At 71.7% G+C, this 225417-nt stretch carries 224 protein-coding genes, 4 tRNA genes, 2 pseudogenes and 1 riboswitch (2 of these 231 running past the window's edge); of the genes and pseudogenes, 100 read left to right on the forward strand and 130 right to left on the reverse strand.

What is annotated here, in order from left to right; all coding sequences use genetic code 11:
- The 23 genes from nuoL to paaA all read right to left on the reverse strand — a co-directional run.
- On the reverse strand, positions 1–1662 hold the 5' portion of the coding sequence (gene nuoL / locus ACGGAQ_RS04985; RefSeq protein WP_393044700.1) for an NADH-quinone oxidoreductase subunit L. Its footprint begins 264 nt before the window's first position; 1662 of the gene's 1926 nt are visible here — the first part of the coding sequence; its start codon is at positions 1660–1662; the stop codon falls past the left edge of the window.
- A gap of 11 nt (positions 1663–1673) precedes the next feature.
- Positions 1674–1973 carry an NADH-quinone oxidoreductase subunit NuoK gene (gene nuoK, locus ACGGAQ_RS04990; RefSeq protein WP_007454601.1) on the reverse strand — a complete coding sequence of 100 codons (300 nt, stop codon included), beginning with the start codon at positions 1971–1973 and terminating at the stop codon, positions 1674–1676.
- Positions 1970–2740 (reverse strand): NADH-quinone oxidoreductase subunit J, encoded by a 771-nt coding sequence (locus ACGGAQ_RS04995; protein ID WP_393044702.1) that lies wholly within the window; start codon positions 2738–2740, stop codon positions 1970–1972. The genes nuoK and ACGGAQ_RS04995 overlap by 4 nt, the downstream gene beginning before the upstream one ends.
- Positions 2737–3378: an NADH-quinone oxidoreductase subunit NuoI gene (gene nuoI, locus ACGGAQ_RS05000; protein WP_393044704.1), complete on the reverse strand. Its 642-nt coding sequence runs from the start codon at positions 3376–3378 to the stop codon at positions 2737–2739. Before nuoI ends, ACGGAQ_RS04995 begins: the two co-directional genes overlap by 4 nt.
- Position 3379: 1 nt before the next feature.
- Entirely contained in the window at positions 3380–4732 is a 1353-nt protein-coding gene (nuoH, locus tag ACGGAQ_RS05005) for an NADH-quinone oxidoreductase subunit NuoH (protein WP_393044706.1), read from the reverse strand.
- Positions 4733–4793: 61 nt separating this feature from the next.
- On the reverse strand, positions 4794–7301 hold the full coding sequence (locus tag ACGGAQ_RS05010) for an NADH-quinone oxidoreductase subunit G (protein ID WP_393044708.1): 2508 nt from the start codon (positions 7299–7301) through the stop codon (positions 4794–4796).
- Entirely contained in the window at positions 7301–8617 is a 1317-nt protein-coding gene (nuoF, locus tag ACGGAQ_RS05015; protein WP_393044710.1) for an NADH-quinone oxidoreductase subunit NuoF, read from the reverse strand. Before nuoF ends, ACGGAQ_RS05010 begins: the two co-directional genes overlap by 1 nt.
- Positions 8614–9774, reverse strand: coding sequence for an NADH-quinone oxidoreductase subunit NuoE (nuoE, locus tag ACGGAQ_RS05020; RefSeq protein ID WP_393044711.1), 1161 nt, complete (start codon positions 9772–9774; stop codon positions 8614–8616). Before nuoE ends, nuoF begins: the two co-directional genes overlap by 4 nt.
- Positions 9771–11096, reverse strand: coding sequence for an NADH-quinone oxidoreductase subunit D (locus ACGGAQ_RS05025; RefSeq protein WP_355065345.1), 1326 nt, complete (start codon positions 11094–11096; stop codon positions 9771–9773). The genes nuoE and ACGGAQ_RS05025 overlap by 4 nt, the downstream gene beginning before the upstream one ends.
- On the reverse strand, positions 11093–11830 hold the full coding sequence (locus ACGGAQ_RS05030; RefSeq protein WP_355065343.1) for an NADH-quinone oxidoreductase subunit C: 738 nt from the start codon (positions 11828–11830) through the stop codon (positions 11093–11095). The genes ACGGAQ_RS05025 and ACGGAQ_RS05030 overlap by 4 nt, the downstream gene beginning before the upstream one ends.
- A complete protein-coding gene (locus ACGGAQ_RS05035; protein WP_354853890.1) occupies positions 11827–12504 on the reverse strand; it encodes an NADH-quinone oxidoreductase subunit B family protein in 678 nt (225 codons plus the stop codon). Before ACGGAQ_RS05035 ends, ACGGAQ_RS05030 begins: the two co-directional genes overlap by 4 nt.
- Before the next feature lie 14 nt (positions 12505–12518).
- Entirely contained in the window at positions 12519–12884 is a 366-nt protein-coding gene (locus ACGGAQ_RS05040; protein WP_007454588.1) for an NADH-quinone oxidoreductase subunit A, read from the reverse strand.
- Positions 12885–13018: 134 nt separating this feature from the next.
- Positions 13019–14296 carry a geranylgeranyl reductase family protein gene (locus tag ACGGAQ_RS05045; protein ID WP_393044714.1) on the reverse strand — a complete coding sequence of 426 codons (1278 nt, stop codon included), beginning with the start codon at positions 14294–14296 and terminating at the stop codon, positions 13019–13021.
- A 139-nt stretch (positions 14297–14435) separates the two neighbouring features.
- Positions 14436–14660 carry a hypothetical protein gene (locus ACGGAQ_RS05050; protein WP_393044716.1) on the reverse strand — a complete coding sequence of 75 codons (225 nt, stop codon included), beginning with the start codon at positions 14658–14660 and terminating at the stop codon, positions 14436–14438.
- Positions 14661–14728: 68 nt separating this feature from the next.
- A complete protein-coding gene (locus ACGGAQ_RS05055; RefSeq protein WP_393044718.1) occupies positions 14729–15439 on the reverse strand; it encodes a demethylmenaquinone methyltransferase in 711 nt (236 codons plus the stop codon).
- A gap of 194 nt (positions 15440–15633) precedes the next feature.
- A complete protein-coding gene (locus ACGGAQ_RS05060) occupies positions 15634–16884 on the reverse strand; it encodes an LPXTG cell wall anchor domain-containing protein (protein ID WP_393044720.1) in 1251 nt (416 codons plus the stop codon).
- Between the two features lie 439 nt (positions 16885–17323).
- A complete protein-coding gene (gene mqnC, locus ACGGAQ_RS05065) occupies positions 17324–18514 on the reverse strand; it encodes a cyclic dehypoxanthinyl futalosine synthase (RefSeq protein WP_393044722.1) in 1191 nt (396 codons plus the stop codon).
- Between the two features lie 79 nt (positions 18515–18593).
- Positions 18594–18767: a hypothetical protein gene (locus tag ACGGAQ_RS05070; RefSeq protein WP_393044724.1), complete on the reverse strand. Its 174-nt coding sequence runs from the start codon at positions 18765–18767 to the stop codon at positions 18594–18596.
- Positions 18764–19873, reverse strand: coding sequence for a 1,2-phenylacetyl-CoA epoxidase subunit PaaE (gene paaE, locus ACGGAQ_RS05075; RefSeq protein ID WP_393044726.1), 1110 nt, complete (start codon positions 19871–19873; stop codon positions 18764–18766). Before paaE ends, ACGGAQ_RS05070 begins: the two co-directional genes overlap by 4 nt.
- On the reverse strand, positions 19870–20346 hold the full coding sequence (gene paaD / locus ACGGAQ_RS05080; protein ID WP_354853870.1) for a 1,2-phenylacetyl-CoA epoxidase subunit PaaD: 477 nt from the start codon (positions 20344–20346) through the stop codon (positions 19870–19872). Before paaD ends, paaE begins: the two co-directional genes overlap by 4 nt.
- Positions 20343–21068: a 1,2-phenylacetyl-CoA epoxidase subunit PaaC gene (gene paaC / locus ACGGAQ_RS05085; protein WP_393044729.1), complete on the reverse strand. Its 726-nt coding sequence runs from the start codon at positions 21066–21068 to the stop codon at positions 20343–20345. Before paaC ends, paaD begins: the two co-directional genes overlap by 4 nt.
- Positions 21065–21352, reverse strand: a complete 288-nt coding sequence (gene paaB / locus ACGGAQ_RS05090; RefSeq protein ID WP_266248073.1) for a 1,2-phenylacetyl-CoA epoxidase subunit PaaB — start codon at positions 21350–21352, stop codon at positions 21065–21067. The genes paaC and paaB overlap by 4 nt, the downstream gene beginning before the upstream one ends.
- Complete coding sequence (gene paaA, locus ACGGAQ_RS05095) at positions 21349–22428, reverse strand: 1,2-phenylacetyl-CoA epoxidase subunit PaaA (protein WP_363935457.1); 1080 nt, start codon at positions 22426–22428, stop codon at positions 21349–21351. The genes paaB and paaA overlap by 4 nt, the downstream gene beginning before the upstream one ends.
- Positions 22429–22799: 371 nt before the next feature.
- Here paaA and ACGGAQ_RS05100 point away from each other — a divergent pair, with 371 nt between their 5' ends.
- On the forward strand, positions 22800–23789 hold the full coding sequence (locus tag ACGGAQ_RS05100; RefSeq protein ID WP_393044732.1) for a hypothetical protein: 990 nt from the start codon (positions 22800–22802) through the stop codon (positions 23787–23789).
- Positions 23789–24751: a hypothetical protein gene (locus ACGGAQ_RS05105; RefSeq protein ID WP_393044733.1), complete on the forward strand. Its 963-nt coding sequence runs from the start codon at positions 23789–23791 to the stop codon at positions 24749–24751. The genes ACGGAQ_RS05100 and ACGGAQ_RS05105 overlap by 1 nt, the downstream gene beginning before the upstream one ends.
- 109 nt (positions 24752–24860) lie before the next feature.
- Here ACGGAQ_RS05105 and ACGGAQ_RS05110 read toward each other — a convergent pair whose 3' ends face one another.
- The 3 genes from ACGGAQ_RS05110 to ACGGAQ_RS05120 are packed head-to-tail and all read right to left on the reverse strand — an operon-like array spanning position 24861 to position 27791.
- Positions 24861–25712 (reverse strand): menaquinone biosynthetic enzyme MqnA/MqnD family protein, encoded by an 852-nt coding sequence (locus tag ACGGAQ_RS05110; protein WP_393044735.1) that lies wholly within the window; start codon positions 25710–25712, stop codon positions 24861–24863.
- 26 nt (positions 25713–25738) lie between these two features.
- Positions 25739–27166 carry an MFS transporter gene (locus ACGGAQ_RS05115; RefSeq protein WP_393044736.1) on the reverse strand — a complete coding sequence of 476 codons (1428 nt, stop codon included), beginning with the start codon at positions 27164–27166 and terminating at the stop codon, positions 25739–25741.
- A gap of 43 nt (positions 27167–27209) precedes the next feature.
- The gene (locus tag ACGGAQ_RS05120) at positions 27210–27791 is read right to left on the reverse strand and encodes an ArsR/SmtB family transcription factor (protein WP_393044738.1); all 582 of its coding nucleotides are present in this window, start codon (positions 27789–27791) and stop codon (positions 27210–27212) included.
- A 194-nt stretch (positions 27792–27985) separates the two neighbouring features.
- On the opposite strand from ACGGAQ_RS05120, the gene ACGGAQ_RS05125 reads away from it, so the two are divergent.
- The 7 genes from ACGGAQ_RS05125 to ACGGAQ_RS05155 all read left to right on the forward strand — a co-directional run bounded on the left by ACGGAQ_RS05125 (position 27986) and on the right by ACGGAQ_RS05155 (position 35511).
- Positions 27986–29236, forward strand: a complete 1251-nt coding sequence (locus ACGGAQ_RS05125; RefSeq protein ID WP_393044740.1) for a DUF222 domain-containing protein — start codon at positions 27986–27988, stop codon at positions 29234–29236.
- Between the two features lie 526 nt (positions 29237–29762).
- Positions 29763–31874 (forward strand): HelD family protein, encoded by a 2112-nt coding sequence (locus ACGGAQ_RS05130; RefSeq protein ID WP_393044742.1) that lies wholly within the window; start codon positions 29763–29765, stop codon positions 31872–31874.
- Positions 31875–31991: 117 nt separating this feature from the next.
- Positions 31992–32630 carry a transporter gene (locus tag ACGGAQ_RS05135; RefSeq protein WP_393044744.1) on the forward strand — a complete coding sequence of 213 codons (639 nt, stop codon included), beginning with the start codon at positions 31992–31994 and terminating at the stop codon, positions 32628–32630.
- Positions 32627–32953 (forward strand): transcriptional regulator, encoded by a 327-nt coding sequence (locus tag ACGGAQ_RS05140; RefSeq protein WP_393044746.1) that lies wholly within the window; start codon positions 32627–32629, stop codon positions 32951–32953. The genes ACGGAQ_RS05135 and ACGGAQ_RS05140 overlap by 4 nt, the downstream gene beginning before the upstream one ends.
- Complete coding sequence (locus ACGGAQ_RS05145; RefSeq protein WP_393044748.1) at positions 32950–33906, forward strand: ABC transporter ATP-binding protein; 957 nt, start codon at positions 32950–32952, stop codon at positions 33904–33906. The genes ACGGAQ_RS05140 and ACGGAQ_RS05145 overlap by 4 nt, the downstream gene beginning before the upstream one ends.
- 11 nt (positions 33907–33917) lie before the next feature.
- On the forward strand, positions 33918–34655 hold the full coding sequence (locus ACGGAQ_RS05150; protein ID WP_393044749.1) for an ABC transporter permease: 738 nt from the start codon (positions 33918–33920) through the stop codon (positions 34653–34655).
- A gap of 94 nt (positions 34656–34749) precedes the next feature.
- Positions 34750–35511, forward strand: coding sequence for a VOC family protein (locus ACGGAQ_RS05155; RefSeq protein WP_393044751.1), 762 nt, complete (start codon positions 34750–34752; stop codon positions 35509–35511).
- A 9-nt stretch (positions 35512–35520) separates the two neighbouring features.
- On the opposite strand, the gene ACGGAQ_RS05160 is transcribed toward ACGGAQ_RS05155, so the two are convergent.
- The 4 genes from ACGGAQ_RS05160 to ACGGAQ_RS05175 form a co-directional block, all read right to left on the reverse strand.
- Entirely contained in the window at positions 35521–36351 is an 831-nt protein-coding gene (locus ACGGAQ_RS05160; RefSeq protein ID WP_393044753.1) for an ABC transporter ATP-binding protein, read from the reverse strand.
- Entirely contained in the window at positions 36348–37442 is a 1095-nt protein-coding gene (locus tag ACGGAQ_RS05165; RefSeq protein ID WP_393045677.1) for a FecCD family ABC transporter permease, read from the reverse strand. The genes ACGGAQ_RS05160 and ACGGAQ_RS05165 overlap by 4 nt, the downstream gene beginning before the upstream one ends.
- Positions 37443–37536: 94 nt before the next feature.
- Positions 37537–38466, reverse strand: a complete 930-nt coding sequence (locus tag ACGGAQ_RS05170) for an ABC transporter substrate-binding protein (protein WP_393044755.1) — start codon at positions 38464–38466, stop codon at positions 37537–37539.
- Between the two features lie 62 nt (positions 38467–38528).
- Positions 38529–38671: riboswitch (adenosylcobalamin (AdoCbl) riboswitch) on the reverse strand.
- A gap of 147 nt (positions 38672–38818) precedes the next feature.
- Entirely contained in the window at positions 38819–40696 is a 1878-nt protein-coding gene (locus ACGGAQ_RS05175; protein ID WP_393044757.1) for a M14 family zinc carboxypeptidase, read from the reverse strand.
- Between the two features lie 212 nt (positions 40697–40908).
- On the opposite strand from ACGGAQ_RS05175, the gene ACGGAQ_RS05180 reads away from it, so the two are divergent.
- The gene (locus ACGGAQ_RS05180) at positions 40909–42246 is read left to right on the forward strand and encodes a C39 family peptidase (protein ID WP_393044759.1); all 1338 of its coding nucleotides are present in this window, start codon (positions 40909–40911) and stop codon (positions 42244–42246) included.
- Positions 42247–42354: 108 nt separating this feature from the next.
- Here ACGGAQ_RS05180 and ACGGAQ_RS05185 read toward each other — a convergent pair whose 3' ends face one another.
- From ACGGAQ_RS05185 to mqnE, 3 genes are all read right to left on the reverse strand, one after another.
- Positions 42355–42630: a DUF4229 domain-containing protein gene (locus tag ACGGAQ_RS05185; RefSeq protein WP_393044761.1), complete on the reverse strand. Its 276-nt coding sequence runs from the start codon at positions 42628–42630 to the stop codon at positions 42355–42357.
- A gap of 63 nt (positions 42631–42693) precedes the next feature.
- Positions 42694–43131 carry a hypothetical protein gene (locus ACGGAQ_RS05190; RefSeq protein ID WP_393044763.1) on the reverse strand — a complete coding sequence of 146 codons (438 nt, stop codon included), beginning with the start codon at positions 43129–43131 and terminating at the stop codon, positions 42694–42696.
- Positions 43132–43154: 23 nt separating this feature from the next.
- Positions 43155–44324 (reverse strand): aminofutalosine synthase MqnE, encoded by a 1170-nt coding sequence (mqnE, locus tag ACGGAQ_RS05195; protein WP_393044765.1) that lies wholly within the window; start codon positions 44322–44324, stop codon positions 43155–43157.
- A gap of 237 nt (positions 44325–44561) precedes the next feature.
- Between mqnE and ACGGAQ_RS05200 the strand changes: the two genes are divergently transcribed.
- The 4 genes from ACGGAQ_RS05200 (at position 44562) to ACGGAQ_RS05215 (ending at position 50990) form a co-directional block, all read left to right on the forward strand.
- A complete protein-coding gene (locus ACGGAQ_RS05200) occupies positions 44562–46103 on the forward strand; it encodes an NlpC/P60 family protein (protein WP_393045680.1) in 1542 nt (513 codons plus the stop codon).
- Positions 46104–46215: 112 nt separating this feature from the next.
- The gene (locus tag ACGGAQ_RS05205) at positions 46216–48039 is read left to right on the forward strand and encodes a hypothetical protein (RefSeq protein WP_393044767.1); all 1824 of its coding nucleotides are present in this window, start codon (positions 46216–46218) and stop codon (positions 48037–48039) included.
- Positions 48040–48298: 259 nt separating this feature from the next.
- On the forward strand, positions 48299–50260 hold the full coding sequence (locus ACGGAQ_RS05210; protein WP_393044769.1) for a DEAD/DEAH box helicase: 1962 nt from the start codon (positions 48299–48301) through the stop codon (positions 50258–50260).
- Between the two features lie 109 nt (positions 50261–50369).
- On the forward strand, positions 50370–50990 hold the full coding sequence (locus ACGGAQ_RS05215) for a putative glycolipid-binding domain-containing protein (RefSeq protein ID WP_393045682.1): 621 nt from the start codon (positions 50370–50372) through the stop codon (positions 50988–50990).
- Positions 50991–51075: 85 nt separating this feature from the next.
- Here the strand turns inward: ACGGAQ_RS05215 and ACGGAQ_RS05220 are convergent, their stop codons facing one another.
- From ACGGAQ_RS05220 to ACGGAQ_RS05230, 3 genes are read right to left on the reverse strand one after another with little or no spacing between them, the layout of a single operon-like run.
- Positions 51076–52167 (reverse strand): PLP-dependent cysteine synthase family protein, encoded by a 1092-nt coding sequence (locus ACGGAQ_RS05220; RefSeq protein ID WP_393044771.1) that lies wholly within the window; start codon positions 52165–52167, stop codon positions 51076–51078.
- A 31-nt stretch (positions 52168–52198) separates the two neighbouring features.
- Positions 52199–53029, reverse strand: a complete 831-nt coding sequence (locus ACGGAQ_RS05225; RefSeq protein ID WP_393044773.1) for an SDR family NAD(P)-dependent oxidoreductase — start codon at positions 53027–53029, stop codon at positions 52199–52201.
- 56 nt (positions 53030–53085) lie between these two features.
- Positions 53086–53544 carry an Lrp/AsnC family transcriptional regulator gene (locus ACGGAQ_RS05230; protein WP_393044775.1) on the reverse strand — a complete coding sequence of 153 codons (459 nt, stop codon included), beginning with the start codon at positions 53542–53544 and terminating at the stop codon, positions 53086–53088.
- A gap of 269 nt (positions 53545–53813) precedes the next feature.
- Here ACGGAQ_RS05230 and ACGGAQ_RS05235 point away from each other — a divergent pair, with 269 nt between their 5' ends.
- Positions 53814–54080: a BldC family transcriptional regulator gene (locus tag ACGGAQ_RS05235; protein WP_007454516.1), complete on the forward strand. Its 267-nt coding sequence runs from the start codon at positions 53814–53816 to the stop codon at positions 54078–54080.
- Positions 54081–54180: 100 nt separating this feature from the next.
- On the opposite strand, the gene ACGGAQ_RS05240 is transcribed toward ACGGAQ_RS05235, so the two are convergent.
- A complete protein-coding gene (locus tag ACGGAQ_RS05240; RefSeq protein ID WP_354853801.1) occupies positions 54181–54810 on the reverse strand; it encodes a UbiX family flavin prenyltransferase in 630 nt (209 codons plus the stop codon).
- 164 nt (positions 54811–54974) lie between these two features.
- Between ACGGAQ_RS05240 and ACGGAQ_RS05245 the strand changes: the two genes are divergently transcribed.
- Entirely contained in the window at positions 54975–55937 is a 963-nt protein-coding gene (locus tag ACGGAQ_RS05245) for a terpene synthase (RefSeq protein WP_393044778.1), read from the forward strand.
- Here the strand turns inward: ACGGAQ_RS05245 and mqnP are convergent.
- The 4 genes from mqnP to ACGGAQ_RS05265 all read right to left on the reverse strand — a co-directional run bounded on the left by mqnP (position 55934) and on the right by ACGGAQ_RS05265 (position 59534).
- Positions 55934–56845: a menaquinone biosynthesis prenyltransferase MqnP gene (gene mqnP / locus ACGGAQ_RS05250; protein ID WP_393044779.1), complete on the reverse strand. Its 912-nt coding sequence runs from the start codon at positions 56843–56845 to the stop codon at positions 55934–55936. The genes ACGGAQ_RS05245 and mqnP overlap by 4 nt on opposite strands.
- A complete protein-coding gene (locus ACGGAQ_RS05255; protein ID WP_393044781.1) occupies positions 56845–58305 on the reverse strand; it encodes a menaquinone biosynthesis decarboxylase in 1461 nt (486 codons plus the stop codon). Before ACGGAQ_RS05255 ends, mqnP begins: the two co-directional genes overlap by 1 nt.
- Positions 58306–58548: 243 nt before the next feature.
- Positions 58549–58737 carry a DUF397 domain-containing protein gene (locus tag ACGGAQ_RS05260; protein ID WP_139587116.1) on the reverse strand — a complete coding sequence of 63 codons (189 nt, stop codon included), beginning with the start codon at positions 58735–58737 and terminating at the stop codon, positions 58549–58551.
- Positions 58728–59534: a Scr1 family TA system antitoxin-like transcriptional regulator gene (locus ACGGAQ_RS05265; protein WP_393044783.1), complete on the reverse strand. Its 807-nt coding sequence runs from the start codon at positions 59532–59534 to the stop codon at positions 58728–58730. Before ACGGAQ_RS05265 ends, ACGGAQ_RS05260 begins: the two co-directional genes overlap by 10 nt.
- A gap of 135 nt (positions 59535–59669) precedes the next feature.
- Between ACGGAQ_RS05265 and ACGGAQ_RS05270 the strand changes: the two genes are divergently transcribed.
- The gene (locus ACGGAQ_RS05270) at positions 59670–60545 is read left to right on the forward strand and encodes an alpha/beta fold hydrolase (protein WP_393044785.1); all 876 of its coding nucleotides are present in this window, start codon (positions 59670–59672) and stop codon (positions 60543–60545) included.
- Positions 60546–60572: 27 nt separating this feature from the next.
- Here the strand turns inward: ACGGAQ_RS05270 and ACGGAQ_RS05275 are convergent, their stop codons facing one another.
- Positions 60573–61127 carry a carboxymuconolactone decarboxylase family protein gene (locus ACGGAQ_RS05275; RefSeq protein WP_393044787.1) on the reverse strand — a complete coding sequence of 185 codons (555 nt, stop codon included), beginning with the start codon at positions 61125–61127 and terminating at the stop codon, positions 60573–60575.
- A 74-nt stretch (positions 61128–61201) separates the two neighbouring features.
- Here ACGGAQ_RS05275 and ACGGAQ_RS05280 point away from each other — a divergent pair, with 74 nt between their 5' ends.
- Positions 61202–61678, forward strand: coding sequence for a MarR family winged helix-turn-helix transcriptional regulator (locus tag ACGGAQ_RS05280; RefSeq protein WP_393044789.1), 477 nt, complete (start codon positions 61202–61204; stop codon positions 61676–61678).
- Between the two features lie 184 nt (positions 61679–61862).
- Positions 61863–62096, forward strand: coding sequence for a hypothetical protein (locus ACGGAQ_RS05285; protein WP_393044791.1), 234 nt, complete (start codon positions 61863–61865; stop codon positions 62094–62096).
- Between the two features lie 81 nt (positions 62097–62177).
- On the opposite strand, the gene ccsB is transcribed toward ACGGAQ_RS05285, so the two are convergent.
- Genes ccsB through hemL form a run of 6 tightly spaced genes read right to left on the reverse strand, consistent with a single transcriptional unit; the run spans position 62178 to position 68194 of the window.
- Entirely contained in the window at positions 62178–63155 is a 978-nt protein-coding gene (gene ccsB / locus ACGGAQ_RS05290) for a c-type cytochrome biogenesis protein CcsB (RefSeq protein ID WP_393044793.1), read from the reverse strand.
- Positions 63155–64810 carry a cytochrome c biogenesis protein ResB gene (locus tag ACGGAQ_RS05295; RefSeq protein ID WP_393044795.1) on the reverse strand — a complete coding sequence of 552 codons (1656 nt, stop codon included), beginning with the start codon at positions 64808–64810 and terminating at the stop codon, positions 63155–63157. The genes ccsB and ACGGAQ_RS05295 overlap by 1 nt, the downstream gene beginning before the upstream one ends.
- Positions 64810–65634, reverse strand: a complete 825-nt coding sequence (locus ACGGAQ_RS05300; protein WP_393044797.1) for a cytochrome c biogenesis CcdA family protein — start codon at positions 65632–65634, stop codon at positions 64810–64812. The genes ACGGAQ_RS05295 and ACGGAQ_RS05300 overlap by 1 nt, the downstream gene beginning before the upstream one ends.
- Complete coding sequence (locus tag ACGGAQ_RS05305) at positions 65634–66203, reverse strand: TlpA family protein disulfide reductase (protein ID WP_393044799.1); 570 nt, start codon at positions 66201–66203, stop codon at positions 65634–65636. Before ACGGAQ_RS05305 ends, ACGGAQ_RS05300 begins: the two co-directional genes overlap by 1 nt.
- Complete coding sequence (locus ACGGAQ_RS05310; RefSeq protein ID WP_053652163.1) at positions 66203–66850, reverse strand: histidine phosphatase family protein; 648 nt, start codon at positions 66848–66850, stop codon at positions 66203–66205. Before ACGGAQ_RS05310 ends, ACGGAQ_RS05305 begins: the two co-directional genes overlap by 1 nt.
- Positions 66851–66853: 3 nt before the next feature.
- A complete protein-coding gene (gene hemL / locus ACGGAQ_RS05315; RefSeq protein WP_393044801.1) occupies positions 66854–68194 on the reverse strand; it encodes a glutamate-1-semialdehyde 2,1-aminomutase in 1341 nt (446 codons plus the stop codon).
- A gap of 164 nt (positions 68195–68358) precedes the next feature.
- On the opposite strand from hemL, the gene ACGGAQ_RS05320 reads away from it, so the two are divergent.
- Entirely contained in the window at positions 68359–68694 is a 336-nt protein-coding gene (locus ACGGAQ_RS05320; RefSeq protein WP_355004798.1) for an STAS domain-containing protein, read from the forward strand.
- Between the two features lie 113 nt (positions 68695–68807).
- On the opposite strand, the gene ACGGAQ_RS05325 is transcribed toward ACGGAQ_RS05320, so the two are convergent.
- Together ACGGAQ_RS05325 and ACGGAQ_RS05330 are read right to left on the reverse strand one after the other, a co-directional pair.
- On the reverse strand, positions 68808–70412 hold the full coding sequence (locus tag ACGGAQ_RS05325) for an ABC transporter permease (protein ID WP_393044804.1): 1605 nt from the start codon (positions 70410–70412) through the stop codon (positions 68808–68810).
- Positions 70409–71305 (reverse strand): ATP-binding cassette domain-containing protein, encoded by an 897-nt coding sequence (locus ACGGAQ_RS05330; RefSeq protein WP_393044805.1) that lies wholly within the window; start codon positions 71303–71305, stop codon positions 70409–70411. Before ACGGAQ_RS05330 ends, ACGGAQ_RS05325 begins: the two co-directional genes overlap by 4 nt.
- Before the next feature lie 92 nt (positions 71306–71397).
- Here ACGGAQ_RS05330 and ACGGAQ_RS05335 point away from each other — a divergent pair, with 92 nt between their 5' ends.
- Complete coding sequence (locus ACGGAQ_RS05335) at positions 71398–71895, forward strand: GbsR/MarR family transcriptional regulator (RefSeq protein ID WP_393044807.1); 498 nt, start codon at positions 71398–71400, stop codon at positions 71893–71895.
- A 9-nt stretch (positions 71896–71904) separates the two neighbouring features.
- Here ACGGAQ_RS05335 and ACGGAQ_RS05340 read toward each other — a convergent pair whose 3' ends face one another.
- Together ACGGAQ_RS05340 and ACGGAQ_RS05345 are read right to left on the reverse strand one after the other, a co-directional pair.
- Positions 71905–72459: a two-component system response regulator gene (locus ACGGAQ_RS05340; RefSeq protein WP_393044809.1), complete on the reverse strand. Its 555-nt coding sequence runs from the start codon at positions 72457–72459 to the stop codon at positions 71905–71907.
- Complete coding sequence (locus ACGGAQ_RS05345) at positions 72456–76823, reverse strand: HAMP domain-containing protein (RefSeq protein WP_393044811.1); 4368 nt, start codon at positions 76821–76823, stop codon at positions 72456–72458. The genes ACGGAQ_RS05340 and ACGGAQ_RS05345 overlap by 4 nt, the downstream gene beginning before the upstream one ends.
- Positions 76824–77130: 307 nt before the next feature.
- On the opposite strand from ACGGAQ_RS05345, the gene ACGGAQ_RS05350 reads away from it, so the two are divergent.
- Positions 77131–79200, forward strand: a complete 2070-nt coding sequence (locus ACGGAQ_RS05350) for a SpoIIE family protein phosphatase (protein WP_393044813.1) — start codon at positions 77131–77133, stop codon at positions 79198–79200.
- 50 nt (positions 79201–79250) lie between these two features.
- Positions 79251–79682 (forward strand): hypothetical protein, encoded by a 432-nt coding sequence (locus ACGGAQ_RS05355; protein WP_393044815.1) that lies wholly within the window; start codon positions 79251–79253, stop codon positions 79680–79682.
- Between the two features lie 24 nt (positions 79683–79706).
- Here the strand turns inward: ACGGAQ_RS05355 and ACGGAQ_RS05360 are convergent, their stop codons facing one another.
- On the reverse strand, positions 79707–81065 hold the full coding sequence (locus tag ACGGAQ_RS05360) for an FAD-binding oxidoreductase (RefSeq protein ID WP_393044817.1): 1359 nt from the start codon (positions 81063–81065) through the stop codon (positions 79707–79709).
- Between the two features lie 96 nt (positions 81066–81161).
- Here ACGGAQ_RS05360 and ACGGAQ_RS05365 point away from each other — a divergent pair, with 96 nt between their 5' ends.
- Entirely contained in the window at positions 81162–83258 is a 2097-nt protein-coding gene (locus tag ACGGAQ_RS05365; RefSeq protein ID WP_393044819.1) for a S9 family peptidase, read from the forward strand.
- 121 nt (positions 83259–83379) lie between these two features.
- On the forward strand, positions 83380–83541 hold the full coding sequence (locus ACGGAQ_RS05370; protein WP_393044821.1) for a hypothetical protein: 162 nt from the start codon (positions 83380–83382) through the stop codon (positions 83539–83541).
- 40 nt (positions 83542–83581) lie between these two features.
- Here the strand turns inward: ACGGAQ_RS05370 and ACGGAQ_RS05375 are convergent, their stop codons facing one another.
- From ACGGAQ_RS05375 to ACGGAQ_RS05390, 4 genes are all read right to left on the reverse strand, one after another.
- Positions 83582–85105 carry an FtsX-like permease family protein gene (locus tag ACGGAQ_RS05375; protein WP_393044823.1) on the reverse strand — a complete coding sequence of 508 codons (1524 nt, stop codon included), beginning with the start codon at positions 85103–85105 and terminating at the stop codon, positions 83582–83584.
- Positions 85102–85803, reverse strand: a complete 702-nt coding sequence (locus tag ACGGAQ_RS05380; RefSeq protein ID WP_393044825.1) for an ABC transporter ATP-binding protein — start codon at positions 85801–85803, stop codon at positions 85102–85104. The genes ACGGAQ_RS05375 and ACGGAQ_RS05380 overlap by 4 nt, the downstream gene beginning before the upstream one ends.
- Positions 85800–86336 carry a PadR family transcriptional regulator gene (locus tag ACGGAQ_RS05385; RefSeq protein ID WP_355134196.1) on the reverse strand — a complete coding sequence of 179 codons (537 nt, stop codon included), beginning with the start codon at positions 86334–86336 and terminating at the stop codon, positions 85800–85802. Before ACGGAQ_RS05385 ends, ACGGAQ_RS05380 begins: the two co-directional genes overlap by 4 nt.
- Before the next feature lie 160 nt (positions 86337–86496).
- Positions 86497–87087, reverse strand: coding sequence for a TIGR03086 family metal-binding protein (locus ACGGAQ_RS05390; RefSeq protein WP_393044827.1), 591 nt, complete (start codon positions 87085–87087; stop codon positions 86497–86499).
- A 31-nt stretch (positions 87088–87118) separates the two neighbouring features.
- On the opposite strand from ACGGAQ_RS05390, the gene ACGGAQ_RS05395 reads away from it, so the two are divergent.
- A complete protein-coding gene (locus tag ACGGAQ_RS05395) occupies positions 87119–87934 on the forward strand; it encodes a DUF6597 domain-containing transcriptional factor (protein WP_393044829.1) in 816 nt (271 codons plus the stop codon).
- 71 nt (positions 87935–88005) lie between these two features.
- Here ACGGAQ_RS05395 and ACGGAQ_RS05400 read toward each other — a convergent pair whose 3' ends face one another.
- From ACGGAQ_RS05400 to ACGGAQ_RS05425, 6 genes are read right to left on the reverse strand one after another with little or no spacing between them, the layout of a single operon-like run.
- The gene (locus tag ACGGAQ_RS05400; protein ID WP_393045684.1) at positions 88006–89544 is read right to left on the reverse strand and encodes a SpoIIE family protein phosphatase; all 1539 of its coding nucleotides are present in this window, start codon (positions 89542–89544) and stop codon (positions 88006–88008) included.
- 2 nt (positions 89545–89546) lie between these two features.
- Positions 89547–90908 carry a sensor histidine kinase gene (locus tag ACGGAQ_RS05405; RefSeq protein WP_393044831.1) on the reverse strand — a complete coding sequence of 454 codons (1362 nt, stop codon included), beginning with the start codon at positions 90906–90908 and terminating at the stop codon, positions 89547–89549.
- Positions 90905–91912, reverse strand: coding sequence for a SpoIIE family protein phosphatase (locus ACGGAQ_RS05410; protein ID WP_393045686.1), 1008 nt, complete (start codon positions 91910–91912; stop codon positions 90905–90907). Before ACGGAQ_RS05410 ends, ACGGAQ_RS05405 begins: the two co-directional genes overlap by 4 nt.
- Positions 91909–92328 (reverse strand): anti-sigma regulatory factor, encoded by a 420-nt coding sequence (locus tag ACGGAQ_RS05415; RefSeq protein WP_393044833.1) that lies wholly within the window; start codon positions 92326–92328, stop codon positions 91909–91911. Before ACGGAQ_RS05415 ends, ACGGAQ_RS05410 begins: the two co-directional genes overlap by 4 nt.
- Positions 92325–92735: an STAS domain-containing protein gene (locus ACGGAQ_RS05420; RefSeq protein WP_354853715.1), complete on the reverse strand. Its 411-nt coding sequence runs from the start codon at positions 92733–92735 to the stop codon at positions 92325–92327. The genes ACGGAQ_RS05415 and ACGGAQ_RS05420 overlap by 4 nt, the downstream gene beginning before the upstream one ends.
- A complete protein-coding gene (locus tag ACGGAQ_RS05425; RefSeq protein WP_393044835.1) occupies positions 92735–93595 on the reverse strand; it encodes an STAS domain-containing protein in 861 nt (286 codons plus the stop codon). The genes ACGGAQ_RS05420 and ACGGAQ_RS05425 overlap by 1 nt, the downstream gene beginning before the upstream one ends.
- Before the next feature lie 165 nt (positions 93596–93760).
- Here ACGGAQ_RS05425 and ACGGAQ_RS05430 point away from each other — a divergent pair, with 165 nt between their 5' ends.
- Positions 93761–94117, forward strand: a complete 357-nt coding sequence (locus tag ACGGAQ_RS05430) for an STAS domain-containing protein (protein WP_007454464.1) — start codon at positions 93761–93763, stop codon at positions 94115–94117.
- Between the two features lie 13 nt (positions 94118–94130).
- Here ACGGAQ_RS05430 and ACGGAQ_RS05435 read toward each other — a convergent pair whose 3' ends face one another.
- Complete coding sequence (locus tag ACGGAQ_RS05435; protein WP_393044837.1) at positions 94131–95408, reverse strand: MFS transporter; 1278 nt, start codon at positions 95406–95408, stop codon at positions 94131–94133.
- Between the two features lie 50 nt (positions 95409–95458).
- Between ACGGAQ_RS05435 and ACGGAQ_RS05440 the strand changes: the two genes are divergently transcribed.
- The 4 genes from ACGGAQ_RS05440 to ACGGAQ_RS05455 all read left to right on the forward strand — a co-directional run bounded on the left by ACGGAQ_RS05440 (position 95459) and on the right by ACGGAQ_RS05455 (position 97456).
- Positions 95459–96166, forward strand: a complete 708-nt coding sequence (locus tag ACGGAQ_RS05440) for a FadR/GntR family transcriptional regulator (RefSeq protein WP_393044839.1) — start codon at positions 95459–95461, stop codon at positions 96164–96166.
- 48 nt (positions 96167–96214) lie between these two features.
- Positions 96215–96676, forward strand: a complete 462-nt coding sequence (gene mscL, locus ACGGAQ_RS05445) for a large conductance mechanosensitive channel protein MscL (protein WP_393045688.1) — start codon at positions 96215–96217, stop codon at positions 96674–96676.
- Positions 96677–96757: 81 nt separating this feature from the next.
- The gene (locus tag ACGGAQ_RS05450) at positions 96758–97009 is read left to right on the forward strand and encodes a hypothetical protein (protein ID WP_393044841.1); all 252 of its coding nucleotides are present in this window, start codon (positions 96758–96760) and stop codon (positions 97007–97009) included.
- A gap of 78 nt (positions 97010–97087) precedes the next feature.
- Positions 97088–97456 (forward strand): hypothetical protein, encoded by a 369-nt coding sequence (locus tag ACGGAQ_RS05455; protein WP_393044843.1) that lies wholly within the window; start codon positions 97088–97090, stop codon positions 97454–97456.
- An 8-nt stretch (positions 97457–97464) separates the two neighbouring features.
- On the opposite strand, the gene ACGGAQ_RS05460 is transcribed toward ACGGAQ_RS05455, so the two are convergent.
- Positions 97465–98706, reverse strand: a complete 1242-nt coding sequence (locus ACGGAQ_RS05460) for a benzoate/H(+) symporter BenE family transporter (RefSeq protein WP_393044845.1) — start codon at positions 98704–98706, stop codon at positions 97465–97467.
- Between the two features lie 56 nt (positions 98707–98762).
- Here ACGGAQ_RS05460 and ACGGAQ_RS05465 point away from each other — a divergent pair, with 56 nt between their 5' ends.
- Positions 98763–99323: a helix-turn-helix domain-containing protein gene (locus ACGGAQ_RS05465; RefSeq protein WP_393044847.1), complete on the forward strand. Its 561-nt coding sequence runs from the start codon at positions 98763–98765 to the stop codon at positions 99321–99323.
- Between the two features lie 7 nt (positions 99324–99330).
- On the opposite strand, the gene ACGGAQ_RS05470 is transcribed toward ACGGAQ_RS05465, so the two are convergent.
- Positions 99331–100386 (reverse strand): LuxR C-terminal-related transcriptional regulator, encoded by a 1056-nt coding sequence (locus ACGGAQ_RS05470; RefSeq protein WP_393044849.1) that lies wholly within the window; start codon positions 100384–100386, stop codon positions 99331–99333.
- Positions 100387–100448: 62 nt separating this feature from the next.
- Here ACGGAQ_RS05470 and ACGGAQ_RS05475 point away from each other — a divergent pair, with 62 nt between their 5' ends.
- The 7 genes from ACGGAQ_RS05475 to ACGGAQ_RS05505 all read left to right on the forward strand — a co-directional run bounded on the left by ACGGAQ_RS05475 (position 100449) and on the right by ACGGAQ_RS05505 (position 106513).
- Complete coding sequence (locus tag ACGGAQ_RS05475; protein WP_354853691.1) at positions 100449–101168, forward strand: protein phosphatase 2C domain-containing protein; 720 nt, start codon at positions 100449–100451, stop codon at positions 101166–101168.
- 101 nt (positions 101169–101269) lie between these two features.
- Positions 101270–101608, forward strand: a complete 339-nt coding sequence (locus ACGGAQ_RS05480; RefSeq protein ID WP_393044852.1) for a PadR family transcriptional regulator — start codon at positions 101270–101272, stop codon at positions 101606–101608.
- The gene (locus ACGGAQ_RS05485) at positions 101605–102450 is read left to right on the forward strand and encodes an ATP-binding cassette domain-containing protein (protein ID WP_393044854.1); all 846 of its coding nucleotides are present in this window, start codon (positions 101605–101607) and stop codon (positions 102448–102450) included. Before ACGGAQ_RS05480 ends, ACGGAQ_RS05485 begins: the two co-directional genes overlap by 4 nt.
- A complete protein-coding gene (locus ACGGAQ_RS05490; protein WP_393044856.1) occupies positions 102447–103139 on the forward strand; it encodes a hypothetical protein in 693 nt (230 codons plus the stop codon). The genes ACGGAQ_RS05485 and ACGGAQ_RS05490 overlap by 4 nt, the downstream gene beginning before the upstream one ends.
- Positions 103140–103228: 89 nt before the next feature.
- Positions 103229–104419 carry an enhanced intracellular survival protein Eis gene (gene eis, locus ACGGAQ_RS05495; RefSeq protein WP_393044858.1) on the forward strand — a complete coding sequence of 397 codons (1191 nt, stop codon included), beginning with the start codon at positions 103229–103231 and terminating at the stop codon, positions 104417–104419.
- A gap of 42 nt (positions 104420–104461) precedes the next feature.
- Positions 104462–105211: a ZIP family metal transporter gene (locus tag ACGGAQ_RS05500; protein ID WP_393044860.1), complete on the forward strand. Its 750-nt coding sequence runs from the start codon at positions 104462–104464 to the stop codon at positions 105209–105211.
- Positions 105212–105316: 105 nt separating this feature from the next.
- Positions 105317–106513, forward strand: coding sequence for a hypothetical protein (locus ACGGAQ_RS05505; RefSeq protein ID WP_393045690.1), 1197 nt, complete (start codon positions 105317–105319; stop codon positions 106511–106513).
- A 99-nt stretch (positions 106514–106612) separates the two neighbouring features.
- Here ACGGAQ_RS05505 and ACGGAQ_RS05510 read toward each other — a convergent pair whose 3' ends face one another.
- Both ACGGAQ_RS05510 and ACGGAQ_RS05515 read right to left on the reverse strand, forming a co-directional pair.
- Positions 106613–107695 carry an NAD-dependent epimerase/dehydratase family protein gene (locus ACGGAQ_RS05510; RefSeq protein WP_393044862.1) on the reverse strand — a complete coding sequence of 361 codons (1083 nt, stop codon included), beginning with the start codon at positions 107693–107695 and terminating at the stop codon, positions 106613–106615.
- A gap of 129 nt (positions 107696–107824) precedes the next feature.
- On the reverse strand, positions 107825–108127 hold the full coding sequence (locus ACGGAQ_RS05515) for a hypothetical protein (RefSeq protein ID WP_393044864.1): 303 nt from the start codon (positions 108125–108127) through the stop codon (positions 107825–107827).
- Between the two features lie 215 nt (positions 108128–108342).
- On the opposite strand from ACGGAQ_RS05515, the gene ACGGAQ_RS05520 reads away from it, so the two are divergent.
- Positions 108343–108414, forward strand: a tRNA-Lys gene (locus ACGGAQ_RS05520).
- Positions 108415–108498: 84 nt separating this feature from the next.
- Here the strand turns inward: ACGGAQ_RS05520 and ACGGAQ_RS05525 are convergent.
- The 8 genes from ACGGAQ_RS05525 to ACGGAQ_RS05560 form a co-directional block, all read right to left on the reverse strand.
- Positions 108499–109719 (reverse strand): tyrosine-type recombinase/integrase, encoded by a 1221-nt coding sequence (locus ACGGAQ_RS05525; RefSeq protein ID WP_393044866.1) that lies wholly within the window; start codon positions 109717–109719, stop codon positions 108499–108501.
- Positions 109719–109916, reverse strand: a complete 198-nt coding sequence (locus ACGGAQ_RS05530) for an excisionase family DNA-binding protein (RefSeq protein ID WP_393044868.1) — start codon at positions 109914–109916, stop codon at positions 109719–109721. Before ACGGAQ_RS05530 ends, ACGGAQ_RS05525 begins: the two co-directional genes overlap by 1 nt.
- Entirely contained in the window at positions 109913–111484 is a 1572-nt protein-coding gene (locus tag ACGGAQ_RS05535; RefSeq protein ID WP_393044870.1) for a replication initiator, read from the reverse strand. The genes ACGGAQ_RS05530 and ACGGAQ_RS05535 overlap by 4 nt, the downstream gene beginning before the upstream one ends.
- Before the next feature lie 987 nt (positions 111485–112471).
- The gene (locus ACGGAQ_RS05540; protein WP_393044872.1) at positions 112472–113254 is read right to left on the reverse strand and encodes a hypothetical protein; all 783 of its coding nucleotides are present in this window, start codon (positions 113252–113254) and stop codon (positions 112472–112474) included.
- Positions 113255–113475: 221 nt separating this feature from the next.
- Complete coding sequence (locus ACGGAQ_RS05545) at positions 113476–113745, reverse strand: DUF4873 domain-containing protein (protein ID WP_393044874.1); 270 nt, start codon at positions 113743–113745, stop codon at positions 113476–113478.
- 589 nt (positions 113746–114334) lie between these two features.
- The gene (locus ACGGAQ_RS05550) at positions 114335–114775 is read right to left on the reverse strand and encodes a hypothetical protein (RefSeq protein ID WP_393044876.1); all 441 of its coding nucleotides are present in this window, start codon (positions 114773–114775) and stop codon (positions 114335–114337) included.
- A gap of 125 nt (positions 114776–114900) precedes the next feature.
- Complete coding sequence (locus ACGGAQ_RS05555; protein ID WP_393044878.1) at positions 114901–115218, reverse strand: hypothetical protein; 318 nt, start codon at positions 115216–115218, stop codon at positions 114901–114903.
- 58 nt (positions 115219–115276) lie between these two features.
- On the reverse strand, positions 115277–115678 hold the full coding sequence (locus ACGGAQ_RS05560) for a winged helix-turn-helix domain-containing protein (protein ID WP_354994865.1): 402 nt from the start codon (positions 115676–115678) through the stop codon (positions 115277–115279).
- 370 nt (positions 115679–116048) lie between these two features.
- Between ACGGAQ_RS05560 and ACGGAQ_RS05565 the strand changes: the two genes are divergently transcribed.
- Both ACGGAQ_RS05565 and ACGGAQ_RS05570 read left to right on the forward strand, forming a co-directional pair.
- A complete protein-coding gene (locus ACGGAQ_RS05565) occupies positions 116049–116267 on the forward strand; it encodes a flavin reductase (protein WP_393044880.1) in 219 nt (72 codons plus the stop codon).
- On the forward strand, positions 116264–116437 hold the full coding sequence (locus ACGGAQ_RS05570; protein WP_393044882.1) for a hypothetical protein: 174 nt from the start codon (positions 116264–116266) through the stop codon (positions 116435–116437). Before ACGGAQ_RS05565 ends, ACGGAQ_RS05570 begins: the two co-directional genes overlap by 4 nt.
- A 502-nt stretch (positions 116438–116939) precedes the next feature.
- Here ACGGAQ_RS05570 and ACGGAQ_RS05575 read toward each other — a convergent pair.
- Positions 116940–117320, reverse strand: coding sequence for a VOC family protein (locus tag ACGGAQ_RS05575; RefSeq protein ID WP_073837923.1), 381 nt, complete (start codon positions 117318–117320; stop codon positions 116940–116942).
- Positions 117321–117783: 463 nt separating this feature from the next.
- Between ACGGAQ_RS05575 and ACGGAQ_RS05580 the strand changes: the two genes are divergently transcribed.
- Positions 117784–118278: a hypothetical protein gene (locus ACGGAQ_RS05580; protein WP_393044884.1), complete on the forward strand. Its 495-nt coding sequence runs from the start codon at positions 117784–117786 to the stop codon at positions 118276–118278.
- Positions 118279–118287: 9 nt separating this feature from the next.
- On the opposite strand, the gene ACGGAQ_RS05585 is transcribed toward ACGGAQ_RS05580, so the two are convergent.
- The 5 genes from ACGGAQ_RS05585 to ACGGAQ_RS05605 are packed head-to-tail and all read right to left on the reverse strand — an operon-like array spanning position 118288 to position 122342.
- Positions 118288–118860, reverse strand: a complete 573-nt coding sequence (locus ACGGAQ_RS05585) for a hypothetical protein (protein WP_393044886.1) — start codon at positions 118858–118860, stop codon at positions 118288–118290.
- Positions 118857–120179, reverse strand: coding sequence for a hypothetical protein (locus ACGGAQ_RS05590; RefSeq protein WP_393044888.1), 1323 nt, complete (start codon positions 120177–120179; stop codon positions 118857–118859). The genes ACGGAQ_RS05585 and ACGGAQ_RS05590 overlap by 4 nt, the downstream gene beginning before the upstream one ends.
- Positions 120176–120976 (reverse strand): ATP-binding cassette domain-containing protein, encoded by an 801-nt coding sequence (locus ACGGAQ_RS05595; RefSeq protein ID WP_393044890.1) that lies wholly within the window; start codon positions 120974–120976, stop codon positions 120176–120178. Before ACGGAQ_RS05595 ends, ACGGAQ_RS05590 begins: the two co-directional genes overlap by 4 nt.
- 11 nt (positions 120977–120987) lie before the next feature.
- Positions 120988–121794 (reverse strand): hypothetical protein, encoded by an 807-nt coding sequence (locus ACGGAQ_RS05600; protein ID WP_393044892.1) that lies wholly within the window; start codon positions 121792–121794, stop codon positions 120988–120990.
- Positions 121791–122342, reverse strand: coding sequence for an RNA polymerase sigma factor (locus tag ACGGAQ_RS05605; RefSeq protein ID WP_393044894.1), 552 nt, complete (start codon positions 122340–122342; stop codon positions 121791–121793). Before ACGGAQ_RS05605 ends, ACGGAQ_RS05600 begins: the two co-directional genes overlap by 4 nt.
- Positions 122343–122676: 334 nt before the next feature.
- Here ACGGAQ_RS05605 and argS point away from each other — a divergent pair, with 334 nt between their 5' ends.
- The 4 genes from argS (at position 122677) to ACGGAQ_RS05625 (ending at position 129182) form a co-directional block, all read left to right on the forward strand.
- On the forward strand, positions 122677–124395 hold the full coding sequence (argS, locus tag ACGGAQ_RS05610; protein WP_393044896.1) for an arginine--tRNA ligase: 1719 nt from the start codon (positions 122677–122679) through the stop codon (positions 124393–124395).
- 78 nt (positions 124396–124473) lie between these two features.
- The gene (locus ACGGAQ_RS05615) at positions 124474–125280 is read left to right on the forward strand and encodes an IclR family transcriptional regulator (protein WP_393044898.1); all 807 of its coding nucleotides are present in this window, start codon (positions 124474–124476) and stop codon (positions 125278–125280) included.
- A gap of 435 nt (positions 125281–125715) precedes the next feature.
- Positions 125716–127152 (forward strand): extracellular solute-binding protein, encoded by a 1437-nt coding sequence (locus tag ACGGAQ_RS05620; RefSeq protein ID WP_393044899.1) that lies wholly within the window; start codon positions 125716–125718, stop codon positions 127150–127152.
- A 125-nt stretch (positions 127153–127277) separates the two neighbouring features.
- Positions 127278–129182 carry an ABC transporter permease subunit gene (locus ACGGAQ_RS05625; protein WP_393044901.1) on the forward strand — a complete coding sequence of 635 codons (1905 nt, stop codon included), beginning with the start codon at positions 127278–127280 and terminating at the stop codon, positions 129180–129182.
- A gap of 184 nt (positions 129183–129366) precedes the next feature.
- Here the strand turns inward: ACGGAQ_RS05625 and ACGGAQ_RS05630 are convergent, their stop codons facing one another.
- A complete protein-coding gene (locus ACGGAQ_RS05630; RefSeq protein WP_393044903.1) occupies positions 129367–130011 on the reverse strand; it encodes a TetR/AcrR family transcriptional regulator in 645 nt (214 codons plus the stop codon).
- 57 nt (positions 130012–130068) lie between these two features.
- On the opposite strand from ACGGAQ_RS05630, the gene ACGGAQ_RS05635 reads away from it, so the two are divergent.
- Genes ACGGAQ_RS05635 through ACGGAQ_RS05645 form a run of 3 tightly spaced genes read left to right on the forward strand, consistent with a single transcriptional unit; the run spans position 130069 to position 131638 of the window.
- Positions 130069–130362: a hypothetical protein gene (locus ACGGAQ_RS05635; RefSeq protein ID WP_393044905.1), complete on the forward strand. Its 294-nt coding sequence runs from the start codon at positions 130069–130071 to the stop codon at positions 130360–130362.
- Positions 130362–131240 carry a class I SAM-dependent methyltransferase gene (locus tag ACGGAQ_RS05640; protein ID WP_393044907.1) on the forward strand — a complete coding sequence of 293 codons (879 nt, stop codon included), beginning with the start codon at positions 130362–130364 and terminating at the stop codon, positions 131238–131240. Before ACGGAQ_RS05635 ends, ACGGAQ_RS05640 begins: the two co-directional genes overlap by 1 nt.
- Positions 131237–131638, forward strand: coding sequence for a hypothetical protein (locus ACGGAQ_RS05645; protein ID WP_393044909.1), 402 nt, complete (start codon positions 131237–131239; stop codon positions 131636–131638). Before ACGGAQ_RS05640 ends, ACGGAQ_RS05645 begins: the two co-directional genes overlap by 4 nt.
- 16 nt (positions 131639–131654) lie before the next feature.
- On the opposite strand, the gene ACGGAQ_RS05650 is transcribed toward ACGGAQ_RS05645, so the two are convergent.
- The 3 genes from ACGGAQ_RS05650 to ACGGAQ_RS05660 form a co-directional block, all read right to left on the reverse strand.
- A complete protein-coding gene (locus ACGGAQ_RS05650) occupies positions 131655–132551 on the reverse strand; it encodes a GNAT family N-acetyltransferase (protein ID WP_393044910.1) in 897 nt (298 codons plus the stop codon).
- Positions 132552–132561: 10 nt separating this feature from the next.
- Positions 132562–133725 (reverse strand): low temperature requirement protein A, encoded by a 1164-nt coding sequence (locus tag ACGGAQ_RS05655; protein WP_393044911.1) that lies wholly within the window; start codon positions 133723–133725, stop codon positions 132562–132564.
- 72 nt (positions 133726–133797) lie between these two features.
- Positions 133798–134595 carry an SAM-dependent methyltransferase gene (locus ACGGAQ_RS05660; protein WP_393044913.1) on the reverse strand — a complete coding sequence of 266 codons (798 nt, stop codon included), beginning with the start codon at positions 134593–134595 and terminating at the stop codon, positions 133798–133800.
- A 142-nt stretch (positions 134596–134737) separates the two neighbouring features.
- Between ACGGAQ_RS05660 and ACGGAQ_RS05665 the strand changes: the two genes are divergently transcribed.
- A complete protein-coding gene (locus ACGGAQ_RS05665) occupies positions 134738–135202 on the forward strand; it encodes a hypothetical protein (RefSeq protein ID WP_393044915.1) in 465 nt (154 codons plus the stop codon).
- 71 nt (positions 135203–135273) lie between these two features.
- Here the strand turns inward: ACGGAQ_RS05665 and ACGGAQ_RS05670 are convergent, their stop codons facing one another.
- The 5 genes from ACGGAQ_RS05670 to ACGGAQ_RS05690 form a co-directional block, all read right to left on the reverse strand.
- Positions 135274–136530 carry a hypothetical protein gene (locus ACGGAQ_RS05670; protein ID WP_393044917.1) on the reverse strand — a complete coding sequence of 419 codons (1257 nt, stop codon included), beginning with the start codon at positions 136528–136530 and terminating at the stop codon, positions 135274–135276.
- A gap of 74 nt (positions 136531–136604) precedes the next feature.
- Positions 136605–137351, reverse strand: coding sequence for a hypothetical protein (locus ACGGAQ_RS05675; protein ID WP_393044919.1), 747 nt, complete (start codon positions 137349–137351; stop codon positions 136605–136607).
- 32 nt (positions 137352–137383) lie between these two features.
- The gene (locus tag ACGGAQ_RS05680) at positions 137384–137653 is read right to left on the reverse strand and encodes a hypothetical protein (protein ID WP_393044921.1); all 270 of its coding nucleotides are present in this window, start codon (positions 137651–137653) and stop codon (positions 137384–137386) included.
- Between the two features lie 158 nt (positions 137654–137811).
- Positions 137812–138108: a hypothetical protein gene (locus ACGGAQ_RS05685; protein WP_393044923.1), complete on the reverse strand. Its 297-nt coding sequence runs from the start codon at positions 138106–138108 to the stop codon at positions 137812–137814.
- Between the two features lie 192 nt (positions 138109–138300).
- A complete protein-coding gene (locus ACGGAQ_RS05690) occupies positions 138301–138534 on the reverse strand; it encodes a hypothetical protein (RefSeq protein ID WP_393044925.1) in 234 nt (77 codons plus the stop codon).
- A 19-nt stretch (positions 138535–138553) separates the two neighbouring features.
- Between ACGGAQ_RS05690 and ACGGAQ_RS05695 the strand changes: the two genes are divergently transcribed.
- From ACGGAQ_RS05695 to ACGGAQ_RS05710, 4 genes are all read left to right on the forward strand, one after another.
- Positions 138554–139243, forward strand: coding sequence for a DUF402 domain-containing protein (locus ACGGAQ_RS05695; protein ID WP_393044927.1), 690 nt, complete (start codon positions 138554–138556; stop codon positions 139241–139243).
- A 62-nt stretch (positions 139244–139305) separates the two neighbouring features.
- Positions 139306–139773 (forward strand): hypothetical protein, encoded by a 468-nt coding sequence (locus tag ACGGAQ_RS05700; RefSeq protein WP_393044929.1) that lies wholly within the window; start codon positions 139306–139308, stop codon positions 139771–139773.
- Positions 139770–140768, forward strand: a complete 999-nt coding sequence (locus tag ACGGAQ_RS05705; RefSeq protein WP_393044930.1) for a hypothetical protein — start codon at positions 139770–139772, stop codon at positions 140766–140768. The genes ACGGAQ_RS05700 and ACGGAQ_RS05705 overlap by 4 nt, the downstream gene beginning before the upstream one ends.
- Positions 140769–141147: 379 nt before the next feature.
- Positions 141148–141774 carry a phosphatase PAP2 family protein gene (locus ACGGAQ_RS05710; RefSeq protein WP_393044932.1) on the forward strand — a complete coding sequence of 209 codons (627 nt, stop codon included), beginning with the start codon at positions 141148–141150 and terminating at the stop codon, positions 141772–141774.
- 21 nt (positions 141775–141795) lie between these two features.
- On the opposite strand, the gene ACGGAQ_RS05715 is transcribed toward ACGGAQ_RS05710, so the two are convergent.
- On the reverse strand, positions 141796–142506 hold the full coding sequence (locus ACGGAQ_RS05715) for a prepilin peptidase (RefSeq protein WP_393044934.1): 711 nt from the start codon (positions 142504–142506) through the stop codon (positions 141796–141798).
- Positions 142507–143226: 720 nt separating this feature from the next.
- Between ACGGAQ_RS05715 and ACGGAQ_RS05720 the strand changes: the two genes are divergently transcribed.
- From ACGGAQ_RS05720 to ACGGAQ_RS05775, 12 genes and pseudogenes are all read left to right on the forward strand, one after another.
- Positions 143227–143763, forward strand: a complete 537-nt coding sequence (locus ACGGAQ_RS05720; RefSeq protein WP_393045692.1) for a hypothetical protein — start codon at positions 143227–143229, stop codon at positions 143761–143763.
- A complete protein-coding gene (locus tag ACGGAQ_RS05725; protein ID WP_393044936.1) occupies positions 143757–144713 on the forward strand; it encodes a hypothetical protein in 957 nt (318 codons plus the stop codon). Before ACGGAQ_RS05720 ends, ACGGAQ_RS05725 begins: the two co-directional genes overlap by 7 nt.
- Before the next feature lie 46 nt (positions 144714–144759).
- On the forward strand, positions 144760–145419 hold the full coding sequence (locus ACGGAQ_RS05730; RefSeq protein ID WP_393044938.1) for an SAF domain-containing protein: 660 nt from the start codon (positions 144760–144762) through the stop codon (positions 145417–145419).
- 2 nt (positions 145420–145421) lie between these two features.
- On the forward strand, positions 145422–146222 hold the full coding sequence (locus ACGGAQ_RS05735) for a ParA family protein (RefSeq protein ID WP_393044940.1): 801 nt from the start codon (positions 145422–145424) through the stop codon (positions 146220–146222).
- Positions 146212–147753 (forward strand): CpaF family protein, encoded by a 1542-nt coding sequence (locus tag ACGGAQ_RS05740; protein WP_393044942.1) that lies wholly within the window; start codon positions 146212–146214, stop codon positions 147751–147753. Before ACGGAQ_RS05735 ends, ACGGAQ_RS05740 begins: the two co-directional genes overlap by 11 nt.
- 4 nt (positions 147754–147757) lie before the next feature.
- Positions 147758–148660, forward strand: a complete 903-nt coding sequence (locus tag ACGGAQ_RS05745) for a type II secretion system F family protein (RefSeq protein WP_354853583.1) — start codon at positions 147758–147760, stop codon at positions 148658–148660.
- 37 nt (positions 148661–148697) lie between these two features.
- Entirely contained in the window at positions 148698–149567 is an 870-nt protein-coding gene (locus ACGGAQ_RS05750; protein WP_393045694.1) for a type II secretion system F family protein, read from the forward strand.
- A 24-nt stretch (positions 149568–149591) separates the two neighbouring features.
- A complete protein-coding gene (locus tag ACGGAQ_RS05755; RefSeq protein ID WP_393044944.1) occupies positions 149592–149795 on the forward strand; it encodes a hypothetical protein in 204 nt (67 codons plus the stop codon).
- A 5-nt stretch (positions 149796–149800) separates the two neighbouring features.
- Positions 149801–150244 (forward strand): TadE/TadG family type IV pilus assembly protein, encoded by a 444-nt coding sequence (locus ACGGAQ_RS05760; protein ID WP_393044946.1) that lies wholly within the window; start codon positions 149801–149803, stop codon positions 150242–150244.
- Positions 150241–150708 carry a TadE/TadG family type IV pilus assembly protein gene (locus tag ACGGAQ_RS05765; RefSeq protein ID WP_393044948.1) on the forward strand — a complete coding sequence of 156 codons (468 nt, stop codon included), beginning with the start codon at positions 150241–150243 and terminating at the stop codon, positions 150706–150708. The genes ACGGAQ_RS05760 and ACGGAQ_RS05765 overlap by 4 nt, the downstream gene beginning before the upstream one ends.
- The gene (locus tag ACGGAQ_RS05770; protein ID WP_393044950.1) at positions 150705–151136 is read left to right on the forward strand and encodes a pilus assembly protein TadG-related protein; all 432 of its coding nucleotides are present in this window, start codon (positions 150705–150707) and stop codon (positions 151134–151136) included. Before ACGGAQ_RS05765 ends, ACGGAQ_RS05770 begins: the two co-directional genes overlap by 4 nt.
- A 14-nt stretch (positions 151137–151150) precedes the next feature.
- Positions 151151–152269, forward strand: a pseudogene (locus ACGGAQ_RS05775) (LysM peptidoglycan-binding domain-containing protein); the annotation flags it as partial.
- Positions 152270–152613: 344 nt separating this feature from the next.
- Here ACGGAQ_RS05775 and ACGGAQ_RS05780 read toward each other — a convergent pair.
- Positions 152614–153540, reverse strand: coding sequence for a DUF1963 domain-containing protein (locus tag ACGGAQ_RS05780; RefSeq protein ID WP_393044952.1), 927 nt, complete (start codon positions 153538–153540; stop codon positions 152614–152616).
- A gap of 64 nt (positions 153541–153604) precedes the next feature.
- Complete coding sequence (locus tag ACGGAQ_RS05785) at positions 153605–154456, reverse strand: Rieske 2Fe-2S domain-containing protein (protein ID WP_393044954.1); 852 nt, start codon at positions 154454–154456, stop codon at positions 153605–153607.
- 147 nt (positions 154457–154603) lie between these two features.
- On the opposite strand from ACGGAQ_RS05785, the gene ACGGAQ_RS05790 reads away from it, so the two are divergent.
- A complete protein-coding gene (locus tag ACGGAQ_RS05790; protein ID WP_393044956.1) occupies positions 154604–155374 on the forward strand; it encodes a crotonase/enoyl-CoA hydratase family protein in 771 nt (256 codons plus the stop codon).
- Positions 155375–155404: 30 nt separating this feature from the next.
- Here the strand turns inward: ACGGAQ_RS05790 and ACGGAQ_RS05795 are convergent, their stop codons facing one another.
- The 8 genes from ACGGAQ_RS05795 to ACGGAQ_RS05830 form a co-directional block, all read right to left on the reverse strand.
- On the reverse strand, positions 155405–159127 hold the full coding sequence (locus ACGGAQ_RS05795) for a discoidin domain-containing protein (protein WP_393044958.1): 3723 nt from the start codon (positions 159125–159127) through the stop codon (positions 155405–155407).
- A gap of 185 nt (positions 159128–159312) precedes the next feature.
- On the reverse strand, positions 159313–162219 hold the full coding sequence (locus tag ACGGAQ_RS05800; RefSeq protein WP_393044960.1) for a discoidin domain-containing protein: 2907 nt from the start codon (positions 162217–162219) through the stop codon (positions 159313–159315).
- Positions 162220–162372: 153 nt separating this feature from the next.
- Complete coding sequence (locus ACGGAQ_RS05805) at positions 162373–163995, reverse strand: glycoside hydrolase family 13 protein (protein ID WP_393044962.1); 1623 nt, start codon at positions 163993–163995, stop codon at positions 162373–162375.
- 142 nt (positions 163996–164137) lie between these two features.
- Positions 164138–165025 (reverse strand): carbohydrate ABC transporter permease, encoded by an 888-nt coding sequence (locus ACGGAQ_RS05810; protein WP_355064670.1) that lies wholly within the window; start codon positions 165023–165025, stop codon positions 164138–164140.
- An 11-nt stretch (positions 165026–165036) separates the two neighbouring features.
- A complete protein-coding gene (locus ACGGAQ_RS05815; protein ID WP_393044965.1) occupies positions 165037–165993 on the reverse strand; it encodes a carbohydrate ABC transporter permease in 957 nt (318 codons plus the stop codon).
- Between the two features lie 81 nt (positions 165994–166074).
- A complete protein-coding gene (locus ACGGAQ_RS05820) occupies positions 166075–167454 on the reverse strand; it encodes an ABC transporter substrate-binding protein (protein WP_393044967.1) in 1380 nt (459 codons plus the stop codon).
- A 343-nt stretch (positions 167455–167797) separates the two neighbouring features.
- On the reverse strand, positions 167798–168802 hold the full coding sequence (locus ACGGAQ_RS05825; protein ID WP_393044969.1) for a LacI family DNA-binding transcriptional regulator: 1005 nt from the start codon (positions 168800–168802) through the stop codon (positions 167798–167800).
- 95 nt (positions 168803–168897) lie between these two features.
- On the reverse strand, positions 168898–170373 hold the full coding sequence (locus ACGGAQ_RS05830) for a dihydrolipoyl dehydrogenase family protein (RefSeq protein WP_393044971.1): 1476 nt from the start codon (positions 170371–170373) through the stop codon (positions 168898–168900).
- Positions 170374–170463: 90 nt separating this feature from the next.
- Between ACGGAQ_RS05830 and ACGGAQ_RS05835 the strand changes: the two genes are divergently transcribed.
- Positions 170464–171540, forward strand: coding sequence for a serine hydrolase domain-containing protein (locus tag ACGGAQ_RS05835; RefSeq protein ID WP_393044973.1), 1077 nt, complete (start codon positions 170464–170466; stop codon positions 171538–171540).
- Positions 171541–171552: 12 nt separating this feature from the next.
- Here ACGGAQ_RS05835 and ACGGAQ_RS05840 read toward each other — a convergent pair whose 3' ends face one another.
- The gene (locus ACGGAQ_RS05840; protein WP_393044975.1) at positions 171553–172875 is read right to left on the reverse strand and encodes a cryptochrome/photolyase family protein; all 1323 of its coding nucleotides are present in this window, start codon (positions 172873–172875) and stop codon (positions 171553–171555) included.
- Positions 172872–173795: a phytoene/squalene synthase family protein gene (locus tag ACGGAQ_RS05845; protein ID WP_393044977.1), complete on the reverse strand. Its 924-nt coding sequence runs from the start codon at positions 173793–173795 to the stop codon at positions 172872–172874. The genes ACGGAQ_RS05840 and ACGGAQ_RS05845 overlap by 4 nt, the downstream gene beginning before the upstream one ends.
- 64 nt (positions 173796–173859) lie before the next feature.
- On the opposite strand from ACGGAQ_RS05845, the gene ACGGAQ_RS05850 reads away from it, so the two are divergent.
- From ACGGAQ_RS05850 to ACGGAQ_RS05885, 8 genes are all read left to right on the forward strand, one after another.
- Positions 173860–175002, forward strand: coding sequence for a polyprenyl synthetase family protein (locus tag ACGGAQ_RS05850; RefSeq protein WP_393044979.1), 1143 nt, complete (start codon positions 173860–173862; stop codon positions 175000–175002).
- A gap of 28 nt (positions 175003–175030) precedes the next feature.
- Positions 175031–176512 (forward strand): phytoene desaturase family protein, encoded by a 1482-nt coding sequence (gene crtI, locus ACGGAQ_RS05855; RefSeq protein ID WP_354853527.1) that lies wholly within the window; start codon positions 175031–175033, stop codon positions 176510–176512.
- Positions 176509–177129 carry an isopentenyl-diphosphate Delta-isomerase gene (idi, locus tag ACGGAQ_RS05860; protein ID WP_393044981.1) on the forward strand — a complete coding sequence of 207 codons (621 nt, stop codon included), beginning with the start codon at positions 176509–176511 and terminating at the stop codon, positions 177127–177129. Before crtI ends, idi begins: the two co-directional genes overlap by 4 nt.
- Positions 177119–178063, forward strand: a complete 945-nt coding sequence (locus ACGGAQ_RS05865; RefSeq protein WP_354853906.1) for a MerR family transcriptional regulator — start codon at positions 177119–177121, stop codon at positions 178061–178063. The genes idi and ACGGAQ_RS05865 overlap by 11 nt, the downstream gene beginning before the upstream one ends.
- A 74-nt stretch (positions 178064–178137) precedes the next feature.
- A complete protein-coding gene (locus tag ACGGAQ_RS05870; protein ID WP_393044983.1) occupies positions 178138–178941 on the forward strand; it encodes a polysaccharide deacetylase family protein in 804 nt (267 codons plus the stop codon).
- Positions 178942–179095: 154 nt separating this feature from the next.
- Positions 179096–179168 (forward strand) — tRNA-Glu (locus ACGGAQ_RS05875).
- A 31-nt stretch (positions 179169–179199) separates the two neighbouring features.
- Positions 179200–179273 (forward strand) — tRNA-Asp (locus ACGGAQ_RS05880).
- A gap of 99 nt (positions 179274–179372) precedes the next feature.
- A tRNA-Phe gene (locus ACGGAQ_RS05885) sits at positions 179373–179446 on the forward strand.
- A 276-nt stretch (positions 179447–179722) separates the two neighbouring features.
- Here ACGGAQ_RS05885 and ACGGAQ_RS05890 read toward each other — a convergent pair.
- The gene (locus ACGGAQ_RS05890; RefSeq protein ID WP_393044985.1) at positions 179723–180943 is read right to left on the reverse strand and encodes a hypothetical protein; all 1221 of its coding nucleotides are present in this window, start codon (positions 180941–180943) and stop codon (positions 179723–179725) included.
- 163 nt (positions 180944–181106) lie between these two features.
- Between ACGGAQ_RS05890 and ACGGAQ_RS05895 the strand changes: the two genes are divergently transcribed.
- A complete protein-coding gene (locus ACGGAQ_RS05895) occupies positions 181107–181628 on the forward strand; it encodes an SRPBCC family protein (RefSeq protein ID WP_393044987.1) in 522 nt (173 codons plus the stop codon).
- A gap of 4 nt (positions 181629–181632) precedes the next feature.
- On the opposite strand, the gene ACGGAQ_RS05900 is transcribed toward ACGGAQ_RS05895, so the two are convergent.
- Positions 181633–182337: a DUF2786 domain-containing protein gene (locus ACGGAQ_RS05900; protein WP_393044989.1), complete on the reverse strand. Its 705-nt coding sequence runs from the start codon at positions 182335–182337 to the stop codon at positions 181633–181635.
- Positions 182338–182463: 126 nt separating this feature from the next.
- On the opposite strand from ACGGAQ_RS05900, the gene ACGGAQ_RS05905 reads away from it, so the two are divergent.
- Positions 182464–182934: a hypothetical protein gene (locus ACGGAQ_RS05905; RefSeq protein WP_393044991.1), complete on the forward strand. Its 471-nt coding sequence runs from the start codon at positions 182464–182466 to the stop codon at positions 182932–182934.
- 52 nt (positions 182935–182986) lie between these two features.
- Here ACGGAQ_RS05905 and ACGGAQ_RS05910 read toward each other — a convergent pair whose 3' ends face one another.
- A complete protein-coding gene (locus ACGGAQ_RS05910; RefSeq protein WP_354853507.1) occupies positions 182987–183376 on the reverse strand; it encodes a hypothetical protein in 390 nt (129 codons plus the stop codon).
- Between the two features lie 155 nt (positions 183377–183531).
- Between ACGGAQ_RS05910 and ACGGAQ_RS05915 the strand changes: the two genes are divergently transcribed.
- Positions 183532–184875 (forward strand): ABC transporter substrate-binding protein, encoded by a 1344-nt coding sequence (locus tag ACGGAQ_RS05915; protein WP_393044993.1) that lies wholly within the window; start codon positions 183532–183534, stop codon positions 184873–184875.
- A gap of 66 nt (positions 184876–184941) precedes the next feature.
- On the opposite strand, the gene ACGGAQ_RS05920 is transcribed toward ACGGAQ_RS05915, so the two are convergent.
- On the reverse strand, positions 184942–185685 hold the full coding sequence (locus tag ACGGAQ_RS05920) for an enoyl-CoA hydratase/isomerase family protein (protein ID WP_393044995.1): 744 nt from the start codon (positions 185683–185685) through the stop codon (positions 184942–184944).
- On the reverse strand, positions 185682–186539 hold the full coding sequence (locus tag ACGGAQ_RS05925; protein WP_393044997.1) for a 3-hydroxyacyl-CoA dehydrogenase family protein: 858 nt from the start codon (positions 186537–186539) through the stop codon (positions 185682–185684). Before ACGGAQ_RS05925 ends, ACGGAQ_RS05920 begins: the two co-directional genes overlap by 4 nt.
- Before the next feature lie 179 nt (positions 186540–186718).
- On the opposite strand from ACGGAQ_RS05925, the gene ACGGAQ_RS05930 reads away from it, so the two are divergent.
- Entirely contained in the window at positions 186719–187021 is a 303-nt protein-coding gene (locus ACGGAQ_RS05930; protein ID WP_393044999.1) for a hypothetical protein, read from the forward strand.
- A 44-nt stretch (positions 187022–187065) separates the two neighbouring features.
- On the opposite strand, the gene ACGGAQ_RS05935 is transcribed toward ACGGAQ_RS05930, so the two are convergent.
- A complete protein-coding gene (locus tag ACGGAQ_RS05935) occupies positions 187066–187845 on the reverse strand; it encodes a class I SAM-dependent methyltransferase (RefSeq protein ID WP_393045001.1) in 780 nt (259 codons plus the stop codon).
- Between the two features lie 53 nt (positions 187846–187898).
- On the opposite strand from ACGGAQ_RS05935, the gene ACGGAQ_RS05940 reads away from it, so the two are divergent.
- Positions 187899–188288: a PPOX class F420-dependent oxidoreductase gene (locus tag ACGGAQ_RS05940; RefSeq protein ID WP_393045003.1), complete on the forward strand. Its 390-nt coding sequence runs from the start codon at positions 187899–187901 to the stop codon at positions 188286–188288.
- A 66-nt stretch (positions 188289–188354) separates the two neighbouring features.
- Here ACGGAQ_RS05940 and ACGGAQ_RS05945 read toward each other — a convergent pair whose 3' ends face one another.
- Both ACGGAQ_RS05945 and ACGGAQ_RS05950 read right to left on the reverse strand, forming a co-directional pair.
- A complete protein-coding gene (locus ACGGAQ_RS05945) occupies positions 188355–188564 on the reverse strand; it encodes a BldC family transcriptional regulator (protein WP_007073996.1) in 210 nt (69 codons plus the stop codon).
- A 250-nt stretch (positions 188565–188814) separates the two neighbouring features.
- Positions 188815–189654: a hypothetical protein gene (locus ACGGAQ_RS05950; RefSeq protein ID WP_234583169.1), complete on the reverse strand. Its 840-nt coding sequence runs from the start codon at positions 189652–189654 to the stop codon at positions 188815–188817.
- Positions 189655–189848: 194 nt separating this feature from the next.
- Between ACGGAQ_RS05950 and ACGGAQ_RS05955 the strand changes: the two genes are divergently transcribed.
- The gene (locus ACGGAQ_RS05955) at positions 189849–190931 is read left to right on the forward strand and encodes a Glu/Leu/Phe/Val dehydrogenase (RefSeq protein WP_393045005.1); all 1083 of its coding nucleotides are present in this window, start codon (positions 189849–189851) and stop codon (positions 190929–190931) included.
- A 306-nt stretch (positions 190932–191237) separates the two neighbouring features.
- A complete protein-coding gene (locus ACGGAQ_RS05960; RefSeq protein WP_393045007.1) occupies positions 191238–191453 on the forward strand; it encodes a DUF3073 domain-containing protein in 216 nt (71 codons plus the stop codon).
- A gap of 143 nt (positions 191454–191596) precedes the next feature.
- On the opposite strand, the gene amcA is transcribed toward ACGGAQ_RS05960, so the two are convergent.
- From amcA to ACGGAQ_RS05985, 5 genes are all read right to left on the reverse strand, one after another.
- Positions 191597–191833 (reverse strand): multiple cyclophane-containing RiPP AmcA, encoded by a 237-nt coding sequence (amcA, locus tag ACGGAQ_RS05965; protein ID WP_354853483.1) that lies wholly within the window; start codon positions 191831–191833, stop codon positions 191597–191599.
- On the reverse strand, positions 191802–192905 hold the full coding sequence (gene amcB, locus ACGGAQ_RS05970) for a cyclophane-forming radical SAM peptide maturase AmcB (protein ID WP_393045696.1): 1104 nt from the start codon (positions 192903–192905) through the stop codon (positions 191802–191804). Before amcB ends, amcA begins: the two co-directional genes overlap by 32 nt.
- 126 nt (positions 192906–193031) lie before the next feature.
- Positions 193032–194186 carry a phosphoribosylformylglycinamidine cyclo-ligase gene (gene purM, locus ACGGAQ_RS05975; RefSeq protein WP_354853480.1) on the reverse strand — a complete coding sequence of 385 codons (1155 nt, stop codon included), beginning with the start codon at positions 194184–194186 and terminating at the stop codon, positions 193032–193034.
- 61 nt (positions 194187–194247) lie between these two features.
- Positions 194248–195786, reverse strand: a complete 1539-nt coding sequence (gene purF / locus ACGGAQ_RS05980) for an amidophosphoribosyltransferase (protein ID WP_393045010.1) — start codon at positions 195784–195786, stop codon at positions 194248–194250.
- 168 nt (positions 195787–195954) lie between these two features.
- The gene (locus ACGGAQ_RS05985; protein ID WP_393045012.1) at positions 195955–196308 is read right to left on the reverse strand and encodes a sterol carrier family protein; all 354 of its coding nucleotides are present in this window, start codon (positions 196306–196308) and stop codon (positions 195955–195957) included.
- A gap of 154 nt (positions 196309–196462) precedes the next feature.
- On the opposite strand from ACGGAQ_RS05985, the gene ACGGAQ_RS05990 reads away from it, so the two are divergent.
- A complete protein-coding gene (locus ACGGAQ_RS05990) occupies positions 196463–198490 on the forward strand; it encodes a hypothetical protein (protein WP_393045014.1) in 2028 nt (675 codons plus the stop codon).
- A gap of 226 nt (positions 198491–198716) precedes the next feature.
- On the opposite strand, the gene ACGGAQ_RS05995 is transcribed toward ACGGAQ_RS05990, so the two are convergent.
- Genes ACGGAQ_RS05995 through purS form a run of 4 tightly spaced genes read right to left on the reverse strand, consistent with a single transcriptional unit; the run spans position 198717 to position 203121 of the window.
- Entirely contained in the window at positions 198717–199472 is a 756-nt protein-coding gene (locus ACGGAQ_RS05995) for a 2-phosphosulfolactate phosphatase (protein WP_393045698.1), read from the reverse strand.
- A gap of 4 nt (positions 199473–199476) precedes the next feature.
- The gene (gene purL / locus ACGGAQ_RS06000) at positions 199477–202131 is read right to left on the reverse strand and encodes a phosphoribosylformylglycinamidine synthase subunit PurL (protein WP_393045016.1); all 2655 of its coding nucleotides are present in this window, start codon (positions 202129–202131) and stop codon (positions 199477–199479) included.
- Positions 202132–202177: 46 nt separating this feature from the next.
- Complete coding sequence (gene purQ, locus ACGGAQ_RS06005; RefSeq protein WP_393045018.1) at positions 202178–202861, reverse strand: phosphoribosylformylglycinamidine synthase subunit PurQ; 684 nt, start codon at positions 202859–202861, stop codon at positions 202178–202180.
- Complete coding sequence (gene purS, locus ACGGAQ_RS06010; protein ID WP_007454310.1) at positions 202858–203121, reverse strand: phosphoribosylformylglycinamidine synthase subunit PurS; 264 nt, start codon at positions 203119–203121, stop codon at positions 202858–202860. Before purS ends, purQ begins: the two co-directional genes overlap by 4 nt.
- Before the next feature lie 356 nt (positions 203122–203477).
- Between purS and ACGGAQ_RS06015 the strand changes: the two genes are divergently transcribed.
- Positions 203478–204161 (forward strand): S1 family peptidase, encoded by a 684-nt coding sequence (locus ACGGAQ_RS06015; RefSeq protein WP_393045020.1) that lies wholly within the window; start codon positions 203478–203480, stop codon positions 204159–204161.
- Positions 204162–204184: 23 nt separating this feature from the next.
- Positions 204185–204748, forward strand: a complete 564-nt coding sequence (locus tag ACGGAQ_RS06020; protein WP_393045022.1) for a YbjQ family protein — start codon at positions 204185–204187, stop codon at positions 204746–204748.
- Between the two features lie 19 nt (positions 204749–204767).
- On the opposite strand, the gene purB is transcribed toward ACGGAQ_RS06020, so the two are convergent.
- From purB to ACGGAQ_RS06035, 3 genes are all read right to left on the reverse strand, one after another.
- Positions 204768–206192 carry an adenylosuccinate lyase gene (gene purB / locus ACGGAQ_RS06025; protein ID WP_393045024.1) on the reverse strand — a complete coding sequence of 475 codons (1425 nt, stop codon included), beginning with the start codon at positions 206190–206192 and terminating at the stop codon, positions 204768–204770.
- A gap of 119 nt (positions 206193–206311) precedes the next feature.
- On the reverse strand, positions 206312–207040 hold the full coding sequence (locus ACGGAQ_RS06030; RefSeq protein WP_393045026.1) for a GntR family transcriptional regulator: 729 nt from the start codon (positions 207038–207040) through the stop codon (positions 206312–206314).
- 10 nt (positions 207041–207050) lie between these two features.
- On the reverse strand, positions 207051–207593 hold the full coding sequence (locus ACGGAQ_RS06035; RefSeq protein ID WP_393045028.1) for a UTRA domain-containing protein: 543 nt from the start codon (positions 207591–207593) through the stop codon (positions 207051–207053).
- A gap of 264 nt (positions 207594–207857) precedes the next feature.
- Between ACGGAQ_RS06035 and ACGGAQ_RS06040 the strand changes: the two genes are divergently transcribed.
- Complete coding sequence (locus ACGGAQ_RS06040) at positions 207858–208346, forward strand: hypothetical protein (protein WP_393045030.1); 489 nt, start codon at positions 207858–207860, stop codon at positions 208344–208346.
- A gap of 132 nt (positions 208347–208478) precedes the next feature.
- Here the strand turns inward: ACGGAQ_RS06040 and ACGGAQ_RS06045 are convergent, their stop codons facing one another.
- Complete coding sequence (locus ACGGAQ_RS06045) at positions 208479–209417, reverse strand: LysR family transcriptional regulator (protein WP_393045032.1); 939 nt, start codon at positions 209415–209417, stop codon at positions 208479–208481.
- Positions 209418–209500: 83 nt separating this feature from the next.
- On the opposite strand from ACGGAQ_RS06045, the gene ACGGAQ_RS06050 reads away from it, so the two are divergent.
- The gene (locus ACGGAQ_RS06050; RefSeq protein ID WP_393045034.1) at positions 209501–210343 is read left to right on the forward strand and encodes an alpha/beta fold hydrolase; all 843 of its coding nucleotides are present in this window, start codon (positions 209501–209503) and stop codon (positions 210341–210343) included.
- Positions 210344–210397: 54 nt separating this feature from the next.
- On the opposite strand, the pseudogene ACGGAQ_RS06055 reads toward ACGGAQ_RS06050, so the two are convergent.
- A pseudogene (locus ACGGAQ_RS06055) lies at positions 210398–210664 on the reverse strand (transposase family protein); the annotation flags it as partial.
- Positions 210665–210832: 168 nt separating this feature from the next.
- Positions 210833–212125, reverse strand: coding sequence for an acetyl-CoA C-acetyltransferase (locus ACGGAQ_RS06060; RefSeq protein WP_393045036.1), 1293 nt, complete (start codon positions 212123–212125; stop codon positions 210833–210835).
- A gap of 55 nt (positions 212126–212180) precedes the next feature.
- Here ACGGAQ_RS06060 and ACGGAQ_RS06065 point away from each other — a divergent pair, with 55 nt between their 5' ends.
- The 7 genes from ACGGAQ_RS06065 to ACGGAQ_RS06095 all read left to right on the forward strand — a co-directional run bounded on the left by ACGGAQ_RS06065 (position 212181) and on the right by ACGGAQ_RS06095 (position 219339).
- The gene (locus ACGGAQ_RS06065; RefSeq protein ID WP_393045038.1) at positions 212181–213539 is read left to right on the forward strand and encodes a 3-oxoacyl-ACP reductase; all 1359 of its coding nucleotides are present in this window, start codon (positions 212181–212183) and stop codon (positions 213537–213539) included.
- The gene (locus ACGGAQ_RS06070; RefSeq protein ID WP_393045040.1) at positions 213539–214588 is read left to right on the forward strand and encodes a MaoC/PaaZ C-terminal domain-containing protein; all 1050 of its coding nucleotides are present in this window, start codon (positions 213539–213541) and stop codon (positions 214586–214588) included. Before ACGGAQ_RS06065 ends, ACGGAQ_RS06070 begins: the two co-directional genes overlap by 1 nt.
- 95 nt (positions 214589–214683) lie before the next feature.
- Complete coding sequence (locus tag ACGGAQ_RS06075; RefSeq protein WP_393045042.1) at positions 214684–215436, forward strand: NUDIX domain-containing protein; 753 nt, start codon at positions 214684–214686, stop codon at positions 215434–215436.
- Positions 215433–216404 carry a serine/threonine protein kinase gene (locus tag ACGGAQ_RS06080; RefSeq protein WP_393045044.1) on the forward strand — a complete coding sequence of 324 codons (972 nt, stop codon included), beginning with the start codon at positions 215433–215435 and terminating at the stop codon, positions 216402–216404. The genes ACGGAQ_RS06075 and ACGGAQ_RS06080 overlap by 4 nt, the downstream gene beginning before the upstream one ends.
- A 9-nt stretch (positions 216405–216413) precedes the next feature.
- A complete protein-coding gene (locus ACGGAQ_RS06085; RefSeq protein WP_393045045.1) occupies positions 216414–217373 on the forward strand; it encodes a hypothetical protein in 960 nt (319 codons plus the stop codon).
- Positions 217370–218632 (forward strand): adenylosuccinate synthetase, encoded by a 1263-nt coding sequence (locus tag ACGGAQ_RS06090; protein ID WP_393045047.1) that lies wholly within the window; start codon positions 217370–217372, stop codon positions 218630–218632. The genes ACGGAQ_RS06085 and ACGGAQ_RS06090 overlap by 4 nt, the downstream gene beginning before the upstream one ends.
- A 71-nt stretch (positions 218633–218703) precedes the next feature.
- Positions 218704–219339, forward strand: a complete 636-nt coding sequence (locus tag ACGGAQ_RS06095) for a DedA family protein (protein WP_393045049.1) — start codon at positions 218704–218706, stop codon at positions 219337–219339.
- A 6-nt stretch (positions 219340–219345) separates the two neighbouring features.
- On the opposite strand, the gene ACGGAQ_RS06100 is transcribed toward ACGGAQ_RS06095, so the two are convergent.
- Positions 219346–219987, reverse strand: a complete 642-nt coding sequence (locus ACGGAQ_RS06100; RefSeq protein WP_393045051.1) for a response regulator — start codon at positions 219985–219987, stop codon at positions 219346–219348.
- Positions 219984–221135, reverse strand: a complete 1152-nt coding sequence (locus ACGGAQ_RS06105; protein ID WP_393045053.1) for a sensor histidine kinase — start codon at positions 221133–221135, stop codon at positions 219984–219986. Before ACGGAQ_RS06105 ends, ACGGAQ_RS06100 begins: the two co-directional genes overlap by 4 nt.
- Before the next feature lie 170 nt (positions 221136–221305).
- Between ACGGAQ_RS06105 and ACGGAQ_RS06110 the strand changes: the two genes are divergently transcribed.
- Positions 221306–221971: a DedA family protein gene (locus ACGGAQ_RS06110; RefSeq protein WP_393045055.1), complete on the forward strand. Its 666-nt coding sequence runs from the start codon at positions 221306–221308 to the stop codon at positions 221969–221971.
- Here the strand turns inward: ACGGAQ_RS06110 and ACGGAQ_RS06115 are convergent.
- Positions 221946–222584 (reverse strand): TetR/AcrR family transcriptional regulator, encoded by a 639-nt coding sequence (locus ACGGAQ_RS06115; RefSeq protein ID WP_393045057.1) that lies wholly within the window; start codon positions 222582–222584, stop codon positions 221946–221948. The genes ACGGAQ_RS06110 and ACGGAQ_RS06115 overlap by 26 nt on opposite strands.
- A 69-nt stretch (positions 222585–222653) precedes the next feature.
- Between ACGGAQ_RS06115 and ACGGAQ_RS06120 the strand changes: the two genes are divergently transcribed.
- From ACGGAQ_RS06120 to ACGGAQ_RS06130, 3 genes are all read left to right on the forward strand, one after another.
- Positions 222654–223106 (forward strand): SCP2 sterol-binding domain-containing protein, encoded by a 453-nt coding sequence (locus ACGGAQ_RS06120; protein WP_393045059.1) that lies wholly within the window; start codon positions 222654–222656, stop codon positions 223104–223106.
- 1 nt (position 223107) lies between these two features.
- Positions 223108–224322, forward strand: coding sequence for an acyl-CoA dehydrogenase family protein (locus ACGGAQ_RS06125; protein ID WP_393045061.1), 1215 nt, complete (start codon positions 223108–223110; stop codon positions 224320–224322).
- Positions 224323–224517: 195 nt separating this feature from the next.
- Positions 224518–225417: the 5' portion of an AMP-binding protein gene (locus tag ACGGAQ_RS06130; RefSeq protein WP_393045063.1), read on the forward strand. Its footprint extends 663 nt past the window's final position; the window shows 900 of its 1563 coding nt (coding positions 1–900); the start codon lies at positions 224518–224520; its stop codon lies beyond the right edge, outside the window.

Consider the following 225417-nt stretch of genomic DNA (forward strand, 5'->3'; position numbering starts at 1 on the left):
GGCGGTGACCAGCACCCCGGCCGGCTGCGGCGCGGTGGCCGTACCGGCCCGGAACAGGAACCAGGCCAGCCCGGCGCCGAGCACCGTCACCAGCAGCGAGAGCGCGGTGATCACGCCGTGCGCGAGAACCGCCTCGTGCTCCGGGTGCTCGCCGCCCAGCCCGGCGGTCGCCGTCAGCCAGTCCGGAACGGACGTGGAGAGCAGGAAACCGGCGCCGACCGAGCCGACCGCCAGCAGGATCAGCGGGATGGTCATCAGCCTCGGCGACTCGTGCGGGTGCTCGATGTCCTCGGTCCACCGCTTCGGGCCGTGGAAGGTGAGCACGAACAGCCGGGTCATGTAGAACGCGGTCAGCCCGGCGCCGAGCAGCGCCGCACCGCCGAAGAGCCAGGCGGTCCAGTCCTCCCGCTCGAAGGCGGCCACGATGATCGGCTCCTTCGAGAAGAAGCCCGAGAACGGGAACATGCCGATGATGGCCAGCCAGCCCATCATGAACGTCAACCAGGTGACCTTCATGTACGTCGACAGCCCACCGAAGCGGCGGATGTCCACCTGGTCCTTCATGCCGTGCATGACCGAGCCGGCGCCCAGGAACATGTTGGCCTTGAAGAAGCCGTGCGCCAGCAGGTGCACGATGGCCAGCGCGTACGCGCCACCGCCCAGGCCGACGCCGAGGAACATGTAGCCGATCTGGCTGACCGTCGACCAGGCCAGCACCCGCTTGATGTCGTCCTTCGCCGCGCCGATGACGCAGCCCATCAGCAGGGTGAGCGCGCCGACGCTGACCACCACGAGCTGGAGCGTCGAGTTGGCGGAGAAGATCGGGTTGGACCGGGCGATCAGGTAGACACCGGCGGTGACCATGGTGGCGGCGTGGATGAGCGCCGACACCGGGGTGGGGCCCTCCATCGCGTCTGGCAGCCACGCCTGCAGCGGGAACTGGCCGGACTTGCCGGCCGCACCGAGCAGCAGCAGCAGGCCGAGCACCAGCACCGTGGTGCCGGTCAGCGCGCCGACACCGTTGAACACCTCGTCGTACTGGGTGGTGCCCAGGGTCGCGAACATGATGAAGATGCCGATGGCGAGGCCGGTGTCGCCGACCCGGTTCATCAGGAACGCCTTCTTGCCGGCCGTGGCGGCGCTCGGCCGTCCGTACCAGAAGGAGATCAGCAGGTACGACGCCAGACCGACGCCCTCCCAGCCGAAGTACAGCATCACGTAGTTGTTGCCGAGCACCAGCAGCAGCATGGCCGCGACGAACAGGTTGAAGTACGCGAAGAACCGGCGGCGACCCGCGTCGTGCGCCATGTACTCGACGGCGTACAGGTGGATCAGGAACCCGACGCCGGTGATCAGCAGGACGAAGACCGCGGCCAGCGGGTCGAACAGCAGGCCGAAGTCGACTCGCAGGTCACCGACCGCGATGAAGTCCCAGAGGCTCAGCTCGGCCGACTTGTTCTCCAGGCCGCGCAGCTGGAAGAAGGACGCCAGCCCGAGCACGAACGCGGCGCCGATGGCCGCGACGCCCAACCAGTGCCCCCAGCGGTCGGCCCGCCGGCCGAGCAGCAGCAGGATGGCCGCGCTGACCAGCGGGATCGCCACCAGCAGCCAGACGCTGCCGAGCAAGCCCGTGGCCTCTGCGTACTGCACAGTCTCTTCCACTCGCTTGCCCCTTAGTACTTGAGCAGGTTGGCGTCGTCGACACTCGCCGAGCGCCGGGTCCGGAAGATGGACATGATGATCGCGAGGCCGACGACGACCTCGGCCGCGGCCACCACCATCACGAAGAACGCCATGATCTGGCCGTTGAGGTCACCGTTGATGCGGCTGAAGGTGACCAGCGTCAGGTTGGCCGCGTTGAGCATCAGCTCGACACACATGAACAGCACGATCGCGTTGCGCCGGATGAGCACCCCGGACGCGCCGATGGTGAACAGCACCGCCGCCAGCACGAGGTAATGATTGGGCGTCACCTGTCGGTCCCCTTCAGCGTGGTCTCCTGCGCGGTCAGCTCGCGGACCGGCAGGATGTCCGGCGTGCTCCGCTCGGTGAGCCGCCCGTCCGGCAGCCGCGCCGGGGTGGCCACCGAGGAGGAGGTGGCGAAGACGCCAGGGCCCGGCTTGGGGCCGGGGTAGTTGCCCGGCGCGAAGCGCGCCCGCATCGTCGACGGCTGGTCGACCTTGTCCTGCTTGCGCCGCTCGACGTGCGCGAGCACCATGGCGCCGACCGCCGCGGTGATCAGCAGCGCCGAGGTCAGCTCGAACGCGAAGACGTACTTGGTGAACAGCAGCCGGGCGATGCCCTGCACGTTGCCTTCGGCGTTGGCCTGGTTGAGGCCGACCGCAGTGGTCTTGTCCATGGCGTTGTAGACGGCGGTGCCGACCAGACCGGCGAAGCCGAGCCCCAGCAGGATCGCGGCGACGCGCTGACCGCGCAGCGTCTCGATCAACGAGTCGGAGGCGTCCCGGCCGACAAGCATCAGCACGAACAGGAAGAGCATCATGATCGCGCCGGTGTAGACGATGATCTGCACCATGCCGATGAACGGCCCGGCCTGGAGCACGTAGAACACGCCCAGGCAGAGCATCGTGAGCACCAGCCAGAGCGCCGAGTGCACCGCGTTGCGGGCCGCCACCATCCCGATCGCGCCGATGAGCGCGAGCGGCGCGAGGATCCAGAAGGTGACCTCCTCGCCGCCGGACACCCCGCCCGCCGCGGCCAGCACCGTAGACGTGGTCATGCTCCCTCTCCCTTGCCGGCCGCCGCGCGCTGGGCGGTCTGCTCGGCGCCCGGGAACGTCACGCCTGGGTGCTCCTCGACCTGGTAGCGGCCGGGGCCCATGGGGGACGTTTCGGCACCGGCGGAGGTGCCCGGGTTGTCCAGCGCGCCGACGTAGTAGTCCTTCTCGCTGTCACCCAGGCGCATCGGGTGCGGCGGCTGCTCCATGCCCTCGAGCAGCGGAGCGAGCAGCTGCTCCTTCGTGAAGATCAGATCCTGCCGGTTGTCCCGGGCCAGCTCGTACTCGTTGCTCATGGTGAGCGAACGGGTCGGGCAGGCCTCGATGCAGAGCCCACAGAAGATGCACCGCGCGTAGTTGATCTGGTAGGTGCTGGCGTACCGCTCACCGGGCGAGAAGCGCTGCTCGTCGGTGTTGTCGCCGCCCTCGACGTAGATCGCGTCCGCCGGGCAGGCCCAGGCGCACAGCTCACAGCCGATGCACTTCTCCAGGCCGTCCGGGTGCCGGTTGAGGATGTGCCGCCCGTGGTAGCGCGGCGCCGACACCGGCGGCTTGAACGGATAGTCGGTCGTGACGACCTTCCTGAACATGTGCGAGAAGGTGACACCGAATCCCTTGAACGTTCCGGTGATCGCGCCCACGTCACACCTCCCTGGAGTCCGAGCCGGCGACGATGTTGGCCGGCTCCCGCTCGGCGACCACGCGCGTGATACGCGGGCTCGGTGGTACCTGTAGATCCATCGGTGGCAGCGGGAAGCTCCCGTACGGCCGGCTGTCCACCTGCTCCTGCGCGGTCGGCTTCGGCTGCGGCTTCCGGCTCGGCCAGAACAGCGTGGCGAGCAACAGCACGCCGGCCGGGATGCCGACCGCGATCAGCTTGCCGCGCGAGTCCCAGTCCTCGATGGAGCGCAGGCCCGACAGGACCAGGATCCAGACCAGGTTGATCGGCAGCAGCACCTTCCAGCCGAAGCGCATGAACTGGTCGTAGCGCAGCCGGGGCAGCGTGCCACGCAGCCACACGAAGACGAAGACCAGCGCGATCACCTTGCCGAAGAACCAGAGCATCGGCCACCAACCGGAGTTGGCGCCCTCCCACAGCGTGATCGGCCACGGCGCCCGCCAGCCGCCGAGGAACAGCGTGGTGGTGACCGCGGACATGGTCACCATGGCGACGTACTCGCTGAGCATGAAGAGCGCGAACTTCAGCGAGCTGTACTCCGTCATGAAGCCCGCGACCAGCTCGGACTCGGCCTCGGGCAGGTCGAACGGCGCCCGGTTGGTCTCACCGACGGTGGCGATGAAGAAGATGACGAAGCTCGGCAGCAGCAGGATCGCGTACCAGCCCGGGGCCGGGATCTCGGTGCCGAAGAGGGTCAGCCGGGTGGCGTCGCCCTGTGCGGCGACGATCCCGCTGGTGCTCATCGTGCCGGCGGTCATGAAGACGGCCACGATGGAGAGCCCCATGGCGACCTCGTAGGAGATCATCTGGGCGCTGGACCGCAGGCCGCCGAGCAGCGGGTACGTCGAGCCGGAGGCCCACCCGCCCAGCACGATGCCGTAGACGCCCATCGAGGAGCAGGCCAGCAGCAGCAGCACCGCCACCGGCACGTCGGTGACCTGCAACGGCGTGTGGTGACCGGCGATGCTCACCATCGGGCCGAACGGCACCACCGACAGCGCGGTGACCGCGCAGATCACCGAGATCGTCGGGGCGAAGAAGTAGACGACCTTGTCGGCCGCCTTCGGCAGGATGTCCTCCTTGAAGGCCATCTTGAGGCCGTCGGCGAGGGTCTGCAGCAGGCCGAACGGGCCGACCTGGTTGGGGCCGGGCCGCACCTGCATGTAGCCCACCACGCGCCGCTCGAACCAGACACCGAGCAGGGTGGCCAGCAGGCCGAAGGCGAACGCGAAGACGATCTTGCCAAGGACCAGCCACCACGGATCCCGACCGAAGTCGGCAAGCGTCGGGTCCTGGGCCAGGAGTGACGGAGTCACAGTGCCCACCTTTCGTTCGCGACTGCGGGGCTCACTCGCTGCGCTCGTTCACTCCTCGCGCTCACTGGTTACCCCCAGTGTTGAGGAGCGGACCCGGAAGACCGGCCTCGTCCGCCGCGACCCGCCCGGCCGGAACGGTCGCGCTCGGTGCGGGAACGGAGATCCGGACGACCGTGCCGGACGTCGCCCCGAGGCTGCGCCGCACTGTCGAACCGGGTGAGTTGGTCGGCAGCCAGACGACGCCGTCCGGCATCTCGGTCAGCTCCGCCGGCAGGGTCAGCGCCCCGCGGTCGGTGCCCACCGTGACCGCGTCCCCGTCGGCCACACCGAGTGCCTCGGCGGTGCCCTTGCCCAGCCGGACGACCGGCGGGCGGGCGGTGCCGGCGAGGTGCTCGTCGCCGTCGGTCAGGGTGCCGAGGTCGACCAGCTGGTGCCAGGTCGCCAGCACGGCCTCCCCGGCACGCGGGTGCGGCACCGTCCCGGGCGACACCGACGGCGCGGACGGCCGGGACGTGCGCGTGGCCGGCAGCGAGCCCAGCTCCCGACGCACACTCGGCACGTCGGCGGTGCCGAGCCGCACGTCGAGCAGGGCGGCCAGCGCGTCGAGCACCCGGCCGTCGGTCATCGCGGCGGTGTTCAGCACCGCCTCGAACGGACGCAGGCGACCCTCCCAGTCCAGGAAGCTGCCGGCCTTCTCGACCACCGGGGCCACCGGCAGCACCACGTCGGCCCGCCGGGTCACCGCGCTCGCGCGCAGTTCCAGGCTGACCAGGAACGGCACCGCGTCCAGAGCGGTCTCGGCCAGCCGCGGGTCGGCCAGGTCGGCCGGGTCGACACCGCCGACCACCAGCGCGCCGAGCTGCCCGTTGGCCGCAGCCGCCAGGATGCCGTCGGTGTCCCGACCGGCCTGGCTCGGGATCACCCCGGCCGGGATGTCCCACGCCTCGCCCAGCTCGGCCCGCGCGGCCGGCTCGGTGACCAGCCGGCCACCGGGGAGCAGGTTGGGCAGGCAGCCGGCGTCGACCGCGCCGCGGTCACCCGCGCGCCGGGGCACCCAGGCCAGCTTCGCGCCGGTACGGCGAGCCACGTCCGCCGCGGCGGAGAGCCCACCCGGCACGCTGGCCAGCCGCTCACCGACGATGAGGATCGCGCCCGGGGCGCTGAGCGCCTCGCTGACCGTGGCGTGCTCGGCCAGCACGCTGGCCTCCTCGCCCGGCACGACCCGGGCCAGCTTGGCGCCGAGCTTCTCCAGGCCGCGGGTGGCGAACGGCGCCAGCGCGTACACCGTCAGGGTCTTCTTCAGGTACGCCTTGCGCAGCCGCAGGAAGAGGATCGGGCACTCCTCCTCCGGCTCCAGGCCGACCAGCACCACCGCCGGCGCGTTCTCCACGTCGGTGTAGGTGACGTCGGTGACCCCGGCGACCGAGCTGGCCAGGAAGTCGGCCTCCTCGCGGGAGACCGGGCGGGCCCGGAAGTCGATGTCGTTGGTGTTCAGCGCGACCCGGGCGAACTTGGCGTACGCGTAGGCGTCCTCGACTGTCAGCCGACCGCCGGTGAGCACCGCCGTGCCCTGGCCGCTCTCGCGGGCCGCGTGCAGCCCCTCGGCAGCCCTGGTCAGCGCCTCACTCCAGGACGCCTCCCGCAGCTCACCGGTGTGCTCGTCGCGGACCAGCGGGTTGGTCAGTCGCTCGGCAGCCCGGGTGTACTGGAAACCCCAGCGGCCCTTGTCGCAGTTCCACTCCTCGTTCACCGCCGGCTCGTCACCGGCGAGCCGGCGCAGCACCTTGCCGCGCCGCCAGTCGGTGCGCTGCCCGCAGCCGGCCGAGCAGTGCTCGCAGACGCTCGGGCTGGACACCAGGTCGAACGGGCGGGCCCGGAACCGGTACTGCGCGCCGGTCAGAGCGCCCACCGGGCAGATCTGCACGGTGTTGCCGGAGAAGTAGGAGTTGAACGGCACGTCCCCGGCGTCGCCCTGCTCGCCGTACGCGTCGTCCCGGTAGATGTTGATCTCCTCGGCGGACGACCGGCCCATCAGGTCGATGAACTTGTCGCCGGCGATCTCCTCGGAGAACCGGGTGCACCGCTGGCAGAGCACGCAGCGCTCGCGGTCCAGCAGCACCTGGCTGCTGATCGCCATCGGCTTCTCGTACTCCCGCTTGTGCTCGTGGAAGCGCGAATCGGTGCGGCCGGTGGACATCGCCTGGTTCTGCAGGGGGCACTCGCCGCCCTTGTCACACATGGGGCAGTCCAGAGGGTGATTGAGCAGCAGCAGCTCCATCACCCCCTCCTGCGCCTTCTGGGCGACCGGCGAGGTGAGCTGCGTGCGGACCACCATGCCGTCGGCGACGGTCTGGGTGCAGGAGGCGACCGGCTTGCGCTGCCCCTCCACCTCGACCAGGCACTGGCGGCACGCGCCGGCCGGGGCCAGCAGCGGGTGGTCGCAGAACCGGGGGATCTCGGTGCCCATCTGCTCGGCGACCCGGATCAGCAGCGTCCCCTTCGGGGCGGTGACCTCGACGCCGTCGATGGTGAGGGTGACGGTTTCGGTCTGCTTGGCTACGTCGGTCATCAGTGCGCCCCTACCAGGGTCTTCTCCGACAGCTTGGGTGCGGTACGTCCCTCGATGTAGTCGAGGTAGTCCTGCTTGAAGTACTTCAGCGAGGAGGTCACCGAGCTGGTCGCGCCGTCACCGAGGCCGCAGAACGAGCGGCCGAGGATGTTGTCGCAGGTGTCCAGCAGGGTGTCCAGGTCCTCGTGGGTGCCCTGACCCGCCAGGATCCGCCGGTAGACCCGGACCATCCAGTAGTTGCCCTCGCGGCACGGGGTGCACTTGCCGCACGACTCGTGGTGGTAGAACTCCAGCCACCGGTACGTCGCGTAGACCGGGCAGTCCTGGTCGGAGAAGATCTGGGTGGCCGTGGTGCCGAGGATCGAGCCGGCCGCCGCCACCCCCTCGAAGTCCAGTGGCACGTCCAGGTGCTCGGCGGCGAGCAGCGGGGTGGACGATCCGCCCGGGGTCCAGAACTTCAGGTTGTGGCCCGGCTGCATGCCACCGGCCAGCTCCAGCAGTTCGCGGAGCGTGACGCCCATCGAGCACTCGTACTGGCCCGGGTTGTTGATGCGGCCGGAGAGCGAGTAGATCATCGGCCCGGAGGACTTCTCGGTGCCCATGGTCTTCCACCAGTCGGCCCCACCGAGCACGATCGGCGGCACGCTGGCGATCGTGCCGACGTTGTTGACCACCGTCGGGCTCGCGTACAGGCCGTGGGTGGCCGGGAACGGCGGGCGCAGCCGGGGCTGACCCCGGAACCCCTCCAGCGAGTCCAGCAGCGCCGTCTCCTCGCCGCAGATGTACGCCCCGGCGCCGGAGTGCACCACCAGCTCCAGGTCGTAGCCGCTGCGCAGGATGTTGCGGCCGAGGTAGCCCTTGTCGTACGCCTCCTGGACCGCGTTGCGCAGCCGGCGCGCGGCGTGCACCGCCTCGCCCCGGATGTAGATGTACGCGCGGCTGGCCCGGATCGCGTACGACGCGATGATCACGCCCTCGACCAGCGCGTGCGGGTCGTGGGTCATCAGCGGCAGGTCCTTGCAGGTGCCCGGCTCGCCCTCGTCGGCGTTGACCACCAGGTAGTGCGGCTTGCCGTCGCCCTGCGGGATGAAGCCCCACTTGAGGCCGGTCGGGAAGCCGGCGCCACCCCGACCGCGCAGCCCGGAATCCTTGATCAGCTGGATCAGGTCGTCCGGGTGGGCCTTGAGCGCCTTGCGCAGCGCGGCGTAGCCGTCGAGCTGCTCGTACGTGCCGATCCGCCAGGCGTCCGGCGACAGCCAGCGCTTGGTCAGCACCGGCGTCAGCTTGGCCAGCGTCTCCGGGCGGGGAGTGGTCACTTCTGGGCCCCCGTTTCGCTCGCGTCCGCCGGTGCGGCGCCGTCGGCGTCCGTTCCGGCCTTCGCTTCGGTGAGGTTGCGCTCCTGCGCCCCGGCCTCGTCGCCGGCGGGCTTGCCGTCGCCGGCCGGCGGGTTGGCCGCCGTGCCAGCGGCCTCGGCCGACCGCGCGTCGCCAGCTTCGGGCGCGGTGCCGGTGCCGTCCACCGGAACCTTGGTGCCGGGAGCGTCCGGCACCGCCGTGCCCGCGTCCGGCTGCCGGGTCTCGGCGGTACGCACCTGCGGCGACTTGTCGTCCGGTGCCTTCACGTCGGGTGCGGTGCTGCCGGTCGCGGCCTCCGGCTTCGCCGGCTCGGCGACCCCGGTCGGGGCGGACGCCCCGTCGCCGCCCTTGACCGGTGCCGCGCTGGCCTCGGCGGGTGCCGGCTTGGCGGCCTCCGCCTTCGCCTTCGCCTCGGCGGCGGCCTTGTCGGCCTCGGCCTTGCTGCGGATCGGGGTGTTCGGGTCGAAGCCCGGCACCGAGACGTTGTGCTCCTGCGCCAGCCGCAGACCGCGCAGGGTCGGCTCGCCCGGCCCGCCGTCGGCGACGGCGCCGTCGCGCTCGTCGGCGAAACCGGCGAGCTGCACCGCCATCTCCTTGAGCGTGCAGAGCCGCGCGCCGCGCGTCGGCATCGGTCGGCCACCTGCGCGCAACTCGTCGACAACGCCGACCGCCGTGGACGGATCCACCCGGTCGAAGAAGTCGTAGTTGACGGTCATCACCGGGCCGTAGTCGCAGGCCGCCAGGCACTCGGCGTGCTCCAGCGTGATCGTGCCGTCCGCGGTCGTCTCGTCGTGCCCGACACCCAGATGCTCGACGAGGGTGTCGTAGACCTCCTGGCCGCCCAGCACGTTGCACATGGTGTTGGTGCAGACGCTGACCAGGAACTCACCGGTCGGCTTGCGCTTGTACATCGTGTAGAAGGTGGCCACCGCGCCGACCTGGGCCTTGTTCAGCCCGAGCACCTCGGCGCAGAACGTGACCCCGGCCGGGGAGACGTACCCCTCCTCCGCCTGGACCAGGTGCAGCAGCGGCAGCAGCGCCGAGCGGGACCGGTCCGCCGGATAACGGGCGATGATCTCGCGCGCCCGCTCCCGCGTCTCGTCAGTGAAAACACTCATCGGTCACAACCACCCATCACGGGGTCCAGCGAGGCGCCGCCGGCGATCACGTCGGCGATGAGGCCGCCCTCGGCCATCGCCGGGAGGGCCTGGAGGTTGACGAAGCTCGGCTCCCGGTAGTGCACCCGGTACGGCCGGGTGCCGCCGTCGGAGACCGCGTGTACGCCCAACTCGCCGCGCGGCGACTCGATGCCGACGTACACCTGGCCGGGCGGGACCCGGAAGCCCTCGGTCACCAGCTTGAAGTGGTGGATCAGCGACTCCATCGACTGACCCATGATCTTCGCGACGTGCTCCAGCGAGTTGCCCATGCCGTCGACGCCGATGGCGAGCTGCGCGGGCCACGCGATCTTGCGGTCGGCGACCATCACCGGGCCCGGCCGCAGCCGGTCCAACGCCTGCTCGACCAGCTTCATCGACTCGCGGATCTCGGCGAGACGCACCTGGTAGCGGCCCCACACGTCGCCGTCGGGGTGGGTCGGCACGTCGAACTCGTACGTCTCGTAGCCGCAGTACGGCATGGTCTTGCGCAGGTCCCAGGCGAGCCCGGCCGAGCGCAGCACCGGACCGGTGATGCCGAGCGCCACGCAGCCGGTCACGTCCAGCACCGCGACGTTCTTCGTCCGTTCGAGCCAGATCGGCTGACCGGAGAGCAGGTCCTCGTACTCCTTGAGCTTCTTCGGCATCATCTTCAGGAACTCGCGGATCTTGACGATCGCCTCGTCCGGCACGTCCTGCGCGACACCGCCCGGCCGGACGTACGCGTGGTTCATCCGCAGGCCGGTGATGGTCTCGAAGATGTCGAGGATGTACTCCCGCTCGCGGAATCCGTACAGCATGATCGAGATCGCGCCCAGCTCCATGCCGGTGGTGGCCAGCCAGACCAGGTGCGACGAGATCCGGTTGAGCTCCATCATCAGCACGCGGATGGTGGTGGCGCGCTCGGTGACGTCGTCGGTGATGCCGAGCAGCTTCTCGACCGCGAGGGCGTACGCCGTCTCGTTGAAGATCGGGGAGAGGTAGTCCATCCGGGTCACGAACGTCGAACCCTGGACCCAGTTGCGGTACTCGAGGTTCTTCTCGATGCCGGTGTGCAGGTAGCCGACGACCGAGCGGGCCTCGCGGACCGTCTCGCCCTCCAGCTCCAGGATCAGCCGCAGCACCCCGTGCGTGGACGGGTGCTGCGGACCCATGTTGACCACGATCCGCTCGTCGTTGATCGGGTCGGTGCCCGAGACGACCGTGTCCCAGTCCCCACCGGTGACGGTGAAGACCCTGCCCTCGGTGGTCTCGCGTTCGGTCGCGTAGTTCGACGTGGTCACTGGTACGACCTCCTGCGGTCCGGCGGCGGGATCTCGGCGCCCTTGTACTCGACAGGCACGCCACCGAGCGGGTAGTCCTTGCGCTGCGGGTGGCCCTCCCAGTCGTCCGGCATGAGGATCCGGGTCAGGTTGGGGTGGCCGTCGAAGACGATGCCGAACATGTCGTACGCCTCCCGCTCCTGCCAGTCCGCCGTCGGGTAGATGGCGGTGACGCTGGGCAGGTGCGGCGACTCGACGGAGACCGCGGCCTCCAGCCGGATCCGACGTCGGTAGGTCATCGACGTGAGCAGGTAGACCACGTGCAGCCGGCGCTCGTCGGCGCCGAGGTAGTCCACCCCGGACACCGAGGAGCACAGCTCGAAGCGCAGCGCCAGGTCGTCCCGCAGCACCTGGCAGACCTCGGCGATCCGCTCCGGGCGGACGTGCAGGGTCAACTCACCCCGGTCGACGACCACCTTCTCGATCGCGTCGCCGAAGGCCGGGTACGCCTCTTCGAGGGCATCGCGGACCTCGTCGAAGTACCCCCCGTACGGCCGGGGCGCCTCCTCGATGGGCTGGCGCTGGCGGACCAGGCCGCCGTAGCCGGACACGTCGCCGGTGCCCTGGTTGCCGAACATGCCGCGCCCCGCCGGGCTGGACGGCGGGTACTCGGCCGGGGCGGTGCCGCTGGCGCCGGCCGGGGTGACCGGCACCGGCACACCCCCGTCGTTGTTCCTGTCGTTCGGTGCGGTCACTTCGGGCCCCTGTGCGCGTGAAGGTGGTTCTGGGCGTTCATCCAGTTCTCGATCCGCAACTGCTCCTCGCGTCCCTCGCGGACCGCCTGGGTCCACTCGGCACGCCGGGCCTTGTCGTTGCGGTACGAGGACGGCATGGAGCCGTACGGCACGACCGGAACGTCGCCGCGCTCCTGGCGGGCCGCCAGCATCTTGCGACCGTTCGGACCCAGCGGCTCATACATGATCTTCTCGCGGAGCTTGAGGATCGCGTCGATGAGCATCTCCGGCCGGGGCGGGCAGCCGGGCAGGTACATGTCAACCGGCACGACGTGGTCGACGCCCTGCACGATCGCGTAGTTGTTGAACATGCCGCCGCTGCTGGCGCAGACGCCCATGGAGAGCACCCAGCGGGGCTCGGCCATCTGGTCGTAGATCTGGCGCAGCACCGGTGCCATCTTCTGGCTCACCCGGCCGGCCACGATCATCAGGTCGGCCTGCCGGGGCGAGGCCCGGAAGACCTCCATGCCCCAGCGGCCCATGTCGTAGTGCGGACCACCGGCGGCCATCATCTCGATGGCGCAGCAGGCCAGGCCGAAGGTGGCGCCCCACACGGACGACTTCCGGGACCAGTTGACCAGCTTCTCCACCGAGGTGAGCAGGACGCCGGCGGGGAGCTTCTCCTCGATGCCCATCTGACGTTCCTTCCTCAGTCCCAGTCCAGGCCGCCGCGCCGCCACACATAGGCGTACGCGACGAAGACCGCGACGATGAACAGGACCATCTCCACGAAGCCGAAGATCGGCAGAGCGTCGAACGAGACCGCCCAGGGGTAGAGGAAGATGATCTCGATGTCGAAGACGATGAAGAGCATCGCCGTCAGGTAGAACTTGATCGGGAACCGCCCGCCGCCGACCGGCTGAGGGCTGGGCTCGATGCCGCACTCGTAAGCCTCGAGTTTGGCCTTGTTGTAACGACGGGGACCAGCGAAGCGGGCGGCGCCGACAGAGAACAGCGAGAACGCCGCGGCGAGGGCGAACAGCCCGATGATCGGTGCGTAAGGCGAGAGCGACATCGTTTTCTCCTGCTCGTCCTTCCCTGCCCTCGGTGCTTGACGAAAATCACACTATTCACGTCCCTCGCGGTGGCTGCCGGCGGGGGTCGATCTTTGTCGGCGTCGGGGCTGTGACCAGCACCGATGCCGTCGCTCTAGACGGCTGGCGCAGCTTTCGTCATTGCGTTGATGACCCGGTCCATCGCGTCCCCACCGCGGGGGTCGGTCAGATTGGCCAACAACTTGAGCACGAAACGCATCAGCGTCGGGTGGGGCATGCCGTGCTTGGTGGCGATCCGCATGATCTCCGGACGGCCGATCAGCTTCACGAAGATGCCGCCGAGTCGGTAGTAGCCGCCGAGGCGGGCCTTCAGCTCGTTCGGGTACGCCAGTAGCGCCCGCTCGCGCTCCGGCCCGGCGGGACGCGCGAGGGCCTGCACCGCCACCTCCGCGGCCAGCTCGCCGGACTCCATGGCGTACGCGATGCCCTCACCGTTGAACGGGTTGACCATCCCGCCGGAGTCGCCGACGAGCAGGACGCCGCGGGTGTAGTGCGGCACCCGGTTGAAGCCCATCGGCAGCGCGGCGCCGAGGATCGGACCGTCGGCGTTGGCCTCGTCGGTCATGCCCCAGTCGGCGGGCGTGTTGGCCAGCCAGTCGGTGAGCAGCCGGCGGTAGTTGGTCTTGCCGAACGCGGACGACGAGTTGAGCACGCCGAGGCCGACGTTGACCCGCCCGTCACCGAGCCCGAAGATCCAGCCGTACCCGGGCAGCAGGTTGTCGCCGCTGTCCTTGCTGCGCAGCTCCAGCCACGACTCCAGGTAGTCGTCGTCGTGCTTGACCGGGGAGTGGTAGTAGCGGCGGACGGCCACGCCGATCGGCCGGTCCTCCCGCTTGGCCAGCCCGAGCGCGAGCGGGAACCGACCGGAGACCCCGTCGGCCGCCACGACCAGCGGGGCGTGGAAGGTGGCGGGCTCCTTGCCGGGCCCCACCTCCGCCTCGACGCCGATCACCCGGCCGTCGCCGTCGAGCACCGGGCCCAGCACGTTGACGTTGGTCCGCAGTTTGGCGCCGGCCGCGACCGCCCGCTGGGCGAGCAGATCGTCGAAGTCCAGTCGGGTGCGGACCAGGCCGTAGTTGGGGAAGCTGGCCAGCTCGGGCCATTCCAGTTCCAGGCGTACGCCGCCGCCGATCACCCGCAGGCCCTTGTTGTGCAGCCAGCCGGCCTCGGGCGAGGTGTCCACGCCCATCCGGATGAGCTGGCGCACCGCGCGCGGGGTCAGCCCGTCGCCGCAGACCTTCTCCCGGGGGAACTCGGTCTTCTCCAACACCAACACCCGTACGCCGTGCCGGGCCAGGTGGTACGCAGTCGCCGATCCACCGGGACCGGCGCCAACGACGATGACGTCGGCGTCGTGTTCCACCGCGGTCATTCGCGCCTCCTCCCGCACGCTCGTGAAATGCTTCACAAGCCAGACGGGACGAGTGTATGACCGGCGTCATACCTGCGCAGGATCAGGGGTACCTAACTCGCCGATGTGACAGTCGGCGACCGTCCACAGCAGGCGAGTGTCAGGCCGATCGGGAGGCGTCCAGGCCCGCGTCGACCCGGATCGCCTCCGGCAGATGCTCCCGCAACGCGCCACCGGCCGCCCGGTCCAGCGCGGCCAGCACCTCGGCGACCACCTGCCGGACGTCCGCCGGATCCGCGCCGGCCAGCGCGCGCAGTTGCGCGATGAGTTCGGCCGCGTCGTCGTCGGTGGCGGCCACCGGGTTCACCCGGTCTGCTCCGGTCATGCGGAAGAGCGTACGGGGCAAAGTGGACTAAAGTCGGATATTACTGAAACGTGTGAGCGTCTCGCGTGCTACTGACGGATCCCCCGGTGCAGCGCGACCACGCCGCCGGTCAGGTTGCGCCACGCCACTCGACCCCACCCGGCCGCGGCGACCCGCCCGGCCAACGCGGCCTGGTCCGGCCAGGCCCGGACCGACTCCGCCAGGTAGACGTACGCCTCGGGGTTGCTCGACACCGCGCGGGCGACCACCGGCAGCGACCGCATCAGGTACGACAGATAGACCGTCCGGAAGGCCGGGTTGACCGGGGTGCTGAACTCGCACACCACCAGCCGTCCACCCGGCCGGGTGACCCGGGCCAGCTCGCGCAGGGCCGCGTCGGTGTCGTTGACGTTGCGCAGCGCGAAGGAGATGGTCACCGCGTCGAAGCTCGCGTCCGCGAACGGCAGTCGCAGCGCGTCCCCGGCCAGCAGCGGCACCTCGGGACGGACCCGCTTGCCCGCGTACAGCATGCCCAGGGACAGGTCGGCCCCGACCGCGTACGCCCCGGACTGGGCCAGCTCGCGCGTCGACACGCCGGTGCCGGCGCCCACGTCCAGCACCCGCTCGCCCGGCCGCAGCCCGAGCGCCGCGCGGGTGGCCCGCCGCCAGGAGCGGTCCTGACCGACGGAGAGCACCGTGTTGGTCAGGTCGTAGCGCTCGGCCACGCCGTCGAACATCGCGGCGACCTCGTGCGGTTGCTTGTCCAGGCTGGCGCGCTGGCCCTGCGGTGTACGGCTCACCCGCTCCACTCTGCCAGCCACGCTCAAGCCCTCGGCCGCTGGGTCCGCGTACCCCATCGGCGACCGGAAGCGTCGACGCGGCCGCCGGCGGCGGACGACCGCGCGGCCCGGCAGGCGAAAGGGCGGGGTGGTCGCCCACCCCGCCCTCGCGTCGTGCCTACGTCAGATCGTGCCTATCTCAGATCGTGCCGACGTCAGTCGGTCGTGGTCTCGTCGCCCGGGGCGACCAGGACGACCTTGCGGCGGCGGGAGAGCACCAGCAGCGCCCCGCCCGCGAGCAGGATCAGACCGCCGATGCCGCCGATCAGGCCGGCCTGCACACCGGTCACCGGCAGCCCACCGCCACCGGAACCACCGCCACCAGTGGTCGGCGACGTGGTCGTGCCCGGCGTCGTCGTGCCGCCCGGCGTCGGAGTCGCCGTCGGCGTGGCCGTCGGCGTCGGGGTCGGGGTCGGCTGCACGCTCAGGTCGACGAAGACGTCGAACTGAGCGGTGTTGTCCACCTCGTCGGTCTCGGTGAACGCCCGACGCTGCGCGCTGGAGGCCACCTGCGGCTGCTCCTCGGGGCTGCCCTCAGCGGCCGCCAGGCCGGCGGCCCAGAGGAAACCGGGCCGGAGCACCGACTCGGTGACGTCCGCGCCGACCTTCACCCGCACATCGGCGGTGTAGAACTGCCCCGGCTTCAGCACCACGCCGGTGTCCTCGCAGTACGCGTTCGCGAAGCCACCCAGCGGCTGCTCGACGCAGCCGTCCGGCAGTTCGGCGAAGGTGACGCCCGCCGGGAGGGTGATGCCGTACGCAACGCCTGTCGCCTTGCGGCTGCCGTCGTTGTAGACCGCCCAGTCGAGTGGCGCGGTCTCGCCGCGCTTGACCGGCTTGAGACCGGCCTCGCCCGTCTCGTCGCCGTCCACCGTCACGTCGGCGTAGACATCCTGCACCCAGGACGTCAGGTCGTAACCGGGCTTGGCGACGGTGATGTCGTGCCGCACCGTGTTGTCACCCGGGTTGGGGTCGGCGGTGGCCGAGCTGATGGTGACCACAAGCGTGCCGGCGTCACCGCGACCGCCGGTCGAGAAGAGCGGGATGCCGAAGTCCTCGGTGGTGCCGGCCGCCAGATCGCCGAGCAGGCAGGTGAAGGTCGTGCCGGTGACGTCGCACCCGTCCGGGGTGAGCACGCCGACCTTGCGGTTCTTCAGGCCCTTCGTCTCCACGGTGACCCGGACGTCCTTGGCGTCGACCGAGCTGCGGGTGTTGTCGACCTGAAACTTGAACGGCTTCGCCTTGGCCGCCTTGACGCCCTGGGCCAGCTCATAGCTGAGGGGCACCAGGGCCAGGTCAGCCTGGTCGGCGGCCTGCGCCGGGGCGGCAACGGTGGCCAGGCCACCGGCCGCGAGCAGTGCCACGACGCCGACACGAGCCAGCGTCGAGCGGTGGAACGCTGTCATCAGTCCCCCGGGGTTTAGGGAAGAAGAGAATGAATGGTTGTGGAACCGAGCGGACGTTATCGGAGGTCGATCTCCCACGCCAGCGTGGCGGACGGTTTTCAACCGTCCGGACTGGACCCGGCACACGGAACGGGCGGAATGGTCACCCATCCCGCCCGTACCGCCGTGCGTTATATGAACGACCCTCATGGGCCGATGGAGGACACTCCCTGACCAGCCCATCAGATCACCGTCACCCGGGCGGTCGGGCCGATTCCAGCGATCCGTGCCACCCGGGGTGACGACGGATACGAGGCGGGACGGTAGCGGCCGCCGATCATCTCCACCACCCCCGTGGCGGGCAGCCTGACGGTGCGACGGCGGGGACCACCCGTACCGCCGCCGTGGCCGGGCGGGAGCATGACCCCCGGTCAGCCGAACGGTGGGGGCGGGATCGACCTCAGTTGACCTCGACCAGCGGCAGCGAGCGGCCCGCGCCGCCGCCGGGCAGCGCGATCGAGGAGAAGTGCGAGACCACCCGCTCGTCGGTCGGGTCGTCGGCCGGCGTGTGGTGCACCGCCAAACGGTTGTAGAGGGTGTCCCGCTGGGCCGGGATCCGGTCGGCGGAGCGGATCATGCCGATCAGCTCGTGCAGGTTGGAGCGGTGCCGGGCGCCGGCCGAGGAGATGACGTTCTCCTCCAACATGATCGAGCCGAGGTCGTCCACGCCCATGTGCAGCGACAACTGACCGACGTCCTTGCCGGTGGTCAGCCAGGACGCCTGCAGGTGCGGCACGGTCTCGAAGAAGAGCCGGGCCACCGCGACCAGGCGCAGGTACTCCAGCGTGGTCGCCTGGGTGCGACCCTTGAGGTGGTTGTTCTCCGGCTGGTACGTCCACGGAATGAACGATCGGAACCCTCGGGTGCGGTCCTGCACATCGCGGATCATCCGCAGGTGCTCGATCCGCTCGGCGTGCGTCTCACCGGTGCCCATCATCATGGTCGCGGTCGACTCGACGCCCTGCCGGTGGGCCAGCTCCATGACCTCCAGCCAGCGCTCACCCGACTCCTTGAGCGGGGCGATGGCCTTGCGCGGGCGCTCGGGCAGCATCTCCGCGCCGGCACCGGCGATCGAGTCCAGGCCGGCGGCCTTGATCCGGGCGATGGCCTCGTCCAGGCTCACGCCGGAGACCTTGGCCATGTGCAGGATCTCGCTCGGCCCGATCGAGTGGATGGCCAGCTGCGGGTACGCCTGCTTGACCGAGGAGAACAGCTCCTCGTAGTACTCGACGCCGTAGTCCGGGTGGTGGCCGCCCTGGAGCATCACCTGGGTGGCGCCCAGCTCGACCGCCTCGCCGCAGCGACGCAGGATCTCCTCCGTCGGGTGGGTCCACCCCTCGGCGTGCTTCGGCGCCCGGTAGAACGCGCAGAACTTGCACGCCGTCACACAGACGTTCGTGTAGTTGATGTTGCGATCGATCAGGTAGGTGACGACGTTGTCCGGATAACGCCGTCGGCGCACCGCGTCCGCCGCCTCGCCCAGCGCGTGGAAGGGCGCCTCGGTGTAGAGCAGCAGGGCCTCCTCGGGCGTGATCCGCCCGCCGTCCGCGCCACGCTGCAGGATGTCGTCGATCTCCCGGCTCACCGTCACAACCCCGAGCCTACGTCGCCTCACCCGGCTCGACCGCCTGGCCCCGTCGAGGTGCGGCACGGTCCACAGCCGCAGCCGGTCAGCTCCCGCGCACCTCGATGCGTATGTCGTAGGTGTCCCGCAGCTCGGCGGCGAGCACCGGGCCCGCCCACGCCGGCACGTACGCCTCCCACCACGGCATCTCACGCCGCGCCGGACGCCGACCCCCGGTCACCTCGGCGAACCGTTCCACGAACTGCCGATCGTCGGTCACGCGTCGTAGTCGACGGTGAGCTTGTCGGTGGTCGGGCTGGACTGGCAGGTCAGCACGTAGCCGGCGGCCAGCTCGTCGGGCTCCAGGGCATAGTTGCGGGCCATCGTGACCGCCCCGTCGACGACCTTCGCCTTGCAGGTCGAGCAGACGCCGCCCTTGCAGGCGTACGGCAGCTCGCCGCGCACCTTGAGCGCGGCGTCCAGCACCCGCTCCTCGCGGCCCATCGTGAAGCTCGACGACCGACCGTCCAGCACGATGGTGACGTCCGAACCGGTGCCGGGCTGGTCGGCGGGGCGGGCCACCGGCTCCGGTGGCGCGTCGACGTGGAACAGCTCGGTGTGCACCGCCGACTCCGGCAGCCCGCGCGCGGTCAGCACGTCCCGGGCGTCGACGACCATGCCGTACGGGCCGCAGAGGAACCACTCCTCGATGACGTCGCCCGGCACGATGGTGCCCAGCAGGCGCTCCAGCCGTTCGGCGTCGATCCGCCCGGAGAGCAGCGGCGACTCACCCTGCTCGCGGGACAGCACGTGCACCAGGTGCAGCCGGGTCGGGTAGCGGTCCTTCAGGTCGGCCAGCTCCTCGGCGAACATGACCCGGTTGGCCGTGCGGTTGCCGTACACCAGGGTGAAGGTGCTGGCCGGCTCGACGGCCAGGGCCGTCCCGACGAGCGCGAGCACCGGGGTGATGCCGGAACCGGCGACGACCGCGCCGTAGTGCCGCACCCGGTCCGCCGCGAACGCCGTGGTGAAGGTGCCCAGCGGCGTCATCACCTCGACGGTGTCGCCGCGGCGCAGCGCGCCGCAGGCGAACGCCGAGAACGCGCCGCCGGGGATCTCCCGCACCCCGATCCGCAGCCGGCCGTGCCGGGCCAGGTCATCGGGGGTGGAGCAGATGGAGTACGACCGGCGCACGTCGTCGCCGTCGTCGGTCACCCGCCGCACGGTGAGGTGCTGACCGGCGCGGAACGCGAACGCCTCCCGCAACTCCTCCGGTACGGCGAAGGTGACCGCGACCGAGTCGTCGGTGAGCCGGTCGACGGCGGCGACCGGCAGCGGGTGGAAGGCCGGCCGGCGGCGGACCGGCCGGGAGATGGTGACTGTCACAGCGCCTTCAGGTGGTCGAAGGGTTCGGAGCAGGAACGGCAGCGCCACAACGCTTTGCACGCGGTCGAGCCGAACCGGCTGACCTGCTCGGTCTCCGGCGAGCCGCAGAGCGGGCAGCGGACCGCGAGGGTCAGCGCCACCACGCCGGGGGCGGGCGCCGGCGACGGCGGGGCGATCCCGGCGGCGGCCAGCTTGGCCCGCCCGACATCGGAGATCCAGTCGGTGCTCCACGCGGGGCTGTAGACCGTCCGCACCTCGGCGTCCGGATAACCGGCCGCGGCCAGCGCGCGTCGGACGTCGGCCCGGATCACGTCCATGGCGGGACAGCCCGTGTACGTCGGGGTGATGGTGACGGTCACCCGGCCACTGGCCCGGTCCTCCTCGACCGCGCGCAGGATCCCCAGCTCGTCGATGGTGATCACCCGGATCTCCGGGTCCACCACGCTCGCCGCCGCCATTCGCGCGTCGGTCACCACTGCGCCCCGGGGTGGGCGCGATGCAGCACCTGCATCTCGGCCAGCAGGTAGGACAGGTGCTCGGTGTGCACGCCGGCCCGCCCGCCGGTCGGCGCCCAGCCGCGCTCGGGGCGCGTGAGCGTCGCCTCGGCCAGCACCGGGCCGACGGTCTCGTCGAACGCCGTCCGCAGGCCCGCCGGGTCGACCGGCGCCGCCGGGTCCGCGGCGAACAGCTCATGGGTGTACGGCCAGACGTGGTCCACCGCCTCCTGCATCCGGCGGTGCGACTCCTCGGTGCCGTCACCGAGCCGCTTCACCCACAACGCGCCGTGGTCCAGGTGGTATGCCGACTCCTTGCGCGCCTTCGCGCCGATGGCGGCCAGCCGCTCGTCCGGGCAGGACGCGAGCGCGGTGTAGAGCGGCAACTGGTACGCCGCCAGGAAGAACAGCTTCGCCATGGTCACCGCGAAGTCGCCGTTGGGCAGCTCGACCAGCAGCACGTTGCGGAACTCGCGGTCGTCGCGCAGGTACGCCAGCGCGTCCTCGTCCCGACCTGCCGCCTCCAGCTCACCCGCGTACGACAGCAGCAGGCGGGCCGCGCCGAGCTGGTCGAGGGCGATGTTGGCGAGCGCGATGTCCTCTTCCATCTCCGGCGCGCGGGTCGTCCACTCGGCCAGCCGCTGCGCGGCGATCAGCGCGTCGTCACCGAGAGCGAGGGCGAAGCCGAACGGCCCGTTCACAGGTGTGCCACCCCGTCCGGCACCTCGTAGAAGGTCGGGTGGCGGTAGACCTTGTCGGCGGCCGGGTCGAAGAAGGCGTCCTTCTCGTCCGGGCTGGACGCGGTGATCGCGCCCGCCGGCACCACCCAGATCGACACGCCCTCCTGCCGGCGGGTGTAGAGGTCGCGGGCGTTGCGCAGGGCCAGCTCGGCGTCCGGGGCATGCAGGCTGCCGACGTGGGTGTGCGACAGCCCGCGCCGCGCCCGCACGAAGACCTCCCACAGAGGCGAGTGCTCGTTGCTCACGCGGCCACCTTCTCCCTCTTGTCCGCTCGCTTGGCGGCGTACGCCGCGGCTGCCTCGCGTACCCATGCGCCGTCGGCGTGGGCGGCCCGGCGGTGCGCCATCCGCTCCCGGTTGCACGGCCCGTTGCCCTTGATGACCTGCATCAGCTCGTCGTAGTCGGGCTGGCTGTAGTCGTACGCCTGCCGTTCCTCGTTCCAGCGCAGGCCGTCATCGGGAATGCGCAGCCCGAGGATCTCCGCCTGCTGGACGCACATGTCGACGAAGCGTTGGCGCAGGTCGTCGTTGGAGAAGCGCTTGATCTTCCAGGCCATCGACTGGGCGGAGTGGGTGGAGTCGCCGTCCGGCGGGCCGAACATGGCCAGCGACGGGTACCACCAGCGGTCCACCGCGTCCTGGGCCATGGCCTTCTGCGCCGGAGTGCCGTGCGCCAGGGTGTGCAGGATCTCGTAACCCTGGCGCTGGTGGAACGACTCCTCCTTGCAGACGCGGATCATCGCCCGCGCGTACGGGCCGTAGGAGCACCGGCACAGCGGCACCTGGTTGACGATCGCCGCGCCGTCCACCAGCCAGCCGATCGCGCCCACGTCCGCCCAGGTCAACGTGGGGTAGTTGAAGATCGAGCTGTACTTCTGCTTACCGTCGAGCAGCAGCTGGACCAGTTCGTCGCGACTGATGCCGAGGGTCTCGGCGGCGGCGTAGAGGTAGAGACCGTGGCCCGCCTCGTCCTGGACCTTGGCCAGCAGGATCGCCTTGCGCTTGAGCGAGGGCGCCCGACTGATCCAGTTGCCCTCCGGCTGCATGCCGATGATCTCGGAGTGGGCGTGCTGGGCGATCTGCCGGATCAACGTCCGGCGGTACGCCTCGGGCATCCAGTCGCGCGGCTCGATCTTCTGCTCCGCGTCGACCACCTCGGTGAAGTACGCGGCCAGGTCCTCGTCCGGTGCGGGACCGCCGCGGCGCTCGCGCGCGGCGGCGGCACGCAGCTCCGCCTCGGCGGCCTCGACCTCGCCGAGCAGGCCCGCGCCGGGCGCGTCGTCCGGTGCGTCGCCAGGGGCGGAGAAGTCGTTGCCATACATGCGGACAAGTGTTACAGCTTGCGCCTTGATGCACCAGGGGGTGTAACAGGAAACCCGAATGACGTTCCGTCACCGATGGGCAGTTCCTGGCTACGGGCCGTGACCCCGCCTCCTATGACTTGGGTCACGGGAAGAACATGAAACCTCCCAGAAGCCGCATAGCAGCGGGATTTTCCACCGATTTCGCACGTTGCCGGGTGTCAGACCCTGGTGCCCGGCCCGTCCGGACGTAGACTTCTGCCGGTCACACGATCGGCTGCCCCCACGCCGTCTCCACAGAGGCCACCGCCCCCGGCCTCGGCGCACGCACCGGTCGCCCCGGACAACGAAGCCGGTCCCCCCGGCCCTGATATCTGGAGCTCACCCAACTCATGCGATCTCGCGTGACCATGGTGTTCGCCATCGTGGCGGTTCTTCTCGGTGGCGTCCTGCTGGTCCCCACCGCGTACGCCCGGCTCTCCACCGACGACAGCGGTGGTGGAGGCGGCGGTGGCGGCGCCAGTGTCGCCGCGCCCGCGCCCACTCCGCCGCCACCGCCCACCCTGGCCGCCGGTCGGGTGTCGGTGAGCTTCAAAGGCGAGTTCTTCTCGTGGGCCCTGATGGACCGGCAGACCGGCAAAATCTCCGGCTCGTCGAACATGGCCTCGACCAGCTCCACCGAATCGATGCTCAAGGCGTGGATCATCTCGGACTATCTGCGGCAGCTCAAGGACCGGGAACCGCCGGCGAACCTGAAGAAGGCGGCAAGCCTCGCCATCCGCAACAGCGACGACGACGCGGCCAACGCGGTCTACAAGGCCGCCGGCGGCTCGTACGCCGTGCCGCCCGGCGGACAACCCGGGCCGGTCGTCAAGCGCGCGATCAGCATCTGCGGTCTGACCGACACCAAGCGCGGCAACGTCCCGAAGTACGAGGGTTGGTGGAGCTTCACCCGCATGTCCCCGCGGGACGCCGTCCGGCTCGGTGACTGCATCGCCGACGGCAAGGCCGCCGGCCCCAAGTGGACGAAGTGGGTGCTCAGCGAGATGAGCCAGGTCAAGGGCACCACCGCAGCCAAGGACCAGAAGCTCAAGTCCGGCGGCGGCCGCTGGGGGATCATCAACGGTCTGCCCAAGTCGATCACCGCGCAGGGGCCGGTCAGCATCAAGAACGGGTGGACCGCGATCAACTACGACGGCAACTGGCACGTCAACTGCCTCGCCGTCAACGGGAAGTGGAGTCTCGCGGTGATGCTGCGTTACCCGATCAAGAGCGGCCTGGACTACGGCGCGCAGGTCTGCGCCAGCGTGGCCACCCAACTTGTCACCCCACAGCCGGGCGCCGCGCTCAAGGTGCCGCAGCAGCCGGTCGGAAAGCTCTGATGGCCGGCAACCGGCGGGCCGACCGGCGCGGTGCGGGCGAGACCTCGCCGCTGCGCCTGATCGCTGTCGCGGTCATCCTCATCGGGCTGGTGCTGGTATCGCTACGCCTCCTGCCCGGGTCGCCCTTCGAGTCGGCCGCCGCCGCCAGGTGGGGTGACTCCGGGGCGACGACCAGCGATCGGTCCACCGGCGCGGCCACCGACCGCAGCGCCCGTCAGCCGTCCCCGCCGTCGCCGAGCCCCAGCCCCGCCCTGGAGCCGCTGCCGTTCCAGGCCAAGGACCTCGACCTCGACATCCAGGGCTGGTATTCCTGGAGCGTGCTCGACCGCCGGACCGGAAAGATCATCGGTTCGAAGAACATGGGCGAGACCAGCACCACCGCCTCGATGATCAAATCCTGGATCGTGGCCGACTATCTGCGTCGCGCCGCCGACGCCGGCCAGACGCCGAGCGACGCGAAGCTCGCCGACGCCACCCGGATCATCCGGGACAGCGACAACACCCGGGCCGAGCAGTTCTACAACTCGGTCGGCCGGGACGCCTCGATCCGACGGTTGCTGTCGATGTGCAAGCTGACCGACAGCAGCGTCGCCCCCGACAAGGGGTGGTCCCGCACGGCCCTCTCCCCCCGCGACACCGCCCGCTTGGGCAACTGCATCGCCACCGGCACCGCTGCGGGACCGAAGTGGACCAAGTGGCTGCTCAACGAGATGAAGCTCGTCCGCGGCGCCGGTGACTTCGGCATCCGCAAGGCGTTCCCGGCCGCCGAGCAGAAGCAGATCGCCATCAAGAACGGGTGGATCGACCGGACCGCGGAGCAGGAGATGCACATCAACTGCCTGGCCATCGGAGACACCTGGACGATGGGCGTGATGGTCAAGTACCCGATCGGCATGGGCTACGACTACGGCATGAAGAACTGCGAGAAGATCACCGAGGCACTGCTGCGCTCCAGCACCTGATCACCCGCCGACCGCTGGCGGTCGGCTCGGCGCGGGCGGTCGGCTCGGCGCGGGCGGTCGGCTCGGCGCGGCGGTCGGCTCGGCGCGGCGGTCGGCTCGGCCCGGCTGCTCAGCCGGCGAAGAACTCCGGGCCACCGTCGGGCAGCGCCGGGACCTCGCCGAGCGCGGCGACCCGCCGGGCGAACTCGCGCAGCCCGGCGACCTGCCGCTCGCCGAGCGAGAAGTCCAGGATCCGGAAGTACGTGGCCAGCGTCGCGGCGTCGAACGCCTCCCAGCGCGCTGCCGCCTCGGCGACCTGATCCAGCTCCGAGAGGCAGAGGTCGCGCGAGCGGAGGAACGCCTCGTGCACCTCCTTGACCAGGCCCGGGTGTGCGGCGGCGAAGTCGCGGCGGACCGCCCAGACGGCGAAGACCATCGGCAGCCCGCTCCACTCCCGCCAGGCCTGTCCGAGGTCGGTCACGGTGAGGCCCCGCAACGGCGCCTCGTGGTAGGCCCGAAGCGCCACGTCCCCGATCAGCACCCCGGCGTCGGCTTCCAGCAGCATCTGGGTCAGGTCCGGAGGGCAGCGGAAGTAGTCGGGCCGCACGTCGTACCGCTCGGCGAGCAACAACTGCGCGAGCATGACCCCGGTCCGCGAGGTCGAGCCGAGCGCCACCCGGGCGCCGTCCAGCTCGGCGAGGGGACGGGTGGAGACCATGTTGACCGAGAGCACCGGCCCGTCGCTGCCCACCGCCAGGTCCGGCAGGAGAAGCAGCTCGTCGGTGTGCTTCAGGTACTCCATCAGCGTGATGGGGCCGATGTCGAGGTCGCCGGCGACCAGCGCCGCGCTCAGCCGGTCCGGCGAGTCCTTGTGCAGGTCCACGTCGAGCAGGGTGCCCGAGCGCATCAGCCCCCAGTAGATGGGCAGGCAGTTCAGGAACTGGATGTGCCCGACCCGCGGGCGTGCGACGCGCTCAGCCATGACCCGACCGTATCCCTGGCCTCCGGTCAGGGCCCGGCGGGCCGGCCCGGAGTGGCCAACCCCGCATCCGTCCCACCCGGTCGCGCACCCTCCGACCCGGTCGTTCGCTCGTGCTCGGGGCCGGTGGACTGCGGGCGTACCGGTCCGGCAGTCGTGTCACGCCCCGGTCCGGCCGACTGCTCGCGTACCGGCCTGCGTACCGCCCGGGCGACGACCGGCACGAACACCAGCACCACCAGGAGCCCGGCCGCTCCGGCCCCCGCGATCAGTGGCCGGGGCGCGACACCGGTGAGCAGAGCGCCGCCGATCAGGTAACCGCCCATCGAGCCGCCCTGCACGGCCGCGCCGTAACTGGCGTACGCCCGGGCGCGCATCCCCGGCGGCACGCGGCGAGCGGTGAGAAGGTTGGCGAAGACGTTCTCCGCGCCGTTGGCCGCGCCGGCCACCAGCCAGAGTGGCACCAGCAGAACCGCCGCTGGCACCGTCGCGGCCAGCAGCACCATCGAACTGCACCCGGCCAGCGTGATCAGCACTCCGCGGACCAGCGCACCGTCGTCGTCGAGCCGGCGCGCGAGCCGCGCCGCCAGCCAGCCGCCGGGCAACATCCCGGCCATCCAGGCGGCACCGACGAGGCCGTACGTGGTGGCAGACCCGTTCAGCGTCTCCCGAATGAAGAAGACCTCGATCACGTTGATGCCGCCGATCGCCGCGATCACCACGGCGGTGCTGACCACCATGACAAGCATCAGCGGATCCCGGCGAAGCCGCCAGCCCTGACCCGTACCACCCGAATTGCCCCGGCTGCCCTGGCCTCCCGCCCGGACCTGGTCTCCCGGGCCGGCCTGGTCCGCACGGCCGGCCTGGTCCGCGGCGGGCCGGCGGCCGCCACGCCGGGTCCGCAGCAGCAGGCCCGCGACCACGAGCGCGAGGTAGGTCGCGGCGTCGACCAGCAGCGGTACGCGGGTGCCGAACTGCCCCACCAGCAGGCCGGCCAGCACCGGGCCGCCGAGCGCGCCGAGGGAGACGGCGGTCTGGCTGATCGCGCTGGCGCGGGGCAGGTCGGCCGGGCGGACCATCGCAGGCAGCAGCGCCGCCAGGCAGGGCTGGGTGACCGCGAGCCCGCAGGCGAGCAGCGCGACGAGGACCACGACCACTATCGGGTCGTCGGCGACGGCGAGTAGCACGCAGATCGCGGCCTGCGCCGACCCGATGGTCACCAGCAGGGTACGACTGTCCACCCGATCGGCGAGCCGTCCGGCGAGCGGGGCCAGCACCACCAGGGGCAGAGTGGCCGCGAGCAGCAGGCCCGAGACGGCCAGTCCTCCGGCACCCGCGCCCTGCAGTGCCAGCGCGAGCGCGGTGGCGGCGAGAAAGTCGCCACCGATCGTGGTGCCGCGGGCCGCGCTGGCGAGCCACACGTCCGACCAGCGCGAGGGCTCAGTTGTGAAGGACATACTTCGAAAATAATCCTTCACAACTGATCGACACAACCCCCGGCTACGCCAGCGGCACCGTCCGGTACTGAACGGCGACGGAACGAGCACCAGGCGGCGCGGCGGTGCGCCGTCGAGGGTGGTACGGCCTGAGCAGCGCCATGACCGCCTCGTTCAGATCGGCCAACTCGTCTGCCGTGAGCAGCAGCAGCGTGTCGTTGAACAGCGCCACGTCGTACCACTCGGCGGGCTCATCACCGGCGCGCCGCAACCAGTCCCGGGTCCGCTCCATCGCACGAGCGGCATGCGCCTCCACCAGCGCCTGCTCGGCCGCGCGCGCCTCCGGACCAGCCTCGCGGCCCGCGTCGACCAGCCAGCTGATCCCCGGCGTACGCCACACCCGCTCGCGCGCGTCGCCCCGGCTGGGCGCCTGCTCGACCAGGCCGAACTTCGCCAGCGCCCGCAGGTGATAGCTGGTGGCGCTCGGCGACAGCCCGGCGATTTCCGCGCACTCGGTGGCGGTTCCGCCACCCTCGCGGCTACTCAGGTACTCGATGATCGCGATCCGGGCCGGATGGGCCAGCGCCCGCATCACCTGCGGATCGCTGATCGTCTTCCGACGCGGCTCGGGACGGGCCTCGGTCATGCCCCCATGATCCTGGCCGTCCGACCGGCTCGCCATCAGCCCGGCGTTCCGCGCCGCCGCGACCGTGGACCGCATCCGGCCCCGGCTGCACGACGAAGCAGCTGCGTCCACCACCGCCGCCCTGGCGGATGAACGGCCGCAGAGTCGGCCCGATCGACGGCGAAAGTGTCGTACAGGTGTTCTACTGTCGTTCCATGTTGAGGGCGTTGACGCAGGCGGCGAATGCTGTCGACCACTGCGCCGAAGCCGCGCTGTGGGCCCTTCCCGACGATGAGCTGCTCGCGTCCCTCGATGCGGCGCACGTGGTGACGCAGCGTCTGGCGACCGTCCAGCTCGCTCTGGTGCGCGAGCTGGACGCGCGTGGTCTCGCCGTCGCCCAGGGAGCATCGTCCACCGCCGTCTGGCTGCGGGAGCGGCTGCGGCTCTCCGGCCGGTCGGCCCGGCAGATGGTCCAGCTCGCCGCCACCATCGACGCCGCCCCGCCGACGGTGCGCGACGCCCTGCTCGACGGCAGCCTCACCGTGGAGCAGGGCCGGGTGGTCGCGGAGACGGTCGCGGCCCTGCCGGTCGCGGCCGGGCCGGAGGTGACAGACAAGGCCACCGAGCTGTTGATCTCCTGGGCGGATCGCTTCGATCCGACCATCCTGAGTCGCCTCGGGGAGCGCGTCCTCACGCACGTCGCGCCGGATCTGGCCGACCAGGCCGAGCTGGCCGCCCTCGACCGGGCCACCCAACGGGCGGAGGCTCGCCGGCACGTCACCCTCTCCGAGCCGAAGGACGGGCAGGTCCGCCTCACCGGAAACCTCGACACCGAGACCGCGAGCCTGCTGCGCGAGGCCATCGATCCGCTCTGCGCCCGAGCCGGCGAGCACGACGACCGCAGTCCCGGACAACGCCGGGCGGACGCACTCGGCGAGATCTGCCGGCTGGCACTGCGCACCGGCCACCTGCCCGACAACGGCGGAGATCGGCCGCAACTGGTGGTCACCATGTCGCTCGATGCGCTGGTCAACGACGTGGGCGCGGGCACCCTGGAGACCGGCGCACGCCTCACGCCGGGCGCGGTCCGCCGCCTGGCCTACGACTCCGCCGTGCTGCCGGTCGTGTTGGGTGGCAACAGCCAGATCCTGGACGTCGGGCGTCAGCGCCGGCTCTTCACCGGTCCCCTGCGGCGCGCGTTGGTGCTGCGCGACGGTGGCTGCGCCTTCCCCGGCTGCGACCGGCCGCCGCGATGGTGCGATGGTCACCACGTCCGCCACTGGGCCGACGGCGGCACGACGACGCTGAGCAACGCGGTCCTGCTGTGCGGCCACCATCACCGACTCCTTCACCAGGATGACTGGACCGTCCGCATCGCAGCGGACGGCAGGCCCGAATTTCTCCCGCCCGACTGGATGGACCCACTCGGCACCCCCCGTCGCAACCTCTACCACCGGCGCTGCTGAGTCCAGCGAGGCTCACCCATCGCGAACCGGCTTAGCCCAGCGACCGAGCCCAGCGACCGGATCGCCGTCGCCTACCCCAGCCGCCCCGACGCACCGGCCAGTCCCTCCGGACCGGCCCAGGTCAGCCCATCGTGGCCCAGCCCAGGTCGGCCCATCTCGCCCGGCCCGCGTCGGCCTTCCCTGCCCGCCCAACACCAGCCGACCCAGGCTGGTCCCGCCCCAGCCGGACCACCTAACACCGACCCTCAGGCCCGCCCGCGACGTACTGCCCCCGCAACACCAGGGCCGCAGGCGATGACCTCGGGTCGCGGTGCGCGCCCGGCGCTACGTCGTCATGCGCCGCGCCAGCGCGAACGGGTGGTCCGATCGGTAATTCGGTGGAAGGGGTCTTCGGGACGGCGTAGGGTTGCAGCCCGCTTGACGGCCGAGGTGAGCTGCACCGGAACGGACGTCACCGCGCCGGGCGGGCGGCCATCCGCCACCGGACACGCGAGCGCGCAGCAGATGTGAACGATGGGACGTCAGCATGCCCGCACCTGACCTGGACACCCACCCCGACACGGATCTGGTCGCCGAACGCGCCCATCTGGCCACCTCGCGCGCGGCGCTCCGCCGGATGCGGGAGCGGGCCGAAGCCCTCTTCTCGACCGGTGACCAGGTGGCCGGCGACCCGTACGCGGCGGAGATGCTCGGCCGTACGCTGGCCCGCCGCGTGGCCGAGCTGGCCGACGACCCCACGACGCCGCTGTTCTTCGGCCGCCTCGACTTCGGTGGAACCCCGAGCGGCAGCGGCAGCAGCAGCGGGGACCATGACGGTCGGCGGTATCACGTGGGGCGGCGGCATGTCACCGACGAGCACGGCGAGCCGCTGGTGCTGGACTGGCGGGCGCCGGTCTCCCGGTCGTTCTACCGGGCCAGCGCGCGCGACCCGCAGGGAGTGGCGGTCCGGCGGCGGTTCGGGTTCAGCAACGGGGTCCTGACCAGTTTCGAGGATGAGCGGCTGGACCGGGGCGAGGAGCTGGGCACGTCCAGTCGGATTCTCACCTCCGAGATCGAGCGACCGCGCGTCGGGCCGATGCGCGACATCGTCGCCACGATTCAGCCGGAGCAGGACGAGCTGGTCCGGGCCGACCTCGCCGACTCGATCTGCGTGCAGGGGGCGCCAGGCACCGGCAAGACGGCGGTCGGCCTGCACCGGGCCGCGTACCTGCTCTATCTGCACCGGGAGCGGCTGCGGCGGGCCGGTGTGCTGATCGTGGGCCCGAACCGGGCGTTCCTGTCGTACATCGCGGCGGTGCTGCCGGCGCTCGGTGAGGTCGAGGTCGAGCAGGCCACCGTGGAGGAGCTGATCTCCCGGGTGCCGGTGCGGGCGGTGGAGGCGCCGGCCGTGGCCGCGCTGAAGCACGACGCGCGGATGGCGAGCGTCCTGCGGCGCGCGGTGCAGACACAGATCGGTACGCCGACCGACTCGATCACCGTGTCGGACGGCTCGTTCCGATGGCGGATCGGGCTGGAGCCGCTGCACCGGATCGTCGAGGAGACCCGTCGCGAAGGGCTGCCGTACGGCACCGGCCGGGAGCGGGTCCGGGCACGCGTGGTGAGTCTGCTGCAACGGCAGGCCGAGGCACGGCGAGCGGAGTCGCCGGGCGACGCGTGGCTGCGCCGGATGAGCCGGTGCCGGCCGGTGGTGGACTTCCTGGACGCGGTCTGGCCGGCGCTCACCCCGGAAGGGCTGGTGCACGGTCTGCTCTCCGATCCGGCCCGACTCGCCGCCGCGGCGGACGGGTTGCTCAGCGACGCCGAGCAGGCGCTGCTGGTCTGGGCGAAGCCGGCCCGTACGCCGAAGGCCGCCCGCTGGACCGCCGCCGACGCGGTGCTGGTCGACGAGGCTGCCGGGCTGCTGGAGCGCCCCTCCGGATTCGGGCACGTGGTGGTGGACGAGGCTCAGGATCTCTCCCCCATGCAGTGTCGGGCCATCGCCCGGCGCAGTGAGCACGGCTCGGTCACCTTGCTCGGTGACCTCGCGCAGGGCACCGCGCCGTGGGCGGCGACCGACTGGCGGGAGTCTCTGACCCACCTGGGCAAGCCGGATGCCGTGGTGGTTCCACTGACTGTCGGTTTCCGGGTGCCCGCCGCGGTGGTCGCGTTCGCCAACCTGCTGCTGCCGGCGCTGGCAGTGGACGTACCGCCGGCCGAGTCGCTGCGTCACGACGGCGGCCTGGATGTGCGTACCGTGGCCGATCTGACCGCCGAGACGGTGGCCGAGGTGCGGGCGGCGCTCGCGCACGACGGTTCGGTCGGTGTGATCGCCGCGGACGACGCGGTCGACGAGCTGCGCGGGGCGCTGGCCGCCGCGGGCGTCGCCACCGCGACCGCCGACGACGTCGCCGCCGCGGAGCGGGTCACCGTGGTGCCCGCGACGCTGGTGAAGGGTCTGGAGTACGACCACGTGGTGGTGGTCGAGCCGGCCGCGATCGTCGCGGCCGAACCACGCGGGCTGCACCGGCTGTACGTGGTGCTCACCCGCGCGGTGTCCCGCCTCTCGGTGCTGCACCGCGAACCGCTGCCCGCGCCACTGTTGCCCGCGCCGCCGCAGACGCCGTCGCAGGCCGCGCCACTGGAGTCGGCAGCGCGGTAGGCGGCGCTGTCCCCGGCGGCGTTCGCCGCAGCCCACGGCCAGCTTGCCGCGCCGCTGTCGGGTACCCGCCACCGAGCGGGGCACACGACTTCAGGTTTGCGCCGTAAAGTTGTTTGCGTGGAACAGGACGATGATCGACCCCCCGCCGACGCCGCGACGGCCCTCCAACTGATCCGTGACCAGCGGGCGGCCACGGTCTCCCGGCTGGAACCCGACGCCCGGCTGCTCTACTGGCCGTGGGGCGTGGCCTGGCTGGTCGGCTTCGGGCTGTTCTTCCTGCGCTACTCCCCGGGCGACCGGGTGCTGGTCCGGTTGCCCGATTGGCTGCCCCTGACCGCGCTCTTCGCCCTGCTGGTGGCCGCCGGCGCGATCCAGGCCGTGGCTGGCGCACGGGCGTACGGCCAGGTGACCGGGGACTCGGCCCGGCGCGGCCGCTGGTACGGATGGGCCTGGGCCCTCGGCTCGGTGAGCGTGTACGCGGCGGTCGGCCGGGTCTCGGATCACCTGCCGCACGATCTGGCGGCGCTGCTCTGGTCCGCTGCCGCCGTCGGGCTGACGGGAGCGTTGCACATGGCGGGCGGCGCGATCTGGCTGGACCGGAACCTGTTCCGGCTGGGCGTCTGGATCAGCGTGATCAACGTGGCCGGCGCGATCGCCGGGCCGGGTTGGCACGCGCTTGTCGTCTCGGTGGCCGGCGGGGTCGGGATCCTGATCGCCGGAACCATCGCCCGGCTGCGACAGCGACGGCGGTCATGACCGACCTCGACCCGGTCATCCACGCCCAGGCGCGACTGCGGGTCGTCGCCGCGCTCTCCGCGCTCGGAGACGGGGACCGGATCACCTTCCCACGCCTCCAGGAACTGCTCGCGATGACCGCCGGCAACCTCTCCGTCCACCTGCGCAAGCTGGAGGACGCCGGGTACGTCGAGATCAGCAAGACCCATCGTGGACGTACCCCGGCCACCCTGATCCGGCTGAGCCGGCGGGGCCGGCTGGCGTTCGAGGAGTACACCGAAGCCATCCGCACCCTGCTCGATCCCGGCCAGCTCGGCCCCACCCCGTCGAAGGAGCAGTCATGACCCTCGCCCGCGCCGACCAGGCCAGCCGCCGGTACGGCGACGTCCTCGCCCTCGACCGCGTCGACCTGGAGGTCCGGGCCGGCGAGCTCGTCGGCCTGCTCGGTCCCAACGGCGCCGGCAAGAGCACCCTGATGAACCTGCTGGTCGGTCTGCGTCGACCCAGTTCGGGCCGCGTCGAGTTGTTCGGCCGCGACCCCCGCGACCCGGCGTCCCGACGCCAGATCGGCGTCACCCCGCAGGAGACCGGCCTGCCGGGCACGCTGCGCGTCGGCGAGGTCGTCGACTTCGTCTCCGCGCACTACCCCGACCCGGTGCCCCGGGGTGAGCTGCTCGACCGCTTCGGCCTGGGCGACCTCGCCCGGCGCCAGACCGGCGGGCTCTCCGGCGGCCAGCGTCGCCGGCTGGCCGTGGCGCTGGCGTTCGTCGGCCGGCCCCGGCTCGTGCTGCTCGACGAACCGACCACCGGTCTGGACGTCGAGGCCCGGCACACCCTGTGGGACGCGATCCGCGCGTTCCACACCGACGGCGGAACCGTCCTGCTGAGCAGCCACTACCTGGAGGAGGTGGAGGCGCTCGCCCACCGCGTGGTGGTGATCGGGCAGGGCCGGGTGCTCGCCGACGACACCGTCGAGGCCGTCCGCGGCATCGTCGGCGTACGCCGGGTCAGCCTGGTCGCCGACGAGTTGCCCGAACTGCCCGGCGTCGTACGCGCCGAACGGATCGACGGACGCCTGCACCTGCTCACCACCGACGCCGACGAACTGGTCCGGGCGCTGGTCGGCTCCCGAGCGGCGTTCACCGACCTGGAGGTGCGGCCCACCTCGCTGGAGGAGGCGTTCCTCGCCATCACCAGCGGGACGGGCACCCAGGAGCAGGCCCACGTCGCCGCGCAGTCCACCCCCGACGACCCCGCCACCACCGCCGCTGCCGGCGGCCGACCCACCACCGTCTGAGGAGGCGCACCGTGCCGCTCGCCCTGGTCCACGCCCGCTACCAACTTCTGGAGATCATCCGGATCCCGGTGGCCGTCTTCGGCAGCGCCTTCTTCCCCGCCGCCGCCATGATCTTCTTCGTGGTGCCGTTCACCGGCGACGACGCGGTCGGCGCCACCTTCGCCACCGCGTCGATGGTCACCTTCTCGGTGATGAGCGCCAACATCTTCCAGTACGGCGTCGGCGTCGCCGAGGACCGCGACCAGCCGTGGAACCCGTACACCCGGACCCTGCCGGCCGGACCCGCGCCCCGCTTCGCGGGCCGGGTGCTGGCCGGCCTCGCGCTGACCTACCTCTCGCTGATCCCGGTCGTGGTGATCGGCGCGACGCTGACCCCGGCCCGGGTCACCCCGCTGGCGTTCCTGCTGACCGCCGTCACGGTGGCCGTCATCTCGGTGCCGTTCACGCTGATGGGGCTCGCCATCGGCTACTCGCTGCCCAGCAAGGCGGCGATCGTGGTGGCGCAGGTCGTCTTCCTGCCGCTCGCGTTCGGCGGCGGGCTGCTCTCCGCGCCGGGAGACGCGCCCGGATTCATCGAGACGATCGCGCCGTTCCTGCCCACCCGGGGCGCGGCCGAACTCATGTGGTCGGCGGTCGGCGACTACCCGGTCGAGCCGCTGGCGCTGATCATGCTCGGCGTCTGGGTCGTGCTGCTCGCCTCCCTCGCGGCCTGGGCGTACCGACGGGACGAGGGTCGCCGGTTCAGCTGACGATTCGCACGTTTTCGCCCCGTGCCACAGCGGGACGGTGCCAGGATTCCGGCAGGGGGGCCGCCCGTGGCCGCCGGCCGAGAGGGGTCTTGACGTGAGCACCGTCCCGCCGGGTACGCCGTGCTGGGCCGACCTGGCCACCCCGGACCTGACCGACGCGCGGCGCTTCTACCCCGAACTGTTCGGCTGGACCGGACGGGTGACACCGGAGCCCGAGGCGGGCGGCTACACAGTCTTCCTGCTCGACGGCCGGCCGGTGGCCGGTGTCGGCCCGCCGGCCATTCCCGACCAGGTGCCGATCTGGTCGACGTACGTCGCCACCGACGACGCGGAACTGGTCGCCGGCCGGGTCGAACGCGCGGGCGGGCAGGTCGTGGTGCCGCCGTTCGAGGTCTTCGACCGGGGCCGGATGGCGGTGTTCGCCGACCCAGCGGGCGCCACGTTCAGCGTCTGGCAGCCCCTGACGATGCCCGGCGCCGAGGTGTTCAACGTGCCCGGCGCGATGAGCTGGAACGAACTGGTCACCCCCGACCCGGACGGGGCGAAGGTCTTCTACGAGTTGGTGTTCGGGTGGCAGCCGGACGAGCAGGCGGTCGGCGGCATGACGTACACCGGATGGCGGCTCGGCGCGCAGATCGTCGCCGGCATGATGCCGCCGCTGGGCGAGGGCTACCCGGCCGACCTCCCGGCGTACTGGACGGTGTACTTCGCGGTGACCGACGCGGACGCCGCCGCCGCCCGCGCCGCCGAACTGGGCGGAACCATCCTCGTGCCACCCCGCGACATCCCGACCGGCCGGTTCGCCGCCCTGCGCGACCCCCAGGGAGCACTCTTCTCGGTCATCGACCTGGGGTGACGGCGGGGGTCAGGCCGGGCGGGGGCGGATGGGGACCACCAGCGGGCCGTTGGTGCCGGGGACCACCCGGACGCTGGCCCGGTAGTGGGTGGCGAGGAGATCTTCGGTCAGCACCTCGTGTGGCGTCCCGGTCGCCACCACCTGACCGTCGGCCAGCATCACCATCCGGTCCGCGTACTCGCCGGCCAGGGAGAGATCGTGCATGGTGGCGAGCACCGTCAGGCCGTGCGCGCGACGCAACTGGTCGACCAGCTCCAGAACCTCCTGCTGGTGACCGATGTCCAGCGCGCTGGTCGGCTCGTCGAGCAGCAGCAGCGTCGCGCCCTGGGCGAGCGCGCGGGCGAGGAAGACCCGCTGTCGTTCACCCCCGGAGAGGGTCGCCAGCTCGCGGCGGTGAAAGCCGGTCAGGTCCAGGCGGTCCAGCACCTCGTGCACAGCGGCGACGTCCGCGGTCGACTCGCGACCCAGCGTCGGGATGTAGGGGGTGCGGCCGAGCAGCACGTAGTCCAGCACCGACATGCCGGGCGGCACCACCGGGGACTGCGTCACCGTCGCCACCACCCGGGCGCGGTCGCGGCGGCGCAGTGCGGTGCTCGGCGTACCGAACAGGGTGATGGCCTCCGGCGCGGGCAGCAGGCCGCCGACGGCGCGCAGCAGGGTGGATTTGCCGGCGCCGTTCGGGCCGATCACGGTGACCCACTCGCCGGCCGCGACGGTGAGGTCGACGCCGGCGAGGATCGGCGTGCCGCCCAGACTGACGTGCAACCCCCGCACCTCGACGGCCGGCGCTTCGGCCTGCCGGGGAGCGGACCCGCTCGCCGGTCCGGGCTCGGGGCTCACGTGAGCACCCGTCGGGCGGTCCGCAGCACGAGGACGAAGAACGGGCCGCCGAGCAGTGCGGTGACCACGCCGATGGGCACCTCGGCCGGGGCGGCGGCGGTCCGGGCCACCACGTCGGTCAGGGCCAGGAAAGCGCCCCCGAACAGCAGTGACAGCGGCAGGATCACCCGGTAGCTCGACCCGGCGAGCAGCCGGACGGTGTGCGGCACGATGATGCCGACGAAGCCGATGAGCCCCGTCGCGGAGACCGCTGCGGCGGTGCCCAGCGACGCGGCGGCGATCAGCAGGTAACGGGTGCGCTGCGGGTGCAGGCCGAGGCTCCTCGCCTCGTCGTCGCCGACCGCGAGGACGTCCAGCTCGCGGCGGTGCAGCAGCACCACCACGGTGGTCAGGGCGGCGTACGGCAGCACCAGCAGCACGTCGTGCCAGCCAGCGGTGGCCAGCCGGCCGAGCAGCCAGGAGTAGACCGGCTGGATGCTGTCGGAGTGCCGCTGGAGCAGGTACGTCTGCCCGGCGGACAGGAACGCGGAGACCGCGACGCCGGCCAGGATCAGCATCGCCGGGGACCTGCTCCGCCCGCCGGCCGCGCCGAGCAGGTAGGTCATCGTCACGGCGAGCAGTGAGCCCGCGAACGCGGCCAGTGGGATGGTCAACGGCAGCCCGGAGATCGCGCCCTGCCGACCGACGCCGCCGAGGGCGATCACCGCGGTGACCGCGAGGCCCGCGCCGGCGGCCACGCCGAGCAGGTACGGGTCGGCCAGCGGATTGCGGAACACACCCTGGTAGCAGCCGCCGGCCAGGGCGAGCAGACCGCCGACGAGGAGGCCCAGCACGACCCGGGGCAGCCGCAGTTCGGTGACGATGGCGATTTCCCGCTCGGTCAGCCCGCTGTCGAGGTGCACCCCGGGGATCAGGTTGAGCAACTCGGCGGCGACGCTGCCCGGCGGCAGGCTGACCGGCCCGAGCGACACCCCGGCGAGGAGCGCGACGAGCACCGCGAGGACGCCGGCGACCAACCAGCGTTTGCGCACCCCGGCCGGCCGCGCCCCGGCAGAGGGCAGCCCATCAGACCGGGACCCCGCAGCTGGCAGCCCACCGGGCCGGGACGCGGAGGGCGTCCCGGCCGGCGGGGTGGCGGGGGTCGGGGTGACCACCGGTGGCGTCCCGGTCACCGACGGACGTCGGTCACGCGGGCACCTTGGCGACCGCGTCGATGATCACCCGGAGCAGGTCCACGATCCGCGGGCCCCAGCGGGAGGCGACATCGTCGTCCAGCGTGACCACCTGGTTGTTCTTCACGGCGGTGAGGCCGGCCCAGCCGCTGCGGGCCTTGACCGAGTCGCCGTTCTGCTGGCAGCACTTGGTGTCGGCCAGGAAGACGAAGTCCGGGTCGGCCTTGACGATGAACTCCTGGGAGAGCTGCGGGTAGCCGCCGCTCTTACCGCCCGCGTCGGCCGGGTCGGCGATGTTGACGAGGCCGACCTGGCTGTAGAGCGAGCCGATGAAGGTCTTGCTGGTCGCGCTGTACAGCTCCGGGCCCAGCTCGTGGTAGTAGGTGAGCTTCTCGGCACGCTGCGGCAGGTCCTTGACCAGCTTCGCGATGTCGTCCTTCATCCCGGTGGCGACGGCGGCGGCCTGGTCTGCGTGCCCGGTCAGGGTGCCCAGCTCGGTGATCTGCCGGTACGAGTCGTCAAGCGTCGTGGCGGCCGGGGTCACGTACACCGGGATCTTCAGCTTGCCGAGCTGGTCGACGATCTTGTTGATGTCGTTGGAGAGCACCACCAGGTCAGGGTTCTTGCCGGCGATCGCCTCGGCGTTGGGCTGGAAGCCGGACAGGTCGGTCTTGGGCGCGTCGGCCGGGTAGTTGGACTGGTCGTCGACCGCGCTCACCTGCGGGCCCGCGCCGATCGCGAAGAGCATCTCGGTGGCGGTGGCCGAGAGCGACACGATCTTCTCGGGACGCTTGTCGAGGGTGAGCGCGCCGACCGTCACCGGGTAGCTGGCGGCGGCGGTGCCCGCGCTCGGCTTGTCGTCGGTCTTCTCGGCGCAGGCGCCGAGGGCGAGCGCGGCGACCGCGAGGGTCGCGGCGAAAAGCCGAGGGGTACGTCTGGACATGGGGGCCTCCTGTCGGTCGAGGAGTGTGGTGCTTCGCCGACAGGACTCGTACGCCCGCCCACGAGGCGCCCTTCCTCGAGAGCGCGTGTCGCGACCCCTCCGCAGGCGACCTGGCTCGTCCCCGCCGTCGGGGCGGGGCATCACAGTTGCGGGACAGCGCCGGTTTCACACCGGCTTCGCTGCGGAGTGGTCGATAAGACGGTATCGCACCGCCAGGACGTGCCGGATCGATCAAGTGTTGATCAATACTCGTCGATCTGGATCGTGGTCACGGGGCGGCATATGTCCCGGATCGGGAGTCTCGGGAACGGGTGGTGGGGCCCCGCCGGGGGCGGAGCGGGGCCCCACCCGATCAGGAGGACGTGATGGTGACGTTGTCCACAGCCGCCTCCACCAGGCTGGCCCCGGAGGCGTCCGCCGCCTCGACGAGGATGCGGACCGACTGGCCGGCGTACGGGGTGAGGTTGAGGTTCGCCACCGCCCAGGTCCCGTTGCGGTTGGCGGCCGCGCCGGTCTGGGTGAGCAGGGCCGTGGTGCCGCCGTTGTGCACCACGCTCACCCGCAGGTAGTCGGCCGACGAGGCGTTCGACCCGTGCGCCAGGTACCAGGCCAGCGAGAGGGTCAGCGTGCCGGACGACGGCAGGGTCACCGCCGGGGACCGGGCGCTGGTCACGCCGCCGTCGACGTCGTAGTCACCCGCCGCCGAGCCGGCGAGCCGGCCGGTGACCAGGTCGTTGGATCCGGCGTACGGGGTGAGCTGCTTCGCGCCGGAGGACGTGGTGGCCTGGGCCGCGCCCACCTCGAACGCTCCGAGCGTCGCGGTGTCGGTGCCGGACGGGTTGATGGTCCAGCCGGTGGCGGTCTCGAAGGTGTCCGACCAGACAGTGGTGCCGCCACCGCCGCCGCAGTATTGCGCCTGCTTGCCGATGGCCCGGTACGGGCAGTCGGCGTACTCGCTGAGCATTAGCACGGCCTCGCGGTTGCGGGAGGTCTGCGCGGGGATGACCTCGTCGGGTGGGTAGAAACCGCCGCCGGAGGAGGAGCCGGGGTACATCTCGAAGGTGTACGCCCAGATGTTGTGGGTGGCCCACATCCAGTCGATGCTGGTGCCGTCGGCGATGTAGAGGTCGCTGGACTGCTCCGGCGTGTAGCTGTTGGTGGCCGCCATCTGCTGGCCGATGGTGGCGAAGGTGTTGTACTGGTCCGCGCTCATCCCGGACGGGTTGTTCGCGGTGGTGTAGCCGAAGGGCCAGAGCACGAGCTGCGAGTACGTGTGGAAGTCGATGTTCGCCTTGATCTGCTGGGCGCCACCGACGACGCGACTGTTGACGAAGTTGCGCAGCGCCTGCGTCTCGGGTGCGGAGAACGCGGACGGGCCACGGTAGGTCTCCGACGAGGTGGTGCCGGACGAGCCGCCGCAGCAGCCCCACTGGTAGGACCAGTTGCGGTTCAGGTCGGTGCCGACGTTTGACGAGCCGCTGTTGGGCTGGCGGTTCTTGCGCCAGGACCGGTACGACCCGGTGGCGATGTCGTACTCGCTGCCGTCCGGGTTGACCGTCGGCACGATCCAGATCTCCCGGCTGTTGACGATGTTGGTGATCCGGGAGTCGCTGCCGTAGCTGTCCGTGAAGAGGTTGAGCAGGTAGATCGCCATCTCGACGGTCAGGTGCTCGCGGGCGTGCTGCTGTGCGTTGAACAGGATCTCCGGCTCGTTCTCGTCGGTGCCGACGTTGTCGGAGATCTTCACGGCCATCAGGTCGCGGCCCTCGTACGACGTACCAATGCTGATCTTGCGGGCGATGGCCGGGTGGTCGGCGACGGCCTGGTTCACGACGGCGGTCAGTTCCGCGTAGTCGTGGTAGTTGGAGTCGGCGGGCGGGAACGCCAGCGTGCCCATCTCACCGGCGCCGCGTTCGGCGTTCGGTGGCGGGGCGAGCGGTTCCAGCCGGAAGCCGAGCTTGCCGATGGCGGCGGCCTCGCCGGCGGTGGCCGAGACGTGCAGGACGCCGTGTTCGGAGTAGTCGATGGCGGCGCCGGTGCGGGCCACCGCGTTGCGGTCGGCGAGGGTCCGGGGCCCGAGCACCCGGTAGCCGGCGGCGGCCGACTCTGCGGTGCGGTCCGGTGCCGGTTTCGCGGCGACCGGTCCGGCGGCGACGGTGACGATTCCCAGCCCGGTGACGACGGCGAGCACCAGGAGGCGACGGAGAGGGTGGGGTCTGCCCAGGGTCATGGACTACCTCCTCGGAGGGCGGGGTGTCCCGCTCGGTGAAGCACACTTCACCATCAGTCACATGGTCATATCAATATTGATCGTTGCCTGATGCATCCCAGGTTGACCATCGCTGCGGCAAAGATTTTCTGTAGTCGAACATCTGGCGAAACTTCCCTCCAAGCGGAACACTGACCAGCGACGATGCCCCCACTCGACACCGCGGAGCACCCATGGCCTCCTCCCGCCTGCACGCGGCCGCCCTCGCCGGCGTCAGCGCGCTCACCCTGCTCGCCACCGCAGCCCCCGCGACGGCGGCCCGGCCGCCGGCCCCCACCCACGACGAGCAGATCACCTTCCAGGACTGGTCCGGCCCCGCCGACTGGCACCGGGGCAGCCGGGACGGCACCCGCGTCGTGCCCGGCCCGCGAGCGGGCGTCACCCTGGCCCGCCCGGCCGGCACCATCGAGTACGCCGACCCGCACACCGGCACCACCCGCTCCTGGGAGTACGGCACCTGGACCTCGCCGGTGACCCAGATCGGCTTCGACGCGACCGAGCTGATCGCCTCCTGGAACGCCGAGACCCCCGCCGGCACCTGGATCCAGGTGGAGATGCAGGGCAGCTACACCAGCGGCGACCAGACCCCGTGGTACGTCATGGGCCGCTGGGCCTCCGGCGACACCGACATCAAGCGGACCAGCGTCAACAAGCAGGGTGACCCCTGGTCGACCATCTGGACGGACACCTTCAGCATCGACGACGCCGACGCCGGGGTGCTGCTGCGGTCGTACCAGCTGCGGCTGACCCTCTACCGGGCGCCGGGGCAGACCGCCGCGCCGGTGGTGCGGATGCTCGGCGCGATGAGTTCCACGGTGCCGGACCGGTTCACCGTGCCGCCGAGCGCCGGGCACATCGCCTGGGGTGTCGAGCTGCCGGTGCCGCGCTACTCGCAGAACGTCCACAAGGGGCACTACCCCGAGTACGACGGCGGCGGTGAGGCGTGGTGCTCGCCCACCTCCACCGAGATGGTCGTCGAGTACTGGGGGCGCAAGCCGTCGGAGGCCGACACCTCCTGGGTGGACCCGACCTACCCCGACCCGACGGTCAACCACGCCGCCCGGATGACCTACGACTACGCGTACGACGGCGCCGGCAACTGGCCGTTCAACACCGCGTACGCGGCCAGCTTCCCGGGACTGGAGGGGCGGGTCACCCGGCTGCACTCGCTGGACGAGCTGGAACGCTTCATCGCCGCCGGCATCCCCGTGGTGACCAGCCAGTCCTTCCTGGCCAGCGAGCTGGACGGGGCGAACTACGGCACCTCCGGGCACCTGTTCGTGGTGGTCGGCTTCACCGCTGACGGTGACGTCATCGTCAACGACCCCGCGTCGTCCAGCAACGACGTCGTGCGCAACGTCTACAAGCGGGCGCAGTTCGAGCAGATCTGGCTGCGAACCAAGCGCACCAACGCCAGCGGCGGAGTCTCCGGCGGCTCGGGCGGCATCGCGTACCTCATCAAGCCCACCGCGAAGCCCTGGCCCAAGGTCCCCGGCTCCACCAACTGGTAGGCCCAGCGGGGGTTGCGCTGGAACGGTGTTGATCAAGAGGTTTGCGTCACCGGAAGCCGTCCTGGTGACGCAACCTCTTGATCACGGCGGTGGGGCGGCGTTCCGGCCCTACGGCTTCCGCTCAGGCTCGTCGGGCTGGTCGTCGTCGCCGGCCAGGGCCGCGCGGAGGCGTTCCTTCTCGGTGCGGCGGCGCTCGGCGGCGGCGGCCATCTCCTCGGCCATCTCGTCGCGCCAGCCGCGCAACAGGAAGAAGGAGAGCGCGGCGGAGAAGACCAGCGCCAGCATCAGCTTCAGGAACACGTTCATGTCGACCAGCCAGAGACCCGCCAGCACGGCGACGAACAGCCCGATCCGGCCCAGCGTGTACTTGACCGCCGCGCTCACCTGCACCACTTCCGTTCTCTCCGTCAGCCGCCGGTGCCGGCGGAAGAGTCAACCTGGTCGGGGTCAGCCGGTCCGGCGGGCCAGCCAACGGACGCCGCGGAACCACACCAGCGCGTACGCCACGGTGAACGCCAGCGCCCCCAACGCGCCGGACAGCAACGCCGGGAACCCGGCAGCCAGCCCGGCGACCACCAGCCCCACGAGCACCGCGACCGCCAGCGCGACGAACGCCGCCACCACCCGGGCCGCGCCGAAATCCCAGGCCCGGAAGTCGTCCCAGAACAGCCAGGCCGGCAGGATCACGGCCAGCCATCCGTTGGTGTGGCCGAAGTCGCCAGCGCCGAACGAGGCGAACGCCCACTCGAACAGCACGAGCGCCAGCACGCCGATGACCAGGCCGGCCAGGCACACCCCGAGCAGGTCGCCCAGGGTACGCACGCGTCCCTCGGCGTCCCGCCGGGGAAACCCGCCCTGCTGCTCGGCTCCGCGCTGCTCGGTCATCGACTGCGAGGGTACGTGGTGCCTCAGGCCCAGACCTGCTGCGGCTCGGCGCGGCGCTCGGACAGCGACGGCGCCTTGTCGTACTCCCGGACCACGTTGTAGCGGGTGTCCCGCTCGACCGGCTGGAACCCGGCATCCCAGATCAGGTGCAGCAGGTCGTCGCGGTGCATGGTGTTCGGGGTGCCGTACGAGTCGGCGTCGTGGGTGATCTTGTATTCGACCACCGAGCCGTCCAGGTCGTCCACACCGAAGTTCAGCGAGAGCTGGGCCACCGAGAGACCGTGCATCACCCAGAAGTTCTTCAGGTGCGGCACGTTGTCGAAGAGCAGCCGGGACACGGCGAACGTCTTCAGCGACTCGGCAGGCGAGGCCATCGTGGTGCGCGCCTGGATCCGGTTACGGATCTTGCCGTCCGCCGAGTCCACGAAGTCGTGCTGGTAGCGCAGCGGGATGAAGACCGCGAAGCCGCCGGTCTCGTCCTGCAACTCGCGCAGCCGCAGCACGTGGTCGACGCGGTGCCGGGGCTCCTCGATGTGGCCGTAGAGCATCGTCGATGGGGTCTTCATACCCTTCGAGTGGGCCAGCCGGTGGATCCGCGACCAGTCCTCCCAGTGGCAGGCGTGGTCGACGATGTGCTGCCGGACCTCCCAGTCGAAGATCTCCGCGCCACCGCCGGTCAGCGACTCCAGGCCGGCGTCCATCAGCTCGTCGAGGATCTCGTCGGCGCTCAGGCCGCTGATCTTCTCGAACCACTGGACCTCGGTCGCTGTGAAGCACTTGAGCTTGACGTTCGGCAGCGCCGCCTTCAGCTCGCGTAGCACCTTCGGGTAGTAGCGCCACGGCAGCGTCGGGTGCAGGCCGTTGACGATGTGCAGCTCGGTGAGCTGCTCGTCCTCCATTTCCTTGGCCTTGCGGACCGCCTCGTCGATGCGCATCGTGTACGCGTCCTTCTCGCCCGGCTTGCGCTGGAACGAGCAGTACGCACACGACGCCGAGCACACGTTCGTGAGGTTGAGGTGACGGTTGACGTTGAACATCACCCGTTCGCCGTTGAGCTCGGTGCGCTTGTGGTGCGCCAGCCGCCCCAACCAGGTCAGGTCGTCGCTGTCGTAGAGGGCGATGCCGTCCTCACGGCTCAGCCGCTCACCGGCGTACACCTTCGCTTCGAGCTCACGCTTGAGTCCGGCGTCCATGGCACGTCCCTTCCACCTGCGGTCCCTCCCGAGGGTACGTCGGCGTTCCGGTGGCCCCGGCGGCACGGTCGGCGGCAGCGATCCACTTCACCGGACTCTCAGCCTCCCGTAACCCACCGATGCATCGACATCACTGCCGTCGTGCGGTAAGACAAGGTGGGGCGGAACTCACACACTGGTACCGTCCCGACGGCCGTGCCCACCGAGCGCGGCGCCGAGCACCGGACGGGGAGTGGAATGGTCGACAGCGGGCGCGGGCGACGGCAGCGACGACGGAGCCCGGTGATCTCGCCGGTGCTGCGCCCGAAGCTCTGGGCAGCCCTGCTCGGCGCGATCGCCGCCGCCGTGCTGGCCACTCCCGCGTACGCCGAGCCCGCCGTGCCCCCGACGGTGCCGGACACCGGCGCCCGCCCGCCGTCGATCGGCGCGCCGCAGGTGCCTGGCAGCCCGCCCGTCGCCGGCATCCCCGCCCCGCCGGTGGCCAACATCGGCGCCGGCCCGCTGGCCGCCCAGATCGCCGCCGCCGAGAGCCAGGTCGGTCTGCTCGGCGACCAACTCCTGCTGACCCGACAGAAACGCACCGACGCGCAGGCCCAGCTCGCCGCCGCCGGCAAGGTGCTGGCGACCACGCAGGACGCTCTCCTGCGCGCCCAGCAGGCAGCCGACGCCGCCGCCTCGGACGCGGTCAAGGCAGCCGCCGCCCTGCCGCCCGGTGACTTCGCCGACGACCTCCAGGGGTTGAGCCGACTCCAGCGGATCAACCGTGGCGAGAAGGTCGAGGGCGCCACCACCGCCGTGGCCGGCGAGCTGTCCCGGGCTCGCGCCAACGAGCAGACCGCCTACCAGGCGCACACCACGGCCAAGGCCGCCGTCGACGCCGCCGAGGCCGAGTTCGCCACCGGCGAGAAGGCGCTGCGCACCGCCGAGGCCAGCCTGCTCAAACTGCGCAAGGACAACGCCGCGCAGCTGATCGAGATCGAGCGTCAGCAGGAGGCCACCGAGCAGCAGCTGGGCGCGGGCTACGTCGCCGGCCAGAGCAGCAGCGGGATGTCCGCGCACCCGCGGGCGCTGGCCGCAGTCCGGTACGCGCTCGCCCAGCTCGGCGACCCGTACAGGTGGTCGGAGGAAGGGCCGGACGAGTTCGACTGCTCCGGTCTGATGTGGGCGGCGTACCGGTCCCCGGGCGCCGACTACTTCGACCTGCCCCGGGTCTCCCGCGACCAGTACGCGGCCACCCGTTCCCGCACCGTGCCGCAGAGCGCACTGCTCCCCGGCGACCTGCTCTTCTTCGCCTCCGGCAGCAGCTGGACCACGATCCACCACGTCGGCATGTACATCGGTAACGGCAAGATGGTGCAGGCGCCCACGACCGGCGACGTGGTCAAGATCTCGGTGGTCGGCTGGTCCCGGCTCTACGCCGCGACCCGGGTGATCGGGGCAGTGCCGACTCCGAACGTGCCCCTTCCGCCGCCCCCCACCACCAAGCCGACCCCGCCCACCAAGCCGACCCCCACCGCGAAGCCGACGCCGACCACCAAGCCGACGCCCAAGCCGACCGGATCGGCCACCCCCAAGCCCACCGGCACCCCGACCCCGAAGCCGACCGGCAGCAGCACGCCGACCCCGACGGGCAGCCCGACGAACACGCCGTCGACCCCGCCGCCGCCACCCACCACGGCACCGGCCAGCGCATCAGCCTCCGCGGCCGCCACACCGTCCACCAGCCGGAGCGGGACGTCCAGCGACGGCCCGACGAACAGCCCGAGCACCGCTGGCTGAGCCGCCACACGGGCTCCGGCTGTCCGCTCGGGGCGATCTGTGGCACGGTGACAACCAGGCACATCCGGTCCGATGTCACGGGCCGGGTGCGAGCGTGGCGCGGAGGGCGGAGATGGCCGAGCAGAGAGATCCGGCGGAGAGTGTCGACTCCGCGCTGACGGAGGCCGACCCGCTCGACGGCGAAGCCGCCGCCACGCCCGACGGGCAGGCCACGGCACCCGACGCAAAGGCTGCCGCCGACGGCGCGGAGGCCGCCGCGCCCCACGCGAAGGCCGCGCCCGACGACGCGAAGGCCGCGCCCGACGATGCGAAGGCCGCGCCCGACGCGCCCGAGGCGAAGTCCGCACCCGACGCGAAGGCCGCCGCGCCAGACGACGACGCCGCGGACGACGCTGGCACTGACGACGCTCCCGGCGACAACGCTGCCATCACGCACACCAGCGAGGCGGACGTCGCGCAGCCGGCGCCGGATGACGCTGCCCCTGCCTCGACCGCCGCGGCCCCGGTGCGGGCCCGCGCGAGCGTCGCGACCGTCGGAGCGCTGCCCGGTGATCTCCCGGCGAGCGCTCCGGCCAGCGCGACCACCTACCGGGCGACCGGCTCGGCAAGCCCGGCCGGCGTCCCGTTGCCCGGCCAGCGCGCCACCTCGACCGCTCCCGCGCGGGCAAGCGCCACGGTGCCGAGCAGCAGCCGGGTCGCGGCCGGCAGCGAGGGCACGCCGGACTCTCGGGCCAGCACGTCCGCCGTCTACCGGTCGGCGCCGGTGAATCCCGAGCCGCCGGAGCCGGCGCAGCCTCCGGAGCCGGTGCAGCCTCCCGAGCCGCCGACCCCGGAACCGACGCCTCCCGGGCCGGGTGACCCGGAGCCCGCGCCGAGTCCGGGTCCGTATCCGCCCGGTCCGTCGCCGACGCCGGGCCCCTCCCCCACGCCGCCGCCGGCCCCGGTGCCGCCCGTGCCAGGGCCACCCGTGCCGCCGCCCTCGCCGCTGCCGCCCCTGCCGGGCCCGCCGACACCACCCGTCCCGGTGCCTCCGACGCCGCCGCCCGGCCCGCCGGTGCCCGCGCCACCGCCGCCGCCTGGTCCGATGCCGGCGCCACCGTTCCCGCCGCCCCCGGCGACGATCGGCACGCCGGGCGTACGGGCCACCGCCTCGGTCTCCGCGCCGCCGGCCGTCTGGCCGTCCGTGACCGACGCGGCACCGCGAACCGTCAACGCCTCGCACGCCACCCCGGCGGGGGCACAGCCGACCCGGGATGCCGCACCGCCGGCCCCGGGCGGCGCAGAGACGTCGGATGCCGCCTGGTCGGCCCCGAACGGCGCATGGACGTCGGGTGCCGCGTCATCGGCCCCGAGCGGCGCACCGACGTCGGGTGCCGCGACGTCGGCCCCGAGCGGCGCACCGACGTCGGGTGCCGCGTCATCGGCCCCGGGCGGCGCCCGGACGTCGGATGCCGCGTTGTCGGCCCCGAGCGGCGCACGGGCCGAGGCTCCCGTCTCGGCTCCACCGGTGGTGCCGGCGCCCGCGCTGCCGAGCTGGCCACCGTCCACCGCCGGCACGGCGACGACCGGTGGTACGGGCTACCGGACGACCACGCCGCCAGGAGGCCCCGCCCGGCGGGACGCGCCGGCCGGCCCGCACGCCGGAAGGCGCGACGGCGGCCGCGACCTGGCGGGCACCGTCTACGGCGGCCGTGAGGGGCCGGGGTTCGCCACGATCGCCCTGCCGGCCAACGCGGCGGTGGAGAATTCCGGCTCGCTGACCGGGCACATCCTCGCCCAGGGCTGGTCGGACACGCCGGCCGAGCGATCGCGGAACACCCGGGTGGTGATCGTCCTGATCGCCGCGTTGGGGCTGCTGGTGGGGATCAGCGTGCTTGTCGTTCTGCTCGCGAACGATGCCCTGGACGGCCTGGTGGGCAGCGTGCTCAACGGCTGATCCGGCGACCGGGCGGGTTCGCGGGTGCGTGAGTCCGCCCACTACCGTCGGTCATCCGGCTGGCGGCTTCGCCGAACCGCCGTACACTGGTCGAGATCACTGACCCGGCGCGCGTGGTGCGCGCCCTTGGGCGATCTTGCGGGCGATCCGGCGGCACAGCCGCGGCAGGCCATCGCGAAGATGCGCCCCGCTCGAAAGGCGTTTGTTGACCACCTCTGCTGACTCCAGCACCGTTTCGTCCGTTTTCGATTCCGCCCCCGTGGCGATCGACGCAGCCCCGGAGACGTCCAGCGTCGTCGCGGCCGAGCCGGTCTCGACCGAGAACACTCCGTCCGAGACCGCCGAGCCGATCGACTTCGCCGGCCTGGGCCTGCCCGAGCCGCTGGTTCTTGCCCTGGCCCGCCAGGGCATCACCGCCCCGTTCGAGATCCAGCGGGCCACCGTTCCGGACGCCCTCGCCGGCCGGGACGTGCTGGGCCGTGGGCAGACCGGGTCGGGCAAGACGCTCGCCTTCGGCCTGCCGCTGATCGCTCGGCTCGCCAACCGCAACCGGGCCCGGCCGATGCGGCCGCGCGCCCTGGTCCTGGTTCCCACCCGTGAGCTGGCCATGCAGGTCAACGATGCCCTGATGCCGCTGGGCAAGTCCGTCGGCATCTTCTTGAAGACCGCCGTCGGCGGCGTTCCGTACGACCGTCAGATCGACGCGCTCCGGCGCGGCGTGGAAATCATCGTGGCGACCCCGGGTCGGCTCGGCGACCTGATCGAGCGGGGCATCTGCCAGCTCGACGACGTCGAGGTGACGGTGCTCGACGAGGCCGACCAGATGGCCGACATGGGCTTCCTGCCCGAGGTGACCGAACTGCTGGCGAAGACGCCGGCCAACGGTCAGCGGCTGCTCTTCTCGGCCACCCTCGACGGTGACGTCGACGCGCTGGTCAAGCGGTTCATGAACGACCCGGTGACCCACTCCACCGCGCCGTCGACCGCGTCGGTGTCCACCATGGATCACCACATGCTCCTGATCCCGCCGCACGAGAAGTTCCCGGTGGCCGCGTCGATCGCCGCTCGGGACGGACGGACCATGGTCTTCGCCCGCACCCAGCTGGGTGTGGACCGACTCGTCGAGCAGCTCGCGGCGGTCGGCGTACGGGCCGGTGGGCTGCACGGCGGCAAGACCCAGCGGATGCGGACCAAGACCCTGGCCGAGTTCCGTGAGGGCCGAATGAACGTCCTGGTCGCCACGGATGTGGCGGCCCGGGGCATCCACGTCGACGGGGTCACCCTCGTGCTGCACGTCGACCCCCCGAAGGACCCGAAGGACTACCTGCACCGCGCCGGCCGCACCGCCCGGGCCGGCGAGTCCGGCGCGGTCGCCACGCTGGTGCTGCCCAAGCAGCGCCGTACCACCCTCGCCATGCTGGAGAAGGCCGGCGTGGCGCCGGCCGAGACCCGCGTCCGGGTCGGCGACCCGGTGCTGGCCGAGCTGATCGGCGCCCGCGAGCCCAGCGGCGTCCCGGTTCGCCTGGAGGCGGAACCTCGCGGCTTCGGTGACCGCTCCGGCGGCGCACGCCGCTTCGACGACCGTTCCGGGGGCCCGCGCCGCTTCGGCGACCGGCCCACCGGCGAGCGCCGCTACGGCGACCGGCCGCAGGGTGAGCGCCGCTACGGCGATCGCCCGACCGGCGACCGGCAGTACGGCGACCGCCCGCAGGGCGACCGCCGCTACGCCGATCGGGACAGCCGGGGTTACGGCGACCGCCCCACCGGCGAACGGCGCTACGGCGACCGGCCGCAGTTCGGCGACCGGGATGGCCGGGGCGACCGGCCCACCGGCGAGCGGCGCTTCGGCGACCGACCGCAGGGTGAGCGCCGCTTCGGCGACCGTCCGGCCGGCGACCGGCAGTACGGCGACCGGCCGCAGGGCGAGCGGCGCTTCGGCGACCGTCCGACTGGCGACCGGCAGTACGGCGACCGGCCGCAGGGCGAGCGGCGCTACAGCGACCGCCCGACCGGCGACCGCCAGTACGGCGACCGGCCGCAGGGCGAGCGGCGCTTCGGCGACCGGCCGCAGGCTGACCGGAGTGACCGGCCGGCCGGTGAGCGGCGTTTCGCCGACCGGGACACCCGGGGTGGTTACCGCTCCGAGGGTCGCGGTCGGGACGACCGGCCGCGCGACGACCGTCGCGGTTTCGGCGGCCGACCGGCGGCGCGTACCCACTGATCCCACTGATCCACCGGAACGCCGTCGCGGAGCGCACGCTTCGCGGCGGCGTTCGCGCATGCCGTGGCCGATGTCGGTCCGGTCGCGTAACGTCCGGCTCATGGCGACCATGGCGAAGTCGATCTTCTGGTCCCGGACGGACACCGCCGGCAGTGAGCAGGCGCTGTTCACCGACGGCGACGGGTTGGCGGCGCGGGGCACGCTGCTCGCCGTGGATCCGATTCCCTTCACCGCCCGCTACCGGCTGACCACGGCGCCCGACTGGACCACCGCCCGCGTCGAGGTCGAGGCCGAGGGGTCGGGCTGGCTGCGCCGGGTGACGTTGGAGCGGGCCGCGTCCCGGTGGCGGGTGACCACCGCCGAGCAGGGTGACCTGGACGCGGCGCTGACCAGGGCCGGGCATCCCCGGTCCGGCCTGCCGGGCACCGACGACCCGGATCGCCTGGCCGAGGCGCTCGACGTCGACCTGAGCGGCTCCCCGCTGTTCAATGCCGTCCCGGTGCGCCGGCTCGGGCTGACCAGTGGGCCGGCCGACATGCCGCGCCGGATCACCGTCGCGTGGGTGCTGCTGCCCGGCCTGGAGGTAGTGCCGGCCGAGCAGATCTACACCGGGCTGGGGCCGGGCCGGGTCCGGTTCGCCAGCGGCACCTTCACCGCGGACATCGACCTGGACGCCGACGGCTACGTGGTGCGCTACCCCGGCCTGGCGGAGCGCATCGACCCACGCTGACCGAGCCGATCCGACAGGCCGACAGGCCCGCAGCCGAAGCCGGGCCGCACGGAGGCCGGAGCCCTAGGAGCAGGAGACGCGCTGCTCAGGCGGGCCACGCGCCGCTGGTCAGGAAGCGCTCGACGACGGCGGCATGCGGTGCCAGATCGAGGCCCTGGGCGGCCACCCAGTCGTCGGAGTAGTACGTGTCGGCGTACCGGTCACCGGCGTCGCAGATCAGGCTGACCACCGAGCCGGTCCGGCCCTCGGCGAGCATCTCGGCGATGAGGCCGAACGCGCCCCACAGGTTGGTGCCGGTGGAGCCGCCCACCCGGCGGCCGAGCACCGCCGAGCCGGCGCGCATCGCGGCCAGCGAGGCGGCGTCCGGCACCTGGACCATCCGGTCCACGACCGACGGCAGGAAGGACGCCTCGACGGTGGGCCTACCGATCCCCTCGATGCGGGAGCCCTTGCCGGTGCGCACCGACCAGTCGGCGGCCAGCCAGGCCGGATAGAAGGCCGAGTTCTCCGGGTCGACGACGCAGAGCTTGGTGGCCAGGCGGCGGTAGCGGGCGTACCGGCCGATGGTGGCGCTGGTGCCCCCGGTGCCGGCGCCCACGACGACCCACGCCGGGATCGGGTGGCGTTCCAGCCCCAACTGCGCGTAGATCGACTCGGCGATGTTGTTGTTGCCCCGCCAGTCGGTGGCCCGCTCGGCGTACGTGAACTGGTCCATGAAGTGGCCGCCGGAGTCCTCGGCCAGCCAGCGGGCCTCGACCACGACGCTCGCCGGGTCGTCCACCAGATGGCAACGGCCGCCCTGGAACTCGATCTGCGCGATCTTCTCGGGCGAGGTGGAGGCGGGCATCACAGCGATGAACGGCAGCCCGAGCATCCGGGCGAAGTACGCCTCGGAGACCGCCGTGGAGCCCGAGGACGCCTCGACGATCGTGGTGCGCGGCCCGATCCAGCCGTTGCAGAGGCCGTAGAGGAACAGCGAACGGGCCAGCCGGTGCTTCAGCGAGCCGGTCGGGTGGGACGACTCGTCCTTGAGGTAGAGGTCGATTCCCCAGGCCCGGGGCAGCGGGAACGGCAGCAGGTGGGTGTCGGCCGAGCGGTTCGCGTCCGCCTCGACGGCGGCGATCGCCTCGGTCACCCAGCTGCGGCTGGCCTCGTCGCACCGGTCGAGATGAGTCACGCGGGAAACCTAGCAAGCAGGCCAGCGGCGTTCAGCCGCGGTCCGGAGGCGTCGACCGGCGTGACTGTCGGCGTTGCCCGGCCCGGCCGACGGCCTGGACGAGAGGGTTCAGTGCGACGGCGAGTCGGGGCAGGGCGTCCAGCAGCCGGACCTGGGCGCCTCGCCAGCGGGGCAGGCTGACCACCGGGCGGGGCCGGCGGGCCAGCCGGGCGGCCCGGGCGGCCACCCGCTGCGGGGTCAGCATCGACCCGGTGAACGAGGCCAGCGCGCCCGGGTCGTCCAGCCGGTCGTGCAGCATCGGGGTCCAGATGCCGTCCGGGCAGAGGCAGGAGACGTGCACCCGCCGGTACCCGGCCATCCGCAGGTCAGAGAGGGTGCCGAGGCTGAACGCCAGCAGTGCGTGCTTGCTGGCGGCGTACACCGTCTCGCCGGGTGCGGCGATGAGCCCGGCCAGCGAGACGATGTTCAGGACGTGGCCGTGGCCCTGGTCGCGCATGACCGCCAGCGCGGCGAGTGTGCCGTTCATCGCGCCGAGCGCGTTGACGTCGAGCACCCGGCGGCGGGTCGGCCCGTCGTGCTCCCAGGAGGGGCCGGTGACCAGGATGCCGGCGTTGTTGACCCAGAGGCCGAGGCCGCCTCGACTCGCGGCGGTCGCCGCGATCTCGGCGCACGCGGCCTCGTCGCGGACGTCCAGTGCGGCCGACCAGCCGCCGAACGGCACGGCGGCGGCCGCTGCCGCGGCCGGGTCGAGGTCGGTGAGCAGCACCGACCAGCCGTCGGCGTGCAGCGCGGCGGCGACGGCGCGGCCCAGGCCGCCGGCGGCCCCGGTCACCACGGCCGCGCCGCGTCCCGGCGAGGTCATCGGCGCACGCTACCGCCGCGCGCCGGACGACACCAGGGGTACGCGGCGCGGCAGGGTCAGGCGGGCTGCGGGCCGACCGGCTGGGGGCGGTTCTCCCACTTGGTGGAGAGGGCGATGGCGGTGCGCGTGGAGGCGACCCCGGGGGTCCGGTTCAGCCGCACGATGAGCTGCTCCAGCTCGGCGATCGTGCCGACCCGGGCTTTGAGCAGGAACGACTCGACGCCGGCCATGAAGTAGCAGGATTCGATCTCGGGCAGCACCCGCAGCGACTCCAGCATGTCTTCGGAGTCCGCGCCGGAGTCCTCGACGATGCCGATGAGCGCCGTGACACCCAGGCCGATCGCCTCGGGTTCCACGTCCGCGCGGTAGCCCCGGACCACGCCACTGCTCTCCAGCTTGCCGACGCGTTCGTGCACGGCTGGGGCGGAGAGGCCCACCTGCCGGGCAAGCTCGGCGTACGAGAGGCGGGCGTTGCTCCGCAGCAGGTCGACGAGGCTCAGGTCGATGGCGTCCACGGAGAGTGACCTTAACGTGTTGGGCGTAACGCGATGCCTTCGGCATCCGTTGGTCAGAACAGTGAGTAACCGTTCACAAACTGACCGTCTAGGTAGGGGTTGCACCAGTACCATTTACTAACTTCCCAGTCAGTGCATTTTTCGCGTTTGGCGGACAGGCCAGGTCCCTGGTGCTGTAATTGCCATACGTCCCTCATGACGGCTCTGGGCTCGCACCAGCCGGGGGCAGTGTGTTCAGCCAGGGGCTTCGTCGACGCGAGGAGGGGGCTGTGGACACTGGAGATCGCCTGCTGACACCGGGTGAGGTCGCCGCGCTGTTTCGGGTGGACCCGAAAACTGTGACGAGATGGGCGGCGGCCGGCCGGATAGGAAGCATCCGGACTCCAGGCGGGCATCGCCGGTTTCGGGAATCCGAGGTGCGGGCCCTGCTTGAGGGGGAGGGCATGCTGGACGAGGTGGACGAGGTCGGAAAGCCACGCAACGTGGGTCCGGCTGCCTCCACCGGGCCGGGTCCGGCCAACGCTGGCATGTACTGAACTGGTGCGGACAACGTCAGGCGGACCGGACACCAGTCCGGTCCGCGTCCCGCTGCGACAACCGACCGGGCGTCCCGGCCGAACGGGCTGAGCCGACCGCTCAGCCCCGGGCCGCGCCGAGCTGGCCGGACCAGCGGCGGAACAGGGTGTGTGGCACGCCGAGCGCGTCCAGCACCTTGCCGGCCACGAAATCGACAAGTTGCTGCGCGCTGGCCGCCGCGCCCGCTCCGTAGAAGCCGGGGCTGGCCGGCAGCACCACCGCGCCGGCGTCGTGCAACGCGAGGAGATGCTCCAGGTGACTGCGGGTCACCGGCGTCTCCCGGGGCACCACCACCACCGGGCGGCGCTCCTTGAGGTTGACCTCGGCGGCGCGTTGCAGCAGGTCCTTGGAGAGCCCGATCGCGATGCCCGCGCAGGCCGCAGTGCTCGCGGGCACCACGGCCATTCCGCGTACCCGGTAGGAGCCGCTGCTGGGCCCGGCCGCCAGGTCACCCGCCGGCCAGTGCCGCACGTCCGCGTCGGTCAGGTCCCGGCCGAGCCAGGCGGCGAGGTCCTCGGCCCAGTGCGCGTCGCGGAACGACCGGCCGGTCTCGTCGAGCACGGTGAGCCGTGCCGCCCGGGACACGATGAGGTCCACCGGCTCGCCCGCGTCGAGGAGCCCGCCGACGACGGCCGCCGCGTACGGCGTGCCGGAGGCTCCGGAGACCCCGACAACCCATGGTTCCCGCATACCCTCAGCCTGCCTGGTCGGCGTCGCACGCCGGCGGGCACCCCCGCGATCCGCCTCCGTGCCGGGGCCGTCCGAGATGTCCCGGCGGGTCTCTGCTCGTCCCGCCGACCTGACATGCTGCCGGTGGCGATTCGCACCGGGAGCAGATCGCGCGGGAGGCATCGGTGACGACCGGCGAGGTCCTCTGGGCGCTGCGCGCCGAATGCCCGATTCCGGCCCGGTTTTCGCCGCACGCGGACCGGGTCCAGCAGTGGCTGCTCGGTCTGCTGCCCGAGCTGGGTATGCCGCTGGACGACGCCGCGCTGCACCGGCTGGCCCGGGGCGGCTTCGCCAGGTACGCGGGGCGGCTCTACCCGGACGCCAGCGAAGCCGACCTGCGGGTGCTGACCGCCCTCTTCACCTGGTTCTTCCTCGTCGACGACGCGTGCGACGGGCCGAACCGGCTCGATCCGGCGCAGATCCGGGCGCTGCGCGACGGCACGCTGGCACTGCTGCACGACGGCCCCCGGCTCCGGCACGGCGGCCTGACCGGTCCGCTGCGGCGGCTGCTGGTGCTGGCCTGGCGGGAGCCGCGCCGCCGGATGCCGGCCCGGTGGCGGCAGCGCTTCGCCGACGCGGTGGCCCGGCACCTCGACGGCACCTGGCGCGAGGCGGTCAACAAGGAGACCGGCCGCCGCCCCAGCATCGGCGAGTACGTCGAGTTGCGGCGGGAAACCTCGGCGGCGGAGGTGTCGTACCCGCTGGTGGAGTTCGTCAGCGGCCGACCGCTGCCCGACCCCGTCTACCACCACCCGCTGCTGCGGCAGATCGCGCGCACCGGCAACGACCTGCTCTCCTGGTACAACGACGTGGCCTCGCTGGAGAAGGACCGGGCCACTTCGGGCGGGCACAACCTGGTCCTGGCCACGCAGGCCGAGCAGGGCGGGTCGGCGGCGGAGGCGGTCGACCGGGTGGCCGAGCGCTGGCGCGAGTCGATGCGACAGTTCGTGGCGCTCCGCGCCGCCGTGCCGTCGTTCGGGCCGGCGTTGGACGAGGCGGTCACCGACCATCTCGACGGGGTCGCGTACGCGGTGCGCGGCACCATCGACTGGACGCTGGAGAGCGCCCGTTACCCGACCAACGCCTAGGCGCGCAGGTCGAGGCGGATCACCAGGTCGAGCAGGGCGAACACGAACAGCGCGATGCCGACGAAGCCGTTGGCGGTGAAGAACGCCCGGTTGACCTTGCTGAGGTCGGTCGGGCTGACCACCAGATGCTGGTAGCCGAACGCGACCGCGGTCAACGCCAGCCCGATCCACCAGAGCCAGCCGAAGCCGACCAGCGCGCCGAACCAGATGAACAGCGCGAACGTCACCACGTGCGCGACGGTGGAGGCGTGCAGGGCGAAGCGCCGGCCATACCGGGCGGGCACGCTGCGCACGCCGATCTCCTGGTCGATCTCGGAGTCCTGGCAGGCGTAGATCAGGTCGAAGCCGCCGATCCACAGGCCGACCGCCGCGCCGAGCAGCCAGGCCGGCCAGGAGCCGTCCAGGGTGCCGGTGACCGCGAGCCAGGCGCCGACCGGGCCGACCGCCTGGGCGATCGCGAGGATGGCGTGCGGCCAGTTGGTGAACCGCTTGCCGTACGGGTAGACGACCAGCGGCACCACGGCGAGCGGCGCCAGCACCAGGCAGAGGGGGTTGAGCAGCGCGGCGGCGACGAGGAACACCACAAGCGCGACGGCCGCGCCGGTCCAGGCCGTCCGCACGCTCACGGCCCCGGTGACCAGTTCCCGTCCGGCGGTACGCGGGTTCCGGGCGTCGATGCGCCGGTCGAGGATCCGGTTGGCGGCCATCGCGAACGTCCGCGCACCGACCATCGCCACGGTGATCAGCAGCAGGTCGAGCCACCGCACGTGCCCGCCGTTGACCTGCATGGCGGTCAGCGCCGACAGGTACGCGAACGGCAGCGCGAACACCGAGTGCTCGATCGCGACGAGCTTGAGGAAGGACTTGACCCGGCCCGGCTTCTCCACCGGTGCGTCGAGGACGGCCATCAGATCCCGTACTCCTTCCAGCGCTTGTCGACCAGGGCCGCGACTTCCGGGGCCATGGTCATCTCCTCCGGCCAACCGCGGGTGTAGCCCTCGGTGGGCAGCTTGCGGGTCGCGTCGACGCCGGCCTTGCCGCCCCAGAACTGCTGGTACGACGAGTGGTCGAGGTGGTCCACCGGGCCCTCGGTCAGCAGCAGGTCACGGGCGTAGTCGACGTTGCCGAACGCGCGGAAGGCGACCTCGTTGTAGTCGTGCACGTCGCAGTCCTCGTCGACGATCACGATCAGCTTGGTGAGCGACATGAGGTGCGCGCCCCAGATCGCGTTCATCACCTTCTGCGCGTGCTTCGGGTAGCGCTTGCGGATGGAGACGATCGCGCAGTTGTGGAACACCCCGGCGGCCGGCAGGTCGTAGTCGACGATGTCCGGGATCATCAGCTTGAGCAGCGGCTGGAAGATCCGCTCGGTGGCCTTGCCGAGGCCGTGGTCCTCCTGCGGCGGCTTCGAGGTGACGATCGAGTGGTAGACCGGCTTGCGCTGCATCGTCATCGTCTCGATGTGCAGCACCGGGAACGGCTCGACCGGCGTGTAGTAGCCGGTGTGGTCGCCGAACGGGCCCTCGGGCAGCCGCTCGCCGGGCTCCAGGTAGCCCTCCAGGACGATCTGCGCGTGCGCCGGCACCTGCAACGGCACGGTGAGGCAGTCGACCATCTCCACCCGCTCGCCGCGCAGGAACCCGGCGAACAGGTACTCGTCGATGTCGCCGGGAAGCGGCGCGCTGGCCGCGTACGAGACGACCGGGTCGCAACCGATCGCGATCGCGACCGGCAGGCGCTGGCCGAGCCGCTCGGCGACCGCGTGGTGCGCGGTCGAGTCCTTGTGGATCTGCCAGTGCATGCCCAGCGTGTTGCGGCCGTGCTGCTGGAGCCGGTAGAGGCCCAGGTTGCGCTTGCCGGTCTCCGGGTGCTTGGTGTGGGTCAGCCCGTAGTTGTGGAAGATCCCGCCGTCGCCGGGCCAGACCTGGAGGCCGGGCAGCCGGCCCAGGTCGACGTCGTCGGCGGAGTAGACGACCTCCTGGCAGGGCGCGGTCTTGACCTTGCGCGGCGGCACCGACTTGAGCTGCATGACCTTGCCGAGGCCCTCGCGGATGCCGGACCAGCCGACCGGCAGCTCGGGCTTGATCAGCGCGCCGATCCGGGCGCCGATCTCGTCCAGCGAGTCGACGCCGAGGGCCATCGCCATCCGCTTCTCGGTGCCGAACAGGTTGATCGCCACCGGCATCTCGCCCCGGGTGGGGTGCTCGAAGAGCAGCGCCGGCCCACCGGCGCGCACCGTGCGGGTGACCACCTCGCTGATCTCCAGGGTCGGGTCGACGGGGACGTCGACCCGGCGCAGCTCCCCCGCGCGCTCCAGCGCCGCGAGAAAGTCCTTGAGATCGGTGTACGGGAAGCCACGAGCCGCCATGACGCCCAGTCTCCCGCACCGGGTCCGGGGTGGCCCACAGCGGGTGCTGTGACACCCGCGACGGCCCGGGGTCGACGGCTGTCCGCGACTCCGGCGGGCGGCGCGACGGCCCGGGTCGACGGCTGTCCGCGGCTCTGGCGGCCGTTTGCGGGTCCGGCGGGCTCGGCGCGGCCACCGGCCAGGTCGGCGCGGGTCACCGCCCGGCGACAGCTCCTGGACCGGCGGCGCGGTCGGTCGGCGCGGTCAGTCGGTGCGGGCCAGCTCGACGAAGGCGCGCCACGCGGCCGGGCTGAAGGTCAGCACGCCACCGTCGCGGTCCTTGGAATCGCGGACGTGCACCCGGCCGGGCAGGTTGTCGGCGACCTCGACGCAGGCGCCGGCGTCGTTGCCGCTCCGGGTGGACTTGTGCCAGCGGGCTCCGGTCAGATCCATGGCTTCACGATCTCCTCGAGCAGGTCGATGGACTGCTGCCGGGGCAGCGCGTCACTGCGCAGACTCTCCCACCTTCCGAGCAGGGTCGCCACCTCGTTGTTCTCGTCGACGGCGGTGCCGCCGGTCTGGTTGTCGAGGAAGCCGAGCCAACTGCCGTCGGCGGTGCGACCGAGGATGAACGGCCCGAACAGGCCGGCGTGCAGCCCGACCGCCTGGGGCAGCACGTGCACCCGGATGTGCGGCCGGCGGGCGCACGCCACCAGATGCCGGAGCTGACCGGCCAACACCCCGGCGCAGCCCTCGGCGAAGCGCTGCAACGCGGCCTCGTCGATCACGGCGGTGAGCTGCGGCGGATGCTCCCGGTCGAGGATCACCTGCCGCTCCAGCCGGGCGGCCACCAACTCCTCCACCCGCTCGGCGGTGAGCCCCAGGTCGAGCCGGAACACCGCGCGGGCGTAGTCGCCGGTCTGCAACAGGCCGGGGATCATCGTCGCGCCGAAGCAGCGCAACTGGGTGGCCACCCGCTCGACCTCCAACCAGGGCCGGAACCAGACCGGCTCACCGTCGCGCCGGCCCAGCTCGCGCAGCGAGACCAGCAGCCCACCGGTGTCGAGCACCTCGTCGGCCCGGGTCAGGTACGCCAGGTTGGGCACGGTCTGGCCCAACTCGACCGCCGACACCATGGAGGGCGAGTAGTGCGCCCGCTTGCCGTACTCCTCCTGACTCATGCCGGCCGCGAGCCGCGACCGGCGGAGCTGGTCCCGGATCATCGCCACCGTCGACACCACTGGGGCCATTCGCCCGCCTCCCGCCGTGAATGAAGGACCACATCGATCCGCCTGCCGCAAGGTAGCGAACTCGCGACCCTGAGTCAGCATCCAACGGCCATATCGGGGTATCGCGAGTCTCAAAGCGGGCGGACGGAGGCAGCGATGGGGGCGGAGCGGATGCCGGCGGGGTTCACCGAGCAACGGGCGCGGGTCGGCCAGATCACCATGAACTACGTCCGGGGCGGCAGCGGCCCGCCACTGGTGCTGCTGCACGGCTATCCGCAGTGTTGGCACATGTGGCGGCACCTGCTGCCCGAGCTGGGACGCTCGTACGACGTGGTCGCGCCTGACCTGCGCGGCTTCGGGGACAGCGACGCCCCGGCCGCCGGGTACGACAAGAAGACGGTGGCCGCCGACCTGCACGCACTGCTCGACCAGCTCGGCCTGACCGCCGATCTGCGAGTGGTGGGGCACGACCTGGGGACCATGGTGGCGTACGCGTACGCCGCCGCCCATCCGGAGCGGGTGAGCCGGCTGGCGCTCACCGAGGCGCCGATTCCCGACGAGAGCATCTACACGTTCCCCGCGCTCACCGCGGCCGGGCCGGGGGTGTGGAACTTCGGCTTCTTCTCGATCGGCAACGGGCTTGCGGAGGAGCTGGTCCGCGGGCGGGAGTCGCTCTGGGTGGACCGGTTCACCGATGCCCTGATGGTGCGCAAGGGCAGCATCGCCGCTCCCGACATCGAGGAGTACGCCCGCCACCTGCGGGACCCGGCGCACCTGACGGCCAGCTTCGCCTACTTCCGGGCGTTCGATCAGGACATCGTCGACAACGCGGCGTACCGGGCCACGAAGCTGACGATGCCGGTGCTGGCCGTCGGCGCGTCGGCCAGCCTCGGTGGGCAGATCGCCGAGCAGGTCCGCCGGTACGCCGACACGGTCCGCGGCGAAGTGATCGACGACTGCGGGCACTGGCTGTACGAGGAACGCCCGGACGAGATGCTGGCCCTGCTGCGCGACTTCCTCGGCGCGGGCTGACCAGTCAGGCGGCGGGCGCTGTAGCGGTCAGGCGGCGGGCGTCCAGGCGTGGGCGGCCAGCGGCGGGTCGAGCGGCGCGCGGGTGAGCCGGTTGGCGAAGGCGGACATGGTGTACGCCCCGACGCCGAGCACCACCTCCAGCGCCTGCCGGGGCTGGTAGCCGGCGGCTAGGAAGGCTTCCAGCTCGTCGTCGGGCACCGCGCCCCGGTGCTTGAGCACGGCCAGCGTGAACTGGCGCAGCGCCTCCAGTCGCGGCTCGGGCAGCTCCGTGCCGGCGCGCAGTGCGGTGATCAGCGCGGTGCTCGCGCCGATCTCGGTGAGCTTGCCGGTGTGCAGGGCGACGCAGACGTGGCATTCGTGCGAGGTGGAGACGGTCAGGACGACCACCTCCCGCTCCACCGGCGCGAGGCTGGTCTGTTCGAAACCCGCGCTGGCGGTGAGGAAGCCGCTGAGCAGCTGTGGCGACTCGGCCATCAGCGCCACCGGGGTGGGCAGCCAGCCGAACCGGCCGCGTACGCCCTCGACGGTCCGGCGGGCGGCGGTGGGTGCGGTGTCGGCGGTGTGGGCGGTGAAGACGGACATGGTTACCTGCTTCCACGGCGTGCGCCGTAAAATGGTCAACGTGGTTGACGAAATAGTAAACGTGGTTGTCGAACTTGGCAACCTCTGATCCCGCCCGGCCCGGCTTCCAGCTCCCGCTGTTGCTGCTGGCCGGCTTCCGCACCCTGATCGACGACCTGCACGCCGAACTGGCCCGGCAGGGGCATCCCGAGCTGCGCCCGTTGCACGGCTTCGTGTTGCAGGCCGTCGGGGTGCACGGCACCACCGCCACTGAGCTGGGCCAACGGCTGGGCATCTCCAAGCAGGCGGCCGGCAAGACTGTCGACCGGCTGGTCGCCGTCGGCTACCTGGAACGGGTCGACGATCCGTCCGACGCCCGCCGCCGCCTGGTGCGGGTGACGGAGCACGGCGCCGACGGGCTACGCCGCTCGGCGGAGATCTTCGACCGGCTGCGCGAGCAGTGGGCCGAGGCACTGGGCGAGGAACGCGTCGCCGCTCTGGAGGACGACCTGGGCACGATGGCCTCGGCCAACTGGTTCCGCCTCGACGTGCCGGGCTGGTTCGGCGGCTGACCCTGATCCACACCAGATCGCCGAGGTGGTGCCATCCGGGGCGGAGGATGCCGCCACATCGCCGACCCGGAGTGGATCAAGACCGCGGAACGCCGCCACAGCGGCGACCCGGCGCGCGTCAAGAGCTGCGGAGACATCTCACCGGTCCTGGCCGGACGGCCGGACCTCGGCGCAGGCTGGTGGCATGTCGGACGCGTACGTCGTCGGCGACCCGGACGGGTTGTCGCCCCTGCTGGTCGCGGTGCGCGACGCCATCGCCCGCGAACTACACGCGCAGGTGGCGCTGCGGGGCGAGCGCATCGAGCTGGCCGACCTGCCCGAGGTGTCCTATCAGGTCACCATCCAGGTCGAGCGCGCGTTGCGCCTCTGGCGACCCGGGCCGCCGCCACGCGGCGAGGCCCGTTCCGAGGCCGGGTGACCGTGAGCTGACCAGGGCAGCGACAGACGGCGGGCCGGTCACGGACGAATCCGTGGCCGGCCCGCGCGTCGTCGACCAGGGTCAGTTCAGCCCGCCGTACGAGTGCAGGCCGGTGAAGAAGATGTTCACGCCGAACAGGTTCATCAGCATGGTGAGGAAGCCGATCACCGCGATCCAGGTGGCCACGTTGCGCTTCACACTGGGCGTGGCGCGAGCGTGCAGGTAGCCGGCGTAGACGACCCAGGAGATGAACGCCCAGGTCTCCTTCGGGTCCCAGCCCCACGGCCGACCCCAGGCCGCCTCGGCCCAGATCGCCCCGGCGATCACCGCGAACGTGAAGATCGGGAACGCGAACGCGTGCAGCGCGAAGGTCAGCCGCTCCAGGCTGACCGCGCCGGGCAGCCGCTTCGCGAGGGTGTACGGGAAACTCCGCTTTCCCTGCTCGTACCCGTTGCGCATCAGGAAGCCGACCGCCGGCACCGCGCCGAGCAGGAAGATGCCGGACGCGAAGACGATGGTCGAGACGTGGATGACGAACCAGTACGAGTTCAGGGCCGGCACCAGCGGCACGATCGGCACGTACAGGACCAGCTCGGCGGTGGCCACCAGCAGCACCATCACCAGGGTCAGGAACAGCCCGAGCTTGCGCAGCGACGGCCGCTTCCAGAGCACCACGAGCCAGGCCGCGACCCCGATGAACGTCACCGTGAGCACGAACTCGTACATGTTGCCCCAGGGCATCCGGTCGGCGGCCAGACCCCGCGTGACCAGCGCCGCGAGGTGCAGCACGGCGGCCAACGCGGTGGCCCCCACCGCGACCAGGCCGGCGATCCGGGCCCGACGCGCCGCGCCGTTGGCGGTCGGCTGGACCGGCGCGGGCGGCGCCGGGATGACGCCACCGCCACCGCCGACCCCCGCACCCACCAACTCGCGGGCGGGCGACGCCACGGCGACCCGGGTACGCGCGTTGCCCAGCGCGTACTCGACGGCGTGACTGATCATCGCGATCAGGTACGTCAGGATCGCGAAGGTCACCAGATTGTCGGAGAGCGCGGACATCACTCGGTCCCTTCTCGCACACCGGCCCGGTCGCTGGAGTCAGCGTCGGTGCCGGCCCGCTCGGCAGCCCCGTCGGCACCGCTCACGGCGGTGACGAGCTGGGCGAACTCGTCGGCGAACCCTGGATAGTCGGTGCGCGGCAACCCACCGGCCTCCATCAAGCTACTACCGCCCGTCGGAGATCCATCCGCCGGGTCGGCCGGTGCCACCCGGAAGAACACCCGGCGGCGCCGACCGAACAGCGAGCCCATCAGCCCGACCAGCAGGGCGCCGCAGCTCACCAGCAGCGGCGTCGAGCCGGGGTCGTGCCGGACGGAGAGCGTCACGTACCGCTCGGTGCCCAGGAACTCGACTGTCGTGCCGTCGTCAAGCGTCCACTTCTCGCCCTTGCGCAGCAGCTTGCTGCCGATCTCCTTGACCTTGCCGTTGCGCACCTGCCGCTGGTCCAGCTGGTAGACCGAGCCGGGGATGCCGGCGTCCAGGCCGAGGTTGCCCCGGTAGGCGACCAGGTTCAGCGCCGGGTTGCGCTCGGTCGGGTACTCGGAGCGGACGAACGGGGCCTGCTGCGGCGCGGTGGGCAGGTAGATGCCGGTGAACGCCATCTGCTCGCCCGGTGTGCGCTTGCCGGTGGCCGGGTCCACGTTCGCGTCCGGGAAGGCCGCCAGCCCCTCGCTCGTCAGGCCCATGTCGCCGGTGGTCAGGAACGGCTCGTCACTGACCTGGCTGTTGCCGAACCGATCGGTGTAGCGGATCACCGGGGCGTACCCGTGGCCGAGCAGGTAGACGCTCGCGTCCTTCAATCGCAGCGGTGAGTTCACCGAGAAGTCCGCGCTGCGGGTCGGCTCGTCCGGGCCGTCGACGGTCACCCGGGCGTTGAAGAACTCCGGCTGGCCGGACGGCAGGAACCGGGCCTGGAAGTCGTCCAGCCGCAGGCAGAAGCGGGGCAGGTCGCCGCTGTCGACGCGGGGGCCGAGCTTGGCCTCGGCGTACTGCTGACGGGTGTTGCAGAACGCGTTGTCCGCGCCCGCCACCAGCAGGCGGTTGCCGCTCCAGCCGTACCACGAGCCGAGCGCGACACCGATCAGCACCGCGATCAGCGAGGTGTGGAACAGCAGGTTGCCGGTCTCCTTGAGGTAGCCCTTCTCGGCGGAGACCTCGTCGCCGCGGACCTCGACCCGCCAGCGTCGCTTGCGCAGCACCTCGGCGACGGCGGCCGCGCCACCGGCCGGTGCGGGCTGTACGGCGTGCTGCGGCAGCCGCGCCAGCTGCTTCGGCGCGGCCGGTGGCCGGGACCGCAGCGCCCGGAAGTGGTCGCGCAGCCGGGGCGTGATGCAGCCGATCAGCGACGTGAACAGCAGCAGGTAGATCGCGGAGAACCAGACCGAACCGAAGACCTCGAACGCGCCGATCCGGTCCAGTCGGGGGGCCCAGTCCGGGTGGTCGGTGAAGTACTGGTTGACCTTCTCCGGGCTGATCCCCCGCTGCGGCAGCACCGAACCGGGGATCGCGGCGATGGCCAGCAGGAAGAGCAGGATCAGCGCCGTACGCATGCTGGTGAGCTGCCGCCACGAGTTGCGCAGCAGGGCCAGCAGCCGGTTGGGCCGGCGCCGGGGCGCCGGCGCCACGGTCTCCGGTCGGTCGTCGACGACCGTCATCAGATGCTCACCTCGCCCACCCCGACGGTGGTCTGCAACCAGATCACGAAGCTCTGCCATCCGCCGGTGACCAGCGCCAGGCCGATCAGGATGAGCAGGGCGCCGCCGACCCGGGTGACCCAGCGACTGTTGCGCCGGATGGCGCGGAAGACCCCGAGCAGGCGCTGGAAGCCCAGCCCGAAGACGACGAACGGTATCCCCAACCCGAGGCAGTACGCCACGGCGAGCACCACGGCACGGTCGCTCTGACCGCTGGTGGCGGCCATGCCCATCACCGCGCCGAGGGTCGGACCGGTGCACGGCACCCAACTGAGCGCGAAGACCGCACCGAACACGGGTGCGCCGAGCAGGCCGGCCGACGGCAGCCGGGAGATCCGGAACTCACGTTGCAGGGCGGGAATCATGCCGAGGTAGCCCAGGCCGAGCACGATGATCAGCGCGCCGACGCCGATCTGCAGTTCGCGCTTGTAGTCGAAGAAGACCCGACCGATGCCGGCGAACAGGATCGCGGTGGCCACGAAGACGACGGTGAACCCGCCGATGAAGAGCAGGGTGCCAGCGAGCACCCGACCCTTGACCGCAGCCGACGCCGTCCGCTCCCGGACCGCGACACCCCCGCCGGCGGTCTCGGCGGGCGCGGGGGCCGTCGCCGGGCGGCGGCCCTCCAGGTCGGCGCCGGCCAGACCGGTGACGTACGACAGGTAGCCGGGGACCAGCGGGAGCACGCACGGGGAGAGGAAGCTGACCAGGCCGGCGAGCGCCGCCGCGCCGATGGCGAGCACCAGCGGCCCGCTTCGGGCCAACTCCGTGAAGGTCTCACCCATCAGTTCGGCGCCGGCTTCTCGGCCGCGACCCGCTCGACGATCGGTTGCAGACCCTCCTGCTTGACGGCCGCGCGGATCACCACCGCGACCCTGCCCTCCCGGTCGAGCACCACTGTCGCCGGGACGGTGTTCGGCGGGATGTCCAGGTCGAGCGCCAGACGGCTGGACGGGTCGAACAGGCTCGGATAGGTGACCCGGCCCTCCTCGAACGCCTTGGCCTTGTCCCGCTGGTCCTGCACGTTGATGCCGAGGAAGCTCACCCCGAAGCCCTTGGTGGCCTGGTAGGTGGCTTCCAGGTCGTCGGCCTCGGCGCGGCACGGCGCGCACCAGGAGCCCCAGAAGTTGACCACCACGACCTGCCCGCGGGCCGCACTCACGTCGTAGGTGCCGCCGGTGAGCAGCTCACCGGCGAGCTTCGGAGGGGCCGAACGCTGGTCGGGTGCGCACTCGATGATGCCGTCGGAGGTGGTCGAGCAGGTCTTCTCCTGCCCCTTCGACGACGTGCAGCCCACCAGCGCCACCGTGGCGACGGCGGCGAGCAGACCGGCGGTCCACCTCCGGGCGGTCATCAGGCCCCCTTGGCCGTCCGGGCTGTCGCGGAGAGGGCGATGAGGTGCGCGGCCGGCTCGCTGTAGCCGATGCCCACCACCTTCGCGCCGTCGAAGTGGAACGAGGTGAGGCTCGCCAGCCCGCACTGCCGCTTGCGCGGGTCGTGCCAGAGCCGCTTGCGCTCGACGTAGCGGCGCAGCGTCCAGATCGGGAGCTGGTGCGACACCAGCACGGCCTCGCGCCCCTCGGCGGCGACGCGGGCGGCGTGCACGGCGGCGAACATCCGCTCGGCGATCACCCGGTACGCCTCACCCCAGGACGGCGTCACCGGGTCGCGCAGCACCCACCAGTTGCGCGGGTCGCGGAACGACCCGTCACCCGGGGAGACCTTCTTGCCCTCGAACCAGTTGGCGCTCTCGATCAGCCGCTCGTCCACCCCGACCGGCAGCCCGAACTGGGCGGCGATCGGCTCGGCGGTCTGCTGGGCGCGCTCCAGCGGACTGGCCACCACGTGCACGATCTCCCGATCCGCCAGCCCCTGCGCGGCGGCCTTGGCCATCTGCACGCCCAGCTCGGACAGGCGGAAACCGGGCAGCCGCCCGTACAGGATCTGGTCGGGGTTGTGCACCTCACCGTGCCGGAGCACGTGGACCACCGTCTTGCTCACCGTTTACGACCCCCCGTGACCAGCCGCCGCCGCCGCGTTCGCCGCCGTCGGCAGCGCTGCGGCGATGTGCTCCAGAGCGGCGTCGTCGAGCGCCGCCGACACGAACCACGACTCGAACGCGCTCGGCGGCAGGTAGACGCCGGCGGCGAGCATCGCGTGGAAGAACGCCTTGAACGCCGGCACCTGCTGGGTGCGGGCACTGTCGTAGTCGACGACATCGGCATCGGTGAAGAAGATCGAGAACATGCTGCCCGCGTACGACAAACGGTGCGGGACCCCGGCGGCGGCCAGCGCGTCGGACGCGAGCTTGCCCACGACGGCGGCCGTGTCGTCGAGCTTGCGGTACAGCGCGTCGTCGGCCAGCCGCAGGGTGGCCAGGCCGGCGGCGCACGCGAGGGGGTTACCGGAGAGCGTGCCGGCCTGGTAGACCGGGCCGGCCGGCGCGAGACGCGCCATGATGTCCGCGCGCCCGCCGAAGGCCGCGGCGGGCAGGCCGCCACCCATGACCTTGCCGTACGTCCACAGGTCGGCGTCGGAGGGGTCGAGGCCGTGCCACCCGGCGCGGGAGACCCGGAACCCGGTCATCACCTCGTCGACCACGAGCAGCGCGCCGTGCGCGTGCGCGATCCGGGCGAGCTGCTGGTTGAACCCGTCGCGGGGGGCCACCACGCCCATGTTGCCGGCGGCGGCCTCGGTGATCACCGCGGCGATGTGCGGGCCCTCGGCGGCGAACGCCTCCTCGACGGCCCGGATGTCGTTGTACGGCAGGACGATCGTCTCGCTGGCCGCGGCACCGGTGACACCGGGCGAGTCGGGCAGGCCGAGGGTGGCCACGCCGGAGCCGGCGGAGGCGAGCAGCGCGTCGACATGGCCGTGGTAGCAGCCGGCGAACTTGACGATCTTGGAACGGCCGGTGAAGCCGCGCGCCAGCCGGATCGCCGACATGGTGGCCTCGGTGCCGGAGTTGACCAGGCGCACCTGCTCCATCGGGGTCCGGTCGACAAGCTCGGCGGCCAGCTCCACCTCACCCGGGGTGGGCGTGCCGAAGCTGGTCCCCCGGGCGGCGGCGGCCTGCACGGCCTCCACCACCTCCGGGTGGGCGTGCCCGAGGATCAGCGGACCCCAGGAGCAGACCAGGTCGACGTAGCGGCGACCGTCGGCGTCGTACAGCCACGGGCCCTCGCCACGGACCATGAAACGCGGGGTGCCGCCGACCGCCTGGAAGGCGCGCACGGGGGAGTTCACCCCGCCCGGCACGATGGCGCGGGCGCGGTCGAACAGGGCCTCGGAAGCCGGCGCGTCGGCCGGGTAACGGCCTTTTCCGGCGGAAACGATGTCGGTCACGATGCCGCCATTGTGTCAGCGACGGACGGTCAACCAGCAGCCACCCCGGGCCGGGGTTACCAGGCTCACCCGCTGCCGGCACCCGTCACCAGCCCCGACGCGGGCCGGCCAGCGGCTCTCGGCCTCGACAGGCCGGGTCGGCTGGATCGCGCTAGGCTGACCGGGTGGATCGTGCCGAACTGTCCATCACGCTACACCGGACGGGCGACGAAGCAGTGCTGCGCCTGGCCGGTGAGATCGACATGCTCACGGCGGCCCAGCTCTCCACCGTCGTCAACGAGGTGCTGGCCGATCCGCCTCCGAAGATCATCCTCGACCTCGGCGGCGTCACCTTCTGCGACTCGCAGGGCCTGGGCACGCTCGTGGTGCTCAGCCGCAAGGCCAGCCACGCGCAGAGCCTGCTGATGCTCACCCACGTGGGCGACTTCCTCATCCGGGTCCTGGACATCACCGGCCTGCGCAGCGCCCTGATGATCCGCAACGACCAACCCACCGGCTGACCCCCAGAACCACCCTGTTGATCAAGAGGTTTGCGTCACAGACCGCGCCTCCGCTGACGCAAACCTCTTGATCACCGCGCGACGAGACGAACGCGGGCAGGGGTGGGCGGCTTTTACTGGGTGGGGATGTCGCGGGTTTGGAAGGTGCGTAGGGCCAGGGCCAGGAGGGCTGCCGTGATCACCGTCAGGGCCGCCAGGGGGGTGACCGTCCAGTTGTCGCCCAGGACCTGCGGGGTGTGCGTGAACGGGGAGACGTCCAGCGCCCACTGGCTCAGCTTCAGCACCGCGCCGATCTGACCGAGCAGCAGGCAGCCGGCGAGCACGGCCCAGGCCGCTACGGAGAACCGGGGCAGCCAGCCCACCAGCAGCGCGGCGAGTCCGGCGAGCACCCACGCCGCCGGCACCTGGGCCAGCCCCGCGCCGAGCAGTCGAGGCACCTCACGGCCGACGTCGCCCACGCTGAGGCCGTACGACAGCCCGGTCGCAAATCCCGCCACGGCCAGCACCACCACCGGGCCGAGCAGCGCGAAGAGCAGGTGCGCCGCCAGCCAGCGGGACCGGCTCACCGCCGTGGCGAGCAGCGGTTCGGCCCGCCCGGCGGTCTCCTCGGCCCGCGCCCGCAGCGCGGCCTGGATGCCGTACCCGGCGGCGGCCAGCGCGGTGAGGCTCAACGAGCTCCCGAGGTACGCCTCGGCCAGGGCCGACGAACCGCCCAGCCGGGCCAGGATCTCGGCGACCTGTTGGTTGCCCTGCACCGCGTCGCCGGCCGCGTCGGCCGCGCCGCCCAGCACCAGGCCGAGCAGCCCGAAGCCGACCGTCCAGCCGAGCAACTGGCCCCGGTGCAGCCGCCAGGCCAGCCCGAACGGGCCGGCCAACCGGGGGCCGGCGGTGGCCGGGCCGAGCCGCGGCGGCAGCACTCCCGCGCCGAGGTCCCGGCGCACCGAGACGGGGTACGCGACGAGCGCGACCACCGCGGCGAACAGCACCGGCAGCAGCAGCACCCACCAGCGCTCACCGGCGAAGGGCCGCGCCCGGGGCGCCCAGCCCAGCGGCGAGACCCAGCTCAGCCATTCGGCCTTTCCGCCGGTGCCACCGGCGTCGCCCGCCAGCCGCAGCACGTAGGCCAACCCGAGCACACCCAGGCCGATGCCGCGCGCGCCGCCGGCGCTCTCGGTGAGCTGCGCGGCCAGACCGCCGACCGTGGCGAAAGCGACGCCGGTGAGCGCCAACCCGGCACCGAAGAGCAGCGAACCCGCGCCGGGCAGACCCGCGGCGACCAGGCCGCCGGCGATGAGCAGGCCGAGCAGCACATTCGCGGCGTACGCCACCAACAGCGCCGCGGTCAGACCGGCGTACCTGCCGAGGACCGTCGCGCCGAGCAGCTCCCGCCGGCCGGCCTCCTCCTCGGTGCGGGTGTGCCGCACCACCGTCAACAGGCTGGCCAACGCGGCGAACAACACCAGCAGACCGGCCCGCTGGACGGTCAGCGCGCCGACGCTGTCGCCGAACACCGGGCCGAGCAACGCGACGATCGACGGGTTGCTCGCCGTGCTGGCCAGGTACGCGGCCCGCTCGGCCTCGGTCGGGTACAGCTCGGCGTACGTGCCGGCGTAGCTGGCCGGCAGCACGGCCAGCAGGAGGACCCAGATCGGCAGCACGACCCGGTCTCGCCGCAGGATCAGCCGCACCAGGTGCCGGGTGCCGGTGAAAGCGGTCATGAGCGCACCTGCTCGGCCTGGTAGTGCCGCAGGAACAGCTCCTCCAGCGTCGGCGGTTGGCTGGTCAGGCTGCGTACGCCGATCTCGGTGAGCCGACGCAGCGCGGCGTCCAGCGCGGCGTTGTCCACGTCGAAGCGCACCCGCTGCCCGTCCACCCGCAGGTCGTGCACCCCGCCGAGCTGACCCAGCCCGTCCACCGGACCGGTCACTTCGGCCTCGATCGAGGTGCGTCGCAGGTGTCGCAGCTCGCTCAGGGTGCCGGTTTCCACGTCCCGCCCGTTGCGGATGATCGTCACCCGGTCACAGAGCGCCTCCACCTCGGCCAGGATGTGGCTGGAGAGCAGCACGGTGCGACCGTCCGCCCTGGCCCGGCGCACCCAGTGCTGGAAGACCTCCTCCATGAGCGGGTCCAGGCCGGAGGTCGGCTCGTCCAGGATGAGCAGTTCGACGTCCGACGCGAGGGCGGCCACCAGGCCGACCTTCTGCCGGTTGCCCTTGGAGTACGCCCGGCCCTTCTTGCGGGGGTCCAACTCGAAGGAGTCGAGCAGTTCGGCTCGGCGGCCCGGGTCGAGGCCGCCGCGCATCCGGCCGAGCAGGTCGATGACCTCACCGCCGGAGAGGTTGGGCCAGAGCGTCACGTCGCCTGGCACGTACGCCAGCCGGCGGTGCAGGGCCACCGCGTCGCGCCACGGGTCACCGCCGAGCAGTCGGATGTCCCCCGCGTCCGTCCGCAGCAGGCCGAGCAGGGCACGGATGGCTGTCGACTTGCCGGCGCCGTTCGGGCCGAGGAAGCCGTGCACCTCGCCGGCGCGGACGGTCAGGTCGAGACCGTCCAGCGCCCGGGTCCGGCCGAAGGTCTTGACCAGGCCGGACACCTCAATCGGAGTTTCCATATATCGGAAGCTACACTCGTTTCACAAAGTTGTGAAGACAGTGAGAGTCGGTGCACCATCGGTGCCCACGAACCGTGCAGGGAGGGACCACCATGGCAGCCGACGACGGCCACGACCCGGTGCACCTCTTCGTCGAACGGATGGCCCTCACGTTCGCCGAGGTCGGCTTCCCACGGATGGCCGCCCGGGTGTTGTTCACCGTGATGAGCGCCGACGACCCCCTGACGGCCGCCGAGATCGGCGAGCGGCTCGGGGTCAGCGCGGCGGCGGTCAGCGGCGCCGTCCGCTATCTCACCCAGTTCGGCATGCTGATCCGCGAGCCCGTTCCCCGGTCCCGCCGCGATCGCTACCGGATGCCGGACAACCCCTGGTACGAGGGGACCATCACCAAGACCGCGATCTACAAGACGTTCATCGACGTGGCCAGCTCCGGGGTGGACGCCCTCAACGGCCCGCAGACGCCAGCCGGCGAGCGGGTCGCCGAGATGCGCGACTTCTTCATCTTCGTGCAGGAGGAAGTCAACTCGCTGGGTGAGCGCTGGCGGATCCGCCGGGCCCAGACCGGCCATCTGCGCCCCGGCGAGGGCTGACCGGCCCGCTCAGTCTGAACTGCCCCAGCGGGCCTGCTCCAGCAGCTCCACCGCACGGTCCCGCGACTCCTGGTCGTCGGAGCGGAGCAGGGTGGTCGCCTCGTCGACCGCGTCGGTGAGCCGCCGCCACTGCGTGTCGCGCTCCCGAACCAGGTCCGACTGGGCGGCCAACTGCCGGGTCTTCACCCACAGCTCGACGAAGACCGACACCTTGGCCCGCAGCACCCACGGGTCGAACGGCTTGGTCAGGTAGTCCACCGCACCCACCTGGTAGCCCCGAAGGGCGAGCTGGGCGTCCCGGTCGGCGGCGGTGAGGAAGATGATCGGCACGTGCCGGGTCCGCTCCCGGCGCTTGATGTGGCTGGCCGTCTCGAAGCCGTCCATGTCCGGCATCTGCGCGTCCAACAGGATCACCGCGAAGTCGTCCACCAGCAGCTGCTTGAGCGCCGCCTCGCCGCTCTCCACAGCCACCGACTGAACCGGCAGGCCCTGGAGGATCGCCTCCAGCGCCATCAGATTCTCCCGGCGGTCGTCCACGAGCAGCGCCTTGGCCATCTGGGTCACGAAGTCTCCTCGGTCCGGCCGCCGCTGATCCAGGACGACATCAACTCGATCAGGTCATCCAGGTCGACCGGCTTGGTGATGTAGTCGCTTCCCCCGGCCGCGAGCGCGGACTCGCGGTCACCCGGCATCGCCTTCGCGGTCAGGAAGACGACCGGAAGGTCGGCGAACCGGTGGTTACGGCGGATCTGGCGGGTCGTCTCGTATCCGTCCTGGTCCGGCATCATGGCGTCCATCAGCACGATGTCCACCTCCGGGTGCTCGGCCAGCAGGCGGACGCCGTCCGCCCCGTTGTCCGAGTACAGCACGGTCATGCCGTGCAGCTCCAACGCGCTGGTCAGAGCGAAGACGTTGCGGACGTCGTCGTCCACGATCAGCACGGTGGCGCCGTCCAACTGACGGGTAACCGGCGCCTCCGGCCGCGCCGGCAGCAGCTCCAGCGGCGGCATCAACAGCGACGACGGCAGGCCGGCACGCTGCGGTGACGGCGGCTGGGGCGCGACCACCGCGTCCGGAGCGAGGACCTGGGGCACGAACAACGTGAACGTCGAACCCTGCCCGGGCGCCGACGACACCGTGATGGTGCCGCCGATCAGCCGGGCCAGGTCACGGCTGATCGACAGCCCCAGGCCGGTGCCGCCGTAGCGGCGGCTGGTCGTGCCGTCCGCCTGCTGGAACGCCTCGAAGATGATCGACAGCTTGTCGTCGGAGATGCCGATGCCGGTGTCGATCACCGTGAACGCGATCACCTGCTGGGCGTTGGTAAGCGCCGGCACGTCGAAGACCGCGTTCTCGGCCGCCGGGGCGATGCGCAAGGTCACCGCGCCGTTGTCGGTGAACTTCACCGCGTTGGAGAGCAGGTTGCGCAGGATCTGCTGCAACCGCTGCGCGTCGGTGACCAACGCCGGCGGCAGATCCTTGCTGACCCGTACCTGGAAGTCGAGGTTCTTCTCCTCGGCCTGCGGCGCGAACGCCTGCTCGACGTAGCCGCGGATCTCCGCGAAGCGGATCTCGGTGGGCTCGACGTCCATCCGGCCGGCCTCGATCTTGGACAGGTCCAGGATGTCGTCGATCAGCGAGAGCAGGTCCGAACCGGCACTGTGGATGGTCCGGGCGAACTCGATCTGCTTCGGGTTGAGGTTCTGCTCCGAGTTCTCGGCCAGCAGCCGGGCCAGCAACAGCAGCGAGTTCAGCGGCGTACGCAGCTCGTGGCTCATGTTGGCCAGGAACTCCGACTTGTACGCCGAGGCCCGCGTGAGCTGCTGCGCCTTCTCCTCCAGGCCGAGCCGGGCCAGCTCGATCTCCCGGTTCTTGGTCTCGATGTTGCCCTTCTGCTCGGAGAGCAGGGTGGCCTTCTCCTCCAGCTCGGCGTTGGTGCGCTGCAACTCCGCCGACTGCTCCTGCAACTCGTGCGCGAGTCGCTGCGACTGGGCCAGCAGCTCCTCCGTACGCCGGTTGGCCTGGATGGTGTTGACCGCGATGCCGATGGTGAGCACCAGCCGCTCCAGGAACGACAGGTGCAGCTCGGAGAAGGCGGCCACGCTGGCGAACTCGATCACCCCGAGCAACTCCCCCTCGAACAGCACGGGGAGCACCACCAGGTCGGACGGGGGCGTCTCGGCCAGGCCGGAGCGCAGCGTGAGGCGGCTGTTCGGGGAGGCGCTGACCCGGATCGTCCGGCGCGAGAGGGCGGTCTGGCCGACCAGCCCCTCACCCGGCCCGAAGGTGACGTCGTGCCCGCGCGCCACGTACCCGTACGACGAGGTCAACCGCAGCCGCATGCTGCCGTCGGTGTCGTCGGCCAGGAAGAAGGCACCGAGCTGGGCGTCGACCAGCGGGGTCACCTCGGTCATGATCATGCGGCAGACCTCGACCAGGTCCCGCTGGCCCTGCAACAGGCCACCGATGCGGGCCAGGTTGGAGTCGAGCCAGCCCTGCTCGGCGTTCTTCTTGGTCGTCTCCCGGAGGGTGACGATCATCTGGTTGATGTTGTCCTTCAGCTCGGCGACCTCGCCCTGCGCCTTGACGGCGATCCGCTGGGTCAGGTCGCCCCGGGTCACCGACGTGGACACCTGCGCGATGGCCCGCAGCTGGGTGGTCAGCGTCGAGGCGAGCTGGTTGACGTTCTCGGTGAGGTCGCGCCAGGTGCCGGAGACGCCCTTGACCTGCGCCTGACCGCCCAGCTTGCCCTCGATACCGACCTCGCGGGCCACCCGGGTCACCTCGTCGGCGAACGACGAGAGCTGGTCCACCATCGTGTTGACAGTCGACTTCAGCTCCAGGATCTCGCCCTGCGCGTCCACGGTGATCTTCTGGCTCAGGTCACCCTTCGCCACGGCGGTGGTCACCGAGGCGATGTTGCGGACCTGGCTGGTCAGGTTCGACGCCATCGAGTTCACGTTGTCGGTCAGATCCCGCCACGTGCCACTGACGCCCTTCACCTGCGCCTGACCGCCGAGCTTGCCCTCGGTGCCCACCTCGCGGGCCACCCGCGTCACCTCGTCGGCGAACGACGAGAGCTGGTCGACCATCGTGTTGACAGTCGACTTCAGCTCCAGGATCTCGCCCCGCGCGTCCACCGTGATCTTCTGCGACAGGTCACCCTTGGCCACCGCCGTGGAGACCTGCGCGATGTTGCGCACCTGGGCGGTCAGGTTCGACGCCATCGAGTTGACGTTGTCGGTCAGGTCCCGCCAGGTGCCGGCGACCCCGCGCACCTGGGCCTGGCCGCCGAGCTTGCCCTCGGTGCCCACCTCGCGCGCGACCCGGGTCACCTCGTCGGCGAACGACGAGAGCTGATCCACCATCGTGTTGACCGTCGACTTCAGCTCCAGGATCTCGCCCCGCGCGTCCACCGTGATCTTCTGCGACAGGTCACCCTTCGCCACGGCCGTGGTCACCGAGGCGATGTTTCGCACCTGGCTGGTCAGGTTCGACGCCATCGAGTTCACGTTGTCGGTCAGATCCCGCCACGTGCCGGAGACGCCCTTCACCTGCGCCTGACCGCCCAGGTTGCCCTCGGTACCCACCTCACGGGCCACCCGGGTCACCTCGTCGGCGAACGACGACAACTGGTCGACCATGGTGTTGACGGTGTTCTTCAGCTCCAGGATCTCGCCCTGGGCGTCGACGGTGATCTTCTGCGACAGGTCGCCCTTCGCCACTGCGGTGGAGACCTGGGAGATGTTGCGGACCTGGCTGGTCAGGTTGCCGGCGAGCTGGTTGACGTTCTCGGTGAGGTCGCGCCAGGTGCCGGAGACGCCGCGCACCTGCGCCTGACCACCCAGCTTGCCCTCGATGCCCACCTCACGGGCGACGCGCGTCACCTCGTCGGCGAACGACGACAGCTGGTCCACCATCGTGTTGACGGTGTCCTTCAGCTCCAGGATCTCGCCCTGCGCCGCCACGGTGATCTTCTGCGAGAGGTCACCGCGCGCGACCGCCGTGGAGACCTGCGCGATGTTGCGGACCTGGGCGGTCAGGTTCGACGCCATCGAGTTGACGCTGTCGGTCAGGTCCTTCCAGGTGCCGGCCACGTTCGGCACCTCGGCCTGGCCGCCCAGCTTGCCCTCGGTGCCCACCTCGCGGGCCACCCGGGTCACCTGCTCGGCGAAGAGCCGCAGCGTGTCGGTGAGGTAGTTCATCGTCGCGGCCAACTCGGCGACCTCACCGCGCGCGCCGACCGTGATCTTCTGCGACAGGTCGCCCTTGGCCACCGCCGTCGCCACCTGCGAGATCGACCGCACCTGGCCGGTCAGGTTCGACGCCATGGTGTTCACCGAGTCGGTGAGGTCCTTCCAGGTGCCGGCGACGCCCCGGACGTCGGCTTGGCCGCCCAGCTTGCCCTCGGTGCCCACCTCGCGGGCCACCCGGGTCACCTCGTTGGAGAACGACGAGAGCTGGTCGACCATCGTGTTCACGGTGCGCCCGATGCGCAGGTACTCACCGCGCAGCGGCCGACCGTCGATCTCCAACGCCATGTGCTGGGACAGGTCGCCGTCCGCGACCGCCACGATGACCCGGGCGATCTCGGTGGTGGGCCGGCCCAGGTCGTCGATCAGCGAGTTGATCGCCCGCTGCCCCTCCGCCCAGGAGCCGTCCAGCCCTTCGTCGTCGAGTCGCTCGGTGAGCCGGCCGTCCCGACCGACGATCCGGCTGATCCGCCGCAGGTCCAGGTACTGCCGCTCCTGGAGCGAGACCACCTCGTTGAAGGCGTCCGCTACCTCGCCGGCCTTGCCGGCACGGCGGGGCAGCCGGACCTTCAGGTCGCCGCGACCGATCCGTCGCAGCGCCTCGGTCAATTCATCGAGGAGCGCCTCGTGGTCGGGCGCGGACGGATCCGCGACCGACTGCTTCGCCGTGGTCATCATTCCTCGCTCAACTCGGGGGGCCCGTGCCCGTACGGACACACCGGCACCCCATATTGTGCCCGCGCGCGCCGCAGTGCCAGGGTGCGCGACCCGCCGGCCGACCCTGGTGGGCTCCACGATCCCCCCGGCGACGCCCAACCCGGCACAGACCTCGCCGAGTGGCGCTGCTCACCGTAGATCGCGCGGCCGGGCTCCCGCCGTGCCCGCCGCCACGCCGAACTCGCCGCACTCCGCCGACCGGCGTCCGTCCCGCCGATCGCGCATCGGCTTGGCACCCGGCGGGGGAACGGTGGAGGATACGGGGGTGTCAGCCGAGGCGGGGGCCGCGACGGCGGGGGCCGAGAGCGGGGCCGTCCGGCGTGTCCGCCTGCCCGCCGACCGCCGTACGCCCGCCGCCGCCCGCGCGGTCGTCCGCTCCGTCCTCGCCGAGGCGCACCTGGACGACCTGGTCAACGAGGCGCTGCTGCTCACCACCGAGCTGACCACCAACGCCGTCGAGCACGCCGGCACCGAACTGGACATCGAGGTCGTCGCGGACGACGTCGGGCTCTCCGTGACCGTTTCCGACTTCGCGCCCAGCGCGGGCAACGACGAGCTGACCGTCGGCACCCGCAACGACGCGACCGAGATCAACGAGGTCTCCGTACGCGGTCGCGGGCTGCTGCTCGTCGATCACTTCGCGAGCCGCTGGGGCACCACGTACCTGCCGACCGGCAAGGGCGTCTGGTTCCGGTTGGACCGGCCCGGGACCGAGCCGGCGGCCGGGGCCAGCGCCGGCGGCACGTCGACGGCGGGCAACCCCGGGGCCGTCGACAGCTCGGCTCCGAGCGCCGGCGCGATGAGCGAACTCATGCAGACCGCCCCCGACGTGTACGCGGACGACCCGCTGCCCGACTTCGCCGCCAGCCTGCTCAGCCGGGTCGCCGAGATGGTCGGCGCGGCCGGCGGCGCGATCCGCCTGGACCGCGGCGACGGTCAGGGCCGACAGTTGTTGGCGCGTTTCGGCCGGCAGCCCCGCCCCGACAGCGAGCTGCTCCGGGTGCCGCTGACGGTGCACCGCCCGTACGCCGGAGAGCTGGAGCTGGACGCCGCGCCGTCGGCGTACGCCCGGCCGCTGGCGGTGCTCACCGCCGAGCGCCTGTCACTGCACCTGGAGAACGACCGGCTGCGCCGGGCGGACGTACGCCGGCAGGCGTGGCTGACGTTCCTGGCCGAGGCGAGCGAGCTGCTGGCCCAGTCGCTGGACGTCGAGCTGACCATGGCGCTGATCCCGCAGTTGGTGGTGCCCCGCCTCGGCCAGTGGTGCGCGGTGCACACCACCGACGAGTGGGGTCGGCTGCGACTGGCGGCGGCCAGCCACGCCGACGAGTCGATGCTGCCGCAACTGCACAAGGTGCTGGCCGAGACCGGCCCGGACTCCATCCAGGCCCGGCTGCGCGAGGCGTCCCGCAGCGCGGCGCAGATCCCGCTCGGCGGGCCGATGGAGGGTTTCGCGGTCCCACTGATCGCCCGCGGCCAGCGGCTCGGCACCCTGGCGGTGGGCCGGCACCAACGGCACCGGCACGACCCGGACGAGGTGGCGGTGCTGGAGGACGTGGCCCGACGGGCCGCGCTGGCGATCGAGAACGCCCGCATCCACGCCGAGCGCCGACGGGTCGCGCAGACGCTCCAGCACTCCCTGCTGCCGCCCGTCCTGCCCGTGGTGGACGGCATCGGCTTCGCCGCCGAGTACGTGCCGACCGGCGACGACGCCGAGGTGGGTGGCGACTTCTACGACGTGGTGCCGCTGCCCGACGGGCGCTGGCTCGTGGTGATCGGGGACGTCTCGGGCAAGGGCGTCCAGGCAGCGGCGGTCACCGGGCTGGTCCGCGACGTGATCCGGGTGCTGGTCGGCGACGGCAAGCCGCTGCCGGAGGCGCTGGCCCGGCTCAACGAGACGCTTGTCGAACGGGGTGGCGGCCGATACTGCACGCTGGCCCTGGCGGCGGTCGGGCCGGGTGACGGTGACCGCCTGGACGTCTCCCTGCACCTGGCGGGGCACGACCGGCCGGTGCTGCTGGCCGGTGGAGGTGGCGCCCGGTTCGTCGGCACCGGTGGCACGGCCCTGGGCCTGCTCGACACGATCACCTCGCCGACGGCGGAGATCACGCTCGCCCCGGGTGACTCGCTGATCTTCTACACCGACGGGGTCACCGAGCGGCGGCGCGGTCGGGAGCTGTTCGGCACCGACCGGCTGCGGGACGCGGCAGCGCCGTTGGCCGGCTACTCGGCGGACGTGGTCGCCGCCCGCCTACGCGCCGCCGCGATCAACTTCTCGGTCGAGCCGCCCCGGGACGACATCGCCGTGCTGGTGCTCCGCAACGACGCGGTCTGACACCCGCCACCGGCTCACCAGGCGGCGGTGCGCCCGATAGATTGACCGCCATGTCGACTGTCGCGCGGGACGCACCGTACTCCCGACCGGTGGTCCGGGCGCTGATCGCCGCGCAGCTCGCGACCGTCGGGGCGTTCCTCACGGTGCTGGTGCTCTACCTCGGCCGGATGGCCATCGCCGGCGTCGGGCCTGCCGAGATGCTGACCGGCGCGTACGACCCCAAGGAGCTGATCCCGTTCGGGACGCACGGGGCGAACCCGCTCTTCTGGCTCTACGCACTGGTGTCGGTGCTGTATCTGGTGGGCGCGGTGCTCGGGCCGCCGCTGGCGCTCGTCGCGCTGGCACTGGCGGCCCGCGAGCACGGCACCATGCCCCGGACGACGCGCACTCTGCTGCTGGCCGGTGCGGCCAGCACGGTGGTGGTACTGGTGGCCCGGTTCACTCCGCCGCTGCTGGACATGCACCGGTGGTGGCTGGACTAACCGATCGGCGGCGTCGCGCCCGGGTCACAGCCCGCCGGGGAGGCGGCCGGGGGCGAGACGGTGCTCCGGGTCGAGGTGCTCCTTGGCGGCCCGCAGCCGGGCCAGGCCGGCCAGCTCACCCCAGAGGTCCACGGCCTGGCGCACCGCCGCGGGGGCGGAGACGACCACGCAGCGACCCTGTCGGGCCAGCAGGACGCCACGGACCGCGGCCAGGATGGATGCCACCCGGTCGGGCGCCACCGCGCCGGGCAGGGCTGCATGCACCACGCCCAGCCCGGCCGAGCCCCGCACCGGCACGGGAGCGCCGGCCGCGTCCCGCAACGCGTAGACGGCGGCGTGGAGATCGCTGATCGGCACCTCCAGGCGCAGCGCGGTGTCACCAGGCGCGAACGGGTAGCGCCGCCACCACGGCGGGGCGGAGTGGGCAACCGTCGCCTCGCCGTGCAGCAGCCCGACCAGCCGCTCGGCGCGCTCGGTGACCTCGGCCGGGCCACCCTCCAGCAGCACGACCAGGCTGCCTGCCCGGGACGGGGCACCGGACCGACCGGACATCGACGGGTGGCGCTCGCGGGCGGTTGCGGCGGGGTGGCCGGGCGGGTAGGCGGTGCGCGGCCTGGGTGGCCCGCCGGGCAGGTCCAGCTCGATGGCCGCCGGCTCCAGTCGGGCGGCGAGAATCGCCCGGACCAGGTCGTGGACCTCCAGCGGCGTCCACACCGGACGGGACACCCAGAGCCGGCTGGCCGGCACCGGCTGCACCCGCAGGCTCGCCGAGACCAGCACGCCGAGGGCGCCCTGCGAGCCGCAGAGCAGCCGGGCCAGGTCGAGCCCGGGCACGCCACCGCCGGCGCTGACCAGCTCACCGTCGGCGCCCAGGTAGCGGACGCCGAGGAGCTGGTCGCACGGGCTGCCGTGGCGGTGCCGGAGCGGCCCGGCCTCCCCGGCGGCGAGCACTCCGCCGAGCGTTGCGCCGGGCGACGGGGCGTCCATCGCGAGCCGCTGCCCGGTGCGCTCCAGAGTGGCCTGCACCGCCCGCAGCGGGGTGCCCGCACCCACCTCGGCCACCGGCGCGCCGACCGGCTCGTGGCCGATCCCCGCCAGCCGGCCGGTGTCGAGCATGATGTCGACCTGCGTGGGGGTGGCACCCCAGTCGATCTTCGTGCCGGCGCCCCGGGGCACCACCGCCAGGTCGTGCACGGCGGCCAGTCGCAGCACCTCGGCCGCGGCGTGCGGGCCACCGGGCACCGCCACCCAGCGGGCCGGACGCCCGGCGACCTCGTCGGCCGGGCCGGCGAGTCGGGCGAACGGCGGACCGCAGATCGCCGTCAGCCGCTGGGTGATCTCGAGGGCTCCGGACCGGCCGAGGGAGCTCGCTGCTGCCGCCATGCCGGCTATCGTACATGTGTTCGAAAGCCGTGGTGATGGCCTTCGGGGTGCCGCGGGTCCGGCGCGCGGGGGGAGCCGGCCGGTAACGTGGCCGCCGTGACCACCGAGACTGCCCCGCCCGCGGCGAAGCGGGTGCCCACCGAGCGCACCCACCACGGCGACACCGTCGTCGACGAGTACGCCTGGCTCGCCGCCAAGGACGACCCGGAGACGATCGCCTACCTGACCGCCGAGAACGCGTTCACCGAGGAGCGCACCGCGCACCTGGCCGCCCTGCGCGCGGAGCTGTTCGAGGAGACCCGCCAGCGGACCTTGGAGACGGACCTGTCCGTGCCCACCCGCAAGGGCGGGCACTGGTACTACACCCGGACGATCGAGGGCCAGCAGTACGGGGTGCACTGCCGGCGCGCGGTCCGCGACGGCGAGACCGACCCGCCGGTCAGCGCGGACGGCGCGCCGCTCGACGGCGAGGAGGTGCTGCTCGACGGCAACCTGCTGGCCGAGGGGCACGACTTCTTCTCGCTGGGCGCGTTCGACGTCAGCCCGGACGGGCGCTGGCTGGCGTACTCGACCGACTTCTCGGGTGACGAACGGTTCACCCTGCGCGTGAAGGACCTGAGCACCGGCGAGCTGCTGCCGGACGAGGTGCCCGACACGTTCTACGGCACCGCCTGGTCGGCCGACGCGTCCGTGCTGTTCTACGTGACGGTCGACGACGCCTGGCGGCCGAACCGGGTCTGGCGGCACACCATCGGCGCCGCGGCCGCCGACGACGTGGTGGTCCACCAGGAGGACGACGAGCGGTTCTGGGTGGGCGTCGAGCTGACCCGGTCGGAGAAGTTCATCCTCGTCGACATCCACAGCAAGATCACCAGCGAGGTGCTGGTGATCCCGGCCGGCAACCCCACCGGTGCGCCGGCCGTGATCGCGCCCCGCCGGCAGGGCGTCGAGTACGCCGTGGAGCACCACGGCCACCGCTTCCTGATCCTGCACAACGACGGCGCGGAGGACTTCGCGCTGGCGTTCACCTCGGCGGACGCCCCGGGCGACTGGGTGCCGCTGATCGAGCACACCCCCGGCACCCGCCTGGAGGCGGTCGACGCGTTCGCGAACCACCTGGTGGTGTCGCTGCGCACCGACGGGCTCACCGGCCTGCGGGTGCTGCCGGTCGGCAGCGACGACTCGTACGACATCGACTTCCCCGAGCCGCTCTACAGCGTGGGGTTGGACGCCAACCCGGAGTACCGCACGGGGCAGATCCGGCTGCGCTACTCCTCGCTGGTCACCCCCGACTCGGTGTACGACTTCGACCTGGTCACCCGGCAGATGGTGCTGCGCAAGCAGAAGCCCGTGCTGCCCGGGCCGGACGGGCGGCCGTACGACCCGGCCGAGTACGAGCAGCACCGCGACTGGGCGCTCGCCGACGACGGCACGCGGGTGCCGATCTCGCTGGTCTGCCGGGTCGGTACGCCCCGGGACGGCTCGGCACCGTGCGAGCTGTACGGCTACGGCTCGTACGAGGCCAGCATGGACCCGTGGTTCTCGGTGGCCCGCCTGTCCCTGCTGGACCGGGGCGTGGTCTTCGCGGTGGCGCACATCCGCGGCGGTGGCGAGCTGGGCCGGCGCTGGTACGACCAGGGCAAGATGCTGGCCAAGAAGAACACCTTCACCGACTTCGTCGCCTGCGCCCGGCACCTCGTCAAGGCCGGCTGGACGGCCAGCGACCGGCTGGTCGCCCGGGGCGCCTCGGCCGGTGGGCTGCTGATGGGCGCGGTCGCCAACCTCGCCCCGGACGCGTTCGCGGGGATCGTGGCGCAGGTGCCGTTCGTGGACGCGCTCACCTCGATCCTCGACCCGTCGCTGCCGCTCACCGTCACCGAGTGGGAGGAGTGGGGGAACCCCCTCGACGACCCCGAGGTCTACGCGTACATGAAGTCGTACACGCCGTACGAGAACGTCGCGGCGGTGGACTACCCGGCGATCCTCGCGGTGACCAGCCTCAACGACACGCGGGTGCTCTACTCCGAGCCGGCGAAGTGGATCGCACGGCTGCGGGCGACCGCACCGCAGGGCGACTACCTGCTCAAGACCGAGATGGGTGCCGGGCACGGTGGCCCGAGCGGTCGCTACGACGCCTGGCGCGAGGAGGCGTTCATCAACGCCTGGATCCTGGACCGCCTCGGTCGCGCCTGACGCGCTCGCCGGCTCGCCGGGACCCTGATCACGCTTGATCCGGGATGTAGTGGCCTCACTCGGTCGTCGAGGCCACTACATCCAGGAAATTGCGCGATCATGCGCGCCTAGACTTCCCGGAGTGAGCGACGAGGCCGATGCGGACAACCCGGGAGCGGCCCGCCGGATGTCCGCGTGGATGATCCTGGCAGTGGTGGCCGCCGCCCTTGTCGTCTGCTGCTGCTCCGCCGCCGTCGGCCTGCTGATCTCCTGGTGGGCCGGCCTGTTCCACGCCCCGACCTGACCGACCGACGGCCGACCCCGCGCCGGCCACACCTCGTCGGTCAGGCCGTCCGCAGCTCGTCCACCGCCGTGCTCACCCGCAGGAAGAGCAGGCCGACGCCGACCGTCACCAGCACCGCCGCCAGGGCGCCGGCGCCGAGCCAGGCCAGCTGTTCCAGGGGTACGGCGATCGCTTTCTCCACCCCGGCGGTCTGCACGATCCGCGTGTACTGGCTGCGGGTGGCCGGATCGTCGCAGAGCGCCGCGCCGGCGTCGCAGACCTCGATCGACGACCCGCTCGTGGTGATGCTCTGGAAGAGCCCTCGGCCGAGCAGCAAGCCCACGGTGAGCGCCAGCAGGATCGCCGGCACGGCCGGGGTGAGCGCCTGCCAGGCCACCGATGCGCTGAGCGTGCTGCGGGGCACGCCGGTGGCGACCAGCGCGGCGTAGGCCCGTCGGCGGGCGACGATCCCCTCGACCAGCGCGACGATCAGGCCGCCCGCCGCGATCAGCACCGCCACGGCCACCGCGGCGTCGACCAGATCCATCGTCGACAGATAGAAGGGGTTGGTGCCCGCGTCCACCCCGGCGAGCCGGTTCTGCTCCCGTTCCACCTCGTCCTGTGCGACGAAGTAGGCGCGCTGTGCCGCCGCGCCGGCACCGAAGATCACGGCGGCCAGCAACGCGGCGAACGTCCGGCTGCCCGCCCACGGGTCGGCCATCAGCCGGCCCGCCGCGAGCAGCGCCGACGCACCGCGGGCGTGCCGGTGCAGCAACCGTCCGCAGGTGTGCGAGATCCAGCCGGTGCCGATGACCACCCCGATCATCGCGGTGAGCCCACCCGCCAGGAACAACAGCGGCACCAGCCAGCCCAGAACCGCGTCGTTCCCGTCGAACCGGTACACCAGCGGGCGTACAGCGACGAAGGAGGCCAGGCCCAGGCCGATCAGCAGCCCGGCCCAGGGGCGCGGACCCCGCTCGCGGGCGGCCTTGCGACTGACCCCGAGCGGGCTGGTCGTGACCGTGCGCAGCATCAGGGCGGTGGCCAGCGCCGCGATCACCGGCAGACCCAGCACCACCGCGACCAGCGCGCCGACCGACGGCAGCACGTCGGTGGGCAGGGCCAGCCGACCCTGCTCGTCCGGGCGGTGCAGCAGCGCACGGCCGGCCAGGTAGACGCCCAGCCCGGCGAGGGTGCCGAGCAGGCTGGCCAGGCCGGTCTCCAGCACCGCCAGGCGGGTGACCTGACCGGGCGTGGCGCCGGCCAGCCGGAGCGCCGCGAGTCGCCGGTCCCGGGCCGGCGCCCCGAGCCGGGCACACTGGCCGGCCAGCGCCAGCACCGGAACGGCCAACATCAGCAGCGCGAACGCCGTCCCCCCGCGCAGTCCCGGCTCACTCAGCAGCGCGTTGCGGTACTGCTCGGACTCCGCCCGGGCGTTGCCGGGCGGTTTCGGGATGGCCAGCACGGTGAGCGCCGCCAGCCCGGCCAGCGTCGCCAGCAGGGCACTGAGCGCGGTCAGCACCACCCGCGCGGTGTCGGTCCGGTTGCCGGCCAGCGCGAGCCGCACCAGCGTCGCCGGCCTCACCGGGGGCCGCCCGCCAACGGCACGTCGAGCCCCAGACCGGTGTGGTCCACCAGGCCGTCGCGCAGCACGATCTCCCGATCGGCGTACGCGGCGATCCGGGGCTCGTGCGTGACCAGCACGACGGACGTGCCTTGCTCGCGGGCGAGCCGAACCAGCTGGGTGAGCACCTGCTCGCCGGTGAGCGTGTCCAGCGCGCCGGTCGGCTCATCGGCGAAGAGCACCCGCGGCTCGGTGACCAGCGCCCGAGCCGTGGCGCACCGCTGCTGCTGACCGCCGGACATCTCACCCGGCCGGAGGTCGGCCAGGTCGGCCACCCCGAACCGTTCCAGCCAGGTGAGGGCCGCCGTCCGTGCCTCTCGCCGCCCCGTGCCGGCGAGGAGCAGGGGCAGGGCCACGTTCTCGGCCGCGGTCAGCTCGGCGACCAGCTGGCCGAACTGGAACAGCACGCCGAACTCGGTGCGCCGCAGCCGGGACCGGGCCGCCTCCGACCAGGTGTCGATCCGGTGGCCGCGCCAGGTGACCTCGCCCGCGTCGGGCCGGAGGATCCCGGCCAGGCAGTGCAGCAGGGTCGACTTGCCGCAGCCACTCGGACCGGTGACCGCGACGATCTCGCCCTCGGCCACGTCGAGCGTCACACCGCGCAGCGCGGGCGTCGGACCGTACGCCCGAACCACGCCGCGAGCCTGGAGTTGCGTCACGCGTGCACCTCCCGGTGCCAGTCGGCGACCCGGCCCAGGGTGGTGTGCAGCCACCGCAGGTCCGCGTCGAGATGGGCGATCGCGAAGTCGGCCGCGACCACGTCGTTGAGGGTGGCGGCCGGGTCGGTCTTGACCGCCGTCAGCTCCCGCAGCCGTGCGGTGTGCGCGGCGCGCTGGGCCACCAGGTACGACCGCGCCCGGTCGACGTCGGCGACCAGCAGCGCCACCACGACCTTGGCGAAGAGCGTGCTGGCCACGTACGGCATCGGTGGTTCCACGGTGGACAGCCAGCGATCCAGCGTGGAGCGGCCCTCGTCGGTAAGCGCGTACGTCGTGCGGTCCGGCCCGGAGGCGCGGTCCTGACCCGCGGTGGCCACCAGACCGTCCCGTTCCAGGCGGCCGAGGGTGGCGTAGACCTGCCCGAACGCCAACGGCCGAGCCCGCGGCAACCGCTGGTCATGCGCACGCTTGAGCTCATACCCGTGCCGGCTGCCCCCAGCGAGCAACCCGAGCAGCACATGCGGCGTGGACACCCGGCCCACTATTCACCCAGCGAATACCCAAGTCAACCACCCCCCTCCCCCAGCCCTCGGCCCTGACTGCTGGTGATCAAGAGGTTTGGGTCAGATTTCGCCCCGCTGATGACGCAAACCTCTTGATCACCGGGGCGAAGGGGTGGGGGTGGGAGTGGGGTTAGGGGGTTTGGGGCCAGGTGGGGGTTCGGCCGGTCTGGGTCAGGAGGTGGTCCAGGTCGGCGCTGCCGGAGGCCGTTGTGGAGGTGGGTGGGGTTGGGGTGGGGTCGGCGAAGACACCCATCTTGCGGGCGGTCGGGCCCAACTGCTCGACCAGGGCGTGCAGCTCGGTCACCGCCTCCGGGGCGGGCTGGTAGGGCTGGCCGGTCGCCACGGCGAGATCCCAGCCGTGCACGATCAGGTCCAGCAGGGCCATGCCGCCGACGACGGTCTGCGGCAGCCCCATGCCCGGCGAGACGCCCTCCAGCGTGGACGGGTCCGACCAGGCGACGATCAGGCGGTCGGTCTCGACCGCGAACCGGTCCCGCCAGCCGTCGTCCAGGTGGTCGGGTTTCTCGGCCCACTCCACCGGCCTCTTCTCGGCCAGGTCCTGGAAGTTCACCACCACCTCGAACAGGTGGTTGAGCAGATCACGGACCACGTAGTCGCGGCACGGAGTGGGCAGGTCGAGCTGGTCGTCGGCGATGCCGCGTACCACGTCGACGGTTCGCGGCGCGGCAGCCGCCAGCAGATCGCTAGTCTGAGTGGCCATACGGCCAGCGTATGAGGGTGGTCTTGAAGAAATGCGACAGCGACCGCGCGGCGACAGCCGGGGGATTCTCGACCCGGCTCGGTTGCTGCGCGAGGTCCGCTTCCGGCGGCACCTGCCGGCCGAACCGCTGCGCGAGTGGGTCGAGCACTACTGGTTGATCGACTGGACGTTGAGCGCGCCGTTCGAGCAACGGGTCGTGCCGCACCCGGCGGTGAACGTGGTGTTCCGCAGCGATGGTGCGCGTGACCGCGACGGCGACGCCGCGGAGGCCGGCGAGGTGGCCGGCGTCGGCCGCGACCTGTTCCGGATCACGCTCACCGGCACCGGCCGGGTCTGCGGGATCCAGTTCCGCCCCGGTGGTTTCCACCCGTTCTGGCGTCGGTCGGTGGCCGAGTTGACCGGACGTCGACTGCCACTGCCCGCCGGCCGGCTGACCCGTCCCGCCCATCCCGTCTGCGCGGGCAGCGACAACGACCGCTGTCGCGCGCTCGACGCGGCGCTCATCGCGTGGGCGCCCGACCCGGACCCGGCCGCAGCGGAGGCCGTTCGGCTGGCCGAGTCCATCCGCGCCGACCGGACGGTGCTGCGCGTCGACGAGTTCGCCGCGCGGCACGACGTTCCGGTCCGCCGGCTACAGCGGCTCTTCACCGAATGCGTGGGGGTCGGCCCGAAGTGGGTGATCCGCCGCTACCGCCTCCAGGAAGCCGTCGAGCGGGCCGCCGGGGCTCCGCTCGACTGGGCGGGCCTCGCCGCCACCCTCGGCTACAGCGACCAGGCCCACCTGGTCCGCGACTTCACCGCCGTCGCCGGAGTGTCACCCGCCGCGTACGCCCGCTCGGTGCACTGAGCCGCACGCGCGACCACCGGGCAGCACCCACGGCGCAGCGACCACCGAGCAGCCCTGCGGTGCCGCCGCGCTCAGCGACGGCGCACGACGACCACGGCGACGTCGTCCTGGATCTTGGATGGGGCCAGCTCCACCAGTAGTCGGGCGCAGAAGTCGTCCAGGTTGTCGTCCACGGTGGCGGCGACCGCGGCGAGCGCGGCCAGGCCCTCGTCGATGGTGGCGTCCCGGCGCTCGATCAACCCGTCGGTGTAGAACACCAGCGTGGCGCCGGCCGGCAGGACGAACTCCAGGTCGGCCGGTCGGGGCGCGCGGACGCCGAGCAGCGGCGCCGAGTGCTGCACGAACTCGACCTTGCCGTTCTGGTGCAGCAGCGGGGGCAGGTGACCGGCGCTGGCCAGCCGCACCCGCCCGGTCGGCGGGTGCAGCAGCAGGACGCAGAGCGTGGCCAGTTCGTTCGGCAGCAGGGTCCGCATCAGCTCGTTGACCCGGTGCAGGATCTCGCCGGGTTGGTGCCCCTCGACGGCGTACGCCCGCACCGCGTGCCGCAGCTCGGCCATCACGGTGGCCGCGTGCAGCGAGTGGCCGGCCACGTCGCCGATCGCCAGCAGGAGGTGCCCGTCGAGCATCACCAGCTCGTAGAAGTCGCCGCCCACCTCGGTCTGCGCGCTGGCGGGCTCGTAGCGCACCGCGAAATCCAGGCCGGTCACCGTGGGCAGGCTGCGCGGGAGCAGGCTGCGCTGCAGGGTGACGGCGATGCGGTGCTCCTCGTCGAAGGAGCGCTGGGCCTCGACCGCCGCCGCCACGGCCTGGGCGAGCTGCACGAGCACCGGCGTGCGGGCGGTCTGGGTGGCGGTGGGGACCACCACGTACAGCGGCGCCCGGTCCTCGCGCAGCCGAGCCGCGGCCACGGTCACCGAGTCGTCCGCCGGCCAGGTGAGCAGCCCCCAGTTCGCCGGGGCCTCCACCTTGACCGTGGCCCCCGTGGGCACCCCGGTGTCGTCGACGACCCAGGGCACGATGGCGGCTTCGGCGCCGGGGCCGGCGCAGATACCGGCGAGGCAGTCACCGTCGAACGTCTCGGCGATCACGGCGGCGGGGCTCTTGAAGATCTCCGCGGCCCCCTCCGCGGCGACCTCGAGCAGCCGCGTGAAGGTCGACGCGGCGTGCACCGCGACGGTGGTGTCGGCGAGGCCGAGCAGCCGCTCGGCGAGCAGTTCGGCACGCTTGCGGGCCTGGTAGTACCGCAGGACCGCCCGGGTGGTGGCGATCAGCTCCTCGGGCTCGATCGGCTCGGCCAGGTACGCGTCCGCTCCCCGGGTCAGTCCCTGGGCGCGGTCGGCGACGTCCACCGCGTGCGCGGAGACGTGGATCACCGGCATCACCGGGTGCGCCGCCTTGATCCGCTCGCACACCTCGTAGCCGCTCAGGTCGGGCAGCCGGACGTCGAGCACCACCAGGTCGATCCGGTCCGTCTCGACCCGGGCCAGCGCCTCGGTGCCGCTCTCCGCTTCGAGGACTGTGTACCCGGCCCGGGTCAGCCAACTGACCAGCAGGTAACGCTTGGTCCGACTGTCGTCGACCACCAGGACGGTCGCCGGGCCGCCGTCCACCGTCACGCTCCGCCGGTGGGCAGGGAGACGGTGAATGTGCTGCCCCGGCCCGGCTCGCTGGTCAGCTCCAGCGTGCCCCCGAGCAGGGTCACCAGCCGCCGGGCGTACGGCAGGCCGAGGCCGGTGCCGCCGACCCGGGTCGCCCCCGGCACCTGGTAGAACTCCTCGAAGATCCGATCGTGCATCTCGGGGGCGATGCCCGGGCCGGTGTCACTGACCTCGAAGTTCCACCTGTCGTCGCGGTGCCGGACGCGCAGGCGCACCTCACCACGCTCGGTGAACTTCAACCCGTTGTGCAGCAGGTTGCGCAGCACCTGGCCGAGCAGCACCTCGTCGGTGCGGAGCACGGCCGGCGCAGTCGGCTCCTCCACGGTGAGCTCCACCTCCGGCCGGGTGGCCAGCGCCCGCATGGTGCCGCGCAGTTGGCCGAAGACCGGGCGCAGATCCACGTCCGCCCAGTCCGGCTCGATCCGGCCCGACTCCGCCTTGGCGAGATCCAGCAGTTCGTTGACCAGCCCGAGCAGGTCCTCCGCCGACGAGCGGATGAGACCCACCTGGCGGGCCTGTTCGGCGGTGAGCGGGTCGGAGGCTGAGTCGGCGAGCAGACGCCCCAACCCCATGATCGCGGTGACCGGGGCGCGCAGCTCGTGGCTCACGTTGGCCAGGAAGCGGCTCTTCGACTCGCTCGCGGCGCGCAGTTGGGCCGACTTCTCGTCCAGCTCGGCGTAGAGAGCGACCACCCCCCGGTTGGTCTCCTCCAACTCCTCGGTGAGCTGGTTGTAGAGCGCCAGCACGCCGCGGTTGGTCTCGGCCAGCTCCTCGTTCAGCACGGCCAGCTCGTCGCGCTGGCTGCGTACCTCGTCGAGTGCCGCGATGAGCTGGCCGTTCTGCACGGTCAGCTCATCCAGCGCGCTGGCCGGGGCGGTGCGGCCAAGTTCCGCACGGAACTCGGCCAGCCGCTCCGGAGTTGGTGTCGGCGCGTTGGCCGGGACTCTTCGGGACATCCGTACGACCGTAACCCCCTCGACGGTCGACACGCTCAGTGTGTCGACCAGTCGGGAGACCGCACCCGACTGCGGCTCGTACCGGCCGTCGGGCAGCGGGGCCACCGGGGCCAGGTCGGCGCGGAGGTGGAACCGGCCGTCGGATCCCGCGTCGACGTGGAACGTGACGTCCGCGCCGCCGGTCGTACGCAGCAGGTCCCGGGCGACCTCGCTGAGCGCGGTGGCGATTCGGACCTGGTCCTGGTGTTCGAGGCCCACCACGTTGGCCACCTCGCGGCCACGCTGGCGGATGACGAAGATGTCCTGCTCGACCCGCAGCGCCATCTGCAGCAGCGGCGGCGCGGCCGGCTCCGCGCTCATGCCCACGACCTCGCGACCAGAACGCAGGCGTCGTCGCGTCGGACGCCGGCGTCGCGCAGCAGGGTCGCCGCCATCACCAGCGGGGATCGTTCGGCGAGGCCCGGGTAGTCGGTCAACCGCCAGCGGTCGGCCACGCCGTCGCTGTGCATCACCAGCCGGGCGCCCGGTCCGAACGGGTAGTCGTAGCCCCGGACCGTCGGCCGCTGGTGCCCGGCGATGCCGGGCAGCGACACCAGCCCTCGGCGCTGGCCGTCGCCCTCGACGATCACGCCGCTGATGTTGCCCAGCCCGGCGTAGTGCAGCACGCCGGCCGCCAGCTCGGCGACCGCGAGCGCGGCGCCGCGGGTGTGCGACATGCTCCGATGCAGGTGACTGACCACCGCTGCCGGTGGGCTGGCCGGGGCGTCGCGGAAGGCCGCGAGCGCCGCCTCGGTGGCGGCGGCGGCCAGCGGCCCGTGCCCCAGCCCGTCGCTGACCAGCACCTGGTGCCGGCCGTCGGCGATCCGGACGGCGTACCCGTCGCCGCTGACCGTCTCGCCGGGAATGGGCCGGGCGAGGGCGCCGGCCCAGGACGGATGGGCCGGTTCGGCCGGCCAGACCTGCACGGCGAGGACGGTGCCCCGACCGGGCAGGGAGTACGCGTCGAACCAGCTCGCCTGCCGGACGATGGCGCCCAGGCCGATGCCGAGCGTGCCGGTGGTGGAGTGCCCGTCGCGGGACGAGACGGCGAGGTCGGCCATGCCGGGCCCGGAGTCGATGGCCACCAGCTCCACGCCGGCCTGCCCGGCGCGGCGGACCGGCCGGAGCAGCAGGACACCGTTGTCGGCGTGCTTGACGAGGTTGCTGGTCAGCTCGGCGGCGACGATGGCCAGGTCGGCGATGCGCGCCGCACCCATCTCGATCTGCTCGCCGAGGCGTTCCGCGGCGCGTCGTACGGCGCTGGCGGTGCTGCCGGCCTCCACCCGGAACCAGATGCCGCTGTCGGTGACCGGGTCCCCGTTCACCGCGACCACTTGGTCACCGTGATGCGCGTGCCGGTCTCCGCCGACGTCTCGATCTCGAACTCGTCGACCAGCCGCCGGGACCCGCTGAGCCCGAGGCCGAGGCCGCCGCCGGTGGTGTAGCCGTCGGTCAGGGCCATGTCGAGGTCGGCAATGCCGGGGCCGGAGTCGGCGAAGATGATCCGGACGCCCTTGCGACGACCGTTGTCCACGATCGTCACCTCCACGGTGCCGCCGCCGCCGTACACCAGGGTGTTGCGGGCCAGCTCGCTCGCTGCGGTGACCACCTTGGTCTGGTCGACGAGCGACAGCTTGACGGCGACCGCCACCGTGCGGACCAGTTGCCGGACGCGGACCACGTCCTCATCGCTGCGGACCGACTGCGCCTGCGGCTGGCCCAGGTCGACGCCCGTGGTCACGGCGTGGCCGTCTCGGCGTCCGGATCGTCGTCGAGCTGGAGGTCGAGCTCGTCGGCGCGGGCCGCCGCGATCAGCTCCATGCCGCGTTCGACGTTCAGCGCGGTACGGATGCCGTTCAGCGACAGCCCCAGTTCGACAAGGGTGATGGCGACGGCGGGTCGCATGCCGACCACCACCGTCTCGGCGTCGAGGACCTTGGAGATCGACGCGATGGTGGAGAGCATCCGCCCGACGAACGAGTCGACGATGTCCAGCGCCGTGATGTCGATGATGACGCCGTGGCAGCCGGTGGCCACGATCCGCTCGGCGAGGTCGTCCTGGAGCTGGACCGCCGTCTGGTCGGACATGTCGAGCTGGATCGAGACGAGCAGGATGTCACCGATCTTGAGGATCGGTACGCGCTCCATCAGACGTCCCGGCGTGGCTGGCGACGGGCGGTCTCCACCCCGTTGAGCCGCAGCACGTGCCGCAGCGCGTCGGCCAGGCTCGCCTTGGTGGCGATGTCGCCGAACTCGATGCCGAGCGCCACGATGGTCTGCGCGATCTGCGGACGGATGCCGGAGATGATGCAGTCGGCGCCCATCAGCCGGGCGGCCACCACGGTCTTCAGGATGTGCTGGGCGACCTGGGTGTCCACGGCGGGGACGCCGGTGATGTCGATGATCGCGTACGGGGAGCCGGTGTCGACCAGGGTCTGCAGCAGCCGCTCCATGACCACCTGGGCGCGGGCCGAGTCCAGGGTGCCGACCAGCGGGACGGCGACCACGCCCTCCCAGAGCTTGACCACCGGGGTGGAGAGTTCGAGCAGCTGCTCGGCCTGGTCGGCGATCAGGCTCTCGCGGGTGCGCACGAAGCTCTCGAAGGTGAACAGGCCCAGCTCGTCGACCAGCTTGGAGAAGGCGACGTAGTCGTGCAGCGCGTTGGCGCCGCCGGACTCCTGCACCAGGTCGGCCAGCACGTCCTTGAGCGCGAAGACGCTGATCGTCGTCTCGGTGGCGGAGAAGCCCTGTCGGGCCCTGCCCCGGGACAGCTCGGACAGCGTGGCGCGCAGTTCCGCGGCGTGCTCGGCGGACAGGTCGATCGTGCCCTGCTCACCGGCGCCGACGATGGCACCGTGCAGGTCCTCGACCTGCCGGCGCAGCTCGGCGTGACTCAGCCGACCCCGCAGCGAGCTGGCAACGATGTCGGTCCACCGCTGCGTGACCTGCTCGGCATGCTCGCCCAGCAGCGCGGCGAGCCGACCACTTTCCTCGGCGTTCAACGCCATCGTGAAACCCCCCTCGACCTGGACCGGCCGGACTCTATCACCGGGGTCTGCGCAACTACTTGCTCCGTAGCAATGGAATGATGATGGCCACCGGATGCCGGCTCCCGTCCTGCGTCGGATGACGATCGTGGGATACCGTTCCCCCGATAACAGGAGGTCTGGCGAATGTCCCTGACGGTGCACACGGAACAACGCGGCGACGTGGTCGTCGTGTCGGTCGCGGGCGAACTGGACATGGCAACCGCACCTCAGTTGCAGGATCAGATCACCGACCTGCTCGACAAGGGCCGTAACCGGCTGGTGTTCGACCTGGCGGACGTCTCGTTCTGCGACTCGACCGGTCTGTCGGTGTTCGTTCGCGCCAAGAACAGCTGTGACGAGGCCGGCGGTGTGGTGCGGTTGGCCGCTCCGCAGCGCGGGGTGCTGCGCATCCTCGAGGTGAGCGGGCTCGTCGAGGTGCTGCACACCTACCCGACGGTGGATGAGGCCGTCGCCGGCGAACCCACCCCGGCGTCCTCCTGATCGCTGTCGCGACCTACTCGTCCTCGACGTAGCGGGGACGGGCGATCGCCATGCCCGCAGTCGTCTGCACGGCGAGTGCGGCCAGCAGGAACCCGATCGGCGCCGTCCAGCCGCCGGTGACCTCGTAGAGGATGCCGACCATCAGCGGGCCGAGGGCGGCGATCACGTACCCGGTGCTCTGCGCGAACGCGGAGAGCGCGACGGTGCCCTCGGCGGTGCGCGCGCGCAGGCCGATCGTGGTGAGGATCATCGGGAACGCGCCCTGTCCGATCGCCAGCAGGGCCACCCAGAGCAGCGCGGCGCCGTGCGGGGCCAGTGCCAGCCCCAGGTAGGCCAGCGCCGAGGCGACGGTCAGGCCGAGCACCAGCGGACGCAGGGTGGCGAGCCGACCGGCGAGGGTGGGCATCAGCAGCGCGATCGGCACGCCGAGCGCGGTCACCCCGGCGAGCAGCAGCCCGGCCGACTCCGGCCGGTAGCCGGCATCGCGGAAGAGCTGGGCCAGCCAGCCCATGATCGCGTACCCGCTGAGCGACTGCGCCCCGAAGTAGACCGCCATGGCCCAGCCCAGCCGGGTCCGCGCCGGCCGGACCCGCGTCGGCGCGGGGACGGCCGCCGTCGGGGTCGCGCGCCGCGCGCCCGCCCGGGTCCGCAGCGCCAGCGGCACCCACGGGAGTACGGCCACCGCGGCCAGCACGGCCCAGACGCCCAGCCCGGCCCGCCAGGAGCCGAAGGCGTGCGCGATCGGCACCGCGCTGGCCGCGGCCACCGTCGTGCCCAGGGTCAACGACATGGTGTACGCCCCGGTGACGAGGCCGGTCCGGTGGCCGAAGTGCTGCTTGACGAGCATCGGCAGCAGGATGTTGGCGACCGCGATGCCGGCCAGGGCCAGCGCGCTGGTGAGCACGAAGATCCAGGCCGAGTCGGTGACCGCCCGGAGCACCTGACCGGCGGCCAGGGCGATCATGGCGACCACCAGCACCCGGGCCGGCGCCACCCGGCGGACCAGCCACGGGGTGAGCGCGCCGAGGCCGGCGAACGCGATGGTCGGCAGGGTGGTGACCAGACCGGCCATGGTGCCGGAGAGCCCCAGCCCGTCGCGGATCTCGTCGAGCAGGGCGCCGAGGCTGGTGACGGCGGCGCGCAGGTTGAGCGCGACCAGCAGCATCCCGACCAGCACGAGCGCGCCACCGGTCGCCGGGTGCGTCCGCCGGCGCCCGGGGTCCCGCGTCGGGCGGATGTCGACGGCGGCGGGAGCGGGCGGGGCCGGGGCGGCGGTGGGTGGCGGGGTCATGACCTCTAACCTACAATCATGGGATGAATTTAGGGCCGGTGATGTAACCAGTGCCACCGTCGGTCGATTCCCCCACCGCGCCGTCGGCGCCGCCCCGCGACCGGGCCGCCGTGCCGCCTCGCGGGCACCGCGTCCGGCAGACCATCGAGCAGCTCCGGGCCCGGATCCTGGGCGGCGAGTGGCCGATCGGCGGGCGCATCCCCACCGAGCCACAGCTGGTCGCCGCGCTGGGTGTCGGGCGCAACACTGTCCGCGAGGCCGTCCGCGCCCTCGTGCACGCCGGGGTGCTGGAGTGCCGGCAGGGCTCCGGCACGTACGTGGTGTCCACCGACGAGCTGGCGCCGGTGGTGGCCCGCCGACTGGGCGACGACCGGATGAACGAGGTCATCGAGGTCCGGCGCGCGTTCGAGGTGGAGGCCGCCCGGCTCGCCGCGCTGAGGCGTACACCGGAGGACCTGGCTGCCCTCGACGGCGCGCTCGCCGAGCGCGAAGCTGCCTGGCGCGGCGGCCGGGTCGACGCGTTCGTCGAGGCCGACGCGGCCCTGCACGTCGCGGTGGTCGCCGCCGCGCACAACACCATGCTCGCCGAGCTGTACGCCTCGGTCGGCGCGGCCCTGCGCAGCACCGTCGCCCAGGCGATGGGAGACGCGCTCACACCCGAGCGCTACGTCGACCACACCCGGCTGGTCGAGGCGATCCGGGCCGGCGACGCGGGTCGGGCGGCGATCGAAGCCGGCGCTTTTCTGGAGCCCGCCTGAGGGGCATAGGTTGTGCCGGACGGAAAACCGGACACCTCGGGAGTACGGATGCTCAAGGGCTTCAAAGATTTCATCATGCGCGGCAACGTCGTCGATCTGGCGGTCGGTGTCGTCATCGGCGCCGCGTTCACGGGCGTGGTCACCGCATTCACCACATCGTTCCTCAAGCCGATCATCAAGCTGGTCGGTGGCGGGGAGGATCAGTTCGCCGGGCAGTGGGAGATCAGCAAGGGCAACTTCGTGGACTGGGCGGGGTTCCTCAACGCCCTGATCACGTTCCTGCTCACCGCGGCGGTGCTCTACTTCCTCGTGGTGTTCCCGATGAACAAGCTGGCCGAGCGGCGCAAGCGGGGCGAGGAGCCGCCGCCCTCCGCGCCCAGCGAGGAGGTCAAGCTGCTCACCGAGATCCGGGACGCGCTGGTCTCCGCCGGCCACACCACCCCCGGCCAGCAGCGCGGGGCGCTGGATGACGTGCTGGGCCGCCGCACCGAACCGCCGGCGCCGCGCTGACCCGAACGGATGCACATCGGCCCCTGCGGGAATCCCGCAGGGGCCGCATCTTCTCGTACGTGTGTTCGATAGAGTCCCGCCATGGAGCAGCGAAAGCACTGGTGGAACGGGAAATGGGGGCGGCTGGCCCGGCGGGACGTCTTCCTGCGGGTGGACGCCGACCGCTGGCACGTCGAGCAGCGGGCCGGCGGCGCCGAGGGCATTTCCCGGTTCTACGAGTACGGCAGCGCGGACGAGGCCGAGGAGACGGTCCGGGCGCTGCTCGACGGCTCGGACACCTGGCGGGAGCTGTCCCCGCGCCCACCGGGCAGCTGGACGCTCCCAAACAGCTGAGCGGGCGGCGGGTGGGCTGAGCCTCCGGTGGGGCGGCGACGGCGTTTAGTGGCGCGCCGCCCCGGGAACCGCTGAGGGATGGACCAGCAGGACGAGCAGCAGGCGAGCATCTCGCGGATCACCACCGGGATGTCGGTGATCGACTCCGCCGGCACCGAGGTCGGCACCGTGGACCTCGTCCAGCGGGGCGACCCCAACGCGGTGACCGTGCAGACACCGACCGCCGACCCGGGCAGCAGCCTGGACGAGCTGATCGAGGCGACGGCTGTCGAGGAGCCGGACGTTCCGGCCGACCTGGCGGCGCGGCTGTTGCACACCGGCTACCTGAAGGTCTCCACCGACTCGGCAGTCGGCGCCGTCTACGTGCCGGCCGACCGGATCGCCGCCGTCGCGGAGGGCCGGGTACGCCTCACGGTCGGCGTGGCCGACCTGCCGCCCGAGGAGTGACCGCCGGGTCAGTGATGTTGCGGTGTCCGGTCGGCGGGGATGGCGTCACTTCGCTGACCTGGTGTTGATCTCTCCGGGGCGGGCGAGACGGGCGCGGCTTGGCGGCGGTGGAAGAGCAGCAGCATCAGGCAGCCGGCGACCAGCCCCCAGAACGCGCCGCCCACGCCGATCAGCGTCACACCGGAGGCGGTCACCACGAAGGTGACCACGGCGGCCTCCCTGGTCGCCGGGTCGGTCACCGCCGCGGCGAGCGCGGTGGCGAGCGCACCCAGCAGGGCCAGGCCGGCGACCGCCTCGATGAGGATCGGTGGCGCGACCGCGACCAGGGCCGTGGCCACGCCGGCGCCCAGCCCGAGCAGGGCCAGCCCGAGCCCGGCGGTGACCGAGGCGACCCACCGGCGCTCCGGGTCCGGGTGGGCGTCGGGGCCGGCGGCCAGCGCTGCGGTGATCGCCGCGAGGTTCACCGCGTGCCCGCCGGCCGGGGCGGCCAGCAGGCTGGCCAGACCCGTGGCCCGCAGCGCCGCCCCGAACGGCGGTCGGTAGCCGTAGCCGACCAGCACCGCCATGCCGGGCACGTTCTGCGCCGCCATCGTGACCAGGAACAGCGGGAGGGCGAGCCCGACCAGCGCGGACGCGTTCCAGGCGGGCGCGGTCAGGGCGAGCGACGGGGTCAGCGTGGCACCGCTCAGCCCGGCCGGCGGCGCGGTCAGCGCGATCGCCACCACCGCCACCAGCAGCGCGCCGGGCACGGCCCAGCGGCGGGCGAACCGGTGCAGCAGCAGCCAGCCGAGCACCACCGGGCCGGCCACCCGGGGCAGCTCGACGAGCGCGCGGACCGGGGCGGTGCACAGGGGCAGCAGCACACCGGCGAGCATCGCGCCGGCCACCGGCTTGGGGATCGCGGCGACCGCCCGGCCCAGTGGCGGGAAGAGCCCGGCCGCGACGATCAGCGCCCCGGAGACGAGGAAGGCGCCCACCGCGACCGGCCAACCGCCGGTCGGCGGCCCGGTCGCCACCAGCAGCGCCGCGCCCGGCGTCGACCAGGCCACACTCATCGGGATCCGGTGCCGCCAGCCTAGCCAGGCGGCGGCGAGCCCGCACGCCACGCAGAGAGCCAGCAGGCCGGAGGCGGCCTGCGCGTCCGACGCGCCCGCCGCGCGGAGCCCGGCCAGCACGACGGTGAACGAGCTGGCGAAGCCCACCAGCGCGGTCACGACGCCGGCCAGCACCGGTTGCGCCCGTCCCGCCATCCCGACCTCCCCAAGCGTTCCGTTTACGGAACGACAGCGTGTAGCACGATAGCCCGGTGCCGCAGCCACCACCAGCCCGCCGTCCGGGCCTCGACGTGGATCCCGCCGTCGTCGGCCGGAGGGTCCGTGCCCTGCGGGAGGAGCGGGGGATCTCGCTGTCCACACTGGCGCGGCTCGCCGGTGTCGGAAAGGCCACCCTCTCCGGCCTGGAGAACGGCATCCGCAACCCGACGCTGGAGACGCTCTGGGCGGTCACCGCGCAGCTCGGCGTGCCGCTCACCGCCGTGCTGGCCGAGCCGGCCGCCGAGCCCACCGTGCACGGCGCCGCGGTCACCGCCACCCTGCTGGAGGTGTTCGACGACGCCGACGCGACCTACGAGCTGTACCGGATGCGCGTCGCACCCGGCATCGTGCAGATCTCCCCCGCCCATCAGCCGGGCGTCACCGAACACATCACCGTCTTCGCCGGCGTACTACGGGCCGGCCCGGCCGACGCGCCGCTGACCGCCCCGGCCGGCGGTCACCTGCGCTGGGTCTCCGACGTGCCGCACAGCTACGCGGCGGTGGGCGACGACGAGGTCGCGGCGAGCCTGCTGTTGCGCTACCCGCGCCGCTGAACCCGACTCAGTCCACCGGAGCGGGCACCGGCAGCCGGTGCCGGACCGCCCAGAGCGCCACCTCGGTACGCGACACCGAGCCGGTCTTGCGCAGCAGGTTCGACACGTGCACGGTGACCGTACGCACCGAGATGCCGAGCGCCTTCGCCACCTGCTTGTTGGACATCCCGGCGACCAGGCAGCCCAGCACCTCGACCTCGCGAGCGGTCAACTCCGGGTCGAGCGGCACGTCGACGACCGGATCGGCCGACGACGCCGGAGCGCGCGATGCGGTCGGCTGACGCGGGCCGGGCAGCCGCCGCAGCAACGCCTCCGGTCCCTCCGACGCGTGTGCGGCCAGCAGTTCGGTAAGCGCGTACGGGTTGCCGCCGGTGCACCGCCAGAGGGAGGTGACCAGCCGACCGGACGGGGTGCTGCCCGCGTACACCTGGGTCAGCACCTCGGCGACCTCGGCCGGGCGCAGCGGGCCAAGATGTTGGCGGACGGCGCCGCGCACGCCGCTGAGCCGGGCGAGCGCGCGGCGGGTGAGGTCCGGCGCCACCGCGTCGGCCGGCGGTCGGCTGGCCACCACGAGCAGGGCGGGCAGGTCGGCGACGGTGGCCAACTCCCCGACCAGGTTGACGCTGGCCGGGTCGAGCGCGTGCAGGTCGTCCACGACCAGCACGGCCGGGCCGGCGCCGACCAGCAGTTGGACCGTCCGCACGGCGAGGCGGAGCAGGGTGCCCGGCGCGTACCGCTCGCGGGGTGCGGTGGGCTGCTGGGCCAGCCAGGCCAGCGCGTCCGACGGCAGGCCGAGCCGGCTGGTGTCCCGACCGGTGAGCACCGCCGCCAGCCAGTCGTACGGGGCCGGGCCGTGCACCCGGGCGGCACCGGAGAGGACCAGCGCGGGACGCGGCGCGAAGGCGTCCACAGCGGCCGCGACCAGCAGACTCTTGCCCACCCCCGCCGCTCCGGTGAGCACCGCGACGGCGGGCGCCGAGCGGCGTGCGGCCGCCACGGCGGACCAAGCCCGGTCGAGCTCGGCGAGCTCGCCGGCGCGTCCGACCATGGACACCGGCATCATTTCTCAACCCTACGCAGTAGTGCGTAGAGACGAAGGCAGGGTGTTCTTGGCAAGCTGACACCATGACGCTGATCCTCCGCTCGGTCATCCTCAACGACATCGGCCTGGTCCGCACCAACAACGAGGACTCCGCCCTCGCCGGTGACCGCCTGATCGCCGTCGCCGACGGCATGGGCGGGCTGCCCGCGGGCGAGGTGGCGAGCGAGATCGTGATCCGGATCCTGGACGAGCTGGCCCCGCCCACCGACCCGGACGGGGCCGCCGACGCCCTCCGTGCCGTGGTCAGCACCGCCAACCAGCGCATCCACGCCGCGATCACCGTCGACCCGGCCCGCGAGGGGATGGGCACCACGCTCACCGCCGCGCTGCTGGCCGGGGAGACGCTGGTGCTGGCCCAGGTCGGCGACTCCCGCTGCTACCTGCTGCGCGACGGGGAGCTGACCCAGCTCACCCGGGACGACACGTTCGTGCAGGCGCTTGTCGACCAGGGCACGCTCTCCCCCGAGCAGGCCCGGCACCACCCGCAGCGGTCCCTGGTGACCCGGGCCGTGCAGGGCGCCGACACTCCGCCGGCCGTCGGCGTGCTCACGGTGGTCCCCGGCGACCGGTTGCTGCTGTGCAGCGACGGGCTCTCCGACTACGTCGAGGACGAGGCCATCGCGACGACCCTGGGCATGTACGCCGACCGGCAGCAGTGCGGCGAGCAGTTGGTGAAGCTCGCCCACCACGCCGGCGCTCCGGACAACGTCACAGTCGTCGTCTCCGACGTCACGACCCGCTGACCCACGCGGGCTGCTCGGCGGTCCCCGAGACCGGCCGCGTGAGTTCCGTTGGCGCTACTAGGTAGTTGTGCCATCTAGCTGACACCGCTAGTGTCCGGCGGGTGGAATCGGACCGGCGCGGGCAGTGGCTGCGGGGGGTGCTCGACATCTGCGTACTGGCCCTGCTGGCCGAACGCGAGTCCTACGGCTACCAGCTCGCCCAGTCGCTCGACGCGGCGGGCGTCGGGCCGATCCAGGGCGGCACCCTGTATCCCGTTCTGCTGCGCCTGCAGAAGACCGGCCTGGTGACGGCCCAGTGGCGGGAGGGCACCGCCGGGCCGGCCCGCAAGTACTACCGGCTCACCGACGACGGGCACACCGCGCTGCGCCAGGGCGGCGCCGCCTGGCTCACCTTCGTCGGACCGGTGAACGACATCGTCACGAAGGGGGTCGCCCGGTGAACTCCGACGACTGGCTACGCGCGCTCACCGCCGAACTGCACCAGCGCCGGGTCGCGGCCGACGCCGCCCGGCACGTGGTCGCCGAGGCCGCCACACACCTGCGTGAGGGGGGCGGGGACCCCCGGGTCGTCTTCGGCCCACCCCAGCACTACGCGAACGCGATCGTCGAGAGCATCGGCACCGCCCCCGGGCCACGGCCCGGGCCGGTCCGGCTGCACGCGAGGGGCATCACCAAACGGTACGGCCGCCAGACCGTGCTGCGCGACGCGACACTGACCGTCCGGGCCGGACAGATCGCCGCCATCGTCGGCGCGAACGGCTGCGGCAAGAGCACCTTCCTGCGGATCTGCGCCGGGCTGATCTCACCCGACAGCGGCGAGGTGACGGTCTCCGGGCGGCTCGGCTACTGCCCCCAGTCCGGAGGCACCGCCGACTTCCTGCTACCCGACGAGCACTTCGTCCTGATCGGCGCCGGCCAGGGCGTCGCCAGAGGACCGGCCCGCCGCGCCGGCCGGGCGGCGGCCCGACAGCTCGGCTGGGAGGCGGGGGGCGCCGTGCAGGCCCGACATCTCTCCGGCGGTACCCGTCAGAAGCTCAACCTGACGATGTCCGCGCTCAGCAATCCGGACGTGCTGCTGCTCGACGAGCCGTACCAGGGCTTCGACCAGGGCACCTACGTCAACTTCTGGGACCAGCTCAGCGCGCTGCGCGACGAGGGCACGGCGATCGTCGTGGTGACGCACCTGCTCAACCAACTCGACCGGGTGGACACCGTGCTCGACCTGACCCCGGCACCACAGTCCGGGTGGCGCGCGCCCGGCGTCCAGGGAGGCCACCCGTGAACCGGCTCGTCACCGTCGCCGAGATGACCCTGCGGGAACTGCTGCGGCGTCGGGGCGTACTCCTGCTGTTGTTGTTGATGCCGTTGACCTTCTACCTGATCCGGCGGGACGCCTACCTCGGGCAGTCGGTCCGCTCGCTGCTGCTCGGCGTGGGCTGGGCGGTGAGCACCGCGGCGCTGTTCGCCACCACCGCCGCCCGGGAGCTGGAGCCGAGGCTGCGGCTGGCCGGCTACCGGCCGCATCACCTCTATCTGGGACGGATGCTCGGCCTGTGGACGGTCGGCCTGGTCATCTCCGTGCCGTTCTTCGCGCTCCCCTGGCTCGACGGCGCCGACCTGCGATACGGCGGTCTGGCCGCGGCGCTGCTCTGCTCCGTCGGGGTGGCCGCGCCGTTCGGGATGCTGATCGGCGCGCTGTTGCCCCGCGAGCTTGAGGGGACGCTGCTGCTGCTCACCGTGGTGACGGTGCAGATGCTGATCGACCCGGCCGGATCGGGCGCGAAGCTGACGCCGTTCTGGTCGACACGGGAGATCGCCACCTGGTCGGTGGACCACACCGACGGCGGCTACCTCGCCCGGGGAGTGCTGCACGGCATCGTCGTCACCGCCCTGCTCGCCCTCGGTGTGGCCTTCGTGGCCACCGTCCGGCTGCGCCGCCGTCGGCACCTGCGGCACCTGCCCGTCGGCTGACGGGCGTCGGCACAGTGGTTCGGGCCGCGGCGCCCACGGATCGGGCCAATCCGGTTGCTGGGACCTGCGCGGCGGGTTGAGATGGGCGGATGACCATCCGACGGGTGACCGCCGACGAACGTCTCACGACGAGTTTCCCGCTGGCCGCGTACGCCTTCGAGGCATCGCCGCTCAGTGCCGCCCGGGTGGAGGCGTTCCGCGACTACCTGCCCTACAACCAGGGCAACCGGACGCTGATCGTCGAGGAGGACGGCACCACCCTGGCCGCCGTCTCGGCCATCGGCATGCGGCAGAACCTGCGCGGCGTGGTACTGCCGATGGCCGGTGTCGCCGGGGTGGCCACCCATCCGCTGGCCCGCCGGCAGGGGCACGTCCGCAGGCTGCTGCACCAGCTCCTCGACGAGATGCGCGACGAGGGGCACGTGCTCAGCGCGCTCTACCCGTTCCGGCCCAGCTTCTACGCCCGGTTCGGCTACGTCGGGCTGCCCAAGCCGCGTACGGTCGCCTTCTCCCCGGCTGACCTGGGCCCACTCGTCCGCGCCGAGCTGCCCGGCGAGGTGGGCTGGGAGCGGATCGCCGCCGGTTATCCCACGTGGCGGGCGTTCACCGAGCGCTGCCTGCAGACCCGGCACGGCTTCTCGGTGTTCCCGGACCACCGGGCGGCCGGCCTGCGTGACCGGGACGAGTACTGGCTGGTCACCGCCCGGGTGGCCGGTGAGGTCACCGGCGCTGTCACGTACCGGATCGACGACCACGGCGGCACGCTGATCGGCAACGAGCTGCTGGTCAACGACCCCCTCGCCCGTACGCTGCTGCTGCAGTTCTTCGCCCGGCACGTCGACCAGGTCGAACGCGTCACCGTCCAGGTCCCGCCCGACGAGTTGCCGGAGCTGTGGCTGACCGACCTGGACGTGCACGTCGAGGCGCGGGTGGGCCGGCCGGGCTCGTCCGCCCCGATGGCCCGGCTGCTGTCGCTGGACGCGCTGCACGGGCTGCCCGTCGGCCCAGGCCGGGTCCGGGTCGAGCTGACCGGGGACCGGTGGCTGGCCGGCACCCATCTGCTCGACGGTACGACCGGCGCGCTGGAGCTGGTCGCCGACGACAGCGGCCGCACGCCGACGGCCACACTGACCGCGGCCGGGCTGTCCGCCCTGGCGTACGGGGTGCTGGACCCGGCCGAGCTGCCGTTGCGAGGGCTGGGCGACGTGCCGGCAGACGCCGCCACCGAGCTGCGCGACATCTTCGGGCGCCGGGTGCCGTACGTCTTCGCCGACTTCTGAGCGCGGTTTGCCGACCTCGCCCCAGCGGGTACGGTCCGCGGAATGCCGGAGTGGTTGCAGGCGGGTGGATGGGGACTGCTGGCCGGGTCGGCCCTGCTGATCGGGGCGGCGGTCGGCTTCTTCGCCCGGGTGCCGCAGCGGATCATCGCGTCGATCATGGCGTTCGGGGCGGGGGTGCTGCTCTCCGCCGTGTCGTTCGAGCTGATCGCCGAGGCGCACGAGCAGGGCGGGATGCTGCCCACGGTGCTCGGCGCAACCGGGGGCGCGATCGTCTACACCCTGGCCAACGTGGCTCTCGCCCGCCACGGCGCACGGCACCGGAAGCGCTCCGGCGACCAGCAGCCCTCCGAGGACGAGCAGCCCGGCTCCGGGTCGGCGCTCGCCGTCGGCGCCCTGCTCGACGGCGTACCGGAATCGGTCGTGATCGGCGCCAGCCTGCTCAGCGGCGGCGCGGTCAGCCTGGTCACCGTGGTGGCGGTGTTCCTCAGCAACGTCCCGGAGGGGCTGTCCAGCGCGGCCGGCATGCGCCAGGCCGGCCGCACCCGGCGGTACGTCTTCCTGCTGTGGACCGGGATCGCGCTGATCAGCGGTGTGGCGGCGCTGGTCGGCAACACCCTGCTGGGCGGTGCGCCGCCGGAGGTGCTGGCCGGAATCACCGCGCTGGCCGCCGGCGCGATCCTCGCCATGATCACCGACACGATGGTCCCGGAGGCGTTCGAGAACGCCCACCTGCTGGTCGGCCTCATCACGGTGGCTGGCTTCCTGACGGCCTTCGCGCTCTCCCACGCGTAAGCGGCTGCCGGCGGTCCCGTCGAGCGGCGTTGCTTAGCGGCGCATTAAGCCGGCACGGCGGATTCGTCGTGACGCCGTCGGGGCTCCTAGCATCAGCGGGTGCGCATGACGTCGCTTGCCGCTCTGCTCGTCCTCGGTGTCGCCACCGCGACCCTGCCCGCCTGCGGGTCCACCGATCCGGCTCCGGCCGGCGCGTCGGCCACCCCGGAGGCCACGCCGGACGCCCTCTCGACGGGCGACCAGGGCGTCGCACCGGCGGGCCGCGACGGTCTCGGTGGCCCCGGGGCCAGCGCGAGCCCGAAGCCGACCACCCCGGCCGCCAAGGCGCTCGCGGCCGGCAACCCGAACGGCCACGCCACAGTGCCGACCGAGGCACGCGCGGTGGACACGTCGAAGCCGACCCGCACCATCGGCACCGGCACCCCGGCGAGCTGCACCTCGGCGGCGGTGGTGAAGGCCGTGGCCGCTGGCGGCGTCATCACGTTCAACTGTGGACCGGCCCCGGTGACGATCAAGATGGCCGCCACCGCGAAGGTCCGCAACGCCAACGGGCCGAAGGTCGTGCTCGACGGCGGCGGCAGGGTGACGCTGAGCGGCCAGGGGCAGCGCCGCATCCTCTACATGAACACCTGCGACGAGGCCCAGGGCTTCACCACCTCGCACTGCCAGAACCAGGACCACCCGCAGCTCACCGTACAGAACCTGACCTTCGCCGACGGCAACTCCACCGGCGACAAGACCGAGGGCGGGGGCGGGGGCGCGATCTTCGTCCGCGGCGGGCGGCTCAAGGTGGTCAACTCGCGCTTCGTCCACAACCGCTGCGACCGTACCGGCCCCGACCTGGGCGGCGCGGCCGTCCGGGTGCTGAGCCAGTACGAGAACAAGCCGGTGTACGTCGTGAGCAGCACCTTCGACGGCGGCTCCTGCTCGAACGGAGGGGCGCTGAGCAGCATCGGCGTGTCGTGGGTGGTGCTCAACAGCCTGCTCAGGAACAACGAGGCGATCGGCAGCGGCGCCAACCCGGCCAAGTCCGGCACGCCCGGCGGCGGCAGCGGCGGCGCGATCTACTGCGACGGCAACGAGTTCACCGTACGGATCGCCGGCACCGTCATCGAGAACAACAAGGCCAACGAGGGCGGCGGCGCGATCTTCTTCGTCAGCAACAACCGCACCGGCACGATGAAGATCGAAAACTCCACCCTGCGCCGCAACCCGAGCGGCAAGTTCGAGACCCCCGGCTACCGCGGCATCTTCTTCCTGGGCGCCCGCAACCCCGAGGTCATCGGCCCCAAGCCCGCCTGACCCGCCCGTCCTCCTGCCCGCCCGTCGGCTACCGGAGGTGATCAAGAGGTTCGGGTCACCGAGGCCGGGTTTTCTGACCCAAAACTCTTGATCACCGCGTCAGTAGGGGTTCTTTTCGCCTGGCGGGTGGGCGTGCAGGAGTCCGGCGGGGCGGCCGGGCAGGGTGCGCGCCGCGGAGAGCGGCGGGCTGGCCGTGTGCTCGCCACCGGCCATGCCGACGAACAGCTCCTTGAGCGCGGTCAAAGCGTCGATCTTGGGTACCCATCCCAGCTCGGTCTCGGCCCGCTCGCTGGACATCAGCGGCGCGTTCAGGCCCAACTCGACCCAGCCCGCGTCCACCGGCTGCAACCGCGCCCGCCAGGTCAGCGCCGCCGCCAGCCGCAGCACCGGAGCGGCGACCGGCACCGTCCAGCCGTGAAAGTGCCGAGCCACCAGCTCCGGGGTCAGCACCGGGTCCGCGGCGACGTTGAACGCGCCGCGCGCATCACCCAGAACAGCCCTGGCGTACGCGTCAGCCACATCGTCGGCGTGGACCGCCTGCATCCGCAGCCGCCGGTTGGTCGGCACCAGCGGTATCCGGCCGAAGCGCAGCAGTCGCACCGGCGCCAACGGGCCGAGAAAATAGCGGGTGATCTCCGTACCGGCGTCCCGCTGGAAGATCAGACCGGGCCGCAGCCGAACCACCCGCAGCGTCGGGTGCTCCCCCTCCAGCCCGTCGAGCAGCGCCTCAACCTCGGCCTTGTGCTCGCTGTACGACGAGCCGGAGACTCCGGTGGCCGGCCACCGCTCGCTGATCGGGTGGTCCTTCGGGCCAGGCGCGTACGTGCCGACCGACGAGGCGTACACCAGAGCCGGCACCCCGGCCCGCGCCACCGCCTCGAACACCGCCCGACTGCCGTCGACGTTCGTCCGGCGCAGCACCCGCTGGTCGTGACTGGGTTGGATCTGCCAGGCCAGGTGCACCACCGCGTCCGCTCCCGCGAACACCTCGGCTAGCTGGCCCGCCGCGCCCGGCGCACCGATGTCGCAGGAGTGCCACTCCACCTGGTCGTACGGCGTACCGGCATCCGGGCCGGGCAACCGCCGAGCCACCCCGGCCAGCTCCACACCCCGCTCCCGGCGCAGCCGCCGCAGCACCGCCGTACCGACGTTGCCACTCGCCCCCACCACCACGATCCGCATGCCCGACCCCGTACCCGTCCAGCAGCCGGTCAACCGCTGCCGCGCGCCGCGCCCTTGATCCACTCGGCTTCCTGCATCTCGGGGTATCGGCGAGGGCGGGACAGCCCGCCTTCCCTGAACCCGAGTCGATCAAGGGCGCGGAGAGTCGCGGACCCAGCCGTGCTTCTCCTTGCCCCGGCGACCGAGCGTGGCCGCCAGGCAACGCGGGCAGACCCAGCCCACCGCGTCCGCCTCGGTGAGCACGTCGGTACCCAGGTAGTCGAAGCGCACGTGCGGAAAGCGGCGCAGCCGGGTCCGGCTGAGCGCCAGACCGCAGATGGTCTGGTTCTGGCCGGGCAGCCACGCGTGCACCTCCCCGCCCGGCTGACGTACGCCGTCCGGCCCGATCTCCTCCCCGGACGCCGCCACCGCCGGGCTGCCGCTCGCGCTCATGCCCGTCCCATTCCCCAGCCGTCCCTCGCCACACACGGTGGCGTCGGCTTGATCCACTCCACCTCCCCGATGTGGCGGTATCCACCGCTCCGGACACCGCCACATCACCGACCCGGTGTTGATCAGGTGCCGTCCGGGCCGGCAACCGCCAGGCATCGACGGCCGGCTGGAAGCCGAGAGTCAGCGATGCTGACTGTCAGGTAACCTGAGCGCGCGGGCCGCTAGCTCAATGGCAGAGCTGTGGACTTTTAATCCATAGGTTCAGGGTTCGAGTCCCTGGCGGCCCACTCCGTTCCAGCTCAGCGGCCCTTTGTGGGGCCGCTGCCTTTGTCAGCACGGGTCGTACAGCAGCGAAGTACAGCAGTAGCGCCTTACCGGTCCAGTGCGCTGCCGAGTCGCTTGAGCGCGTCGCGGGTGGCCGCCGATGACACCACCGTGTAGATCTCCATGGTGATGGCGAACTGCGCGTGCCGAAGGATCTGCATCGCCACCCGTGGGTGGACGTCCAGGTCAGCCAGGAGCGAGGCGCAGGTCCGCCGGGCGTCCCGAACCGTGATCCGCCGGACGCCAGCCGTGTCGCAGCGCCGGTCCCAGAAGCGGTTGAAGTTGCGCGGCTCGACCGGCCTGCCGTAGCGGGTGGTGAAGATCAGGTCCGAGGGCTGCCAGGCGGAGCCGGCCGCGTCCCGGGCGACGGCCTGGGCCTGACGACGCCGGTCGAGCGCCACAGAGCAAATGTCCGGCAGCGGCAGGGTGGCGTCCGAGGCGGCCGTCTTGGTTTCCCGGTGCAGCAGCTCGGCACCGACCCGCTGGAGCTGCCGATCGATGGTCAACTCCCCCGCGTCGAGATCGACGTCAGCCCAGGTGAGCCCCAACATCTCGCCCTTGCGCAGACCGAGCACCAGGACCAGGACGTACGCGGCGTAGAGCGGATCGTCGTCGGCGCGGGCGGACTCCAGGAAACGCCGCGCCTCATCGCTCGTCCACGCCTTCCGCTTGCGCTTCCGCACCGGCGGCAGCTTCACCAGGGATGCGACGTTGCGGGTGATTAGCCCTTCTGTGATCGCCTGGGACAGCAGCGTCCGAAGCACGGTCCGCAGATGGGTGACGCTCGTTGCCGAGGGTAGATCCCGGCAGCAGCGTGCGAGGGCACAGCAGCGACGCTGGGCGGGCTTGCGCCTCTCGTCCCTGGCCTGGGCGCAGCACTGGCAGGTCCGCCCGACCTCGTTGATCCACGTCTGGACGTCGCTGACCCGGAGCTTGTCGAGCCGCTTCCGGCCCAGCCCCGGCACGAGGTAGAGCCGGGCCACCACCTCGTAGGTGACGTAGCTGCCCGGGGCCAGGTTCGGCTTGACGATCTCGCGCAGCCAGTAGCCGGCGTACTCCCCCACCGTTGGCGAGCGCGTCGCCACCGGGCCGGCCTTGGCCTGTCCGTGCAGCTTGATCCACTTGTCGTGGACCTCCTCGCGGGTCTTGCCGTAGACCCACTTCCGGCCCCGCTTGCCGTCCGGCTTCTCGACCCAGACGTACGCGGCGAAGCCGTTTCGGTACGGGAAGATCGAGCCTTCGCCGTTGGCTCGTGCACGTCCGGGCATCAGGCCGCCTCCTGCCGCTCGACCTGGTCGCGGATGTAGTCGTCCACCCATTCGGGGAGGATGCGGCGGTACTTGCCGTCCTTGATGGAGCGCAGCTCGCCGGTGGCGATCTTCATCTTGACCTTGGAGATGCCGAAGCCGAGCAGCACGGCGACCTCGGCGGGCGAGTACCAGCGGGGGCGGAGGTCGTGGGTCATGCGGCGGCCCCGACGAGCCAGGCTTCGTGGGCAAGTTCTTCCCGGCCGATGCGTCTGCTCTCGCGCCGCTGTCGGGCGGCGGTGTTGGCAAGCAGGGCGTCGCCTTCGGTGAGCCAGCCGGACCCGATGTAGGTGAGGGTGCCGACGCTGACCGTGTCGGCCGGTACGTCGCCCTCCTCCCGCCGGTAGGCGGCGCGGATGTCGCGGAGCAGGGCAAAGGTGACGGAGTAGCGGCGGGCTTTGGTGAGGAAGTGGCCGCCGAAGCCGAGCATGTGCGCCCAGCGGCGCAAGCCGCCGTAGACGTTGGGTTTGGTGTCAAGGCTGTATTGACGGTCGTCTGCGGTTGCGGCGCCGCCGGTCATGTCGGTGCGGCTGGGGCGGCCGAGATGCCAGCAGGCGTCGATGAGGCGGGCGACGTGGTCGCCTTCGGGATCGGCGTAGTCGTCGATCGTGGCCGGGGTGAGGCGGGGGAAGGAGTGGCCGGTGGCTTCGGTGGCCTTGGTGGCGTACTTGGCGAGGTAGGCGGCGACCTTGCCGTCGGTCAGCTCGCCGCTCGTGGTGTTGATTCGGCGGACATCGACCTGCTCGCCCCAAGCGACCAGCCAACCGTCGGGCTGGTCGGGGTGCGGTGGCGTGGTGATGGTGATCTGCCGAGCGGCGGCGTGGATCGCGGCCTCCAGGTCGTCAATGGTGATGCCGGCCGGCGGCGGCACGAGAGCGTCCGGGTCGTCGGGGTCGACGCCGTCGAGGCGCAGCAGGACGTGGAAGTGCACGACGGCCCGGCGTTGCATCTCGGCGACCTTGCCGTGAGACACCCGCACGGGCGGCACCCAGCGGACCTTGCCGGAGGCGGTGACGATGCCGACCTTGGGGATGCCGCGCCGGCGGCACGTTGCGGCGAGGTAGCGATCGGCGGCCTGCTTGGTGCGCCGCCAGAGCTCGCCGGAGAAGTGGTTCCAGACGACCTGGTGGGCGTGGTCGTAGCAGTCGAGGCACAGCGGCTGCCCGAGCCGCGGATCGTTGGCGTCGTGGCGGGCGAAGCACGCCGCGGGCTGCCCGTGCTGGCAGGTGCCGGCGTTGCTGCGGGCGCGGCAGGGGTCGGGACGGCAGTCGCAGCGTTGCCGGTTGCGGCAGGTGTGGCGCGGGACGTGGCGGTGGTGGACCGGGCCGAAGGACGGGGCGGTGAAGGTGGCGAAGACGACCGGGTGCCGGCCGACCGAGTCCGGGACACCCTTGCCGCCGGTCAGGCCGCGACAGACGACTTGGTAAGCGTCGCCCTGGTAGACCCAGGCGCAGTCCGGGCACACCGATTCGCGGCGGTTGCCGCACGCCTTGTACAGCGACCGGTCGGGCAGCTCGTCGGTATGCAGCCGGCCGGTGATGCGGCCGGTGTCCCGGTCGACGGCGGCGATGGTGCCGGTGAGGCGGATCGGGCGGGCACAGCCGCCGGCGGGGCGGGTGTGCTCCATCCAGCCGGAGAACTCCGGCGTGGCGGCGCGGTGCAGGGCTTGGGCGTCACGGCCGAGGGCGATGCCGGGCCGGTACAGGGCGAGCGGGGCGGTGGACACGACTGTCTCCTCTTCAGGGGTGGCAGGGACGGGAGACGAAGCACCACCAGCCGTGGACAGGTGTCCGCTGGTGGTGTTCGTCGTGTCTCCTGGCACCGCCGAGAGGGCGGCTGACGCCGGAGGGCGGAATCGTGGTGATGCCACTTCCCGCCGATGGGTCATGTCCTTTCACGCTCGTGGACTCGATGATCAAGGGCCGGCACGGGTAGGGAGCCTGGGATATCGGCATCCGGCGGGTTGCCGCAGGCTGCCCCCACCCGTGGAGATGTGCGAATCCGGGCCATCGTGGACGGCAGGGAGGCCGTGCTGGGCCGCTCAGCGGATTCGAGAAGCCGGCGCAGCGGCCGGTCCGATCGAGAGCCGACGGGACGTGGCCCGCGTCAGCGGCAGGACGGCCGCTCAGCATCTCCGACGTCGAGTCCAGCGATCCGGCAGGAAGGCCGCGCTGGCGTCCTCGACGAGCGCCAGAGTAGCACCGGGTACCGACACGTCAACCCGCCGTGACCCTTCGCGCCGGGGGCGGACGGCCGGCTGCCGGCCGGTGTGGGAGAACTTTCTGTACGTCCATCAAGGCGGCCCTGAACGGGCCGCACGCGCCGCCGCCTGGGCGCGCGTCCGACGCTCCGCTGTCGCTCCACGCCGGCCACGCAGAACGCCCGTCGGCTGGCGCGGAGAGCGGAAATCCCGGAGTGCCGCCGCAGAACGACAGACCGTTGACCGGTGAGGGGGTTGGGCCGGCAGCCGGCCGGGCCGCGCGGCCACGAAGCCCGCGCGGCGTAGCGGAGCGCACGCCGGCCGCGTCGGCGAGCTGGTGGCGGTCGCGGGGTTGCGGCTAGTGCGCCTCCGGCGGGGGCGCTCCGGCTCCAGGATGGCCGGGGCACCGTCGGCGGTCATGGTCCGTGTGTGGTTGCGTAGGCCATCCCGCCTGCCATCGAGCCGGGCAAGCCGAGCAGACCACCGCCCGACCCGCCAGCGCCCGAACCTGCGTCAATGTCCGCTTGACGTGGCGGGCCGGGCGGCGGCCCGCTCCCCGGAGGGCGGGTCGATGGCAGACGGGATGGCAGGGTGCACTGCGGCGTCAGGGCTTATCGCCGTGTGCTCCTGAGAGACCTTTTGGCTTGAGTGTGCCCTTTCCCGCTCGGTCCCGGTTAGGGCGGCCTCCAATCTCTGAAGGTGTTCCTCTCGTATTTCTTGGTACTCTTTTTTAATCTCGCTGCGCCGCGATTTCAGGTCCATCTCTATCTGCGTGAGATGAATCCTTCTAGCCGCGATGCGTTCGATCTGATTTGACAGGTCCGCATGAATCTTACGTCCCTCGGGCAGCAAGGCAGCTCCCGCCTCGTCGAGCTTCCACCGGAGAGATCTCAGGTTTATCTCTGACCAGTTCACCTCGCGATGCAACTTGTGGAGAGTCCTTTTAAGCCGCCAGGCGCTGAGGCGCAGCTTGAAGATCTTAAAAATTGATCGAGGTTTGCTCAAAAAGCGAAGGATGTAGGCCGCAGCCCGAGCGTTGGATCGGATGAGCAATTCGAGCGCCGGATTAAGGACCAAGGAAGCGACACCCAACGAAATGGCGAACGGAATTAATTCGGTCCAGCCTGCCGAAACTTGGCTGCCCGCGAGCGCTTGGAAGCATTGTGGGATGGCGATTGCGTAAAGTACAAGAGGGGCCGCCCAAGTGGCTCCTTGGATACTCTTGATAACTGTTTGCTCGCCTGGCACCCACTTGGACATGATCGATCGGGCCTCGACAACGATCGCCAGAGCCAAGACTGGCATGGTCTGGGCGCTCGTAGCCCAAAAGTCCGTTTCGACCAAAACTCCTCCGAGTTAAATGGTGGGCGCAGGGGCATCAGCAACAACAGGGGTGCTGGACCTTCGATTCCCGACACCGGGTAGGTGCGGTCACCAAACCGCCTAAGCTGCCGCTTGCGACTGGCGCGAGCGCCGGCGCGTGGAGCGGTGACTTGCGCGGCCCTGCAAGACCAGGGCTACAGTTTTCCGAAGGGAGGTCGGCCGCTACCTGACACCTCTCCCGACCTAAGTACGAAGTCACCAATGCGGCCGTCGGGCAGCCGTAGGTGAGCCAGTTGAGCGGTCGCAGCGGCCCAAGTCGCCTCCTCCGACGCCTGAATACTGCCGTGCCAGTGCTTCAGGCCGTCATCTTCCTGCTCAGCCACAAGGTCAACCTCAACCGGCCAGTTGCCAGAGCCGGTGACCAGAAGCGTTGCGGGGCCTCGGTAGTTAGCGAGGATCGTCATGCCGACAAGGCTAGCGAGGGGCACCGACATGGCTTGCCCTCCAGGAACGGGGATGGCCGCAAGTGCGGGTCGTCTACTCTCAGCGTTGGGGGCACACACGGCAGGGTGACTAGCTGAGTGACGACTGACGCGGGCGTAGGCGCACATCTACGGACCGCAACGGACGGTTCGGCTAGCTCCACGCGGGGGTTCAAGCAGCTCAGCCAGCACTGGTCGTTCCTTCGGGACGAAGGACGTCATCGGCACGCGCCGGGTCCGGTGGGGTCTACTCAGAGCGCCGGACGCGCGCTACGCGTGTTGCAACCCCGCTACAACCTCTTACTCCCACCGGTTTGGCTCACGCCTCGGGTGCCCCGGCGGCACCTGTTGTCGGGGAGTACGAGGAACGATACGCGCTGGTTCTACTCAGACCCAGGGGTTTGGAGGCGTGCCCGCTTCTTGCCCGACGTAGCAGTCAACAACGGTCGATGAGGGTAGGCACAGGAGGGACCCTGCCCATCTTGGAGCGAGGCTACGCTGCTCACCGGCGGCTAAGGGCGCAGATCTAGGCGTCTTCCAAACTGGTCGTGCGGGCTGCAACTGTTGGCCGTCACGTGACCCGGTGGTAGGACAGCCAGAACTCTCGTTCTTGAACGTTCCGTCGACCGTCCCGCCAGCGGACGAGTAGACGTCCGGGGCGCGTGTCTCCCAGAGACGGCGTGAGCTTGAGGTGCAACGTCTGTCCCGGATGGAGAGCAGGGGCCGGGAGCTTCGGCCAGAGGACACCCACCCGGTCTGTGTAGTCGTCGCCGTTATCGTCGAAGACCCGAGCTTCGAGATCCTTCATGGTCCCGGGGCCGTGGTTGGCCACCACCACACGTTCGTCCTGGTCCCAGCCATGCCGAGTCTCGTATGCAAGAAGCTCAAGCCTGGCGTCTGGCTGCGCGATCCGGTTCCGCCACCAGGGTCGGAGGACCGAGTACCACAGATTGATGACCCCTAGAGCGAATGCCGCGACGGCGACGGTCGCGCTCACAGCTTGAGAACTCATGCGACGAGGGTAGGCGAGGCCGCAAGATCCGGAATATGGGCGGAATGATCAGCCGCGCTACCTGCAAGTGATGGAGCATCGGTCCTGCTAGAAGACCTGGCCGAGCGGCTAGCGCTACCCCGTTCCTAAACCGTGTGTCGGTCCAGCTGGTTCTCGCGTACCCGGAACACCGTCTGGCCATCCTCTGCTGCGACCCCATCCGGATGGGTGGAGACGACTAGGGCGCCGTCTTCGTCGTTGCCGGCAATACTGCATCGCAGGCGAACTGGTGCTGGCAGACGAGTGTCGGCCTTTAGCTGACGGTCGGTGAAGACGGGGACCTTGTCGACGAAGAACCATGACTTCCCGTCAGCGTCGACCAGGAGGACGCGCACCCAGCCCGGGAAGTCATGGCTGACCCATGCGACCACCTCGCAGCGGAGAAAGTCTTCTTCGTGAGCCACGGGCCGATCTTGCCGGCTTGCCCGTGCTATCCCCCCGCCGGGGTTCGCCGAGGTTGCGTCAGCGGCCGACGCGAATGCGGTCGGCGGCGTACACCTCGCGTGAGCCGTCGGCCCGGAAGATCACGATGACCGGGATGCCCTCACCGATCTCCAGCTCGCGCCGTTCGGCGGGGGTGGGCATCCGAGCGGTGGCGGTGTCGCCCTTGAGAAGCGACACCGTTTCGGTCGGCTCGTCGGCGCGGACGAACGTGCCGCGCGGTGGTTCCACGATCACGAGCCCTTCCGACCGGAGTAGCGCTACAGCCTGTCGGACGCTCGTGCGACTCAGCCCGTACTCCTGAGCCAACCGCAGCTCGCTGGGGAGCGAGGCCCCGGGCGCGAGGTCGCCAGACGCGATCCGGTCTCGCAGGAGGTCTGCGAGCTGCCGGAACACGGCGCGATCCGCGCTGGGGTCGATCACGAATGTAACGCTATGTGTCCAACGATTCTACATCTTATTGTATCTACAGTCCTACGTCGTTATGGTGACATGAGCTGGGACAACAGCCGGCGACCGGCTCCACCTGCCCGTGAGATCGAAGAACACCCGAGGGAGACCTGGTGCCTCGCGTGTCGTACGAGGAGTACTTAGTGGCCGTCGCGCTAACCCTGGCAAGGCGGCACCGGCCGGTCTGGTCATGGCAGCGATGGCGGAAGGTCTGCCGATGCGGGGGCGAGTTGCCCTGCCACACGAGGCATCGAATCCCGATCAACCGGGGTCACTGGCCCTCAGAGGGCGGCCGGCTATCCGCTCCATCACCGGAACCGCCGGCCGAGCGGGGGGAGCCGAAGTGACGTACCACCCCCCGATCACGCCGGCCTGGACCTGCGGCGACTGTGGTGCCGACTGGCCCTGTCACACCCGCCGGCGAGAGCTGCGAGCGGAGTACGACGGAGCCTCCGTGTCACTCGCCCTCTACCTGGCTGCCCATCTCGTCGACGCCGCCCAGGACCTCTCCCAAGTCCCCGCCGGCCACCTGCACCACCGCTTCCTCGGCTGGACCCGATGAGCATCCTTCGACCCGGCGACGAAAAGTTCCACTACAGCGACGGCTCCCACAAGTGGATCCCACCGGACCCCGACTACGACCAGGAGGTCTGGGACGAGCAGGTCCGCCAGCACAAGCACGGCCACCTCAGGAACGAGCGCCCAAAGGTCCGCATCCAGCGCTTCGTCTGATGCCAGCAGTACAGCAGCGAAGTACAGCAACCGTGCCAGCCGAACCGGACCGAGACGGGCGCCAGCAGTCCGGATGACCTCGAACAACGCCCGATCCACCGACTCGCCGGCAATCCATAGGTTCAGGGTTCGAGTCCCTGGCGGCCCACCACAGACCCCATCTGAAGACCCCCTCTGAGCTGCAACAACTCCGGTCGAAGATCATCAGGCACAACCCTGGCACAACCTAGGTCCGATCTTGGCTGGTGGAGGGTTCCCGCCGCTTGCCATTTGCCTGCCGCAGGAGGTTGCCGTGGCGGCCCCGACGGCGGCCCGCTCCCACAAGGGCGGGTCGGCGGCGACGGGATGCCGAGGTTCCGCTGGCGGGTCAATGCTTCACCAACACGCATGCGACGCGGGGCGGGTCGAGCATCCACCCGGCCGCCCAGCTATTGATGGGGGTCGCCAGATCTTGTCGGCGGCTGCGGGGTGGCGGCTGCGTCGATCGTTTGGGCAAGGGCCGTCAGAGTGGGTCGAGGCGGCGCTTGAGCAGGCAGAATTCGTTGCCTTCCGGATCGGCGAGGACGTGCCAGGACGCATCCGCAGGCTGACCGATGTCGACGAGTTTGGCCCCGGCGGCCAGGAGACGCTCGAGCTCAGCGTCCTGATCTCGGTCGGTGGGGTTGACGTCGATGTGCAGCCGGGCATGCCCGTTCTTCGGCTCGTCGTTGCGGATCAGGAAGATCGTCGGCTGCGGGCCGCCGAACCCTTCGCGCGGGCCAATCTCGATGTAGACCCCCTCTTCGCGATCGAGCACTATGAAGTCCAGGACCTCGCACCAGAACCGCGCCAGCACCTCGGGGTCGCGGCACTTGAGCACGAGCTCACCGATACGGCATGCCATTGACGAAACCTACTTTCAGCATGGGAGCTGCCGGGGCGGGCCGCACGCGGATCTCATGGGCTCCCTGCAGTGCGAACAAGCTCGCGATCGTACGGGGCGAGGCGAGCAGGGCCGGACGAGGGTGTCCGCCGGCAGCCGCGCATGGATCGTCGCCCGAGGTTGCAAACGTGGCCGCGCGCGCTGGTAGCTTGACGCGTCCTGCGAGAAGTGGAGTCTGTCCGTGCCCAGGATGGTGCTGCGTTGGTTGGTCGCGGTGGTGACCGTCTCCATGGTGGCGGCGTGCGCTTCTTCAACGGCAGACCGACCAGCGAGCGAGGCGAAGCCGACGACAGGCTCGGCTACGAAGCCACCGCCCCTGGCAGTTCCGGCGACGGGCGGGTCCGGGTACTCCGCCGCGCTGTCCGCACGCTTGGTGACCGCGGAGTCGCTACCGCCCCGGTTCGCTGTGGACATCGCGACTGTCATGGCGCCGGATGCTGGGGACAACCATCCCGGCGGCGACTCATCCTGTACGGACGAGATGATCCCGCTGCTGTCTGCCCGTCGGCTGACCGGCACTCCGTCAGCGATCGCCGCAGCCACCCTCAGCTACGACGCGGGTCCCGATGACTTCTGGGTGGGCACCGAAGTCCTCCGGACCTACGCCGACGACGGTGCCCGACGAGCGATGGCCGACCTGCGAGCCTTCATCGACCGATGTCCCACCGCTTCGCCGTCCGCCCAGGTCGGCAGCTACCGCTACTCCTTGACGCCAGGGCCTCGGTTGGGCGATGAGAGTGTCCACGTCAGCTGCACCGCGACGTCGGGCGCTGACGTGCTGAAGTGCGACGTCCTGCTCGTCCGGATCGGAACCACTCTGGTGGTGATCCAGGAGGAGAGCAACAAGCCCGGCAACGAGCAGCTGCTCACCCAGGTCACCGAGGCCGCGCTGCGCAGATACCAGCCGACCGGATCCTGAGCCCCACCGTCACTCGCGTCGGGCGGCTCCGCGCATCGCGTACGTCACCAGGCCGGTGACCGCCAGGACGGCCGCGACCGCCGCCGCCGGTCGGCTGGTGTGGGGTTGGCCGGCCCAGGTGGCGAGCGCGCCCCACGTGCTCGGCTGGGGGAACATGGCGGCGGCCACCGCCCAGCCCATGGGGAGGAACCACGCGCGGGCCGCGCCCACGACCGCCGCGCAGAGAGCGGTCAGGCCGAGCAGGCCGGCGGAGTCGCGGACCACCAGCGCGGCGGGGCCGAAACGGGCACCGGTGGGCTGGGTGGCGAGCAGCACGACGAGTACGAGCGCCAGCGCGGCCAGCAGATGCACGGCTCGGCGCCACGGCCAGTGCAGTGCGGCTGTGCGTTCCAGGTCTTCGTCCGGGGCGGCCAGCGTGGTCGACAGGACCGCCACCATCAGCATGACCGTCAGTACGACGAGCAGGAGGATGGCGTCGCGCTCCTTGGCGAGGGTCAGCCACAGCGCCCAGATCAGGGCTGCGGCGCCGACGGACGCGGCCAGTGCCAGGGGTACGCGTCGTGCGCGCAGGTGGAGGGTCATCGCGACAGCAGTCCGGTGGTGTCCCGGCAGGCCAGGATCGCGTCGCGTACCGCCGTCACGCGGGCGATCGCCTCCGGTGCCGGTAGCCTCTGCAGGCCCTGCCACAGGGTGACCGCCTCGGCGTTGAGCTGCGGATCCTCCTCGATCATCTCGGGAATGACGCCGACGTCGGAGACCGGCTCGCGGCCGAGCAGGTGGTAGGCGGCTGCCCGTTCGACCGCGCCGTTGCGCTCGCATTCCCCGTTGCCGTACCCGGTGCCCAGGCCGAAGACCATCTCGGGGACCACGGCGTCGGGGTGGGCCAGGCCGCCGTGGTCGTCGATCCGGACGTCGATCGTGACGATGTCGGCGTCGCGAGTGGGCACGTCCTCGAGGAACAAGGCCCGCCTGTCCTCGTGCGCCTGCGTGGGGGCGTTCGGCATTTTCGCGAGGACGGACAGGCCCTGGCGGGCGAGTGGGGTCAGCGCGTCCAGCACGTTCGCGTGGACGCGGGTGACGCAGACCTTCGGCGCGTCGTCGGTGCAGACGAGTTCGCGGGCGACGGGGTCGACAGGTGCGACGAGGGCTGCGTCGTCGCGGGGGACGATCGCCGCCGCGGCGCCGAAGCCGAGCAGCACCGGCAGCACGGCGGCCACCGAGGCCCGTCGGCCCCCGGCGACCAGCAGGAGTACGCCGGTCAGCGCGAGCCCTCCCATGAAGAGGGCGAGCACGGCGGTGACGCGCGCATCGATGGTCTGGAACGGGTAGAACGGGTTGCTGCCGTAGGCGGGGGACAGGATCGCGCCCATCCAGTCGGGCCGCATGATCGTGGCGAAGAAGACCAGCAGCACACCTGCCACGGCGAGCACGGGAGCGGTCACCAGAGTGGGCAGCAGCCGCCCGATACCCAGGCCGAGCCAGGCCGCCGCGACGAGGCAGAGCGCGCCGACAAGCGTGATGGCGACGACGTCCGGCGGGAAGTAGGCGGCGGTCGACGCGATCCGCATGCCGCCCGCGGCGACCACGAGCAGGAAGGCGAGCCCGACCGAGGATCCCATCGCGACGAGGACCGGCAGCATCCGGCGGATGCGCGACCGGGGTGTGGTGGCGAACAGTTCGCCGACCTTGGCCCGGTGCTCGCGGCGGCCCTGCCACGCTCCGGCGGCCAGGGCGATCGGCCACAGCAGAATCATGTACTCCTTCACGGTCAGCGTGAGGGACATCCAGCCCTCCGACCAGCGCCCCGGGGCGATGTAGAGGGCGGCGACGCCGACCGCCAACGCGAGCAGGGCGGCGCCGGCCGCGGCGGAGCGCCGCAGTTCGATCCCCAGGACACTCATCGGGCGGCCTCCGCGTGGTGGCGGCGGAGCAGGGCCGAGTAGCCGCGTTCGGCGGGGCTGTCGCCCGGGTGGTGTTCGTCGCCCTGGTCGGCCAGGGCGGCGGGTGTGCCCTGCCACACCAGCCGACCCTCGTTGATCAGCACGACCTCGGTGCAGGCGGCGACCACGTCCTCGACGAGGTGGGTGGAGACCAGTACGCAGGCGTCCGTACCCAGGTCGCGCAGCAACTCGCGCAGGTCGAGGCGCTGTTCGGGGTCGAGGCCGACGGTCGGCTCGTCCAGCAGCAGCACCTGCGGGTCGTTGACGATGGCCTGGGCTACGCCGGCCCGGCGCAGCATCCCGCCGGACAGCGTCCTGAGCTTGGCGTCGGCCTTGGCGCTGAGTCCCACGCGGTCGATCGCGCGCTGTGTGGCCGCCGCGATGTCGGCCTTCGGCATCTCCTTCAACCAGGCCAGGTACGACACGAACTCGCGCACCGTGAACCGCGGGTAGTAGCCGAAGTGCTGCGGCAGGTAGCCCAGCGCGCGCCGGGCCTGGCGCAGGTCGGCACGGCCGTCGACCGAACTGCCGAGCACTGTGAGTCGACCTCCGGCCGGCTTGAGCACCGTGGCGAGGGCACGCATCAACGTCGTCTTGCCCGCGCCGTTGCGCCCCAGCAGGCCGTGCACGCCGGTGCCCAGGCTCAGGTCGAGCCCGTCGACGGCCAGGTGGCGGCCGGCCCGCACCTTCAGCGCCTCGGCGTGAATGGCCCAGGGATGGATGGTGGTGGCCGTTTCGGCCGTACTCACCGCTCGCATGGTGGTTCCCTTCAGAACGAGGTGAGGCGCCGGAAGCTGTTGGCGCGCAGGAGGGTCAGGGCGGCCAGCACGACAGTGACGACGGCCCACCCGCCGGTGGCCGCCGGTTCCAGGAGCACCGGCAGTTCGGCGGTGGCGAGGCTGGGCGCGACCACGGCGGCGGCCCAGGCCACCATCAGGCCGATCGCGGCGCGGTGGACGCCGACGAGGGAGCCGAGCAGCAGCGTGGCGGCGGTGAAGGCCAGACACGGCAGCAGCATCAGCGCGGGGTCCGCCCGGCTGGCGCCGAGGGCGGCGAACGCGGCGAGCACCGGGATGACGAGGACGAGCACCACTGCGGTACGGCGCAGCAGCATCGTCAGACCGGCCGACGGGGTGCCGACGATCAGCTCCCAGGCCGGGTCGACGCGTCTGCTCCAGGCGGCCGCGACCCCGGGCAGCGGTGCCAGGGGCGCGAGCAGCAAAACGATCGACGGCAACTCGGACAGGAAGTACGTGAGCAGGGCCGCGGTGCCGAGCACGCCGGCGGTCATGGCGACCCACGGCAGCAGCGCCGCCACGAACCAGCGCTGCCGTACCGGCGTACGGAAGAAGGCCCTGGATCGTGGGGCGGGGCCGGCGGCGATCCCACGGTCGACGGCTGCCGCGACCTCGGCGACCAGGGCCCGCGACTCAGCAGTGGTGCTGCCGGCCAGGCGGGCGCGGCAGTCGGCGCAGTCCTCCAGGTGCACCTCGATCGACCAGACGGTCGCCTCGTCGAGGCCGGGATCGCCCTCGGCGTAGCGGTCGATCTCATTCAGGGTGGGATGCGTGGTCATGACAGGGCCTCCCGCAGGACGATCCGGGCGCGGCGGATCCGGGACTTGACGGTGTTCTCGGGTACGCCCAGCAGCACGGACGTCTCGCGGACGGTGAAGCCGTCGAGGACTGTGGCGCGCAGCACCGCGCGGACCTCGGGCGGCAGCACGGCGAGGGCCTGTTCGAGTTCCTGCCCGACCCGGCCGGCCAGCACCTCGTCCTCGGCGGCGGGCACCACCGTCTCGACCGGATGCACCTGCGGCACCCGGGCCTGCCGGGAGCGACGCCGGAACGCGTCGACCAGGCGGTGCGCGGCGATGGTCCACAACCAGCCGACGGCGCTGCCGCTGACCTGGTCGCCGGCGAAGCTGCCAGCCGCCCGCCACACCGTCAGGTAGGTCTCCTGGAGGACGTCGGCGACCACGTCGGGGTCGGCGCACCGCCGCCGCAGCCGCACCTCCAGCCAGGGTGCGGTGCGCCGGTACAGCTCGTCGAAGGCCCGCCGGTCACCGTGGGCCACGCGGCGTACGAGTTCCTGCTCGTCGGCCGCGTCCAGACTTCGTCTCACATCAGGTAAGACGACGACCTCCTCGTGATCGGGTCCCGCACCGGTGTGACCGCCGTCACCGCCGTCGGCCCGGTCGGACGTCAATGGCGTTGCACGGCCCCCGGGTCGGCTGGTTAGGTTGACGCCATGTCCAGCTCGTACGCGTTCCCGACGGCGTCCCCTGACGTCCTGTTCGGCGCGCTGCGACGCCGGCGGTCCTGCGACCGCCCGCGCTGAGCATCCCTCACCTGCGACCGGCGGATCGAGCCGCCGGTCAGCACCGATCGTCCTCGGTCCGCCCGCATCCCCTTCCGGTGATCCGCGAGCGGCGGATCCGAGCGAGATCGGCGTACCCATGGATCTGGAAAAGCTGCTGACCGACCGGCTGGCGCCGGCGTTCGCGACGGTGGCCGGCGCACCGATCGACCCGGTCGTGCGGCGGTCCCCGCGCGCGGACTTCCAGTCCGACGCGGCGCTGGCGTTGGCCCGGCGGCTCGGCCGGCCGCCGCGCGACGTCGCCGCCGAGGTGTTGCAGTACGCCGACCTGGCCGACGTGTGCGGTGTCGCCGAGGTGTCCGGGCCGGGCTTTCTCAACCTGACCGTCGCCGACGCGGTCCTGGCCCGGCTGGTGTCCGCGCTCGCCACCCACCCGCGGCTGGGTGTGCCGGTGACCGCCGAGCCGGAGACCGTGGTCATCGACTACTCGGCGCCGAACGTGGCGAAGGAGATGCACGTCGGGCACCTGCGCTCGACGGTGATCGGCGACGCGGCGGCCCGGCTGCTGGAATGGCTGGGGCACCGGGTGCTGCGGGCCAATCACCTGGGCGACTGGGGCACGCCCTTCGGCATGCTGATCGAGCATCTGGCCGACCTGGGCGAGGCCGAGGCCGCACACGAGCTGTCCATGGGGGACCTGGACTCGTTCTACAAGGCGGCTCGGGCAAAGTTCGACGCCGACGAGGCGTTCGCCGAGCGGTCCCGGCTGCGAGTGGTGGCCCTGCAGGGCGGCGATCCGGTGACGCTGCGGCTGTGGCGGCTGCTGGTGGAGCAGTCCGAGCGGTACTTCCTGACCGTGTACGACAGGCTCGACGTGACCCTCACCGAGCGGGACTTCCACGGCGAGAGCAGCTACAACGACCTGCTCGCCCCGGTGGTCGAGGACCTGGGTCGGCTCGGCCTGCTGCGCGAGAGCGACGGCGCGGCCTGTGTGTTCCCGCCCGGCTCGGTGGGCCGGGACGGCGAGCCGCTGCCGCTGATCGTGCGCAAGTCCGACGGCGGGTACGGGTACGCGGCGACCGACCTGGCGGCGATCCGGCAGCGGACCGGCGCGCTGGGCGCGACCCGACTGCTCTACGTGGTCGGGCTGCCGCAACGGCGGCACTTCGAGATGGTGTACGCCGTCGCCGCACAGGCCGGTTGGCTGGCGCCGCCGGCCCGGGCCGAGCATGTCGGGTTCGGTTCGATCCTCGGGTCGGACGGGCGGATGCTGCGCAGCCGGGCTGGCGGGTCGGTGAAGCTGGTCGGGCTGCTGGAGGAGGCGATCGCGAGGGCCACCGCGCTGACCCGGGACCGGAATCCGGACCTCAGCGAGGCGGAGGCGGCCGAGGTGGGCCGGGCCGTCGGCATCGGTGCGATCAAGTACGCCGACCTGTCCAACGACCGGCACCGGGATTACGTGCTCGACTGGGAGCGGATGCTGTCCCTGGACGGCAACACCGCGCCCTACCTCCAGTACGCGTACTCCCGGATCCGGTCGATCTTTCGGCGAGCCGGGGTGGCGGCCCGGCCGGACGCGGCCGTCTCGCTGGCCGAGCCGGCGGAACGGGCGCTGGCCTTCGAGCTGGTCGGCTTCGCCCGGGTGGTCGGCGAGGTGGCGGACAACCTGGAGTTCCATCACCTCGCCAGCTACCTGTACCGGCTGGCCGCGGCATTCAGCGCGTTCTACGAACGGTGTCCGGTGCTGCGGGCCGAGGGGCCCGTCCGGGACAGCCGATTGGTGCTCTGCGACCTGACCGCCCGGGTGCTTCGGCAGGGCCTGCACCTGCTTGGAATCCGGACCCCCGAACGCTTGTGAGCGCCCCCTTGCTGCTCGGCGGTGGCGCTCGGGGATGACGTAGCTATCCTCTTCAGGTGCTGGTCCGTGTGGAGATCGTTGGCACGAGTCCGGCACTGCGAAGGGACTTTCGACATGCCCCGTGTGGTACCGGCAGTCATCCGCGCGCTTGACGTCCTCGAACTGTTCCTGGATTGCCCCCAACTGTCGGCCCGCCAGGTGATGGAGCGGCTCGATCTGCCCCGCACCACCGTCCACGAACTGCTCGTCACCCTTGAGGCTCGCTCGTATCTGATCTCCGTACCGGGCCAGCCGGTGCAGTATCGGCTCGGCATGCCGCTGTTCCAGCTGGGCGCGGCGTTCGCCGGCCGGCTTGATCTGGTACGCGAGGCGCAGGGCGTCGTACGGGACGTGGCCGCCAAGTGCGACGAGGCGGTTCATGTGGCGGTGCTCGACGGCGCCGATGTCATCTACCTCGTCAAGTTCGACAGCACGCACCCCGTGCGGATGGTTTCCGGTGTCGGGCTGCGGCTGCCGGCCCACTGCACGGCGGTCGGCAAGGTACTGCTGTCGGCCCTCGGTCAGGCGGACCTGGACGCCGTCCTGTCGAAGGATCCTCTGCCGGGGATGACGCCGGCCAGCATCACCGACCCGGACCTTCTCCGTGCGCATCTCGACGGTGTCCGGGCGGAGGGCGTCGCGGTCGACGTCGGCGAGTCGGACAGCGCGATGCGCTGCGTCGCGGCGGCGATCCGGGACCATTCTGGTGCCACCATCGCCGCGATGAGCCTGTCCGCGCCGATCATTCGCTGGACGCCTCAGGTGCAGGTGGAGTGGACCGGGCTGGTTCGGGAGGGCGCTGCCGCGCTGTCGGCTCGCATGGGCTACCGGGCCCAGTCGCGATAGCCGACCTCCCGCTTTCGGCTCGAAACAACATCGAAACATTGACATTACTCAGTTCGGTGCTCTAGCGTCGCGTCCACTCGATCCGGTATATCGAACCTAGTTCGAAATTTCGAACGGCGGTGGTCCCGTGACCCGACCGAACTGGAACGTCAGCGCCACCATCTCGGCCCGGTCGCCGATCGCCTCGCTCTCGTCGCGCTGCCCGACGTGCGGCTCCCGAAATGTCGCGAGTGGCCCGGGCGAAGCGTGCGCGAGCGGACGTCCCCCGGTGGTAGGCGGGCCCGCTCGCCACCGTGGCGACCCACGCACGAACTGATTTCGACGGGCGACCGTCCGTGGTCGCCGCCACAGAAACCCAACTGGAACCCAACCATCGCGGTGTCCGCCAGGTGAGCCTTCGGCGTGCAGCCGTACGCGGGGAAATGAAGGAGGCGAATGTCCATGGAAGAAAAGCCGGCGTGGTCTCGGCGCGGCTTTCTGGGGGTGGGGGTGGGCGTGCTCGGCGCGACCGGCCTGGCCGCGTGTGGGGGCAGCTCCGAATCGCCCAGCAAGGTGCAGCCGGACGTTCCTCAGGAGCTGATCGACGCCGCGTCGTCGATGAAGGGCTCCTCGATGGGGATGCTGTCGCAGAAGCTGTATTCGACGGCGGCGAACGAGGCTCTCGACAGCTCGGTCAAGAAGTTCGCCGACACCACCGGCACGAAGATCGAGAACAGTCTGGTCCAGGCCGACGCCGGTGACGTGGTGGCCAAGATCGACGCCGAGGTCAAGGGCGGGGTGGCGCGCGACCTGGCGTTCATGACCGACTCACGGTTCGTCGCGCAGTTCCAGGCGCTGGGTGACCTGGAGGACGTGACGGACGTCGTACAGGCGTTGACCGCCAAGTACGGCCAACCCTCCGCCGAGGCCACGAACTTCTGCGTCTTCGACGGCAGGTGGTTCGCCATCCCGTACCACTTCATCGGGATCGGATCGTTCCTGCGCAAGGACTGGATGCAGGACAAGGGCATCACGCCCAAGGACATCTACAGCTGGGAGGAGCTGCGGGACCTCTGCCTGGAGATCTCCGACCCGGGCAAGCGCCGGTTCGGCTGGGGCATGACGGTGAACCGGTCCGGTGACGGCAACGGCATGATCGAGGCGCTGATCAACGCTTACGGCGGGTCGATCGCCTCCAACGACGGCCGGAAGGTCACGTTCGACTCCCCCGAGACGGTGCAGGCGGTGACCTTCCTGGGCGACATCTACACGAATCCCAAGTACAAGCCGATGCTGCCGCCGGGGATCGCGAGCTGGACCGACACCAGCAACAACGAGAACTGGCTCGCGGGGATCCTCGGTTACACCCGCAACCAGTTCAGCGTCTACGCGGACTCCCGGACCAAGAAGAACCCGGTGTACGCGAACACCCACGTGTTCTCCGACTGCATCGGGCCGGCGACCAACAATCCCCTGCTGCTCGGCCAGTCGCAGGGCTTCGTCGTCTTCAAGGGCGCCAAGAACCCCGGGCTCGCCAAGCTCCTGGCGCAGTACCTGGTCAGCGCGCCGGCGCTGCTCGGCGTGGCGAAGGAGGCGCCCGGCCTGGTGATGCCCGCCTGGGAGAAGGTCTGGGACGCCGACCCGTTCTTCACCAGCGGCGACCCGGCGTTCCCCATGCTGCGCAAGATCACCGAACTGAAGCTGCCGCTGAACACGAAGAACGGCCTGGCCTTCCCGCAGAAGGCCAGCGCCGGCCAGCAGGCCGTCGGCGCGGCGTACGTCCTCACCGACATGATGCAGCAGGTCGTGCAGGGCACGGCGCCGGCGCAGGCCGTGAAGGCCGCCCACACCAAGATGGTGCAGATCTTCAACCAGCAGGGGCTGCCACAGTGAGGTCGGTCCGTCCTGCGCGGGCCCCGGCGGCGAGGAAGTCCCCGCCGCCGGGACCCGGCTCCCTCACGGCGGTCCAGCGGCGGCTGGGGCGTGACTGGCGACTGGCCGCACTGTTTCTCGCGCCCATGGCCGTACTGGTCGGCGGGCTCGTCCTCGTGCCGATCGCCCGGTCGATCGTCACCAGCACCACGGAACGGCACGGGCAGGACACCGTGTTCGTCGGCCTGGACAACTACCTCCACCTCGTCGGCGACGACCAGTTCCACACGGGCGTGGTGAACTCGTTCGTCTTCACCGCGTACGCCGAGATCTTCAAGGTGGTGCTCGGGCTGGCCGCGGCCCTGCTGCTGCACCACCGGCGCCGCGGCCGGGCGGTGCTGGCGGGGTTGCTGCTGGTGCCGTGGGTGGTGCCGACGGTGGTGACGGCGTTCAGTTGGCGCGCGCTGCTCGACCCCATCTTCGGCAGCGTCAACACGCTGCTCACCACCACCGGGATCGGACCACTGCTGGCCAGCGCGCACCTGGTCGACAGCTGGCCGGCGGGCTGGCTGTCCGACCCGTCGCTGGCCATGCCGTCGGTGATCCTCGTCAACGTCTGGAAGGGGGTGCCGTTCTTCACCGTGTGTTTCCTGGCGGGGTTGAAGGCCATCCCGGCGGACCTGTACGAGGCGGCGACCATCGACGGGGCCTCGTCGTTGCAGCGGTTCGTCAACGTGACGCTGCCCGGCCTCCGTCACGTCATCACCGTGACGGTGACCCTGTCGTCGATCTGGACGTTCAACAACTTCGACCTGGTCTGGCTGCTGACCCAGGGCGGCCCGGGTGACGTGACCGCGCCGTACGTGCTCGTCGCGTACTCGAAGGCGATTCTGCAGTTGCAGTACGGCGCGGGCGCGGCCGTCACGCTCGTCATGCTGCCGGTCATCGGCGGGCTGGTGTTCGTCCTGGTCCGGCTGTTGCGCCAGGACTCGGGGGCGAAACTGCCCCGGCCACGCCGCGCAGCGCGGTGGGTCGGCACGCGGTGGACCCCGACGGCGCGCAAGGCCCTGCCGTGGGTCGTCGCGGCGGTGGTCACCGGCCTGCTGGCCTGGGCATCGCCACAGATCTTCTGGAAGGCGGCGGTGGTCCTCGGGGTGATCCTGCTGATCGCCGCGGCGGTCGGCCGGGTGGTTTCGGCCCTCCAGTCGCGCGGTGGTCGCCGGGCATCCTCGGTGGTGTCGGGCCTGGGATCCGGTGTCGCCCTGGCCGGGCTGCTCTTCTTCGTGCTGGGTCCGCTGTACTGGATCGGCGTCACGGCCTTCAAGTCCGAGGGCCAGGTCGTGATGCGGACCGACGACCTGTGGCCGACGCCGTGGACCACCGAGCAGTTCAGCGCGCTCTTCGCCAACCAGCCCTTCGGTCGCTGGTACCTCAACACCCTGCTGGTGTCCGCGGCGTCCACGGCGGTGGCGCTGGTCTGCGCCGCCCTGGCGGGCTACGCGCTGGCCCGGCTGCGGTTCCGCGGGGCGCAGGGCTTCACCGTCACGGTCCTGCTCACCTACGTGATGCCGGGCGCGCTGCTGTTCATCCCGCTGTACCAGATGCTCATCGGCGCGCGGCTCACCGACTCGTTGTGGTCGCTGGTGGTGACGTACCCGACCTTCACGCTGCCGTTCGCCACCTGGCTGCTGGTGGGCTACTTCTCGTCGATCCCCGTCGAGCTGGAGGAGGCCGCGCTGGTCGACGGTTGCAGCCGCGTCCAGGCGTTCGGCCGGGTGGTGCTGCCCCTGGCCAAGCCGGGGCTGCTGGCGGTCGCGCTCTTCACCCTGACCAACGCCTGGAACGAGTTCCTCTTCGCCTTCGTGTTCATCACGAAGGACGAGTACAAGACGCTACCGGTGGGGATGCAGTCGATGATCGCCGGAGACGTCGTACCGCAGGGACAACTCGCCGCGGCGTCGCTGCTCGTCAGCATCCCCGTAGTGATCATGTACGCCCTCGGCCAGCGCTTCCTCACCGAAGGGCTCACCGCCGGGGCGGTGAAGGGCTGACCGGGTACGTCCAGTCGCGCTCGCATGCGCGGACGTGCATCAGCGCGAAGCCGAGGAGATTTTGCGCACCTGCGCTGACCCGGGACTGGAATCCGAAGCTGGACGAGGCGGAGGCGGCCGAGGTGGGCCGGGCGGTCGGCATCGGTGCGATCAAGTACGCCGGACGCGGGCTGCCGTGAGTTCGCTATCCGGGGCTGGCGATGGTGGCGCCACTGACGGTGTCCACGTACCACCTCTGGTACCGCTCCAGCGGCCATCCGCGTTGCCGGACGAGCCAGTCGAAGTTGCGGACGTCCTGGGCCAGCCAGAGGATGTCGGCCACCTGGTCGACGTCCAGGTCGGGACGGAGGCCTCCCGTACCGACGAGTTCGGCGGCGAACATGGCCATTCCCCGGCGGCGGTCGTCGATGTTCTTGCGCCAGATCTCGGCGGCGTCCGGGTCGGCCGTGGCCGCTCCGGCCAGCGCGAGCATCACCTGGACCTGCCGGGCGTTGACGTCGGCCAGATGGCGGGCATAACGGACGAGTTTGGCACAGGGGTCGGCGAGCGCGCGGATCTCTGCGACGAAGGGCCGGTCCGGCAGGGCCACTGGTTCGTCGTCGCCAGCCAGGGTGACGTCGACCAACTGGGAGAGCAATTGCCGCTTGCTGCCGAACACCGCGTACAGGGTCTGGACCGCAACGCCGGCTTCCGCGGCGACTGCGGTCAGCGGGGTAGCCGCATAGCCGGGGTCGACGAACAGGCGGCCGGCCGCTTCGAGGATTGCTCGCCGCGTCTGTCGGGCCTGCTCCTGCCGGCGGGAAGAGTCGTAGCTTCGCTTGACAACCACTGGTCGAGTGTAGTGCTCTATTGGATAGAGACTAACTCTATCGAGAGGCGGCGGCCGATGCCGTTCGGTGTGTTGCAGGAGATGCCCGGCGTCAGCGAGGCGGAATACCGGCAGGTGGAGCGACACCTCGGGCCGGACCGGCCGCCAGGGCTCCTCGCCCATGTCGCCGGACCGACCGAGGACGGCTGGCGGATCATGAACATCTGGCAGGACGAAGCGGCGTTCCGTCAGTTCCAGTCCGAGCGGCTGGTGCGGGCCGCGGGCTTGGCGGCGCAGGAGGACGGCTTCGACCCGACAAAGGCGGCCCGCTTCCGGTCGGTGAGCGTCGACGGCGCCGAGATGCCGTTCTGATGGCCGACACCGCCGCTCTGCGGTCCCGCAATGCCGCCTTCTGGGCCGCAGCGGCGGCTGGCTGGATCCGCCACGCCGATCGGCAGGACGAGACCGGCCGGCCGCTGGGCGCGGCGGCAATGGACCGACTGGCCGCACGGCCCGCCGAACGGATTCTTGACGTGGGCTGCGGCTGCGGCGGCACCACGGCCGAGCTCGCCAGGGCGGTCGGCGAAACGGGCGCGGCGGTCGGCGTCGACATCGCCGAGGCGATGGTGACCGCAGCCCGGCAGCGGTACCCGGAAATCCAGTTCCTCGTGGCCGACATCGAGACCCTCGATGTCGTGCCGGGAGCGCCGTTCGACGCGGCGTTCTCGCGCATGACCCTGATGTTGTTGGCGGATCCGGTTGCCGGCTGCGCCACGATCCGGCGATCCCTACGCGAGGGCGGGCGCCTCGCCACGACCGTCTTCCGCGACGGCAGCGTCAACCCGTGGCTGTCCGCCGCGATGCTCGGCGCAGCACCGCATCTCGGGCCGTTACCACCTCTACCGGTAGGTGACGAGCCCGGTCCGTTCTCCTTCGCCGACCCGACGCGGCTCGCCCGAGTCCTCACCAGGTCCGGCTGGACCGCCGTCACGATCACGCCGTACGACGTCGAACTGGACGCTCCGGACGACGCCGATGCGGTGGCCGAATGGCTCATCGAGGTCGGCCCCGCCGGTGCCGCGTACCGGGCGGCCCCGCTGGCTGGGCAGGTTTCGGCCCGGGCAGGGGCGGTCCGGCTGCTCGACCGGTTTCGCGAACCTGGCGTCGGCTACCGACTGCCCACCGGCCTGTGGCTCGTCACCGCGATCGCCGGGGCTGACCAACAACAACCAGGTCAGGACGAGAAATGATGAGAAGCAACCCCTTGATCGCGCCAGCCCTCTGCGTTGTGTTCGCCCTGACGGCGTGCACTAACGCCGACGCGCCCGAGCCCGGGGCTGCGGCGCCGGACACCCCGGCAGCATCCGATGCCGCGCCCAGTGCGGCCGGATCCGCTCCGGCCGGCGGCTCCACCGTGTCGGCGAAGGAGGTGTGTGCCTACCTGGACGGCCAGTTGCCGACGCTGAAGGGGATCGGGTCCGAGACGGGCGCGATGGCCAACCTGACCGTGAACCTCTATTCCTGGTACGAGAAGCAGGGCCCCGTGCCGAACGGCCGTCAAATCGACGACCAGACCCGGCAGGAATGCCCGGCGATCCGGACCGAGGTGCTGGAACTCGCCGGCATGGAGAGTTTCGAACGGCTGTAGCTCCGCGAGCCCGCCATCACCGCTTCAGTAGCTTCTCGAACCAGTGGTGCGCGTAGTGCTCGGTGTTGTACGCCTCGATCTCCCGGTAGCCGGCGGCCCGATACATGGCGATCGCCTCGGTGAGGTTGCGGTTGGTGTCGAGCCGGACCGTGGTCGCGCCGCGCTCGGCGGCGTACCGCTCCAGCTCGTCCAGCAGCCGCCGCCCGACACCCAGCCCGCGTACCGTGTCGGCCACCCAGACGCGCTTGATCTCGGCGGGCCCGTCGCGGTGCAGTTTGACGGCGCCGCAGCCGACGGGTTCGAGATTGAGGGTGGCGAGCAGGAGCACCCCGGCGGGCGGGACGAGCGCCTCGTCGTCGACCGGCGTGCTCAGCGCCGGGTCGAACCCACCGTCGAGCCGTCGCCCGATGTCCCGGGCGTACGCCCGCAGGCACGCCCGGGCCCGCGGGTCGCTCGGCGGGCACGGTGCGATGACCACCATCGACCCGATGAGCAGGCGTTCGACCTCGGCCATGGCAGCGACGAGTCGTTCGCGGCGTCGCTCGGTGAGCGGTTGGAGGATCGAGGCGGCGAGTTCGTCGGACCGCTCGTCGAGTTCGGCCCATTCGGTACGGCCGGCGTCGGTGAGCTGGGCGACGCGTACCCGGCCGTCGCCGCCGGCCTGGTCGGCCGGGCCCACGGTGACGAGCCCGTCGTTCTCCAGGGTGCGCAGGAGGCGGCTGAGATATCCGGAGTCCAGGCCGAGCCGTGCGCGTAACGCCGCGACCTCGGCGCCGGCCGGGCCGATCTCCCAGAGTAGGCGGGCCTGCCCGAGGGGTCGGCCCTGCGCCATGTACTCGTCGTCGAGCGCACCCACCCGTTGGGTGACCGTCCGGTTGAACCGCCGCACGGCGGCAATGAGCGCGGAGTCCATCTGCCTGACTTTAGTCAGCAGTTCCGGGGCGGTGGTAGGTGAAGAGGGCCGTGTGGTCCAGGACCGCCACCACGAGCACCACGCCGGTGGCGACCGCGCTGATCGCCAGCAGCGGCAGCCGCAGGGCGGCCGCCGCGCCGGCCAGCAGAAGCAGCGCGCCAACCCGAGTCCAGGACAACCGCCTGTGGATGGCCAGCGAGAACAGGATCCGGCCGACGAGGAACAACGTGGGCCCGCCCAGGATGGCCGCGACAGCCGCCATGTCGCCGACCTCGAAAGGGTGAGCGATGCTCAGCTCGGCCCCGACGGCCGTGACCACGATGCCGGCGATCATCACGAGGTGCAGGTATCCGGTGATGACACCGAGCCGGGACGGGTCGGCGTGCTCGATGGCCGGGCCCAGTTGCCGGCCGGCGGGGGTCACGTAGAGCAGACCGATCAGCACGGCGGTGGCGAAGACCAGCAGGAAGGCTGCGGTCTCGGCGAGGTCGAGGCGGGTGTCGGCGTACGAGAGCCCGGCGGCCAGGACGAGTTCGCCGAGCGCGATGATCATGATCTGCTGGTAGCGCTCGGCGAAGTGCGGGCCGGCGAGGCGCAGCTCCTGCTGACGGGCGCGACCCAACCTCGGCGTGGGCCAGCCGAGCCGTGGGCCGGTCACGTCGATCGCGAGGGCGAACACCCAGAGCGGCACCCGCCACCACGGCAGGAACGCGCCCGCCAGCCACGGCACGGCGGTAACCGTGTACCAGCAGAGGATCCGCAGCGCCCGGCGCTGCCGTGGATGACCGCGCAGCATCGAGGCGGTGACCACACCCCGGACGAGATGGACCCCGACGTACGCGCCGGCGAAGAGCACTCCCCGCTCCCCGAGCGCCTGCGGGATCGCCGCCCCGGCCAGCAGGCTGCCCAGCGTGGCGGCGACCAGCACGACGCGGATGGCCGGGGTCTCCGGGTCGTACCAGTCAGCGCTCCAGGTGGTGCTCACCCAGATCCACCAGACGCCGGTCAGCAGCAGGGCGGTGTGCAGCGCGCCGGCCAGCGTGAGGTCGTGCAGCAGGTGCGCGGCCGACTGGCTGAGGGCGAGCACGAACGCCAGGTCGAAGAAGAGTTCCAGGAACGAGGCGCTCAGCGGGGCGTCGCTTCCCCGCAACAGCCGCTCGGGCCTGGTCGCCATCGGCGCTCCTCCCGGTGGCAGGCGCTGGATCCGTCGTACCATCCGAGGCCCGCCACCGGAGGCGAAAGCGCGTCAGCGGCGGACGCCGACCCCGGCGTAGCCGTGTGAGTCCCCGGCCTCTGGCTCGCCGTCCGGCCGCCACCGGGTGGTCTCGACCAGGCCCGGCTCCACCAGGTCGTACCCGTCGAAGAAGCGCAGCGTCTCGGCGTGGCTGCGGGGCACCAGCGGGGCGCTGCTGGTGCGGTAGACGGCCTGCCCGCGCTCGGCCACCTCCGGTGGGACGCCGTCCAGCGTCAGGTGCGACAGCACCAGGTGGCTGCCGGGCACGGTGGCGTCGCGCAGCCGGGCGACGGCAGCCCACGGGTCGTCGTCGTCCGGCACGAAGTGCAGCACCGCGAGCAGCAGCGCGGCCACCGGGCGGTCCAGGTCGAGCGTGGCCCGCACCTCCGGGTGGGCCAGCAGGTCGTCCGGCCGCCGCAGGTCGCCCTGCACGACGGCCGTGCCGGGCACGTCAGTCAACAACCGTCGGGCGTACGCGACGGCCACCTCGTCGTAGTCGACGTAGACCACCCGGGCGTCCGGCGCCACGGCCCGTACCACCTCGTGCACGGTCCCCTGGGTGGGCAACCCCGCCCCGATGTCCAGGAACTGGTGGACGCCCTGCCCGACGGCGTACCGGACGGCTCGGCGCAGGAAGTGCCGGTTGGTCTGGGCCGCGAGCCCGGTGCCCGGGAAGATCTCCAACACCCGCTCGGCGGCGGCGCGGTCGGCGGCGAAGTTGTTGCTGCCACCCAGGAAGTAGTCGTACATCCGGGCGACGTTGGGTCGGGCGGTGACGTCGGTCGTGTCAGGTGTCGGCTGGTCGGTCACGAGGGGTCCCTTCGCCGCGCGGTCAGATCTCGATGTCTAGCAGCCGGGGCGACGACCCGCTGACCCCTCGTGTCGTTGATCCGGCTGCGCCCCTGGTCAACGCCGACCACGGTGGGGGCACCGAATCACCGAGGGGGACGCGATGACCGGTCAGCGGGAAACCGTGCGGGTCGACCAGGACCTGTTCCGCGCCGTGTACGACTCGCCCGCGTCGCTGCCCGGCCGGCACCGGTGGACCACACCGGAGTCGGACGTCCGCCGTCTGGAGAAGCTGCTGGGAATGCCGGCACGCAGCATCGGCGCCCCGTTGTGGGTCAGCGGCGACGAACCGGACTGCCCGAAGTGCGGCCGGCGGATCACCTGGTACGACATCGTCTCGTCGGCACTCACCGGCCTGCACGACAAGAACATGATCGCCACGGTCATCCTCGGCGAACACCGGTACGTCAACACCGAGGTGCCGGACGCCATCCCCGGGGTGCGCTGCGCCGACTGCCACACCGCCATCGACGGCCTGCGCAGCTTCAAGTGCCACAACTGGGCGTACGCCTTCGAGGCGCTGGAGGCCGTCCGCGAGCGAATGGCCGGCGGGTCCGCGCCGGCCTGAGCGCCCGACAGCGGACCCGCGCCTACAACGGATAGGCGAGAGGCCACAGGACGTACGACGCACCAGCCATATCACTCTGGGGGTGCGCCGGACGGTCCGGTTGCCCCGGCGGCGGCGGTGCCTCCCAGCTTGTTGACGGCGCCTTGGGTGGCTTGCACGGCTACTACCCCTGCCGCGACTGCCAGCCCGGCTGGTCCGGCTGCCGCGGCTCCTGCGCCTGCCCCTGCTGCCGCGCCGCCCCCGGCCGCCCCTCCTGCTGCCGCCCCGCCCCCGCCCGCCCCGCCTGCTGCCGCGCCGCCCCCGCCCGCCCCGGCTCCCGCGGTGGCGGGTGGCATGCCGCCGCCGCTCGGCGTGGCTCCTGGAGGTGGGTTGCTGCCCGGTCCCTGGCCACCGTCACCGCCGCTTTTGCTGCGGCTGCGGGAGGAACTGAGCTGGACCGCGCCCTGGGCGATCTGGCCGACTGCCGCGGCGCCAGCGGCACCGCCGGAGCCGCTTCCGCCGGCAGCGACGGCTTCGACGGCAGGGGCGATGAGGCGCATCAGCGCGGGCAGCGCGACCAGCGCCATGACGAACAGCATGAGCCCGGTCATGACGTTACTGATGATCAGGTCCGGGTCCTTCGGTATCTCGGTGCTGACCGACCAGAACGCGGCGGCGTAGATCGTCGCTGCGACCGGTTTGTACAGCAGCATCGCGATCAGCCATGTCACGTACCGCTGCCGCATCTGCTTGCCGGCGCCGCCCGCGATACCGGCCACCGCCGCGACCGGAAGCAGCCCGGCCAGTAGCACCAGCGCTGCGGCTCGCCCGTACAGCATCACCAGTTGGGTGATGGTGACGATGATCAGCAGGACGCTGACACCCACGAGCAGTACCGGAGCGAGTGTCCCGGCGGCCGCACCGGTCGGCGCGAGTAACAGCAGGCGGTCTCCGAGCTTGGAGCCGTCGATCTGTTCGCCTGGCTGTGCGACACCCAGCGATTGGTTGATGATCCAGATCGAGTACTGGTCACCGAAGACCCGCAGGGTCTCCACCACGGCCAGGCCCGCCGTCATCAGCAGTACCGCCGCACCGAAGTTCTTCGCGAGCTCCGCCGCGGTGCGCCCCGACGGGGTCAGCACCATCCGACCGGCCATCCACATCAGCGCTGCCACCGCCGTGGCCCCGACGATCCACGCCGTCGCCGCCTGCACCTTCCCCGCCGCGCCCACCGCAGCCCCGGTGTCCGCGCTCGCGATCGGCGACGTGGGCGCCTTCATCCAGCCCGTGACCACCATGCCGAGTGCCTTCGCGGCCCCTTCCGACACCCAGTTGGTCAGCTTCTCCAAGATGGAGTCCCCAGCCGACGAGGCGACACCACCCACGACGCACCTCGGGGTGGGGATCACGCAATCCGCCACGGCTACGGTCCCCAGGTGACGACGCTGGACAGGTCTGGTGCCGGGGCCTGGAGCGCCTGCCAGTTACCGCCAGGCGGCGGGACCATGCGCCAGTCGCCATCCATCCACCGCACGGTGAGCGTGAGGGTGACCCACGCCGAGCTGCGGGGTACCCGCATCGCCATCGCGATCACGGCCGTATCAGGCGAGTAGCTGACGTAGCGGTACCCGCCGATGGTCGCGAGGTCGGCCGCCTCGACCGGGGGCACCGGGTCATAGTTGGCGTACATGGCCAAGAGCCGGTCCCGGTCGGCGCCTGGGGTGAATTGCTTGGTGATGGTGGGCTCCCAGGACTCACGGCCTGCGTAGAGGTCGGAGCGCGTCGAGAGCTGAGCGGCGGCGATAAGCGCGCCTTCCGGGGTGTGCGCGTAGCCTGATGCGACTCCGCCCGCAACCTGGCGGGGCCCGGCCGTCGCGCTCCTGGGCACCACGGCTTGACCGACCAGTTCCCACGTCACACCGCGGGGTGCGGTGGTGGGAATCGCCGTGGGCAGCGCCTCGGCGGCGGCGGATGTGCCGCCCGCAGGCTGTGAGGCCGGCGGATTCGCAGGAGCAGGCGAAGGCACGCCATCATCGCCACCCATCAGCGCGACCACCACGCCGGCGATGACGACCAGGGCGAGGAGCACGGCGGCGGCGATGGTGCCCGGCCGTTTCCACGGCGAGCGGGGGGCGGTGGCGTAGTCCACCTCGTGCAGCCGGCGGGTCATGTGTGTGTCCTCCCCAGGATCGTGATGGGTGTTCAGCCACCGGCAGTGACGTGCTCGCACACCCGGCTGGGCCGGTAGCCGCCCGGGACGTCGACGCTCATGGTGTCCCAGAACACCGGCGAGCCGTCGATGTGCCCGCCGAGCGTGTGCCAGGTGTAGGCGGGGTTTTCTCTGCGCAGTGCCGCGAGGCCGGCGGCGGCCAAGCCGCGGCGGCGGTAGGCCGGCAGGGTGTACGGCTGCTCGACCCAGCCGATCCGCTCGTACGAGACGGTGTCCTGCCACGGCGTGCCCGGCCGGGGCACGACCGGCCAGCCGGACCGGGCGTGGCCCCCGGCCTCCGGTCAACCTCAGGAGTAGCTCGCGCCACGGGTCACGCCCGGACACCCGGCCGAGCATCGCCGTGCTGGCAACCAGGTCCCGGATCTCGGTATCGCGCGAGCCGGCTTCGGTCATCGGCGGCTCAGTCCTCGCCGGCGTCGGCCTGCGCCTGCCCGGCCTGCTCGACCAGCGCGTTGGTCAGATCCCGCAGTCCGGCCACGACGTTCCAGTCCGGCCGGACCGCCGGGTCCAGGCCGCGGGCCTTGGCGTCCTCCCAAATCCGGTCGACGTAGTCGTACAGCGCCTGACGGGACTGGACCTGCGCTGCCCGGCCAGCGGCGTCAAGCGCGGCCAGGCCGGCCGCGTCGCGTTCGGCGAAAACGTCGATTAGCTCGATCGCCATGCCCTGGCGGTCCAGCTCGTCGTCCACATCGACCATGCTGGTCACTCTAGGGCATCGGATCATCACGCGGGTGCGCGCGAGGGTGGGGCCAGCAACGGCTGGTAGCCGTCGGTGTCGAGCTGAGCGAGTCGGCGTCAGCGCCGCGATCCGGACTTCCCCTACCCTGGATGGGCGTGAGGGCTGCCGGACCTGGACTGAGGGCCGCTGCTGTCACCACCGCGGCGAGGGTTACCCCTGCGTGAGGGTGAGGGTCGCCCAGACCTGGCTGGTGTCGATCGGGTCGATCGCAAGCAGGTTCACCGGCACGTCCAGCACGACCAGGTGCGGGCGCTCGTTCCCGCCCCGTTCGGGCGAGATCAGACCACGTACCGCGTGCTCGCCCTGGTCCTCTCCGATCCGGGCTCCGGCGCTCCCAGCCTTCTGACCACACCCCGCCCTCGCCACCGGCCGTCGATCGATCAAGATCAGTTAGGATCTCCTCGTGCGACCTTCCCTCCATGACCTACGTCGAGGCGAGGAAGTGCTGGTCCGTTTCACCCGGGGCTCGTACCTGGGCGAGGCCAGACCCACCAGGGTGATTGCCGCCTCTGGCTCGACGGTCATGGTGTGGGTAGCGCCTGAGACACCGGTCATGCGCAGCAAGGCGCGCGACGGCAGGTCCGGACACCAGATCCCCCTGGCAGAGCGCGACGACCTCAGCTTCGAGATAGTCCTCGACATCTGGCGTGGGCCGGGGATCGTGATGATGCTTCAGGCTCGAACGGCGTCGTCCACCTGGTGGTTCTATCGCGGTGACGGGTCCTTCTCACACTGGTACATCAACCTTCAGACACCGCCAGTGTGGTGGCGAGAAGGAAAGACCGTGGGAGTGGACATCGAGGACCACTGCCTTGACGTGGTAGTCGCTCCTGACCGCAGTTGGCAGCTCAAGGACGAAGAGGAGTTCAACGAGCGGATCGGGCATCGACTCTACTGGAGCCCCGACCAGGCCCGGGAAATCCGAGCTGAGGCAGACCGAATGACACAACTTGCGCAGGAGGGGCGTTTTCCGTTCGACGGCTCCTGGTGCAGCTTCACGCCCGACGCCTCCTGGGCCGCTCCGCAGATCCCCACCGGGTGGGACCGTCCATCGGCCACCGCTACTGACGAGATCAGGATGAGGTTCGTATGAATCCTGCTGACATCAAGCGATCGCCTGAGCAGATGGCCACAGACCTGGCTCAGCTTCGGAGCATGAACTGGGCCAAGGTCTGGGCCGGCGACGGTAACGCTTCGACCGCACAAGATTGGGCCCGGTCCTTGGGTTTGCACCTCACTGACCTTGATCCGGACAACAACCTCACCTTGGCTCTTCCCAGCGGTGGCTCGCTGACACTGTTCCGACGCCAGCACGGCACGCAGTTCGAGCAGGCCCTCACCGTCACCTGGAAGATGCGCGCGCACCGCGCCAGCGAGAACTCCGCCGTGATTGAGCAGGCGCTCGCAGCGTGGACGGGCTACTACGAGGCGGCAGTCGGGGCCCTGGGATCCCCCGAGCGCGAGCCGCGCGTCGACGTGGTCGGCGATACCGGCCCGGCCGCGCTCTTCAAGCCCACCGACGGTCCGGCTTTGTTCGAGCTGCGGGTCAACCGTGCCACGGGCATGACCGAGGGTGCGCGACCCGGCAGCGCCTCCATACGAGTGTTGATCCACCCCGCATGACCTTTTCGAACCGGCCCGCTGTGCCGATCACCGGTCAAATCTGGGATCGCGCGGTAGAGCTGCAACGCGAGCGGGAGGCGCGCAGGCCGGACGACGCCGGCGTCCGCCAGTGCGCCGAACGGTTGTATGAACTCGCCGGCGAGAGGGACGTGCTGGAGTATCTGCGTCAACGCGTGGAGGAGATGGACCTCACTTCACCCCCCGCGGGTTCGACCCTGTGGGCATGGCGATCCCAGCATCCGACCAGCGGCGAGTTCGTAGGCAACCGATACCTCGCCCACGCGTGGGCCGAAGCGGTCATTCGCACCACACCAGAGGATCCGGTCACGGTCATCCACCTGACGCCCGGTGGATCCGAGATGGACCTGCACTGGCTCAACGATCGCAGAACTCTAGCCGCACTGGACCTCGACCCCGACGATGTGAAGGCTATCTGGCAGCGCCTCTCAGAGCGCTACGCCGAGCACATCAGCGGCGAGACGCTCGTCTTCTCGGACATGGGACACAGCCAGGCCGTCCTGCACACGACCGAACTCCCTGTCGTACGTCGATCGCCCGAGGCTGGCTTGGACAAGATCCGCTTCGTACACCCGCCCGCGCCGCACCTGCCCGAGGCGGTACGCCACCTCCTCTACCCAGACGCCATCCGGGCCCGGGTCCAGATCGACGACCCGAATCGGCCTCACTACCTCGACACCGCAGCCCTTCTCAAACTGTCGCCACCGAAGCGGGCAACCTACATCAAGCAGGTACTCGAGCAAGTCGATCTCGATGACCGGAAGTCGGCACGGCACCAGTCCGCTACGGCGGGCCCGCCCACTCCCGCACCTCGGGGACCCTCAGCAGCGCCAGGAGCGGAGGCGGCACGCCGAGCAGCCCTGGCATTCCCGGCGAACACTGCGAGAGCTGTACACGGAGGCAACCCTGGCAAGCCGCCGTCCCAGCGCTCGCCGTCGCAGCAGAGCCATCGCGCAGACCGCGGTCACAGCCGCTAACCCGGGCACCAGGCCGCCTCCTGACCGGCTCGGAAATGCGGCTGAGGACGTCCGCCCCGCCCGCGCTCGCCCGCCCCGCCCCCTGGCAAGACGGCCCCTACGCGGCGGCGATCCGCGCGTCGATCGCGCACTGGGACCCGACCGGCCTCTCGTCCTCCGCCGTCTCAGCGGCAGGCGGCGGTTGGTCGGTGGCGGAACTGGTGTGCACGAAACCTCCTGTGGGTGCCGAAGAACTCTCACCAGCCAAGCAGAGGCGCCTGTGCGATCGCTGGACGAAAGTCGTGCGGCCGGCTCGACCTTCGACTCCTGTGCTGCTCCCTGCCGCGTTCCTAGGGTGTCTTCCAAGTGAACGAGGTATGAACGTCTGGTGAGGTGATCCATGGCCGACAACGGCAGCACGGACGTTCCAGAGATCAGCGCCGAGTGGTACCGCGACATCGTCGACGCGGCCGCCGGCACCCCGGCCCCGGTGCAGTGGTTCGTCGGGCACGCCACCGAGGGGGTGATCCTGCTGCTCGGCGCGCTGCTGGTGGCGGCCGCGCTGCGCCGCCTGGTCGGCGGCCCGCACGACCGGGCACTCGCCCTGGTCGCGCCGCTGCCGATCCTCCTCGCGTACGCGAGCAGCGAATGGCTCAAGACCGTGGTGGACGAGGACAGACCGTGCCGGACGGTGGGCCGGGCGATCGTCGCCGGCACCTGCCCACCACCTGGTGACTGGTCGTTCCCCAGCAACCACGCCACCCTGGCCGGCGCGCTGGCGATCACCACACTGCTGCTCTCCCGGCGGCTCGGACTGATCGCGCTGCCGCTGGCCGTGCTGGCCGCCTTCTCCCGGGTCTTCGTGGGCGTGCACTACCCGCATGACGTGGCCGCCGGCCTGCTGCTCGGCGCTTTGGTCGCCATGGTGGCGACCCCGCTTCTGGCCCGCCTGACCGCCGAGGCGCTGCGCCGCCGTGCCGACGCCCGCCGCCCGGTACCCGACCTGGCCAGCCGACCCCGCCCCTGACCCCGCCGGCGGGGTGGGTGGTCAGGAGGTCAGGACGAGGGCGCCCACCGTGCCGAGCAGCAGAAACGGGCCGAACGGCAGGTGCGTGCTCCACCGGGCCCGTCGGGCGACCAGCAGTCCCAGGCTCACCAGCGCGGACAGCCCGAACGCGAGCAGCAGCCCGAGGAGCAGGACGGGCAGGCCGTACCAGCCGAGCAGCGCCCCGATGCTGAGCGCCAGCTTGGCGTCGCCCAACCCGAAGCCCCGGCGGCCGAGCAGCAGCGTGCTGGTGGCGAAGAACAGCGCCAGCCCCGCACCGGCGGCGACCGCCCGCAGCCAGGGGCCCGGGTCGGCGTCGGCGAGCCCGGCCGCGCCGAGCAGCAGCCATGTTCCGGCCGCCGCCGGCAGGGTGAGCCGGTCGGGCAGCCGGTGCACGGCCAGGTCGACGAGGACCGCCGGCACGGTCCAGGCGAGCCACCACGCCAACGCCGGCAGACCCCCGCCCGCCGGGCCGATCAGCGCCAGCAGCACGACGGCGGCGAGCGCGGCCACCTCGACCGTGCCGGGCGGCGGCCCGACCCGGGCCCGGCACCGGCCGCACCGGCCGGCCGGGCCGAGCGCCGGCCAGGGCCGGGTCAGGCCGACCGCCGCACCGCAGGCGTCGCAGCCGGTCCGGCTGGGGGCTCCCGAGGGTACGGCGTAGCGCACGACCGCCAACCGCAGCAGCGGACTGACCGTCAGGATCGCCAGCACTGTCGCGAGCCGAAGACGGCCAGGGGCAGGCCCGGCCGCCGCCCGATCGGTCGGGTTCCGCCGACCGGGTGCCGCCGCAGGGGGGCCGGTCAGCGCCACGTGGACCACGCCGGACGCCGGCCGTCCCCCGCAAAGGTGAACACGGATCGTGACTGAACGTTCGCTCGGGTGTAGCGGATGGCGCAGAAACCGACGTCCGCCATGGGCCGCACGATGATCTCCTCGCCCGAGGCCCGGCCGGTCGGCACCGCGGACGGGGTGGCCGGTCCGTCGCTCCGGGACACAGTCCGGATGCCGGGATGGGGGCGCGATGTCCCACTCTCGAGACCGACGCAGGGGTTGCGGCGGATCGGCCCCGGCCGGCGAGGTCCGGCCGTCGGCGACCCCTCGACCGGCCATCGTCCGGCGTGCAGCACGAACACCCGCCACCACCACCCATCATCACGCAGAGTGTTCACTTGAATTGCCTCTGTTGCATCGGCGAGCGTCAGCCTATGCTCGCCCCTTGGGTGTGACGCAAGCCTCACCTCTACGACCGGACGACACGGGACCTTGCATTTGTAAAAGATCCGTAACGGTGAATGCAGAAGCGCAGTGAAAGCTCCGGAAGGAACTGATCCGGGCGCGCTTCCGCATGCCCGGCGGCGGTGCTTCATCGCCACGTCGGGCGACCACGAGGAGGGCTCAGCGGTGCGCGGACGGCAGCTCAGGCGAGCGGCAATCTGCCTGCTGGCGGTCGTGGCGGCGGTGCCGGTCACCGCCTGCGGCAGCGAGCAGGAGGCGGTCGATCGACCGGCGACGGCGCGGAACGACGGAGCACGGGCCGATTCGGGCGCCGAGCGGGAAGCTGCCGAAAAAGCGGCGCTCGAGGCGTACTCCGGTTATCTCGCCGCATCGCGGACGGCGAGTCGGCGCAGTGATCCACACGCGCCGGAACTGTCCCGGTTTCTCGCTGATCCGCTGCTAACCCGGGTGCAATTGTCCATTCGCGACGCAAAGGAGCACGGCGCGATGCGTACCGGGACGCTGGCGTCCGATCCCAGCGTGATCGCCGTCAGCCTGGACTCTGACCCGGCGACCGTGGAGATCCAGGACTGCCTGGACGCGACCGGCTACCGGCTGGTCTACACCAAGGACCAGCGGGTGGTCCCGGGCAGCGGTGGCGGCAAGCACCTGGCCACCGCCACCGCCACCCGCTATCCCGACGGTCGCTGGCTGATCAGCTCGGGCTCGGCGCACCCGGACCAGCCGTGCTGACCCGGGGAGGGGTAGCCCGCACCGGCAAGGTCGGCGCGGCCCGGCGGGCGCTCGCCGGGCTCGGTCTGGCGCTGCTGCTGGTGGTCGGCGCGACGGTGCCGGCCGCCGCCGCCCGACGCGCGGACCCGGGGGCCGGATGTCCGCCCGGCCAGCCGGACTGCAACGTCTGGGACGACGAGCCCGGTACGCCGGGCGGCCCCGGCGGCGGTGGCGACAACGGCGGCGGCGACTCCGGCGGCGGTGGGGGCGGCGGTGTCTGTCAGTGGGGCGGGCGGACGATCCCCTGCTACGACGACCTGCTGGGCTGGTTCAACAACGGTGACGGGTGCTACTACAAGCTCGCCTCGCCGCAGAAGCCGGCGCCCGAGGGTCAGCAGTGGTACGTGCAGACCTGCAACGGGGGCGATGTCGGCACACAGGACACGGTGCTGCGGGACGGGCCGCCGCCGGGCTTCGGCGCTCCGCCGGACCCGGAGGAGCTGGCCCGTCGGGCCCTCGCGTCGATCAAGCTGCTGCCGGCGCGGCTCAAGGTGGCGCCCCGCAAGGACATCGGCCCCGGCCTGGTCGGCCTGCCGGTGTGGATGTGGGCCACCCCGAGCGCCAGCTACTTCGGGCCGCTGCGTGCCTCCGCCTCCGACCGTGGGCTGACCGTCTCCATCGAGGCGAAGGTCGACCGGATCGTCTGGAACATGGGCAACGGCGACACCGTCACCTGCACCAAGGCCGGCACTCCGTACGACCCGAAGGGCAACCGCGCCGGCCGCACCTCCCCGGACTGCGGCTACGACCGCGGCTACCCGAAGGCCGGCACCTACCGGGTGGGCGCCACCACGTACTGGACGGTGCGCTGGTGGACCGACGACGGCGACGAGGGTGACCCGATCCCGCAGACCCGGACCAGCGGCACGGTGCCGGTCGTGATCAAGGAACTCCAGGTGGTGACCAGGTGAGTGAGCCGGTTCTGCGAGCCCCACAGTCGGGAATGGAGATCGAACGGTGAGTGTGGGTACGCGTAACGCGACCGGGCCGGTGGACGCGCCGGTCAGCCCGCCCAAGGTGGTCCGGCAGCGCCGCGTCCGCCCCGGGCTGCTGGGTCTCGCCGTACTCCTGATCGCCCTCGGTGGGCTGGGGGCGGCGTTCGCGGTCACCTCGGTCCGGGCCACCGGCAGCTACCTCGCGGTGGCCCGGCCGGTGGAGGTGGGTCGGGAGGTCAGTGCCGCCGATCTGATCACCGTGCAGGTCGCCGGCGGTCAGGGGTTGCACCCGGTGCCCGCGGGCCGGCTGAACGAGGTGGTCGGCAAGCGGGCCGCCGTGGCGCTGGTGCCGGGCACCCTGCTCACCCTCGGGCAGGTCACCGACGACCCGCTGCTCGGCCCGGGTCAGCAGCAGATCGCGCTCGGCCTGAAGACCGCGCAGGTGCCGGCCCGATCGCTGCACCCCGGAGACAAGGTGCTGCTGGTCAGCACCCCGGACGAGAACGCCACCGGGGCGGCGGCCGGGGCGGGCACCCGGTTCGCGGCCACCGTCATCGACATGGTCAGCCCGACGGACGACGAGAAGGTGCTGTACCTGGCGCTGCTCATCCGGGACGTACCCGCCGTGGTGGCGTTGGCCGCCCAGGAGCGGATCGCGGTCGTGCTGACCGAGGCGGCCTGAGCATGGCGATCATCGCGTTGGTGTCCGCGAAGGGTTCGCCCGGCGTGACCACCTCGGCGTTGGCCTGTGCCCTGACCTGGCACCGCCGGCTGGTCCTGGCCGAATGTGACCCGGCCGGCGGATCGATCCTCGCCGGCTACCTCGGCGGTCAGCTGGACGGGCCGCGCGGCATCGGCGAGCTGGCCGTCGGGGAGCTGCGCGACGGCAACCTGGAGACCGCGTTCTGGTCGCAGCTGGTCGACCTGGACGCGCCGCGCCGGGAACGGCTGCTGCTGCCCGGGTTGGTCGACCCGGCGCAGGCCGGCAGCGTCACCCCGCTCTGGCAGCGGTTCGCCGACTACTTCAACGCCCTGGACCGGGGCACCCCCGGCTACGACGTGCTCGTCGACTGCGGCCGGCTGCACGTCACCGGCCCACCGTGGCCACTGCTGCGGGCCGCCTCGGTGGTGCTGCTGGTGACCCGGGCCCACCTGCCCGACCTGTCCGGCACCCGGGCGGTGGTCACCGCGATCGAGCGGGACTTCGCCGAACACCGGGTGCCGCCGGGCACCCTGCGGCTGCTGCTGGTCGGCGACGGGCACGGGCGCGCGGAGATCAGTCGTGGACTGAAACTGCCGGTGATCGCCCGGCTGCCGCACGACCCGCGTACCGCAGGGGTGCTCGCCCTCGGTGGGACCGTACGGTCCGGACGGCCGCTGCTGCGCGCGGCCGCCGCGCTGGAAGTGCCGGTCGGTGCGCTGCTGGAACGCCGACGGGCACGGCTGGCCTGGCCGGTGCAGCAGGGGGTGCCGGATGCGGTTTGAGCCCGTCTCCACCGACCCACGTCAGCAGCCGCCGGCCGCGACGTCCACCGCGCCGCCGCTGGCCCCGCCGAACGGTCGGCACCACCAGTCGGCGGCGATACCGCAGCCGATGCCCACGGCCACGCCGCCGCCGGAGGTGGCACCCCGACCCCGGATGGATTTCCAGGTGGTCCGGGAGCTGCGCCGGGAACTCACCGAACGGCTCACCCTGTGGCAGCGCGGCCGCGAGTTCACCGTCGACGAGGAGGACACCGAGCGGGCCCGACTGGCCGTCACGGTGGTCGCCGAGTACGCGGACGCGGTCCGTCGCGCCGGGACACCGATGGCCGCCGGCGAGGAACGCCTGCTGCTCGACCAGGTGACCGCCGAGCTGGTCGGGCTGGGCCGGCTACAGACCCTGCTTGTCGACGACACCATCGAGGAGGTGCACATCCTCGGCTGCGACGTGGTGCGCATCACCCGGCACGGCGGTGGGGTGGACTGGGCCGAGCCGATCGCCGACAGCGACGCCGAGCTGGTGGAGATTCTCCAGGCGGCGGCACGGCGGGCCGGCGCGACCGAACGGTCACTGTCCACCGTGAAGCCCACCCTGGACCTGCAACTGCCCGACGGCAGCCGACTGGCCGCGGTGTTCCTGGTCAGCCACCGGCCGTACGCGGTGATCCGCAAGCACAACACCCTGGACGTGAGCCTCGACGACGTGGCCGGCGCCCGGGGTGACCTGGACGAGATGATCGACCCGCTGCTGCGCGACTTTCTGCGTGCGGCGATGCGCGCCGGGTTGAACATCATGGTCGCCGGGCTGGCCGGCGCCGGGAAGACCACGATCATCCGGGCGCTCATGAACGAGATCCCACCCGACGAGCCGTACGTACTGCTGGAGGAGAGTCGGGAGTTGTTGCCGGCCCGTCGCCGGGAGCGGCACCGGGCGGTGATGAGCTTCGAGGCGCGGGAGGGGCACGGCGAGCGCGGCTTCGACGGCCGGCCGGCGGGCGAGGTGACCATCGCCGACCTGATCCCGCTCTCGCTGCGGATGGGCGTGCTGCGGATCATCGTGGGCGAGGTCCGGTCCCGGGAGATCGTGCCGATGCTCCAGGCGATGACCACCAGCCGGGGCTCGATGTGCACCATTCACGCCCGTACGGCGGCAGGGGTGGGTGAACGGATCGTCGAGCTGGCGCTGGCGCACGGCCGGGAAATGACCGTCGACCAGGCCCGCCGGATGGCCGGCAACGCCCTCGATCTGATCGTCTACGTCACCGTCGAGGACGAGAGCGCGATCGGCGGCCGTAAGCACCGGTTCGTCTCGCACGTGGAGGAGGTGATCGGGGCCGGTGAGGCCGGACGGATCACCACCACCACCGTCTTCGGTCCCGGTCCGGACGGCCGCGCCGTCCCCCGGCACCTCCCGGAACGGGTCCGCGACCAGTTGCTGCGGGTGGGGTACGACGCCCGGCTGCTGACCCGCTGGATCGAGGCCGGTACGGGTGCCTGGCGGCGTACCCGACAGACCCGACTGGCCCGGCGGTGACCTGATGGGGAACAGCCTGGAGTTGATCGCGGTGGTCTCCGGGGCCGCCTGTGTGGCCGGGCTGCTCCTGGCGGTCGTCGCGCTGGTGGGCAGCCGCCGGCCCGCCGGGCCCGGCCCGGGAGCGGGCCCTGGCCTGAGCCGCCTCTGGCGTGGCTCCGGCGCCACTCCCGCCGAGCGGCGGGCCTACCAGGCGCTGCTGCTCACGGCGGTGGTCGCCGGGGCGTTGGCGTTCCTGCTGACCGGGCTGCCGGTGGTGGGCCTGCTGGTGGCCGTGGCGGTGCCCGGCACGCCGTGGTTGTTCGCCGTGGGCAAGGCCGAGCAGCGGGCGATCGCCCGGATCGAGGCCGTCGGCGAGTGGACCCGCCGGCTCAAGGACGTCTCCGGTACGGGGCAGGGCCTCCAACAGGCGATCATCAGCACGATCGGCAGCGTGCCACCCGGCATCGAGGACGAGGTACGGCTGCTCGCCGCCCGGTTGCAGGCCGGCTGGCTGGCCCGTTCCGCGCTGCTGGCGTTCGCCGACGAGATCGGCGACCCGGTGTGCGACCAGGTCGTGGCGGCGCTGATCCTGCACCTCACCGACCGGGGTGAGCGGCTGGGCGACGTGCTGGGCTCGATCGCCGGCGCGGCGGCCGCGGAGGTGGCGACCCGCCGGGAGATCGAGGCCAAGCGCACCCAGCCCCGGTTCGCGGTCCGCTTCCTGACCGGGATGACGCTGGCGACGCTGGCGTACGGGCTGGTCAACACCGAATACATCAAGCCGTACGGCACACCGACGGGTCAGGTGGTGATGGCCGCTCTCGGTGCCGCCTTCATCGGCCTGCTGGCCTGGGTGCGGTCGATGAGCCAGCCGCAGCGGCCGGCCCGGTTCCTGCCGGCGCCCGACCCTCAGGAGGTGATCGCGTGAGCGCGAGTGCCACCGTCCCCGGAAGGGGCCTGCGGTGATCGTCAACTGGCTCCTCGGCGTCGCCGTGTCCGGTGGAGCGGCGATCGGGCTGGGCCTGTTCCTGGTGGTCCGGGAGCTGGTTCCGGCGACCCCCGCGCTCGGGCCGGCGCTGCGTCGCCTGCACCAGCCGCCGGGCACCGGGCGGGTGGCCGCTCCCGCCTCCCGCCGGCTGGACTGGCTGACCGGGCTGTCCCGCTGGTTGCGACCACCGCACCGGCAGCTCGCCCTGATCGGTCAGACCCCCGAGCAGTACGCGCTGTCGGTGCTGCTGTCGGCGCTCATCGGACTGGCCACGCCGACCCTGCTCGGGGTGGCGCTGTTCGTGCTCGGTGTCTCGCTGCCGCTTGTCGTACCGGTGCTGGGTGGCCTCGGCATGGCGCTGATCGCCGGCCTGCTGGCGCACCGCTCGGTGCTGGCCAAGGCGGACGCGGCCCGCGACGAGTTCCGCCAGGCCGTCTGCACGTACCTGGATCTGGTGGCCCTGCAGCTCTCCGCCGCGCACGGGCCGGTGCAGTCGCTGGAGCGGGCCGCCGCGGTCTGTGACGGCTGGGTGTTCGACAGGCTTCAGGAGTCGCTGCGGATCGCCCAGATGCAGATGCACGCGCCCTGGGACGAGCTGCGGGACCTCGCCGACAAGATCGGTATCCCGGAGCTGGGTGACGTCGGCGCGATCATGCGCTCCTCTGGCAGCGAGGGCGCGCAGGTGCACGAGACCCTGCGCAGCCGGGCCGACTCGCTGCGCGACCAGATCCGCACCGACAACCTGGCCCGCGCCGAGGGCGTGACCAGCCGACTCGACATCCCGGGCGCACTTCTCGTCTTCGTGCTGCTCGGCTTCGTCGTCTATCCGTTCATCGCCCGTGTCTGATCCGACCCCGAGAAGGAGAACGCCATGTCCATCCTCACCTACCTGCACGTCGTGGTGACGACGCGCTTCGCCGAGCTGCGGCGGGACGGCGAGCGCGGCGACAGCCCGGTACCGACCGCCGTGATCATCTTCGGTCTGGTCTTCGTGGCGACCATCGTCACCGGCCTGGCCCTCGGCAAGGCCAACGACTGGATGAAGGCCATCCCGAACCACTCGAACCCACGGTAGCCAGGATGCGCCGAGCCGCGTTCGGAAGGTGGCGCCGGGCGGTTCTCGCCGCCCGGTGTCGCCTCGTGGCCGGCGACCGGGAGCGGGGTGCCAATCCGGTGGAGCTGGCCGTGGTGATGCCGCTGATCCTGGTGCTCCTGTTCGCCTCGCTCCAGGTCTCGGCGGTCTTCCTGGCCCGCTCCACGGCGTTGAACGCCGCCCAGAGCGGGGTCAACGCCCAACGGCTCTACAACGCGCGCGACGGCGCCGGGAAGGCCAGCGCCACCCGGTTCCTGTCCGCCACCGGCGGCTGGTTGCTGGGCTGGGAGAGGACCGGCCCGACCTGCGTGACCACCGACGTCGAGGTGACCTGCACGGTGACCGGCCGGTCCCTGTCCGTGGTGCCCGGCGTGGACTTCGCGGTAGAACAGACCGCGCACGGGACGGTGGAGCGGGTGACCCCGCCGTGAACCGGCCCGCCGAGCGGGGCTCGGTCTCCATCGAGGTGGCGGTGCTCGCACCCGCGTTCATCGCGCTGATGGTGCTGGCCGGCGTGGCCGGACGCAGCGCGGTGGCGGCGGAGGCCATCGACGCCGCCGCGCACGACGCGGCCCGCGCCGCCTCGATCTCCCGCAGTGCGACCGAGGCCCGCGAGGAGGCGCGCGACGCGGCTCAGGAGCAGTTGGACTGGCGAGGGCTGAGTTGCCGCGGCACACCGACCGTGACGTTCAGCGGCTCGGTCGGAGGCGCCGCCACCAGCTTCGAGCGGGCCTACGGCAGCGCGCTCGGCCAGGATGCGACGGTCACCGTCACGGTCGCCTGCCGGGTGTCCTTCCGGGATCTGCGCCTCTCGGCCGTGCCCGGCATGCCCAGCGAAAACCGCATCGAGGCCAGCTTCACCTCACCACTGGACCGCTACCGGAGCCGGCGATGACCGTCCGTCCGCTCTCCGGCGACCACGGCCGCGTGAGCATCTTCCTGGCGGTGGCGATGGTCGGCGTACTGGCCATCGTGGGTCTCTCGTTCGACGGCGCGGGTCAGCTGCGCACGCTGCAACGCGCCGACAACCTGGCCGCGGAGGCGGCCCGCGCGGGCGGGCAGGCCATCGACCGGGCCACCGCGATCGAGGGTGGGCCGACGCGGATCGACCAGCCGCAGGCCCGCGTCGCGGTCGCCAACTACCTCTCCGCCGCCGGCACCACCGGCCACACCGTGAGCTTCCCGCAGATCGCCGGGGAGACCGTCGTCCGGGTACGCGTCACGATCACCTACCGCCGCTCGATGCTCGGGCTGTTCGGCTTCGCCGACCGGGTCACCGTCACCGGCGAGGCGACCGCGCGGGCCATCACCGCAGGACCGTAGGAAGGAAGGCCGCCATGTCCGCATCGGGTCGGTCCGTCGTACGGCGGACCGGACGCGTCCTCACCGGCGTCGGCGCGCTCGTCGTGCTCTTCGCTCTGGTGGCGGGTGCGCCGGTCGCGCTGCTCGCCTTCGCGGGCAATCCCCTGCCCGACCATCTGCCCACTCTCGCCGAGGTGGGCACCGCCCTGACCAGCCGCGACGACGGGCAGCTCTTCCTGCGGGCCCTGGCGTTGGCCGGCTGGTTCGGCTGGGCCACGTTCGCCTTCTCCGTGGTGGTCGAGCTGGGTGCGCAGATTCTGCGCAGGCCAGCGCCGAAGTTGCCGGGGATGAGCCGCCAGCAGAAGGCCGCCGCCGCGCTTGTCGGTTCGGTCGCGCTGATCCTCGCCGCCAGCCCGGCCGCCGCCAGCGCCGCGGCGGTCTACACCGGTCCGGCGTACGCCCAGTCGAGCGCTTCGACCAGCGCCGCCCGACTGCCCGAAGCTGGGCCGCTCGGGATGACCGGGATGACCGGAAGCGGGCCGCTCGGGATGACCGGAAGCGGGCCGCTCGGGATGACCGGCAGCGGGCCGCTCGGACTGGTCGCGCCCGGTGGGCCGAGCGCTGGTGACCAGGCGGCGCCCGTGTATCGCGTGGCGCGGGGCGACTACCTCGGCGAGGTGGCCGAGCGGTACCTCGACGAGTTCGGCGACTACCGACAGCTCGCCAAGCTGAACCGGCTGGACGACCCGGATCGGATTCGCCCCGGCCAACTGCTCCGGCTGCCAGCGGAGGCCGCCGACCAGGGCGCCCGCCCGCACGCCACCGGAAAACTCGTCGGCCGGCCCGCCGCGCCCAGGCCGCCGGCCCCGCGACCGGCGCCCGAGCGGACCGCGCCGGAGCGGGCGGAGCAGGCGCCCACCGGCGGTACGGAGTCGACAGGTCAGGTACCCCCGATGACCGTCGGCGCGGCGCGGGCCGGAACCACCGACCGGGTGAACCGACCGCTCGCGGTCTCCGCCGTGCTGGCCGTCGCGAGCATCGTCGGCGCCCAGATCGGCGCGGTGCTCGGCCTGCGCCGCCGCCCGGCCACCGCCGGCGCGGCTCCCCGGCTGGCCGCATCCAGCCGCGCACCCCGGCGCGGGGCGAGCGGCCGCCGCGGCAGCTCGACCGGAAGCAGCCTGGATCCGAGCGGGAGCCTGGGCCGGAGCGGCAGCGGCGCCGCCTGGGCCGCCAGCCGCGCGGCGGCGGCCATCGAGCCGTCCGCACCAACCGCTGGCACAGCACCCGGCTGGTCCGGCGACGGCACGGCGTCCGTCGGCGCATCGGGGGCCGGGAGCGACAGTGCCGGAGTTACCGGTGCGGCAGAGTGGGACGACGACGGACCCCAGGGCGGTCGACATCGGCGCGGCTGAGCCGGCACACCCCGGACCGGCACCGGCAGGCGCGCGGGACCGGACGGTCCGGAGATGCCGATACCGGTACGCCGACCGCGGCGGGCCTATTCGGTGAAGGCGGTGAAGGAGAGCGCCTTGTCGAACCGCCGGGCGGCGAGGTCGTCGTGGCGGATCAGGAAACGCCCCCGGTAGACGGAGTCCGGCACGAACTGGACGAGCGGCACCCACTCGCGCATCACCCGCAGTGCCTCCACCTCCAGGTGCAGATCCCGCCCGCCGGGCGCGATGACGAGTTCGCCGGCCTTCTGCCGGGCATCGAGGTTCTTGTCGGCCATCCCGGTCTCCGGGGTGCTCGACATGTGTTCGGTGGCAAGCTCACCGATGCCACTGGTGTATCCGCCCAGGCGGAAATCAGCACCACGGCTTGGCGGCCAGAGCTTTTCGACCAACGCCCGAAGCTGCTTTTTGTGCGGCAGGTGCAGACCCAGGTGCTCCCGGTCGGCAGACCACGGGAGCCCTCCCCGCACATCCCTGTCCTTCTCGAGCCAGCGGGGCAACTCCGCGTTGACCGCGGCGAAGAGGTCACGCTCCGGTTCGACGAAGTGGCGCCTGCTGTCGTAGAACATCTCCTCGTCGTGGTCGGGCTCCGGTGCGGTCGCGGTGTCGGTGCCGGCCGGTACGTACACGACTCGCGCGTACCGCTGCTCGCCGGCGACGTCATCTGCTTCGTCGGCCCACTCGTGGTCCAGGAAGAAGAGCAGCGAACCCTCCGTCGGCAGGGCCAGGCCGTCGACTCGGGGGAGCGCCGAGCAGTCGAAGGAGGCGACGAACTGCAGTGGCCGCGACCCGGCGGACGGCCACTGCATGCCCACCGGCAGCCGCGGCAACCCGCCGCTGCGCCCGACGAGCGGGCCGTCGTAGTCCGGGCTGGTCCAGATCGCGAACCGGAGGAACTCGGCGAACGTGGTGACCTCGCCCTCTCCGATGCCCTGCTCGATCGCCGCGCGCCGGAACCGCTCATGGAGATCCATGCCAGGCATTGTGCCCTGATGATCAAGCGGGTCGACGACCGACCACTCTCGACAGTGCGGTAGGTCAGGGGACGCGGGTCTGGAGCACGCCGTCGCGGATCCGCGTGGGCAGGATCTGCTGGTCGTTGCCGGAGGGCCCCAGTACGACCTCGCCGCCGTTGAGCCGGAACGCGCTGCCGTGCCACGGGCAGACCACGCACGCGTGGCCGTCGATCTCCTGGACCTCGCCCTCGCCGAGCGGCCCGCTCTGATGGGGGCAGCGCTCCAGCATGACGGTGACCTCGTCGCCGTGACGGTAGAGGATCACCGAGACGTCGTCGACCTCCCGGGTGATCAGTGTGCGCTGCGGCAGGGTGGCCATGTCGGCCAGGGAATGCCAGCCGTCGGTCATCCGGTGCAGCTCGGAGATGCTCTGGTTGACCTGGGCGCCCTGCTTGTACGCCAGGTGGCCACCGATGTACGCGCCGAGGCTCACGGCGGACAGCCCGAGGAAGCCGAGCGCCCGACCGACGCCGTGCCGCCCGGAGAGCCGCGCCGCCAGCGAGCCGGCGTAGAGCCCCATGCCGACGGTGTTCGCGGCGGCGTGCACCAGGCCGACCCGGCGCTGGTCCCGGGAGAGCGCCGCCCAGTCGTTCAGACCGGCGACCGCCGCCGGCAGCGCGCTGACGGTGCCCAGGCCGACCAGCACGGTGGCCGGCCGGCGCTGGCCCGGCATCAGGTCCAGCACCGCGGCGCTGATCCACGCGCCGACCGGGACCTGCACCATCGCCGGATGCAGCGGATGCCCCAACGTCACGCCGTGCAGCAGGTCCCGCAGCCGCCGCGGTCGCAGCGTGCCGAGGACCACCCGCTGCAGACGGTCGCCCGTCCGGTCCAGGCCGGTTGCCTGCTCAACTTTCGTCAGAAGTGCTCGCACCCGTACCGACTTCCCGGCGAACGCGGTCGCAAACCGGTCGCCGGTGACGGACCTGTAGCAGGGCGTGGCGGGCACGGCACAACGCCGGTCGGCACCGCGGGATCGGCGCGGATTGTGGGTGCCGGGCGGTGCGGGCATGCTGGGCCGATGGGTGTACGGGTGGAGCGCGCCGGGCCGGTCACGACGGTGATCCTGGACCGGCCGGCGGCCCGCAACGCGGTGGACGGGCCGACCGCGCGGGCACTGGCGGACGCCTTTCGCTCGTTCGACGCCGATCCGGACGCGGCGGTGGCCGTGCTCTGGGGTGCCGCCGGCACGTTCTGCGCGGGCGCCGACCTGAAGGCGATCGGCACACCCAGCGGCAATCGGGTCGAGCCGGAGGGAGACGGCCCGATGGGTCCGACCCGCATGGCGCTGAGCAAGCCGGTGATCGCGGCGATCTCCGGGTACGCGGTGGCCGGCGGCCTGGAGCTGGCACTCTGGTGCGACCTGCGGGTCGCCGAGTCCGACGCCACGCTCGGCGTATTCTGCCGACGCTGGGGAGTGCCGCTGATCGACGGCGGGACGGTCCGGCTGCCCCGGCTGATCGGTGAGAGCCGTGCCCTGGACCTGATCCTCACCGGGCGGGCGGTGCCCGCCGACGAGGCGTACACCATGGGGTTGGTCAATCGGGTGGTGCCGCCGGGCCGGGCGCGGGCGGCGGCCGAGGAGCTGGCCGCGGCGATGGCCCGGCATCCGCAGACCTGCCTGCGCAACGACCGGGCGGCCGTGCTGGCCGGCGCCGGACGGCCCGAGGCGGAGGCGCTGGCGACCGAGCTGGCGTACGGGATGGATTCGCTGGCCACCGACGCGGCGGCCGGGGCGGCCCGGTTCGCCGCTGGCGAGGGCCGGCACGGCGCGATGCCGCCGGGAGGGTGAACCTCCCGGCGGCATCCGGTACGGCCTGACTCAGTTGCGGTTGATGGTGAAGGTCGAGGTGGTGTTGCGGATGTCCACCGCGTTGTTGCTCAACCGCAGGTTGTTGAAGGTCACCGACCCGACGGCCGGCCCCTGCCCGGACTCGGGCATCTCGTTGACCCAGATGCCGAAGCCGGATTTCGCGTCGTAGGCGTCACCGCTCTTGCGGGCGCCGCTGATCGAGATGTTGGTGAAGACCGTGTCGGTGACCGGGAACTGCGGCTGCCCACCGACGTAGTTGGTCTGGAACATGATGCCGCTGTAGGTCGGATCGACGATGTCCACGTCGCTGACCCGGATGCCCTGGAACACCTTCGAGGCGGAGAAGACCCAGATCGCCGGGAAGGTCTGCGCGCCCCAGAAATGCCCACCGGCCCGCACGATCGAGATGTTCTCGAAACGGGTCGGCGGGCTCGCGCCGAAGCCGTTCATCGGGTAGCCGAAGTCGAGCGAGCTGATGGTGATGCCGGAGTAGACGAGCGTGTCCGCGATGTAGATGTTGCGGAACGTGTTGCCGTAGCCGCCGTAGACGGCGACACCGGCGGCCCGCCAGGTCAGGGTCGAGGTCAGGTTCTCGTAGATGTTGTCCCGCATGTCCGCGCCGCCCGCGTCGATCGCCGAGAACAGCGCGAAGCTGTCATCGCCGGTGGCCCGGGCGTCGTTGTTGCTGACCAGGTTGTTGGTGCTGCCGTTGGTCATGTTGATGCCGTCGGCGAACAGGTTGCGGATCCGCGAGTTCTTGATCGTCATGTAGTCGGTGTTGGCGCCCCAGTAGAGGCAGACCTGGTGCTCGGCCCAGATGTTGTCGATCATGATGTTCGACACGTTGGCGAAGTCGAACACCTTGCCCGGCCCGTCGATGCGCGAGGTGTAGTTGCCGAAGTAGGCGAAGTTCGCGAACGACGATCCGGCCGCCGAGTTCTCGGCCCGGAAGCCGATGTCGGTGTTCTCCTGGCCGGAGGGGGCGTTGAACCGGGTGTACCAGGGTCCGGCGCCGGTCACCTTGACCGCCTTGCCGTACACCTGGAACTTCGACGAGGTGGAGTAGTTGCCGGCGGGCAGGTACACGCCGATCAGGTTGCCGGTGGTGTCCATCCGCACCCGGTCCAGGGCGTTCTGCACGTCCTGGTGGGTGAAGCCGGCCGGCGTCGCGTAGCGGGCCGAGTCCGGGTTCGCGATCGGCGAGACCTGCTCGGTGTTGATGAAGTCGATCGCGTACGTGGTGGTGTTGGCCGCGTCCTTCTGGAGGCGGATCTTGCTGCCGGCCGGCACTGTCGAGTTGAGCATGACGTTGGCTTCGTCGTAGATGTGCCGCGGTCCGCCCGCGCTCGGCGAGTTGCCCGGGCTGGTCTCGTTGCCGTAGAGCCAGGCGTAGCGGGACGTCAGGTCGATGGCCTTGTGGAACGTGCCGTTGACGTAGACGTTCAGCGTGGAGTTGATGCCCCCGCCACCCGACGCGTCGGGGATGGAGAAGCGGGTGACAAGCGTGTTGGTGCTGGCCCGGGTGGTGAACTCGACGTAGCTGCCGGTCGAGTTGAGCGTCACCGCACGCCGGCCGGACGCCTCACCGGCCACGTCGCCGACGGTCCGGTTCGGGCCCACGACTGCCGCGCCGCCGCCGACCACGCCGTCCTCGGCCTCGTACATGTCGTACGGCATGTTGGCGCCGCGCCCGACGAAGAGCGGACGGTCGCTGGTGTTGTTGCCCTGCTTGACCGGCAGTTCGTTGCTGTCGGCCGCGAGCACGACCCGCACGGTGTACTTGCCGTTCGCGGCCGTCCAGGTGCCCAGGTCGACCGGGCCGACGGTGGCCCCGGCGTTGATCACCCCGGAGTACGAGCCGGTGAGGGTACGCACCACAGTGCCCGATTCGTTGAGCACGGTGAGCGTGATGCCGTGCGACCCGGACGCGGAGGCCACGCTGCCGGCGTTGCGGATCGACACGGAGAAGGTGACCGTGCTGCCGGCCGACGGGTTGCCCGGCGACCAGGCCACCGCCGAGGCGACCAGGTCACTCGTGGCGACCGGGCTCACCACCAGCGGGCTCGGGTTGGAGTAGCTGTTGTTGGTGTCGTCGGTCTCGACGACGGTGTTGGACTCGTCGACCTTCGCGCTGAGCGGGTAGCTGCCCGCGTCGCGGGTGCCGATGCTGGCGCTGACCGTGGTCGAGGCGCCGGCCGCGAGGCCGCCGACCGACGCGGTGCCGACCCGGGTGGAGCCCAGGTAGAAGTTGACGTTGGTGGCGGCGGAGGCCGCCGAGCCGGCGTTGCGCACGGTCGCCGAGAGCGTGATGGTGCTGGTCTCCACGGGCGCGGACGGGCTCACCGACATGCCGGTCACGGTGAGGTCCGGGTTCGGCGCGGGGGTGCCGATGACCTGGAACTCGGCCACCTGCCCGGCCGGGGCGCCGGTGTTCGAGGCGATCGAGAGCCGTACGTCGGCGGCGGCGCCGGAGACCGGGATGGTCACCGTGTTGCCGCTGCCCGGGTTGAAGGTGTAGTTCGCCGCGCCGACCAGGGTGGTGAAGGTCGACGAGCCCTGGTCGCGGCCGAGCACGGTGATGTTCTGGGTACGCGTACCCCAGGCGGAGTCCGGGTTGAGCTTCAGCACGACCTGGCTGAGGCTGGCGTTCGCACCGAGCTGCACGGTCAGCGTGCTCGGGTTGCCGTTGCCCTCCCAGTAGGTGGTCACGTTGTTGTCGTTGGCGTTGGTCGCCACGAATGTGTGCACGTACCCGGAGGCGGTGATCGGCTTGCCGACCGCCAGGTTGGTGCCGGTGGGCGGGTTGCCGGTGCCGGTGCGGGTCACCGTGTTGCTGTTCGACGACTGGTTACCGGCCGCGTCCCTGGCCCGCACGTAGTACGAGACCGTGGCGGTGTCCGGCTGGCTGTCGGTGTACGTCAGCGTCGAGCCGCCGACGCTGCCGCGCAGCGCGCCACCCGCGTAGACGTCGTACCCGGTCACGCCGACGTTGTCCGTGGACGCGGACCAGGTGAGCCGGATCTGACCGCTGGCGGGCTGGGTGTACGCCAGGTTGCCGGGGGCGCTGGGGGCCTGGGTGTCGGTGCTGCCGCTGGCGCCGTACACCTCGACCTCGGAGAACTGCGCGGCCGGCCAGCCGGTGTTGCCGGTGACCTGCACCCGTACGTAGCGGGTGCTGGCCGCGGTGAAGCTGACCGTCGCGGTGTTGCCGGTGCCCGGGTCGAACGTATAGCCGCCGAACGCCTTCAGGGTGGTGAAGGTCGAGCCGTTGGTGGAGCCGAGGATCGACAGTGTCTGGGTGCGGGTCTGCCAGTCCGACGAGGGCGGCAGCTTGAGCACCACCCGGTCCACGGTGACGGTGGCACCGAGGTCGGCCTGGATCCACTGCGGGAACGCGTTGTTGGCGCTCTCCCAGTAGGTCGACGCGTTGCCGTCGTTGGCGTTGCCCGCGACGTAGTTCTGGTTGTAGCTGCTGGCGCTCATGCTGGCGGAGAGCCCGGCGAGCAGGGCCGCGCGGGCGGACCCGGCCGGGGCCGGAGCTGGCTTCGCCGCCGGTGCCGCGGTCGCCGGGGTGAGGGCGGGGACAGCGGCGAGGAGCAGTCCGGCGAGCGCGCCGGCGAGCAGCCGCCGGCCGGCCGGCAGTCGGCCGGCTCGGTGGGCTCGGTGGGCTCCGGGGACGGGACCGGGCGAGCCGGCACGCGGGGTGCCTCGGGTGGGGCCGTTTCTGGACATGGGTGGCTACACCTCTTTCGGGGGTGGTGTGGGTGCGTTGCCCGGTGACGGGTGCAGGGGTACGCCCGTCGTGCCGCGACAGGTGGGGGACGGTGCGGTGTGGGACGGGTGTGGGCGGGCCGGCGCCGCGCTGCGCCGGGCTCCCGACCGGTGGCCCCCGCCCTGCTCGGGCGGGGGCCGTCGGCCTAGCTGGAGTAGACCTCGAACTCGCTGAGCTGGCCGGCGGGCCAGCCGGTGTTGCCGGTGACGGTCAGCCGCAGGTACCGCTGGCTGGTCGCCGTGAAGGTCACGGTGACCGTGTTGCCGCTGGCCGGGTTGAACGTGTAGCCGGCGGACGCCTTCAGGGTGGTGAACGACGAGCCGGTGGTGGAGCCGAGCACCGACAGCGTCTGCGTACGGGTCTGCCACGCCGACGACGGCGGCAGCTTCAGCACGACCCGGGACACCGAACGGGTGGCGCCCAGGTCCACCGTCAGCGACTGCGGGAAGGCGTTATTGGCGCTCTCCCAGTAGGTGTTGGCGTTGCCGTCCACCGCGTTGGGCGCGGCGTACACGTCGGAGTGGCTGGTCTCCGTGATCGACCGTCCGGCCGCGAGGTTGCCACTGGGCGGGGGCGTCGTGGGCGGGACGGTGGTGGGCGGTGCGGTGGTGGGCGGTGCGGTGGTGGGCGGTGCCGTGGTCTGCGTGCCGCCGTACACCTCGACCTCGCTGAGCTGGGCGGCCGGCCAGCCGGTGTTGCCGGTGACGGTGACCCGGATGTAGCGGCGGTCACCGGAGGGCAGCCCGATCGACACGGTGTTGCCCGTGCCCGGGTCGAAGACCCGACCGGCGGACGACGCCAGGGTGCTGTACGACGAGCCGTCGGTGGAGCCGAGCACCGACAGCGTCTCGGTGCGCTGCTCCCAGCCGGCGGGCAGCTTGAGCACCACCCGGTCGACCGAGCGGGCCGCGCCCAGGTCCACCGTCAGCGACTGCGGGAAGGCGTTGTTGGCGCTCTCCCAGTAGGTGGCCGCGTTGCCGTCCACGGCGTTGCCCGCCGTGTAGCTCTGGTTGGTGCTGGTCGCGGTCGTCGACCGGTTCAGCGCCAGGTTCCCGCCGGTGGGCGGCGGCGTGGTCGGGGGCGGCGTGGTCGGGGGCGGCGTGGTCGGCGGCGCGGTGGTGGGGCCGGTGGTCGGCGGGGTGCTGGGGCCGCCACCCCACTGCGGCTCCGGCCACGGGCCGCAGTACGGGGTCGACGTGTACCAGCCCGAGTTGCCGGAACCCTGGGTGATCTGGAAGCCGCTGCCCACGCAGTTGTGCATCGGGTTGCTCTGCGCGATGTTGGTGGCGCGCACGTTGGTGAACGACACCTGGCTGGGCGCCTGCACCTGGAGCGCGTACGTGCCGGCGCCGTCGATCCGTACGTTGTTGAGGTTGATCCCGCTGGTCTGGCCCTCGATCCAGTGCAGCGCGGCGTACGAGCTGTCCAGGATGTCGGTGTCGGTGATGTTGATGGTGGCCTGGCTGAACGCCTCGTTGAGGGCGGAGAACCAGATCGCCCCGACGCCGAAGTTCCAGTTGTAGTCCGAGTTGCCGTTGCGGATCAGCGTGTTCCGGGCGATCGTCCAGGTGCCCCGGACCGCGGTGTCGCCCTGCACGCCCGGGTAGCGGTTGGCGACGTGGATGCCGCCGCCGTTGGTCAGCGAGTCGGCCGTCACGTTGTCGGTGATCTTGATGTCGCGACCGCCGTAGCTGACCAGGTGGTTCGCCAGCAGCGTCACGCCGATGGTGTTGTGCGTGAACGAGTTGTTGACGTTCGGCACGCTCTGCGCCCACATCGCCAGGGCGTCGTCGCCCGTGTTGCGGACGAACGTGTTGGTCACCGTCGAGTTGGTGACGCCGGTGTGGAAGTTCACCCCGTCCGCGGTCTGGTCCAGGATGCGGCTGTTGCGGATGGTGAAGTTGTCCATCGGGCCGTCCATCCACGCCCCGACCTTGGTGTTCTCCAGCCACAGGTTGTCCACCACCGAGTTGGTCATCGCCCCGCCCAGGGCGTTGACCTGGTCCTCGTCCACCCGCTCGCGGATGTCGCCGATGATGGCGAAGTCCCGCAGGGTGACGTTGCGACTCGGCCCGTTCGCCTCGTGCGACCGGATCTCCCCGGTGTAGCCGCCGCCGGGGACGTACTTGCCGTAGATGCCGGCGGCCCGCTTGCGGTCGGTCGGGTGCCGCCCGCCGAGCACCGAATACCACGGGCCGGCCCCACGCAGGGTCACCCCGTCGACCACCACGTGGTCCCAGAGGGTGAAGGTGCCGGTCGGGATCCAGACGGCCCGCCCCTGGGCCTTTCCGGCGTCGACCGCGGCCTGGAACTTCGCGGTCGAGTCCGTCGCGCCGCTCGGGTCGGCGCCGAAGTCGGTGACCACGTCGAGCACACCGGAGGGCTTGCTGATCGCCGGGGCGACCAGCTCGAAGTCCGCCAGGTCGATGGTGAACGTCGGCGACTGGGCGGTCGAGGAGACCTGCAACCGGATCTTCGTACCGGCCGGGTAGGTAGTGCCGAACATCGCCCGGGTCTCGTCGTAGAAGTGGTGCGGGTTCGTGTCGCCCGGGTTGTTGTTGAACGGGTAGCCGCCGTAGTACCAGCCGTACCGCGAGGTCACCGGCACCGACTTCAGCAGGGTGCCGTTGGCCCGCAGGTCGAGGGCGGCGTCCCGGCCGGTGCCGGCCGGGCTGTCCGGCAGGCTGTGCCGGAAGGTGACCGCGTTGGCCGGGGCGGTGAGGGTGAACTCGACGTACTCGCCGACGGAGTCGAGGGTGACCGCCTCGCGGCCGGACGCCTCCGACGGCAACGTGCCGTAGCGCCGGTCCGGGCCGATCCTCGTGCCGTTGGAGGCGGCCTTCTCCGCCTCCTGCTCGATGAACGGGACGGTCGCGCCACGGCCGGAGATGTCGAAGGGGGACAACCCGGCCGCCGAAGCCGGGGTGGCGGTGCCGGTGACCGCGAGGGCGGTCACCGTGGTGGCGGCGAGCAGGGTGGCGGCGATCGCGGCCAGCCCGACGCGCGCCGGGTGTCGGAGGTGGTGCGGGGTGGCGGTGGTGTGGTTGGCCATGAGCTGTGCTCTCCCTCTCGTCAGGCAGGCCAGGTCCCCCGTTTCGGTGCGGCGTGGCGGTCTCTCCCCCCTCGTTCCTCCTTTCTCGGTCGTGGTGTGCGGGTGGGTGGTGCCGGCGGCCGGGACGGGACCGCCGGCACCACGTCCGTCGGATCAGGTCAGGGCGGCGGCGTCCGCGCGCGGTCCGTCCACCGCTTCGGGGGTACGCAGCCAGACGGCCGTGTCCGAGGGCAGCAGACCGTCGTCGAGGGGGCCACTGGCCAGCAGCAACTCCCCGTCGGCGGGCAGCGGCACCGCCGCGTCGGTGAGGTTGACCAGGCAGCGGAAGCCAGCGCCACGGCTGAACGCCAGCACCCCGTCCGGGGCGGGCAGCCACGTCAGCTCACCGTCGCCGAGCGCCGCCTCGGCCCGCCGGAGGTGGATCGCCGCCCGGTACAGCTCCAGCATCGAGGCCGGGTCGCCGGTCTGCGCCAACGCCGTCCGGTCCTTCCAGTCGGCCGGCTGCGGTAGCCAGGGCGCCGCCGCCCCGTCCGGGCTGAACCCGAACGGCGGCTCGTCACCGGCCCAGGGCAGCGGCACGCGGCAGCCGTCGCGGCCGGGGTCGATCCGACCGGAGCGTTCCCACATCGGGTCCTGCCGCAGCGCGTACGGGATGTCCTCGACCTCCCAGAGCCCCAGCTCCTCGCCCTGGTAGACGTAGGCGGCGCCGGGCAGCGACAGTGACAGCAGCGCGGCGGCCCGTGCCCGGCGGGTGCCCAGCTCCAGGTCGGTGGGGATCCCCTCGCGCTTGGCCGCGAAGCTGAACGTGGTGTCCGCCCGGCCGTAGCGGGTGACGTGCCGGGTCACGTCGTGGTTGGACAGCACCCAGGTGGCCGGCGCGCCGACCGGCGCGTGCGCGCTCAGCGTTCCGTCGATGCTCTCGCGCAGCGCGGACGCGTCCCAGGCGCAGCCGAGGAAGTCGAAGTTGAACGCCGCGTGCAGCTCGTCGGGGCGCAGGTAGTTGGCGAACCGCTGCCGGTCCGGCAGCCACACCTCACCGATCAGCGCGCGATCGGCGTAGGAGTCGGCGACCCGCCGCCAGCCCCGGTAGATGTCGTGCACGCCGTCGAGGTCGTGGAACGGGTGCTGGTGGTCCGGTCGGACCTCGGGCAGCGTCCCGTCCTTCACCAGCAGACCGGCGGAGTCGATCCGGATGCCGTCGACGCCCCGGTCGAACCAGAACCGCAGGATGTCCTCGAATTCGGCCCGCACGCGGGGGTGGTCCCAGTTGAAGTCCGGCTGCTGGGGCGCGAACAGGTGCAGGTACCAGTCGCCGGGCGTGCCGTCCGGGTTGGTGGTGCGGGTCCAGGTCTCGCCGCCGAACTCGCCGATCCAGTCGGTGGGCCGCTGGTCACCGTTCGGGCCGCGACCGGGACGGAACCAGAACAGGTCCCGCTCGGGCGCGCCCGGGCCGCCGGCCAGCGCGGCCTGGAACCACGGGTGCGCGTCGGAGCAGTGGTTGGGCACCACGTCGACGATCGTCCGGATGCCGAGGTCGTGCGCCTCCGCGATCAACGCCTCCACCTCGGCGAGCGTGCCGAAGACCGGATCGATGTCGCGGTAGTCGGACACGTCGTACCCGGCGTCGGCCATCGGGGACGGGTACCAGGGGCTGAACCAGATCGCGTCGACGCCGAGCGCGGACAGGTGGTTCAGCCGGGACCGGATGCCGGCGATGTCACCGATGCCGTCGCCGTTGCCGTCGGCGAAGCTCCGGGGATACACCTGGTAGATCACGGCTCCACGCCACCACGGACTTCTGTCAGCTGTGGACACGAGCACCTGCTTTCTGCGTCAGTACGTCGGCGGGTTCGCCGGAGGGAGATATGTGTCGGGACGAACTGTCGTTGTTCGCCGCGCGGGTGAATGCGGTCGTGGGCTATCCCTTGATGCCGCCCGTGGTCAGGCCGGACATGATGTTCCGTTGGAAGATCAGGAAGATGATGACAGTCGGGATGGCGGCGATGACCGACGCGGCGATCACCACGTTCATCGGCGTACCACCCGCGAAGGTGTAGATGCCGACACTTACCGTCCGGGTCTCGGGCGACGGCATGACCAGCTTCGGCCAGAGGAAGTCCTTCCAGACCGCGGTCACGGCGAAGATCGAGACGACGCCGAGGATGGGACGCGACAGCGGCAGGATGATCGACCACAGCGTGCGCAGCGACGTCGCCCCGTCCATCAGAGCGGCGGCCATCAGCTCCTCCGGGATCGAGTCGAAGAACCGCTTCAGCAGGAAGATGTTGAACGCGTTCGCGACCATCGGCAGCCAGATCGCGAACGGTGAGTCGAGCAGGTTGATGTGCAGGATCGGCAGGTCGAGCACCGTCACGTACTGCGGGACGATGAGGACCATCGCCGGGATCATCAGGGTGCCCAGCATCAGGGCGAGGATCGCGTTGCCGAAGATCGGCCGGAGCTTCGACAGGGAGTACGCGGCGGCGCTGTCGAAGACGAGTTGGAACAGCACCGCCCCGATGGCGTAGTAGAACGTGTTGAACAGCAGCTTGGCGAGGGCCAGGTTGTTCCACGCGTCGATGTAGTTCTGCGGCTGCGGGTCCTTCGGGAACAGCGACGGCGGGGTCTGCGCGATCTCCTGGCCGGACTTGAGCGCGCCGGTGACCATCCAGTAGAGGGGCCCGAGGAAGACGAGCGTGAAGCCCGCGACGACGACCACGAGCAGCGTCCAGTAGATGACCTTCCCGCGCCCCCGACTCAGCTGGGAGTGGGAGATGAGGGTCCGGGTACCGGAATCCTGTGCCATTGGGCGCCGTCCTAGTCCTGTTTCGCAGTCAGTCGCACGTACACGGCGGAGAAGCCGGCCAGCACCACGAGCATGATCACGCCCAGCGCGGCGGCGCCGTTGAGATCGTTCTGGAAGAACCCGTGCTGGTAGATGAGGTACGCCACCGAGGTCGCGGAATCCTCCGCGCCCGCGCCGTTGGCGAGGATCAGTGGCTCGATGAAGAGCTGCATCGTGGCGACGATCTGCAGCATCGCCAGGAGCGCGAGGATCAGCCGGGTCTGCGGGATCGTCACGTGGCGGATCCGCCCCCAGATCCCGGCGCCGTCGAGCTCCGCCGCCTCGTACAGCTCACCGGGAATGTTCTGCAACGACGCCAGGTAGATCAGGACGGCGCCACCCATGTTCATCCAGGTGGACGCGATCACCATGGCCGGCATCGTCATGTCCGGCGACTGCATCCACTGCGACGTGGGCAGGTGCAGCGCCGTGAGGATCGCGTTGAACAACCCCGCCTCGCTGGGGTCGTACGCGTAGAACTTGAAGAGGAACAGCGCCGAGGCCGGCGGCAGCATGACCGGCAGGTAGACCAGGACCCGCAGGTACCCCTTGGCGTGGCGAAACTCGTTGAGCAGGATCGCCACGAAGAACGGCACCGCGTACCCGAGCACGAGCGCGAGCACTGTGAAGTAGAGCGTGTTCTTCCAGGCGGGCCAGAAGCTGGGGTCGGCGATGAGCCGGGAGTAGTTGTCCCAGCCCACCCAGGTCGTCTCGCCGCGCCTGGTCCGCTGGAAGCTCATGACGATGCCGCGGATCATCGGGTACCAGGAGAAGACCACGAAGCAGAGCACGGCGCCGATCAGGAACGCGTGCCCGGCGAGGTTGTCCCGTACCTTGCGGCCGAGGCTCGTGCGCTGCGGCCCTGTCGCGTACGGCGACATCGGGCGACCCGGTTTCCTGGGGGCCTGGGGGGCGGCGGTGATCGCCAAGGCAACTCCTGCGGAAGTCAGTGACGCGGACGGTGCGGCGCGGGGTGTGGGGGCCGGCGGGCCGACCCCCACACCTACCGGTCAGCTCTCGGCGGCCAGGAGCTGGTTGACCTTCTCTTCGGCCGTCTTGAGCAGCGCGTCGATGTTCGCGTTCGGGTTCGTCAGCACCCCGGACATCGCGGCGTCGAGGACCGCGTAGATCGCCTGCGCGTTGCGCGGCTCACCCTTGATCGGCACCGGGGTCGCCTCGAAGATGGCGAAGTTCGCGGTGTCGACGTTCGCGTTCGCCTTGCGCAGCTCGAGTTCCTGCTTCTGCGCCTCGCTGCCGTTGGCGAACAGCAGCGGCTGGGGCAGACCCACCGGGTAGTTCTGCGGCTTGGCCCGGACGTAGTCGAACTGGCCCTTGCCCGGCGTGAGCTTCTGGTACGCGATCCACTTCAGACCGGCCTTGACCTGCTCGGGGGTGAGGTCCTTCTTGAAGAAGTAGCCCTCGCCGCCGCCGAGCGTGCCCTTCGCCAGGCCGTCCTGGCCGGGCAGCGGGGCCATCGCCCAGTCCTGGAACTTGCCCTGGAACTGGCTGACGATCGCCTGGGTGGCGTCCGGCGCGCCGATGAACATCCCGACCTTGCCCGCGCCGGCGTTGGTCAGCAGGTCACCCCACTGGAGCAGCTGGCGGGAGCCCATGCTGTTGTCGCCGTACCGCATGTCCTTGATGTTCTGCAGGACCTGCTTGCCCATCGCGTTGTTGAAGTCGGCCTTCTTGCCGTCCGGGGTCAGCATCTGGCCACCCTGCGAGTAGAGCAGCGAGGTGAAGTGCCAGCCGCCGGTGTTGCCGGCGCTGTACTCGGAGTAGCCGGCGATGCCGTTGCCGAGGGCGGAGATCTTCTTGGCGGCGGCCCGGACGTCGGCCCAGGTCTTGGGCGGGTTGTTGACGTCGAGCCCGGCCTTCTGGAACAGGACCTTGTTGTAGACCAGGCCCATCGAGTAGTTCTTCACCGGGACGGCGTACAGCTTGCCGCCGTCGGTGAAGGCCTCCTTGAGCGCCGGGTCGACGCTGTCCCAGGTGGGGATCGTGTCCTTGTTGACGACCCCGGTGATGTCCATCGCCTGACCGGAGTCGAGCACCTGCTGGAGATCGGTCATGTACCCGTAGAACACGTCGGTCACCGTGCCGCCGGCGAGGCGTGCGGTGAAGTCCGGCGGGTTGTTGCACTGCTCGCCGACGCTCACGCTCTTGACGACGATGTCCGGGTTCTGCTTCTGGAACTCGACGACATCGTCGTTCCAGTTCTTCAACAGCTCTTTCTGTGCGCCGACCGGCTGGCAGTCGACCGTGATGGTGACCTTGCCGCCGGCGGTCGTGCCCTTGTCGTCGCTCTTCGTGGAGCATGCCGTGAGGCTGAACCCCAGGCCGGCCACGAGCGCCAGCGCCGCAGCCCTTCGGTATTGCGGTACGGACATCTGTCCATCCCTTCGGGAACGGGTGTCTCCATGAGGTGCGCTGATCTGCGGTGATGCGACCTGACGCCCTGTAGCTGCGCCGGAGCCAGGTGTGAGTGGAGTCACTGTAACGAGGGCGACTCATTTCAGCAAGGTGTCGACGGTGTTTTGAAAAGACGCGACATACTTACGGCAGACACCGACAGTGACGTGTTTTGCGCCGGGTTTGACGGCTTTCCGGTCGGTCTGCCACACCGGTGCTCCGGCGGTGTTCGCGCGCTGCGGGCAACCACGAAAAACGGCCGCCGACCGCGAGAAGCGGTCGACGGCCGGTGGGCGGTCGGTCAGTACGGCAGGGGCACGCTCAGCGGCGGGGCGCGGGCGCCGTCGAGCCGCGAACCACCAGCTCGGGCTCGAACAGCAGCTCGTCCTGCAGGACGCCGGCACCCTCGATCTGGGTGACCAGCAGGTCCACCGCGGCCTGCCCCATCGTCTCGATCGGCTGCCGCACGGTGGTCAGCGGCGGGTCGGTGCAGGTCATGAACGCGGAGTCGTCGAAGCCCACCACCGAGATGTCCGCCGGCACCGCGCGACCCAGGCGCCGGGCGGCCCGGATGGTGCCCAGGGCCAACACGTCGCTGGCGCAGATGATGCCGGTCACGCCGCGCTCGACAAGTTTCGTCGCGGCGACCCGCGCGCCCTCCATCGAGAAGCTGGACCGCTCGACGCACTCCCGCTCGGCGTCGCCCCAACCCGCGGCCTGGACCATGGCGTCCAGCTTGCGGCGGGACGGCACGTGCCCCTCGGGGCCGAGCACCATCCCGATCCGCTCATGGCCGAGCGACCGCAGGTGCCCGTACGCCTGCTCCACCGCCACCGCGTCGTCGGTGGAGACCCGGGGAAAGCCCAACTCGTCCACACCGGCGTTGACCAGGACCACGGGAAGGCCCCGATCGGTCAGCCGCCGGTAGTGGTCGTGCCGGGCGTCGGCGAGCGCGTACGAGCCACCCGCGAAGATCACGCCGGAGACCTGGTGGTCGAGGAGCATCTCCACGTAGTCCATCTCGGACACGCCGCCGATGGTGCGGGCGCAGAGCGCAGGGGTGTAGCCCCGCTGGGCGAGGGTCCCGGTGACCACCTCGGCGAGCGCCGGGAAGATCGGGTTCTGCAGCTCGGGCAGCACCAGCCCGACCAGCCGGGCCCGTTCGCCACGCAGCTTGGTCGGCCGCTCGTAGCCGAGCACGTCCAGCGCGGTCAGCACCGCCGTCCGGGTCGACTCGGAGACCCCGTCCCGACCGTTGAGCACCCGGCTGACGGTGGCCTCGCTGACGCCCGCTTTCTTGGCAACTTCAGTCAACCGCTTGGTCACGGTCGCAATCGTACGTCACCAGGATGAAAGAAATGAACAGCAGAATGGCCGAATTTTGCTGTCGCGCTGTTGTGGCTTGTCACCGTTCAGCGCCGTCAGGACAGGTTGCGCAGCGCGTCCTCGATGGCGCGGTGGAAGGTCGGGTACGCGTAGATCATGTGCCGCAGCTGACTCAACGGCACGGCCGCGTGCACCGCCACCACCAGCGCGGACAGCACCTCACCACCGGCCGGGCCGACCGACGTCGCGCCGATCAGCACGCCCTGGTCGGCGTCCGCGACGAGCTTGATGAAACCCTCGTCACCGACCCGGTGGATCCAGCCACGGGTCGAGCTGCCCAGCCTGGTGAACCCGACCTGTACGTTGATGCCGCGCTCGCGGGCCTGCTGCTCGGTCAGGCCGACCGCCCCGACCTCGGGATCGGTGAAGGTCACCCGGGGCAGCGCGCGGTAGTCGGCGCGCGGCACGGTGCCGGCCGACCCACTCGACCCGCTGGCGGCCAACGAACTGGAAGCGCCCATCGCACCGCCGATGACGCTGGCGGTCCCGCTGGCGTCGGCCCCCGCCGTCGCCTCCCGGGCGTGGGCCAGCAGATCGGCCACGACGATCCCCGCCTGGTACATGGCGATGTGGGTGAACGCCCCCTCGCCGGTCAGGTCGCCCACCGCCCAGACGCCGTCGGTGACGTGCAGCCGGTCGTCCACCGGCAGGTAACGCTGGGTGGCGTCCACGCCGACGGTGTCCAGCCCCAACTCCTCCAGGTGCGCGCGGCGGCCGGTCACCACGAGCAGTCGCTCGGCGGTGAACTCCGCCCCACCGACGCCGTGCAGCATGAACCGGTCGCCATCGTGCTCGACCCGTTCGGCCCGTACGCCGGTGTGGATCTCGACGCCGTCGGCGCGCAGCGCGGCGGCGGCCACCTCGGACGCCTCCGGTTCCTCGACGGCCAGCACCCGGTCCAGCGCCTCCACCACTGTGACGCGGACGCCGAAGCGCGCGAAGACCTGGGCCAGCTCCAGCCCGATGGCGCCCCCGCCGAGCACCAGCAGCGACTCGGGCAGCTGCTCGACCTCGATCGCCTGGTGGTTGGTCCAGTACGGCGTGTCGGCCAGGCCGTCGATCGGCGGCACCGAGGGCCGGGTGCCGGTGCCCAGGACGACACCGTGCCGGGCCTGGAACACCTGGTCACCGACCCGGACCCGACCCGGGCCGTCGAGCCGGCCACTGCCCCGGACGAACCGGCCGCCCTTGCCGGTGAACCGCTCGACCGCGACCGTGTCGTCCCAGCTGTCGGTGGCCTCCTCGCGGATCCGCTTCGCCACCGGCGCCCAGTCCGGACGGACCTGCGCCGTGCCCGCGAGCCCGTCGACCCGACGCGCCTCGGCCAGCGCGTTGGCGGCCCTGATCATCATCTTGCTCGGGATGCAGCCCCAGTACGGGCATTCGCCACCGACGAGGTCCCGTTCGACGCCGACAACGGTGAGGCCGGCCTCGGCGAGCCGCCCGGCCACCTCCTCGCCGCCGACCCCGAGCCCCACCACGATCACGTCCACCAGCTCCGGCTCCGCCATCGGAACAGCATCCCCCAGCGGTCTCTCGCCGACCACCGGGGTCGGGAAAAGTCGGCGCGGTCATGCCGTCGGACCGCCTACGGTGATCCGATGCCTGCACGCTTCGACCCCGTCCGGGACTGCTTCCACGACCTGCTCGCCTCCGGCCGGGAGTCCGGCGCCAGCCTGACCGTCTGGTACGACGGCCAGCCGGTGCTCGACCTGGTCGGCGGCTCCCGGACCGCCGACGGGCCGTCCGACCAACCGTGGCGGCCGGACACGCTGGTCAACGTCTACTCGGTCGGCAAGCCGGTGGCCGCGCTCTGCCTGCTGCTGCTCGTCGACCGGGGACGGGTCGACCTCGACTCGCCCGTCGAGAGGTACTGGCCGGAGTTCCGCACCCCGGCCACCGTGCGGCAGGTGTTGTCGCACACCGCCGGGCTGCCGGCCTTTCCGGTGCCCCGGCCGGCGGCCGCCATCGCCGACTGGGCTCTGCTCGCGGGCGACCTGGCCGCCGCCGACCCCGAGTGGCCACCCGGGTCGCTGGCCGGAGAGCACGCCTGGACGTACGGCCACCTGGTGGGCGAGCTGGTCCGCCGGGTCGACGGCCGCCGCGTGGGGCGCTTCCTGGCCGACGAGGTCGCCGGCCCGTGGCAACTCGACCTCGGCTTCGGGCTGGCCGAGGCGGACCAGCGGCGCTGCGCGGACCTGCGCTACGGCGACCCACAGTGGCCGAGCCGGAAGCTCGGCGAGCCCGGCTCACTGCGGGCGCGGGCGATGGACAACCCAGCCGGCGGACTGGACCTGGCCGTGCTGAACAGCCCGCTGTGGCGGGGCGCCGAGATACCGGCGGTCAACCTGCACGCCACCGCCGCCGGCCTGGCGCGGCTCTACGCCGGCCTGCTGGCCGGTGGCGTCCTGGACGGCGTACGGCTCTTCAGCCCCGGCCTCGTCGACGAGGCCACCCGGGTCCAGTACGACGGGCCGGACCTGGTGCTGGACCGGCGGGCCCGGTGGACGCTGGGTATGCAGTGGGAGCCGGACGGCAGCTGGGGCATGGGCGGGCTCGGTGGCAGCAGCGCGTGGGCCGACCCGGAGCGCGGCTACGCCCTCGCGTACGTCACGGCGCGGCTCGCGGAACACGACCGGGTCGACGAGCTGGCCGAGGCCCTGCACTCGGTGCTCTGACGCATCGTCGCCTCAGCGCAGCCAGACCGGATCGGTGCCGGGCACGGAGAGCGGCGGCGGGTAGTCCAGCGTGCGGCGGAGGTCGTCGGGCAGCTTCCACGGCTGGTGGATGGCCTTGCCCGGCACCTCCGACAGCTCCGGCACCCAGCGGCGCACGTAGTCGCCGGCCGGGTCGTACCGCTCGGCCTGCCGGACCGGGTTGAACCCCCGGTACGGCTTGGTGTCGTTGCCGGTGCCGGCGACCCACTGCCAGTTGCCCGAGTTGTTGGCCACGTCCCCGTCGAGCAGCCAGCGGAAGAACACCGCGACACCGGCCCGCCAGTCCTGCCCCAGGTGCTTGGTCAGGTAGCCGGCGGTGATCAGCCGCGCCCGGTTGTGCTGCCAACCCTGCGCCCGCATCTGCCGCATCCCGGCGTCCACGATCGGCATTCCGGTCCGCCCCTCGGCCCAGGCCGACAGGGCGTCGTCGTCGTAGCGCCACTCTTCGGTGGCGCCCCGCCGGTAGGCGGCCGTCGAGATCTCCGGAAACGCGGCGGTGACCTGGTAGTAGAAGTCGCGCCAGCAGACCTGCCGAACGAAGGGCCCGGACCGGTCGCCGGCACGGTTGGCCACCGCCAGCGGGGACACGCAGCCGAAGCGCAGGTACGGGCTGAGTCGCGAGGTGTCGTCGCCGGCCATGTCGTCGTGCTGGTCGTCGTACCGGCTCAGCTCGGGCAGCCAGTCGGTGAGCCGCGCTCGGGCGAGCCGCTCGCCGCCGACGGCCGCGTCCGGTGACTCCCCGGCCGGCGGGGCAGGCACCCGGCCCGCGCGCACGTCGTCGGGCAGCGTGATCCGGCGGGGTGCGGCCAACTCCTCGCGCCACCGCGCGGACGCCCACGCCCGGTGGTACGGGCTGAACACCCGGTAGTGGTCGCCGCCGCCGGGGCGCAACGCACCCGGCTCGACGACCGTCAGCCCCGGAAAGAGCCGCAGGCGCAGCCGGTGCCGCTCGCACTCGGCGCGCAGTCGCCGCTCCCGCCGACGGGCGTAGCGGCTGACGTCGGCGGAGAGCGCCACGGCGGTGGCACCGACCTGGCCGGCCAACCGGATCGTCTCGGCCACCGGGTCGCCGCGCCGCACCACCAGGTCGCCGCCGCGCTCGCGCAGCGCGTCGCGCAGGTCGGCGAGCGCCTGGTGCAGGAACCGGGTGCGGTTGGCCGACAAGCCGGCCAGAGCCGGGTCGAGCACGTACAGCGGCACCACCCGGTCGAACGCCGCGCAGGTGGTGGCCAGCGCCGGGTGGTCGTGCACCCGCAGGTCGCGGGTGAAGAGCACGATCGCGGTGCCCGCCGTCATCGGGCCGCCGGCTGGACCGTCGGCCCGGGGATCGTGACCGGGGTGCCCGTCGGGGTGAGCAGAGCGCGGGCGGCCACCGCCATCCGCCGCCGCTGCGGCACCAGGGCCCGGCGGGTGAAGACGTCGTAATCCTGCGCGGCAACCTCGTCGAGGATGCCGCCATAGAGGGCGTACGCGGTGCGCATGCACGCCTGCGACGCCGGCGCGAGCATGGTGATGCCGGGCGCGGCGGCGGCGTAGTGCGCCTGCGCCCGGGTCACCTCGTACTCGATCAGCTCGCGCGTCCGGGGCGTTCCGCGCCCGCGGGCGCTGGCCTCGGCCAGGTCTTCGCGGGTCACGCCGAACTTCGCCAGGTCCTCGTCGGGCAGGTAGGTGCGACCCCGGTCGAGGTCCTCGGCGACGTCGCGGATGAAGTTGGTGAGCTGGAAGGCGAAGCCGAGTTGCCGAGCCGGCTCACGGGCGGCCGCCGGATCGGTGCTGCCCAGGATCGGCAGCATCATGGTGCCGATCACCGCCGCCGAGCCCTCCATGTAGTCGAGCAGGTGGTCGTACGTCGCGTACGAGGCGACGGTCAGGTCCATCGCCATGCTCTTCAGAAACGACGCAAAGTCGTCCCGGTCGAGATCGAAGATGGCGATCGTGTGCAGCACTGCCGGCAGCAGCGGGTCGTCGACCGGCGCTCCGTGCAGACCGGCCACGAACCGGCTGGCCCAGTCGTCGAGCCGGGCGGCCCGCTCGGCCGGTGGCAGGTCCTCGGTGCGGTCGACGATCTCGTCGGCGTACCGCGTGAATCCGTAGAGGGCGTGCACATGCCGTCGTTTCCACGCGGGAAGCAACCGGGTGGCGAGATAGTAGGTACGCCCGTGCCGTTTGTGCAGCTCACGACACCGGTCATAGGCAGCGGTGAGATTCGTGTCCACCGGCCCTCCTCAATTATCGACGCACCAATCGACGCAACTCGTACCCTAGGGTACGCTCGCCAACATGGCCAACGACGCAGTAGCGGGCAACGCGACCCGTGTGGCGCCGACCGGGCCGGGCGACAGGGACGATCCGGTCCGCGCCGTCCTGGCCGCGTACACCCAGGACCTGATCACGGCGGTTGACGAGACCCTCTCCACCTTCCTCACCGCCGAGGTCGACGCACTCACCGAGATCGACGCGGCGATGGGCGGCTTCGCGTCCGCCGCCCGCGAAGCCGTGCTGGCCGGCGGCAAGCGGATCCGGTCCACGTTCGCCTACTGGGGCTGGCGCGGGGCGGTCGGCGGCACCGAGCCCCTCCCACCGGTCCTGCCCGCGCTGGCCTCCCTCGAACTGCTGCACACCTTCGCGCTGGTGCACGACGACGTGATGGACGCCTCCACCACCCGCCGCGGCCGGCCCACCGCACACGTCGCGCTCGCCGCGCAGCACGTCGCCGCCGGCCACCGGGGCGACCCCGACCGGTTCGGCGAGGCGGCCGCCGTGCTCATCGGCGACCTCTGCATGGTCTGGGCCGACAAGCTGCTCGCTCGCGCCACCATCACCCCGGCCCGGCTGTTCGAGGTCCGCCGCTGCTACGACCAGATGCGCGTCGAGACGGTCGCCGGGCAGTACCTGGACGTGCTCGGCGAGAACGACCCGAGCAACTGGTCGGTCGACCGGGCACTACGCGTGGCCCGCTACAAGACCGCCAGCTACACGGTGCAGCGACCACTGCTCTTCGGCGCCTGCCTGGCCGGGGTGACCGCCGACGCCGCGCTGGTCACCGCGTACACCCGCTACGGCCTGGCCGTCGGCGAGGCCTTTCAACTCCGCGACGACCTGCTCGGCGTCTACGGCGACCCGGCGGCAACCGGCAAGCCGGCCGGCGACGACCTGCGCACCGGCAAGCCGACCACGCTGCTCATGCTGGCGCGCCAACTGGCCACGCCCGGCCAGCTCCGAGCCCTGGAGCGGGCCGACGGGGCGCCGGTCGCCCGGCTCGCCGACCTGGTCGCCGAGACCGGCGCGGTGGCGCGGGTGGAGCGGATGATCGCCGAGCGGGTGGGCGACGCCCTGGCCGCGCTCGACAGCGCGCCCGTGGACCGGACGGCGCGTACCGCGCTGACCGGGTTGGCCGCCGCCGCCACCAGCCGGCGGGCCTGATGAGCGATTCTCACGAGGAGGTGGTCACGTGCGGACGGTGACGGGACGGACGGACCGGGTGGTGGTCGTCGGCGCCGGGCTGGGTGGGCTGGCCTGCGCGCTGCACCTGGCCGGCAGCGGCCGACAGGTGACGGTGCTGGAGCGCGAGCCGGTCCCCGGCGGGCGCGCGGGCCGACTCTCCGTGGGTGGGTACGAGTTCGACACCGGCCCCACCGTGCTCACCATGCCCGACCTCATCGCCGAGGCGCTCGGGGCGGTCGGCGAGGAGCTGCACGACTGGCTCGACCTGACCCCGCTCGACCCGGCCTACCGGGCGTACTACCCGGACGGCTCGACCCTCGACGTGCTCACCGACACCACCCGGATGGCAGCCGAGATCTCCCGGGTCTGCGGGCCCCGGGAGGCCGACGGCTACCTGCGCTTCGTCGACTACGCCCGGGAGCTGTGGCGGCTGGAGCGGGCCGACTTCATCGAGCGCAACCTGGACGCGCCCACCGACCTCATCACCGGCAACCTGCTCAAGCTGCTCACCGGCGGGGCCTTCCGCCGCCTCCAGACGAAGATCAACCAGTTCTTCCGGGACCCGCGTACCCAGCGGATCTTCTCCTTCCAGGCGATGTACGCCGGGCTCGCCCCGCACGACGCGCTGGCCATCTACGCGGTCATCGCGTACCTCGACTCGGTGGCCGGTGTCTACTTCCCCCGCGGGGGCATCCACGCGGTCTCCCGGGCGATGGCCGGCGCGGCCGAGAAGCACGGCGTGCAGATCCGGTACGACACCACAGTGACCCAGGTTCAGACCGCGAACGGCCGGGCCACCGGCGTGCTCACCGCCGACGGCGAGCTCGTGCCGGCGGACGTCGTGGTGCTCAACCCGGACCTGCCGGTCGCCTACCGGGACCTGCTCCCCGCCGCGCCCGCGCGACGCCTCACCTACTCACCCTCCTGCGTCGTCCTGCACGTCGGCTCACGACAGGGATATGCGAAGATCGCCCACCACAACATCCACTTCGGACGCGCGTGGAAGGGCACCTTCGATGAGGTCATCCGCAGAGGCGAGCTGATGACCGATCCGTCGCTGCTGGTGACCAACCCCAGCCGGACCGACCCGTCGGTGGCCCCACCCGACCGACACACCTACTACGTGCTCGCGCCGGTGCCCAACCTCGACCGGGCGCCGTTCGAGTGGCGCGGCGACCTGACCAGGCGCTACGGCGACCAGCTGATCAGCACGCTGGAGGAGCGCGGGTACGTCGGCTTCGGCGCCGGGGTCGAGGTGTTGCAGGCGATCACCCCCGCCGAATGGGCGGAGCAGGGGATGGCCGCCGGCACCCCGTTCGCCGCCGCGCACACCCTCTTCCAGACCGGGCCGTTCCGCCCGTCGAACCTGCACCGCGACCTGTCGAACGTGGTCTTCGTCGGCTCCGGCACCCAGCCCGGCGTGGGCGTACCGATGGTGCTGATCTCCGGCAAGCTGGCCGCCGGCCGGATCACCGGAGAAGGCCGATGACGAGCCGCGAGGACCATCTCGTCGAACTGGTCGACGACCGCGGGCAGCCCCGCGGCGACACCACCGTCGCCGCCGCCCACCAGCCGCCGGGGCAACTGCACCGGGCCTTCTCGGTGCTGCTGATCGACCCGGACGGCCAGGTGCTGCTGCAACGACGGGCCGCGGTCAAGACCCGCTTCCCGCTGCGCTGGGCGAACTCCTGCTGCGGCCATCCGCGCCCCGGCGAATCGCTGACCGAGGCGGCCAACCGACGGCTGAAGGAGGAGCTGGGCACCGGCCCGGTCGAGCTGACCGAGGTGGGCGTCTACGTCTACTACGCCGAGGACCCGACCTCCGGTCGCGTCGAATTCGAGTACGACCACGTGCTGCGCGGCGAGTTCCTGCCCGCCGCCCCGCTGCGACCCGACCCGGACGAGGTGGCCGAGCTGCGCTGGGCCGACCCGGCCGCCCTGGAGGCCGAACTCGACCGCGACCCCCGGTCGTACGCACCCTGGCTGGGCGGGGTGGTGAACCGACTGCTGCGCCCCTCGGGTGCTCCGTCGGGCGCCCCCGGCTCCACCACGACCCCGGCCGGATCGTCGGCGGATGACGCGGCGGAGCGGTCGGGTGGCCGATGAGGCGCTGAGCGCGGGCGCCGTCGCGCGCCGGCTGGGAGTCGCGGTCACCACGCTGCGCACCTGGCACCAGCGCTACGGGCTCGGGCCCAGCGAGCACGTGCCCGGCCACCACCGCCGGTACACCCCCGCCGACCTGGCCCGCCTCGAAACCATGCGGCGGTTGACCGCCGAGGGCGTGAGCCCGGCCGAGGCGGCCCGGTGGGCGCGGCAGGCACCCGACCGGACGTCCGTGGACACCGTCACCCGCAGCCGGATCCGCCCGCCCGGCCGCGACGGTGGCGGCGCCATCCCGGTGGGCCGCGCGGGCCCGGCCGCCCGGGGCCTGGCCCGCGCCGCCATGCGCCTGGACGCCGCGGCGATCAACGAGACCATCGCGCACACGATCGCCGCCAGCGGCGTCGTCGCCACCTGGGAGACCCTGCTACGCCCCGTGCTCGCCGGCATCGGTGACCGGCACGCCGCCACCTCCGGCCTGATCGAGGTCGAACACCTGGTCTCCCGGTGCGTGTCGGAGGCATTCGCGGCAGCCAGCCAGGCCAACGCGCCCAGCGGCCCCGCCCGGATCCTGCTCTCCTGCGCCGACGAGGAACAGCACACCCTCCCCCTGGAAGCGTTGGCCGCCGCGCTCGCCGAGGCCGGGGTGAGCTACCGGATGCTGGGTGCCCGGGTGCCGGTGGCCGCCCTCGTCGAGGCGGTCAACCGCACCGGCCCGGCCGCCGTGGTGCTCTGGTCACACACCCGGGCCACGGCCGACCCGGCCCAGCTCAGCGCGCTGCTCGCGGCACCCCGCCGCCCGCTGCTGATCCTCGCCGCCGGCCCCGGCTGGCGGGCCGACACGCTGCCCGCCGGGGTGGTCCGGCCGGTCGACCTGGCCGAGGCGGTCTCGCTCGCGATGGCGGTCCGTGACTCGCTGGACCAGTCGCGGGAGGCGTGACCGGACTGTCGGTCCCCCACTCGCTTCCACTACCGTCGGAGGGTCCGCCTGCCCCGACCCCCGGGAGCGAACAGATGCAAGCCCGCGCCGCCCTGGCGTCCGTCCTCGCCGTGGTGCTGGTCTTGTCCGGTTGCGCTCAGCCAGACAGCACCATCCACGCCGCTGGCGGGTCCCAGCCCGTCGAGTCGACCACCCCGACGGCCCCGCCCACACCGACGCCCACCCCGTCGCCGAGCCCCACCCACACCAAGCCACCGAAGCCGCCCCTGCGACCGCTGCCGGCGAAGCTCCCAGCCGGGCTGCGGCGCACCACCGGCGTACGCCCCGTGGCGTTGACCTTCGACGACGGGCCCAGCCCGGCCTGGACCCCAAAGGTGCTCGACCAGCTGCGGTCGGCCCACGTGACGGCCACCTTCTGCGTCGTCGGCCTCGAAGCCCAGCGGCACCCGGAGCTGATCCGACGGATCGTCCGGGAGGGGCATCAGCTCTGCAACCACAGTTGGCGGCACGACCTCGACCTCGCCCGCCGACCGGTGGCAGACATCAGGGCCGACCTGGTCCGCACCAACAAGGCCATCCAGGCGGCCTCCCCGGGCACACCGGTGTCCTTCTACCGGCAACCCGGTGGCCGGTGGACACCGGAGGTTCTGGCCGTGGCGAAGGAGCTCGGCATGCGCCCGCTGCACTGGGCCGTCGACCCACAGGACTGGGACAAGCCGACCGCCGCCACGATCTCCAAGCGGGTCCACAACGCGGCGCGTCCCGGTTCCATCGTGCTGCTGCACGACGGGGGCGGAAACCGGGCTGCGACGCTCGCTGCCTGCCCGCACCTGATCGCCGACCTGAAGCACCGCTTCGGCATCACCCGCCTCCGCTAGATTGGCTCTGACCTGTGGTTATGCGGTGCACAACGGCTCCAGCGATACCGGTTTTGTCGACCAGCCAGGCATCACGTATGCTTTCCAAGCCTCCGGCGGGGCCGGATGGGAGCAAGTCCGCTTGAAGTTGCGAATGTGCAATGATGGCGGGGCCGCCCTCATCGTCTAGCGGCCCAGGACGCCGCCCTTTCAAGGCGGTAGCACGGGTTCGAATCCCGTTGGGGGCACGACCGGCGCAAGCCGGAGCAACACAAGCTAGGTCCTGTGGAGCAGTTGGAGTGCTCGCCGCCCTGTCAAGGCGGAGGTCGCGGGTTCAAGTCCCGTCAGGACCGCAGCGCTGACGCCGCGCCTCGCGCGGCGTTCTGCGTATCGGAGCAGGTGACCCTGCCAGCGGTTCATCCGGTTGGCGGGTAGCATGAGCCGAGCAACACGGCCAGGTAGCTCAGTTGGTACGAGCGTCCGACTGAAAATCGGAAGGTCGGCGGTTCGACCCCGCCCCTGGCCACATAGCCTTTCGCCGGGCTACAGGAGCGCCGACCAGCGGAAACGCGGTCGGCGTTCTGCTTATCCGGCGCGGCCTGCCTGGCCTTACCCCGTGATCGCCCCGCCTGGCCCCGCGATCGCCCGGCCTGCGCCCGTGATCGCCCGGCCTGGTCCTTCATCGCCCGGCCTGACCCTTGATCGACTCGCCTTCGGCGAAGTCGGGGTATCGCAGCGACCGGGATACCGCGATATCGCCGAACCCGAGTCGATCAACCGTGTCGGCCGCGCTGGGCGGTGGTCACTGGTCGCGGCGGCCCTGTTGACGGTGCTGGGCCATCCCGCCCTGGATCGCCTCCCACACGCTGCGCCCGGCCTGCCGCAGGGTCTCTCCCGCCTGCTCGGCGAGTTGCGCCGCGCTCTGAGCTGCGGCATGCGCCCCACTCGAAACACCGCCGCCACCCTGGCCACCACCGCCCTGGCCACCGCCGCGTTGGCCGTCCCCAGCCTGGTCGCTTCCGCCCTGGCCACCGCCGCCCTGACCGCCAGCGCCCTGACCAGCGCCGCCCTGACCGCCAGCGCCCTGGCCAGCGCCGCCCTGACCGCCAGCGCCCTGGCCAGCGCCGCCCTGGCCGCCAGCGGCTTGCCCGGCGGGTTTGCCACCGCCGCCGTCCTGGCCGGCCTGATTACCGCCGCCGGACGCCCGGGACTCACCAGGACCGGGGGTTGGCTCGCCACCCGGCTGACCGGCGGGCTTCCCGGTCGACGAAGCAGCCGGAGCGGATCGGTCTCCCCCCGGACCACCACCCGGTTGCTGCCGGTCCTGGCCCTCGGGCGGCCGCTGCCCCTCAAACCCCTGCCCCGCGGAGGTCGGGTGCGCCTGCGTGGAGGCCCCGTCCACCGGCCACCGGCCCTGCAACCGAGACTCCGGCCGCTGACCTTCCGCCCGGTGCGACTCCGGCTGTTGACCTTCCACTGGGCGAGACCCCGCCGGCCCGGACTCCGTTGGGCGCGGCTCCGCCGGGCGGGCGGGTCGTGTTCGCGGCTGGTCGCCGAGGGCGCCTGGCACACCCGCCTGCCGGGCCAGCTCGTCGCGTACGCCGGAGTGCTGTGCCAGGGCGGTGACCTCGGCGGCGCCGGCGGCCAACTGCTGGGTGCTGCGGTTGACGTCGTCGAGCGCACCGCTGCCCGCCCGGGCCAGGGATTCGATGACCTGCGGGTTGTTGTCGATCGTGTCGAGTGCCCGGCCCAGGAGTGTCACCAGCTGCTCCAGGCGTACCCGCAGCTGCGCCTCGGCGTGCACCCCGTCGATGTCCAGCTCGACGCCGTGCAGGTGGACCCGTACGCCGGCGTCGAGCTGGAGCAGGTTGGCCAACCGGGCGCGCAGCGAGATGTCGGCGTCCAGCCCGTCCACGACCAGCCGGATCGAGTCGACCGACACATTCGGGATATCGAGCAGGACGTCCGGGTCCCCGGCGTCGACGTCCCGGTCCGGATTCCGCTGCTGCGCGTTCTCGCTCATGCTCTCCCGCTCCCGTACCCCAACCCGGTCGTCCGGGCCGTTCGGCGCGGTTACCCGCTTTCCGGCGGGGCATCCCGTGCGTGACGGCTCGGCAACCCACTGTCTGGAACCGGGCACCTCGCGAAGCTGCACACCGAGGCATCAGCCGGTATGGTCCGGGCCTATGGGACAGGGGATGGCTGATCCGGCCGACATCCGGCAGGACCTGGAGCGGTTCTCCTTACGGTGCAGCCTCCTCGTCCCGGGTTCCGCAGAGCGGGCGTTCGCCGTCTTCACCGATGAGCTGACCGACTGGTGGGTCACCGAGTACACGTGGTCCGGTCCGGAGGCCCTCGCCGAGCTGGGTATGGAGCCACGGGCCGGCGGCATGCTCTACGAGATCGGCCCGTACGGCTTCCGCGCCGACTGGGGACGGGTGCTCACGTGGGATCCACCCCGGCGGCTGGTCTTCGCCTGGCAGCTCGGTCCGGACCGGGTGCCGGTGCCGGATCCGGCGAAGGCGAGCGAGGTCGAGGTGCTGTTCCTTCCCGACGGGCCGGAACGGACCCGGGTGGAGCTGGAGCACCGACACTTCGACCGGCACGGCGAGGCGGCCGAGGGGTACCGCAAGGCGTTGACGGCGGGCTGGCACGAGTTGCTCACCCGCTATCTCGCCACCGTGTCACGCGGCCAACAAGCCGCCTGAGCAGTCAGTGGTCGAGTTGTCGACCGACCCGGCTGCCGTCCAGGTCGCGGCCGCCCAGGTGTGCGCGGTTTCCGGCCTCCGCGCCGGAGCCGAAGCCCGTGCCGCCGAGCCGGCGTGCCGGTGCGGTTCGCAGTCGCGGGTACTCCTCGGTGAGCCGTCGCTGCACCCGGTCGGAGCGGTCGGCCAGCACCAGCGCCACCGACGGGCCACCCGACTCGCCGGCCGCCGCCGTCTCGGCCGCCCAGAGCCGGCCCCCGATCACCTCCGCGAAGCCGGCGAGCCAGGACCGCCGGAAGGCGGCCGGATGGTCGTCCGCGGGCACCGCCGTGGCGGCCAGGCCGTGTGCGGCCTGCACGAGCAGTGAGGTGAAGAGCAGGTCCACCCGTTCCAGGTCGCTGGCGAAGCCGAAGAGGTGCACCGCGAACCCGTTGCCCTGCCGGCGGCGGACGCAGCGGCAGCGCAGCGGCTCCGCGACGGCGGCGAGCAGGCCCACCTTGTCCCGGGCGTACGGGGCGACGATGTCGAGCACCCGGTCGCCGACCGAGTCGGCGGTCGGGTCCCGGACGGCGAGCAACGCCCTGTCGACGCCATAGCGGGCGATCAACTCGGTGGCCTTGGCGGTGAAGGCCGCCGACTCGGCGGGTGTGCAGGCCGGGTCCTCGGCCTGGGCGAGCAGCTTGCGCACCTTGCTGAGCATGGCCTCGGACATGCCCCCAGAGCTATCACACACGGCGGACGATCTGGGACCACCAGCGCATTGATCGATCAGTATCATCGTCACGATCAGCTCGACCGTCCTATACGGACGGTCAATTAACTGTTTCCGGAGGCACGCATGTCATCCCCGACCGCCCGCCTGCTCGCCGTCGCCACGGCCGCCGCCCTGCTCGCTACCGGCGCACCCGCCCAGGCCGCCCAGGCCGCTCAGGCCGCCGCACCGGCCGCTCAGGCAGCCGACTCCACCGACGTCACCTCGGGGCCGAACCTCTTCGCCCCGCTCGCCACGTGTTACGGCGGGGCGGTTCGCTCGTTCTTCCAGACCGGCGGCTACGGCGGCCAGGCCGGCCCGTACCGCACCACAACCCGGTGCCGCGACATCAACGTGCGCAACGCCAGCGCGTACGGCACCGACGCCTGCGTGATCTTCATCGACAAGACCGGCAACTGCAACTACTGGACCTACCTGCCGGCCAACTCCGGCTGGGTCACCGTGGCGACCAACGTCCGGGACGGGGTCAACTTCCGGGTCCGCTTCGAGAGCGTCCGCTACGAGTACGAGCCGCTGGTCGCGTACCACGCCTTCTGAGCGGCCCGTGCGGGCGCGGCGTCCGACGGGAGCCGCGCCCCGCAAGGCGTGGTCAGCCGGCGCGGCTGCGCAGGGTGGCGACAGTCGAGCCGGCGAGCGTGAGCAGGCAGTCGGAGAGCAGCCCGTCGGCCGCGGCCGCACCGAACAGGGCCTCCCCGGTCGGCACGTCCCGGTTGGCGTACGCGCTCACGAACCGAGCCACCCAGCGGGTGTCGTAGTCCGCCTGCTCGATGCCCGGGAAGTCCAGCGCGCATCCGGTGCTCGGCGCGGCGTCACCGACCATCGTCGCCGCCAGGCACCAGGCGACCCCGTACGCGCCGGGCAGGCCGGCCCGGTCGACGACGGCGTCGAACGCACCTGTCACCGCTTCCCCATCGCCGGCCAGCGCCGAGCGGAGCACGGCGGTCGCGTCGTCGAACGTCTGCTGTGGTAGGTCCGTCACCCAGCGCACAGTAGGACGGAGGGTCAAGGCCTGCCATTTCCGTCACTCTGCGTGTTCGACGCGAGCGACCTGCGCATTTCGCCACCTCCACGGTCCCGCCGCCGGGCCGGGCACGCTAATGTGCGCAGCGGACCTTCGCCGGAGGAAGGACGACCATGCTCGTATCACGCCGCTCGCGGGTAGCCACACTGGCTGCCTGCGCGACGATCCTGCTCGCCACAAGCGCTTGCGGGGATGACAAGGCCGAGGAGGGAAGCGCCCAACAGGTGCGCCTCTACGGCACGGACGGCAACATGCTCAACTCCTACCCAGCGGAGTTGAAGAATCGCGCCGATCTCGTCGACGGGATGAAGGGCACCACGCCGCTCACCCCACTGCCCGACGACTTCAAGAGTCGGCTACGGTCCGTCAATCCGGCGCTGACGGACTACCTCTACGCCGCCGAGACGTACGACGCTGTCGTGATCGGTGTGCTCGCCGCCCAACTGGCTGGCAGCACCGACCCGGCCGCCATCGCCAAGCAGATCGTCGGCGTGACCAACAACGGTCAGCGCTGCGAGGACCCGGCCAGTTGTCTCGCGCTGGCCCGGGCCGGGCAGGACATCGAGTACCGCAGCGTCTCGCTGACCCGCGCGGGCTTCACCGACAAGGGTGAGCCGGCCACCGCGAGCTACGCCACGCTGACCTTCGACGGCCAGCAGATCAACGACGGCAAGACCGAGTTCGTCGGCGCGGGCGCCGAGTCGGCGGCGAGCACCAAGACCCCGCCGAAGGCGAAGAAGGCGCGCCCCGGTGACGCCGACGACCAGCAGCCGCTGATCGTGGGCGGCCTGCTGCCGAAGACCGGCGACCTGGCGATCGCCTACCCGCCGATGGCGGCCGGCGCGGCGCTGGCGATCCGGGAGATCAACGCCGCGGGCGGCGCGCTGGGCAAGCCGGTGACGTGGAAGGACGGCGACGACGGCACCAGCACGACGGTGGCCAAGGCGACCGTCGCCAAGCATGTGGCCGACGGGGTCAGCATCATCATCGGCGCCGGCGCCTCGGGTATTTCCCGGGAGGTGCTGCCGGACGTCGTCCGGGCCGGCAAGATTCTCTTCTCGCCGTCCAACACCGACTCCAGCCTGACCGACGTCGAGGACAAGGGCCTCTACTTCCGCACCGCCCCGCCGGACAGCCTGCAGGGTCGGGCGCTGGCCGACGTGATCCTCCGCGACGGGTCGCAGAAGATCGTCATCGTCGCCCGCAAGGACTCCTACGGTGAGGGCCTCCAGGCCACCGTCCGTGACGAGCTGGAGAAGGCCGGCATCGCCGGCGACCGGCTCAAGCTGCTCACGTACGACCCGCCGGCCGACGCCTCGGCGGCACCGCTGGACTTCACCGGCGGCGCGAAGGAGATCAAGGAATTCGGCGCGGACGCCGTCCTCATCATCGGCTTCGGTGAGTCGGCCCAGGTGATCCGGGCCCTCGCCGACACCGGGGTGCAGATCCGGCACTGAGCACCACCGCGGACCGCGACGGCCGCACCGGCTTCGGAGCCGGTGCGGCCGTCCTTTGTTTACGCGTCAGCGGGCTCGGCGGCGCTCCAGGAACTCGGTCATGCGGCGGTGCTTCTCCTCGTCCTCGAAGAGCACCGCCTGGCTGACCAGGTCGAGATGCGGATGTGCGGCGGCGGGTGCGTCCACCGCCAGCTTGGTGAGCCGCAACGCCAGCGGGGAGCCCTGCGCCATCTCGTCGAGCAGCCCGTGCGCCACCGTCAGCAGCTCGCCGGGCTCGTCCACCACCCGGTTCACCAGACCGATGCGCAGCGCCTCGGCGGCGTCCACCCGCCGGCCGGTGAACAGCAACTCCTTGGCCCGGCCCTCGCCGATGAGGGCCGGCAGTCGGTGGGTCGCGCCCGCGCCGGCCAGAATGCCCAACCGCACCTCCGGCTGGCCGAAGACCGCCCGCGCCGTGCACACCCGCAGATCGCAGGCGTACGCCAGCTCCGCGCCACCGCCCAACGCCGGGCCGTCGACGGCGGCCACGCTCGGCATCGGCAGCGCCCTGATCCGGGCGAAGGCCGCCGAGTTGATCGCGGCCAGCGCGTCCGTGCGGCCTCGTTCGCGGAGCTGACCGATGTCGGCGCCACCGGCGAAGATGCCCTCCGCGCCACCGGTCAACAGCAGCAGTCGGGGGTGCGCCTCCAGCTCGGCGCAGACCTGGTGCAGCTCGGCGATCAGGTCGGCGTCGATGGCGTTGCGCTTCTCCGGCCGGGCCAGCGTCACCACGAGCCGATCCGGCCGCTCCTCGATCCGCAGACCGCTCATTGCTTGACGCCACCTTCCCAGTGGTAGAAGCCGTGCCCGGACTTCTTGCCCAGCCGGCCGGCGGCCACCATCTCCACCAGCAGCGCCGGCGGCGCGAAGCGCTCCCCGTACGCGGCCTGGAGGGTGCGGGCGATGTCCAGCCGCACGTCCAGGCCGACCAGGTCGGTGAGTTCCAGCGGCCCGATCGGGTGCCGGTAGCCGAGCACCATCGCCTTGTCGATGTCGGCCGGGCTGGCCACCCCGTCGGCGACCATCCGGATCGCCTCCAGCCCCAGGGTGACCCCGAGCCGGGAGGTGGCGAAGCCGGGCAGGTCGCGTACGACGACGGGGTCCTTGCCGAGCCGGCCGGCGAGCGCGACGGCCGCCGCGGTGGTCTCCTCGGCGGTCGCCGGGCCGACCACGATCTCCAGCAGCGCCATCGCCCAGACCGGGTTGAAGAAGTGCAGGCCGAGGAAGCGCTCGGACGCGTCCAGCCCTGCGGCCAACTCGCCGATGGCGATGCTCGACGTGTTGCTCGCGAGCAGGGCCGGGCTCAGGGCGGCCGCGTCCCGCAGCACCGTCCGCTTGAGGTCGAGCCGCTCCGGCACCGCCTCTACGAGCACTCCGGGAGCGGGGGCGACCTCGGCGAGGCTCGGGCGCAGCGTCACTCGCTCCCGGTTCGCGGCGGCCTCGTCGGCGGTCAGCTTGCCGCGCTGCACCGCCCGCTCCCACAGGTCGGCGAGCCGGGTCAGCGCGGTCGCGCCCCGGGCCGGGTCCACCTCGACCAGCTCGACGGCGTGCCCGGCTCCGGCCGCCACGTACGCGATGCCGAGCCCCATCGTGCCCGCACCGACGACCACGAAACGATCGTTCATCACGCCTCCCTGTCCGCCCCGGTGGCGCGCGGGGTCCCCGCCACGCCGGCCCGGGTGCTCGGCCCGCTCCGCTCGCTCATGGTGCGACCCTAGACAGCACGACGAACCCGCCCAGGCTTGGGGGAGCGCGCGATCGGGTACGTACGGCCTGTCAACCCAAAGGGAAGGACCGCATCGAGATGAGCCAGGCACCGGAGAGCGTCACCACCGGGGAGAGCACCAACTCCGAGACCGTGGAGACCCGGGGCGACGAGCGGGTCGACCTGCTGCGCGCCGACACCAACAACGATGGCAAGACCGACGTGTGGGTGGTGGACACCGACGGCGACGGCAAGGCGGACCTGTTCCAGTTCGACACCGACGGTGACGGCAAGGTGGACATCACCATGGTCGACATCGACGAGGACGGCACCCCCGACGAGGTGGTCGACGGCGATGGCGGCCTCCCGCCCGAGCAACTGCCCCCGACCATCCAGGTCTGATCTGCCGAAAAAGGGGGGCCCTCCGCCGAGGGCCCCCCTTCCGGTCAGCCGGCGAGGCGCAGGGTGGCCAGGTAGTAGGGGGCGTCGCGGTCGTCCACATCGGTCAGCTGCCAGTCGCTGCCGTGCACCAGCTCGGCGAACTCGTCCGGCGAGCAGACCAGATAGTCGAACCACTCGGTGCCCAGCTCCCGGTAGCGCAGCCGTAGTCGCAGCTGGCCACCGAGCCGGCCCCGGCGGCGGTTGCGCTCGTGATAGCCGGTGTGCAGCGGGTCGCGGGTGCCGTACGGGTTGGTGCCGTGCGCGATGATCTGCGCCCCCGGTCGGGCCAGCGCGGCGAGCGCGGCCAGGAACACTGGCGCCCGCTCCCGCCCCTCGAACAGCCCGAGGTTGTTGCCGAGCAGCAGGAACGTGTCGTACCGCTGGCCGTCGGCGACGTGCGTGTCCACCGTGCCGTGCACCAGCCGCCGTACGCCGCGACGCCCGCTGACCGCGAGCGCGCCCGCCGACGTGTCCAGCCCGGTGACCGGGACGCCACGCTCCTGGAGCAGCAGCGCGATCCGGCCGGCCCCGGTGCCGACGTCCAGCGTCTCGCCCCGGGCCCGGTCGACGGCCCGGTGGTCGTACGGCTGCCAGTCGGCGGGCCCGTCGAGGTAGTGCGCGGCCGGAGCGCCGTTGATCAGGCCGTCGTCCCGTTCGATGATCTCGATGACCGGCCGGGGCAGCCGCCCGCCGACCATGGGCCGGGGCCCGACCCCGGTGGCCACGGCGAGCGCGTCCCGCAGCAGTTCACCGACCACGTCACCGATTTGAGGCTCCCCCGTCACGCCGTTCACGCTATCTGGCCGCTCAGTGGCCCGCAGCGGCCTATCCTGGCGGCGTGACCACGCTGGACCGGCTGTCGGCCGAGAAGTATCTCCTGCTCACGACCTTCCGCAAGGACGGTCGGGCGGTGCCGACCCCGGTCTGGGCGGTCCGCGACGGAGACGCGTTGGCCGTCTGGACCCGGGCCGACTCGGGGAAGGTGAAGCGGATCCGGCACAACGGCGAGGTGACCGTGGCCCCGTGCGACGTGCGGGGCCGGCCGCACGGTGCGGAGGTGGCCGCCCACGCGACCCTCTACGGTGGCCGCGACACGGGCCGAATCCGCGACCTGCTCAAGCACAAGTACCGGCTGATCGGCCGCCTCAGCCTGCTCGGCAGCCGGCTGCGCCGCGGCGAGGGCGGCACGGTCGGCATCCGGGTCACGCTGAACGAGGGACAACGCTGAGGGCGGGCACGGCAAAGGGCGGCGGATCGAGATCCGCCGCCCTTTGTCGGAAAAACTCGTACCGGCTCAGTCGCCCTGCCGCTGCTGCGGGATCTGACCCTGCAGTAGCGCCCTGACCTCCGACTCGCGGTATCGACGGTGGCCACCCAGGGTGCGAATGGCACTGAGCTTGCCCGCCTTCGCCCACCGGGTCACCGTCTTCGGGTCGACACGGAACATCGACGCCACCTCGGCCGGTGTGAGTAGCGGCTCTGGTTCGTGCGTTCGCGATGCCATCGGTCACTCCTCCACATGTATAGACATCGGCCGGGGTCCCGCCGGCCGACGCGTCTCCCATGGTCCGGCTAGTCCCCGATGTCCGACATGGGCCGAACGGATGAAGGTCCCTAGACGGACGGATGAACCATGCCCGATTTTTACGACTTTTACACGGCAGAAACTACCTTATTCGGACTCATGATCACGGTTCGTGATGCGTCAACTACGAGCGCGCCTCGCCTTGGGAGCGCTTCTAGGGCGAAATGCCTTAGTTGCACCGCTCCAGCAGCTGCACGGCACGCCACCGGGCCACCAGCTTGTCGTACGCGGCGGACGCCTCCTCGGCCTCGCCGCGCGACAGCCCGGCCAGGCCACCGGCAACCAGCTCCGGCGAGTCGTCCGCGGCGAGGGTCTCGTCGGAGAGCAGGGCGACCAGGCCGCCGTAGTCCAGCTCCACCACCGAGCGCGGGTGGAACTCCTCCAGCCAGCGGGCTGCCTCCTCCACCGCCTCGGTGATCGGCGCCTCGCCCACCGACTTACGCAGCACCGACAGCGCCCGCGACGATCGGCGACGGGCCTTGGAGATCTCCGTCCGGTAGCGCAGCGCCCGCCGGCCCGGTTCGGTGACCAGGTCCCGTTCCGCCGGGTCGAAGAGCACGAACCACCGCAGCGGCACGCCCCAGGTGGCGATCTGCTCGTGCACCCGGGGCACACCGTGCTCCAGCACCCGGGCGCCGCTGCGCCAGTCGTCGACGACCGCCCTGGCCTGCCCGGCGAGCACCGGCGGCACGAAGGCGTCGGCGAGCACCGAGGGCACCCCGTCCCGGGCGTTGAGCGCCGCCTCGGCGACCCGGATGCGCAGGTTCCAGGGGCAGACCAGCAGGCCGTCGTCCGTCTCCAGGACGTACGCCTCCTCGGGCAGGTCGGGCAGCCGGGTCCAGCCCGCGCCCAGCGCCTCGATCACCGCCGTCCGCTGGCGGCCGGGACCCTCGACCGGGGCGACCGCTCGCCCTTCCGAGACGTAGCGGCGCCAGTAGCTCTGCCGGTCCCGGTCGAAGGCGGTCAGCGGCTCGTACACGCGCAGGTAAGAAGCGAAGAGCGACGGCACCGCGCGATCCTCCCATGAACCGCACCCGTACGGGCCCAGCGGCCGGACCACGCGCGCCGCAACGTGAGATGACGCCGGCACGTCGGGCGGCCGCGCGGCGGCCGATACTAGGCTCGATCGCACCGGCAGCATCCCCGCCGGGGTCCACCAGGTCCGCGTCCCACAAGGAACGCACACCACCGTAGGAGCCAGTCATGGGCGTATTCGCGAGCACCGACGACCCGGTATCGACAGGTCACGAACAGGTCGTCTTCTGCCAGGACAAACAGAGCGGCCTCAAGGCGATCATCGGGATCTACTCCACCGCGCTGGGGCCCGCGCTCGGCGGCACCCGCTTCTACCCCTACGACAGCGAGGACGAGGCGCTCGCCGACGTGCTCGACCTGTCCCGCGGGATGGCGTACAAGAACGCTCTCGCCGGGCTGGACCTGGGCGGCGGCAAGGCCGTCATCTGGGGCGACCCGGAGCAGGTCAAGAGCGAGGCGCTGCTGCGCGCGTACGGCCGCTTCGTGGAGTCGCTGGCCGGCCGCTACTACACCGCCTGCGACGTCGGCACCTACGTCGCCGACATGGACATCATCGCCCGCGAGACCCGGTACGTGACCGGCCGCAGCGTCGAGCACGGCGGCGCCGGCGACTCCTCGATCCTGACCGCGTGGGGTGTCTTCCAGGGGATGCGGGCCGCCGCCGAGCACGTCTGGGGCACGCCGAGCCTGCGTGGCCGGCGCGTCGGCGTGGCGGGCCTCGGCAAGGTCGGCAAGTACCTGACCGGGCACCTGCTGGAGGACGGCGCGGAGGTGGTCGCCACCGACGTCAACCCGAAGGCCCTGGCCTGGGTGCGCGCGAACCACCCGCAGGTCACCCTGGTGGACGATGCCACCGCGCTGGTCGCGGCGGACATCGACGTGTACGCCCCGTGCGCGCTGGGCGGCGCGCTGAACGACGACACGGTGCCGGCGCTGCGAGCGAAGGTGGTGACCGGAGCGGCGAACAACCAGCTCGCGCACCCGGGCATCGAGAAGCTGCTGGCCGACCGGGGCATCCTCTACACCCCGGACTACGTGGTCAACGCCGGCGGCGTGATCCAGGTGGCCGACGAGATCGAGGGCTTCAACTTCGAGCGGGCGAAGCTGCGGGCCACCCGGATCTACGACACCACCCGCGAGATCCTGCACCTGGCGGACGCCGAGGGCGTGCCGCCGGCGGTCGCCGCGGACCGGTTGGCCGAGCGGCGGATGGCCGAGGTCGGTCGGCTGCGCACGATCCACCTGCGCTGATCATCCCGGAGGCGGAGGCGGATCGACCGAGATCCGCCTCCGGGCCTCCCGCGCCGGTCCGACTCGGTAAGCTGAGGCCGAGTCAAGTTTGGCGTGTTTTGTCCGGTGTCACGGGTGCTCTTCGTTCCGCTCCTTACCAGGTACACTGGGTGACGGCCGGATCGCCGCGACGCGCAGAGCCGGCTGGCGGTAACCCGAGGTGCCGAACGATGGCATCCCCATGTACCGTAAGAGCCACGAGAGATGCCTGACGTCATCGGGGCCCGCCTTCGGGCTGCCCCGCATTCTGTGCGAGGGGGTCGAGCCATGGGGCGCGGCCGTGCTAAGGCCAAGCAGACGAAGGTGGCCCGGGAGTTGAAGTACCACTCCCCGAACACCGACCTCACCGCCTTGCAGCGCGAACTGGCGGGTGCTGGTAAGTCTGAGCACCACTTCGACGACGACTCAAAAGAGTTCGTCGACGACGATGATGAGAATCACGCGGACGACGACCCGGATCCCTGGGTCCGACCGCCCCGCTGACCTCTCGACGCAGCTGAGCACGCGGTGACCCCCGCGTGCTCACGCATGTGCCCATCGGGAGCGAGACCGGTGCCGATCATCAGGGGCCTGCCCTGGCCGGAGGTCACTCCGACCGGCCGACAGGCCCCTGATCACGGTCGGCCTCAGCGCGGGCGGTTGTTCCAGTTGTAGAAGGTCGGGATGTTCTCGAAGTGGTTCCAGGCGCAGACCGCGCTGACGCCGTCTCCGCCCGACACCTCCGCCCGCAGCCGCCGCGCGTCCTCGGCCTCCTGAAGCAGCGCGACGAGCCCGGGGGCGGCCTCCCGCACCCGCTTGGTCACTCCGTCCGGGGCGTCGTCCGCTTCGCGCTCAGGCCGCCGGTGACTGGTGGTCTCGGGCATGCTCCAACACTCCCTCCAATAGGCGGATCTTGCTGTTGCGGCAGTGCTCGGTCTCCGTACCGTCAAAACGCCCCAGCTCGAAGTAACGGTTGGCGGCATGACCGCCGCCACAGAAGCCGAAGTACGGGCACGACGCCCGGCACGCCTCCACGCCCGCCAGGAACTCGCCCACCCAGGGCGTCGACGCCGCGTCCGTCAGGATCCGGGCCAGCGGGGTGGCCAGCACGTTCCCGCTGCTGAAGTCGCCGTAGTGCGGATCGGTGAACCCGGCCAGCTCCGGGGAGAGCACGGTCACCGAGCCGTCGTGCCCGATGGTCGGGATCGGGTCCAGCCGACGGGGCAACACTCCGTCCGCCGCGCCGTCGAGCACCGCCGCCGCGTACCGCAGCGACCACTCGACCTCGCGAAGGTGGATCCGGGGCTCCTTGCGCCAGGCCGACACCAACTCGGCCCAGAACGCCGTCACCGCCGCCGCGTCGTGGCTGTTGCCGCGGGTGTTGACTCCCTCGGTCTCCTCGATGTTGATGCCCAGCACGTCGCAGCCCAGCCCGAGGAAGTAGTCGTACAACTCGGCGGCGAGCCCCGGCGCCGGCCGGGACACCACGGCCAGCGCGGAGAAGGGCAGCCCGTGTCGGCGCAGCGCCGCCACACCGCGCAGGATCCGGTCGTACGCCGGCTGACCGCCACGGTTGACCCGGTCGCCATTGCGTTCGGCGGGCCCGTCCACGCTCACGCTCACCCGCACCTCGTGCCGGGCGAAGAAGGCGCACCACTCGTCGTCGATCAGCGTGGCGTTCGTCTGCACGTGGTGCTCGACCTCGGGCCCGAAGGGCGCGATCAGGTCGGCCAGGTGCTCCCGACCGGCGGCCAGCGGCTCGCCGCCGTGCCACACGACGGAGAAGCGACCGGCCGCCGCCCACGGGTTGACCGCCGCTGCCACCGCCTCGGCCACCGGCACCGACATCCGCCGGTCAGCGGCCCGAAACGGCAGGTAGCAGTACGCACAGTCGAGGTTGCAGAGGGTCGTCGGCTGCATGACGACGTATGACGGGACCGCGGCCAGACCGCGCATCCCGCTGAACGACAGTCCCCCCGCAGCCATCACCCTCCCCCGCCTAGCCTGAGCCCTTCAGGCTAGGCGGCATTGGCCACTCGGGTGAAGCCCTGATCAGGTGCCCGTACGATCACCGGAGCGTGATCATCCGCGAGTGTGCTGACCGACCATCTGCACGTTGCCGGTGCCCTCGATGATCTCGCCGGCCTGCCACGCCTCGACCCCACGGCCGGTCAGGGTGGCCAGCGCACGGTCGGCGTCCTCGGCCGAGACGATCGCGAACATGCCGACGCCCATGTTGAAGGTCGACTCCATGTCGTGGTCGTCGATCCGGCCCTTCGACTGGATCAGGTCGAAGATCGGCTGCGGCTTCCAGGTGGACCTGTTGACCACCGCGTCGACGTGCTCCGGCAGCACCCGGACCAGGTTGCCGGGGATGCCGCCGCCGGTGATGTGGGACAGCGCCCGCACGTCGGCCTCGGCGATCAGCTTGAGGCAGTCCTTGGCGTAGATCTTGGTCGGGGTGAGCAGCTCCTCGCCCAGGGTCCGCTGCCGACCGAAGTCGTCGATCACGATGTCCAGACGCATCCGGGCCGCGCCCAGCAGCACGTGCCGGACCAGGGAGTAGCCGTTGGAGTGCAGGCCGGAGGAGCGCATGGCGATCACCACGTCGCCCACCTCGACCCGCTCGGGGCTGAGGATGTCGGCTTCCTCGACCACGCCCACGCCGGTGGCGGAGATGTCGTACTCGTCCGGGCGCAGCACACCGGGGTGCTCAGCGGTCTCCCCGCCCAGCAGCGCGCAGCCCGCGTACCGGCAGCCGTCGGCGATGCCCGCGCCGATCTCGGCCACCTTGTCCGGAACGACCTCGCCGGTGGCGATGTAGTCGAGCAGGAACAGCGGCTCGGCGCCACAGGCCACCAGGTCGTCGACGACCATCGCCACCAGGTCGATGCCGACCGTGTCGTGGATGTCCATCTGCTGGGCGATCACCAACTTGGTGCCCACACCGTCGGTCGAGGACGCCAGGATCGGGCTCTTGTACTTCTTCGTGTCCAGACGGAACAGGCCGGCGAAGCCGCCGAGGTCACCCAGCACCTCGGGGCGACGGGTCTGGCGCACCTTCGACTTGAGCAGCTCCACCGCGCGGTCACCCGCGTCGATGGAGACCCCGGCGTCGGCGTACGAGACCGAGCGTTTACGGGCCTGACGGCCAGCACCGCCCGTCCACGGCTGGTGGTCGCCGCCAGCGCCGGTCGGGCTGCTTCCTGCGCCGCTGCGCTCGGACACGTGCGTCACGGTTCTCCCCTTTGTGGTTCTCGGTGCCGCGCCGGCGGTGGCCGGGCCGCGCCGGTTGGTGCTACGGGCGGTTTGCGGTCACGCCACCAGGAGTGGCGACGAGCGGGCCGAAGCTGTCCGGGGCTTCCGGCGTCGCGTTGGCGACCCGGCGGCCCACCCCTTCGAGGACGTGCTTACCGATCAGGTTGCCGGCCGGCAGCTCGATCGGGTACTCCCCATCGAAACACGCCCGACACAGCCGGGTCTTCGGCTGCTCGGTCGCGGCGATCAGGCCAGGAAGCGAGACGTAACCCAGCGTGTCGGCGCCGATGGAACGCCGGATGCCGTCGTTGTCCAACCCGTTGGCCAGCAGCTCCGCCCGAGTGGCGAAGTCGATGCCGTAGAAGCACGGCCAGCTGACCGGCGGGGAGGAGATCCGGACGTGCACCTCCAGCGCCCCCGCCTCGCGCAGCATCCGCACGATGGCCCGCTGCGTGTTGCCGCGCACGATCGAGTCGTCCACGACCACCAGCCGCTTGCCGCGGACGTTCTGCCGCAGGGGGTTGAGCTTGAGCCGGATGCCCAGCTGGCGCAGGGTCTGCGACGGCTGGATGAAGGTGCGGCCCACGTACGGGTTCTTCATCAGGCCCGCGCCGTAGGTGATGCCGGACGCCTCCGCGTAACCGATCGCGGCCGGCGTGCCGGACTCGGGCACCGGGATGACCAGATCGGCCTCCACCGGGTGCTCCTTGGCCAGCTGACGGCCGATCTGCACCCGCGCCGCGTGCACGTTGCGCCCGGCGATGGTGGCGTCCGGGCGGGCGATGTAGACGTACTCGAAGAGGCAGCCCTTCGGCTCCGGCGACGCGAACCGGGTGGAGCGCAGCCCCTCCTCGTCGATCGCGATCAGCTCACCGGGCTCGACCTCGCGCACCACGCTGGCGCCGACGATGTCCAGCGCGGCGGTCTCGCTCGCCACCACCCAGCCACGCTCCAGCCGGCCGAGCACCAGCGGGCGCACGCCGTGCGGGTCGCGGGCCGCGTACAGCGTCGACTCGTCCATGAAGACGAAGCTGAACGCCCCGCGCAGCTGCGGCAGCACCTCGAGGGCGGCCGCCTCGACCGACAGGTCCGGGTGGCTGGCCAGCAGCATGGTCACCAGCGAGGTGTCGTTGGTCGAGCCGTCCGCGGCCAGGCCGCGCTCGGCGACCTCCTTCTCCAGCTCGGCGGTGTTGACCAGGTTGCCGTTGTGGGCCAGCGCGATGGTCGTGCCGGAACTGGTCGACCGGATGGTCGGCTGGGCGTTCTCCCAGTTGGAGGCGCCGGTCGTGGAGTAACGGGCGTGGCCGATCGCCAGGTGGCCGCGCAGGCTGGCCAGGGTGGGCTCGTCGAAGACCTGGGCCACCAGGCCGAGATCCTTGTAGACCACCACGCCCGAGCCATCGCTCACCGCGATGCCTGCGGCCTCCTGGCCACGGTGCTGCAGGGCGTAGAGGCCGAAGTACGTCAGATTGGCGACCTCTTCACCGGGGGCCCAGACACCGAAGACGCCGCAGGCGTCCTGGGGGCCGGGTCGTTGGGGGTCAAGGTCGTGGCTCAGCCGGCCGTCGCCTCGGGGCACTACCGCTCCCTCATGCTGGTCTGGACCGGCCTGGCGGGGATCACGGTGCGGATCCACACTCCTCGGCCGGGACCACTGTCGTCGCCTGACAGTGTACGCGAGTCGCCGTCAATACAGATAGTCACGATTTCCCTGCCGAGAGTCACGATCACTCGGACATTCGCGCAGCTAGAGGGGCAGGTACGCCGAGAGGTCCGCCCGGATGCCACTCACCTGAACGCGACCATCGGTGACCGCTTCTGCCCAGGCGATCCGGCCGGTGGCCAGCTCCAACCAGGTCTGCGGCGACATCTCGACCACGTTCGGCGGGGTTCCCCTGGTGTGTCGAGGACCGGGAACGCACTGGATCGCACCGTATGGTGGGACGCGCACCTCCACCGATCGGCCGGGGGCGCGCTCCGCGAGGACGGCCAACAAGGACCGGACCGCCTCCCGGAGTACCGGCCGTTCGGGCGTACGACCCTCGTCAAGCGCCGACAAAGCCGCCGCGACGGCGGCGGACTTACTGTGCGGAGTGGACACGACGGGACGATACGACGCACAGGTGAAGCACTCGACGCTGGCCCTGGGTCGCGCCGATCCAGTCAGACAAGGCATAGTGGCCGACGGCGTATTCGTACCGTGATGATCCCCGGCCCGGCGCCCCGCCGGTCAAGGGAAGTCAGCCCGGAAGGCGGTGGACGTGTCAACACACCGACGTGCCTGGAAGCAGCGGGCCGGTGTGGTCGTAGCGCTGGTTGCCGGCGCTCTGCTCGCCGTCCCCGCCACACCAGCCCTGGCCGCTCCTAAGGTCACAAACGTCTCAGCCTCCCCAGGCACCGTCCAAGCGGGCGGCGAGACGACAGTGAGCTACACGCTCAGCTTCGACGACCCGGTAGTTCCCACCGATGTCACCGTCAGCTCCGACAACCCCAAGCTTCAGTGCATCGAGGGTTGTTCGCAGGGGAACGTGACCGAGGCCAAGACCTACACGGCCAAGTTCAAGTTGGCGGACGACGCTTCGAACGGGTCCGCCCGCATCACCGTCAGGGCCAGTGCTGGGCTTGGGAACGGACAGGGGTCGACCACGGTCAACCTCACGGCCAAGGCTGCGCCGCCGCCGACGCCGCAGCAGACGCAGACCGTGAAGTCGGTGTCCGGCAAGGTGGTCAAGAAGGCCGACAACACCGCGGTGCCGAATGCCTTCATCGTCCTGCAGGACAGCGCCGGTCACCGCTACGACGCCCTGAGCGACGGCAGCGGCAACTTCCGCTTCACCGGAAGCACCTCCGCTCCGATCGCTCCCGGGCGTATCGACCTCGGTGCGTCCTCCGACAACATCAAGGCGTTCAAGAACTTCACCGCGAGTGCCGGGCAGTCCATCACCGGCCAGCGGATCAGCCTGGAGATCAAGGTCGAGGTGACGCCCAGCGCCACGCCGTCCACCACCGCCGAGGCCCTCCCCACCGAGGAGGCGACCGAGGAGGGTGGCGAGGAGCAGCCGTCCGAGGCGGCCAGCCCGGGCGCCCCGGCGAACGCCGCCAACGAGGACGACGGCGGCGGCTTCGGGTCGTACCTGATCATCCTGCTCGGCGGCCTGCTGGTCGCGGCCGGCGTCGGCACGATCGTGCTGCTCTGGATGAAGCGCCGCGAGAACGGCGACGACGATGACGAGCCGGCGACCGCTGGGGCGGCCGGCGCCGTGCCGGCGGCTCGGGGCGCCTTCAACGGGACTGACGACCAGACCCGGGTGGTCAACCGCGCCGGTGGCGGTCCCGACCCGACAATGGTCGGCGGCGCGGCGCTGAGCGAGGCGCCGACGATGATGCACCGCCCGGTGGTCGACGACGTCCCGCCGGACCCGTACGGAGCGCCAGCGCAGCCCTACGGCGCGGCGGGCCAGCAGGGCTGGGGTGGCACCGGCTACGGCGACGAGCCCGCCCCGGGCGGCTACGGCGCTGGTGGCTACGGCAACGCGCCGTCCTCGGGCGGCGGCTACGGCACGGCGGCAACGCCGGAGGGCGGCTACGGCGCCGGCCCGGCGGGGGACCCCTACGGCGCCGCACCCGGCTCGGGCGCGGGCTACGGCGGCGCGGCCGCCCCGGGTGGCGGCTACGGCAGCGCGCCTTCCTCCGGCGGCGGCTACGGCAGCCGTGACTACACCGCCCCAGCCGGTGGCGCGGGCTACCCGCCCGCTCCGGCCGGCGGGGCGGGCTACGGCGAGCGTTTCGACGAGCCGACCGGCCGCTACACCGGTGACAGCACCCAGTACCCGGCTCCGGCCGACCCGTACGCCACCGGCGTCTACCAGCCGGAGCAGGCTCCGGGCTACGGCCAGCCCGATCCGACGGCCCCGTACGGCGGCGGTCGCGCGGCGGAGCCGGCTGGCGGCTACGGCCAGCAGACCAACGCGTACGACCAGGGCGGCTACGGCCAGCAGCAGGCCGGCGGGTACGACCAGGGCGGCTACGGCCAGGAAGCCCCGCAGCAACGCGGCGGCTACGACGACCGCGGCTACGACCAGGCCGGCTACGGCCAGCAGCAGCAGGGCGGCGGGTACGACCAGGGCGGCTACGGCCAGGAAGCCCCGCAGCAACGCGGCGGCTACGACGACCGGGGCTACGACCAGGCCGGTTACGGTCAGCAGCAGGGTGGCCGGGCCCGGCCGGACGGGCCGCCGCCCACCGAGCGGGGCGGCCGACGCCTCGACTGGCTGGACGACTGACCAGCACCACGGCACCGCAGCACGGCAGAACGGCCGCCCGGATCTCCGGGCGGCCGTTCCGTTGCGGGCGCTGGTCGCCCGGTCCTCCGGCCGATCAACTCGTCTTCCAGGAAGGCGGGCTGTCCGCCGTACCTCGACACACCGACTTCCCGGAAACCGAGTTGATCACCCCCGGCACACCCGACGGATGTGGGCGCGGCGTGAGCGGGCCGCCGACCCGCGACGGTCAGGCGGCGGAGAACACGCCCTGGCGCAGGACCGGTACGACGTCCGACACGCCCACCCGGACCGCGATGTCGACGTCGGCGCCGAAGCCGCTCTCGGTCAACTCCCGACCGGACACACTGCCGCGCACCGCGGCGGGCACGTCCGGAGTGCTGGCCAGCGCCGCGAGCGCCATGGCCGCCTCCACGGAGAGGCCACCCGGCACACCGGACAGGGCGTCCAGCACGCTCGCCGCGCCGAGCTGGTCCTCGACCGACGGGCGTAGTGACCCGTCCGGCCACCGCTCACCCGAGGCGACGACGCCGATGGGGGCGTCCGTCGTGCCGTACCCCTGGCGGCGCAGCCAACGCCCGACGGCGCGGGCGTTGCGCAGGCACGCCGCGACCACCGGCAGCCCGGTGGCGCTGGCGGCCGCGCTGATCGCGGAGCCGTTCGGTGAGGGCAGCACCAGGTCCGCCACGACGGGCGCGGCGCTCAGCGCGGCGGGTGAGAGCGACCACGGATGGTCGGCTGTCACCCGGCGACGGCCCACGGCCGCGACCGCGCCGACCCGCACCGCGTACTCGGCGGCCTGCTCGCCCCACGGGAACGGGTGCACCCGCATGCCCCGGGCGACCGCCACCTCGACGGCGGTGGTGAACGAGAGGACGTCCACCACCACCAGCGCTGCGCAGACGCGGCCGAGTTCGGCCGCCCCGGTCAGGCCCCAGTCGAAGCGGGCACCCGACCCGGGCTGGCCGTAGACGGCCGCCGTCAACGCCTCAGCGCTCGTCAGGCGACGGCTCGGCGGCACCGCGGTCAGACTCGGACGATTCGCCCGGCTGCTCCGACCCGACCGGGTCGACGGCTCCGGTCTGCGGGGACGGACCGGCCGAGGCGATCGGCTCGGAGAGCACCTCCGACGCGTCCACCGGCTCGGCCGGGGCACCCGGCAGCGGCACGGCCTCGACCGCGCCCGCCACGCCGGCGGCCGGCGCGGGCACGTCGACGGCCGCAGCGCCGCCGAAGAGGCGCGGCAGCGTCTCGGTGTGCGCGGCGCGCAGCTCGTCCAGACCGATCCGGAACTGGCCGTGCACCTCCAGCGCGCCGCCGGTCGGGTCGGTGACGCCGATCAGCTCGAACGGCACACCCCGCTCGGCGCAGAGCGCGGCGAACGCCTTGTCGTGGCCACGCGGCACCGACACCAGCGCCCGCGTGGCGGACTCGCTGAACAGGTAGACGAAGGGCATCGACCCCTCGGCGAACTGCTCCGGCACGGCGATCCGTGCGCCGACGCCACGCCGCAGGCAGGACTCGACCAGGCTCTGCGCGAGGCCACCGTCGGACAGGTCGTGCGCGGAGGCCAGGTGACCGACGCGGGCCGCCTCGGCCAGCAGGTCGGCCAGCGCCTTCTCGCGAAGCAGGTCGACCTGCGGCGGGATGCCGCCGAGGTGCTCGTGCGTCACCCAGGCCCACTCCGAGCCGGACAGCTCCACGTTCGTCTCACCGAGCAGGTAGAGCTGGTCGTGGTCGCCGCCGGGACGCGGGACGAAGCCCATCGGCACCCGGTCGGCCACGTTGTCCAGCACACCCAGCACACCGACCACCGGGGTCGGGTGGATGGCCGCCGCGCCGGTCTGGTTGTAGAAGCTGACGTTGCCGCCGGTCACCGGGATGCCCAGCTCCAGGCAGCCGTCCGCCAGGCCGCGCACGGCCTCGGCGAACTGCCACATCACGCCCGGGTCCTCCGGCGAGCCGAAGTTGAGGCAGTTGGTGACGGCGATCGGCTTCGCGCCGGTCACCGCCACGTTCCGGTACGCCTCGGCCAGGGCCAGCTTGGTGCCGTTGTACGGGTCGAGCCGGGCGTACCGGCCGTTGCCGTCGACCGACAGCGCCACGCCGAGCCCGGTCCGCTCGTCGATCCGGATCACGCCGCCGTCCTCCGGCTGCGCGAGCACGGTGTTGCCCAGCACGTAGCGGTCGTACTGCTCGGTGACCCAGGTCTTGTCGGCCAGGTTGGGCGAGGCGATCATGCGCAGCAGGGTCTCGCGCAGCGCCTCCGGGTCGGCCGGGCGGGGCAGCGTCTCGGCGCGGTCGGCCTGAAGCAGGATCAGGTCGGCCGGCTCCCGCATCGGCCGGGCGTACACCGGGCCGTCGTCGACAAGCGAACCCGGCGGCACGTCGACGACCAGGTGGTCCTGCCAGGTGATCAGCAGTCGGCCGGGGCGGCCGTCCGGCTCCGGGGCGGTGACCTCGCCGATCGCGGTGGCGAGCACGCCCCACTTCTCGGCGGTCTTGAGCACCGCGTCGAGCTTGTCCGGCTCGACGACCAGCAGCATCCGCTCCTGCGACTCGCTGGCCAGGATCTCGTGCGGGTCCATCGAGGGCTCGCGCAGCGGCACCCGCTCCAGCCAGACCCGCATGCCGGTGCCGGCCGCCGCGGCGGTCTCGGTGAGCGCGCAGGTCAGGCCGGCGCCACCGAGGTCCTGGATACCGACGACCAGCTGACCGTCGTACAGCTCCAGGCACGCCTCGATCAGCAGCTTCTCGGTGAACGGGTCGCCGACCTGCACGGCCGGGCGACGGGCCTCGCTGCCCTCGTCGAAGGTGGCGCTGGCCAGCACCGACACGCCGCCGATGCCGTCCCGGCCGGTCTTGGCGCCCATCAGCACCACGACGTTGCCGGGGCCCGCGGCGGCCTTGTTCTGCAGCCGGTCGACCGGCAGGACGCCCAGGCAGAGCGCGTTGAGCAGCGGGTTGCCCTGGTAGGACGGGTCGAAGACCAGCTCGCCGCCGATGTTGGGCAGGCCGAGGCAGTTGCCGTAGCCGCCGACGCCGGCGACCACGCCGGTGAGCACCCGGGCGGTGTCCGGGTGGTCCGCGGCACCGAAGCGCAGCGGGTCCATCACGGCGATCGGGCGGGCGCCCATGGCGAGGATGTCCCGGACGATGCCGCCGACGCCGGTCGCCGCGCCCTGGTACGGCTCGACGAAGCTCGGGTGGTTGTGCGACTCGACCTTGAAGGTCACCGCCAGCTCGTCGGAGACCTGCACCACGCCGGCGTTCTCGCCGATGCCGGCGAGCAGCCGGTCGCTGTGCGGGGCCTTCTCACCGAACTGGCGCAGGTGCACCTTGCTCGACTTGTAGGAGCAGTGCTCGCTCCACATGATCGAGTACATCGCCAACTCGGACTGGGTGGGTCGACGGCCGAGGATCTGCCGGATCCGGTCGTACTCGTCGTCGCGCAGACCCAGCTCGGTGTACGGCTGCAACTCGCCCGGCGTGCCACCGGCGCGCGGCACGGTGTCCACGCCGTCGGTCCAGTCGGCGGTCGCCGGCTGAGACAAAGCGGCGGGCTGCGCCAGCGGCTCGGTCGGCTGCGCCGGGGCGGAGTACGCCTCCGGAGTGTCCCGTACCGGGTCCGGATGGGTGGTCATGACCTCTCCTCGCTGCGCTCGTGCCCGCCTGACCGACTCCTCGCGTTCACGCGGGCGCCCCCACCAGGTGCTTGAGGACCGAGGTGAAGAAGCCCAGGCCGTCCAGCGAGGGGCCGGTGAGCGCCTCCACCGCGTGTTCGGGGTGCGGCATGATGCCGACAACGTTGCCGGCGGAGTTCGTAATGGCCGCGATGTCGCGCAGCGACCCGTTGGGGTTGCCGCCGACGTAGCGCGCGACGACCCGCCCCTCGGCTTCGAGCTGGTCCAGCGTCGCGGTGTCGGCGACGTAGCAGCCCTCGCCGTTCTTCACCGGGATGAGGATCTCCTGGCCGGGCTGGAACGCGTTGGTCCACGCGGTGCCGGCCGACTCGATGCGCAGGACCTGATCCCGGTTACGGAAGTGCAGGTGCTGGTTGCGGGTGAGCGCGCCGGGCAGCAGGTGCGCCTCGCAGAGGATCTGGAAGCCGTTGCAGATGCCGAGCACCGGCAGGCCACCCTGGGCGGCGTCCACGATCGTCTCCATCACCGGGGCGAACCGGGCGATGGCCCCGCAGCGCAGGTAGTCGCCGTAGGAGAAGCCGCCGGGCAGCACGACCGCGTCCACGCCGTGCAGATCCTCATCGCCGTGCCAGAGCCGGACCGGCTCGGCGCCGGCGATCCGGACGGCGCGGGCCGCGTCCCCGTCGTCGAGCGAGCCAGGGAAGGTGACCACACCGACCCGGGCGGTCACGAGCGGGCGTCCGCGGTCTCGTCGGTCTCGACCAGGCGGACGGTGAAGTCCTCGATGACCGGGTTGGCGAGCAGCTTGTCGGCGATCTCCCGGGCCCGGTCCAGGTCCGGTTCACCGGTGAAGTCGATCTCGATGCGCCGGCCGATCCGCACTGAGGCGACGTCGCTGACGCCGAGCCGGGGCAGCGCGTTTGCGACGGCCTGGCCCTGCGGATCGAGGATCTCGGGCTTGAGCATGACGTCGACGACGACGCGAGGCACTGGGCACTCCTGACTGTGTACGCAGTTGGGTGCCGACCCACAACGGGCGAGCGCAGCCAGCGTACCTGGCAGATACCGTCGCGGACGCACCGGCCGGGCGCAGTTCAGGCAGTGATCCACATAACCGGCGGCGGGGGCGGCCGGCGGGGCGGGACAGGCGGCCCCAGCAGGGCATATACGGCGCGCTGGGTAGCCGAATCGTTACATTCGTTGATCTCGATAAGCTTCTTGAAAACGATGCTCGTCGGCCCTACAGTACATCGACATGGCTCGATGCCAGCGGCGGCGGGGATCTCTCGCTGTCGCCACCGGGCACCCGGCGACCCCGGGCCCCAGCCCCTCCAAGGAGTCCACCGATGCGCGTTCGTCCCCTGCTCGCCCTGATCAGCACCGCGCTGGTCGGCGCCCTCGCCGCCGCGTCCGGCGCGTCCGCCGCCCCGGCCGGCCCCCAACCCATCATCGGCGGCGGCACCGTGTCGTCCGCCCCCTGGGCCGCCGCCGTGCTGAGCAACGGCTCGTTCACCTGCTCGGGCAGCGTGATCGCCGCGCAGTGGGTGCTCACCGCCCGACACTGCATCAGCGGCACGATGTCGGTCCGGGTCGGCAGCGTCTACCGCGCCTCGGGCGGGGTCACCCGTACCGTCAGCGCCACCTACACCCGTAACGACCTGGCCCTCATGCGGCTCTCCAGCACCGTCAGCACCTCGGCGGTGTCCCTGGCCAGCAGCAACCCGCCCATCGGCTCGACCAACTCGATCTACGGGTGGGGCATGACCTGCTACAGCGGGTGCGACGCCTCCAGCCAACTCAAGACCGCCACCGTCCAGGTGACCAGCAACAACGCCACCGACGCGTACGGCGGGCAGGCGATCCGCAGCACCCGGATCAACGGCAACGCCTGGCGGGGCGACTCGGGCGGGCCGCAGTTCTACAACGGCCAGCAGGTCGGTGTGGCCTCCACCGCCGACGGGTCGAGCATCCAGAACTACGGCAGTGTCGCGTACAACCGGGCCTGGATCACCTCGGTGGCCGGTGTCTGACCGTTAGCGCCCGCGCGGCGCGGATGGTCGGCGGCGTGCCGACCGTCCGCGCCGCGTCGTTTTGCAGCATCCGATCAGGTGACCACGGCACCCGATCGGGTCGCGCAACTCCTGACAGCATCGGAACCGTGCTGGTCGTGACGACAGAGCAACTGCCCGGCTACGAGATCCGCCAGATTCTCGGTGAGGTGGTGTCATCGATGGCCAGGACGCGCAACCCGTACCGCGAGGGTGTCAAGAATCTGCGCGGTGGCGCGTACGACCCGATGGCGCCGGACAACCTGACCCGCTGGCGTACGGACTCGGTGACCCGCCTCGGCGAGGAGGCCCTGCGGCTCGGCGCGAACGCGGTGATCGGCATGCGCTTCGACAGCCGGGACTGCGGTGAGATGTGGATGGAGATCTGCGCGTACGGCACGGCGGTCATCGCCGTACCCACGATGCCCCAGGTCATGCCGGCCGACCAGCCGGCGGTGGCAGCGGAGACCGCCACCGACCCGGCCTTCGCCGAGTCTCTCGGCGGCATCGCCGAACCCGCGAGCGGCCCCAACCTACGAACAGCCGCAGAAACCCCCACCGGCGAATAACGCCCGCCCCGGCGGGGGGTCAGAGGATGGGGGGTGGGGTGTAGGTTGCGGCTTCCGGGTGGGTTTCTACCACCTTGGTGATGCGGCGGGTTACCGCTTCCACCTGGGTCTTCGCCGCTCCGACGAAGGCGGTGCGGTCGGCGACCAGGGTGTCGATGTCGGCGCGGGACAGGCCCAGGCGGCCGTCGGCGGCCAGGCGGTCGAACAGGTCGTTCTCCGGGGCGCCCTTCTCGCGCATGGCCAGCGCCACGGCGACCGCGTGCTCCTTGATCACCTCGTGCGCGACCTCCCGGCCGACGCCGCGCCGGACCGCCGCCACCAGGATCTTGGTGGTCGCCAGGAAGGGCAGGAACCGCTCCAACTCCCGGTTGATCACCGCCGGGTACGCGCCGAACTCGTCGAGCACGGTCAGGAAGGTCTGGAACAGCCCGTCGGCGGCGAAGAACGCGTCCGGCAGAGCCACCCGGCGGACCACCGAGCAGGACACGTCCCCCTCGTTCCACTGGTCACCGGCCAGCTCGCCGACCATCGACAGGTAACCCCGGATGATCACCGCGAAGCCGTTCACCCGCTCCGACGAACGGGTGTTCATCTTGTGCGGCATCGCGCTGGAGCCGACCTGACCCGGCTTGAAGCCCTCGGTCACCAGCTCCTGACCGACCATCAGCCGGATCGTGGTGGCCAGCGAGGACGGCGCGGCGGCGGTCTGCGCCAGCGCCGACAGCACGTCGAAGTCCAACGAGCGCGGGTAGACCTGCCCGACGCTGTCCAGCACCCGCGCGAAGCCCAGGTGCTCGGCGACCCGTCGCTCCAGCTCGGCGACCTTGTCGGCGTCACCGTCGAAGAGGTCGAGCTGGTCGGCGGCCGTGCCGACCGGCCCCTTGATGCCGCGCAGCGGGTAACGGCCGATCAGGTCCTCCAGCCGCTCGTACGCGATCAGCAGCTCCTCCGCCGCCGACGCGAAGCGCTTGCCCAGCGTGGTGGCCTGCGCGGCCACGTTGTGCGAGCGGCCGGTCATGACCAGCTCGGAGTGCTCGTACGCCAGCCAGGCCAACCGGGCCAGGGTGGCCACCACCCGGTCGCGAATCAGCTCCAACGAGGCCCGCACCTGGAGCTGCTCGACGTTCTCGGTGAGATCCCGGGAGGTCATCCCCTTGTGCACGTGCTCGTGCCCGGCGAGCGCGCTGAACTCCTCGATGCGGGCCTTGACGTCGTGCCGGGTGACCCGCTCCCGCTCCGCGATCGAGGCGAGGTCGACCTGGTCGAGCACCCGCTCGTACGCCTCGACCACGCCGTCCGGGACGGGCACGCCGAGGTCGCGCTGGGCACGGAGCACGGCGAGCCAGAGCCGCCGCTCCATCCGGACCTTCTCCTCGGGCGACCAGAGGGCGACCAACTCGGGTGAGGCGTACCGGTTGGCGAGCACGTTCGGGATCGTCGTCACGTACCTCATTGTCCGTCACCCGCCCGAGCCAGCCGGGACCGGGCCGGCTCGGGAGCGAGTCCGCGCGCCCCAGGTCAGGGCAGCTCGTAGATGATCACCGGTCCCCAGGCCCGCGCGGGCTATCCGCTCTCCGGCTGGATCTCCTGGTGGTATCTCAACTCGTGCAGATGACCGCCCTTGATCAGGACTGACACCTCGACCGGATGCCCGTGCACCGAGCGGATCACCCGAAACTGACGGATCACCGGCACCTGCGGCGGCAGCGCCAAGATCTCCAACTCTTGGGTGGTCGGCATGCGGACGGAGAGTCGGTCGACGAGGTCTCGCTGAGGGTGCCCCAGATCGGCCAAGGCTCGGGGGACGCCACCAACGAGCTTTTGACGCGACGAGATAGCAGTACCTCGGGCGATCGAGACCGGATAGTACGACCACGACAGCTCCACTGGCTCGCCGTCGTACGAGAGCAGGCGATGGCGGAGGATGGCGGGCTCCTTGTCGGCGACACCGAGTGCCAGCGCCACATCGGCGGGCGGCTGAACCTCGGCCACGTCGAGCAGTTGGTAGGTGTACCCGCCACGTGCGGGCGGAACATAGGCCTCGACCGCCATGACCAACGGTTGGCGGTCCCGTACGTAGACGCCCTTGCCCACCCGACTGTGGAGGTACCCCTCCTCCTTGAGCGCGGCCAGGGCCCGCTGCACGGTTGCGTTCGCAACGGAGTACTGGTTGATCAACTGCGCTGTCGACGGCAACTGCGACCCGGACGGCAGCTCACCAGACATGATGCGCGCTCGAATGTCGGCAGCGACCTGCTCATGCCGAGGCCGATCATCGCTCCTGCGAGCCAAGACGGCCTCCCTATGCGATCGACGATTCGTACCGAAGGCGTCGGCCTCCGGGAGTCATGCTCATGACGCTCAGCTCGACCGGCAAACCGTCATCGGTACTGAGCACGCGAGTCAGCCCGAGCACCCAATCGTCCTCACGTAGTTGGAGTAACGACCTTTCCACCTCGGTCGCCCTCCGCGTGTAGACGTCCTCGCTCACCCGTCGTGGCCGGTATCCCAACTCAGCCAGGAGAGTGACTGCCCCGCCACGAATTTTGCGAAACTCTGCAAGGCCGGTGTCGCGAGCGATGGTCGCCGGATAAAGGGAGGTGGTCAACTCCACCGGCTGTCCATCCAGCAACATCATTCGACGGCGTTGGATCACCGGCGCACCGGTGTCCAGGTGCAGCGCGGCGGCCAACTCCGCCGCCGGAACGATCTCGCCGACGTCGAGCAGACGCTGCGTGCCCACACCGCCGTTCTGCGCGGCCTCCGTTCTCCAGGCATCGGACTCGCCGGGCGCTCTCGGAGTCACGTAGGGAGTGGAGACGCTGATCCATTCGAGGTCACTCAAGATCCGCTCCTTCGCCTCGCTCAAGCCATCCCTCTCGGACTCACACTAGATCCCGGAGAACCGACCTTTGATCCTTGATGCCTTACACGTATGGCAGTAAGGTTACATCACGGCCGATGCCTATGTTCCGCCGGCCGTGCTTCCCCGCGGTCCCGTGGAACTTCCACACCCCGCCCCTTACTGACAGGAGCGTGAGATGAGGTCTGTCTGGTGTTGCCGGCTCGACCTGCCGGTTGCCGCGTCGCCCGCGATCCGGCTCGCGTCGTGACCCGCTGTCGGCCGCCCGCCGTCCGGGTGGGTGATGTCGTCGCCGTCGAGGAGCAGCACTACTGCTACGGACTGGGCCGGCTGGTCCTGCGGGTGATCGAGGTGGGTCGACGCGAACGGCACAGCGACGGCATCTGGCTTCACCTGCGCGGCATCGAACTGGGCGCGCCTGGTGGTCCGCGTCAGCGGCGAGTGCTGGTGCGCCTGGCTGCCCTTCACGTACGACCCGCCAAGCGGGCGACGGAGCCCGAGATTCCTACGCCGCACGTGCCCGTCCGGCCGACCTGGAGCTGCGCCGGCTGCGGACAGGAATGGCCGTGCGCGAATCGTCGACGCCGACTTCTCATCGAGTACGCGCACGATCGGCTGTCGCTAACGTTCTACCTGGGTCTTCACTTGGCGGACGCGGCGGCCGATCTGCCGAACCTCGCCGCCGACAGGCTGCACGCCCGGTTCCTCGGCTGGATCCGACCCCGCCGAGCATGATCGAGCTTGGTCGGGATGTGATGTCCCAATGAGCCATTTTCATCGTGAAGTTGCAGGTCACGTGCGCTGCGGGGCCGGTGTCGGCGACGGTTAGCACACCCTGCACGACCGTATGGGGAATTCCCTCGTCCGTTACGTCTTATCTACAGTGACCATGGACTCGTCGTGGTGCTGGAACCGCTTCGGCGCGCTGCCGAGTTCCGGCGCTCGCCTGTTCAGCGGGTCGAACCGCACGGTTCGCAGGATTTCCAGCAAGGCCTCGGCGCTCGGCGTGATCGCTGGGACGGTACGCCTGACGACCGCGAGGGGCTTGGACACGAGCGGGTCGGTCAACGGGATGACGGTGATCGATTTCTGGTCGGTGAGTGGGAGCGCGCTGAGCGGCATTGCCGCCACTCCCAGTCCTGCGGCGACCATGGCCACGACGGTCGCCGCGGTGTCGGCCTCGAAGGCGACCTGGGGATTCATGCCGACCGGTAGGTCCGGGCCGCCGCGGTACGCGACGGCGGGGTGACGGGCCCACTCCTGCCAGGAGATGGTCGCCGTGGCGGTCAGCGGATGGCCAGTCGGAGCTACGGCGACGGTGCGGTCGTCGCCGATCGGCTGGATATGCAGGTCGGCGGCAGATTCCGGCGCCTCGGTGACCGCGATGTCGGCCCGGCCGGAGCGGATGTGGCCGAGCACCTGCGCGGCGTCCGCCTCGATCACACGGACCCGGATGTGCGGGCGCTGCTCTGCCAGGCGGCGGCAGGTGAACGGCAGCACGCAGGCCGCGAGCGCCGGCAGAGCGGCCACGGTGACCGCGCCGTGGTGACCGTCGCGGTAGGCCTGGAACCGGGCCAGCCCGTTCGCGGCGCCGGCGATGATCTCCCGCGCCACCGGGACGAACTCGCGGCCGTCCGCAGTGAGGGCGACTGAGCGGGTGGTTCGGTCGAACAAGCGGACGCCGAGGACACGCTCGACGTCCTTGACCGCCCGGCTCAACGCGGGCTGGCTGATCAATGCCCGTTCGGCGGCGGCGGTGAAGGCGCCAGAATCGGCCACCGCCACCACGAGCTGCAGCTGCGCCAACGTGAGATTTATGTGCACGGCGCATAAGTTACTGCATTTTAAGTCTTTCACAACAAAGAAAGTCGACCGTAGGCTCCGGATCCATGATCAGGATCCACGAGGGCGTCATGTCCTGGCAGGGGCTCGAAACTTGGTATCAGACCGTCGGCGACGTTAACGACCCGCAAACGCCGGTAATCGTCTGCCACGGCGGACCCGGCGCGACCCACGACGAGGTGGAATCGATCGGCGAACTATCCCGTTCCGGCCGCCGGGTCCTCCTGTACGACCAGGTCGGCAACGGACGGTCGTCGCTGCGCCCCGACGCGCCCGCCGACTTCTGGACCGTCGCGCTGTTCGTCGACGAACTCCGGCTGCTCGTCGAGCAGGTGGGGTTCGGTGACGGCTACCACCTGATCGGGCACTCCTGGGGCGGGATGCTCGCCATGGAACACGCACTGACCCACCCCTTCGGGCTACGGTCACTCGTACTGTGCAACACCAAGCCCTCGCTGGCCGGGCCCGTCGGCGGTGACGCCGGCCCCGACCTGAGCACCGAACAGGGGCAGCGGTTCATGGAGGCGTTCATGGCCGAGCACGTCTGCCGGGTCCAGCCCCCGCCGGCCGGTTTCCTGCGGACCGCGGCCGCCCGCCAAGCGCACCCCGAGGTGTTCGCCGCGATGAATGGCCCCAGTCCCTTCGAACTGGTGGGAAACCTGCGGGGATGGGACGTCACGCCCCGTCTCAGCGAGATTAAGGTCCCGGCCCTGGTCGTCACCGGAGCCTACGATCTGATCCCGCCCGACGTCGCCCGCGACCTCGACGCACGGCTGTCCGACTCGCGGCTGGCGCTGTTCGAGGACTCAAGCCACATGCCGTTCGTCGAGGAGCCGGACCGTTTCCTCGCCACCGTCGACGGCTTTCTGCAAGACGTCGATCGGTCCTGAGGATTCAGATCAACAGCGAGCCTTTTCATCCTGCGTAGGTCGGGTTCTCGACGTGGTGTCCAGGTCGTCGGCGGTCGCGGCGAGCAGATCGATGGCCTCGCGGACGTATCGCCAGGCCGTCGTGACACTGATTTCGAACCCAGTGGCCAGGCGGGTCAAGGTGTCGCCGTTACGCAGATGTGCCAGGGCGAGCAGGGCCTGTCGGCCCGGGTCGAGGCGCCGCCATCGGGATCGCCGCTGACCACGGCGGGCTCGGATGAGACCGGCGAGGTGGTGCAGGCTGCGGCTGGACAACGGAATCGCGGCAGGGAAAGACAGCACAGCGAGGCTCCCGGTTGGGGCATCTGATCTTGATCGATTGCTGTCTTACCGGAAGCCTCGTCCTACGTGGACATCGGCCCTCTACACTGCCCGTGACCTGCACCGTCACGATGAAAATGTCCCAATGTCTCTATGTAAGAGACATTGGGACATCGTCGCCGGGCTGGCTCAGCGCTCCAGGATCGCCGTCACGCCCTGGCCGCCGGCCGCGCAGATGGAGATCAGCCCGCGCCCGCTGCCCTTCTCGGCCAGCAGCTTGGCAAGCGTGGCCACGATCCGACCGCCGGTGGCGGCGAACGGGTGCCCGGCGGCCAGGGACGAGCCGTTGACGTTGAGCCGGTCGGTGTCGATCGCGCCCAACGGCGCGTCCAGGCCGAGTCGGTCCTTGCAGAACTCCGGCGATTCCCAGGCGGCGAGGGTGGCCAGCACCTGCGAGGCGAACGCCTCGTGGATCTCGTAGTAGTCGAAGTCCTGCAACGTCAGCCCGGCGCGGGCCAGCATCCGCGGCACCGCGTACGCGGGGGCCATCAGCAGCCCTTCGTCGCCGTGCACGAAGTCCACGGCCGCCGTCTCCGACCAGCTGAACCAGGCCTGCACCGGCAGGTGGTGCGCGGCGGCCCACTCCTCGCTGGCCAGCAGCACGGTGGACGCGCCGTCGGTGAGCGGCGACGAGTTCCCGGCGGTCATGGTGGCGTGCTCGGCGTCCGGGCCGCGGGTGCCGAAGACGGGTCGCAGCGCGCCGAGCTTCTCCAGACTGCTGTCGGGGCGGAGGTTCGCATCGCGGGTGAGCCCCAGGTAGGGCGTCATCAGGTCGTCGAAGAAACCCCTGTCGTACGCGGCGGCGAGCCGCTGGTGCGAGCGCAGTGCCAGCTCGTCCTGCGAGCGCCTGTCGATCTGCCAGCGCAGCGCGGTGCGGGCGGCGTGGTCACCCATGGACAGGCCGGTGCGCGGTTCGGCGTTGCGCGGGATCTCCGGCTTGAACGGCTGGAGCGGGCGCAGCTTCGCGGCGACCTTCAGCCGCTGGCCGACCGTCCGGGCCGAGTTGAGTTTGAGCAGCGTGCGCCGCATCTCCTCGTTGACCGCGAGCGGCGCGTCGGAGGTGGTGTCGACACCACCGGCGATGCCGACGTCGAGCTGACCGAGGGCGATCTTGTTGGCGACCAGGATCGCCGCCTCCAGGCCGGTGCCGCAGGCCTGCTGGATGTCGTACGCGGGGGTGTGCGGGTCGAGCCGGGACCCGAGCACCACCTCGCGGGTGAGGTTGAAGTCGCGGGAGTGCTTGAGCACCGCGCCTGCCACCACCTCGCCGACCCGCTGCCCGGCCAGCCCGTAGCGGGCGATCAGACCGTCCAGTGCCGCGCCGAGCAGATCCGCGTTGGACGCGTCCGCGTAGCGGGAGTTGGAACGGGCGAAGGGGATGCGATTGCCCCCGATGACCGCGACCCTCCGGATGCTCTGCACGATCCGCCTCCTCGCAAAGTGTTGCTCGAACCCTACTCGCCAGTAGGCTACGCCCATGACCGACAGGTACGCGAGCTTCGTCCAATCGGCCGCCGGCCGCGCGCTGGTCAAGCGCCTCGGGCTGCCCGACCCGCCGCGACTGCGCCGACACCACCCCGGCGACCCGCTGCTGACCGGGCCGGTCCTGCTCGGCGCGGCCAGCGGCGGCCGGCTCGCCGAGCTGGTCACCACGATCCTGACCGCCGCCGGGGTCGAGCTGCGCGACACCGGCACGGCCGGAGCGCAGGACCGTCTCGGAGCCCTGGTGTACGACGCCACCGGCATCACCGACTCGACCCAGCTGCGTCAGCTCTACGACTTCTTCCACCCGCAGGCCCGGGCCCTGCTGCCCAGTGGCCGGGTGATCGTGCTCGGCACCCCGCCCGACGAGTGCCCGACACCGCGTGCGGCGACCGCGCAGCGTGCCCTGGAAGGGCTGGTCCGCAGCATCGGCAAGGAGTTCGGTCGGGGCACCACCGCCCAGCTCGTCTATGTGACAGGCGACACGAGCGCCGCCGGCACCCGCACGAGCCTCGAATCGACCCTCCGCTTCCTCCTGTCCGGCCGGTCGGCGTACGTCTCGGGGCAGGTCATCCGGGTCGGCGCCGGTGCGGCGAGCGCCCCGCACGACTGGGACCGCCCGCTGGACGGGCAGGTCGTGCTGGTCACCGGGGCCGCCCGGGGCATCGGCGCGGCCCTCGCCCGGGTCCTCGCCCGCGACGGCGCGCAGGTGGTCGCCCTGGACGTCCCGGCGGCGGGGGACGCCCTCGCCGCGGTGGCGAACGAGATCGGCGGTACGGCCGTCCAACTCGACCTGACCGCGCCGGACGCGCCGACCCGCCTCGCCGACCACCTGGCCAGCCGAAACGGCCGGGTCGACGCGGTGGTGCACAACGCCGGCATCACCCGGGACAAGACGCTCGGCCGAATGGACGCCGACCGGTGGGACCAGGTCATCGACGTCAACCTGTCCAGTCAGGAGCGCATCAACGACGTGCTGCTGGAGCGGGAGCTGATCCCGGCCGGCGGGCGGATCATCGGCGTCTCCTCGATCGCCGGGATCGCCGGTAACCGGGGGCAGACCAACTACGCCACCAGCAAGGCCGGCGTGATCGGCCTGGTCGACTCGCTCGCCCCGGCCCTGCGCGACCGGGGAATCAGCGTCAACGCGGTGGCCCCCGGCTTCATCGAGACCCGGATGACCGCGCGCATCCCGTTGGTCGTCCGCGAGGCGGGCCGGCGGATGAACAGCCTGGCCCAGGGCGGGCTGCCGGTGGACGTGGCCGAGACGATCGGCTGGCTGGCCTGGCCGGCCAGCGGCGCGGTTAGCGGCAATGTCGTCCGGGTCTGCGGCCAGAGCCTGCTGGGGGCGTGATGGGCAAACGGAGAGAGCCGGACGACCTGTCGGTCCACGAGCTGATCGAGGGCCCGACCGAGATCCTGTCGCGCGAGACGCTGGACGCGATCCGCCGGCCGGAGGCCGTCGGCGCCGACCTGAGCGTCGAGCAGACGCACGACCTGAGCGCGTCGGCGGCCGAGGTGACCAGTGACCTCAGCGGTGCCGGTCTCGCCGGCGCGGGCGGCCGGACGCGCGTCGAGCTGCCCCGGATGCCCGCGCCCGGCGCGCTGTACCGGCGGGCCGCGCTCGGCGCGCTGCCCGGACTCGGCGGTGGGCGGCGCGGGGCCGACCTGCCGGCTGTCGAGTTCACCGTGGCCGGGGTGCGGACCGACCGGGCGCACCTGGCCGACTACGACCGGGTCTGTGGGTTCCGGCTCACCGATCGGCTGCCCGCGACGTTCCCGCACGTCCTGGGCTTTCCGCTGACCCTGCGGCTGATGACCGCGCCGGGCTTTCCCATCCCGCTGACCGGCGTGGTGCACGTCGGCAACCGGATCACCGTGCACCGCCCGATCACCGCCGACGAGGCCCTCGACTTCACGACGTTCGCCCAGGACCTGCGTCCGCACGACCGGGGGCGGCAGGTGGACGTGGTGCTGGTCGGCTCGGTCGACGGCGAGGAGGTCTGGCGCGGCGTCTCGACGTACCTGGGCCGGGAGCGCACACCCGGCGGACGGGATCGGGGCGAGCGTCCGACCGCGCCCACGGCCACGGCCCGCTGGCGGGTGGAACCTCGCGTCGGCACGGAGTACGCACGGGTCTCCGGGGACCACAACCCGATCCACACCTCCCGGCTCGGGGCGCGGCTGTTCGGCTTCCGCCGGCCGATCGCGCACGGCATGTGGAGCAAGGCCCGCTGCCTCGCGGCGCTGGAGACCCGGCTGCCCGACGCGTGCACCGTCGAGGTGGCGTTCAAGCTGCCCGTACCGCTGCCGAGCACTGTGGACTTCACCCTCCTGCCGGACGGGGCATTCGCCCTGCACGACTCGCGCGGCCGACCGCACCTGGCGGGTCTCGTGCGCTGACGCGTCCCTGCCGATCCTGATTCGGGGTTGGCAGGGGCGCACGCCTGCACTAGGTTGTTCTCACAACGAGATGTTCTCAGAATGAGAGAAACCCGATGAACGAGCAGGACTTCCTGGCCACGTACGACCCGCGGGCCTACCCGTCGGTCGCCGTGACCGTCGACGTGGTGGCGCTGACCATCCGCGACGGCACCCTGCACCTGCTGCTGATCCGGCGCGGCGAGGCGCCCTTCGCGGGGCACTGGGCACTGCCCGGCGGCTTCTTCCGCCCCGACGAGGACCTGACCGCCGGCGCTCGACGGGAGCTGGCCGAGGAGACCGGGCTCGGCGGGGAGGGGCTCCGGCGCGTACACCTGGAGCAGTTGGGCAGCTATGGCGACCCCGACCGCGACCCGCGGATGCGCGTCGTCTCGATCGCCCACCTCGCGTTCGCCCCCGACCTGCCGGACCCGGCCGCCGGCACCGACGCCGACGAGGCGATCTGGCTGCCGGTGACCGCGCTGACCAGCCGGCAGCTCGCCTTCGACCACGGCCGGATCATCGACGACGCGCTGGAGCGGGCCCGGTCCAAGCTGGAGTACACCCCGCTGGCCACCCGCTTCCTGGCCGCCGAGTTCACCATCGGCGAGCTGCGCGCCGTCTACGAGACGGTGTGGGGGCACCCGCTGCACGCCGGCAACTTCCACCGCAAGGTGCTCTCCGTGCCGGGCTTCGTGGAGAGCACGGGCGCCAGCACCGAGCGCGGCGGTGCCCGAGGTGGCCCGCGCGCACGGCTCTACCGGGCCGGCGACGCCCGCCTGCTGCACCCGGCGCTGCTGCGCCCCGCCCGCGAGGAGACGGTGCGGTGAGGGCCGCCGAGGCCATCGGCCTGGTCGCGGCCGCCCGCACCGACGCCGATCTGTTCGGCGCCGACCAGCCGGCCCGCCGCTACCGCGAGCTGGTCGCGGCCCTGCACCCCGACCGCCTGCCGGCCGACCCGGCGGTACGCGCCGAAGCCCTCGACGCGTTCATCCACGTCACCACCCGGTGGCGGGCCCGGCAGGTCATCGTCCTCGGCGACTACCGCCTCGGCACGCCGGCTCACTCGGGTGACCTGGCCGACCTCTACGACGTGGGCGACGACCGGCTGCTCAAACTCCCCCGGCGGCCCACCGACAACGACCTGATGGCCCGCGAGGCGCACGCCCTGCGCACCGTCGCCGAGCGCGGCGACCCGCGCTACCTGCCGTACGTGCCCCGGCTCGTCGACGAATTCCCGCACCGCGACGCCACCTCCGGTGCCGAACGGCGGATCACCGTGCTCGCCACCGCACCCGGCCTGCACGACCTCGACGAGGTGCGGCGCGCGTACCCCGACGGGCTGGACGCCCGGGACGTGGCCTGGATGTGGCGGCGGCTGCTGGTGGTGCTCGGCCTGGCCCACCGGGCGGGCGTGGTGCACGGCGCGGTCCTGCCGCGACACGTGCTGATCGAGCCCGACGCCCACGGCGTGGTGCTTGTCGACTGGTGCTTCTCCGCGGCCGTCGGCGGCACGATCCCGGCGCTGGTGCCGGGCCAGGAGGACTGGTATCCGGAGGAGGTCCCCGGCAAGCGGCCCTGCGGCCCGGGCACCGACATCGCGATGGCCAGCCGCTGCATGAGCTGGCTGATGGGGCCGCGCGCACCCCGCGAGCTGCACGCCTTCGCGCAGGGTTGCCGTCAGCGCTTCCTGGCCGACCGCCCCGACGACGCCTGGCGTCTGCTGCGCGAACTCGACCAGGTGCTGGACCGGCTCTACGGGCCACGCACCTTCCGACCGTTCACCCGCACCCCCTAGGGAGCTGTCATGGGCAGTGGAATCTGGTCCACCGACGTGTACGACGCCGCCGACCGCTACCGCCGGTCCACCGGCCGGAGCGCCTTCTCCTACAGCGACAGCGGGGCGCGCACCGTGCACCCCGCGCTCGACCCCCGCGACGCGAGCCGGGAGAGCCGGGACTCCGACGAGCACCCGGCCTCGACGCCCATCGCGGTGCTCTTCGACGTGACCGGCTCCATGCGCAGGGTGCCGCGCGCCCTGCAGACCAAGCTGCCGCAGCTGCTCGGGCTGCTGCAACGGCAGGGGTACGCCAGCGATCCGCAGATCATGTTCAGCGCGATCGGCGACGCCACCTGCGACCGGGTGCCGTTGCAGGTCGGCCAGTTCGAGTCGGACAACCGGATGGACGACGACCTCGGCCGGATCGTCCTCGAAGGCGGTGGCGGCGGGCAGATGAACGAGTCGTACGAGCTGGCCCTGTACTTCATGGCCCGGCACACCGTCACCGACAACTGGGAGAAGCGCGGCCGGCGCGGCTACCTGTTCATCATCGGCGACGAGCTGGCGTACCCGCAGGTGAAGGCTCGTGAGGTGGCCAGCCTGATCGGCGACGACCTGACCGAGGACGTGCCGCTGCGGCAGGTCGTCGACGAGGTGACCCGCCGCTGGGACACCTACTATCTGCTCCCCGCCGGCAGTCACTACGCCGGCAACGCGAAGGTGCTCGACTTCTGGCGGGATCTGCTCGGGCAGAACGCCGTCGTGCTCGACGACCTCGACGCCGTCTGCGAGACCATCGCGCTCACCATCGGCCTCGGCGAGCAGGCCATCGACCTGGACGAGGGCCTGCGCCACCTGGACCACGCCGGTTCCGGCGCCACCGGCACCGTCTCGAAGGCCCTGGCCCGCCTCGGCCGGGGGCGGCGGGCCGAGGTGTCGACGCTGCCGGCGTTCCGCGACACCACCGGCGGGGTGACCCGGCTGTGAGGCACGTGGCGGTGGTCGACCTCGGCTTCGGCGACGCCGGCAAGGGCACGGTCGTGGACTGGCTCTGCGCCACCCGTCCGGTGCACACGGTGGTCCGCTTCAACGGGGGCGCGCAGGCGGCACACACCGTCGTGCTGCGCGACGGGCGGCACCACACGTTCGCGCAGTTCGGCGCGGGCACGTTCCATCCCGGCGTCGGTACGCACCTGTCCCGGCACGTGGTGGTGGACCCGCTGGCACTGGCCGCCGAGGCCGACCATCTCGCCACGATCGGGGTGCCCGACGCGCTCGACCGGCTGACCGTCGACGCCGACGCGCTGCTCGCCACCCCGTACCACCGGGCCGCCAACCGGGCCCGGGAGATCGCCCGGGGAGCCGACCGGCACGGCTCCTGCGGGCTGGGGGTGGGTGAGGCCGTCGCGTACGGTCTCGCCCACCCCGACGACGCGCCCCGCGTCGCCGACTGCCACCACCCGGCGCTGCTGCGCCGGAGGCTGAGCATCCTGCGGGACCGGCTGACCGCCGAACTCGGCCCGCTGGACGCGCCACCGGTCGAGGACTGCCTGCCCGCGTTCACCGGGTTCGCCGCACGGGTCGCGGTCGTCGACCGGAGCTGGCTCGCCGGAGCGCTGCGCACCGGCACCTGCGTCTTCGAGGGCGCGCAGGGGGTGCTGCTCGACGAGTGGCACGGCTTCCACCCGTACACGACGTGGAGCACCACCACGTTCGCCAACGCCGACAGCCTGCTCGCCGAGGCCGGTCGGGCCGGCGACCTGACCCGGCTCGGGGTGCTGCGGATCGTCACCACCCGGCACGGGGCCGGACCGCTGGTGACCGAGGACCCGGCCCTGCCGCTGACCGACCCGCACAACCCGACCAACCCGTGGCAGGGCCGGTTCCGGTTCGGCCACTTCGACGCGGTCGCCCACCGGTACGCCCTCGCCGCGGCCGGCGGAGTGGACGGCCTGGCGCTGACCCACCTCGACCTCGCCGGCCCCGAGCTGCGAATCTGCCGCCGCTACGACACCACCGACCGGCTCGACCCCGGCCCACCCGGCGACCTGGGCCGACAGGCCGCGCTCACCGACCGCCTGCTGCGCGCCCGTCCCTTGTACGACGACCCGCCGACGGACTGGACGGAGGCGGTGGGCGCGGAGCTGGGCGCACCGGTGCTGCTCACCTCGCACGGCCCCACCGCCGACGACAAGACCCCGCACGGCCCGCTGCTCACCCCACCCGCCCTGGTGCGCTCGGCCTGACGCCCCGGGCCGAAGGGGGTGATCCGCCGACTCCGCCCACCGGACGGCTCGCACCCGGCGAGCATGAGGGCATGGACGGCGCCCTCGACCTGCTCCGACAGCTGATCACCTCGCCGTGGGTGTACCTGCTGATCTTCGGGCTCACCGCGGTCGACGCGTTCTTTCCGGCCGTACCCGGCGAGGCGGCCGTCATCACCGCCGCCGTGCTCTCCACCGGCGGCAGCCCCAACCTGGCGGCGGTGATCGCCGCCGCCGCGGTGGGCGCCTGCGCCGGCGACCACATCTCGTACGCCATCGGGCGCGGTGGCGGCGCGAACCGGCTCGCCGGGTTTCCCGACGGGAGCCGACGGCGGGCCAGCTCCGAGTGGGCCCGCCGTGCGCTGAACCGGCGCGGCGGGCTGATCCTGACCACCTCCCGCTACCTGCCGGGCGGCCGGACCGCGGTCACCCTCACCATGGGCGCGGTGCGGTATCCCCGCCGGTCGTTCCTGCTCTACGACGTGATCGCGACGGTCACCTGGGCCGTGTACTGCGGACTGCTCGGCTACTTCGGTGGGCTGGCCTTCGCGCGCCACCCCGTCAAGGGTGTCCTCGCCGGAATCGGCCTCTCGGTGCTCGTCACGCTGGGTATCGAGGGCGTCCGCTGGCTGCGCCACCGGGCGCACCGCCGCGCCGCCGCCCGCGACTGGCCGGGCGGATCGACCTGACAGCCCTCACAGCAGGTCGGCGTCGTGCACCAGGATGGCCAGCTGCACCCGGTTGCCCGCGTGGAGTTTCGCCAGCGCCCGGCTGACGTGTGCCTTCACGGTCGCCTCGCTCATCGTCAGCCGCCGGGCGATCTCCGCGTTGCTGTGCCCGCGCGCCACCTCCCGAACGATCGCCAGCTCCCGCTCGGTCAGCGGCGCCAACCGCTCACGGGCCGCGTCCCGGCGGGCCGGACCACGGTCGGCGAACGAGCTGATCAGACGGCGGGTCACCGTCGGCGCGAGCATCGCGTTCCCGGCGGCCACCGTCCGAACGGCGGCGGCCAACTCGCGGGGCGGGGTGTCCTTGAGCAGGAAGCCGACCGCGCCGGCCCGCAGCGCCCGGTGCACGTACTCGTCGAGGTCGAAGGTGGTCAACATGATCACCTTCGGGCCGACGGCGACCACCTCGGGCGCGACGGTCAGCCCGTCGACGCCCGGCATCCGCACGTCGAGCAGCACCACGTCGGGGCGTAACCGCTGGGCCTGCTGCAGCGCGCCGGCGCCGTCAGCCGCCTCGCCGACGACAGTGATGTCCTCCGCCGCCTCCAGGATCAACCGCAAGCCGGCACGGACCAGTTGCTCGTCGTCGACCACCACCACCCGGATCACGCCGCACCCGCCAGCGGGATCAGGGCGCGGACCAGGAAGCCACCGTCCACGGGAGTCGCCTCCAACCGCCCGCCGAGCAGCTCCACCCGCTCCCGCAGCCCGAGCAGCCCCTGCCCGGCACCTGGCAGCGCCGAGGTGCCCTCGGACGGGCCGTTGTGGACCAGCACCTCCAGCCCGTCGGGCAGATAGCGCAGGCAGACGGTCGTCTCGGCGTCGGCCGCGTGCTTGCGCACGTTGGTCAGCGCCTCGCGGACCACCCGATACGCGGTACGCCCCAGCGTCGCGGGTAGTGCCGTCGGCACGCCCTCGTCCTGCCGGGACACCCGCAGCCCGGCGGCACGGGACTCCCCGATCAACTCGTCCAAGGTGTCGAGCCCACGCTCCGGCGTCACGGCCGGGTCGGCCTGGCGCAGCACACCCAGCACCTCGCGCAGGTCGGTGAGCGCCTGCCGGCCGGTCGTCCGGATCAGCGCGGCTGCCTCGACGGTCCCCGGGTCCACGGCGGTCACCTCCAGCGCCCCGGCATGCACCACCATCAGCGAGACCCGGTGCGCCACCACGTCGTGCATCTCCCGGGCGATCCGGGTCCGCTCCTCGGCGCGAACCCGGTCGGCGCGCGCCTCCTGCTCGCGTTCCAGCCGCTCGGCGCGGTCCCGCAGAGCGGCGAGCGTGTCCTGACGGGCCCGCACCCAGAGGCCGAGGACCAACGGCAACCCGACCAGGCAGGCGGCGAGCAGCAGGACGTTGCCGGTGGTGGCGGTGGTGATCCGGCGTACGCCTCCCACCGCCAGGCCGACCAGCACCCCACCGGCCAGCACCACTGCCGCACCGGCGAGGTAGCCGGCGAGTTGGCGACCGCGCAACCGCAGACCCGCCTGGTACGAGGCCAGCACCCCGGCCGCCGCGGCGGCGAGCACCAGCCAGCCGACCGCAGCGGCCAGGAACAACGGCCAGCGACGGGTCCGGACCGTGCCGGCGGCCCACGCCGAGCCCAGTGCGACCAGCAGCACGACCGCGCCCGGCAGCGGCGAACGGACCCCGATGTCACCTGTCGCGCTGGCCCAGACAGCCGCGGCGACCAGGACGGCGAGCAGCGGCGGGGCGTACCGATGGACGACCCGCCGGAGAGCGAGGGCGCTGGAGGCCACGCAGCGAGCCTAGGGCTCAGCCGACGGATCGGACTGGCCCGCGGCGCCGTACCCGGGTGAGGTGGGGGATGACCCCGACGCGCAGTCCGGGCCGGCCGCTACCTAAGTAGTGCCGCCCACCTGACCACTGGCCGATGGCGGGCGCCGCCACCCGTACCAGCATCGGGATCATGGATCTGCTGGACCTGCTGCACGACACGATGTCCTCGCCCTGGGTGTACCTGGCGATCTTCGCGATCGCGGTGCTCGACGGCTTCTTCCCGGTGGTGCCGAGCGAGACGGCAGTGATCACGGCCGGCGTGTTCGCCGCCTCGGGAGCGCCGTACCTGCCGGCGGTCATCCTGGTGGCCGCCGCCGGTGCACTCGTCGGCGACCACATCTCGTACGCCATCGGGCGCGGCGCTGGAGGGCGACTGCTCGACCGGCTGCCGCCCGACCGTCGACGGCGGGCGGCCATCGACCGGGCCCGTCGGGGGATCGCCACCCGGGGCGGTCTGATCCTCACCGTGGCCCGCTACATTCCGGGCGGCCGGACCGCGGTCACCCTCACCATGGGCGCGGTGCGCTATCCCCGGCGACGGTTCCTGGCCTTCGACGCGCTGGCCGCCGGCTCGTGGGGGCTCTACTCGGCGCTGGTCGGCTACGTCGGCGGGCTGGCCTTCGAGCAGGACCCGCTGCGGGGTCTCCTGCTCGGTCTGGGCCTCGCCCTGACGGTGACGGTGGTCGTCGAGGTGGTTCGCTGGCTCCGCGGGCGGCACCGTGCGGCGCGGGCCGGCGAGCCGGGCACCGACGCTGTCTCCGCCGGGGCCGTCAGTCGGCCGGCGGACGCCAGGTGACGCCGTGCAGCAGTTGGGCGGCGCCGAGCCAGGCCACGTTCATCATCCGGGTGGCCGTCTTCTCCGGGTCGGCGTCCGGGTGGTCCGCGAGCCAGTCGGCCAGTGACTCGGTCGCGCCGACCAGGGCGTACGCGACGACCTCCAGGTCGAGGGCGGCGATCTCGCGGCCCTCGGCGCGCAGCGCGTGGTCGAGCATCCCGGCGACCACCTCGACCAGCCGGGCCCGCATGGTGGCCAGCTCGCCGGCGAACGGCTGCTCGCCCCGGGCCTGCCGGTAGAGCACCGCCCAGCCGTCCCGGTGCGCGCCGACGAAGCCGAAGAACGCCCGCAGCCCACGCCAGAGCCGCTCGTCGGCCGGCAGGTCGGGGGCGGCGGCACCGGCGATGGCCTGCATCATCCGGGTGCCCTCACGGTGCAGGCAGGCGACGAACAGCTCCTCCTTCGTCCCGAGGTACGCGTACACCATGGGCTTGGAGATGCCGGCGTCCTCCGCGATCTCGTCCATGCTGGCGGCGTGGAAGCCACGTCGGGAGAAGACCTTCACGGCCGCGTCGAGCATCTGCTGCTCGCGGACGGCGCGGGGCAGGCGCTTGAAGGCGGGGACACTGGACACCTTGCGAGCATACCTACTCGTGCGTAAGGTTACGCACGAGTAGCCAAATCTTCCCGGAAGGCGCATCTCATGACTGACTTCGACCCGGCCACCTTCGCCAACGTCGGCCCCAAGGAGTTCGCCCAGCTGGTCAAGTCCACTCCGGACGACAAGATCGCCCAGGTGATGTCCGGTGACCTGCGCGACAAGGTACTCGGTGAGGTCTTCGGCCGGATGCCGTCGCTGTTCCGCGCGGACCGGGCCGGCTCCACCAACGCGGTCATCCACTGGATCATCACCGGTCGTCCGGACGGCGGCAGCGACACCTACGAGGTGGTCATCGCCGACGGCAAGTGCGAGGTGAACGAGACTCCGCAGCACGACCCGAAGCTGAGCCTGACCATGGGCCCGGTGGAGTTCCTGAAGATCGTCTCCGGCGGCGCCAACCCGGTGATGATGTTCATGACCGGCAAGCTGAAGGCGAAGGGCGACCTCGGCCTCGCCGCCAACATCGCCAACCTGTTCGACATCCCCAAGGCCTGACATGGCTGAGTTCTCGCTTGACCTGAACGAGGAACAGCGGGATCTACGCGACTGGGTGCACGGCTTCGCCGCCGAGGTCGTGCGCCCGGCCGCCGCCGAGTGGGACGAGCGCGAGGACACCCCGTGGCCGGTGATCCAGGAGGCCGCCAAGGTCGGCCTCTACGGCTTCGAGTTCCTCGCCACCTGCTGGGCAGACCCGACCGGCCTCTCCCTGCCGATCGCCAGCGAGGAACTCTTCTGGGGTGACGCCGGCATCGGCCTGAGCATCTTCGGCACCTCGCTCGCCGTCGCCGCCATCTACGGCGCCGGCACCCCCGACCAGATGGTCGAGTGGGTGCCGCAGTGCTTCGGCGACGTGGACTCCCCAGCCGTCGCCGCGTTCTGCACCAGCGAACCCGAGGCCGGCTCCGACGTCGGCGCGATGCGCACCCGGGCCGTCTACGACGAGGCCACCGACGAGTGGGTGCTGAACGGCCAGAAGGCGTACGCCACAAACGGCGGCATCGCCGGCGTGCACGTGGTCACCGCCTCGGTCGACCCCACGCTCGGCTCCCGGGGCCAGGCGGCGTTCGTCGTACCGCCCGGCACCCCCGGCCTGGCCGCGACCCGCAAGCTGCGCAAGCTCGGCCTGCGCGCGTCACACACCGCCGACGTCTTCCTCGACGGGGTACGCGTGCCCGGCCGCTGCCTGCTGGGCGGACGGGACGCCCTGCTGGAACGCCTGGACCGCGCCCGCACCGGGCAACGGGCCAGCGGGCAGGCCGCGATGCGCACCTTCGAGCTGTCCCGACCCACGGTCGGCGCGCAGGCGCTCGGCGTGGCCCGGGCCGCCTACGAGTACGCCCTGGACTACGCGAAGGACCGGGTCCAGTTCGGACGGCCGATCATCGAGAACCAGGCGATCGCGTTCGCGCTGGCCGACATGCGGATGGAGATCGACGCGGCTCGGCTGCTGGTCTGGCGGGCCTCCTGGATGGGCCGCAACAACCGCCCGTTCACCGCGGGCGAGGGCTCGATGTCCAAGCTCAAGGCCGGCGAGGTGGCGGTGTCGGTCACCGAGAAGGCGGTGCAGCTGCTCGGCGGCGCCGGTTTCCTGCGCGACCACCCCGTCGAACGCTGGTACCGCGACGCCAAGATCTACACCATTTTCGAGGGTACGTCCGAGATCCAGCGACTGGTGATCTCCCGGGCGATCTCCGGCATGCAGATCCGCTGAGTCTCCGGTCAGCCCGCCCCTGACCCGACTGCCGGTCGGGCCAGGGGCGGCGTCCTACCTATCCGTGCCGTCTTCGTCACCCCATGCCGACGCCGGCTGGGCCTGATGCCGCGTCGGGTGCATGATCAAGGAAGACGCCCCGCCGGATGGGAGTCCCACTGCCCGTCCGCGTACCACCCCAAGGAGGTCTGCGGCATGGACCTGCCGTTCGTCGTCGCCACGCTGACCCGGCGCGGCCTGCTCACCCCGGGCCGCCCGATCCGGATCGCCTCACAGCTCAACGCGTTGCGTACCTGGGGGTGGAGTCTCGCCGGCGAATTGCGCCAGGCAGCCGCCCGAGACCCTGGTCGGCCGGCGATCATCGACGAGGATGGCGTCGAGCTGACCTACCAGGCGCTCCTCGACCGGGCCGAACGCATGGCCCGGTCGATGCGGTCCGGGCTCGGCGTGCAGGCCGGCGACCGGATCGGCGTGCTGTGCCGCAACCACCACGGGCTGATCGAGACCATCGTCGCGGCGACCCTGCTCGGCGTCGACGCCGTCCTGGTCAACACAGGGCTTTCCGCCGCCCAACTGTCCACCGTCGCCGAGGAGCAGCGGCTGCGGCTGCTCGTGCACGACGACGAGTTCGCCGAACGGGTCCTCGGCCTTCCCGCCGAGCTGCCCCGCCTCGACGAACGCGCCCGCGAGGAACTGGTGGCCGGAGCGCTGCCCGGCGAGCTGCACCCGCCGGAGCGCGACGGCCGGATCATCGTGCTCACCTCCGGCACCACCGGCGCGCCCAAGGGCGCCCGGCGGCCCACACCCAGCGGTTTCGGGCCGCTCGTGTCCATCATCGACCGCATCCCGCTGCACGCCAAGGACCGGGTGCTGATCGCCGCCCCGATCTTCCACACCTGGGGATTCGCCGCCCTGCAGGTGTGCTTCGCGTTGCGGGCCACCATCGTGCTGCACCGCCGCTTCGACCCGGCCGCCACAATCGCCGCCCTGGTGGCACACCGCTGCGACGCCCTCTTCGCCGTACCCGTGATGCTCCAACGGCTGATGGAGGTGCCCCCGCCGGACCCGCGCCCCCCGCTCAAGGTCGTCGCGGTC

The sequence above is a fragment of the Micromonospora sp. NPDC047557 genome (genome assembly GCF_043205095.1).
Taxonomy (GTDB): domain Bacteria; phylum Actinomycetota; class Actinomycetes; order Mycobacteriales; family Micromonosporaceae; genus Micromonospora.

Excerpts from the sequence above, each read along its gene's own strand:
- ACGGAQ_RS04995 (WP_393044702.1), bottom strand. The coding sequence starts at position 2,740 with ATGACCACGTCTACGGTGCTGGCCGCGGCGGGCGGGGTGTCCGGCGGC.
- ACGGAQ_RS05010 (WP_393044708.1), bottom strand. The coding sequence starts at position 7,301 with ATGACCGACGTAGCCAAGCAGACCGAAACCGTCACCCTCACCATCGAC.
- nuoE (WP_393044711.1), bottom strand. The coding sequence starts at position 9,774 with ATGAGTGTTTTCACTGACGAGACGCGGGAGCGGGCGCGCGAGATCATC.
- ACGGAQ_RS05035 (WP_354853890.1), bottom strand. The coding sequence starts at position 12,504 with ATGGGCATCGAGGAGAAGCTCCCCGCCGGCGTCCTGCTCACCTCGGTG.
- ACGGAQ_RS05040 (WP_007454588.1), bottom strand. The coding sequence starts at position 12,884 with ATGTCGCTCTCGCCTTACGCACCGATCATCGGGCTGTTCGCCCTCGCC.
- ACGGAQ_RS05045 (WP_393044714.1), bottom strand. The coding sequence starts at position 14,296 with ATGACCGCGGTGGAACACGACGCCGACGTCATCGTCGTTGGCGCCGGT.
- ACGGAQ_RS05050 (WP_393044716.1), bottom strand. The coding sequence starts at position 14,660 with ATGACCGGAGCAGACCGGGTGAACCCGGTGGCCGCCACCGACGACGAC.
- ACGGAQ_RS05060 (WP_393044720.1), bottom strand. The coding sequence starts at position 16,884 with ATGACAGCGTTCCACCGCTCGACGCTGGCTCGTGTCGGCGTCGTGGCA.
- paaA (WP_363935457.1), bottom strand. The coding sequence starts at position 22,428 with ATGTATGGCAACGACTTCTCCGCCCCTGGCGACGCACCGGACGACGCG.
- ACGGAQ_RS05100 (WP_393044732.1), top strand. The coding sequence starts at position 22,800 with ATGCGATCTCGCGTGACCATGGTGTTCGCCATCGTGGCGGTTCTTCTC.
- ACGGAQ_RS05105 (WP_393044733.1), top strand. The coding sequence starts at position 23,789 with ATGGCCGGCAACCGGCGGGCCGACCGGCGCGGTGCGGGCGAGACCTCG.
- ACGGAQ_RS05110 (WP_393044735.1), bottom strand. The coding sequence starts at position 25,712 with ATGGCTGAGCGCGTCGCACGCCCGCGGGTCGGGCACATCCAGTTCCTG.
- ACGGAQ_RS05115 (WP_393044736.1), bottom strand. The coding sequence starts at position 27,166 with ATGTCCTTCACAACTGAGCCCTCGCGCTGGTCGGACGTGTGGCTCGCC.
- ACGGAQ_RS05120 (WP_393044738.1), bottom strand. The coding sequence starts at position 27,791 with ATGACCGAGGCCCGTCCCGAGCCGCGTCGGAAGACGATCAGCGATCCG.
- ACGGAQ_RS05125 (WP_393044740.1), top strand. The coding sequence starts at position 27,986 with ATGTTGAGGGCGTTGACGCAGGCGGCGAATGCTGTCGACCACTGCGCC.
- ACGGAQ_RS05130 (WP_393044742.1), top strand. The coding sequence starts at position 29,763 with ATGCCCGCACCTGACCTGGACACCCACCCCGACACGGATCTGGTCGCC.
- ACGGAQ_RS05140 (WP_393044746.1), top strand. The coding sequence starts at position 32,627 with ATGACCGACCTCGACCCGGTCATCCACGCCCAGGCGCGACTGCGGGTC.
- ACGGAQ_RS05145 (WP_393044748.1), top strand. The coding sequence starts at position 32,950 with ATGACCCTCGCCCGCGCCGACCAGGCCAGCCGCCGGTACGGCGACGTC.
- ACGGAQ_RS05170 (WP_393044755.1), bottom strand. The coding sequence starts at position 38,466 with ATGTCCAGACGTACCCCTCGGCTTTTCGCCGCGACCCTCGCGGTCGCC.
- ACGGAQ_RS05175 (WP_393044757.1), bottom strand. The coding sequence starts at position 40,696 with ATGACCCTGGGCAGACCCCACCCTCTCCGTCGCCTCCTGGTGCTCGCC.
- ACGGAQ_RS05180 (WP_393044759.1), top strand. The coding sequence starts at position 40,909 with ATGGCCTCCTCCCGCCTGCACGCGGCCGCCCTCGCCGGCGTCAGCGCG.
- ACGGAQ_RS05190 (WP_393044763.1), bottom strand. The coding sequence starts at position 43,131 with ATGACCGAGCAGCGCGGAGCCGAGCAGCAGGGCGGGTTTCCCCGGCGG.
- mqnE (WP_393044765.1), bottom strand. The coding sequence starts at position 44,324 with ATGGACGCCGGACTCAAGCGTGAGCTCGAAGCGAAGGTGTACGCCGGT.
- ACGGAQ_RS05200 (WP_393045680.1), top strand. The coding sequence starts at position 44,562 with ATGGTCGACAGCGGGCGCGGGCGACGGCAGCGACGACGGAGCCCGGTG.
- ACGGAQ_RS05205 (WP_393044767.1), top strand. The coding sequence starts at position 46,216 with ATGGCCGAGCAGAGAGATCCGGCGGAGAGTGTCGACTCCGCGCTGACG.
- ACGGAQ_RS05215 (WP_393045682.1), top strand. The coding sequence starts at position 50,370 with ATGGCGAAGTCGATCTTCTGGTCCCGGACGGACACCGCCGGCAGTGAG.
- ACGGAQ_RS05225 (WP_393044773.1), bottom strand. The coding sequence starts at position 53,029 with ATGACCTCGCCGGGACGCGGCGCGGCCGTGGTGACCGGGGCCGCCGGC.
- ACGGAQ_RS05240 (WP_354853801.1), bottom strand. The coding sequence starts at position 54,810 with ATGCGGGAACCATGGGTTGTCGGGGTCTCCGGAGCCTCCGGCACGCCG.
- mqnP (WP_393044779.1), bottom strand. The coding sequence starts at position 56,845 with ATGGCCGTCCTCGACGCACCGGTGGAGAAGCCGGGCCGGGTCAAGTCC.
- ACGGAQ_RS05255 (WP_393044781.1), bottom strand. The coding sequence starts at position 58,305 with ATGGCGGCTCGTGGCTTCCCGTACACCGATCTCAAGGACTTTCTCGCG.
- ACGGAQ_RS05260 (WP_139587116.1), bottom strand. The coding sequence starts at position 58,737 with ATGGATCTGACCGGAGCCCGCTGGCACAAGTCCACCCGGAGCGGCAAC.
- ACGGAQ_RS05265 (WP_393044783.1), bottom strand. The coding sequence starts at position 59,534 with ATGGCCCCAGTGGTGTCGACGGTGGCGATGATCCGGGACCAGCTCCGC.
- ACGGAQ_RS05270 (WP_393044785.1), top strand. The coding sequence starts at position 59,670 with ATGGGGGCGGAGCGGATGCCGGCGGGGTTCACCGAGCAACGGGCGCGG.
- ACGGAQ_RS05275 (WP_393044787.1), bottom strand. The coding sequence starts at position 61,127 with ATGTCCGTCTTCACCGCCCACACCGCCGACACCGCACCCACCGCCGCC.
- ACGGAQ_RS05285 (WP_393044791.1), top strand. The coding sequence starts at position 61,863 with ATGTCGGACGCGTACGTCGTCGGCGACCCGGACGGGTTGTCGCCCCTG.
- ccsB (WP_393044793.1), bottom strand. The coding sequence starts at position 63,155 with ATGTCCGCGCTCTCCGACAATCTGGTGACCTTCGCGATCCTGACGTAC.
- ACGGAQ_RS05295 (WP_393044795.1), bottom strand. The coding sequence starts at position 64,810 with ATGACGGTCGTCGACGACCGACCGGAGACCGTGGCGCCGGCGCCCCGG.
- ACGGAQ_RS05300 (WP_393044797.1), bottom strand. The coding sequence starts at position 65,634 with ATGGGTGAGACCTTCACGGAGTTGGCCCGAAGCGGGCCGCTGGTGCTC.
- ACGGAQ_RS05305 (WP_393044799.1), bottom strand. The coding sequence starts at position 66,203 with ATGACCGCCCGGAGGTGGACCGCCGGTCTGCTCGCCGCCGTCGCCACG.
- ACGGAQ_RS05325 (WP_393044804.1), bottom strand. The coding sequence starts at position 70,412 with ATGACCGCTTTCACCGGCACCCGGCACCTGGTGCGGCTGATCCTGCGG.
- ACGGAQ_RS05330 (WP_393044805.1), bottom strand. The coding sequence starts at position 71,305 with ATGGAAACTCCGATTGAGGTGTCCGGCCTGGTCAAGACCTTCGGCCGG.
- ACGGAQ_RS05335 (WP_393044807.1), top strand. The coding sequence starts at position 71,398 with ATGGCAGCCGACGACGGCCACGACCCGGTGCACCTCTTCGTCGAACGG.
- ACGGAQ_RS05345 (WP_393044811.1), bottom strand. The coding sequence starts at position 76,823 with ATGACCACGGCGAAGCAGTCGGTCGCGGATCCGTCCGCGCCCGACCAC.
- ACGGAQ_RS05355 (WP_393044815.1), top strand. The coding sequence starts at position 79,251 with ATGTCGACTGTCGCGCGGGACGCACCGTACTCCCGACCGGTGGTCCGG.
- ACGGAQ_RS05360 (WP_393044817.1), bottom strand. The coding sequence starts at position 81,065 with ATGGCGGCAGCAGCGAGCTCCCTCGGCCGGTCCGGAGCCCTCGAGATC.
- ACGGAQ_RS05390 (WP_393044827.1), bottom strand. The coding sequence starts at position 87,087 with ATGGCCACTCAGACTAGCGATCTGCTGGCGGCTGCCGCGCCGCGAACC.
- ACGGAQ_RS05395 (WP_393044829.1), top strand. The coding sequence starts at position 87,119 with ATGCGACAGCGACCGCGCGGCGACAGCCGGGGGATTCTCGACCCGGCT.
- ACGGAQ_RS05405 (WP_393044831.1), bottom strand. The coding sequence starts at position 90,908 with ATGAGCGCGGAGCCGGCCGCGCCGCCGCTGCTGCAGATGGCGCTGCGG.
- ACGGAQ_RS05420 (WP_354853715.1), bottom strand. The coding sequence starts at position 92,735 with ATGGAGCGCGTACCGATCCTCAAGATCGGTGACATCCTGCTCGTCTCG.
- ACGGAQ_RS05425 (WP_393044835.1), bottom strand. The coding sequence starts at position 93,595 with ATGGCGTTGAACGCCGAGGAAAGTGGTCGGCTCGCCGCGCTGCTGGGC.
- ACGGAQ_RS05430 (WP_007454464.1), top strand. The coding sequence starts at position 93,761 with ATGTCCCTGACGGTGCACACGGAACAACGCGGCGACGTGGTCGTCGTG.
- ACGGAQ_RS05435 (WP_393044837.1), bottom strand. The coding sequence starts at position 95,408 with ATGACCCCGCCACCCACCGCCGCCCCGGCCCCGCCCGCTCCCGCCGCC.
- mscL (WP_393045688.1), top strand. The coding sequence starts at position 96,215 with ATGCTCAAGGGCTTCAAAGATTTCATCATGCGCGGCAACGTCGTCGAT.
- ACGGAQ_RS05450 (WP_393044841.1), top strand. The coding sequence starts at position 96,758 with ATGGAGCAGCGAAAGCACTGGTGGAACGGGAAATGGGGGCGGCTGGCC.
- ACGGAQ_RS05455 (WP_393044843.1), top strand. The coding sequence starts at position 97,088 with ATGGACCAGCAGGACGAGCAGCAGGCGAGCATCTCGCGGATCACCACC.
- ACGGAQ_RS05460 (WP_393044845.1), bottom strand. The coding sequence starts at position 98,706 with ATGGCGGGACGGGCGCAACCGGTGCTGGCCGGCGTCGTGACCGCGCTG.
- ACGGAQ_RS05470 (WP_393044849.1), bottom strand. The coding sequence starts at position 100,386 with ATGATGCCGGTGTCCATGGTCGGACGCGCCGGCGAGCTCGCCGAGCTC.
- ACGGAQ_RS05475 (WP_354853691.1), top strand. The coding sequence starts at position 100,449 with ATGACGCTGATCCTCCGCTCGGTCATCCTCAACGACATCGGCCTGGTC.
- eis (WP_393044858.1), top strand. The coding sequence starts at position 103,229 with ATGACCATCCGACGGGTGACCGCCGACGAACGTCTCACGACGAGTTTC.
- ACGGAQ_RS05500 (WP_393044860.1), top strand. The coding sequence starts at position 104,462 with ATGCCGGAGTGGTTGCAGGCGGGTGGATGGGGACTGCTGGCCGGGTCG.
- ACGGAQ_RS05505 (WP_393045690.1), top strand. The coding sequence starts at position 105,317 with ATGACGTCGCTTGCCGCTCTGCTCGTCCTCGGTGTCGCCACCGCGACC.
- ACGGAQ_RS05510 (WP_393044862.1), bottom strand. The coding sequence starts at position 107,695 with ATGCGGATCGTGGTGGTGGGGGCGAGTGGCAACGTCGGTACGGCGGTG.
- ACGGAQ_RS05515 (WP_393044864.1), bottom strand. The coding sequence starts at position 108,127 with ATGAGCGCGAGCGGCAGCCCGGCGGTGGCGGCGTCCGGGGAGGAGATC.
- ACGGAQ_RS05525 (WP_393044866.1), bottom strand. The coding sequence starts at position 109,719 with ATGCCCGGACGTGCACGAGCCAACGGCGAAGGCTCGATCTTCCCGTAC.
- ACGGAQ_RS05530 (WP_393044868.1), bottom strand. The coding sequence starts at position 109,916 with ATGACCCACGACCTCCGCCCCCGCTGGTACTCGCCCGCCGAGGTCGCC.
- ACGGAQ_RS05545 (WP_393044874.1), bottom strand. The coding sequence starts at position 113,745 with ATGACGATCCTCGCTAACTACCGAGGCCCCGCAACGCTTCTGGTCACC.
- ACGGAQ_RS05550 (WP_393044876.1), bottom strand. The coding sequence starts at position 114,775 with ATGAGTTCTCAAGCTGTGAGCGCGACCGTCGCCGTCGCGGCATTCGCT.
- ACGGAQ_RS05570 (WP_393044882.1), top strand. The coding sequence starts at position 116,264 with ATGAGCATCCTTCGACCCGGCGACGAAAAGTTCCACTACAGCGACGGC.
- ACGGAQ_RS05575 (WP_073837923.1), bottom strand. The coding sequence starts at position 117,320 with ATGGCATGCCGTATCGGTGAGCTCGTGCTCAAGTGCCGCGACCCCGAG.
- ACGGAQ_RS05580 (WP_393044884.1), top strand. The coding sequence starts at position 117,784 with ATGGCGCCGGATGCTGGGGACAACCATCCCGGCGGCGACTCATCCTGT.
- ACGGAQ_RS05585 (WP_393044886.1), bottom strand. The coding sequence starts at position 118,860 with ATGACCCTCCACCTGCGCGCACGACGCGTACCCCTGGCACTGGCCGCG.
- ACGGAQ_RS05590 (WP_393044888.1), bottom strand. The coding sequence starts at position 120,179 with ATGAGTGTCCTGGGGATCGAACTGCGGCGCTCCGCCGCGGCCGGCGCC.
- ACGGAQ_RS05595 (WP_393044890.1), bottom strand. The coding sequence starts at position 120,976 with ATGCGAGCGGTGAGTACGGCCGAAACGGCCACCACCATCCATCCCTGG.
- ACGGAQ_RS05600 (WP_393044892.1), bottom strand. The coding sequence starts at position 121,794 with ATGACCACGCATCCCACCCTGAATGAGATCGACCGCTACGCCGAGGGC.
- argS (WP_393044896.1), top strand. The coding sequence starts at position 122,677 with ATGGATCTGGAAAAGCTGCTGACCGACCGGCTGGCGCCGGCGTTCGCG.
- ACGGAQ_RS05620 (WP_393044899.1), top strand. The coding sequence starts at position 125,716 with ATGTCCATGGAAGAAAAGCCGGCGTGGTCTCGGCGCGGCTTTCTGGGG.
- ACGGAQ_RS05625 (WP_393044901.1), top strand. The coding sequence starts at position 127,278 with ATGGCCGTACTGGTCGGCGGGCTCGTCCTCGTGCCGATCGCCCGGTCG.
- ACGGAQ_RS05635 (WP_393044905.1), top strand. The coding sequence starts at position 130,069 with ATGCCGTTCGGTGTGTTGCAGGAGATGCCCGGCGTCAGCGAGGCGGAA.
- ACGGAQ_RS05640 (WP_393044907.1), top strand. The coding sequence starts at position 130,362 with ATGGCCGACACCGCCGCTCTGCGGTCCCGCAATGCCGCCTTCTGGGCC.
- ACGGAQ_RS05645 (WP_393044909.1), top strand. The coding sequence starts at position 131,237 with ATGATGAGAAGCAACCCCTTGATCGCGCCAGCCCTCTGCGTTGTGTTC.
- ACGGAQ_RS05650 (WP_393044910.1), bottom strand. The coding sequence starts at position 132,551 with ATGGACTCCGCGCTCATTGCCGCCGTGCGGCGGTTCAACCGGACGGTC.
- ACGGAQ_RS05655 (WP_393044911.1), bottom strand. The coding sequence starts at position 133,725 with ATGGCGACCAGGCCCGAGCGGCTGTTGCGGGGAAGCGACGCCCCGCTG.
- ACGGAQ_RS05665 (WP_393044915.1), top strand. The coding sequence starts at position 134,738 with ATGACCGGTCAGCGGGAAACCGTGCGGGTCGACCAGGACCTGTTCCGC.
- ACGGAQ_RS05675 (WP_393044919.1), bottom strand. The coding sequence starts at position 137,351 with ATGACCCGCCGGCTGCACGAGGTGGACTACGCCACCGCCCCCCGCTCG.
- ACGGAQ_RS05685 (WP_393044923.1), bottom strand. The coding sequence starts at position 138,108 with ATGGTCGATGTGGACGACGAGCTGGACCGCCAGGGCATGGCGATCGAG.
- ACGGAQ_RS05700 (WP_393044929.1), top strand. The coding sequence starts at position 139,306 with ATGAACTGGGCCAAGGTCTGGGCCGGCGACGGTAACGCTTCGACCGCA.
- ACGGAQ_RS05705 (WP_393044930.1), top strand. The coding sequence starts at position 139,770 with ATGACCTTTTCGAACCGGCCCGCTGTGCCGATCACCGGTCAAATCTGG.
- ACGGAQ_RS05710 (WP_393044932.1), top strand. The coding sequence starts at position 141,148 with ATGGCCGACAACGGCAGCACGGACGTTCCAGAGATCAGCGCCGAGTGG.
- ACGGAQ_RS05735 (WP_393044940.1), top strand. The coding sequence starts at position 145,422 with ATGGCGATCATCGCGTTGGTGTCCGCGAAGGGTTCGCCCGGCGTGACC.
- ACGGAQ_RS05740 (WP_393044942.1), top strand. The coding sequence starts at position 146,212 with ATGCGGTTTGAGCCCGTCTCCACCGACCCACGTCAGCAGCCGCCGGCC.
- ACGGAQ_RS05745 (WP_354853583.1), top strand. The coding sequence starts at position 147,758 with ATGGGGAACAGCCTGGAGTTGATCGCGGTGGTCTCCGGGGCCGCCTGT.
- ACGGAQ_RS05755 (WP_393044944.1), top strand. The coding sequence starts at position 149,592 with ATGTCCATCCTCACCTACCTGCACGTCGTGGTGACGACGCGCTTCGCC.
- ACGGAQ_RS05760 (WP_393044946.1), top strand. The coding sequence starts at position 149,801 with ATGCGCCGAGCCGCGTTCGGAAGGTGGCGCCGGGCGGTTCTCGCCGCC.
- ACGGAQ_RS05770 (WP_393044950.1), top strand. The coding sequence starts at position 150,705 with ATGACCGTCCGTCCGCTCTCCGGCGACCACGGCCGCGTGAGCATCTTC.
- ACGGAQ_RS05780 (WP_393044952.1), bottom strand. The coding sequence starts at position 153,540 with ATGGATCTCCATGAGCGGTTCCGGCGCGCGGCGATCGAGCAGGGCATC.
- ACGGAQ_RS05790 (WP_393044956.1), top strand. The coding sequence starts at position 154,604 with ATGGGTGTACGGGTGGAGCGCGCCGGGCCGGTCACGACGGTGATCCTG.
- ACGGAQ_RS05795 (WP_393044958.1), bottom strand. The coding sequence starts at position 159,127 with ATGTCCAGAAACGGCCCCACCCGAGGCACCCCGCGTGCCGGCTCGCCC.
- ACGGAQ_RS05800 (WP_393044960.1), bottom strand. The coding sequence starts at position 162,219 with ATGGCCAACCACACCACCGCCACCCCGCACCACCTCCGACACCCGGCG.
- ACGGAQ_RS05810 (WP_355064670.1), bottom strand. The coding sequence starts at position 165,025 with ATGGCACAGGATTCCGGTACCCGGACCCTCATCTCCCACTCCCAGCTG.
- ACGGAQ_RS05820 (WP_393044967.1), bottom strand. The coding sequence starts at position 167,454 with ATGTCCGTACCGCAATACCGAAGGGCTGCGGCGCTGGCGCTCGTGGCC.
- ACGGAQ_RS05830 (WP_393044971.1), bottom strand. The coding sequence starts at position 170,373 with ATGGCGGAGCCGGAGCTGGTGGACGTGATCGTGGTGGGGCTCGGGGTC.
- ACGGAQ_RS05835 (WP_393044973.1), top strand. The coding sequence starts at position 170,464 with ATGCCTGCACGCTTCGACCCCGTCCGGGACTGCTTCCACGACCTGCTC.
- ACGGAQ_RS05840 (WP_393044975.1), bottom strand. The coding sequence starts at position 172,875 with ATGACGGCGGGCACCGCGATCGTGCTCTTCACCCGCGACCTGCGGGTG.
- ACGGAQ_RS05850 (WP_393044979.1), top strand. The coding sequence starts at position 173,860 with ATGGCCAACGACGCAGTAGCGGGCAACGCGACCCGTGTGGCGCCGACC.
- idi (WP_393044981.1), top strand. The coding sequence starts at position 176,509 with ATGACGAGCCGCGAGGACCATCTCGTCGAACTGGTCGACGACCGCGGG.
- ACGGAQ_RS05870 (WP_393044983.1), top strand. The coding sequence starts at position 178,138 with ATGCAAGCCCGCGCCGCCCTGGCGTCCGTCCTCGCCGTGGTGCTGGTC.
- ACGGAQ_RS05890 (WP_393044985.1), bottom strand. The coding sequence starts at position 180,943 with ATGAGCGAGAACGCGCAGCAGCGGAATCCGGACCGGGACGTCGACGCC.
- ACGGAQ_RS05895 (WP_393044987.1), top strand. The coding sequence starts at position 181,107 with ATGGGACAGGGGATGGCTGATCCGGCCGACATCCGGCAGGACCTGGAG.
- ACGGAQ_RS05900 (WP_393044989.1), bottom strand. The coding sequence starts at position 182,337 with ATGTCCGAGGCCATGCTCAGCAAGGTGCGCAAGCTGCTCGCCCAGGCC.
- ACGGAQ_RS05905 (WP_393044991.1), top strand. The coding sequence starts at position 182,464 with ATGTCATCCCCGACCGCCCGCCTGCTCGCCGTCGCCACGGCCGCCGCC.
- ACGGAQ_RS05915 (WP_393044993.1), top strand. The coding sequence starts at position 183,532 with ATGCTCGTATCACGCCGCTCGCGGGTAGCCACACTGGCTGCCTGCGCG.
- ACGGAQ_RS05920 (WP_393044995.1), bottom strand. The coding sequence starts at position 185,685 with ATGAGCGGTCTGCGGATCGAGGAGCGGCCGGATCGGCTCGTGGTGACG.
- ACGGAQ_RS05925 (WP_393044997.1), bottom strand. The coding sequence starts at position 186,539 with ATGAACGATCGTTTCGTGGTCGTCGGTGCGGGCACGATGGGGCTCGGC.
- ACGGAQ_RS05930 (WP_393044999.1), top strand. The coding sequence starts at position 186,719 with ATGAGCCAGGCACCGGAGAGCGTCACCACCGGGGAGAGCACCAACTCC.
- ACGGAQ_RS05945 (WP_007073996.1), bottom strand. The coding sequence starts at position 188,564 with ATGGCATCGCGAACGCACGAACCAGAGCCGCTACTCACACCGGCCGAG.
- ACGGAQ_RS05955 (WP_393045005.1), top strand. The coding sequence starts at position 189,849 with ATGGGCGTATTCGCGAGCACCGACGACCCGGTATCGACAGGTCACGAA.
- ACGGAQ_RS05960 (WP_393045007.1), top strand. The coding sequence starts at position 191,238 with ATGGGGCGCGGCCGTGCTAAGGCCAAGCAGACGAAGGTGGCCCGGGAG.
- amcA (WP_354853483.1), bottom strand. The coding sequence starts at position 191,833 with ATGCCCGAGACCACCAGTCACCGGCGGCCTGAGCGCGAAGCGGACGAC.
- amcB (WP_393045696.1), bottom strand. The coding sequence starts at position 192,905 with ATGCGCGGTCTGGCCGCGGTCCCGTCATACGTCGTCATGCAGCCGACG.
- purL (WP_393045016.1), bottom strand. The coding sequence starts at position 202,131 with ATGACCACCCATCCGGACCCGGTACGGGACACTCCGGAGGCGTACTCC.
- ACGGAQ_RS06015 (WP_393045020.1), top strand. The coding sequence starts at position 203,478 with ATGCGCGTTCGTCCCCTGCTCGCCCTGATCAGCACCGCGCTGGTCGGC.
- ACGGAQ_RS06020 (WP_393045022.1), top strand. The coding sequence starts at position 204,185 with ATGGTCGGCGGCGTGCCGACCGTCCGCGCCGCGTCGTTTTGCAGCATC.
- ACGGAQ_RS06050 (WP_393045034.1), top strand. The coding sequence starts at position 209,501 with ATGATCAGGATCCACGAGGGCGTCATGTCCTGGCAGGGGCTCGAAACT.
- ACGGAQ_RS06065 (WP_393045038.1), top strand. The coding sequence starts at position 212,181 with ATGACCGACAGGTACGCGAGCTTCGTCCAATCGGCCGCCGGCCGCGCG.
- ACGGAQ_RS06070 (WP_393045040.1), top strand. The coding sequence starts at position 213,539 with ATGGGCAAACGGAGAGAGCCGGACGACCTGTCGGTCCACGAGCTGATC.
- ACGGAQ_RS06075 (WP_393045042.1), top strand. The coding sequence starts at position 214,684 with ATGAACGAGCAGGACTTCCTGGCCACGTACGACCCGCGGGCCTACCCG.
- ACGGAQ_RS06085 (WP_393045045.1), top strand. The coding sequence starts at position 216,414 with ATGGGCAGTGGAATCTGGTCCACCGACGTGTACGACGCCGCCGACCGC.
- ACGGAQ_RS06095 (WP_393045049.1), top strand. The coding sequence starts at position 218,704 with ATGGACGGCGCCCTCGACCTGCTCCGACAGCTGATCACCTCGCCGTGG.
- ACGGAQ_RS06110 (WP_393045055.1), top strand. The coding sequence starts at position 221,306 with ATGGATCTGCTGGACCTGCTGCACGACACGATGTCCTCGCCCTGGGTG.
- ACGGAQ_RS06120 (WP_393045059.1), top strand. The coding sequence starts at position 222,654 with ATGACTGACTTCGACCCGGCCACCTTCGCCAACGTCGGCCCCAAGGAG.
- ACGGAQ_RS06125 (WP_393045061.1), top strand. The coding sequence starts at position 223,108 with ATGGCTGAGTTCTCGCTTGACCTGAACGAGGAACAGCGGGATCTACGC.